The organism is Pseudomonas putida NBRC 14164 (assembly GCF_000412675.1).
Lineage (GTDB): Bacteria > Pseudomonadota > Gammaproteobacteria > Pseudomonadales > Pseudomonadaceae > Aquipseudomonas > Aquipseudomonas putida.
Genome location: NC_021505.1, coordinates 5,019,861 through 5,250,546, shown reverse-complemented (window position 1 = coordinate 5,250,546; position 230,686 = coordinate 5,019,861). Strand labels below are relative to the sequence as shown.

The window sequence follows — 230,686 nt, the reverse complement described above, 5'->3', positions numbered from 1 at the left end:
GACCGGGCCGGTACCCGCGTGGCGGCGGCGCATGCGGGCTGGCGCGGGTTGGCGGGCGGCGTGCTGGAAGCCACCTTGGACCGCCTGGCACTGCCGCCTGAAGAAGTGCTGGTGTGGTTGGGGCCGGCCATTGGCCCACAGGCTTTCGAAGTGGGGCTGGAAGTGCGTGATGCCTTTACCGCCGTGCACCCGCAAGCCGCTCGGGCATTCGTCGAGGGCGAACGGCCAGGCAAGCTGATGGCGGATATCTACGAGCTGGCGCGCATTCGTCTGGCTGCCCGTGGCGTAACTGCCGTGTATGGCGGCGGCTTGTGCACGGTAAGTGATGCTCGGTTCTTCTCCTATCGCCGTACCCCGCAGGGTGGGCGGTTTGCATCACTGGTGTGGCTGCAACCCCGCTAGCCTGTACTGGCCTCTTCGCTGGCTCGCCCGCTCCCACAAGGAATCCACACCTTTTGAAACTGTTGGTGTACCTGTGGGAGCGGGCATGCCCGCGAATGGCCTCCGTTAATCCAACAGGTTGACTTCGGTCAACCCCGCTACGCTTGAATCTTCCAGAATCAGCCTTATCTATAAGGTCATCTCAGGCAGGTTTCTTCATAAACAGGCGCTGTCCATCGCTCCGACCTGCCCTTTAAAGGAAGGTACACCATGCGAATAGACCGTTTGACCAGCAAGCTACAATTAGCAATATCCGATGCTCAATCCCTGGCCGTTGGCATGGACCACCCAGCCATCGAGCCCGTGCACCTGATGCAGGCACTGCTTGAACAGCAGGGCGGTTCGATCAAGCCGCTGCTGATGCAGGTTGGCTTCGACATCAACAGCCTGCGCCAGGCACTGGTGAAAGAGCTCGACCAGCTACCGAAAATCCAGAACCCCACCGGCGACGTGAACATGTCGCAGGATCTGGCACGCCTGCTTAACCAGGCCGACCGCCTCGCCCAGCAGAAGGGCGACCAGTTCATTTCCAGCGAACTGGTGTTGCTGGCTGCCATGGACGAGAACAGCAAGCTCGGCAAGCTGCTGCTGAGCCAGGGCGTGAGCAAGAAAGCCCTGGAAAACGCCATCAACAACCTGCGTGGCGGCGCGGCAGTGAATGATGCCAACGCCGAAGAGTCGCGCCAGGCGCTGGACAAGTACACCGTCGACCTCACCAAGCGTGCCGAAGAAGGCAAGCTGGACCCGGTGATTGGCCGTGACGATGAAATCCGCCGTACCGTGCAGGTGCTGCAACGCCGTACCAAGAACAACCCGGTGTTGATCGGTGAGCCCGGTGTGGGTAAAACCGCCATCGCCGAAGGCTTGGCCCAGCGCATCATCAATGGTGAAGTGCCTGATGGCCTCAAGGGCAAGCGCCTGCTGGCGCTGGACATGGGCGCGCTGATTGCCGGTGCCAAGTACCGCGGCGAGTTCGAAGAGCGCCTCAAATCGCTTTTGAACGAGCTGTCCAAGCAGGAAGGCCAGATCATCCTGTTCATCGATGAACTGCACACCATGGTCGGCGCCGGTAAAGGCGAAGGCGCCATGGATGCCGGCAACATGCTCAAGCCAGCCTTGGCGCGCGGCGAGCTGCACTGCGTCGGCGCCACCACGCTGAACGAGTACCGCCAGTACATCGAGAAGGACGCCGCCCTGGAGCGCCGCTTCCAGAAGGTGCTGGTAGAGGAGCCGAGCGAGGAGGACACCATCGCGATTCTGCGTGGCCTGAAAGAGCGCTATGAAGTGCACCACAAGGTGGCCATCACCGACGGTGCCATTATCGCAGCCGCCAAGCTCAGCCACCGCTATATCACTGACCGCCAGCTGCCGGACAAGGCGATTGACCTGATTGACGAAGCGGCCAGCCGCATCCGCATGGAGATCGACTCCAAGCCGGAAGTGCTCGACCGCCTTGATCGCCGCCTGATCCAGTTGAAGGTGGAATCGCAGGCGCTGAAGAAGGAAGAAGACGAAGCGGCGAAAAAACGCCTCGAGAAGCTGACCGAAGAAATCGAGCGGTTGGAGCGTGAATATTCCGACCTGGAAGAAATCTGGGCATCGGAAAAGGCCGAAGTGCAGGGCTCTGCGCAGATCCAGCAAAAGATCGAACAAGCCCGCCAGGAGCTGGAAGCCGCCCGCCGCAAAGGTGACCTGAGCCGCATGGCCGAGCTGCAGTACGGGGTAATCCCCGACCTGGAGCGCAGCCTGCAGATGGTCGACCAGCACGGCAAGACCGAAAACCAGTTGCTGCGCAACAAGGTAACCGAGGAAGAAATTGCCGAAGTGGTGTCGAAGTGGACCGGCATCCCTGTGTCCAAGATGCTGGAAGGCGAGCGCGAGAAGCTGCTGAAAATGGAAGCGCTGCTGCACCAGCGCGTAATCGGCCAGAACGAGGCGGTAACCGCCGTGGCCAACGCCGTGCGCCGCTCGCGTGCAGGGCTGTCCGACCCGAGCCGGCCAAGCGGTTCGTTCCTGTTCCTCGGCCCCACCGGTGTGGGCAAGACCGAGCTGTGCAAGGCGCTGGCCGAGTTCCTGTTCGACACCGAAGAGGCGATGGTGCGCATCGACATGTCCGAGTTCATGGAGAAACACTCTGTGGCTCGCCTGATCGGTGCACCACCAGGGTATGTAGGGTATGAAGAGGGCGGTTACCTGACCGAGGCCGTACGGCGCAAGCCATACTCGGTGGTGCTGCTGGATGAGGTGGAGAAAGCCCACCCGGATGTGTTCAACGTGCTGCTGCAGGTGCTGGAAGACGGCCGCCTGACCGACAGCCACGGGCGCACCGTGGACTTCCGCAACACGGTGATCGTGATGACCTCCAACCTGGGCTCGGCACAGATCCAGGAGCTGGTAGGCGACCGCGAGGCACAGCGTGCGGCGGTGATGGATGCAGTGGGCGCGCATTTCCGTCCGGAGTTCATCAACCGTATCGACGAAGTGGTGGTGTTCGAGCCACTGGGCCGCGAGCAGATCGCCGGCATTACCGAGATCCAGCTGGGCCGCCTGCGCAGCCGTCTGCTGGAGCGCGAACTGTCGTTGAGCCTGAGCCCGGAAGCGTTGGACAAGCTGATTGCCGTGGGTTACGACCCTGTGTACGGCGCACGGCCGCTGAAGCGGGCTATCCAGCGGTGGATCGAAAACCCGCTGGCGCAGCTGATCTTGGCTGGCCAGTTTGTGCCGGGTACGTCGATTACCGCCACAGTGGAAGGCGACGAAATCGTCTTTGGGTAATGTGTTTCACCATGAGCCCCGCTTTTGCGGGGCTTTTTTTTGCTTTCTCCCAGGCGCTGTGGGGCCCCTGTGGCAGCGGGTTTACCCGCGAAGAGGCCGGCACAGCCCAGTAAAACCGGGGCTTCCGGGGAATCCAGGATAACTTGCTGAAATTTTTGAAATTTTTGCTTGCATCAAAATTCGAGTGACCCTAATATACGCCGCGTTGTCAGGCACTAAGCGAATCACCAGCAACATCGGTGACCGCAAAACAACTTACAAATCAGTAAGTTGAATGAAAAAAAGTGGTTGACAAGCAAAACGAAGAATGTAGAATAGCCGGCCTCAGCAGCGACAAAGCGAAAGCTAAGAAGCTAAAGAGTCCGAAGCGAACACAGCCTTCGGAGTAGCAAATCGGTAAGTTGTACCGAAGTTCAGTTCCGCGATAGCTCAGTCGGTAGAGCAAATGACTGTTAATCATTGGGTCCCTGGTTCGAGTCCAGGTCGCGGAGCCATCTCGGGGTGTAGCGCAGTCCGGTAGCGCGCCTGCTTTGGGAGCAGGATGTCAGGAGTTCGAATCCCCTCACCCCGACCATTTTCCGGGTCGTTAGCTCAGTTGGTAGAGCAGTTGGCTTTTAACCAATTGGTCGTAGGTTCGAATCCTACACGACCCACCATGTAAAGAAGGGCATCTCCAAGAGATGCCCTTTTTTTTGAAAGACCCGGGGTGTAGCGCAGTCCGGTAGCGCGCCTGCTTTGGGAGCAGGATGTCAGGAGTTCGAATCCCCTCACCCCGACCATTTTTGGGTCGTTAGCTCAGTTGGTAGAGCAGTTGGCTTTTAACCAATTGGTCGTAGGTTCGAATCCTACACGACCCACCATGAATAAAGGGCATCTCGAAAGAGATGCCCTTTTTCTTTTGCCTCAAATTTAACCCACCTCTTACCGCTACACAGGCCCTTGTAGGAGCAGCCTTGTGCTGCGAAAGGGCCGGTACGGTAAAAGATTTTCTCTGCGGGTAATGGCCTCTTCGCAGCACAAGGCTGCTCCTACAGGTCAGTGCATGGCCTGCAGGAGCGGGTGCCTGTCAGTGCAGCTTCAGGCGTGGCTCGGTACCCCGGCCAATCTTGCTCCCCAGCATCATCAACGCCGTGCGGAAGAACCCGTACAACGCCATCTGGTGCATGCGGTACAGCGACACGTAGAACATCCGCGCCAGCCAGCCTTCCAGCTTCACGCTGCCCATCAGGTTACCCATCAGGTTGCCCACCGCCGAGAAGCGCGACAGCGACACCAGCGAGCCGTAGTCCTTGTACTCGTAGGTCGGCAGCGTCTTGTTCTCCAGGCGCGCCTTCAGGCTTTGCGCCAGCATCGAAGCCTGCTGGTGTGCCGCCTGGGCACGTGGCGGCACATTGCGGTCGCTACCCGGTTGCGGGCAGGCGGCGCAGTCACCGAAGGCGAAGATGTTGTCGTCGCGGGTGGTCTGCAGGGTAGGGCGCACCACCAGCTGGTTGATGCGGTTGGTTTCCAGCCCATCGATGTCCTTCAGGAAGCCCGGCGCACGAATACCCGCCGCCCACACTTTCAGGCTGGCCTGGATCACCTCGCCGTCCTTGGTTTTCAGGCCGTCCTCGGTCACTTCACTGACAGCCGCGTTGGTCATCACCTTCACCCCGAGTTTTTCCAGGGTCTTGTGCACCGGCACGCTGATGCGCTCCGGCAGCGCCGGCAGCACGCGTGGGCCTGCCTCGATGATGGTGATGTGCATGTCCTTGGGCTGGATGCGGTCCAGGCCATAAGCCGCCAGCTCGTGGGCGGCGTGGTGCAGCTCGGCCGCCAGTTCCACACCGGTGGCACCGGCGCCGACGATGGCTACGCTGATCTGCTCGCTGGCCACGTCGCCGGCGTGGGCGCGCAGGTAGTGGTTGAGCAACTGCTGATGGAAGCGCTCGGCCTGCTTGCGCGTGTCGAGGAACAGGCAATGCTGCGCCGCGCCCAAGGTACCGAAGTCGTTGGTGTTGGAACCCACGGCAATGACCAGGGTGTCGTAGCCCAGGGTGCGCGCAGGCAACAGCTCGCGGCCCTCATCATCGAGGGTGGCGGCCAGTTGAATCTGCTTGCCCTCACGGTCCAGGCCGCTCATGCGCCCCAGCTGGAAGTTGAAGTGGTTCCACTTGGCCTGGGCCACGTAGTTCAGTTCGTCTTCCGAGGAGTTCAGCGAGCCGGCGGCCACTTCGTGCAGCAGTGGCTTCCAGATGTGCGTGAGGTTGGCGTCGACCAGGGTGATGTCGGCCTGCTTGCGCTTGCCCAGGCTTTTACCCAGGCGGGTCGCCAGTTCCAGGCCGCCGGCGCCGCCGCCGACAATCACGATGCGATGAGTCATGGGGATATCTCATAAGGTTTACGGAATTCGTGGCCCTTTGGGCCGGCCGCAAACTGCACGAGGGGAGGGCGAGCGCGAAGCAGCTCATAGCACCAGTCCACTCAGCAGGCGGCTGATGAGACCCAACCCGATGGTCACGGCCACCACCAGCACAAGGAGCAGCCACGGCCGGAATGGCCTGCGCTCGACTTGGTGCTGGGGGGCTCGCAGATACTCATCGACACGACGCTGATCTTCCGGGTTCAGGCGGCTGGTCATGGTGGGCCTCGTCAGGTAGACGTTTGTGACTGCGCAAACGCTACAGCGTTCGTGCAGGCGCTTTGAAACAAATGATAATGCTTTCTATCTCTGGCGCCGAGTGTACGCCATCGCAAACACTCGCTGCACTGGATCAAAGACTGATGCCCACATCAAAAACAATGCTGCGCCCCAGGTTGCCACGCAGGAAGTCTGGCGCGTCGGGGTGGGCGAACAGCACCCGGGCAAACGTCGGCCCCACCAGCGACAACGAGCGCCAGCCCTGGCGCAGGTATTCGGTGGGCGGCGGGAAGTGGGTGTTGAGGTCGAGCACTTCGCGCTTGAGGCTGGAGAAGGCGATGATGTCCAGCTCGTTCAGCTCCAGCCCGCGTTCCCGGTAGTTGTGCGCTTTCTTGCGCAAGGTAGGCGCCAGGCGCGCCAGCAGCTCGGTGGCACTGATACGCCGTGGGCGCGCTTCACGGCGCACCAGTTGTGCCAGGGAAAACGCACTGCGCCGGCGCTGCAGCTCTTCGCGCCACTCATCGTTCAGCCGACGCCCCTCGTCGAGCACGAAAAACACCTCAAAGGCCGCATCGCGGAACAGCACATCCGGCGGCTCTTGCCCGGCCGGGGTGAAGTCCTCGCTGCGGTAGGGGATGTTCAACCCCTGCAATAGTCGCTGGCACACCCAACGCTCCCGCTCCCACTTGCGGGCGTTGGAGAGAAAGGCGTTAGCTTGCTCGGCCTGGATGGTAAGCAGGCGCAGGTAGTCTGAGTCATCCATGCAGACAAGCTTAGCCGCTAATCGATGACGGTAAGATGCTGTTTAAGCGTGGGAATCAGCCCAGTACCGACAACGCTTGCACAGGTGCGCCCGATTTCTTCGGGCTTGACCGATGCTTCCTGGATCGAATGAGGGCACTAATCCACCGCAGCCGAAGGAAAGGGAGAATGGGTGTAGACTCGATCTTATCCACATGGCTGCAAAGGGTATTGTTCAGGTGATCAGCGCGCAGGTGTTGTCCGGCACCACCCTTACTCTTGGCTGGCTGGGTTTTGTGCCGTTGCTGATCTGGGCGGTAAGCCGGGTTCGCTGGGTTGAACTGTTCACCGACCGGCGCCGCCAGCATTTGCTGTTTGGCACGGTTTTCTGCCTGTTCGCGCTGTGGCTGGTGAGGCGCGATTTTGATACCGGGGTGTCGTACCACTTTATTGGCATGACCGCGGTCACCCTGTTGCTGGACTGGCCGCTGGCGGTGCTGGGCGGGTTCATGGCCCAACTTGGCTTGCTGGCGTTAGGGCGACAGGACCTGGCGGCGCTCGGGGTGAACGGCTTGTTGCTGATTGGTTTGCCGGTGCTGATTACCGAGGTGTGCGCGATAGTGGTCGAGCGCGCCCAGCCGCGAAACCTGTTCGTTTATATCTTCTGTTCGGGGTTCTTCCCGGCAGCGCTCACCGTGCTGGTTTGCGTACCAGCGGCGCTAGGGTTGTTGTGGCTGGACGGGCGTTTTGCCCTGCCGGAGTGGCTCAGCGACTTTGTCGGCTACCTGTGGCTGATGATGTTCCCCGAGGCGTTCATCAACGGCATGGTGATCAGTGCGCTGGTGGTGTTTTGCCCGGAGTGGCTGGAAACCTTCAACCGCACACGGTATCTGCAGGCGCCCTGGAAGGACGATGAGCGGTGATCATGCGGCGGCTCTGCCATCACATCTAAAACCTGACGCATCGCCTCCAACCCCTGCGCCATACCTGTGGGAGCGGGCATGCCCGCGAACACGGGCGAAGCCCGTGCCATCCACTGCGCCGCCTGCTTCACGGGCTTGCCCGCTCCCACAGGTACCGCGCACGTTTCGGGCACGCGCTATATTTGTGGGAGCGGGTTCACCCGCGAAAGGGCCGGCACAGCCGCCTTGCAATCAGCTCAGTGCCGCGGCTCCAGGTCCCCCGAATACAGCTCATCTTCGGACTCTTCCGACCCCGCAATCTTGTGCTCCTCGGCTGCCCAGGCCCCCAGGTCGATCAGTTTGCAGCGGTCCGAACAAAACGGCCGGAACGCGCTTTTCTCGGCCCATTCCACAGGTGCGCCACAAGTAGGGCAATCGACGGTCAACGGCTGGCTCATGGCTGGCCTCCTTTCAAAGTCAGGTAAAAGTGGTGCAGGCGGTCAATCTGCTCATGCAGCGCGGCCAGGTCGCCGTTGTTGACCACCACATCATCGGCATGGCGCAGGCGTTCCTCACGGGCCAGCTGGGCCTGCAGAATCGCCTGCACCTGTTCGGCACTGGTGTTGTCCCGCGCCAGGGTACGGGCTATTTGCAGCTCCTGCGGCGCATCGATCACCAGCACGCGCTGGGTCTTGTGGTACTGGCCCGATTCGATCAGCAGCGGAGACACGTACACCGCATACGGCGACTGCGCCTTGGCCAGGTAGCTGAAAATCTCTTGCCCGATCAGCGGGTGCAGCAGTTGCTCCAGCCATTTGCGCTGCGCCGGGTCGGCGAAGATCAGCTGGCGCAAGGCGGCGCGATCAAGCTGGCCGTCCGCCTGCAACACACCCGGGCCGAAGCGCTCGACGATGCTGGCCAGGGCCGGGCGGCCAGGTTCGACAACCCAGCGCGCCGCCTGGTCGGCGTCGACCAGGTGCACGCCAAGCTCGACAAAGCGCTCGGCAGCAGCGCTCTTGCCGCTACCAATGCCGCCGGTCAGGCCGAGAATCCAGGGGGTAAAGGCTGCAGTGGCCATCAGTATCCAAGCAGTTGCATGTAAGAGGCGTATATTTCATCACCCCAGAGCACAGCAATCCACCCCGCAATCGCCAGATAAGGGCCAAACGGTATCGCCGTGCCCATCGCATACCGGCGCAAACGCAGCAGGCACAGGCCAACCAGCGCCCCCACCACCGACGACAGCAGCAGCGTCAACGGCAGCACCTGCCAACCGCCCCAGGCCCCGATCAGCGCCATCAGCTTGAAGTCGCCGTAGCCCATGCCTTCCTTGCCGGTGACCAGCTTGAACACCCAGTACACCGTCCACAGGCTGAGGTACCCGGCCACTGCGCCCCACAACGCGTCGGCCAGTGGCACATACAGGCCAAAGGCGTTCACGATCAGCCCAAGCCACAGCATCGGCAGCACCAGCACATCCGGCAGCAATTGGTGGTCCGCATCGATCAGGCTCAGGGCCAACAGGCACCACGTGAGCGGCAGTGCCAGCAACGCCTCGGCCGAAGCGCCAAAACGCCAGGCCACCACCAGCGACAGCAGCGCGCTGGCTATCTCGACCAGCGGGTAGCGCGGGCTGATACGGCCTTTGCAGGCTGAGCACCGCCCGCTCAACGCCAGGTAGCTGAGCACCGGAATGTTCTCCCACGCGCGAATCTGATGCGCGCAGTGCGGGCAGCGGGATGCCGGCAGGCACAGGTCGAACCGTTCGTGTTGCGCAAGCGGCAGCCCCAATACCTCCTGCGCCTCACGCTGCCATTGGCGCTCCAGCATGATCGGCAGGCGATACACCAGCACGTTGAGAAAGCTGCCCACCAGCAAGCCGAGCACCGTGGCCAGGGTAAGGAAGTACGCCGGCTGCTCAGCCAGCAAAGTCCATAAAGTCATGTTCAGATCAAGCTACCCAACTGGAAGATCGGCAGGTACATCGCCACCACCAGGCCACCCACCAGCAGGCCCAGGATCAGCACGATGGCCGGCTCCAGCAGGCTGGTCAACTGGTCCAGCGCCTGGCTGACCTGTTCCTCGTAATGGCTGGCGGCTTTTTCCAGCATCTGGTCCAGCGTGCCACTGGACTCCCCGATGGCGGTCAGCTGCACCAGCAGCGGTGGGAACAGCAACTCGCCCGCCATCGCCTGGTTCAGCCCTTGCCCGTTGGCCATGCCCTGGCGTAGCCGCAACACCGCTTGCTCGTGCAGCTCGCCCCCGGTCACCCTGGCCACCGTGCCCAGCGCATCCAGCAACGGCACCCCGGCGCCATACGACGTTGCCAGGCTACGCGCAAACCGCGCCAAGGCCGCCTCCCTCAGCAACTTGCCGAACACCGGCAAGCCCAGCACCCGCCGAGATATCCACAGGCGCGCTGGCGCATGCTGCCGATACAGCTGGCGCACGGCCAAACCCAGCACCACCCCTATCATCAGCAACAGCGGCGCACACCGGCTCAGCCCTGTGGACAAGTCGATCACCCATTGGGTAAATGCCGGCAACGCCGCGCCCATGCCCGAGAACATGCTTTCGAATTTCGGGATTACCTCCAGCAACAAGATCGCCGACACCCCCAGCCCCGTCAGCAACAGCAGCAGCGGATAGACCATCGCCTTGCGCACCTTCTTGTGCAGCGCCCGGTGCTGTTCCAGCATGCCCGCCAGTTGCTCCAGCTGCCGGTCCAGCGTGCCGGACTGCTCACCTACCCGCACCAGGTTGCAGTACAACGCATCAAACCATCCCGGGTGACGCTGCAACGCATCCGCCAGCCCCAGGCCCGAGGCCACATCCTGTTTCAATCTACTCAGCAACGCCGCCTGCGCCGCATCGCAACCACTGCGCCCCATCACCTCGAACGCCTGCAACAGCGGCACCCCGGCCTTGAGCAAGGTCGCCAACTGCCGGCTGAACCCCGCCGGGTCCGCCTTCACCCGCCGCTTCGGCAAACTGAACGCCAGCCCGCTGGCCGGCCGCAAACTAGCTACCGTGATGCCTTGGCGAATCAGCCCGGCGCGCACATAAGCCGGGCTGCGCCCAGGCGTTTGGCCGCTGACCGGCGTGCCGTTGGCGTCCGTGCCATGCCAGCTGTAAAGCAGTGAAGTTGAAGTCATGCAAAGGTCCTTTTTCTGCCCCGGCGACAAGCCTGGAAACAGCTTGCCGCCTCCATGCAAGGGCGCGCGTCCGTGATGCTCACTAGAGTAGTTCAGCGAAGATGACGCCCAAGCGGGCAGGGGTGACAAAAGGTGTCTGTTCAGGCCTACTGCGCCGCTGCCGGTTGGGGCGCAACCCACCTCAATGTGTAAGCGAATCAAAAAGGAAAGATGTTCATGAAAGGGCAACGCGGTATCACCCTGATCGAACTGATGATCGTTGTCGCGATCATCGGCATTCTGGCGACCATCGCCTTACCGATGTACACCAACCACCAGGCACGCTCCAAGGCCGCGGCCGGCCTGCTGGAAATCAGCGCGCTGAAGACGGCGATGGACCTGCGGTTGAATGACGGGAAAGACGTAGCGGCCGTGGCCGAACTGGGTGGCCAGCCGGCGACCGCGCATTGTGCGATCACCGCTAGCGGCAAGGCGGCAGATGGCAGCGGCAGCATTGCTTGCACGCTGGTGGATGCCCCGGCCAACGTGCTGGGCAAGGCACTGACCCTGACCCGCTCGGCCAGCGGCTGGGCGTGCACCACCGACATCCAGGAAGACCTGGCGCCCAAGGGGTGCAAGGGGGCTTGAGGGCAGGGCAATAAACCAGCGGAAACAGGGGTTTGCGTTGCGGGTGTGAGCAGTGGTACGTTGCGCTACACGCCGGTGTAGCTCAGTCGGTAGAGCAGCGCACTCGTAACGCGAAGGTCGCAGGTTCGATTCCTGTCTCCGGCACCACATCCAGCTCCACTGCATTCCGCTGAATGCTTTGGAAGCCCTCTAAACCGGCCTTCTGGCCGGTTTTTAATTTCCACGAACCTCCTTCGGGAACCAACAAAATCCCCAATAACCGGGGGTATTTTTGGGGTACAGCGTCTTTCCTGTATGGAGAACGTACCCCTATGCCACGCCTAGCCACTCCGCTCAGCGACCTCAAATGCCGCACGGCCAAACCGCGTGATCGCGCCTACAAACTGTTCGACGGCGGGGGTATGTACCTGTATGTCGCGCCCTGTGGCTCGAAGACTTGGCGGCTGCGGTATTTCAAACCCAACGGCAAGGAAGGCACGCTGATCATCGGCAAATACCCCATCGTTTCGTTGGCTGTCGCGAGGATCAAGCGCGATGAGGCTAAAGCTCTGTTGCTCGACAACCTTGATCCGATGGAAGAAAAGCAGAAGGCCAAGATCGCAGCTCAGCGGGCGAGTCTTCTGTTTGAAACCGTCGCTCTGGAGTGGCACGTCGAAATGTCTCGACGGTGGACTGAGGGCCATGCCAAGACGGTGCTGAGTAGGTTGCGTGCCCACGTGTTTCCACTGATTGGTCAGCGGCCCATCGCTGAACTCGACACCCATGATCTCCTTGAGGTCACCCAGCGGATCAAGGATCGCGGCACCATGGATGTAGCGCTGCGTGTGCAGAACTATCTATCCACGATCATGCGGGGTGCGAAGCGGGCGCGGCAGATCACTCAGAATCCGGCGCTCGATCTGGCCGGCTCGATTCAAGCGCCGCGTACGGTGCATCGTCCTGCACTCTCGCTAAACCGCCTTCCTGAACTGTTGGACCGAATCGACAACTACACCGGTCGCGAGCTGACCCGGCTCGCAGTGCTGCTGACGCTGCATGTGTTCGTGCGCTCCAGTGAACTGCGCTTTGCGCGGTGGGATGAATTCGACCTGCAACGAGCGATGTGGGAAATCCCCGATACCCGCAAGCCGATTGAAGGCGTCCGCTATTCCACGCGCGGGACCAAGATGAGTGGAGACATTCAGATAGTGCCGCTGTCGCCTCAAGTCATCGAGATCCTTGAACGGCTGCGCAGCTTGAATCGCTTCTCTGAACTCGTGTTGCCCGGTGATCACAGGTATTGGAAGCCCTTGTCGGAGAACACGGTTAACCAGGTGCTGCGCAATATGGGATACGACACCACCAAGGACGTTTGCGGGCATGGATTCAGGACCATGGCTTGTAGTGCCTTGCTCGAATCAGGGCTATGGACGGACGCAGCGATTGAACGGCAGATGAGCCATCAGGAGCGTAACCGCGTGCGCGCTGCTTACATCCACAAGGCCCAATTTCTGGAGCAGCGTCGGTTGATCATGGCGTGGTGGAGTAACTACATTGATGCCAACAGATCGGGCCGTATTACCCCTCATGAGTTTGCCCACCCGGTAGGCGACAACGTCACCGCCTTGCCGAATGGCCATGGCGCATTCAATCGCGGGTGAGCCTGCAAGATCGGCAGCTGGCTGCTCTTTCGCGCGGGTCCATCCAAACAGGGCTGCAAAGCCGCCCTGTTTGGATGGACCTCACTTTGAAAAGCTAAACGCCACGATGTTGTCCGAGATTTACCACGGAATTCCACCGGTGGATAACCGCATTTCTCGTCTCAATAGCGCTGAATTTCGATCCTTGACCGGGTTTATCCACAGGCGTAGAACTGGTCGTGCAAGCGCTGTCGATGACAGCACCCCAGGTGACTAGAACCTTAAAGGTCACGCCGTTCCCGCGGTGGTTTTCCCCAAGGGCGATTCGCATCCGGCAGCTCGCCCGGTCACCTTCCCGGTGATGGATGCTCTTACACATATGGCCCTTGTGCGCCAGACACACCGTATCTCGCTGCCCTGCAGCAACCTATCCGCTTGGCCGAATATTGCCCCAACCTGTGCCCGTCTCTTTCTCCTGGAAAGAGACGGGCACTTCTACCACTGCTGCAGCCCTGATCGCACATGGCTTTGCGGCAATTCCCCTCGTGACAATCGGCGTGACAAACGCCGATGTCACCAGCAACAGCCATGTGGATGATGGTGCCGCAGACCAAGGAATGGACTGCACCTGACTGACAGTCAGGCATGCCCCGGTCATCGCATTGCTGCTTGCACCTGGCTCAGGATCTCGCGGCACTGGTCTCGTCAGCCAATGCAGTCTCCACCCGCCCACCGGTAACGGTGTCCAGGAGGCCAGATTATGAGATGCCCTTGCTCCCGGACGTAAGGAGCCGCCAGTCCCGCGTTAGAGGACATCCCCACAGGTCGCAGGGGCCTTGATCCCTGATAACACTCAGCATTCTTGGCGGGATGACGTGGGGCGAGGATTGGAGAGCGGAAGATGAGGTAACCGGCATGGCATTGGTGGGTAGACGCGATGGTCGTAACTTCGGCTACGGCAGGCAATTGAGCTACGCCGGGCCGCAGGCGCTGAAAGACATGTTCGGCGGCGGTCACTACGGCACGGTCAAGGCGCACTGTGACAGGTGGCAGGCATTCTTGAAGTGGTGCCGCTCCGAACAGAGCCTGGGTATCAATGACGCGCAGCAGATTGATCGGAAGGAGGTGACCGACTATGCGGCGTACTTGCGCGACATGTTAGGCGCGGTGACCTCGCCGTCAGCACCGCACAAAACCGCCTATCCAGTGTTAACAGGACCACGGCAGCGCTTCGCAATGATCAGTGCGTGAAATTGCCAAGCCCGAGCAGGGAGTTGGCTATCCTACGAACCGGAGTTCTCCAGTAGATGCGTATAAGCAAATCAGTTAGTTATGGCTTTCAGCGGAATCAAATTGGGCAGAGAGAAGCCCAAAAATTTGGGGCTCCTTCTCGATTACGGAATCTGGGTATTGGCTGGAAGTAAAATGAGGTCTAGAGTAGATGGGTGGCGACTTGCCATCTCTTGTTGGGTGAAAACATGGAACGTTACAAAAATCTCAGTGGACAGTCAAACGTAGTTGCTTACGAATTGAGCGAAGGTGCGATCACTGTTCAGTTTGCATCAGGAACCTATCGGACCTACGTTTATGATAGTAAACGCCCCGGTCCAATCATGGTCGCTGAACTACAACGCCTGGCAGTGGCGGGGCGTGGACTCAATAGCTATATATCAAGTATAGTTAAGTCAAATTTTTCTCATAAATATTGACTTGCATCGCAGTCTAGGCGCATCCGAAAATTCAGATTCCGAGATGTCCGCAAATTACCAAGGCAGATATCAGACCCAACCAAATGCACGAACGTAAAATTTAATAACATCCGAGAGCGAGAAATGAGCGATAGCGAAAAATTACTTGCGAATTCAAGTGGCCTTACTCAAACGGCAAGCATACTAATTGAAAAAATATCAAATGCCATTGGAGTGTTATATGAGCCGAGAAAAATAATCAAGCTTGCGCAGGCACAGGCTCATGCCGAACTGATTAATTTAAATAGCAGGCTCCAGCTATCTGAAATAGAACATAGGGCGATACAAAGTCATATACGACGAGAAGCGTTCAAGCAAGACAATATTGAGCGAATCACCGCGAATGCTATTAGCTCACTTTCTCACGATTCAAGTCCAGACGAAATAAGTAAAGACTGGCTGAGCTATTTCTTCAATCACTGCGATTCAATTAGCGAGCCAGAAATGCAGCGTGTTTGGGGAGAAGTATTGGCAAAAAAAGCATCGAATACATCCAGCTACTCTAAGAAGACCATTAGTACACTCGCGGTTCTCGAAAGCAGCGATGCAGAGTTATTTACAAAATTTTGCTCATTTGCAGTGGCGCGTGATCAAAGTGCCGAGTTGTTCATACTGGACATAGGCGAAAGCTATTATCGTAATCATGATGTAGATTATGGTTCAGCTCTGCATCTTGAGTCTATGGGGCTTGTGCATTATTCATCTGAAGGCTTTGCGGTATCAGTAGACTCTCAAATTAATCAAGACACCCCTGAAGACTGTCACTCGATACTAATGAATTACTTTGGAAAGCAATTGGAGATGATTATTCCGAAATCCGAGCCAGAAAACCTGACAGAGGATAGTGTTTCTATCTCAACAGGACAGGTGAACTTTACCGCAGTTGGCCAAGAGCTGTTTACCCTATGCCGTGCCCACCCATCCGACAGCTTTATCAACTATTGGAGAAAGCAGCTGAAATTGGAGAAAAGGGAATTAGTAGAAATAATTTAAAAGGCACCTAACTCTCAAGCCCAGAATGCATGTATACATTTACTGCTTCAAAATGGGCTTCGCCGCCTTCAGTAAAATACGTATTTAATTTTAAACTATTTTATGCATAGCGCAGGCCATCCATGTTCTATGCGCCAACATGTCTCCAGTAAATCTCGATTGTGCTTCTCCGAAATTAGCACTCGGAGAGAGTTTCGGTCTTCTTGTTTAATATCTGGGACTTGATCGATCATTCCTTCATGGAAGAAGCTCGCTCGCCATCTCCTGTCACTCAATGGATACTTAGAAATACCAAGCGCCCCGGTCCCGGTATTCTTCTCGGTCAAAGAGAAGTGAATCCTGAGGCGTGAAAAAACTCGACCTTCCTGACCGCTATAAACCACATTCAATTCATCTCCTTTTGGCCTAAATATATCAGAAGGTGCCAGCCGCATTTTATTGAATAGTGCCACCTGATTAAACTTGGTCGCCTTTTTTGGAAGAGATAGAGGCAATTCAAGATATTCAAGTTCCTCCAGAGTTAGGTCAGACTCAAACCAATACCAGCCCGGTAGGTTCGCCCATGCTTTTTCATCCTTCTGGCGCACCCAAGTTTGTAAAAAAGTGTCTTCATCCCAAGACATGGCACAGCCAAAATCTATCGTCCTTCTATTCAGCCAAATAATATTGGAAAGTTTTTTAAGAGCAATCATATTTTTGCTTACCACCTAGTTCATCTTGGACGCCCTTGGTCGAATCGACCCGGCGGCTTGAGCCACTGGTTACCGCGATTGGTCTGTTTGTGTATTACCCTCGCGCAGGGAAAATGTGGTAACGATTGGTCCCAGTTCTTTCAATTATGATCCGGCTTCCAGCAGACAGGGTATGAGACTGAAAAAATTCCCCCACCCATGACCGCTTTCTAAAAATCTTTTTGTCACCTGCAATGTCAGTGAGTATCGGTCCTGTAATACCGCAGTGGATCTCTAGTTGAACACCTAGCTTACTTGCATTCGCTCCACCAATGGATTCAGGTGGGAATAAATCTATGATGCCGGAAAGGTAAAGGTGGTTGTTATTTAGATTTCCCTGTGTCAGTTCAATTACTCGAAACGGCATGGATTCCTCCTTGGCCAAACGTTTACTAAATTAATGACGTACTAAGCAATAGTGGGGTGGCTAGGCATGGAAGAACTCAATTGCTTCAGTGATTGATTCCACCAACTTCAGATTTGCACTGGAAACGGCTTGATGCAACAGCCCGGAAAGAATAGCGCTGCGAGTGGCTTTCGGTATTACACAAGGGCTTAATATCCCCCTGGAATGTGGGTAATCTCCCCAGTGAACCCCTAATGCCTTACTTCCACCATTATCTTTATTCTTGTGATCGTACCAACCAATAATAAGAACCAAGCCATTATCGACATGTATTTCTTTGTGATTTTTCCAGTATGAAATCATTTTCATGCTACTCTCCGTATTAAGATTAGTGAGTAATGGTCGTCGTCAAGGTGTTATGGTTGGCTTTGTCGTATAATAATCTACGCTCAGGCGTGATTCCATATTTTTACGATAGAAATTACGACGTGTATCCGCAAGTCGCTTTAGTCGTTGACTGTTTATCTGCGGTCGGCGTATTTAGAAGTCAAGAGCACCAGCGCTCAAGGTGCTGGAGATTATCTTAGTGGCAGTGGCGCTCGCCTGTTTTGGCATCCCTTTGAGTCAGTGTGTCGTCGCTGTGCGTGAAGGCAGCTACTGAGGAGAAAGAAAGGACTGCAGCGATCATGAGTGAAACGATTTTCATCAGGATAATCCATGCTTATTAATTGAGATATCAAAATGCCTTGCAAAGCATAGCTCCTTAATAGCAGCTCGACCAAGCCTATTCCAAGACGGAGCAGAAGAACGGTTTCTTTTCGTTTATCTGCTATGGGGCCAGGCTGTGTGAAAACATCTACGGTTCTCTAGCCTCCTAATCGTCTAAATCGTGGTGGGAACGATCATGAAGCGATTCATCGAGGGTGAGGCTCGGACGCAGGTCACACTGCTGCTCAAGTGTCTACATAATTATAACGCCGAAGAAAGCCCAGTTCGGGTAGTCGACATTTTCGTCTATGAATTCGATTCGGTAGAACTCGGCTTAGAGAGCGTCGATTCAGCTGCAACGGGTCGCCTGACTTACAACCCAGCAGTTCTGCTGAAGATCTACCTCAATCGGATTCAGTACTGAATCGCTCCTAGCTCCATCAACATCCCCGAGCGGTTCTGATTGTTTGCATCGCAAAGGGGTGTTTTCTGCCGGTCCTCACCCAGCATTAGAAGCGGGTGTCGTAGTTCTCACTGAATCCTCTGCAATTTCCGATTCGGTTCCACGGAAAGCCATGAGTGGCTGATTTATTTATAGATACCCTATGAGGTACATCAAAAAATCCACCAAATTCCAGCCCCGCGAAAACCGGGCCCTTACGGCCAACAACCGTCCGTCTGTCTCCGCACCAGTTCAGCAGGTTTGATGCAGCTTTTTCTCATCAGGATCTCCGTCTGCTGAACTTGGTCCTGCTGCGTGACATCAGACGCCATGCTCCCTGACTTTTCCTGCGACACTCAGCGGCCATTCGCATAGCCCTGAACCTTGCATTGCAACCCCCGCAGCGATACCGTACTCCAGTCGCGGCCAATTCCGCGACCGGGTTTGGCGACCCGACCGAAAAGGCGCATCGACGCCCCCGACCACGATTGCAGGCGCTTTTTTTGCGTCCGCAGTTTCGTGTAATGGCGGCTGTGCGTGGGAGACCTTCGGGTCTGCCGAGTTCCTTTTCCTCGGTTCGCCAACCTGCGTACAGCTGCCACCCTAATCGTTTGGCGACGGTTAGCGTGGTGCTTCAATCGAAAAGGACCGCATGCATGCTCATCTCAAGTCCATCCAGGATCCTCGCATTCGTTCTCCACCGTCGTACCTCGACAGTCCCCGGCTACTTCACCGTCAGCAAATCCAGCTCCGTCTCCGCCCAACCGGAGGCACGCCATGACTGATCAAGAACGCCTCTCTACCATCCAAAGCTACGCCTGGACTCTCGAACTACTAGGCGAGGCCCTGGTCCAGCATGACGAAATGCTGGAGTGCGAACACAACCCGCAACTGAGCTTCCGCAACACAGCCGGCATTCACCAAGCTATCCGGATCATCAGTCGATTGGCCAGTGAGCAGTGTGGGAAGGTGATGGAGCAGAGTGGTCAGGCCACGGCTGATTAGGCTGGGCCTTTGCTGATCGGCGCTTCCTGCGCAGTGCGCGGCCGGCTAGCCGTTTAGCAGGCATCACGGTGGATGGCACGGGCTGCGCCCGTGTTCGCGGGCTCGCCCGCTCCCACAGGGATGGTGCCAGGTTTTAGGTGTTGAGCAGGGCAACTGCCGTACACCCGGTGTTCGGTGCGGAGGTATGGATTACCTGGGCTGCTTTGCAGCCCTTCCGCGACACAAGGCCGCTCCTGGAAATGACCACTTTGGGGCGGGTTGGGGATATTTTTACAGGCATGGTAAATGGGGGTCATGCCTTGTGTACTAACGGCGGTATGGGGTACCAAGAGCCGGACGATTCCCCGTCACGTTCAAGATAAGGAAATCACCATGTCCAACCATCACTGGAATGACTGGGCCGGCGGATTGACGCTAGTGCTTCAGGCGATCGTTTATATCCCGCTGCTTTACATCCTCCTGATGCCATGGCTTTGCCTGGCGCTGGTCAAGCTTGGGAGGGTTCCTTTCTTCCCGGGGTTTTTCCAGGCAATGGCCTCGACCGGGTGGCTGGTTGCTTCTGGGCTTGTGGGCCTGGTAGTACTGTTTGTTGTGGTTCGTCCCTTGGTCCGTTGATTTGCCGGCACGAGGAAGGTGCTTTTGGAACCGTGTTGTTCACTGTTCGTAAGTCTTCAGGGCGAGGGTAAGCATTTCATGAATGTGCGCCCGCAAGGCAAGCGGCTCCAGCACCTCGATGTCGGCAGCATTTGCCATCAGGAACAACCGTAGCCCCTGGGTATCGCGAACCTTGCAGGTCAGCAGCCATTTGTCGCCGTCCGGCAGCAGCTTCTGGTTTTTATCCAGCGGGTTTTCAGCAAGGCGGTTGTACAGGTTCTGGCTAAGCCGAAGGCGGGTTTTTTGCGCAGGGGAGTGGATGGTCACCAGGTCTGTCTGGGCTTCGTCTGCGTGAATGTCGTAACCCTCCGGGTCGTCGATAATCCGCTTGCCCGGCTCTACCTTGGTAATCCTGTGCAGCATCAGCGCGCACAGTGTATTGGGCCCGTTGCTGCTGTACTTGCCTCGTGGCTCGTCGGGCGCGGGTGCGTTACCCAGCCACTGCTCTTCGGTGACATAGGCAGACAGGTAGATATTGGAATCCTGGTGGGACAGGCCCAGTGGTTTGAGCTGGTAGACACACTCGACCCCGTCGGCATTACGCGGGCGGTACCAGACCTCAAGGGCTTCGTTATCGAGGATGGCCATCTGTATCTGCTTGAGGTGTTGGGCTTTGTACTTGCCCGGCTGTAGCTGGGTAAACCGCGTCCCTGAAGTAATACGCTTGGTGAAGTTCAGCTTGCGTACCGAGCCGTCCTGCATCACCAGTTCCGTATAGTCGCGCAAGCCCTTCAACTCATCGGTGGCTGATTGCAGGCCGAACCGTTCGGCATGCTGGAAAACCGCCCAGAGTGACATGGCGTCTGAAGGTGAGAGCACCAGCGAGTGGCTTCGGCCCACCGCAGACCAGAGCAACCCTCGTTTATCTTCTGGGTCCGTTTGCGACTGAACGTAGTTCAGCTCCTCCAGCGCCTTCAAATCCCTGATGGTGGTTTTATCACGTTGGTCATCAGCAGCATCCCCATGGCGCCCTACCCATGCAACCAGCTTCGCGTGCACGTCTGCGGTGGAGAGAGGCTTACCCGCTGCACGAAGGATTTGCCGCAGATAGTCACGGCGATGGGCAAGATTGATCATTTTTTTTGAATCCGGACAAGAAGTGTCCCTATTGGAGTTCAAGATGTTCTTCGTTGGCAAGGCAACGACCTTGATCACGGTATTCCCGCGTCCTGCGTCGAGGATGCAGCAGAGATAAAGAGGGCATCGCGATGAGCGACATCGATAAGGTGAAAGCACTGATTGTTCAACACGCGGCCGGCGGCATCAGTGCTCCGGAACTGTTCCTGCGGCTAATGCCACAGGGTGCCCATCTGGCGGGAATTGAAATTCAGATGACCCTGTTCGCACTCCAGGAAGAGGGCCGCCTTTACGGCCAGGAAGTAGAAGGCCAATGGTGGTACACGAGCATCGATCAGAACGACCCTGCCAGCGCAGCGCCGGAATACAGCCCTCAGTTTGCAGAACGCATCATTGCTGCGTCCTGTGGAGCGTTTCAAGAGATCGACGCAGATGATCTGATCAAACAACTTGATGACATGATCGCTCAAGCGCGACGTGGCCAAACCGATACCCAGTAAGCGCCTGTCACCGGGCAACTGTCAGCCAACCAAGGAAGTACACACTATGGTCAGCACTGATGTGACCTCTGCCATTATCAACGCCAAGCCTGGCATCCAGAAATACCTGGCCCTGATGGACCAAGTGGAAACGGTGGATGTTTCGACCGACGCAGTGTTCCAGCGCATGTACAACGGGTTTTACCGCGTGCAGCGGCGTGAACGCTCCTGGTATGGCGCCTACTACCAGTTGATGCAGCAAATGAAGGGCGCGCAGCCTACGTTTGGCGATGTGCTCGATCATATGTACGAAGCCACCGGCCGTTACGAGCCTTCGTTCTCCAGCAAGCTGGTTGCGACATTGAACCCTGGCAAACCGGTCTGGGATATTCATGTGCTGCGCAACATCAACCAGAAGGCGCCGGCCTACTATTCGCGCAAAAAAATCGAGGACGCCAAGGGCTGCTACGCAAAGATGGAAGACTGGTACCAGGCCTTCCTCGCATCGAGCCAGGGCGCCAGCTGGATTGACCAGTTCAACCAACTGACCCCAGAGCACAACAAGCTGACCGACCTGAAGAAAGTGGATTTCATCCTCTGGCAGATGCGCGGTTAATACACCGTTTGATCCCGGGCAGGGCAGGCCAGTGTCCCGTCAGCTGCCGGCCATCAGCCTTTGGGTGGCCTTTTCGCCTCGGCGGGCAATACTTCTCTGTATATGCAGGCGTGTTCCTGGTGGCGCGCGCCGCTGGGAGGTGTCAGGTGAACAAGCTAACAATCGTGGGCGCCGGCTTGGTCGGCGAGGCAGCGGCGCAGATCATCGCCCGGGACGAGTTGTGCCGTGAGCTGGTGCTGATGGACGTGCAGGGTGAGCTGGCGCAGGGCAAGGCGCTGGACGTGTGGCAGGCAGCCGTGGAATCAGGCTCCGATACCCGGGTTTACGGCGGGGGCAAAGCCGACATGCTGGACGGCTCCGAGCTGGTGGTAATTACCGCAGGCGTGCCGCGCAAGCCCGGCCAGTCGCGCCAGGATGTATTGAGCATCAACCTGCCAATCCTCGACAGCATCATGGCCGACATCAAGCACCATGCGCCGGCAGCCACGGTGCTGGTGGTGTCCAACCCGGTCGACGTGCTCACCTACCGCGCCTGGAGCGTCAGCGGCCTTGGGCGGGACAAGGTGTTCGGGCAAGCGGGGGTGCTGGATACCGCCCGCATGAAGTGTTTCATCGCCGAACAAACCGGGTTTTCTGCCCGGGATATCACCGCGCTGGTGCTGGGCGGCCATGGCGACAGCATGGTGCCGCTGATGCGCTACTGCCAGATCGGCTCGGTGCCGCTGTCGCACTTCCTGTCCAGCGAGCAGATCGAACAGATTGTCGAGCGCACCCGTAAGGGCGGCGGTGAGATTCTGGGGTTGAAGAAGACGGGGAGCGCCTGCGATGCACCGGGCGTGGCCATTGCGCAGATGGTCGATGCGATCGCCAATGGGCGGCACCGTATTTTGCCGGCGGTGGCGATTCTTGAGGGCGAGTATGGGCGAACGGATATCGCCATGGGTGTGCCCTGCGTACTGGCAGAGAAGGGGCTTGCGCGGATTATCGAATTGCCGCTGGATGCGCAGGAGCAGGCGATGTTCGACCACTCTGCAGACCAGGTGGCGCGAGATATTGCCGAGATGAAGGCGTTGTAGGGCTTGAAGCGTCATGCATCGGGTGTGGCGGCTCGGGCAGTGGGGGAACACTTTGCCTCCGTACCTGTCACACCCGTTCATTGGGGTTCAGACCCACCATTACCAAGGAGAGGTAGGCATGGCTTTCGACGCTTTCATCCAAATCGACGATAACGCTGGCGAAGCGCTGGATGAGCAGTACACCAACTGGATCGAGATCAACGGCTACAACTTCGGTGTCAATCAAAGCACGTCGGCTACCGCAAGCTCTTCCGGCGGTGCAACATCGGGACGTACCACCTTGACCAACTTCACGTTCACCAAGTTTCTCGACACCGCGAGTTGCAAGCTGCTGGAAGCCAGCTGCTCGGGCCAGCATCTCAAGGAAGTATCGGAGTGAATGAAGTTGAGCCTGGGCTAATTGCGATTCTGATTCTTGCACCCATGATGCTGGCGATGGTCGTACAGTGTTTCATCGCACATAAATACACTGAGTACTACGAGTCTTTAAATCACGTTTCAACATGCAGGCCTTCTGGGCAAGGTTATGCGTACGGGTTTGATCTCCATGGTGCTGGCTATACCGAGCCTCTTCGTGCGCAGGGGGTTGTTCTAACCGGCAGACTCGAGCTTTGCACGAGCAGACCTCTCGCGACCCAAGGTTGCTGCGGCATCGACCGCGTCGGCTGTGGTACCGGCCCGGAGCGCATTGCCGAGCTCAAACGTAACCCGGGCTGACTTTCAGCGCGGGTCTGGCGGGAAAGCGCAGCGGTTATTGTTGGGAAATGCCTGAACTGACGGTAAGGTTTGGGCGTCTCTCATTCACCACGCGTCGAGGGTGATCGAGTCTTGACCGCTCGTTCACGATGCGCAGCGCTGAACACCACGAGCAATACTGCCTATGAATGCAGAGCAAAAACGCAGGAGCACCATCAACCCTCCCGTTTTCTTTACCAGTGCCATTCTGGTGCTGCTATTGGTGCTGTACGCCACTGTTTTCCAGGAGCACGCCCAGCGTGTGTTCGAACACGTGCAGCAATGGATCATCACCAACGCCAGCTGGTTCTACATCCTTACCGTGGCATTGGTACTGATCAGCGTGGTGTTCCTGGCGGTCAGCCGTTACGGCGATATCAAGCTGGGACCGGACCACAGCGAACCGGATTACCCCAACAAGAGCTGGTTCGCCATGCTGTTCTCGGCAGGCATGGGTATCGGCCTGATGTTCTTCGGTGTAGCCGAGCCTGTGATGCATTTCATCAGCCCCCCGGTCGGTGAGCCAAATACCATCGCAGCAGCCCGTGAAGCCATGAACATCACGTTCTTCCACTGGGGCCTGCATGCCTGGGCCATCTACGCCATCGTCGCGCTGATCCTGGCTTACTTCAGTTTCCGCAACGGGCTGCCGTTGACGCTGCGTTCGGCTCTGTATCCTTTGATCGGCGAGCGCATCTACGGCCCGATCGGGCATGCTGTGGATATCTTTGCCATTCTCGGGACGGTATTTGGCGTGGCCACGTCGCTTGGCTACGGCGTGCTGCAGATCAACAGCGGCCTGCACCAGCTGTTCGGTTTGCCAGTCAGCACTACTGTGCAGGTCGTTCTCATCGCCGCCACCTGTGCCCTTGCCACGCTGTCGGTGGCCAGCGGGCTGGATAAAGGCATTCGCATTCTCTCCGAGCTCAACCTTGGCCTGGCAGTGATATTGATGCTGTTCGTGCTGGTGATGGGCCCGACCGTGTTCCTGCTGCAGGCCTATGTTCAGAACACCGGCGCGTACCTGTCCGATATCGTCAACAAGACATTCAACCTGTTCGCCTACGAACCCACCGACTGGATCGGGGGTTGGACCCTGCTGTACTGGGGCTGGTGGCTGTCCTGGTCGCCTTTCGTAGGGCTGTTTATCGCGCGTATTTCCCGTGGTCGCACCATTCGCGAATTCGTCTGCGGCGTGTTGTTCGTACCGGCCGGTTTTACCCTGCTGTGGATGACTGTGTTCGGGGACACCGCCATTCACATGATCCCGCACGGGGGTGTGAGGGAGCTGGCGGCGGTGGTCGATCAGGACAGTTCGCTTGCGCTATTCGCGTTTCTCGAACACTTCCCGTGGTCGACAACGGTATCGTTGGTGGCGGTGCTGATGGTGGTGGTGTTCTTTGTCACCTCCGCCGACTCCGGGGCACTGGTGGTAGACATGCTTGCCTCCTCGGGCAAAGGTCACTCGCCGCTGTGGCAGCGGGTGTTCTGGTCGGTGACCATGGGCGCAGTTGCCATTGCCTTGCTGTTGGCCAACGGCCTGAAAGCGTTGCAGGCAGCCACCATCGCCAGTGCCTTGCCATTCGCGGTAATCCTGCTGGTGGCGATCTGGGGCCTGTTCAAGGCCCTGGGCCTGGATGCCACACGTCGCGGCCTGCGCACCCAATCGCTGCCTGGCCAGCGCCAGCACCGGCAGAATCACGGTGGCTGGCAACGGCGCCTGCGCAACATCGCCATGATGCCGCGTAGGGCCCACGTTACTCGCTTTATCAATGATGTGGTCAAGCCCGCCTGCGAGGAAGTGGCCCAGGAGCTGCGCAAGCAAGGTTACGAGGTTACGGTTGAGGAACGCGACGATGGCCGGGTCACGCTCGAGCTTTCCCACGCGGGCGAGGGCCGCTTCAAATATGAAGTTCGGCCGCGTGCGTACAATACCCCAAGCTTCGTCATTCGCGAATCTGACGATAACAACGATGCACGCAAGTATTTCCGCGCCGAGGTGTATCTGCGTGAGGGCGGGCAGGACTACGACGTGATGGGCTGGAGCCGCGAAGATGTGATTGGCGACATCCTGGACCAGTACGAGCGCCACCTGCACTACCTGCACGTGGTCAGTTGAGCCCCTACGTGCGGGCCAGGCGAGGTATGGCCCGCACGTACACCAGCTCGCACACCAGTTCCACCAGCGTCTGCGTGATCACGGCAGCTGCCGCCAGGGTGCGCGTATGCTCTGGCAAGGCCAGTGCCAGCGGCAGCACCACCAGCGAATTGCGGGTCGATGCGCTGAACATCACCGAACGCGCTTCGGTGGCCGGCAGGCGCAGCAGCCGCGCCGCGATGAACCCGAGCACTGGCGCCAGCAGCATGAAGCCGATGTACACCGGAACCACCGGCAGCAAGCGGTCGAAATCACGCAGCACCACGGCAATCTGCGAAGCGATCACAACCACCAGTACCAAGGCCATCGCCGGCACGGGCAACCACGCCCAGGCGTCATTCCAGGCCGCGACTGTGCGCGAGCGGCGGGCACCGAGGCTGGTGAGCACGGCAAGCAGCATGGGCAGCACGATCAGCAGCACGAAGGCTTCCACGAACGGCGTGATGGAAATGGCCACGTTGTTGCTGTCTCCCAGCATCAGGGCCAGGTAGATCGGCAGCAGTGCCAATTGCACCAGCAATAGCACGGGTGTGGCGGCCAGGGTCAGGCGCGAGTCGCCTTTGCCGATGTGGGTGAACACCACCACGTAGTCGATGCAGGGTGTAAGCAGTACCAGCAGTGCGCCGACAAGGATCGCCGGGTGCTCGACCAGCCCACGGGTGATCGCCCAGACCAACAGCGGCACAAGAATGAAGTTGGCGAGCAGCAGGGCGCCCATGAAACGGCGATTACCCAGACCATGGCGCAGGTCGAGGAAAGGGATTTGCAGAAACATCGCGTACATCAGCACGGCAATGGCGGGGGTGACCAGGGCTTCCAGGTGGCGCGCGCTGTCGCTGGCCATCAAGCCGAAGGCAACGGCTGCGAGCACGGCAGCGAAGTAGATCGGGATCTGGTGGGTCTCGAGTTGTTCTCTGGTCAAGGTGTGGCCTGTGGTTGGTGGTGTGGAAGCAACTTGAATTGAGCCTAGGTAGTGAAGGCAAGCATATTACCTGTGGGAGCGGGTTCACCCGCGAACACCGGCGTAGCCGGTGCCATCCACCTCGTTGCCCTCTTCGCGGGTAAACCCGCTCCCACAGGGACCGCGACAGGTTAGCGAACCTGGTTCATGAAAACGAAAAAGCCCGGCACTGGGCCGGGCTTTTTCACTTCAGGCTGGCGCCCAATCAGTTGCCGTAAACCGGCAGCTTCTTGCAGATAGCCTTGACCTTCTCACGTACGGCGTCGATCACCGCTTCGTTGTTCAGGTCAGCCAGGATGTCGCAGATCCAGCCAGCCAGTTCCTTGCACTCGGCTTCCTTGAAACCACGGGTGGTGACGGCTGGGGTGCCGAAACGCAGGCCCGAGGTGACGAACGGCGAACGTGGGTCGTTCGGTACCGAGTTCTTGTTGACGGTGATGAAGGCTTTGCCCAAAGCGGCGTCAGCGTCCTTACCGGAGATTTCCTGCTTGATCAGCGACAGCAGGAACAGGTGGTTCTGGGTGCCACCGGACACCACGTCGAAGCCACGCTCGATGAATACGCTGGCCATGGCCTGGGCGTTTTTCACCACCTGCTGCTGGTAAGCCTTGAACTCAGGCTGCAGGGCTTCCTTGAAGCAGATGGCCTTGGCGGCGATGACGTGCTCCAGCGGGCCGCCTTGGGCGCCTGGGAAGACAGCGGAGTTCAGCTTCTTCTCGATGTCGGCGTTGGCACGGGCCAGGATCAGGCCGCCACGTGGACCGCGCAGGGTCTTGTGGGTGGTGGTGGTGACCACGTCGGCGAACGGAACAGGGTTCGGGTACACGCCAGCGGCAACCAGGCCGGCAACGTGGGCCATGTCGACGAACAGGTAGGCACCGACCTTGTCGGCGATGGCGCGGAAGCGGGCGAAGTCCAGGACCTGCGAGTAGGCCGAGAAGCCGGCAACGATCATCTTCGGCTTGTGCTCGACAGCCAGGCGCTCGACTTCGTCGTAGTCGATCAGGCCGTTGCCGTCGATGCCGTACTGGATGGCGTTGTACAGCTTGCCCGACGAGCTTACCGAAGCACCGTGGGTCAGGTGGCCACCGTGGGCCAGGCTCATGCCCAGGATGGTGTCACCGGCCGACAGCAGGGCCAGGTAGACAGCGGCGTTGGCCTGGGAGCCAGCGTGCGGCTGGACGTTGGCATAATCGGCGCCGAACAGTTCCTTGGCACGGTCGATGGCCAGTTGCTCGACGATGTCGACGTACTCGCAACCACCGTAGTAACGCTTGCCTGGGTAGCCTTCGGCGTACTTGTTGGTCAGGACCGAGCCCTGAGCTTCCATGACTGCCGGGCTGGTGTAGTTTTCCGAAGCGATCAGCTCGATACGCTCTTCCTGGCGCAGGGCTTCTTGCTGCATGGCTTCGAAGAGCTCGGCGTCGTACTTGGCAATGGTCAAATCACGGCTGAACATGGCGGTCCTCAAGGATCGGGGTAGTTTGGGTGGGCATTCTAACCGATTGATTCGCGGCTGGCATATGAAGTGGCATCAAGTCGCGGACCAATGGGGCTCATGTTGCATCCCGCGCCGTGTCTGGGCTGAGTGGGTTCCGGAGCTGACTCTCAGGTCCATTTTTTGGGGCCAGTGCAGGTACCGCATCAATGGAACATGAACAGGGTTTCGTTGGCGAACTGCGCCTCGAACTGATGTGCTGGCATCGGCCGCCCGAACAGGTAGCCCTGCACCTCGTCGCAGCCATGCTCGCGCAGGAACTCCAGCTGCTCGTGGGTTTCCACGCCCTCTGCAATTACCGCCAGGTTGAGGCTGTGGGCCATGGCGATGATCGCCCGGGCAATCTGCGCGTCCTGCTCGCCTTCGGGCAGGCCGTCGACGAAGGTGCGGTCGATCTTCAGTACGTCGATGGGGAACTGCTTGAGGTAGTTGAGCGATGAGTAGCCGGTGCCGAAGTCATCAACCGCAATGCTCAGGCCGAGGTTTTTCAGGCTGGCCAGAATCTGCAGCGCCTCGTTCACCTCGCGCATCAGGATACTTTCGGTCAGCTCCAGCTCCAGGCAGGCCGGCGGCAGGCCGCTTTCTTCAAGGATGTTGGCAATCCGCGTGCCCAGCTGGCCGTCGGAGAACTGCCGGGCCGAAATGTTCACCGACACCTTCGGCACCCGCACCTTGGCCTTGTGCCAGGCCTTTAGCTGGCGGCTGGCTTCGCGCAACACCCAGTCGCCCACGTCCACCACCAGGCCCAGCTCCTCGATCACCGGGATGAAGTCGCCCGGCGGCACCAGGCCACGGGTCGGGTGGCGCCAGCGCAGCAGCGCCTCGGCGCCGGTCAGGCGCTTGCCGTCGCCGCTGAACTGCGGCTGGTAGTAGAGGATGAATTCGTTCTGCTCCATGGCGTGGCGCAGGTCGCTTTCCAGCTCCAGGCGCTCCAGGGCGCTGGCGTTCATCTCGGCCTGGTAGAACTGGAAGTTGTTCTTGCCGCGTTCCTTGGCGTGGTACATGGCAGTGTCGGCGTTTTTCATCAGCTGGCTCAGCTCGCTGCCATCCTGCGGGCTGAGGGCGATGCCGATACTGGCCGTAACGAAGAACTCGCGGTTTTCCAGCACGAACGGCCGCACCAGGCTGCCGAGGATATTCTCTGCCACGTGAATGGCGCGGTTCAGCGCCAGTTCGCGGCTGGGGCGCGGTTGCAGCAACAGGGTGAACTCGTCGCCGCCCATGCGTGCCACGGTGTCGTCATCATCCACGCAGGCCAGCAGGCGCAGGGCCATGTCCTTGAGCATGCGGTCGCCAGCGGCATGGCCGAGGGAGTCGTTGATCGGCTTGAAGCGGTCGAGGTCGAGGAACATCAGCACCACCCACCCCTTCTGCCGCTCGGCCTGCTGCAGCGCGTTGTACAGGCGGTCCTGGAACAGCGTGCGGTTGGGCAGGTGGGTGAGGGCGTCGTAGTACGCCAGGCGGTGGATGCGCTGTTCGCTGGCCTTGCGCTCGCTGATGTCGGTGAAGAAGCACACGTAGCTGGCCAGGTCGCCTTCGTCGTCCAGTACCGCAGTAATGCCGACCCAGGCCGGGTAGTGGTCGCCGTCACGGCGCTTGAGCCACACCTCGCCCTCCCAGCTGCCGCGCTGGTGCAACTGCTTGACCACATAGCGCAGGTGGCCTTCCTGCTGTTCGTCGACGGTGAGCATGCCCGGCAACTGGTCGAGCACTTCACTCACGGCATAACCACTGACGCGGCTGAACGCCTCGTTGGCCTGCACGATATAACCAGCCGGGTCGGTGATGAGAATGGCCGAAGTGGAATGCTCGAATACCGTCGCGGCCATGCGCAGGTCTTTTTCCGCACGGCGTTGCTGGCTGATGTCACGGCCCACCCCAAGCACGCCTTCAAAGCGCTGGTCATCGTCCCACACCAGCACCAGGCGCAGTTCGATGGGGATCTTGCGGCCATCGCCACGCAGGCAGTCGAACAGGAACAGCTGGGTCGGCAGCTGGCTGCGCAGTTGGGCCAGCTGGACCGGGTCGCCCATGGCCTTGCTGACGCGCTCCATCAGGCTGTAGATGCCGGTGAGCTGGGCCGGGTTGGCAATGATCGACTGCCAGCCGTTGGCGAAGATCCAGTCCGCCTGGTAGCCCAGCACGCTCTGCACCGAAGGGCTGACGTAGTTGAGCTTGAGCAGGCTGTCGGTGGAGAAGATCACGTCGCTGATGCTTTCGGCGAGCATGCGGTAGCGCTGTTCGCTGTCGCGCAGCGACTGGCTGGCCTCTATCTGCACCGTCACGTCCTTGCCCACGCCGATGATGCGCGTTACCAGGCCTTCGGCGTCACGGGTCAGCACCTGCTCGCGGATGTCATAGCAGCGCCAGCCGCCATCACGGTGGCGGAAGCGCAACTGGCAGTGTAGCGGCTGGTCATGGCCGTTGTCGCGCTGCTGCTGGCGCAGGGCCTGGAAGTGCGCGGCATCTTCGGGGTGCAGCAGCAGCTCCCAGAAGCGGTCGCCCATTTGCGCGAGCTCGGTGCGGTCGTAACCCAGGGTCTGGCCAAGGTGGCGGTTGCTGAAGATCATCCGCTGGCTGAGCACGTCCTGCACGTACAACTGGTCGGGGACGGTGCGCACCACGTCCGACCAGAAGCTTTCGCGCTCCAGCAACGACAGCTCCACCTGCTTGCGGCTGGTGATGTCGCTGATGCTGAGGATCACCGCCTGGTAGTCGCCGCGCTGCTGCGGCAGCCGTGCCATCAGCCACAGGTGCAGCTCACCGCCCAGCGGCGCCGGCAGGCGTACTTCCAGCTCCAGCAGCGGGCGGTGTTCGATCAGCGCGTCGATCAGTTGCATGCCGATGCTGTCGCGGCCATCACCCGTGCCGTCGATCAGCCGCTGCCAGGCACCTTCGTGGCAGTTGATGTTCAGCAGCTGGCGGGCAACCTGGTTGACCTCGGTGATTTTCAGCTCCAGCAGCAGCGAGCGGCGCAGGTTCGAGTCCAGGGCCAGGCTATGTTTGAGCGCAGCGCGGTTGCGCAGGTGGTAGCGGTCGAGCTGGCCGGGCAGGCTGGACAGGTCGAGTACACACAAGGCCACGCCGGTGCCTTCGAAAATTTCCTGGTAGCGCCGGCGGTCCTCCTGCAGCGCGCGCTGGCGGCGGCGCATGTTGATCAGGGCCAGCACTGGCAGCAGGGCGCAGAACAGCACCAGCAGGCATTTGCCGATCAGTGCAGGCAGCAGTTTCTGCTGGGTCAGCTGAGCGTCGAACAGGCCGCGCAGTTGCCAGGTGCTGTTGTCGATAAAGGCCAGCATCACGCTCTGCAGCGGCTCGCTGCCGGTGTCGGCCGGCGCGTGGCGTTGCAGTACCTCGCCGCTGCGGCTGTTTTCCAGCAGCCACAGGGGGTGGCCGGCGCCATCGAGGTGGACGGTGAGGGTGCTGTAGTAGTCCGGCGACAGGCGCAGCAGCCAGTAGCCACGGTCCTGCTCGGTGGACTGGCGCAGCAGCAGGTAGAGGGTGCGGTTGTCGGCTGAATTGGTGAAGAAGTAGGGGCGGCCCTGGTTCAGCGTCAGCAACTCGTCAAGCAACTGGCGGTCCGGGCTGCCGGCCAGGCTGTCGGCGCGCAGTTGCCCGGCGCTGTCCAGCCAGGCCACGCTCTGCAAGGCGGGCAGGCGCTCGCGCAAGGTATCCACCAGGCTCGGCAGGGCGGCGGGCGTCGGCGCATTGACGTAAGGCTGTACCACATTTACTGCCTGCTGCGCCTTGAACGCCATGTTCAGGCCCAGGTGGTCGGCGAGTTCCGCAGTGGCGTCCAGGCTTTGTTTGCGCAGGTCGGCCTGGGTGTGGTTGAACTGGGCGAAAAGCTGCCACAGCAACAGGCCCAGCAGTATCAAGGCAAGCATCGCCAGCGCACCCTTGACCGACCCGCGCAGGGTGGCGGCGGGCGCCTGTGGCGCGGTACGCAATGTCGACGGATGATTAAGGTTGGTCAAGCGTTGATCCTGCGATTGGGCTGGCGATGGCAGGGAAGGATCATGCACGGTGTGTGCCGGTGTCTGGTTGACGCACAACGGTGGCGCACTATAAGGCCGGACACCTGAAACCGGCTAGCATGCCTAGGATTATGGCAAAGTGCCAGCCATGTTGACCGATGGTGCCGGCCCGGTGGTTCGGCAAGCCCCTGCAACCTGTGCGAGAATAGCGCCCGCTATACATGACAACGCATCGGAGATGTTCGGTTTTGGTTACTCACTTTTCCTCCAATGGCCTCGATTCCGCCTGTGGGCGCAGCAGTCAGACCCTTGTCAGCACTGCCGTGACCGAGGACGTATCCTGCAAGTCTTGCCAGCGCTCGCTGGTCAAACCTGACGCTGTCGCCAGCGCCAAGAGCAAAGCGCCCTCGCTGGCTGAACTGCGCAAGACCGCCAAGGCGGCAGCAGCGCCAACGCCGGCAGAGGCGGCAGTCAAGCCTGCTGCCAAGGTGGTCAGTACTGCGCCTGCGGCTGCCAAGCCGGCCAATGTGGCCAACGTTGCCGAGCAGCAACCTGCCCGCAGCGGCGGCTTCAGCGTGAAGTCCGCCTGGGCCGCGCGCCTGGCCGGGCAGGGCGACCGTTGCCGGTTGCCGCGGGGCAAGGCCAAACAGCGTCACGTCTGAGCCCTCTCGGCTGCTGTGCCGGCCATTTCGCGGGCACGCCCGCTCCCACAGGGATCACGGATTGCTCAGGCCCTGTGGTGAACCTGTGGGAGCAGGCGTGCCCGCGAAGAGGCCGGTACAGGCAATAGCATCTTCTCTGGGATCCCCCCACCCTCGGCCCCTCCTATGCAACGCCGCGCGTTGGCGTAGAATGGTCGTCTTTGTCCAATGACACCCGAACACGCATCCCCCTGGCCATGCTGCCTGGGCGATCGTCGATGTCTTTACCTATCTGAATTAGAGGGCTTGGTTTTGGCTCAATACGTCTACACCATGCATCGGCTGAGCAAGGTCGTGCCGCCGAAGCGGGAAATTCTCAAGAACATTTCCCTGTCGTTCTTCCCGGGCGCCAAGATTGGCGTGCTCGGCCTGAACGGTGCCGGTAAATCGACCCTGCTGCGGATCATGGCGGGCGTCGACAAGGAATTCGACGGCGAAGCCCGTCCGATGCCCGACATCAACGTGGGTTACCTGCCACAGGAACCGCAACTGGACCCGACCAAGACCGTGCGTGAAGTGGTCGAGGAAGCGGTCAGCGTGATCAAGGACGCCCAGGCACGCCTGGATGAGGTCTACGCCGCCTACGCCGACCCGGATGCCGACTTCGACAAGCTGGCCGCCGAGCAGGCCAAGCTGGAAGCCATCCTGCAGGCCGCCGATGGCCACAACCTGGAGCGTCAGCTGGACGTCGCCGCCGACGCCCTGCGCCTGCCGGCCTGGGACGCAAAAATCGAGCACCTGTCCGGTGGTGAAAAGCGCCGTGTGGCCCTGTGCCGCCTGCTGCTGTCGGCCCCCGACATGCTGCTGCTCGACGAACCGACCAACCACCTGGATGCCGATTCGGTGGCGTGGCTTGAGCGCTTCCTGCACGACTTCCCTGGCACCGTGGTAGCCATTACCCACGACCGTTACTTCCTCGACAACGTCGCTGGCTGGATCCTGGAGCTGGACCGCGGCGCCGGTATCCCGTACGAAGGCAACTACTCGGGCTGGCTGGAAGCCAAGTCGGACCGTCTGGCGCAGGAATCCAAGCAGCAGAGCGCCCACGAGAAGGCCATGAAAGAGGAACTGGAGTGGGTGCGCAAAGGCGCCAAGGCTCGTCAGTCCAAATCCAAGGCCCGTCTGCAGCGCTTCGAAGAAATGCAGTCGCAGGAATTCCAGAAACGCAGCGAAACCAACGAGATCTACATCCCGGCTGGCCCGCGCCTGGGCGACAAGGTCATCGAGTTCAAGAACGTCTCCAAAGGCTACGGCGACCGCGTGCTGATCGACAACCTGTCGTTCGCCATGCCAAAAGGCGCCATCGTCGGCGTGATCGGTGGTAACGGTGCCGGTAAGTCGACCCTGTTCCGCATGCTGATGGGCAAGGAACAGCCGGACTCGGGCAGCATCGAGATCGGTGAAACCGTGCAACTGGCCTGCGTGGACCAGAGCCGCGAAGACCTGGACGGCGCCAAGACCGTGTTCCAGCAGATTTCCGACGGTTCCGACCAGATCCGCATCGGCAACTACGAGATCCCGTCGCGTACCTACGTTGGCCGCTTCAACTTCAAAGGTGGCGACCAGCAGAAGTTCGTCAAGGACCTGTCCGGTGGTGAGCGTGGCCGCCTGCACCTGGCCCTGACCCTGAAGGAGGGCGGTAACGTCCTGCTGCTCGACGAACCGTCCAACGACCTCGACGTCGAAACCCTGCGTTCGCTGGAAGAAGCCCTGCTGGACTTCCCGGGCGCCGCGATCGTGATTTCCCACGACCGTTGGTTCCTGGACCGTGTGGCTACCCACATCCTGGCGTACGAAGACGACTCGAACGTGGTGTTCTTCGAAGGCAACTACACCGAGTATGAAGCCGATCGCAAGAAGCGCCTGGGCGATGCTGCTGCCCAGCCGCACCGTGTACGGCACAAGAAACTGGCCCAGTAAGCCGGTTTTCTGATGCACAAGAATGGGGCCCTTGGTGGCCCCATTTTTGTGCCTGGCTCAAGCGGGAAAACAGCTGATCAAGCGCGTGTTTTGTATACACTTATATAAAACGCACCAAATAATTTCAAAAAAACGACATTTCGCCCTATTCCAGTGCGATTGCTTCTTGGTACATTCGAAAAAAACCAATAAGTCCAATCCTCTTGGTGAGATGTCTACCATGATCGAATCTGTCGACCATTTCCTTGCACGCCTGCAACAGCGTGACCCCGGCCAACCGGAATTCCACCAGGCGGTGGAAGAAGTGCTGCGCACCCTGTGGCCGTTCCTTGAAGCCAACCCCCACTACCTGCAATCGGGCATCCTCGAGCGTATGGTCGAGCCTGAGCGCGCGGTGCTGTTCCGCGTTTCCTGGGTCGATGACCAAGGCAAGGTGCAGGTCAACCGCGGCTACCGCATCCAGATGAGCAGCGCCATCGGCCCGTACAAGGGCGGCCTGCGCTTCCACCCGTCGGTAAACCTCAGCGTGCTGAAGTTCCTGGCTTTCGAGCAGGTGTTCAAGAACTCCCTGACCTCGCTGCCCATGGGCGGCGGCAAGGGCGGCTCGGACTTCGACCCTAAAGGCAAGAGCGACGCCGAAGTGATGCGCTTCTGCCAGGCGTTCATGAGCGAGCTGTACCGTCACATTGGCGCTGACTGCGACGTACCGGCCGGTGACATCGGCGTGGGCGCCCGCGAAATCGGCTTCATGTTTGGCCAGTACAAGCGCCTGGCCAACCAGTTCACGTCGGTGCTGACCGGTAAAGGCATGACCTACGGCGGCAGCCTGATTCGCCCGGAAGCCACCGGCTTCGGCTGCGTGTACTTCGCCGAAGAAATGCTCAAACGCCAGGACAAGCGTATCGACGGGCGCCGCGTGGCGGTTTCCGGCTCGGGCAACGTGGCCCAGTATGCGGCGCGTAAAGTGATGGACCTGGGCGGCAAAGTGATCTCGCTGTCCGACTCCGAAGGCACCCTGTACGTCGAAGCCGGCCTGACCGATGCCCAGTGGGACGCCTTGATGGAGCTGAAGAACGTCAAGCGTGGCCGCCTGAGCGAACTGGCGGGGCAGTATGGCCTGGAGTTCCGCAAGGGCCAGACCCCGTGGAGCCTGCCGTGCGACATCGCCCTGCCGTGCGCCACGCAGAACGAGCTGGGCGCCGAAGACGCCCGCACGCTGCTGCGCAACGGCTGCATCTGCGTGGCCGAAGGCGCCAACATGCCGACCACCCTCGAAGCTGTGGATATCTTCCTGGACGCCGGCATCCTGTATGCCCCGGGCAAAGCCTCCAACGCCGGCGGCGTGGCTGTGTCGGGCCTGGAAATGTCGCAGAACGCCATGCGCCTGCTGTGGACTGCCGGTGAAGTGGACAGCAAGCTGCACAACATCATGCAGTCGATTCACCATGCTTGCGTGCACTACGGTGAAGAAGCGGATGGCCGTATCAACTACGTCAAAGGTGCGAACATCGCAGGCTTTGTGAAAGTGGCTGATGCGATGCTGGCCCAAGGCGTAGTCTGACCTGAAGTTTTTTGGGGCTGCTTTGCAGCCCATCGCCGGCAAGCCAGCTCCCACAGGGTCATCATAGGGCTCGAAGGCTGTGATGACCCTGTGGGAGCTGGCTTGCCGGCGATGGGCCGCACGGCGGCCTCCTCAGGGCTCACCCTCGATCCCGACCACTTCAATCACCTGATCCCCCACCGGTCGCCGCCAAACCACTTCATCCCCAGGCCCCGCGCCCAGCAACGCCCGCCCCAGTGGCGAACCCCAGTTGATCAACCCCCGCCCGGCATCCGCTTCATCCTCGCCCACCAGCTGCACCACCTGCTCCTGGTCCTGCGCATCGACAAACCGCACCCGGCTACCAATCTGCACCTTGCTGTGTGAGGTGGCTGCCGGCACCACCTGGGCACTCTGCACTCGCGCACTGAAGTAACGCAGGTCCCGCTCGGTATCGGCCAGCCGCTGCTTGTCGCCACGTTCGCCCTGCGCCTGCAGTTCGCTGCGCAAGGCATTCAGCTCGGCCACGCGGGCCTGGAGCTGGCGCAGGCCGTTGGCGGTGAGGTAGTTGGGTTGTTCGCTGACACGGCGCTCGACCGGCTGGTCGGCCTGGGCGGCAGCCTGGTCTTCGTTGACGAATGCTCGGCTCATGCAGGGCCTCCTATGTGCAGGAGACCATCATGGCAGGCCGCCGGTTTCAAGGAATGTCCGTTTGCGACTCAGTTGTGGCGATAAGCCTTGGCCGCGCCACGGTCCTTTTCCTGTTCCCAATCGCGGTCGCGCTGGTCCCAGAAGCGTTCGTGGTACTCGCGCTGTTCTTCACTGTTCTGCATGGCGTGGCACTGGCGGAAGCCGTCGTCCCAGCCGGTTTCGTACTGGCGCTCGTGCAGGTAGCGCGGCACGTTCTTGCTGAAGCCGCCCACCATCAGCCCGGCCGCCTGCCGGCCGCTGCTGCAGCCATCCTCAAAGCCATCGGCATAGGCAGGGGGATAACCATGGTTGAGCATCTGCTCGTGGGTGGTTTCGCAACCTGACAGCAACAACGCAATGCACACGCCGAACCAGTACCGCGACATGACCACCAGACCCTCCCCTAGATAGTGGAAAGTCTAGGCGGCCATTTGTCGAGGAGCTGTCAAAACAGTGTCAAAGAGTCGATTGGATCACTCAGTAGTGGTACCACTTCAATTCGAGCATTACCTCGTTCTGCGCGGTAGCCAGGTGGCTGAACTCGCGCGAGGCACTCAACCGCAGCCCAAGGTTCTGGCTGATCTCCCACTGCTGGTTCAGGCTCACACTGCGCCGCACTTCGCCGTTGGTGAAGTAATCACCCTTTGCCTCCAGCGTCATGTTGCCCAAGCCGTTGCGCCACAGCAGGCCGCCATTGAACCCTGCCGCCGGGGCGATGAACTGGGCGAAGTCGTTGTGATGCTCGACCCGCACCGTACCGAGGGCAAAACCCAGCAACCCGTCGGCCAGTTGCCAGGTGCCACCGGCGCCGCCGTTCACGTGGCTTACCAGCACCTCGTCATCATGCTTGCCCGGCACCCGCTCCAGGCCGCCAGCCACTTGCCACGACCAGGGTTTGAGCAGCTCGTTGCGAGGTGTCAGCGAGCGAATGGTGGCCAGGTCCAAGCGCTGCACCTGCCAGTCATTACCCTCGTACTGGCGCACCTTCAGCTGCAGGATCTCGATTTGCGCCCCCAGCGGGAAGCCGTAGGCATTGTCGTTCAGGTCGTGGTAGGCCATGCGCAGGCCGTACTCGGCGTAGGCGCGGTCTTCACGGGTGCCCACGCCCAGTTGCCAGGTGCGTGAGTCATGGCCGTCTTCAGGCAGGCCGGGGCGCTCGATCTGCAAGGGCGGCGGCGGGTTGCTGTTGATCGCCCGCAGCAGCTCGAAGCTGCGTTTCGCCTGCCCAGGGTCGCGTTCCTGGCCATTGGCCCGGTAACGCTCAAGGCGATAGGCGGCGTCTTGTACCAACGCCTGGCGTTCGCGGGGCAGGGCCTTGAACTCAGGGCTCTGCAACTGTGCAGTGTTGGCACTCACGGTCAGCACCTGACGCTTTTCGTCGTGGTCCAGCGGCTCTGCCCGGGCCAGCAGTTCACGTTCGCGGGAAGGGCGGTAGACCTCGCTGGCGACCAGGCCGGACTGTTTCACGGCCTTCACCGTATCGGTCGGGATGGCGGTCAGCGGGAACTGCGAGGTCAGGTCCAGGCTCGGCCGAGCCACTTGCAGCAGCTCCAGCAGGCGATACGAGCAGTTTTCGTCGAAGAAGAAATAGTCGAACTGGATCTGCTTCAACTCCCACACATGCTCGACCATGCGCCCGGTTTCTTCGGGGGTGAGGTCCAGCTGGTATTCCCACAGGTCGCGGTTTTCCAGGCTGCGGTATTCGGACAGTTTCTCCTGGTAGGGCATCAGCGCGAACAGCCCTGGGTAGCCGCCCATCAGGCCCTTCCAGGCGTACAGGATGCTGTTGTCGCTGCCTTCGATGTAGGCCCCGAAGTTGATCGCGTAGCTCAGCAGCGTGGTGTCGTCGCTGCGGGTGTTGGACTGGTCGATGCGCAGCAGGGTGTGACCGAACATCGAAGACGGGCTGTTCAGGTAGGCCGCCGGAAATATAAGCGCGGCGCTGTGCGGGTCGATCGACTTGTACCAGGTCTTGAACTCCTGGCAGTCCGGTTGCGGCAAGCCTTGCAGGTCAAGCTGTTCGCGCAGCCAGCGGGTGCGGGCGGGGAATACGCATTGGGCGTGCTTGTCGCCCAGGCTGGCCGGGGCATACAGCGCTTCGACCGTGGCTTGCAGCTCTTGGTCGGGGTGGTGCGCACCGTCCTCGGCGAGGAAGAAGGCATCATCGTCCACATAGCTACGCCAGCCGCCGAGCTTGGCGGTTTCGTAGTGACCAATGGCGAGCCAGTAAGGGGTATTGGCCAGTTGCTGGAGACGGCCTTGATCCAGCACGGGCGCGGCATGAACAGGGGCGCAGGCACACAGCGCCAGGGAAGCGAGGCGTTTGAGCATATCGGGCAACTACTTCTTCACGATGCCGAAAAAGGCGAAACCCGCCCCCGTGGGGGCGGGAACAGCAGTGCTTAGGCCTCGGTAGCGTATTTGGCCAGGCGTGGGTCGCTCTTCAGAACGGCCAGGGTGTTGGTGTGGACAGTTTCGGCAGTGACGTCGGCGCTGCTGAAGATCTGGTTGAAGTGCTGGTGGGTAACCGAGTTGAAGTAGACGCGGTCTTCCGGGGCCACGCCAAGCACTACGGCATAGGTGGTCAGTGCTTCGCCCTGGCCCATGGCCATGTCTTCGGAAAGCTCGTTCATCATGCCGTTCATGGCAAACCAGGACTTGCCGCCGTAGGTCAGCGAAGCCTTGGTCGAGCAGCCGTTGGTGCCGGAGGTCATGCCGAAGGTGGCGTTACCGGAAGTGCCGTTGGTGGTAGAAGCCAGGAAGTGTGCGGGAGTGCCGCGCTGGCCTTCAAACAGCATGTTGCCCCAGCCGCAGTTCGGGCCGCCAGGCGCTTCGGCCATGGCGTTGAGCGAGACCACGGTGAACAGAGTACCCAGAAGAATCCGTTTCATAGCATTTGTTCTCTTTGTCTTAACCAAGGGTCAGGGTTTCTGGCAACTCGGTTGCCAGGTCGGGAAAGCTTTTCACCCACCCGCGCAGCTTGGAGTTTAGGCACGATCTAAAGGTTGCGTTGTTGATTGCGAAAAATTTGCTGTTACATGACCTGCACTGGCTGCGACCTGCCGCGATATAAAGTCCCGTAGAGCCTTGCAAGGCGCGCTGGGGCAGCGCCAGAATGCTGCTCATCTGCCCCGCCGAAGTAAGGAAACCCAATGCCCGATCCTGTCGCTGCGCGCCTGCGTCTCGCGCCTGAAGCCCTGACCCGGCGTTTCTCCCCCGAGCAGTTTGCCTTTACCCATACCGACGATCTGGAGCCGTTTCGCGGAGTCCTGGGCCAGGAACGTGCTGTCGAGGCCCTGCAGTTCGGCGTGGCCATGCCCCGCCCCGGTTACAACGTATACGTGATGGGCGAGCCCGGCACCGGGCGCTTCTCGTTCGTCAAGCGCTACCTCAAAGCCGAGGGCAAGCGCCAGCAGACCCCGGCCGACTGGGTCTACGTCAACCACTTCGATGACACCCGCGAGCCCCGCGCCCTGGAATTGCCGTCGGGCAGCGCCGGTGCGTTCATCGCCGACATGGGCGGGTTGATCGACAACCTGTTGGCCACCTTCCCGGCAGTGTTCGAGCACCCGTCGTACCAACAGAAGAAAGGCGCCATCGACCGCGCCTTCAACCAGCGCTACGACCGCGCCCTGGATGTGATCGAGCGGGCATCGCTGGAAAAGGACGTGGCCTTGTACCGCGACGCCAGTAACGTCGCCTTCACGCCGATGGCAGAGGGCAAGGCGCTGGATGAAGCCGAGTTCGCCCAGTTGCCTGAAGCGGTGCGCGAGCAGTTCCACGAAGACATTGCCTTGCTCGAGGAACAGCTGAACGAAGAGCTGGCCAGCCTGCCGCAGTGGAAGCGCGAGTCGAACAACCAGCTGCGCCAGCTCAACGAAGAAACCATCACCCTGGCCTTGCAGCCGTTGCTGGCGCCGCTGTCGGAAAAGTACGCCGAGAACGCCGCGGTGTGCGCTTACCTGCAGTCAGTGCAACTCAACCTGCTGCGCACCGTGGTCGAGCAACTGGTCGACGACAGCAAGACCGACGCCGCCGCGCGCAAGCTGCTGGAAGAGCAGTACGCCCCAAGCCTGGTGGTCGGCCACCATGCCGCCGGTGGCGCGCCAGTGGTGTTTGAGCCGCACCCGACTTACGACAACCTGTTCGGCCGCATCGAATACAGCACCGACCAGGGCGCGCTGTACACCTCGTACCGCCAGCTGCGCCCAGGCGCGTTGCACCGTGCCAACGGCGGCTTCCTGATTCTTGAAGCCGAGAAAATGCTCGGCGAGCCGTTCGTGTGGGATGCGCTCAAGCGTGCGCTGCAGTCGCGCAAGCTGAAGATGGAGTCACCCATCGGTGAACTGGGCCGTGTGGCCAGCGTCAGCCTTCAGCCGCAGATGATTCCGCTGAACGTGAAACTGGTGATCATCGGCTCACGCCAGCTGTACTACGCGCTGCAGGACCACGACCCGGACTTCCAGGAGATGTTCCGCGTGCTGGTGGACTTCGACGAAGACATGCCCATGGTCGACGAGAACCTGGAGCAGTTCGCCCAGCTGTTGCGTACCCGTACCAACGAAGAGGGCATGGCGCCGCTGACCAGTGACGCGGTAGCACGCCTGGCCACCTACAGCGCCCGGCTGGCAGAGAACCAATCACGCCTGTCGGCGCGTATCGGCGATCTGTTCCAGCTGGTCAGCGAAGCCGATTTCATCCGTCAGCTGGCCAGTGACGAAATGACCGACGCCGGGCATATCGAACGTGCGCTCAAGGCCAAGGCCACCCGCACTGGGCGTGTTTCGCAGCGGGTGCTGGACGACATGCTGGCCGGCATTATCCTGATCGATACCGAAGGGGCGGCCATCGGCAAGTGCAACGGCCTGACCGTGCTGGAAGTGGGCGATTCGGCGTTCGGTATGCCGGCGCGTATCTCTGCCACCGTGTACCCGGGCGGCAGCGGCATTGTCGACATCGAGCGCGAGGTCAACCTTGGCCAGCCGATCCACTCCAAGGGTGTGATGATCCTCACCGGGTACCTGGGCAGCCGCTATGCGCAGGAGTTCCCGCTGGCGATTTCTGCGAGCATCGCCCTGGAGCAGTCCTACGGCTATGTGGACGGTGACAGCGCCTCGCTGGGCGAAGCCTGCACGCTGATCTCGGCCTTGTCGCGCACGCCGCTCAAGCAGTGCTTCGCCATCACCGGTTCCATCAACCAGTTTGGTGAAGTGCAGGCCGTGGGCGGGGTCAACGAGAAGATCGAGGGCTTCTTCCGCCTGTGCGAGGCGCGTGGCCTGACTGGCGAGCAGGGGGTGATCATTCCGCGTGCCAACGTGGCCACCCTGATGCTGGACGAGCGCGTGCTGCAGGCTGTGGAGAACGGCATGTTCCACGTTTACGCGGTCAGCCAGGCCGATGAGGCGCTGAGCCTGCTGGTGGGTGAGGAGGCCGGGGTGCTTGATGACCAAGGCCTGTTTACCGAGGGCAGCGTCAACGCCCGGGTGGTGGAGCGCCTGCGTGAAATCGCCGAAATGATCAGCGAGGAAGACATCGAGAAGGCAGAAAAAGAACGCCTGGAAGAGGTGATTGCCCAAGCCAAACCGGCCTGAGTCAATAAACCGGCGCTGGCGGCGATGTGCTACCGTTCAGCGCCGGTTTTCCATCTTTTGGTGCTGTTATTCTATGCTGGAACTTAAGGACGGTATCAGCGTTCAGGATGGAAACAGCCTGGTGTTCAGGCTGAACAAGGCTTATTGGAGGGGACGCGGCCATGCGCAACCTCAGCCTCACACGCCAGTGCCTGGGCCTGGTGACCCGCATCGAATGCAGCATTCGCCCACTGGCCGGGGATAACGGCATGTGGACGCTGCTGTTCGCCGCCGGCATGGCCGGTGAGCAACCTTCCGCGATAAAGGCTCAAGGGCCGTTTCATGGGCCGTTGGTGGCCGAATCGGTGCTTAACGCCATTGTCGACAGCCTGACCTTGCATGGCTACCAGGTATCCGAAGACCCGCAGATCTGGTGTTTGCATTTGCAGGCTCAGTTGCGGCGGATCAATGGCGAGCGGTGCCGGAATCTGGGGGATTATCAGTTTCATCCTGAGACCTGATTGATGCCGGGGGCCGCTTTGCGGCCCATTCGCAGCACAAGGCTGCTCCTACAAGGGACTGTGATCTCCTGTAGGAGCAGCCTTGTGCTGCGAATGGGCTGCAAAGCAGCCCCATTCACCGGGCTTTTGCTGTAACAGGTGGCTGGCTATACTCGCTGTCGTTTTTTTAGTCACCTGACGAGTCCCAAACCCTCCATGGAACGTATTCTCGAAAACGCGATGTATGCCTCGCGCTGGCTGCTCGCCCCCATCTACTTCGGCCTGTCCCTCGGCCTGCTGGCCCTGGCGCTGAAATTCTTCCAGGAAGTGGTCCACGTCCTGCCCAACGTCTTTGCCCTGAGCGAAGCTGACCTGATCCTGGTGATCCTCTCGCTGATCGACATGTCGCTGGTGGGTGGCCTGCTGGTGATGGTGATGATCTCCGGCTACGAGAACTTCGTCTCGCAACTGGACATCGACGACAGCAAGGAAAAGCTCAACTGGCTGGGCAAGATGGACTCCTCGTCGCTGAAGATGAAGGTGGCTGCGTCGATCGTGGCGATTTCGTCCATTCACCTGCTGCGGGTGTTCATGGATGCCCAGAACATCTCCACCGACTACCTGATGTGGTACGTGATCATCCACATGACCTTTGTGGTTTCGGCGTTCTGCATGGGCTACCTGGACAAGCTGACCAAGCACTGAGCCCGGTTGTTGCCTGCACCGCCCGTCTGTTGCAAAACGGACGGGCGGTGTCGTTTCTGGCTTGTGCTTTAGCCTCGCCTGTACGAAAAATGAGCACTCATGCGTGGTTCTCATCGCGAGGTGCTTACATGAACCTGCATCAGCTCAATCTCGAGGCCAGGGCTGGCCATGTCGACGAAGTGAACCTGATCGCCATCGAAGGCGGCGATTACCTCATTGAAGCCCGGCTCAAAGGCCGCGCCCACCCGTTGTCTGACACCCGTGGCGAGCGCTTGCGCGTGCACTCGGTGGAGGATGCCCGCAAGTTGCTGCAAACCATCCCCATGGTCTCGATGAACCTGGTGCACTGGTCGGTGCAGGATGAAATGTGCGGCATGGGTTCGCACCCCGAAGAAGACCTCAAGGTGCCGATTTCCCAGCGTTCGGCCTGGTAGCTGCTCGCAGCTCATCAGTGTGCTAGGCTGCTCGCCCTTTTCATCAAGGGCGCGGCTGCACTGCGCCCTGCAGTGGAGCACGACAATGTCCGAACTCAATCTGTCTACCGACGAAACGCGCGTCAGCTACGGTATCGGCCGTCAGCTGGGCGGCCAGCTGCGCGACAACCCGCCACCAGGTGTTAGCCTGGAAGCCATCCTGGCCGGCCTGACCGACGCCTTCAACGGCGCCGACAGCCGCGTCAGCGAAGCCGACCTGTCGGCCAGCTTCAAAGTGATCCGCGACATCATGCAAGCCGAAGCGGCTGCCAAGGCTGAAGCCGCTGCTGGCGCTGGCAAGGAATTCCTGGCTGAAAACGCCAAGCGTGATGGCATCACCACCCTGGCTTCGGGCCTGCAGTTCGAAGTACTGACCGCAGGTGAAGGCGCCAAGCCGACTCGCGAAGACAACGTGCGTACGCACTACCACGGCACCCTGATTGACGGCACCGTGTTCGACAGCTCCTACGAGCGTGGCCAGCCGGCTGAATTCCCGGTTGGTGGCGTGATTGCTGGCTGGACCGAAGCCCTGCAGCTGATGAATGCCGGCAGCAAATGGCGCCTGTACGTGCCGAGCGAGCTGGCCTACGGCGCCCAAGGCGTTGGCAGCATCCCGCCGCACAGCGTGCTGGTGTTCGACGTCGAGCTGCTCGACGTTCTGTAATACCGCTTGGGCCGCGTTGCGGCCCATTCGTGGCACAAGGCCGCTCCTGCAGGAATATGCGATCCCTCGGCGGGATGCGTCCCCTGTAGGAGCGGCCTTGTGCCGCGATCGAGGGCGAAGCCCTCGCCAGGGCCCTCAGTTCCAGTCTGTTCCCATCGGGCGCAATGCCCGCGCATAGCAGAACAGAAACAGGTTGCGCACCAGCTCCTTGAGCACCCCCGGTTCACTCGAATTCAGCCCGCTCATGTCCAGGTCGCCCTGGTCACGCAGTTCGTCGAGCGCTTCTTCTTCAAGCACCGCGCACACTTCGCCGGTTTCGCGATGAAGAATGCGCAGGTAGGGGTGAGGGCGGTCAAGCCAAGCGTCAATCAGATAAGTCATGGCTATTCTCCTTGGATACCAGTTCCAATGAGAATAATTCTTATTATCAGAATAGCAAGCGCCAATTGGCCTTTTTTTCTGTAATCAGACTTTGCGAACGAACTCGGACTTTAGTTTCATGGCGCCGATACCGTCGATCTTGCAGTCGATATCGTGGTCGCCGTCGCACAGGCGGATGTTCTTGACCTTGGTGCCGACCTTCACCACCAGGGACGAACCCTTGACCTTGAGGTCCTTGATCACGGTGACGGTGTCGCCGTCCTGCAGGATATTGCCGACCGAGTCCTTCTTCACCGCCTCGTCGCTGGCCGCTTCGGCGTCGCCACTGGCAGACCACTCGTGGGCGCATTCAGGGCAGATCAGCTGAGTGCCATCCTCATAGGTGTACTCGGAATTGCATTTTGGGCAGGGTGGCAAAGTGCTCACTTCGGTTCCTCAAACAAACAGACGGGCGGTTAAAAACCCACATTGTAAAAGGTATTTTCCGAGAAGTGATTATGTCCGGACAAAACGCATCGCGGGCAAGTCCGCTCCTGCAGGCGACGCAATCCTGCAGGAGCGGGCTTGCCCGCGAATGAAGGCGACTCGCTCTGTCAGTGCGTACGCGCGACCGCAAACTCGCTCAGCTCGACCAGGGCATCCCGGTACTCACTGGCAGGCAGCACTTCGAGGCATGCAATGGCGCGCTTCACATAGTCGCGCGCCAGCTCTGCGGTGTACTTCAGCGCGCCCGACGCTTCGACCGCCACGCGGATCTGTTCCAGATCCTCAAGGCCGCCCTTCTGGATCGCCTGGCGTACCAGCGCAGCCTGCTCGGCAGTGCCTTCGCGCATGGTGTAGATCAGTGGCAGGGTAGGCTTGCCCTCGGCCAGGTCGTCACCGACGTTCTTGCCCAGGGTTTGCGAGTCGCCCTTGTAGTCCAGCAGGTCGTCGACCAGCTGGAAGGCCACGCCCAGGTGGTCACCGAAGGTGCGCAGGGCTTCGCGCTGCTCGTCGGTGGCTTCGGCCAGCGCGGCGGCGCTGTGGGTCGAGGCTTCGAACAGCATCGCGGTCTTGCCGCGGATCACCTCCATGTAGATTTCCTCGGTGGTGCTGGCATCGCGTACCCGCGACAACTGCAGCACTTCACCTTCGGCAATCACACGGGTGGCCTTGGACAGGATCTGCATGACCGGCATCGAACCCAGTTCGACCATCATTTCGAACGAGCGCGAATAAAGGAAGTCGCCCACCAGCACGCTCGGCGCGTTGCCCCACAGGGCGTTGGCGGTGGAGCGGCCACGGCGCATGCCGGACATGTCGACCACGTCGTCGTGCAGCAGGGTGGCGGTGTGCAGGAATTCGATGGTGGCAGCCAGCAGGCGCAGGTCGTCGCCTTCGCGGCCCAGGGCCTTGCCACACAGCAGTACCAGCAGGGGACGCAGGCGCTTGCCACCGGCCGACGTGATATAGTCGCCGATCTTCGATACCAGCGGCACGCGCGAGGTCAGCTGCTTCTTGATGATCTCGTCGACGGCGCTGAAATCATCAGCCACCGCGCGGTAGAAGGTTTGGGGTTGCATCGGCTGCTCCAGTGAGGTTGCGCGGCATGCTAGGTCGCGGGTACCGGTGTGTCAAGGCGCGGTGCCAGCGGGCCGGGGGCGGCACTTGCAAGCAAAACCAGGGTTGCGTACAATCGCGCACCCTAACTTCCTGGGCAGCACCTGCCTTACGCAATTGCGCCGGGCCGTTCCAGCCTTGTGCAGCCATGCCAGCCAATACTCATCATATAAAGCGCTGGGTGAGCAGGATTATCGGAGAAATACCATGTCTTACGCAGTAATCGTTACCGGCGGCAAGCAGTACAAAGTCGCTGAAGGTGAATTCCTCAAGATCGAAAAACTGGAAGTCGCCACTGGCGAATCCGTGACTTTCGATCGCGTTCTGCTGGTCGCCAACGGTGAAGAAGTCACCATCGGTGCTCCAGTTGTTGCTGGCGCTAAAGTAGTGGCCGAAGTCGTTTCGCAAGGCCGCCACGACAAGGTTCGCATCATCAAGTTCCGTCGTCGTAAGCACCACATGAAGCGTATGGGCCACCGCCAGTGGTTCACCGAGATCAAAATCACCGGCATCCAGGCTTAATCCCCTAGATCCCCTGAATTTATTTGGAGAATTGAACCATGGCTCACAAGAAGGCTGGTGGTAGTACTCGTAACGGTCGCGACTCAGAATCTAAACGCCTTGGCGTGAAGATGTATGGCGGCCAGGTTATCAAGCCAGGCAACATCATCGTCCGTCAGCGCGGCACTGAATTCCACGCTGGCTACGGCGTTGGCATGGGCAAGGACCACACCTTGTTCGCCAAGATCGAAGGCGTGATCAAGTTCGAGAAGAAAGGCGAGTTCATGCGCCGTTACGTGAGCATCGTCGCCGCTTAATCGCGACGTCGCTCCAGAAGCCCCGTCATGCGACGGGGCTTTTTCGTTTGTGGTGAGCCTCTTGCAAAGCTGTTTGTCTGGGTTGCCGGCGTTGGTTTCTACGGTCGTACGGGGCCGCCGCGCTCATTTTTGCAAGAGCCTCATGTTTTTGATTCATTCAACTCGTCTACCGACGAGAGGCGGTTTTAATGAAGTTTGTTGACGAAGTATCGATTCGGGTCAAGGCCGGTGACGGCGGCAACGGTTGCATGAGCTTCCGTCGCGAGAAGTTCATCGAGAACGGTGGCCCTAACGGCGGTGACGGCGGTGACGGCGGCTCGGTGTACATGGTCGCCGACGAAAACCTGAACACCCTGGTCGACTACCGCTACACCCGTCACCACGAAGCCCAGCGCGGCTCCAATGGCGGCAGCACCGACTGCACCGGCAAGAAGGGTGAAGACCTGTTCCTGCGCGTGCCGGTCGGTACCACCGTGATTGACGCTTCCACCCAGGAAGTGATCGGTGACCTGGTCACCCCTGGCCAGAAGCTGATGGTCGCCCAAGGCGGCTGGCACGGCCTGGGCAACACCCGTTTCAAGTCCAGCACCAACCGTGCACCGCGCCAGACCACGCCAGGCAAGCCGGGTGACCAGCGCGACCTGAAGATGGAAATGAAGGTGTTGGCTGACGTTGGCCTGCTGGGCCTGCCAAACGCCGGCAAGAGTACCTTCATCCGCTCGGTCTCGGCCGCCAAGCCGAAAGTGGCCGATTACCCGTTCACCACCCTGGTGCCAAACCTGGGCGTGGTCAGCGTCGACCGCTGGAAGAGCTTCGTCATCGCCGACATCCCTGGCCTGATCGAAGGCGCCTCCGACGGTGCCGGCCTGGGTATCCGCTTCCTCAAGCACCTGGCGCGCACCCGCGTGCTGCTGCACCTGGTGGACATTGCGCCGCTGGACGAAAGCAGCCCGGCCGATGCTGCCGAAGTGATCGTCAACGAGCTGACCCGCTTCAGCCCATCGCTGGCCGAGCGTGAGCGTTGGCTGGTACTGAACAAGTCGGACATGGTCATGGACGACGAGCGCGATGAGCGTGTTCAGGAGGTGATCGATCGCCTGGAGTGGGAAGGCCCGGTCTACGTGATCTCGGCGATCTCCAAGCAGGGTACCGACAAGCTCAGCCACGACCTGATGCGCTACCTTGAAGACCGCGCCGACCGCCTGGCCAACGACCCGGCCTACGCCGCCGAGCTGGCCGACCTCGACCAGCGCATCGAAGACGAAGCCCGTGCCCAGCTGCAGGCCCTGGACGACGCGCGTACCTTGCGCCGTACTGGCGTCAAGAGCGTGCACGACATCGGTGACGATGACGCTTGGGATGATGATTTCGAGGACGACGAAGACGGTCCGGAAATCATTTACGTGCGCGACTGACCGGTTGCAGTACACTAAACGCCGCTCTCTGGAGCGGCGTTTTTGTATCCACGGTATCTACAGATTCGACATAGGTTGGAAGAAGATGCGAAGCAAGGTGACGGGCGCCAAGCGCTGGGTCGTGAAGATTGGCAGTGCTCTGCTGACCGCTGATGGCAAGGGCCTCGACCGCGGTGCCATGGCCGTTTGGGTCGAGCAGATGGTCGCGCTGCGTGAGGCAGGCGTGGAGTTGGTACTGGTCTCCTCCGGGGCCGTGGCTGCCGGCATGAGCCAGCTGGGTTGGACTTCGCGACCGAGCGCGATGAACGAGCTGCAGGCCGCTGCCGCGCTCGGCCAGATGCGCCTGGTGCAGGCCTGGGAGTCGAGCTTCGGCGAACACGGCAAGCACACCGCGCAAATCCTGCTGACCCATGACGACCTGTCCGACCGCAAGCGTTACCTGAACGCCCGCAGCACCCTGCGCACCTTGGTCGACCTGGGCGTGGTGCCGGTGATCAACGAAAACGACACCGTGGTCACCGACGAAATCCGCTTCGGCGACAACGACACCCTGGCAGCGCTGGTGGCCAACCTGGTCGAGGCCGACCTGCTGGTGATCCTCACCGACCGCGATGGCATGTTCGACGCCGACCCGCGCAACAACCCCGAAGCCCAGCTGATCTACGAAGCCCGGGCCGACGATCCGACGCTGGATGCCGTGGCCGGTGGTACCGGTGGTGCCCTGGGCCGTGGCGGCATGCAGACTAAACTGCGCGCCGCGCGCCTGGCCGCCCGTTCCGGTGCCCACACCATCATCATCGGTGGCCGCATCGAGCGCGTGCTGGACCGCCTCAAGGCGGGCGAGCGCCTGGGTACCTTGCTGTCGCCCGAGCGCGGCATGCTCGCTGCGCGCAAGCAGTGGCTGGCTGGCCACCTGCAGACCCGTGGCACCCTGGTGCTGGATGCCGGCGCCGTGCAGGCGCTGCGCCAGGCCAACAAGAGCCTGTTGCCGGTTGGCGTGAAGACCGTGCAGGGCAGCTTCCGTCGTGGCGAGATGGTGGTGTGCGTTGGCCCGGACGGTGTTGAAGTGGCCCGCGGGTTGGCCAACTACAGCGCCCTGGAGGCGCAGAAGATCATCGGTCAGTCGTCCGATGGTATCGAGTCGATCCTCGGCTATAGCGCTGAGCCCGAGCTGGTACACCGTGACAATCTGGTGCTGGTATGAGCCTGTTCAAGCGAGTGATTACCGTGGTGGCGCTGGCGCTGCCAATGCTGGCCGGGGCCGAGGAAGTCGGCCAGGTGTCCACCGTCTTCAAGTTCCTGGGGCCGAACGACCGCATCGTGGTCGAAGCGTTTGACGACCCCAAGGTGGAGGGCGTGACCTGCTACCTGTCGCGGGCCAAGACTGGCGGCATGAAGGGTGGCCTGGGGCTGGCGGAGGACCGTGCGGAGGCGTCGATTGCCTGCCGTCAGGTCGGGCCGATCAACTTCAAGGGTGAGTTGAAAGACGGCGAGGAAGTGTTCAAGGAACGCACCTCGCTGGTGTTCAAGACCATGCAGGTGGTGCGCTTCCTGGACAAGAAGCGCAATACGCTGGTGTACCTGGTGTACAGCGACCGCATGATCGAAGGCAGTCCGCAGAACGCAGTGACCGCGATCCCGATCCTGCCTTGGGCTCATTGATAGCCTGTTGAATCGCGGGAGGCCTACGGCCTCCATTCGCCGGCAAGCCAGCTCCCACAGGTACTGCGCAGAGCTTGAACCTTGTGCAGTACCTGTGGGAGCTGGCTTGCCGGCGAATGGGCCGCAACGCGGCCCCATACACAAATGTCAGGCCAGTTCCTCGGCCTTATCCTCGCGCACAACCGCCTTCACCTCATCCAGCCGGCTGATGAACTTCCAGTCCGCCTCGTCGATGTAGATTCCGTTCGGCCCGCTGCCGCCTTCCAGGTCGATCGCCACGTGCGCGGATACCTGTGGCTTCACACTCGCCAGAATCGGTACGAAGCCCAGCTGCAAACTGGTCTCCAGCAGTGCGGCCTGGTTGCGTTCGTCGATGTCCGCTGCTTCGTCAAGGTAGTACGGCAGGCGAATGCGCCCGGCCAGGTCGCGGTCCATCAGGTGCAGCAACAAGTACATGTTGGTCAGCGCCTTGATGGTCATGGTGGTGCCGTTGGACGCAGCGCCGTCGATGTCGGCGTGGATGATCGGCTGGCCGTTGACCTTGGTGATCTCGAACGCCAGCTCGAACAGGTCTTTCAGGCCCAGCTGGTTGTGGTTGGCTGCCACAAGGCGTGCCAGGTATTCCTTGGCCTCTTCGTTCTTGTTGTCCTGCTCGGCGCTTTGGGTCAGGTCGAACACCGAGAGGGTTTCGCCTTCTTCGTACTGGCCGGCACTGTGGATGATCTGGTCGATGTGCTTGAGCGCTTCCTTGTTCGGCGCCAGCACCACGCGGAAGCTCTCCAGGTTGGAAACCTGGCGCTTGTTGATCTCGCGGTTGAACAGCGCCAGCTGGTGCTCGAGGCTGTCGTAGTCACTGCGGATGTTGCGCAGGGTCCGGGCGATGTCGGTGACCGCGGCGCGGCGTGCCTTGGCCAGGGTCAGGGCTTCTTCGGTACGGTGCGCATAGGCGTTCACCAGCAGCTGCAGGCGGCGCTCCATGTCGTCTTCGCTGTCGAACTTGGCCACGCCTTTCAGGCGCACCTGGGCGTACAGCGCCTCGATCTGGTTGTCTACCCGTTGCAGGCCTTGCCAGCTGTCCTGGTAATCGTTGAGCAGGGGCAGCAGGTTGTCCATCGAGTCGTCGATGGCTTCCATGAACGGGGTGCCGTAAGGCAGGTCGGCCGGCAGCAGCTGGCGACGTCGCAGGGCGTCTTCCAGGGTGCGCTGCTTGGACTCGAGGTCGCCGATCTGGCGGCCGACCAGCTGCAGCTTGGCCGACAGCTGCTGGACGCGCTCGGTGAAGGCATCACTGGAGCGCTTGAGTTCGTCCTGGGCGGCTTCCAGTTGCGACAGCTGTTCCAGCTTCTCGGGCTCTTCGGCGGCCAGGGTTTCGCTGCGGCGGAAGTCTTCCAGCGCCTTCTGCGCGTCCAGCACTTGCTGGTACAGGGTTTCGGTCTGCGCCTTCGAGGCGGTGCGGTCTGCGGTTACAGCCTGCTGGGTCTTGAGCTGCTTCAGCTCCTTTTCCAGGCGCTCTTTCTGGTCGCGCAGGGCGGCGCGGTCGGCCAGGGCCTGCAGCGCCGGTGGGTCGATGTGGGTGAGGTCGATGGACAGGCCCGGGGCTTCGAAACGCTCGCCCTTGAAACCGTCCAGCACCGCTTCCAGCGATTTTACCCACAGGGCGCTGTCGTCCAGCTCGATGCCACGGTCGCCCAGCGGCAGACTGAACAGTGCACCGTTGAACAGGCGCATCAGGCGGTCGACGTCCTGCTGCGAGAACTCCTCGCGCAGGCGGGCGTAGCTGTTGTTGTCAGCGTGGTCCAGTTGCTGCTTGACCTGCTTCAGGCGTTTTTCCAGGTCGCGTACGCGCTCGTCCAGGTCTTCGGCACTGAACTGGCGCGACTGCGCCAGGGCGCCGGCCAGTTCGTCGTGGGCATCCTTGGCCGCCAGCAGCTGCTGCTCCAGTACCTTGACGTCATCGACCAGGGCAAAGCGGTGCTTGAGCACCGACAGCTCGCCCAGCCAGCGCTGGATGCCGGTGATTTCACGCTCCAGGCGCATCAGCTCCTGGGTGCCACCGCGCTGGTCGTTCTGCAGGCGGTCCTGCTCGCCACGGTAGTGCTCGGACTGGATGACCAGCTCTTCCTTGCGCGCCATGGCGTATTCCTGCCAGGTGCCCAGCAGGGTGTCGAGCACTGGCGAAATGCGGTGCAGCTTGCCACGCAGGATGTCGCGCTGGGCTACACCACCGGCCAGGGCCTCGACCAGCGGGCCGGCGGCGACCAGGGCGTTGTAGTCCTGCTCCATGCGGCGCACGTCGCGGAAGGCTTCCTCGCACGCGGCGATGTAGTCAACGCTGCCCGAACGCAGGCTGTGCTCGAAGGCGTCCAGGAACAGCTGCTTGAGCTTGGCCGCGGTGATTTCGCGCATGTGCAGCAGGTTGATGAACAGCGCGCGGAAGGTTTTCAGGCTTTGCTCGCTGGTGGAGCGCAGCGGGATCATGGTCAGGTCCAGCGGCACCGAGGTGTGGCCGCCAACCAGCAGGCGGCGCAGTTCGTCCGGCTTCAGCTCGTAGGCTTTGATGCCCAGCCGCTCCAGGTTGGTGAACAGCTCTTTCTGGCGCAGGCAGGTGTCGTTCTTCTGGTAATGGCCCAGGTCCAATTCGCCCTTGTAGGCGAAGAACTGGTGACCGAAACCGCCGCCCGGGCCGCGGCCGACCACGCCGATCACGTGCGGGCCGTGGGGCAGGCTCAGCTCACAGAGAATGTAAGAGGTGTCGCTGGCGAAGTAGAAGCGGCGCGACTGCTCGAGGCTGTACTTGCCGAAACTCATGTCTGACATGCGTGCCAGGATCGGGAACTGCAGGGCGTTGATCGACGCCGACTTACCCAGGTTGTTGGCACCGTAGACCGACAGCGGGTGTTCCAGCGGGAACAGGCCAAGGCTGTAGCCGGCGGTGTTGAGCAATGCAAAGCGGCGGATGCCGTAGCGTTCCTGGCTCATGCGTCAATCTCCTGTTGCTCTTCGCGGATGGCCCGGGCCAGGGCGTCCTCTTCGCTTTCCTCGCCCTCGAAGGGCGTGAGGTCGAGCGGATCGTCGGTGCGGTTGAGTTCTTCGGGGCTTTCTTCCTCGACCAGTACCGGGGTGGGCAGCGGCAGCACGCTATGCAGGGTGGCGGCCAGGTCGCGGTCCTGCTGCACCGAAAGGCACACATCGAGGAAGCGGTGCATCGGCGGCAGGAAGCGGTAGATGCCGCCTTCTTCATGGGCGAAGCCGAGCTGGCTCATGCGGCGCAGGATTTTTTCTTCCAGCTCGTCCACGGTCTGCACTTCGGCCTGCAGGAACAGGTCGCGGTACTTGTCCAGCAGCGACGGGAGTTCGTCGCGGCCGATGCTGCCGCCGTCCAGCACGGCCATCGGGTCACGGCCCTGGTCGGCCAGGTGCTCGACCAGGATGAAGGTGAACAGCGACAGGCGCTGCGCGGTCTTGTTGACCTGCGCGGCGGTCATGTCCGGCACGAAGTAATAAAAGCCGCGGGTATCGCACACCAGCTCGAAGCCCAGGGCCTTGAACAAAGTGCGGTACTGGTCCTGGAAGTTCGACAGCTGCGCGTACAGCTCGGGATCGCGGCGGCTGACGTGGAAGCCTTTGAACAGCTCGCGGAAGATCGGCGCGAGCTGGGACAGTTCGGAAAGATCAAGATGCATGGGCTGGGCTCGCGTTGGGTTCGGTAGGCGCGCTGGTGGCGTCTTCGCGGCTGGAGGTCAGGGCGTACGAGCGCAGGCTGACCAAGTGTTCCTGGGTGGTGTATTCGCGGCGGTCGAGGCGCTCGCGCTTGAAGCGCTTTTCCCGCGACAGGCGCGAGAACCAGTACAGCAGTTCGTCGGTGGCGCCTTCGGGTTCCTGCTCCAGCAGCCAGACCATCAGGTCGGGCAGCGGCAGGGCCTGTTCGCAGCGTTCGGCCATTTCCTTGACCGTGCGCGGTGCGCGGGGCAAGTCGCCGGATTGGGTCTTGTGGGCCTTGGGGAAGCGCGCCGGCTTGGGCTCGAAGCGCGCCAGGGCGTACACATAGGCCTCGACCTGGCTGGCACTGCCGAGGAAGGTGCTCTGCGGGCGGGTGAACATCGGCATGGCCGCCTGCGGCACGGCGTCGATGCCCTTGCGCCGGATCACCGACAGGGCCAGCGCGGCGCCACGGGTCACGGCGTTGTGACGGCGGGCTTCTTCGCGCAGCGGCAGCAGCAGTTCACGGGCGTGGCGCAGGGTCAGCTGGGCGCTGGTCTGCATTTCCAGGATGCGTGCGTGGGTGCGCAGCAGCATGTCGTCGTCGACCAGGTGGCCCAGGCGGGCCTGTTCGCCCAGCAGCTTCAGCAGCACGGTCTCGACCTTGCGCACGCCTTGTTCGAAGGCGCCGTCGGCGTTCACCAGCTGGATCATCGGCTCGACGTATTCGTCCCAGGTGGCCAGTACTTCGGCGTAACGCTGGCGCAACGGGATCTGGCGGTTGCTGGTCTTGGCCCGCTCGGCCACGGCTACCAGTGCCTGTTCGTCGTTATCGAGCTTTTTCAGTACATCGCGCACGCGCATGTCGAGCAGGCGCAGCTGGCGCGCCAGGTCGTCGCTGTCGCGGTTGTCGAAGGCGTCCTGGATATGGCCGGCCAGGCGTTCGAGGTGGCGCAGGTAGGCTTCGATCTCCAGGCACAGGCCCAGCCGGTGTTCGCGGCGCAGGTAGGCGAGGAAGTCGTGGATCTGCGCGTTGAGCTCGAAGCGGTTCGGGCTCTTGGCCACCGGGACCAGGATGTCCAGGCGGATCCACACGTCGAGTAGCTGGGTGATGTCCTGCGGGGTGCTTTCGAGCTGCTGGCGGGCCACATGCTGGCGCAACTCGACCAGGCTCAGGGTGCCCTGGTCGAAACGCTCGCACAGCGGCTCGATCAGGGCCCAGTGTTCGGCTAGGGCGCGCAGGACGCGCTTGGGTTCGATCATTGGCTTCGACTCGTTGCCAAGAAAAAGGGGGCGATTGTACTGCATCCGGGGGGGAGGTTTTCACCCCTTGGTCTGTAATGAGAGATAACCTTTTTGTTTGTGGGTGTATGGCGTTGTTTTTGTGGTGGTGTGGAGATCGAGCGCCGCGCGGGCGGCGCTCGGTCTGATAGGCGCTGCAAAAGCCACGGCGTACACGTTAGAATGCCCAACTGTCTTGAGCCCCTCGGATACCCGCCCCTTGCTGACCGAACCCCGTCGCCGCGCCTACCTTTCCGCCATGCAAGTGGTGCACTGGCTGCCGCGCGCCGAACTGCCGTTCGCCGCACCGTCGCGGCCCGAGCTGCTGCTGCCGGTGGGGCCGGTCGAGGACATGGATTTCGAGGTCAGGCCGGCACCGGCTGCAAACGAAGCGCCCGCCAGCCCCCAGGCCCGCTCCGGTGAGCGGCCGAAAATCGAGATCCCGCGCCCGGGTAGTGCGCCCAAGCCTGCCGCCAAGCCCGTCGAAGCCGAGGAGCAGCCCGCACCGCCACGGCCGGCCCCGGTGCCGCCACCGCGCTTCTCGTTGCAGTTGCTGCGCGCTGGCAGCTGCCTGCTGCTGGTCGAACTGACCACCGGTCAGCCGTTCCAGAGCCGCGACCCGTCCTACCTGCTGCTCAAGGACATGCTGCGCGCTGCCGGCCTGCCTGACGCCCCGCAGATCATCGGCGAACCGGTGCGCTGGCCGTTGCTGGTACGCGGCAACATGGACCAGGGCCCCGAAGCCGCGCGCGACTTCGTCCAGGGCTTTGTCCAGGCGCGCCTGGAAGATGCCCCGAGTACCTGCCTGTGGCTGATCGGCTTGCCGGCACTGCGCTTTGCCGCCAATGCCGATGCCGAGGCCTATTACCAAACCCTTGAGCTGGACGGCCTGGGCGATGCCTGGGCGCTGCCGGGCCTTGAATTGTTGATGGACGAGCCGCAGCGCAAGGCGGACGTCTGGAAAGCCATGCGCCAGCTGATGGCGCGCTGGAAGAGCGTTGAATGAGTGAATCGATCAGTTTCCGCCCGATGAACGAGGCGGATCTGGAAGCCGTACTTAAGATCGAATATGCCGCGTTCAGTCACCCCTGGACCCGCGGGATCTTTCAGGATGCGCTCAAGTCGTACGAAGTCTGGCTGATGTTCGATGGCCAGCAGCAGGTTGGCCATGGGGTGATCAACGTGATCATCGACGAGGCGCACCTGCTCAATATCACCGTCAAACCGGAAAACCAGGGGCGCGGCCTGGGCCTGCGCCTGCTGGAGCACCTGATGGCCCGGGCTTACCAGCTCAATGGCCGCGAATGCTTCCTGGAAGTGCGCGCCAGCAACCAGTCGGCCTATCGTTTGTACGAGCGCTACGGTTTCAACGAAATCGGCCGCCGTCGCGACTATTATCCGATTGCCGGGGGCCGTGAAGATGCCCTGGTGATGGCCTGCACGCTGCTTGAGGACTGACCTCGCACAGTCGGCGCCATCCACCGCGTAGCTTTGTTTGTTCTCTATGCAGGGATGGATAAAGAATGAAAAAACTGCTTCTGGCGGCAGGCCTGCTGATAGCGGGTACTGCCCACGCCGACCAACGCGACCTGTGGATGTTCGCCCAGTGGGCCGGCGACCATCAAACCCGTCCCTTCCGTGAAATGCTGGTGGATGCCCGTCTTTACGGTGTAGTGCCTATCCACCAACTGCTGCGTTCGGCCTCGGACTGGAAGCTGTGCCACGCGTCTCCCTTCGCCGTGCCGCCTGTCAGCAACTGGCCGGCTGTACGCTCGACCCTCTCGCTTATCAAGGTGCTCGACGGCCAAGGCATCCTGCGCCAGTTCGAGGTGGTTTCGGCCTATCGCGACCCTCGTCTGAATAAGTGCGCAGGCGGTGCTGACAACAGTGCCCATACCCGCGCCTTCGCCGTCGATATTCTGTTGCCGGCCTGGGCCGACCCTAACCCGCTGTGCCGTTTCTGGCAGCAGCATGGCCAGGCGTGGAGCATGGGCCTGGGGCGCTACCCGTCGGGGCGCATCCATCTGGATACCGCGGGCTATCGCACCTGGGGCGGCGATGGCAGCGCGGGGTCGTCGTTTTGCGTCAAACCCAAGTGAGCCAGGCAGCGCTGGCACTCACCCATTACCCACTCTGCGAAGCGCTGGCGCTTGCCGCTGTCGCCCAGGGGCTGTGGGCTAAGCAGGTGATAAGCCGAGCCATCGCGCACAAAGCCGAACGGTGCCTGCAACTGCCCGCTGTCGAGTTCGTCGCGCACCATCAGGGCTGAGGCCATGGCCAGGCCCAGGCCGGCGCTGGCGGCCTGGATCGTCAGGTAGAAGTGTTCGTAGTCGCTGCGTTCGTTGTGCCGCGCCTGCTGGCCGCTGAGGCGCAGCCAGGTGGGCCAGGCAGCGGGGCGGGTGGTGCTGTGCAGCAGGCGTTGGCCGTCGAGCTGGGTGGGGGAGGTGGGGTGGCACACCGGGCCGATCCATTCGTCGCAGATTTTTTGGTTGAACAGCTGGTTGTCCCAGTGGAAGTCGTCGCGGCGGATGGCCAGGTCGACACCGCTGCGGGCGAAGTCCAGCGGCCCGCCGGCGGCCACCAGGTGCAACTGCAGGTCGGGGTGGTCAGCATGGAAGCGGGGCAGGCGCGGGATCAGCCAGCGCATGGCGATGGTCGGCTCGCAGGACAGCACCAGCACATTGTCGCGGGCCTGTTGTTGCAAGCGCTGCACGGCGCCTTCCAGCTGTTCGAAAATCGCCTGGGTGGTGCCTTGCAGGGCACGGCCGGCGGAGGTGAGGAAAATGGCCCGGTTACGGCGCTCGAACAGCGCCACGCCAAGGCTTTCTTCAAGCAGGCGTATTTGGCGGCTGACCGCGCCGTGGGTGACGTGCAGGTGCTCGGCGGCGCGTACGAAGCTCTCGGTCTGGGCGGCGATGTCGAAGTAGCGGAAGGCGTTGAGCGGCGGCAGTTTCATGGCATCCCTTTTTGCCTGTGCCGGCCTCTTCGCGGGTGAACCCGCTCCCACAGGGATCTCATCACACCTGAGAAAAGCACATTACCTGTGGGAGCGGGTTCACCCGCGAAGAGGCCGGTACAGGGTCTAAATATCTGTGAGTAAAACTATCAGATATTCCTCACTATAAATCGATTTTTCCTGGTTCATAAGCCCTCGATAATCCCCAGGCCTGTGCATTTTCATCGCCTATCGAGAGCCATCAGCATGACCGAAATTATCGCCGTCGCCCTGTTCACCTTACTCGCCGTCATCAGCCCTGGTGCCGATTTCGCCATGGTCACCCGCAGCAGTTATGCACAAGGCCGCAAGGCCGGGCTGGCCGCCGCGATCGGCATCGCGTTGGGGGTGCAGGTGCACGTGCTGTACACGGTGCTGGGCATTGCCGTGATCATCAGCCAGAGCCCGGCGCTGTTCCTGGTCATGAAAGTGCTCGGTGCGGGTTACCTGATCTACCTGGGCTACAAGTCGCTGACCAACACTCAGCGCATCCACCTCGAGGGCGGCAGTCAACCCGCCGCCAGCGTGCTGAGCGCCCTGCGCACGGGCTTTTTGACCAATGCCCTGAACCCCAAGACCATGTTGTTCGTTATCAGCGCTTTCACCCAGGTGGTGCAGCCGGGCAGCCCGCTGGCGCTGGATTTCGCCTACGGCGCGTTCATGTCCTTTGCCCATTGGCTGTGGTTCAGCCTGGTTGCAGTGTTCTTCTCCAGTACTGCGTTGCGCAAGGCGATGATCGACCGGCAAGTGCTGGTGGACCGCGTCATCGGGCTGGCTTTGATCGGGCTTGGGCTGGCAGTGGCGGTGACGGGGATTCGTTGAGGGGCGATTGCCTGTTGGGGATATCTGCTTGCTCAAATTGAAAGCGTGCAGCTTTTTCGCAGGCAAAGAAAAAGGGCTTACCTTGCGGTAAGCCCTTCGTCTTGTTTGGTGGCTACACAGGGACTTGAACCCCGGACCCCAGCATTATGAATGCTATGCTCTAACCAACTGAGCTATGTAGCCGATGGCGCGCATTATTCTCTTGAACGGACCCTCTGTCAACACTCATTTCAAAAAAAATTTGCACGCTTTCAAAAACTTAGCGGCCGGGCTTGCTTTCAGTGCACCACAAGCCAGTGCCCGAGCACGCCCTGAAGCTGCAGATGCTGGGCCGCCGCCAGGGATTGCAGGCTTTCGCCAGGGCGGTCAAGGTTGAAATCACCGCTCACGCGCCGATGGGCCACTTGTTCATCCGCCATCCACACGCGCTGCCCTTGGTAGCTGGCCAGGCGCTCCAGCACCTGGCCCAATGGCATGTCGGTGGCTTTCAGACGGCCGTTGCGCCAGCTGTCTGCGGTTTTCAGGTCAGCCTTCTGCACCGGGTCGATGCGTGTGTCATTGAAGGTGACCCGCTCGCCTGCGGAGACCATGCGCTGTTCACCCCCCTGGGTAACCATGGCCTTGCCACTGAGTACGACAAGTTCATCATGACCGGCATGGCGGGCTACCTGCAGGCGGGTGCCGAACACCTGGATGCGGGCGTTGCCCACGTCCACTTCCATGGCCCGGCCGTCGAGCACGACTTCCAGGTACACCTGGCCCTGCACCAAATGCAATTGGCGGGTGCGGCCACGCAGGTCGATGTTCATTGCGCTGGCGCTGTCCAGGTTCAGGGTCGTGCCATCCGCCAGGCGTGTGCTGCGCCGCTCGCCCACGTCGGTGTGCAGCTCGCTGGCCAGGCGTTGCAGCAGCGGCCAGTACAGGTAGGTTGCGGCGCCCAACCCGACCAGGAACACCAGCGCCAGCCATTTGCCCAGGTGGCTGCGGCGTACCGTGACGTGCCGTGGGCGAGGGCGGGCGGGTGGTGGTTGCAGCTGTTGCCAGAACGTTTCCAGCTCGGCGTAGGCGTGGGCGTTTTCGGGTACCTGGCACCAGGCTGCGAATGCCTGGCGCTGGGTTTCGTCGCAACCAGGCTGGCGCAACAGCGAAAACCATTCCAGCGCTTCCTGCTGTGGGTCGGGCTGCTGCAGCTGCTTGGCGGGCATCGGGCTCATGGGTTCAGTCTGCTCACGATAGGGGCCGTTTCGCCCAACGATGACAGGGGTATGGGTCGAGGATGCTAATTATATTGAGAACCATTTTCAAGTACGTTGCGACGGAGGGATAAAAAAGGTAGCTATGTATCTATTTGTTTCCCGATAATCGGATCCCAAACTGCGGACGGAGATTCAGGCACATGGCCATCAGTAGCGCCTCCACGGCGTCCACCAGCGCAGCGGCGAGCCAAGCGACGCCGCTGGTAATGCGCATCATCGGCTTCTGCGCCTTGGCGCACTTGATCAACGACCTGATCCAGTCGGTGCTGCCGGCGATCTACCCCATGCTCAAGGCCAATTACGACCTGAGCTTCGCCCAGATCGGCCTGATCACCCTGACGTTCCAGATCACCGCTTCGCTGCTGCAACCCTGGGTCGGCTTTTTTACTGACCGCCGGCCAGCGCCGAACCTGTTGCCGATGGGCACCCTGTGCACGCTGGTGGGGATCGTGATGCTGGCCTTCGTCGGCAGCTTCCCGATGATTCTGCTGGCTTCGGCACTGGTGGGCATCGGCTCGTCGACGTTCCACCCGGAAACCTCGCGTATTGCGCGCCTGGCCTCTGGCGGGCGCTTCGGCCTGGCCCAGTCGACCTTCCAGGTGGGCGGCAACACCGGCTCCGCACTGGGCCCACTGCTGGCGGCGGCCATCGTCATTCCGTTCGGCCAGACCCATGTGGCCTGGTTCGGCCTGGCCGCGTTGTTCTTCCTCGGTGTAACCCTGATGCTGCGCGGCTGGTACAAGGAACACCTCAACCAGGCCAAGGCGCGCAAGGCGGTGCAGGCCACCCATGGCATTTCACGCAATCGGGTGATCGCGGCGCTGATCGTGCTGGGCCTGCTGGTGTTCTCCAAGTACTTCTACATGGCCAGCTTCACCAGCTACTTCACCTTCTACCTGATCGAGAAGTTCGATGTGTCGGTGGCCAGCTCGCAGTTGCACCTGTTCCTGTTCCTGGGTGCAGTGGCGGCGGGCACGTTCTTTGGCGGCCCGATCGGGGACCGCATCGGGCGCAAGGCCGTGATCTGGTTCTCGATCCTGGGGGTGACGCCGTTCACCTTGGCGCTGCCGTATGCCGACCTGTTCTGGACCACCGTGCTGAGCGTGGTGATCGGCTTTATCCTGGCCTCGGCGTTTTCCGCGATCGTGGTGTATGCGCAGGAACTGGTGCCGGGTAGCGTGGGCATGATCGCCGGCATCTTCTTCGGGCTGATGTTCGGCTTTGGCGGCATTGGCGCGGCGCTGCTGGGGTATGTGGCGGACCTGCGCGGTATCGAGTATGTGTACGGGCTGTGCTCGTTCCTGCCGTTGTTCGGGTTGCTGGCGGTGTTCTTGCCGTCTACAGGTAAACGCTGAAATTGCTGGGGGCCTCGTAGAGGCCCCTGGCCGATTGACTACCCCCCCTTGAGGTAGCTAGAGTGCCGCCTCTTTTTACCCACCACCTGCGTAGTAGCCAAAGCAATGCGCCGTAACCCGTCCCTCCCACATGCCCGCCAGCCTGCCCTCCAGGCCCTGCGTCGTGCCTGGCCGAGCGACACGGTGCTCAAGCGTCGCCGCAGCGTGCTGTTTGCCTTCACCTTCTCGCCACACCTCGCCTGAACTGATCTGCGCTTTTGCGTCGCTCGCCCCCCGGCGTGCGCGCCTGTGTCTGCACGTCTTTCTGGTTTGCAAGGAGTGGTACATGAACATGCGTTTGCTGGCGGGCCTGTTGTTCGCCGTTTCTGTCGTGGGTTTTAGCCTGGGGGCCAGCCTGCCGCTGGTGTCGTTGCGCCTGCATGAGGCCGGCGCCAGTACCCTGGAAATCGGCATCATCTCGGCCATCCCCGCTGCGGGCATGATGCTCTCGGCGTTTCTGGTCGACGCCTGCTGCCGCCACCTCACCCGGCGCACCATCTACCTGCTGAGTTTCAGCCTGTGCACCGTCAGCATCGCCCTGCTCGAACCGGCCTTCGGCTCGATGTGGTTGCTGGCGCTGCTGCGCCTGGGCCTGGGGCTGGGCATGGGTATCGCGATCATCCTCGGCGAGTCGTGGGTCAACGAGCTTTGCCCTGAGCACAATCGCGGCAAGATCATGGCCCTTTATGCCACCAGCTTTACCGGCTTCCAGGTGCTGGGCCCGGCCATGCTCGCGGTGCTGGGGGCCAACAGCCCGTGGATCACCGGAGTGGTCACCGCCTGCTATGGCCTGGCGTTGCTGTGCATCGTGCTGACCGTTCCCAATGACCATGTCGAACATGAAGAGGGCGACAAGAGCTTCGGCCTGGCCGGCTTCTTCCGCGTGGCACCGGCGTTGTGCGTGGCGGTGCTGTTCTTCTCGTTCTTCGATGCCGTGGTGCTGTCGCTGTTGCCGGTGTACGCCACCAGCCATGGCTTTGCCGTAGGCGTGGCGGCGCTGATGGTAACGGTGGTGTTTGCCGGCGACATGCTGTTCCAGCTGCCGTTGGGCTGGCTGGCCGACCGGGTGGAGCGTACCGGGCTGCACCTGGTGTGCGGGCTGGTGGCGATGTCGATTGGCATCGGCCTGCCGTGGCTGCTGAACATGACCTGGCTGCTGTGGCCGCTGCTGGTGGTGCTGGGCGCGGTTGCGGGGGGCATTTATACCCTGGCGTTGGTGCTGATCGGGCAACGTTTCAAAGGCCAGGATCTGGTCACTGCCAATGCCAGTGTGGGGTTGTTGTGGGGCGTTGGTAGCCTGATCGGCCCGCTGGTGAGTGGTGCGGCGATGGATGTGGCCCCGCATGGCCTGCCCATGGCGCTGGCGCTGATGGCCGGGTTGTTCGTGTGTTTTGCCCGGCAATCATACCGACGCGCGGGCCGGATGCGCGCCGTGGCGGAGTGATGTGCTTTTCAGGCTGCGCCAATGCTTACCCAGTAGCGCGTTTTGTAGTCGACACGCACCGGCAGGCTGCGGGTGAGCAACTGCAGGATCTGAGCGGTATCGGCCAACTGATAGGTGCCTGACACCTTCAAGTTCGCCACCTCAGGGGCGCAGCGCAACAGGCCCGGGCGGTAGCGGGCGAGCTCTGCGACAAACTCGCCCAGTGGCATCTGCTGCACGCTGAGCACGCCGTCGGTCCAACCCCAAGGGTCGCTGTGCAGCGCCACCGCGTGGACACTGCCATTGGCCCCAACCTGTACCGTTTCGCCCGAATGCACCTGACGCGGTGAGGCCGACGTGGGAAACAGCGTAACTTCACCACGTCGCACTGCCAGCAGCAGGCCTTGGTTGTTTTCACGCAGCAGCAGCTGGCCGTTGAGGGTGGTCAGCGGGCCGATGCGGGTGTCGATGTAGAACGGGCGGGTATCGTTGGGGTTGCTGTCCAGGCTGACCTCGCCACGTACCAGTTCCAACTGGCGTTGCTCGGCGCTGTAATGCAGGTCGATGGCGCTGGCAGTGTTTAGCAGTATGTGGCTGCCATCGCTGACTTGCCACTGGCGCCGTTCACCCGTGGCGGTGCTGCTGTCGGCCAGCAGTTGCGGCAGGCCCAGAGGTTCGCGCGTGGCCCAGCCCAGGCTGCCGCCCACGGCCAGCAGGCTCAGTAACTTGAGGTGGTCACGGCGGCTGCTGCGCTGGCGCTGGCTGCCGTCCAGGGTGCGCCGGCTCAGGTCCTTGGGCAGCCCGGCCAGTTCGTCGCCGAGTTGGCTGACCCGTTGCCAGGCCAGCGGGTTGTGCGGGTGGCTGGCCAGCCAGTGCTGGAATTGCTGCTCGGTACGCGGGCTGGGGCGGTCGAAGCGCAGCTTCACCAGCCAGTCGATGGCCTGGTCGATCTGCGCCTGCGCCGGCACGCTGTCATGCATCGGCATAACGCAACCGGTAGCAGGCGCCCAAGGCTTTGGCCAGGTCGCGCTCCACGGTGGCCCGGGATACCTCCAGCTGCTGGGCGATCTGAACGATGCTCAAGCCGTCCAGTTGCGCCAGCAGAAACGCCTGGCGAACACGCGGCTTGAGCTGGTGCAGGGCACGGTCGAGGCGGTGCAGGGCATCGAGAATGACCAGGCGGTGTTCTTCGCTCGGTACCTCGGCTTCGGGCAGGTGGGCCAGGCTTTGCTGGTAGGCGTGTTCCAGTGCACGACGGCGGAACTGGTCGATCATCAGGCCACGGGCGATGCTGCTGAGATAGGCGCGTGGCTCTTTCAGTGGTGAAGCCTGGCGGGCCCGCAGCAGCCGCACGAAGGTATCCTGGGCCAGGTCGGCGGCATGCTCGCTGCAACCTACCCGGTTGCGCAACCAGCCGCGCAGCCAGCTATGGTGGGCCTGGTAGAGCAGAGCGACCTCGGTCGGCTTGAGCGTGTCGTTGATCTGCATCGTAGCGAAGGCCTGGCCCTGTGAACTGTGCGATTGTGAATAGTTCTCAATTCTATGCGGGGAATGTGACGCAGGGCAATGGTATGCCAGGAATTAGCCGCGCAAGAAGCGGGGTTTAGCCGATGAACGGCTGAGCTAAGCTGGGCCTGCATTCAACCTGTTGGAGGCGCCATGATTCTGGCCGACCTTTCACCCGAGGCCTACTGCGAGGCCACTCGATATTTGGCAGCGCTCGACCCGGACTGGTCGCGGCACATTGCTGCAACCGGGCCCTGCCTGCACCAGGCCACGCCGGGGCGTGAGCCTTACGAAGCGTTGGTGCGGGCTATTGCCTACCAGCAACTGCATGCCCGGGCTGCCGAAGCGATCCTTGGCCGGTTGCTGGCATTGTTTCCGGAGGTTGCGTTCCCGACGCCACAGCAGTTGCTGACGGTCAGCCCGGAAACCCTGCGCGCCTGTGGGTTCTCGGCAAGCAAGATGGCCACGGTGCAAGGCATTGCCCAGGCACGGCTGGAAGGCCTGGTGCCGACGCGGGAAGAGGCATTGGCCATGGCCGACGAAGCCCTGATCGAACGCCTGGTAGCCTTGCGCGGGGTAGGGCGATGGACGGTGGAGATGCTGCTGATCTATAGCCTGGAGCGTTCGGACATTCTGCCGGTGGACGATTTTGGCGTGCGCGAGGGGTACCGACGGCTGAAGGGGCTGGACAAGGCGCCGACACCTGCGCAGATGCGCTCGCTGGGCGGCGGCTGGCGGCCGTTTCGAACCGTGGCGGCCTGGTACCTGTGGCGGGCCTGAGGTTTTTGCATCGCCTGAACGGGCCCCTTCGCGGGTGAACCCGCTCCCACAGGTACCTCTGCCGGGTTCGAGCCCTGTGCAGTCCCTGTGGGAGCGGGCATGCCCGCGAAGAGGCCAGTACAGGTAACTCACAGGGACTGCCCAATGCTCGAGCCTTGTGCAGTCTCTGTGGGAGCGGGTTTACCCGCGAAAGGGCCGGTACAGGCGACAACTTATCTGGATGCTAACCCATGAATCTCTACATCACCCCCGACCAACGCTGGCAAGCCGTGGAGTCCCGCGACTCCACCGCTACGGGCCACTTCGTCTACGCCGTCCGCACCACCGGCGTCTACTGCCACCCCGGCTGCAAATCACGCATGGCCAAGCGCACCAATGTCGAGTTCTACGACACCCCCGCTGCCGCCGAAGCGGCGGGTTACCGTGCCTGCAAGCGTTGTATCAGCAAGGCCAGCACCACCCGCCACAGCCAACTGGTCACCCGCGCCTGCCGCCTGATCGAAACCATCGACCCTGCGCCCAGCCTCGACCAGCTCAGTGCGCAACTGGCCGTAAGCCCCTTCCACCTGCACCGCCTGTTCAAGGCCGAAACCGGCGTTACCCCCAAGGCCTATGCCATCGCCTTCCGTGCCCGGCGCCTGCGTGAGCACCTGGAAGATGGCCAGCGTTCAGTCACCGACGCCATCTACGATGCCGGCTTCAACTCCAACAGCCGCTTCTACGAAAGCGCCGATCAGCGCCTGGGCATGCGCCCCCGGCAGTACCGTGCCGGCGGCGCAGGGGCCACCATCCACTTTGCCCTCGGCCAGTGTTCGCTGGGGGCCATCCTGGTTGCCCAGAGCGAGAAGGGCATTTGCGCGATTTTGCTGGGCGACGACCCTGAGGGCCTGCTGCACGACCTGCAAGACCAGTTCCCCAAGGCCCGCTTGATCGGTGGCGATAGCGCCTACGAACAGTTGGTCGCCGAAGTGGTGGGCTTTGTCGAAGCCCCGGCGTTGGGCCTGGCGCTGCCGCTGGATGTGCAAGGTACGGCGTTTCAGGAGCGGGTGTGGCAGGCGTTGCGCGAGGTGCCGGCCGGCAGCCGGGTCAGCTACACCGATATTGCCGAGCGTATCGGTGCGCCCAAAGCGGTGCGCGCGGTGGCCATGGCCTGCGCGGCCAACCACATCGCGGTGGCCATCCCCTGCCATCGGGTGGTGCGCCGGGACGGCGACATCAGTGGCTACCGTTGGGGTGTCGAGCGCAAACAGCAACTCCTGAAGCGAGAGACGGCACTCTCCTGATTGCCTGAAGCCGCGTAGAATCCCCCGCCAAATCGAGTTGTAAAGAGGAAACTTCGATGAGGCGTGTGAGCCTTGCCCGTTATTGCCCAGGCCTGATGGCCCTGCTGGCCCTGATGCTGGTTATTGCCAGCCCGGCCTGGTCGGCCCCGGCCACGCCATTGTCCAATCTTGCGGCTGCCGAAGCGCCAGCGCTGGATGAAAACGCCAGCATCGAACAGCTGAGCGACCGGCTGGACCTGATCCGCCAGGGCGTCACCAGTGAGGCCAACGACGACTTGCTGTCCCAGTTGCGCCTTGCGGCGATGCAGGTTCAGCGCCAGGCGGATGCACTGAGTGCACAGCGCACCGCCGACATAGAAAAGCTCGAGGACAAGCTCAAGGTCATCGGCCCGGTGCAGCCGGACGAAGCCGCCACCCTGACCCAGCAGCGCAAAGCGCTGGAGGCCGAGAAAAAAGCGCTGGTAGCCCAGCAGGACCAGGCCACCAAGCTGAATCAGTCGGCCCGCGACCTTTCCACGCAAATCGTCAACCTGCGCCGTAGCCAGTTCAACTCGCAAATCACCAGCCGTGCGGCCTCGCCACTGACCCCGGCGTTCTGGCAGAGCATCATCCGCCCCACCCAGGACGACGTGGCGCGTCTGCGTGACCTGCGCGGCGAGGCGGCCGACGCCATCGGTAGTGCCTTCAGCGCCGAAAACCGCTGGCTGTTCATTACCAGCCTGGTGGCGGCGATTCTGGTCTGGACCTTGGTGCGGCGCGTGCTCGAGCGCCTGCTGGCCAGGGCCATGGTCGGCTGGTTGCCCGAGGGCCGCTTGCGCCGCAGCGCCTTGGCCCTGGGCGTCAGCCTGGCAACCCTGGGTACCATTGCCGGCTCTGTATCGCTGCTGCGCTGGGGGCTGGAGAGCAGCGCCGAGCTGGGCTCGGATATCGCCAGCCTGGTCAACCACATTCTCACCCTGGTGGTGTTCAGCGCCTTCATCACCGGCCTGGGCCGCGCCATGCTGATGCTGCAGCGCCCGTCCTGGCGCCTGCCGCCGATGCATGACGAAGTGGCCAGTGCGCTCGGTTGGTTCCCCAAGGTACTGGCCTTGGCGCTGATGGTGATGATGACCATGGAGCGCATCAACAGCGTCATCGGCGCCAGCCTGGCGTTGACCGTGGCGGTCAATGGCCTCACCGCGCTGGTCGTGGCGTTCATCTTTGCCGGCGCGCTGCTGCGTTATCGCCGAACCCTGCGCAAGCATGACCTGGAGCGCCCCACCGGTCTGGTCGGGCTGATCCCGTTCGTGATGGTCGTCTGGCTGACGCTGATCTTGCTGGCACTGCTTACCGGCTACCTGACGCTCGCCTATTTCCTCACCGCCAAATTGCTGTGGGTCAGCCTGGTGGTCACCTGTGCGTACTTGCTGACCACCTTCTTCGGTGACCTGTGCGAAACCTTGCTGTCGCCACGTCAGCCAGGTGGTTTGGCGCTGGCCTCAACCTTGGGCCTGGCGCCTCGCCACCAGGCGCAGGCCAGCACCATCCTGGCCGGCATCGGCCGTACCATCGTGCTGTTCCTGGCACTGTTGCTGGCGCTGATGCCGTCGGGCACCAGCCCCAGCGAGCTGCTGATGAGCCTGGGTGACTGGGACGGCACCGGCGGCAAGCTGCTTGGCAACCTCAACATCGTGCCGCAGGACATCCTGCTGGCCCTGGCGATTTTCTTCGGTGGCCTGTTCGCCATTCGCGTAGTCAAGCGCTGGCTGAGTGAACGCCTGCTGCCGGAAACCGACATGGACGCCGGCATGCGCGCCTCGCTGGTGACCCTGGTCGGTTACCTGGGCTTCCTGTTCCTGGCCATGCTGGTCATGTCGACCCTGCGCATCAACCTCACCAGCCTCACCTGGGTAGTCAGTGCCCTGTCGGTAGGTATCGGTTTTGGTCTGCAGCAGATCGTGCAGAACTTCATCTCCGGCCTGATCCTGCTCACCGAGCGCCCCGTCAAGGTGGGCGACTGGGTCAGCCTGGCGGGCGTCGAGGGTGATATCCGCCGCATCAATGTGCGTGCCACCGAAATCCAGATGTCCGACCGCTCGACGGTGATCGTGCCCAATTCGCAGTTCATTTCGCAGAACGTGCGCAACGTGACCATGGGCAATGCGCTGGGCGTGGTCGGTATTACCCTGACCCTGCCACTGGAGACCGATGCCAACCGGGTACGCGAGTTGCTGCTGGCGGCGTACCACGAGCATGAGGCGATTCTGGATGCGCCCGCCACTTCGGTGTCGTTCAAGGACCTGACGGCCAGTGGCATGGTGATTGGCGTCAGTGGTTACGTGGCGGGGCCGCGGCAGGTGTCAGGCACCCGTAGCGACCTGCTGTTCACCATTCTTGGTCGCCTGCGTGATGAAGGCATTCCGCTGTCTTCGCCGCAGAGCATGGTGTTGGTGCAAGAGGGTACGCGCCCCGCTGACGAGTCGGTGTAAAGCGGGGGGGCGCATAGCGCCCCCCGAATTCAATGCTGCTTGGCCTGCTTGATCCTCAGCAGAATCACCAATAATACCAGCAGCACCGGCGGCGCCATGGCCAGCAACCCATCCCGCGCCGTCAGCCCCAACCCCAGCACATTAAGCCCGCCATAAAGCAGCTTGAACAAATTCAGCAGGTAGTAGGTGATGGCAATGATCGACAGCCCCTCCACCGCCCGCTGAATTTTCACCTGGGCGTCGGCCCGGGCATTGAGGCTGCTCAGGATCTCGGCGTTCTGTTCTTCCATTTCTACCTGAACACGCGCCTGCAACAGGTCGCCCAGGTTTGCCACGTTCTTCGCCAATTGCTCCAGCCGCTGCTCGGTCGCCGCGCAATAGCGCACAGTCGGCTTGAACCGCCGCTCGATGAACACCCCCAGGCGCTGGCAGTCGCCTACATGGCTTTCCCGCAGCTCGCCCAGGCGTTCGAACACCAGTTGCGCATAGGCCTGGGTGGCGCCGAAGCGGTGGCGGGTTTTTACCGTGTGGCTGACCACCTGGCGTGACAAGTGGGCAATGGCGTCCAGCAGCCCTTTGGAGTCATGGCCGTCCCCCCCGGCACTGCGCTCCGAGAGGCTGACCAACGTCTTGTCGAAAGTGTCCAGTTCTTGGCTCAGGGCCTTGGCCGTGGCCAGGGTCAGCGAGGCCATCATACGGTACGTCTCGATTTCCAGAAGACGGCGGATCATTCGGCCCTGGCGGTAGGCATTGAGGCGGCGGTTGATGAACAGGAAACGGTTGGTGCCATCTTCGGTCAGGCGGAAATCGCTCCACACCACCGCATCGCCCCCGCCAACGCACGAGCCGCACGGGTCTTTGAAACCGTAGCGAGGCAGCTCAAGCCCCTGTTCGTCACGCACCAGCACCTGCACGGCGTTGATCACCTGCGCCGCCTGTGGGGCGATGGCTTCGGCCAGCACGGGAGGCAGGGGCCGCCATTCGGTGTCGGTGGCAGCGCACGGCACCACCAGTGTCAGGGTGAAGAACTCGGTGTGCCGTTCCCACTTGAACGGGTGGCCATCCAGGCGGGTAATGCCTTGGGCGGCAGCGGTGTCCAGGGCCTCCGGGCAGCAGCGTTGCAGCAGCGCTGCACAGGCAGCATCACCGCCGAGCAAGGCCAGGTGGAAGACATGCGCAGGGCCGTCGAAGTAAAGCGACGGGCGGGCGTGCAATTCGTTGTGCAAGGCGGTACGTTGAGGGTGCATGGGTGGTCCGGCCTGGTGTTGTGATTGTTGGGGTACCAGGAGGTGGGACTTTGCAGCGGGCGGGGAAAGTCACGCGGGGCGGAGTTTTGTTCTACCTGTGCCGGCCTCTTCGCGGGTACAGCGCAACTTTCAACGACAGCGCCGTACTGGTGGGAGCTGGCTTGCCTGCGAAAGGGCCGCAAAGCGGCCCCTGATAATTCAGCCCAAACACCGGGTCACATGCTTGACCGATTGGTAGGCGGACAAGCCCCAAGGCCCCAGCTCGCGGCCGATCCCGCTACCCTTGGTACCGCCCCACGAGGTTTCGACGAACACCGCCTGCACCGAGTTGATCCACACATGGCCAACCTCCAGCGCATCGGCCACACGCTCGGCGCGTTGCAAATCGGCAGAGCACACGGTCGCCACCAGCCCGAAGCGGCTGTCATTGGCCTCGGCAATCGCCTGCTCTTCACTGGCAAACCGGCGTGCGCACAGCACCGGGCCAAAGATTTCCTCGGTCCACAGGCGGCTGTGTTTCGGCACATCGGTATACAGCGTAGGGCTGACGAACCAGCCGTCGCGGTCCAACGCCTTGCCACCGGCCAGGCACTGCAAGCCTTCTTCCCGCGCCGTGGCAAAGTAGCCGGCCACCTTCAGCCACTGGGCCTGGCTGGTCAGCGGGCCCATGTCGACCTCTTCGGTCAGCGTGTTGCCAACCCGCAGGTTTTCCAGTGCCGCCTGCAAGCGTGGCAGCAGCGCATCGGCAATACCGTCCTGCACCAGCAACCGCGAGGTGGCCGAACACATCTGCCCCGCGTTCCAGCTGATACCGGCGACAATCCACTCGACCGCCTGATCGACATCGCAATCGTCAAACACCACGATGGCCGACTTGCCGCCCAGCTCCAGCGTCACCGGCCGGCACTGTGCCGACGCGCTGCGCATTACCTGGCTGCCGACGCTGTTGCTGCCGGTGAACGACAGTTTGTCCAGGCCGTTGTGGTTGCTCAGTGCGGCGCCGGTCTCGGCCTTGCCGTTGACGATGTTCAGCACCCCGGCCGGCAGGCCCAGGGCGTCGGCGATCTGGCCGTAGGCCTGTTCGATCAGCGGGGTGACTTCCGATGGCTTGAGCACCACGGTGCAGCCGGCAGCCAGCGCCGGGGCTAGCTTCCAGGCGCTGGTCACCAGCGGGAAGTTCCACGGCACGATCAGGCCGACCACACCCACCGGCTCAAGGCGAGTGCGCGCGGTGAAGCCAGGGGCGGCCAGTGGCACGTCGCGATTCTTGGCAGGCAGTTGCTCGGCCAGCTCGGCGTAGTAGCCGAAGGTGGCGATGGCGTCGTCCAGGTCGATCTCGGCTTCGTGGCGCGGCTTGCCGTTGTTGCGCATTTGCAAGGTGATCAACGCTTCGCGGCGGTGCCCGAGCTGTTCGGCAAAGCCGCGCAGGTAGGCCGCGCGTTCGCTGGCGCTGGTGGTTTTCCAGGCGGGCAGAGCGCTGCGGGCAGCGGTTACGGCCTGGTCGACCTGGGCCACGCTGGCAGCCATGAACTCGGCGAACGGTTGCCCCAGCGCAGGGTCGTTGACGCTGATGCAGTCGCTGCCTTGGCCTTCGACCCAGCGGCCGGCGATGTAGTGGGAATTGGTCATGGTCGGTTTCCAGTCAGGCCATTTCGGCAGTGGTCACAGGCGTGTGCGCGGTGCTTTTGCAACGCACCCAACGCGGGCCCCGGGGGCCATACACGCCAGCAGGTTCAGGGAACAGGTTGAGCAGCAGCAGGTACATCACGCCAGCCAGCCCCAGGGTGACCGGCAGGCTCAGGTCGATGCCGCCAGCCAGGTCGCCCAGCGGGCCGACGAATTGCCCCGGCAGGTTGACGAAGCACAGGCCGACCGCCGCGCTGGGGAGCCACGCCCCCATGCCGCGCCAGTTCCAGCCATGCAGGAACCAGTAATGGCCGCCACGCTGGCCGCGGGTGAATACCTGCAGGTCATCGGCGTGGTAGAAGCCGCGGCGAGTGATCAGGCCGAGGATCATGATCACCATCCACGGGCTGGTGCAGGTGATGATGAGTACCGCAAAGGTCGACACGCTCTGCACCAGGTTGAAGGTGAAACGGCCGATGAAAATGAAGCCGATCGCCAGCACGCCGATCAGCAGCGTGGCGCCGGCGCGGCTGAGCAGGCGCGGGAACACGCTGGACATGTCCAGGCCGGTGCCATACAGCGCAGTGGTGCCGGTGGACATGCCGCCGATCACCGCAATCAGGCACACCGGCAGGAAGAACCAGCTTGGCGCCACCGCCAGCAGGCCACCCACATAGTTGTTGGCGGCGATGTAGTCCGGTGCCTGGGTCGCGACCAAGGTGGCGGTGCAAAGGCCGAACAGGAACGGAATCAGCGTTGCGCCCTGGGCGGCAATCACCGCCAGCATGATGCGCGTCTTGGGTGTTGCTCGCGGGATATAGCGCGACCAGTCGCCCAGGAAGGCGCCGAACGACACCGGGTTGCTCATGGCCAGGATCGCTGCGCCGACGAACGCCGCCCAGAAGCCCGCCTGGCCGTGGTTGACGCTACCTGCGTAGCTGGCGTCGAACGGCCCGGCAAAGGCAACGATGCCCAGCAGGAACAGCAGGCTTGAAGCCCACACGGCAATCTTGTTGACCCACAGCATGAAGCGAAAGCCGAAGATGCACACCACCAGTACCAGCACCGCGAACAGGCCGTAGGCCAGGCCCAGGGTGAGGTCGGTTTCCGGCAGGCCGGCCAGGCGCTTGGCGCCGCCGACCAGGGCATCGCCCGAGCTCCACACCGACAGCGAGAAGAACGCCACCGCCGTGAGCAGCGACAGGAACGAGCCGACGATACGCCCGTGCACGCCAAAGTGTGCGCCCGACGACACGGCGTTGTTGGTGCCGTTAAGCGCACCAAACAACCCCATTGGCGCAAGAATCAGCGCGCCCACGCCAACGCCGAGCAGAATGGCCCACACACCCGCCTGGAACGACAGCCCGAACAGCACGGGGAAGCTGCCCAGCACGGCGGTGGCGAAGGTATTGGCGCCGCCGAAAATCAGGCGGAACAGGTCCAGCGGGGAGGCGTCGCGTTGATCGTCGGGGATCTGTTCGACACCGTTGGTCTCGATACCGGTCGAGTGGCTCATGGTGATGCTCCAGCGCGGTTGTTGTGGGCCTGCGCGTGCGCGGGCCTTCTTGTGGGTGCGATGGCAGGGCGGCAGGGCCGCGTAAAAAGGTGATCAGGCCGGCGAGACGACCGACAGGTGCTCATGGCAGGCCAGCCACTGGTCACCCTGGTGGCGGAAGACGATGGTCTCGCGTTCGCTCAACTGGTGTTCCTCGCCGGCGATGCGGATATGCGTGGCCACATCGTGCATGAAGATCGCCACGTCACCTTGCAGGCTCACGTGGGCATTGCCCGACTCGCAGGCAAGCACGGCAAAACCTTCGGCCTGCCACTGCGCCCAGAGGTCTTCGTAGGCACGGCGCGACAGCAGCGGTTGCGGCAAGGTGTGGAAGAGGAACGTGGCGTCTTCGCTGAAACAGGCGAAATAGCGGGCGGTGTCGTTGCTGGCGAACGCGGCAACGAGGTTGGCGGCGGCTTGGCGCACCTGAAGGGTCTGGTCCACGGGAGTGGCCTCACGGTTTTTGTGATTATGGTGAAGCGATTCTGGTGATGGTTGGCGAGGGAACAAATCGCTGGAGGCAAATAATCAGTTCAGGAATTTGTGAAGTGATGTCAGGGCGCAGATGCTATACGGCCTGCACTCTGTGAAAGCGGGCTTGCGCGGTGCCCAAGCAAGGCACAGTACCTTGTGGGAGCTGGCTTGCCGGCGATGAGGCCGGTACAGGCAGCAACAAGCGAACCGACTGACGGTCTGTCCCACCCTTGATCCTTGCCTACGCTGATACTCCCAACCCGCTGAAGCAAGGAGTTCACCGTGGCCTTCCAATACAAGCGTCTGGACAAGAACAACGTCGCCGTGCTGCTGGTCGATCACCAGACCGGCCTGCTCTCGCTGGTAAGGGACATCGACCCCGACCGCTTCAAGAACAACGTGCTGGCCCTGTCCGACCTGGCCAAGTATTTCAAGCTGCCAACCATCCTCACCACCAGCTTCGAGACCGGCCCCAACGGCCCGCTGGTGCCGGAGCTGAAAGAGCAGTTCCCTGACGCCCCCTACATCGCACGCCCCGGCAACATCAACGCCTGGGACAACGAAGATTTCGTCAAAGCGGTAAAAGCCACTGGCAAGAAGCAGCTGCTGATTGCTGGTGTGGTCACCGAGGTGTGCGTGGCGTTCCCGGCCTTGTCGGCGCTGGAGGAGGGCTTTGAGGTGTTCGTCGTCACTGACGCCTCCGGCACCTTCAACGAACTGACCCGTGATTCGGCCTGGCGGCGCATGGAGGCGGCCGGGGCGCAGTTGATGACCTGGTTTGGCGTGGCATGCGAGCTGCACCGCGACTGGCGCAATGACATCGAAGGGTTGGGGACGCTGTTCTCCAACCATATCCCGGACTATCGCAACCTGATGACCAGTTACAACAAGCTGGCCAAATAGCGCCTCGTGGGGGCTGCAAGGCAGCCCTTCACCAATCTGCAAGCGAAGCGGCAAACCGTCATGGATCGACCATACTGACTCTTCATTCGCCTTCAGGAGAGTGTCATGTCGAAGCCGTCCAGGAAGAAACCCACCCAGGAACAGCCAGAAAAACTGGGCGGCAAGGCGTACGAGAAAGCGCTCAAGCACCTGCATGTGGAGCTGGTGAAGTTGCAGGAGTGGGTGGTGGCCAAGGGGCTGAAGGTATGCATCGTCTTCGAAGGCCGCGATGGCGCCGGCAAGGGCGGCACCATCAAGGCCATTACCGAGCGCGTCAGCCCTCGAGTGTTTCGCGTGGTGGCGCTGCCGGCACCGACCGAGCGGGAAAAAACCCAGATGTACCTGCAGCGCTACCTGGGGCATTTGCCCGCAGCGGGCGAGGTGGTGATCTTCGATCGCAGCTGGTACAACCGTGCGGGCGTCGAGCGGGTAATGGGCTTTTGCTCCGACGAACTCGTCGACAAGTTCCTCACCGGTGTGCCTGTGTTCGAAAAGGTCATGGTCGAGTCGGGGATCATCCTCATCAAGTACTGGCTCGAGGTCAGCGCCGAGGAGCAGACCCTGCGCCTGCAGGATCGCATCAACGATGGCCGCAAGCTGTGGAAGCTTTCGCCCATGGACCTCAAGTCGTATACCCGCTGGGATGACTACACCCAGGCGCGTGACGACATGTTCGCCGCGTCGGATACCGCCTGGGCGCCGTGGTTCATGGCCCATTCCAACGATAAACGCCGCGCCCGCCTGAACATCATCAGCCATCTGCTCAGCCGGATTCCGTACAAGGACATCACCCGTGACCAGGTGGTGAAGCTGCCCAAGCGCGGCAAGATCGGCAAGTACAAGGCTGTGGCCTACCCGTTCAAGGTCGTCGAAGAACGCTTCTGAACCCCTCCCTGCGGGGAGCTGCGAGGGTAAGAGCTCATGCCACATGACGGCAGCCTGTTGCAGGCGACGGTGGTGTTCCTTCTGGCCGTGGTGCTTCTGGTGCCACTGGCGCAGCGTTTGCGGATGGGCGCTGTGCCTGGGTATCTGCTGGCCGGCATGCTCATCGGCCCCTCGGTGCTCGGCCTGCTGAACAACCCCGATAACGTGGCGCGTCTGTCAGAGATGGGCGTGGTGATGCTGCTGTTCGTCATTGGCCTGGAGCTATCGCCCCGGCGCTTGTGGACCATGCGCCGGGCGCTGTTCGGTGTGGGTACGCTGCAAGTGGGGCTGAGCGCCGTGGTGCTTGGGCTACTGGCCTATTGGCTGTTCGACCAGTCGCGTCCGGCCGCCATCGTGCTGGGCGTGGGCCTGGCGCTGTCTTCCACCGCGTTTGGCCTGCAGGTACTGGCCGAGCGCAAGGACCTGGGCAAACCGCACGGCCGCCTGGCTGTGGCCATCCTGTTGTTCCAGGACATCGCAGCCATTCCTTTGATTGCCGTGGTGCCGCTGCTCGGTGGCAATGTCAGCACTGCCGACGAAGGGGCCTGGCCGTTGCTGGCTGTGGCTGTGGGCATTGGGGTTCTGATTATCTTTGGTCGCTATCTGTTGACCCCGGTTTTCAAGTGGACCGTGGGTTCGGGCTTGCCCGAGCTGTCGACCGCCACGGCCTTGCTGGTGGTGCTGGGCACTGCTTGGTTGATGGAGCACGTGGGCGTATCGATGGCGCTAGGGGCATTTCTGGCCGGCGTGCTGATGGCCGAGTCGCCGTTTCGCCACGAACTGGAAACCCAGATCGAACCCATCAAAGGCTTGCTGCTGGGGCTGTTCTTCGTGGGCGTGGGGATGAGCGCCGACTTGCACCTGCTGTTGGGCATGCCGCTGGCGGTGTTGGGGCTGACGCTGCTGCTGGTGGGTATCAAGCTGCCGTTGCTGTATGGCCTGGGGCGCATGGCCGGAGGCCTCAACCCGTCCCAGGCGCTGTGCCTGGGCGTGGTGCTGGCCTCTGGGGGCGAGTTTGCCTTCGTGGTGTTCAAGCTGGCGCGGGACCATCAGGTGTTGTCACCACAAGTGCATGACTTGCTGGTACTGGCCATCACCCTGTCGATGGCCGTGGTGCCGTTGGTGATGATGGCCCTGGCGCGACGGCTGCAAGACGTACCACCTGCGCAGGCAGCCCCGGAAACGGAGCACTGAATCGAGACACACGGCGAACAGAACGTTCGGAGGTGCAGCATGCAACCGGGTATCAAGCTTGACAGTGCGCTGTCGCGGGGCCTGCTCGATGTGTTGATCAAGGCGGGTCTGGTGGCCGGCCTGGTGATATTCGCCTTCCAGGTGTTCCAGCCGTTCCTCGAGCTGATGCTGTGGGCGGTGATCCTGGCGGTTACCTTGTACCCGTTGCATTGCCGCCTTCAGCGCCGTACCGGGCTCAAGCATGGCTATGCCGCGACGCTGGTGGTGTTACTGGTATTGGTGGTGCTGCTGGTGCCGATCTATCTGGTGGTAATGTCCATCGGCGAGTCGGTGGACAGCCTGGTGACGTTGCTCAAGAGCGGGGCGTGGAGCGTGCCGACGCCACCTGAGTCTGTGGCCGCCTGGCCACTGATCGGGCCGAAGGTGTATGCGCTATGGTTGGCGGCCTCCGAAAACATGGCCAGCGTACTGAATCAGTGGATGCCGCAAATCAAGGGTGCCGGGCTTACGGTATTAGGCGCTGCGGCCAGCGCCGGTGCGGCCTTTTTTCTGTTCATCGGTGCCATAATCATTTCCGGAGTCATCATGGCCTTCGGTGACCGCGGCGAAGTCGCCGCGCAGCGTATTGCCATGCGGGTATCGGGCGAAGAGCGCGGCAAACCCTTGGCCAAGTTGTGTACCGCCACCATTCGCGCGGTGGCGCAGGGCGTGATCGGCATCGCCTTCATCCAGATGCTGCTGATCGGCGTTGGCTTTGTGGTCAAAGGGGTGCCCGGGGCCGGCATGCTGGCCATCGTCATCCTCATGCTGGGGATTGCCCAGGCGCCCGCTACCCTGGTCACGGTGCCGGTGATCATCTACGTGTTCAACGTCGAAGGCTTCACGGTGGCGACCATCATCTTCGCCATCTACACCTTTGTCGCCGGGCTGGCCGACAACGTGCTCAAGCCGCTGCTGCTGGGGCGCGGTGTGGACGTACCGATGCCGGTGGTGCTGATCGGGGCACTGGGCGGCATGGTGGTCAAAGGCATCATCGGCTTGTTCATCGGCCCGGTGATCCTTGGCGTAACCTACGTGTTGTTCTGGCAATGGGTTGCGCTGCAGGTGCCGGAGCAACCGGCACCACCCGCTGCCTGAGCCATGCCCAACCGCCGCTGTGGCCTGGGCCTGCTGATGGTGCTGGCCGGCTGCACCCAGGTCGGCCCGGATTTCGAAAAGCCCCAGGTGCCGTGGCTGGACGGCTGGAGCACGCCATTGCTGGAGCAGGCAGGGCGTAGCGCCGCAACACCCGACCTGCGCCAGTGGTGGGCGGTGTTTGCCGACCCGATGCTGGACGCGCTGATTGCCGAGGCCGACGCCAATAACACCAACCTGCGTGTGGCTGGCCTGCGCATTGCTGAAGCCCGCGCCCAGTTGGCCATCGTGCAGACCGGGCGTTATCCACAGCTGCAGCAGCTGGGTGCGCAGAGCCTGTACCTGAAGCAAAACCAGTCCGGCACGGCCACTGCGCGCGATTCGGTGTTCTGGCAATCCAGCGTCGGCTTCGACATCGGCTGGGAAATCGACTTCTGGGGCCGCTTCAGTCGCGCCATCGAAAGCGCCGATGCCGTTTACTTCGCCTCACAGGCCAACTATGCCGACGCCATGCTGCTGTTGCGTGCACAAGTGGCCGACACCTACTTTGCCCTGCGAACCGCCGAGGCGCGGCTGGCGATCGCGCAAGAGAACGGCAAGCGCCAGGCGCGTAGCCTGGAGATTACCGAACGGCTGTTCCGCCATGGCGAGAATGACGAACTCGACTGGCAGCAAGCGCGCACTCAATACCTGGCGACCCTGGCCACCATCCCCGAATTCGAGAACCAGCTCAACGCGCTGCGCAACGTGCTGTGTTCATTGCTGGGCCGCCCACCCGGGCCGCTGGCGCAGCTGGAGGCCGGCCATGGCCAGCTGCCTTTACCAGACCGCGCAGTGCTGCAGGGCGTACCTGCCAGCCTGTTGCAGCGCCGCCCGGATATCCGCGCGGCCGAGCAGGCGGTGGCGGCGCAGTCGGCGTTGGTCGGTGTGGCCGAGGCTGATCTTTATCCACAGCTGAGCTTGCTGGGCAGCATCGGCTGGACCTTTTTATCGGCCAGCCACCTGCCCAATACCTTCGACATCGCCGCCGGGCCCAGCCTGATCTGGAACCCGTTCGACTACGGCCGGCGCAAGAACGCGGTGCGGGTAGAGGATGCCCGCTTGCAGCAACTGATCGAGCTGTACCACCAGGGCGTGCGCGAAGCCGCCCGCGAGGCCGACGATGCTGCCAGTGGGCTGGTGCGCTCGCTACAGAGTGCAGCCATTCGCGACCAGGCCTCCCAGGCTGCGCAACGCTCGCTGAACCTGGCCAGCTCGCAGTACCGCGAAGGCTTCGCCGACTTCCAACGCGTGCTCGACGCCCAGCAACTGCTATTGCAGCAACAGGACGGCTACCTGATCAGCCGCGGTAATGCCGTCAGCAGCCTGGTGACCTTGTACAAGGCCTTGGGCGGTGGCTGGGACACCAGCCGCGCACCGATCGACCCAGCCACGCGTCAGCAGATGCAGCAACGTACCGACTGGGGCGACCTGCTCCACCCGCCAGCCCACACCGCACATGCAAAAGGTGAAAGCCAATGAGCGACGCCACACCCCCGCCAGCCCCTGATCGCGGCATGCGCTGGGTACTGCTGCTGATCGCCGTGAGCCTGCTCTGGTACCTGCTGGCCGACCGCTTCACGCCTTACACCCAGCAGGCGCGCCTGCAGGCCTACGTGGTGCCGGTGGCCGCCGAGGTGGCAGGGCAGATCAAGCGGGTGGCAGTAGGCAACAACCAGGACGTGCACCAGGGCGATGTGCTGTTCGAACTCGACCAGGAGCAGTACCGCATTGCCTTGGCCCGCGCCGAAGCAGACCTCGATACGGTGCGCCGGCAGATCGGCGCCAGTACCGCCGGCATCGATTCGGCCCAGGCGGCGCTGGTGGCAGCCCAGGCCAACGAGCGCAAGGCGCGGCAGGATGCCGAGCGGCTCAAGCGCCTGATCGATGAGGACCCAGGCACGGTATCGGTGCGCCGGCTGGAAGGCGCCCAGGCTACCCGCGACCAGGCCATCAGCCAGGTGGCGGCGGCCCGTGCCGAAGTGGAGCGCGCCCGTGAGCAGCAGGGCGGTGCGCAAGATGATAACGCCCAGTTGCGCAGTGCCGCAGCCAACGTGGAAAAGGCTCGCCTGGACCTTGCCCGTACTGTGGTGCGCGCCGACGCCAACGGGCTGATCACCGATTTGCGTACCGACGTTGGCCACTATGTCGGGGCTGGCAGCCCGATGATGACGCTGATCACAATCCATGACGTGTGGATAAGTGCCGACATGACCGAGAACAACCTAGGCCGCCTGCGCCCCGACACCCCGGTGCTGGTAGTGCTTGATGCATTGCCCGGTACCGTGTTGAAGGGGCGTATTCGCAGCATCGGCTACGGGGTGAGCGTGGGCCAGAGCACTCCGCCGGGCACATTGCCCACAGTGCAGAACAGCCGCGAGTGGCTGCGTTCGGCCCAGCGCTTTCCGGTGATTGTCGAGCTGGAGCGTGATCAGTTGCCGGACAAGCGCGGGCTGCGGGTAGGCGGGCAGGCAGAGGTCATGGCGCTGCCCAGCGAAGGTAACCCGCTGAACCTTCTGGGCCGGCTGTTCATGTGGTTGATGAGCTGGTTGTCCTATGCCTATTGAATTGCGTCGCCTGCGCGCCCTGCGCCTGGCCTGGGGTGTGGCGCTGTGCCTGGCGGTGAGTTTTGGCATTGGCTTGCCGGTGCCGATCCTGGCACCGGTGTTCGCCGTGCTGTTGCTGGCCATGCGCAGCCAGCCACTGCCCCTGCGAGCGGCGCCGGCCCTGGCGGTGCTGGTACTGCTCGCCTGTGGCAGCGGGCTGTTGCTGATTCCGCTGTTGCGCCACGCACCGCTGAGCGGGGTGTTGCTGGTGGGCGTAGGCGTTTTTCTCACCTTGCGCTACGCCCTTGAGGGCGGCAACGGCCTGCTGGCCAACTTGCTGGTGGTCGGCCTGACCATGATCGCCGCCGCCGGCACCAGCGACTTCACCTTGGCGCTGTCGGTGGTCGAAGCGCTGGCCAAAGGCATGCTGCTGGCAGTGCTGGGCACGGCGCTGGCGCATGTGCTGTTTCCCGAACCTGCGGGAGCACCGGCGCAACCTGTACCACCGCTGCCGGGCAGCGAGCATGTCAGCTGGGTGGCATTGCGCGCCACGCTGATCGTGATGCCTGCGTTTCTGCTGGCGCTGATTGCCCCGGACCAGTACATGCCGCTGATCATGAAGGCGGTAAGCCTGGGGCAGCAGGCCGAGGAAACCCGCGCACGGCATGCCAGCCGAGAGCTGATTGGTTCGACCTTGCTTGCCGGCCTGTTGGCGATACTGATGTGGGGCGCGTTGGGCCTGTTCGTGCACTTGTGGATGTTCTTCCTCTGGGTGCTGCTGTTCGTCCTGTGGCTGGCGCGGCGGCTGTATCAGGCCGTGCCCAACCGGCAGAGCCCGGCGTACTGGGTCAGTTGCCTGACGACCCTGCTGATCTTGCTGGGGCAGTCGGTGCAGGACAGTGCGGGTGGGCAGGATGTGTACAAGGCCTTTGCGGTGCGCATGGCCTTGTTTCTGGCGGTCTCGGTGTATGCCAGTGCCATGTTGATCTGGATTGACCGGCTTCGTGCTCGGCGTGCGCTGCTTCGCGGGTGAGTCCGCGAAGCAGCCAGCACAGAGAACCTAGGGCTGCCAATCAACCCCACTTTCTTCCAGATAGGCATCCACAGCGGCACCCACCGTGGGGTGAAAGGCCTTTTCCCCCATATGCTGAAACAACCCGAACCGCCGCATCTTGTCCTTCACCGGGTCTTTCATCTCGGCAAACTGCAATTCCACCCCTCGTGCCTCCAGTGCCCGGTCCAGCTCGGCCAGCATGTCTGCCGAGGTGATGTCGATACTGGTCACCGGTTCCGCAGCTATTAGCAGCCGCTGCACCGGCGTCGGCGACTCGTCTACAGCCGCCATCACTGTGCTCTGGAACTGCTCGGCATTGGCAAAGAACAGCGGCGCGTCCCAACGCAGCAACACCAGCCCCGGAATGCGTCGTGCCTGTGGATAACGCTGCACATCGTGGTACCCCCGGGTGCCGTCCACCCGGCCCAGCACTGCATGGTGTGGCCGCCAGCCGTCCCACAGGAACTCGATCACCGCTATTGCCACCGCAATGCAGATACCGGGAATGGCGCCAAACACCGCCACGCCGACGAAGCAGGTGAACGACAGCCAGAACTCCCACTGCTGCATGCGAAATATACGTTTGAGGTCGGCGAACTCGAACAGCCCCACTGCTGCGGCAATCACCACAGCCGCCAGGGCGCTGTTGGGCAGGTGCTGCATCAGGTTGGGCGCCACCAGCAGCAACAGGGTGACCGCCAGTGCACCGATAATGCCGGTGAGCTGGGTTTGCGAACCGGCAGCTTCGGCCACCGGTGTGCGCGACGCGCTGCTGCTGATGGGGATGCCCTGAAACAGCCCCGAGGCGAGGTTGGCTACGCCCAGGCCAAACATTTCCTGGTTCGGGTTGACCGGCATTTTCAGCCGTGCGGCATAGGAACGTGACAGCACACTGGTATCGGCGAACGACACCAGCGCCACCGCGATGCCGCCAAGCAGCACCTCCACCAAGTCGATATCGGTGACCCAGGGCAAGGCAAAGCTGGGCAGCCCTTGCGGCAACTTGCCGAGCACTTTCACGCCTTGCTGGTCTAGCCCCAGCAGGCTCACCGCCAGCGTGGCCAGTACCACGGCAATGAGGATGCCTGGCAGGCGATTGAATGGCTTGAGCAGCAGGATCAGCGCCAAACTGGCGCCACCGACCATGAAGCTTGGCCAATGCCCCTGCCCGGCGAGCAAGGCCTGAATCAGGTTCCAGATATCCCGCAGTGGGCCTTGGCTGTCCACGGACAAACCGAACAGTTTGGGCAGTTGGCTGATTAACACCGTCAGGGCGATGCCGTTCATGTAGCCATAGCGGATCGGCTTGGACAGCAGCTCGGTGATGAAGCCTAGGCGCAGCAGCCCGGCAATCACACAGAACGCCCCGGCGACCAGCGCCATCATGCTGGCGATGGCGATTGCCCGCTGCGGGTCGCTGGCAGCGTACTGCACCACCACCGCCAGGATCGGCGCGGCCAGTGCCGAGTCCGGGCCCAGCACAAGGATGCGGCTAGGGCCGAACAAGGCGTAGGCCAGCAACGGGATGATGGTGGCGTACAGGCCGTAGATACCGGGTACGCCGGACGCTTCGGCGTAGGCGATGCCCACGGGTACCAGCATGGTGGTCAGCACCAGGCCGGCGGCGATGTCCTTGGCTAGCCAGGCGCGTTGGTAGTGGAGCAGGGTGACCAGGCCGGGCAGCCAGCGTTGCCAGTGGAAGCGCGGTGGTTCGGGCATGGCGCGGGCTCTGGGGGAGGAGGGTGCTCTATCACAGCTTAGATGCTGACATCGGGGGCCGCTTTGCGGCCCATCGCTGACCAAGCAACACCCTGGCCCCGGCTTTTTCTCGGCCGGTGCTGCAAATGCATGGCCCTTACACACAAAACCCCCGTATCGCTTGGCGATTACGGGGGTTTTGAAGTCTTTCAAGTACCGTGGAATTCCACGGGATTCATCAGACGTTGAAGCGGAAGTGCATCACGTCGCCGTCCTTGACGATGTAGTCCTTGCCTTCCAGGCGCCATTTACCGGCTTCCTTGGCACCGCTTTCACCCTTGAACTGGATGAAGTCGTCATAGGCCACCACTTCAGCGCGGATGAAGCCTTTTTCGAAGTCGGTGTGGATAACCCCGGCCGCTTGCGGTGCGGTGGCACCGATGCGAACGGTCCAGGCACGTACTTCCTGCACGCCGGCAGTGAAGTAGGTCTGCAGGTTCAGCAGCTCGTAACCGGCGCGGATCACGCGGTTCAGGCCAGGCTCTTCCAGGCCCAGGGCCTCGAGGAACATGTCCTTCTCTTCGCCGTCGTCGAGCTCGGCGATTTCTGCTTCGATCTTGTTGCACACCGGTACAACCACAGCGCCTTCTTCCTCGGCAATGGCCTTGACCACGTCCAGGTGCGGGTTGTTGTCGAAGCCGTCTTCGGCGACGTTGGCGATGTACATCACCGGCTTGCTGGTCAGCAGGTGGAAGCCACGGATGACGGTTTTTTCGTCGTCAGCCATGTTCTTCATCAGGCTGCGCGCAGGCTTGCCTTCGGTGAAGTGCGGGATCAGCTTTTCCAGAATGGCTTTCTGCGCCAAGGCTTCCTTGTCGCCGCCTTTGGCGTTGCGGGTAACCTTCTGCAGTTGCTTCTCGCAGCTATCGAGGTCGGCGAAGATCAGTTCGAGGTCGATGATCTCGATGTCACGCTTGGGGTCGACGCTGTTGGAAACGTGAATCACGTTCTCGTCTTCGAAGCAGCGCACCACGTGGGCAATGGCGTCGGTCTCGCGGATGTTGGCGAGGAACTTGTTACCCAGGCCTTCGCCTTTCGAGGCACCGGCAACCAGGCCGGCGATGTCGACGAATTCCATGGTGGTCGGCAGGATGCGGTTTGGCTTGACGATCTCAGCCAGCGCAGCCAGACGAGCGTCGGGCATCGGCACGATGCCGCTGTTTGGCTCGATGGTGCAGAAAGGGAAGTTCTCCGCCGCGATGCCAGACTTGGTCAGTGCGTTGAACAGGGTGGACTTGCCGACGTTGGGCAGGCCGACGATGCCGCAATTGAAACCCATGGGTATTCCCCTCTCTAAAGGAATTCAGGCCTTCTGGCTGTGCAGTTCGCGCATCGCCTTGGCAAAGTCGCCGGCAAGCACGTCCGGCAGCACGCCGAGGGCAAAATCGATGCTGGCGTCGAGCTTCTCCTGCTCGGCGCGCGGCGCGCGGCCCAGGACGAAGTTGGAGACCAGTTTGGCGTCGCCCGGGTGGCCAATGCCAAGCCGCAGGCGGTGGAAGTCGTTCTGGTTGCCGAGCTGCGCGATGATGTCGCGCAGGCCGTTGTGCCCACCATGGCCGCCGCCGCGCTTGAGCTTGGCAACGCCCGGAGGCAGGTCGAGTTCGTCGTGTGCCACCAGGATTGCTTCCGGCTTGATGCGGAAGAAATTGGCCAAGGCCGCTACGGACTGGCCGCTGCGGTTCATGTAGGTGGTGGGGATCAACAAACGAACGTCGTTGCCCTGATGGCTGAATTTAGCCGTCAGGCCGAAATACTTTTTGTCAGCGGTGAGCGAAATACGCTGGGCGCTGGCAATGCGTTCAACGAAAAGAGCCCCTGCGTTATGCCGGGTCTGTTCGTATTCGGGGCCGGGGTTACCCAGGCCGACGATCAACTGGATGGCGGTCACGTCAGGGGCTCTTCCTTGGAGTTGGTGGGTCACAGTGCGCGCGGCACTGTAACCCGATCAACGCCGGCGTGCGAGTGGATTACTCGGCAGCGCCTTCTGCTTCTGGAGCAACGCGTGGAGCGTGAACGTTGGCAACAGCTTTGTCATCACCGTGGGCCAGAGCTACGAACTCTACGCCTTTCGGAGCTTTCAGGTCCGACAGGTGGATGATGGTGCCGACTTCGGCGTTGGCCAGGTCAACTTCGATGAACTCAGGCAGGTCTTTGGCTTCGCAGGAAACTTCGATCTCGGCAACAACGTGGGAGATCTCGCCGCCTTTTTTGACCGGTGCTTCTTCGTTGATGAAGTGCACTGGAACAACAGCGGTCAGTTTCTGGCCAGCAACAACGCGAACGAAGTCGGCGTGCATGATGAACTGCTTGGCTGGGTGGCGCTGCATGGCCTTGATGATGACGTTCTGCTTGACGCCGTCAACATTCAGCTCGATAACGTGGCTGAAAGCAGCTTCGTTTTCGAACAGCTTGGTGATTTCCTTGGCCACGATGGTCAGGGATTGAGCTTCTTTATCACCACCGTAGACAACGGCCGGGATGCTCAGCGCATGACGCAGGCGGCGGCTCGCACCTTTCCCCAGGTCAGTACGCGCTTGGGCGTTCAGAATAAAATCAGTCATTTTGTTTCTCCAAAATAGCCCCCCGAAGGCGTTTGCGACCAGCGCCAACGGGGATGGCAAAAAAGCCCCGCCCCAACACATGTTGGGGCGGGGCGCTTCACATCAACACGCGTTCCGCTTAGCGGAACATCGCGCTGATCGATTCTTCATTGCTGATGCGGCGGACCGCTTCAGCCACAACCGGTGCGATATCCAGCTGGCGGATACGGTCACAGGCTTGAGCAGCGGCGGACAGTGGAACGGTGTTGGTCACCACCAGCTCGTCCAGTACCGACTTCTCGATGTTCTCGATCGCGCGGCCCGACAGGACAGGGTGCGTGCAGTAGGCGTAAACCTTGGCAGCGCCGTGCTCTTTCAGGGCTTTGGCCGCGTGGCACAGGGTGCCGGCGGTGTCGACCATGTCGTCTACCAGGATGCAGGTGCGCCCTTCGACGTCGCCGATGATGTGCATAACCTCGGAGTGGTTAGCCTTCTCGCGGCGTTTGTCGATGATACCCAGGTCGACGCCCAGGGACTTGGCAACGGCACGTGCGCGCACGACACCACCAATGTCCGGGGAGACGATCATCAGGTTCTCGAAACGCTGGTCTTCGATGTCATCGACAAGTACGGGCGAGCCGTAGATGTTGTCGACGGGGATATCGAAGAAGCCTTGGATCTGGTCAGCGTGCAGGTCGACGGTGAGTACACGGTCGATACCTACGACAGTGAGCATGTCAGCGACAACTTTGGCGCTGATGGCTACACGTGCCGAACGCGGACGGCGGTCCTGGCGGGCATATCCGAAGTAAGGAATCACGGCGGTGATTCGGGATGCTGAGGAGCGGCGGAAGGCGTCGGCCATCACTACCAGTTCCATCAGGTTATCGTTGGTCGGGGCACAAGTCGGCTGAATAATGAAAACGTCTTTACCGCGAACATTTTCATTGATCTCAGTGCTGATCTCGCCGTCGGAGAATTTACCGACAGAGACGTCACCGAGAGGGATATGCAGCTGACGTACGACACGCCGAGCCAGATCGGGGTTAGCGTTCCCCGTAAAGACCATCATCTTGGACACGCGCAGTACCTGAAGGCTGAGGGTATACCTGGATGAGTATAAGGAAAATGGCAGGGGCGGCTGGATTCGAACCAACGCATGGCAGGATCAAAACCTGCTGCCTTACCGCTTGGCGACGCCCCTGTATCTGTTGCTGCGAACGCTTATGCGCTCGACTTCTTGACCAGACTTTGTAGCTTGCGATGCAACATCGAAATATTGCTTCCTTTCGCCACAAACCCTGTTTGGGTCGCTGAAAGAAGGGCCAGAACTTTATCAGCTTCGGCTTTGTTTGGGAAGGCCCCAAACACACAACTTCCAGTGCCGGTTAGTCGAGCCTCAGTGAATTTACCCAGTGAATTCAACGCATTGCGAACTTCTGGATAACTCTGCTCTACCACCGGTTGGCAGTCATTTCGACTGTTTCCCTCGGGAACGGGGCGCATATTAAGGGGGAGGGAATCACGTGTCAACTGCGGATGTGAAAAAATTTCTACTGTACTGACAGACACTTGCGGCACCAGCACGACATACCAGGGCTCGTGCGGGTCGACCGGGGTCAGTTGCTCGCCCACGCCCTGGGCGAACGCCGCATGGCCGCGTACGAATACCGGTACGTCGGCGCCCAGGCTCAGGCCCAATGCGGCCAGGCGGTCTTCGTCCCAGTCCAGTTGCCACAGGTGGGCGAGGGCCAGCAGGGTGGTAGCGGCGTCCGAACTGCCGCCGCCGATGCCGCCACCCATGGGCAGCACCTTGGTCAGCCAGATGTCGGCGCCCAGTGGGCTGCCGGACTGTTCCTGCAACTTGCGTGCGGCACGCACGATCAGGTTGCTGTCGTGCGGCACGGCCTCGATCTCGGTGTGCAGGCGGATCACGCCATCGTCACGAACGGCGAAACTCAGTTCGTCGCCATGGTCGAGAAACTGGAACACGGTTTCCAGCTCGTGATAACCATCCGCGCGACGGCCGATGATATGCAGCCACAGGTTGAGCTTGGCCGGGGCGGGCAGGGTGATTTTCTGCATGTGATCAGTGCCCCAGCTGGCGCGGCTGCCAGTCCTTGACCACAAGGGTCACGTCCAGGTCCTTGCCGTGCAGTTTCAGGCGCTCGGGCAACCAGTAGCCATTCTGCTCGGTGTAGCTCAGGTACTGTACCTGCCAGCCATCCTGCTCGAGGCTGGCCAGGCGGCTGTCGCCGTCCAGGGTCAGCTTGCTCTTGCTGTCGGGAGCGGGCAGGCCGCGGACCCACCAGACCAGGTGCGACACGGGCAACTGCCAGCCAAGCTGCTCTTCCAGCAGGGCTTCCGGGCTGGAGGCCTCGAAGCGGCCTTGGTTGGCCACTTCCAGCACCACGCCGCCGGGGCGGCCGGTCAGGCGTGCGGCACCACGGCCGAGCGGGCCAGCCAGGCGAATGTCGTAATAGTCCTGGCGCTGCAGCCAGAACAGCGTGCCGCTGCCGGAGTCGCGCGGGGCGCGGATCCCGACCTTGCCGTTGATCTGCCAGCCATCAAGGCTGCTCAGCTGCTCTTTATGGGCTCGCCACTGTTGTGGGTCGCCGTGACCTTGCAGGGCCTCGCGGCTACCAAAGCCGGCACAGCCGGCCAGCAGGGCGATCAGGGTGAAGGTGATGCAATGGCGCAAAAACATGGCGTTAAAGGGTCTCGGATCCGGTCAGGCGCAGGAGGGTCTTGCGCAGGATGGGGCTGTCGGCCTGGGCTTCGAAGCCCTTGGCCCATACCTGGCGGGCTTCGCGGCGCTTGCCGTTGGCCCACAGCACTTCGCCCAGGTGGGCGGCCACTTCGTGGTCGGGGAAGTTGGCAAAGGCTTGGCGCAGGTAGGTTTCAGCCTCGTCGAGGTTGCCCAGGCGGTAGTTGACCCAGCCCAGGCTGTCGAGCACCGCCGGGTCGTCCGGGGTCAACTGGTGGGCCTTGTCGATCAGCGCCTTGGCTTCGGCGTAGCGCGTGGTGCGGTCTGCCAGTGTGTAGCCCAGGGCGTTCAACGCCATGGCGTTTTCCGGTTCACGGGCGATGATGGCGCGCAGGTCTTTTTCCAGCTGCACCATGTCGTCGCGTTTTTCGGCCAGCATGGCGCGGGTGTACAGCAGGTTGAGGTCGTCGGGGTAGCGCTGGATGGCTTGTTGCAATACCTGGCTGGCCTGGGCGTCCTTGTTGTTGTTGCTGTAGCTTTCCGATTCGATCAGGAACAGCTGGATGGCATAGTCCGGCTGGGCTTCGCGGGCCTCGGCGAGCAGGCGCGAGGCCTCGGTGCCGCGGCCGTTGGCAATCAGGATGTCGGCCTGGCGCAGCTGCGCCGGCAGGTAGTCGGGGCCAGGGCCGACCAGGGCATATTCGCGCAGGGCGCCAGCGGGGTCGTGGCGTTCCTCGCGGATGCGGCCCAGGTTCAGGTGCGCGGCGTCGACGTTGCTGTCACGCTCGACCAGTTCCTGCAGGTAGCCTTCGGCTTCATCCCAGTCTTTGTTCTCCAGGCACACCAGGGCCAGGGAATAGCGCAGTTCGTCATCGTCCGGGTATTGCTGGACCAGGCTGAGGAACTCGCCCTTGGCATCAGCGATGCGGTCCTGCTCGACCAGGGTGCGGGCGTAGGTCAGGCGCAGGCGCTTGTCATCCGGGTTGTCGCGAATTGCACCGCGCAGCAGGGGCAGTGCCTCGGAGCCGCGGTCCAGGGCTTGCAACAGGCGGGCGCGCAGCAGGATCGGGGCAATTTCGCCGTTGTGCGCGGGGTGCGATTCGAGCAGCTCCAGCGCCTCTTCGGCCTTGCCGTCCTGGTTCAGCAGCAGGGCCTTGCCGAACACCAGCTGGCCGTTGTCCGGGTATTTCACCAGCAGGCGCTCGAAGCTTTGCAGCAGGCCGTCGCGGGTGCTCTGGTCGGTTTCGGCGGCGGACAGGGCGAGGAAGTCGAAGTGGGTGTCGCCCTGGCCCTGCAGTACCTTTTCCATGTAGGCCATGGAGTCGTCATAGCGGCCGGCGCGGGCCAGCTGGATGGCGGCGGCGCGCTGGGCGTCGAGGTTCTGCGGGTCGTTGCGGGCCCAGACCAGTGCGTTATCCAGTGACGGCTCGTCGGCGCCGAGGTATTCGGCGATGCGGTAGGCGCGCTCGGAAACCGCGGGGTCCTGGGTTTTTGCTGCCTGGTCGGTGTAGTTGGCCAGGGCAATGTCGAAGCGGTTGCGCTGGCCGGCCAGCTCCGCGACCAGCAGGCTATACAGCGTGTCCTGCTTGAACGAGCCATACACCACGGGCTTTTCCGCCTCGCCCTTGCCGGCTTCGGCGACGGGAGGCTCGGCCTTTTGCGGGGCCAGGCTCTGGCAGCCCTGGAGCAGGGCGAAGGCAAGCAGCAATGCGTATGGTTTGTTCATAGAAAGGCTTATAGGAGGACTCACCGGCGGTCGGAGCATGATGACACAAGCGCGGGGGCAAAACCCACCTGCGAAGGTATGAAGCATATGCTTAGCACATGCAGACCGCGCAGCGCGCGCAGGGTTCGCCCCAGGCTTGCCACAATGCCCAGGGCTCCGGCTCCGGCTCCGGCTCCGGCTCTTGCTCTTGCTCTTGCTTCTAAGCGCGCGATAGCTCAGGCGACGCAGATTGCGACTTCAGGAGGCCGAGCGCAGGGCTTGCGGAGGGAGGTGACGGGCATGGATGCCCGTCAAGCGCTGGGCCCCAGGATGGGGCCTGCAGCGCGGTCCTCCCGGGAGCAAGCCCGGAGCGAGGGGACCCCGGAGCGCAGCGCAGGGGCCGGATGATGGGAGCGGACGGCTTTGGTTACTTTGGCCAAGACCAAAGTAACCCGCCGGAAGGGCGGAAAGGTGACTTGCGCCACCTGCGCGAACGAATGTCTACACTGTGTTAAGGCCCACATCGCACGAAGCGAAAAGCGGATATGACTGTTTTGGTGCAGCGAACAGTCCGTTTGCGATGCCGACGCTGACTCACCTTTTCGCCCTTACGGCGAGTCACTTTTTGCCAAACGCGGCAAAAAGTAACCAAAAAACGCTGCGCTCCGATCATCCGGCCCCTGCGCTACGCTCCGGGGTTCCCTCACTCCGGCCTCGCTCCCGGGAGGACCGCGCTGCAGGCCCCATCCTGGGGCCCAGCGCTTGACGGGCATCCATGCCCGTCACCTCCCTTCGCAAGGCCTGCGTTCGGCCTCCTGAAGTCGCGAAGATCAAAAGCCAGATCAAAAGCCAGATCAAAGGCCAGATCAAAGGCAGATCAAAGCCAGATCAAAAGCGGGAGTGAAAGCTGAAATCAACGCTTATGCTGACCCGCGAGCGGCGATAGCCGCAGCGCTATCAGCGCAATAGCGAACGGTGGTTGTTCTAAAACCTGCGAAAGAGGACAATTATCGGCTTCCCGTCACAACCAGCGACCTTGCATGGCCTTTCTTGCACTTGGTATCAACCATAAGACTGCCTCGGTAGACGTACGCGAGCGCGTGGCGTTTACCCCAGAGCAGCTGGTAGACGCCCTGCAGCAGCTCTGCCGACTGACTTCCAGCCGCGAGGCGGCGATCCTGTCGACCTGCAACCGCAGCGAGCTCTATATAGAGCAGGACCACCTGTCCGCCGACGCCGTGCTGCAATGGCTGGCCGATTATCACCGCCTCAGCCTGGACGAGCTGCGCGCCAGCGCCTACGTGCATGAAGAGCACGATGCGGTAAAGCACATGATGCGCGTGGCTTCCGGCCTGGACTCATTGGTGCTCGGCGAGCCGCAGATCCTCGGCCAGATGAAGTCCGCCTACGCCGTGGCGCGCGAGGCCGGCACCGTCGGCCCGCTGCTCGGGCGCCTGTTCCAGGCCACCTTCAGCGCTGCCAAGCAGGTGCGTACCGACACCGCCATCGGTGAAAACCCGGTATCGGTGGCGTTTGCCGCGGTCAGCCTGGCCAAGCAGATCTTCAGCGACCTGGGCCGTAGCCAGGCCTTGTTGATCGGTGCCGGCGAAACCATCACCCTGGTCGCCCGCCACCTGCATGAGCAAGGCGTGCGGCGTATCGTCGTGGCCAACCGCACCCTGGAGCGGGCCAGTATCCTGGCCGAGCAGTTCGGCGCGCACGCCGTATTGCTGGCCGACATCCCCCAGGAACTGGCCAACAGCGACATCGTCATCAGCTCCACCGCCAGCCAACTGCCAATCCTGGGCAAGGGCGCGGTCGAGAGTGCGCTGAAACAGCGCCGGCACAAGCCGATCTTCATGGTCGACATTGCCGTACCGCGTGACATCGAACCTGAAGTCGGCGAGCTGGACGACGTCTACCTGTACACTGTCGATGACTTGCACGACGTGGTGGCGGAAAACCTCAAGAGCCGCCAGGGCGCCGCCCAGGCTGCCGAAGAGCTGGTGTCGGTGGGCGCCGAAGATTTCATGGTGCGCTTGCGCGAACTGGCTGCGGTGGATGTGCTCAAGGCCTATCGCCAGCAAAGCGAGCGCCTGCGCGACGAAGAACTGCAAAAGGCCCAGCGCCTGCTGGCCAACGGCGGCAACCCCGAGGACGTACTGGCCCAACTGGCCCGGGGGCTGACCAACAAACTTCTGCATGCGCCCAGCGTGCAGTTGAAAAAGCTCTCGGCCGAGGGCCGCCTTGATGCGCTGGCCATGGCCCAGGAACTCTTTGCCCTCAACGAGGGCTCCACGGACAAATCCCCGCAATGAAAGCGTCGCTGCTGAACAAACTGGATATCCTCCAGGACCGCTTCGAAGAGCTCACCGCACTGCTCGGTGATGCCGAGGTCATTTCCGACCAGACGCGCTTTCGCGCGTATTCCCGTGAATACGCCGAGGTCGAGCCGGTCTACGCTGCTTATAAAGAGTGGTGCAAAGTCCAGGGCGACCTTGAAGGTGCCCAGGCGCTGCTCAAGGACAGCGACCCGGACCTGCGCGAAATGGCCGTGGAAGAAGTGCGTGAAGCCAAAGAGCAGCTGCTGACGCTGGAGGCGAAGCTGCAACGCATGCTGCTGCCCAAAGACCCCAACGACGGCCGCAACGTGTTCCTCGAAATCCGCGCTGGCACCGGTGGCGACGAGGCGGCGATCTTCTCCGGCGACCTGTTCCGCATGTATTCACGCTACGCCGAAAAACGCGGCTGGCGCCTGGAGATCCTGTCCGAGAACGAAGGCGAGCACGGCGGCTACAAGGAAATCATCGCCCGTGTCGAGGGTGAGAACGTCTACGGCAAGCTGAAGTTCGAGTCTGGCGCGCACCGCGTCCAGCGCGTGCCCGAAACCGAATCCCAAGGCCGCGTGCACACCTCCGCGTGCACGGTGGCGGTGCTGCCCGAGCCGGACGAACAAGCAGCCATCGAAATCAACCCGGCCGACCTGCGCGTGGACACCTACCGTGCATCTGGCGCGGGTGGCCAGCACGTGAACAAGACCGACTCGGCGATCCGTATCACCCACTTGCCCACCGGCATCGTGGTCGAATGCCAGGAAGAGCGTTCGCAGCACAAGAACCGGGCCCGTGCCATGTCCTGGCTGTCGGCCAAGCTCAACGACATGCAGACCAGCGCAGCACAGAATGCCATTGCCAGCGAGCGCAAGCTGCTGGTGGGCTCCGGTGACCGTTCCGAGCGCATCCGCACCTACAATTATCCACAGGGCCGGGTGACCGATCACCGTATCAACCTGACCTTGTACTCGCTGGACGACATCCTCAGCGGTGGCGTGGACGCAGTGATCGAACCGCTGCTGGCCGAATACCAGGCCGATCAACTGGCTGCCCTGGGGGACTGATGACCATCATCGCCAGCTTGCTGCGCAACGCGCAGCTGCCCGAATCGCCCACCGAGCGGCTGGATGCCGAATTGCTGTTGGCTGCTGCCATCGGCAAATCGCGCAGCTACCTGCACACCTGGCCCGAGCGAATTGTCAGCAGCGAAGATGCCCAGAGATACGCCGATTACCTGCAGCGCCGCCGCGGCGGCGAGCCGGTCGCCTACATCCTCGGGCAGCAGGGCTTCTGGAAGATCGACCTGGAAGTGGCGCCGCATACCCTGATCCCGCGGCCGGATACCGAACTGTTGGTCGAGACGGCCCTCGAACTGCAACCTGCCTCGCCAGCCAAGGTCCTCGACCTGGGCACCGGTACCGGTGCAATTGCCTTGGCCCTGGCCAGCGATCGCCCGGCCTGGCAGGTAACTGCGGTTGACCGGGTGGAGGAGGCCGCTGCCCTGGCCGAGCGCAACCGCCAGCGCCTGGGCCTGGGCAACGCCCAGGTGCGGGTAAGCCACTGGTTCGACAGCCTGGCCGGCGAGCGTTTCGACTTGATTGTCAGCAACCCGCCCTACATCGCCGCCGCCGATCCGCACCTGGTGGCCGGTGACGTGCGCTTCGAGCCCAGCAGTGCGCTGGTGGCCGGCGCCGATGGCCTGGACGACCTGCGCGTGATTGCGGCCCAGGCCCCTGCGCACCTGTTGCCGGGTGGCTGGTTGCTGCTCGAGCATGGTTACGACCAGGCAGCTTCAGTACGCGCCTTGCTGGCTGAGCAAGGTTTTATCGAGGTTGCCAGCCGCACGGACCTGGGCGGCCATGAACGCATTACCCTGGGGCGCCTGCCATGCTGAGTGATGAGGAACTGTTGCGTTACAGCCGGCAGGTATTGCTGGCCCAGATCGACATCGACGGCCAGTTGCGGCTCAAGCAGAGCAAGGCCCTGATCATCGGGCTCGGCGGCCTGGGCTCGCCGGTTGCGCTGTACCTGGCTGCCGCCGGGGTCGGTGAGCTGCACCTGGCCGACTTCGACACCGTCGACCTGACCAACCTGCAACGCCAGGTGATTCACGACAGTGCCAGCGTCGGCATGAGCAAGGTCGATTCGGCCTTGCAGCGCTTGCAGGCGATCAACCCGGAGATCGGCCTGGTCGCCCATCGCCAGGCCCTGGATGAAGACTCGCTCGCTGCTGCTGTGGCGGCGGTCGACCTGGTGCTGGATTGCTCCGACAATTTCGCTACCCGTGAAGCGGTCAACGCTGCCTGTGTGGCTGCTTGCAAACCGCTGGTAAGCGGCGCGGCGATCCGCCTGGAAGGGCAGCTGTCGGTGTTCGACCCTCGGCGCGACTACAGCCCCTGCTACCACTGTCTGTATGGGCATGGCAGTGAAGACGAGCTGACCTGCAGCGAAGCGGGCGTTATCGGGCCGCTGGTGGGCCTGGTGGGCAGCCTGCAGGCGCTGGAGGCGATGAAGCTGCTGGCCGGGTTCGGCGAGCCTCTGGTTGGCCGCCTGCTGCTGATCGATGCCCTCGGCACCCGCATTCGCGAGTTGCGGGTCAAGCGTGACCCGGCCTGTACTGTTTGCGGCAAGCGCGATGGCTGAGCGCTCGGCGCCGGTCGGCGTGATGGACTCGGGGGTCGGCGGTTTGTCGGTGCTCGCCGAGATCCAGCGCCTGCTGCCCAACGAGACGCTGTTGTACGTGGCCGACTGTGGCCATGTGCCTTATGGCGAGAAGTCGCCCGACTACATCCGTGAGCGCTGCCGGCGTATTGCCGCGTTCTTCCAGGCACAAGGCGCCAAGGCCATGGTACTGGCGTGCAACACCGCCACGGTAGCGGCGGTGGCTGACTTGCGCGAGTTGTACCCGACCTGGCCGCTGGTGGGCATGGAACCCGCCGTGAAGCCTGCGGCGGCGGCTACCCGCTCGGGCGTGGTCGGTGTGCTGGCCACTACCGGCACCCTGCAGAGCGCCAAATTCGCCGCTTTGCTCGACCGCTTTGCCAACGACGTGCAGGTCATCACCCAGCCTTGCCCGGGGCTGGTCGAGCTGATTGAAACCGGCGACCTGACCAGCCTGGCACTGCGACAGATGCTGTTTGGCTATGTGCAGCCGCTGCTGGCCGCCGGCTGCGATACGCTGATCCTCGGTTGCACCCATTACCCCTTCCTGCGCCCGTTGCTGGCCGACCTGGTGCCGGCGGACGTGGCTATCATCGACACCGGCGCCGCTGTGGCGCGCCAACTGCAGCGGCTGCTGGGTGCCAACGATCTGTTGGCCGAAGGCCCGGCCGGCGATGCCCGCTTCTGGACCAGCGCTGATCCAGAAAATCTCAGAAAAATCCTACCTGTGCTGTGGCGTAAGTCCGACGATGTGCAAAGCTTTGCGTTGTGAAAAAAACGTGAAAGACAGCTGAACTATCGTTCCACTTCTGCTTTCTACCGCTTTGCCTGAGATGAGGCGGACACTAATAACAGCATCAGGAAGAAGGATGTTTCTTATGAGGAAACTGCTTGGCTTGGCGGCGGCTGCTGCCTTTACCTTGGGGCAAGCGATGTCGGCACAGGCTGCCGACGTTTCGTTTTCGGTAGGGCAGACCGGTGACTCGACCATGGTCTACCGATTAGGGCTGCAATCGAACTGGGATGCGAGCTGGTGGCAGACCAGCGTTGGTCGACTGACTGGCTACTGGGATGGGGCCTACACCTATTGGGATGGTGACGAGACGGCGAGCAACCACAGCCTGTCGTTTGCGCCAGTCTTCGTCTATGAGTTTGCCGGGGAGTCGGTGAAGCCCTACATCGAGGCAGGGATTGGTGTGGCGGCGTTTTCCAGCACCGAACTGGAAAGCAACGAGCTAGGCTCGTCGTTCCAGTTCGAGGACCGCATCGGCTTTGGTTTGCGCTTTGCCGGCGGGCATGAGATCGGAGTGCGGGCGATCCATTACTCCAATGCGGGTATCAAAGAGCCCAACGATGGGGTGGAAAGCTACAGCCTCCATTACCGCATGGCGCTCTGAGTTCACCTGCGCCGGCGTCTTCGCGGGGGTTCTACGCTTCGATAAACCTGCTCCCTCAGGGATACCGCAGCATTCAAGATCTGCGAATTCCTGTGGGAGCGGGCGCGCCCGCGAAGAAGCCAACCCTGTTTTCAGGTATTAGCGCGTCAACGGCCACAGGCTACTGATGTCCAGGGTTTCCAGGATCAGTTCCGGTTCTCCCTGCGGCCACCGACGCAACAACGCTTCAGCGACACCCTGCGGCGTCCACTCCTCCGGGATCGCCTGCACCGACGTCACCGGCACCTTCAGCGACTGTGGCGCCACTACAGTCAGCCCGATGCCCAGCTCCTTCAGAGGCTTGCGTTGCTCACGCATCCATTGCGGCAGGTTGTTCCAGCCCGCAATGACCTGTGTCGGGGCATACAGCTGCAACGCTGAATACCGGTTGAACAACGCCATCACCTGCTGCGAATCGCCCTTTGCCAGCAAAGGCAGCGCTTTGCTCAGGCACAGCTCACCTGCCAGCTGGTTGGTACTGCCTATCGCCTCGAACAGTTCGCTGTCTGCTACATCGGCCGGCAGGTAATCACTGGTGCCGGCATTTATGATCAAGCCATCCAGCGAGCACCAGGCATGGCATATCTGCTGGCAGGCATTCGCCACCTGTTGTTCTTCATGCAGTTGCCAAGGCAACCGCAACAGCTGACTGCCATAACACGCACTCAGGGCCTCCAGTGCATCGCTGTCCTTACCGCTTGCTGCTACCCGGTGTCCTTGCCCGAGCAGCGCCTCCACTAATGCGAGGCCTAGTCCGTTACCGGCACCCGTCACCCAGATACTGCGTGCGCTCTTCAAGTTATTGCCCTCTGATCCTGCCGACGCGGGAGGCTCTTGAAAGCCTCCAGCGCGCGCTGGCGACTGCTGCCGAGATCGACAATTGGACTGTGGTAGGAATTATTAGCAAAAAGATCAGCCGACTTCACGGGTAGATGGATGGCTTTTTCATCCAGCCCCCGCAATTCCGGCAGCCAGTGCCGGATGAAGTGCCCCTGAGGGTCGAAACGTTGAGACTGTGAAATCGGGTTGAAGATACGGAAATAGGGCACTGCGTCGGTACCGGTGGACGCACTCCACTGCCAGCCGCCATTGTTGGCAGCCAGGTCACCGTCTATCAGGTGGCGCATGAAGTGCCGCTCGCCCTTGCGCCAGTCGATCAGCAGGTTCTTGCTGAGGAACATGGCCACGACCATGCGCAGGCGGTTGTGCATCCACCCGGTATCCAGCAGTTGGCGCATGGCGGCGTCGATGATCGGGAAGCCGGTGCGGCCTTGTTCCCAGGCCTCCAGGTCTGCCGGGGCGTCACGCCAGGGCAAGGCTTCGGTCTGGGCGCGGAAGGCGCGGTGGCGTGAGACCTGTGGATAACCGCTCAGGATGTGCTTGTAGAATTCGCGCCACAGCAGTTCGTTGATCCAGGTTTGTACGCCGGTACTGCCACTGTCGAACTCGCCTCGGTTGCTGGCCAGTGCGCCGTGCAGGCACTGTCGGGGCGAGATCACGCCGGCGGCCAGGTAAGTCGAAAGCTGGCTGGTACCAGGCTTGGCAGGCAGGTCACGCTGTAGCTGGTAGTCGTCGATGGCTTCGTCAAGGAAGCGGGACAGCCGCCCCTGAGCCTCGGCTTCACCCGCTGGCCAATATTCGCGCAAGGCGCGCGTGGGTGTTTCAAAACCGTCCACGTGTTGCGGAACCGGGTCGGCAGGGATATGCAGCGGTGCCTGGCGCTTAACCCGGTGGGCCAGGGCAGGCAGGCTGCGGTGCAGGTGCTCCAGGCAGGTTTTCTTGAACTGGCTGAAAACCTGGAAGTAGTCACCACTGCGGGTCAGGATGGTGCCCGGGCGGAAAAACAGCTGGTCGAGGTGGCTGTGGGCCTGAATGCCCGACTTTTCCAGCAGGGCACGGGTGGCATCGTCACGGCGCTGCTCGTTGATGCCGTACTCTTCGTTCCAGTGGGCGCTTGCCACCTGATGTTGGCGGCATACCTCAAGCACGGCTTGTGGCGCCTGGTCCCAGGTGTCGATCTTGCGGATCAGCAGGGGAATATTCAGGCCTTCCAGCGACTGGCGCAGGTCGCGCAGGTTGCGCAGCCAGAAGTCGACTTTGCAGGCGGCATCATCATGGGCTTGCCATTGCCCGGGGCTGACCAGCCAAAGGGCGATGGTCGGCCCGCGCTCGGTGGCGGCGCTGAGAGCGGTGTTGTCATCGATGCGCAGGTCGCTGCGCAGCCAGGTCAGGTGCATGGGGCATTCATCTCTACAGGCTGGCGGTCATGGGCTTGAAGCAAGCGCAAAGCCACCTGCGGGGTGTCGAACAGGGCCAGGTTGGGCAGCTCGAGGGCACGCAACTGCGCTTCATGCAGCAACAGCGTCGGGCCGCCGGCCAGGATTGTCATGGGCAGGTTGTGCAGGGTGCGTTGCAGTGCCTTGCCATCGATGCGGGGCCCCAGGTGCAGGAGCACGGCGCGGGGGTTGAGTGTGCTGACCGCACGTTGCAGGTGCGGGCCTGCAACGGGGTTTTCCAGTACCTCGACTGGGAACCCGTTGCTGGTGAACAGCCAGGCGCATAGCCATAAACCGGCGCTGAAGGCACGTTCACTGTCTTCCACCAGCAACACCGCAGGGCCCTGCAATAACTGGTTGTCATGGTAGACGCGGGCACCAAGCTTGCTGCGAAGCCAGCTGTGGAAAAACGCCTGTTCCAGCTGCGCATTGAAGTAATTGCGCCACCGCAGGTCGAGGAGGTCGAGCAGTGGCAGCAGCAGTTGTTCGCACAGGGTAACGGCCGGGTACAGGGCCATGGCCTGGTTAAGCTGTTGGTCAAGGGCGCGTTGTGACAGGTTGGCAATGGCCTCGATCAGCTGGAACTGCCGGGCCTGCCAGTCACCCTTGGGCGGCGTGCTGGACGGCTTGTCGAGCAGCTCGCGCACTTGGCCGACCGATGCCCCACGCTGCAACCAGCCAAGGATTGCCTCGACCCGCTCGACCTGTTCCAGCGGGTACAGGCGATGCCCCTTCGCGGTGCGCTGGGGCTTGAGCAGGCCATACCGACGTTCCCAGGCGCGCAGGGTGACCGGGTTGACGCCGGTGCGGCGGGCCAGTTCGCCGATGGGCAGCAAGTCCTCAGACTGCATTGCGCAAGCCCAGGCTCTCGGGGTGCGGCTGCAGGTAGGCTTGCTGCTGCAGATAGGCGTCGGGGTGCTTGCGCAAATGGTGCTTGAGCAGGGTCAGCGGCACCACAAGTGGCACCACGCCTTGCTGGTACTGGCTGATGAGTGTCTGCAACTCGGCCTTGTCCTGTTGCGTCAGGCTGTCCTTGAAATAGCCGCTGAGGTGCTGCAACACATTGCAGTGGGTGCCGCGGCTGGCACAGCGGCGCAGGGCCTGCATCAGCTCGCTGAAGTAGCGTGGGCCGATGCTGTGTGGGTCGTCATCCTTGCTCATGCTGCCGAGCAGGCGGCCCAAGGTTCTGTAGGCCTGCGGGTTGTTGGCCATCACCAGGTATTTGTAACGCGAATGAAAGCGGACCAGGCTGCCACGGCTAAGGCCCTCGGCAAGCAGGCGCTGCCAGTCGGCGTAGGCATACACGCGGCTGATGAAGTTCTCGCGCAGCACGGGGTCATGCAGGCGGCCTTCTTCTTCTACCGGCAGGTCCGGGCGTTGAGCGCAGAAGGCCTGGGCGTAAACGCCGCGCCCACCGTGGAGGGCCGGATGGCCGTTGTCCTGATACACCTTGACCCGCTCCAGGCCACAGGAAGGCGACTTCTGCATGAAGATATAGCCGCAGATATCGTCGAGCTCGGCGGCCATCTGCTTGCCATAGCTGCGCAGTGGGTCGGTCAAGTCCATGCCAGGGTTGCGGGTGCCGACCACTTCCGGTCGTTCGGGGTTGCCGACCAGGCGGATCGGGTCGCGCGGTACGCCCAGGCCGATGGCGACTTCCGGGCACACCGGCAGCCAGTCAAAATGAGCATCCAGTTGCGTACGGCACAGGTCCGAGGCCTTGTGGCCGCCGTTGTAACGCACGCTGTGCCCGGTCAGGCAGGCGCTGATGGCGATACGCGGCTTGCTGTGGGCTGAAGGGTCGTGCATGGCTGCCTCCGGTAAACTTGTACGAGTCTAGAATCTTGTACAAGTTTATTCCAGCACAGCCGGGAAGTTATGCAAACAGGAATTTGTGGATGGCCGTACATCATTCCATGTGTTCGAGCAGCCGTCGCGCCGCTTCCTGGCCGCTGAGCCAGGCGCCTTCTACCCGCCCGGACAGGCACCAGTCGCCGCAGGCGTACAAGCCTTGATCAGCATCGGCCAGTGCGCCCCACTCATGATTGCTGCTGGGGCGCGCATAGAGCCAGCGGTGGGCCAGGGCGAAGGTGGGCGCTGGCACCACGCAGCCGACCAGCTCGGCGAACTCGCCCCACAGCTGTTCGATCACTTGCTCCTTGGTCAGGTCGATGTGCTGCCGGCTCCAGTCAGAGGTGGCGTGCAGCACCCAGGTATCGAGCTGCTCGTCGCGGCCGGGCTTGCTGCGGTTGCGGGCCAGCCAGTCTAGCGGTTTGTCCTGCACGAAGCAGCCTTGCATCGGGGTGTCCAACGGTGTCTGGAAGGCGAGCGCGACAGCCCAGACAGGCTCCATCTGCACGCCCGCAGCCACGGCGGCCAGTTTCGGGGTGGAGGCCAGAAGTGGCGTGGCCTGCGGTGCCGGTACAGCAATCACCACGCGGCTGTAAGGGCCATGGCTGCAGCCTTCGGTATCTTGCAGGTGCCAGTACTGCTTGCCGCGGAACACCTCGGCGATACGGCAGCCGAAGTTCACTGTCACATCCTTTAGCAGCCCACGGGTGATGGCGCTCATGCGTGGCACGCCCACCCATCGCGTCTGTTCGTCGGGGGAGGGGGTGAGTTCGCCATCACGGTAGTTGTACAGCTGCGGCTTCCACTGCTCGGCCCAGCCGGCGGCAACCCAATGTTGCACCTGCTCGACGAAGCGCCGGTCACGGGCAGTGAAGTACTGGGCGCCGAGGTCCAGCGCGCCGGCCTCGCTGCGCTTGCTGGCCATGCGCCCGCCACTGCCGTGGCCTTTGTCGAACAGATGCACGGACTGCCCGGCCTTTTGCAACGCCTGGGCGACTGACAAGCCGGCGATACCGGCCCCGATGATGGCAATAGGTACTGTCATGATGGCCTCTTCAAACCTTGCTATGAGCAGACTACGCTGTCAGGCAAACCTGTACAATCCAGAAATTCTGTATAAGGTTATTCCGCTTTCACGGGCAGGTTGGCCTATGTTTATCCGAGAGCGTCGGGTCAAAAAAGTGCCTTGATGTTAAAAATAGACCACCGCCGCATTCTGCGAGGACACAGCCATGCATATATTGCTGACAGGTGGCACCGGTTTGATTGGCAAGCATCTGTGCCAGTACTGGCTTGGCCAGGGGCATCGGCTCACGGTATGGAGCCGGCGACCCGAGCAGGTGCCGAAAATATGTGGCAGTGGCGTGCGTGGCATCGCCCGCCTGGAGGAAATGGAGGCGGACGATCACCTTGATGCAGTGGTCAACCTGGCCGGTGCGCCGATTGCCGATCGGCCCTGGACGGCCGCCCGGCGAAACCTGCTGTGGGCCAGCCGGGTCACCCTGACCGAGCAATTGCTGACCTGGCTGGGCACCCGTGAGCAACGCCCGCAGGTGCTGATTTCCGGCTCTGCGGTGGGCTGGTACGGTGACGGTGGTGAACGCGAACTGACCGAGGCCTCGCCACCTGTGCGCGAAGATTTCGCCAGCCAGTTGTGCATTGCCTGGGAAGAGACGGCCCAGCGCTCACAGGCACAGGGTATCCGCGTGGTGCTGGTGCGCACCGGGCTGGTGCTGGCCAGCGATGGCGGCTTTTTGTCGCGCCTGCGCTTGCCCTTCAAACTGGGGCTGGGCGGGCCATTGGGCGATGGGCGGCAGTGGATGCCATGGGTCCATATAGACGACCAGGTCGCCCTGATAGATTTTCTCTTGCAGCACAAGGATGCCAGCGGTCCTTATAATGCCTGCGCCCCGGAGCCGGTGCGTAACCGCGAGTTCGCCAGGCGCCTGGGCCGGGCCCTGCATCGGCCGGCGCTGCTGCCGGTGCCGGCATTGCTGCTCCGGGCTGGCCTGGGCGAGATGTCGACCTTGTTGCTGGGCGGTCAGCGGGCGCGCCCGGTACGCTTGCTGGCGGCTGGCTTCACCTTCCGCTTCAACGATCTGCAATCGGCCCTGGACAACTTGTCCAGCCGCCTCTGACATAGGACGCTGCATGACCGATCACGCCCTGCTGCTGGTCAACCTGGGTTCCCCGGCCTCCACCTCGGTGGCCGATGTGCGCCGCTACCTCAACCAGTTCCTCATGGACCCGTACGTGGTCGACCTGCCCTGGCCGGTGCGGCGCCTGCTGGTGTCGTTGATCCTGATCAAGCGCCCGGAACAGTCGGCGCATGCCTATGGCTCGATCTGGTGGGAGGAGGGCTCGCCGCTGGTGGTGCTGACCCGTCGCCTGCAGTCAGCAATGGTCGAGCACTGGCCCCATGGCCCGGTGGAAATTGCCATGCGCTATGGCCAGCCAGCCTTGCCCGAAGTGCTGGAACGCCTGGCAGGCCAAGGCGTGCGCAAGGTGACCTTGGCGCCGCTTTATCCACAGTTCGCCGACAGTACCGTGACCACTGTGGTCGAGTTGGCAAAACAGGTGATCAGCGAGCGCCAGCTGCCCCTGCAGATGCGCGTGCTGCAGCCGTTTTACGAGCACCCTGAATACATCGAAGCGCTGGCTGCCAGCGCCCGGCCTTACCTGGAACAGGATTACGACCACCTGTTGCTTAGCTTCCATGGCTTGCCGGAGCGGCACTTGAAGAAGCTGTTTCCGAAGGGCAACAAGCACGACCTGCGCACCCCCGATTGCTGCCACGGTGCATCCGCCGAGGTGCGTGCGGTGTGTTACCGCGGGCAATGCCTGGCTACGGCCAAAGCCTTTGCGCAGAGAATGGGCATACCGGATGGCAAATGGTCTGTATCGTTCCAGTCTCGGCTGGGGCGGGACAAGTGGATCGAGCCCTACACCGAGACGCGGCTGGATGAGCTGGCCAAGGCCGGCGTGAAGAAGCTTCTGGTGATGTGCCCGGCGTTTGTGGCCGATTGCATCGAGACGCTGGAAGAGATCGGCATGCGCGGCAGCGAACAGTTTGTCGAGGCCGGCGGGCGGGAGCTGGTGCTGGTGCCGTGCCTGAATGATCACCCGGAGTGGGTGAGGGTGCTGGCGGATATGTGCGAAAAGGCCTGACATTGCGGCTGCCTATACCGGCCCTATCGCCGGCAAGCCAGCTCCCACAAGGGCATCACAGTATCTGAAACTTGTGGTGTACCTGTGGGAGCTGGCTTGCCGGCGATAGGGCCGGTTCAGGTTAAAGCCGGATCAAGGCAACTGGTCGTCCAGTTTCTTGTGCTTCCAGCCATCATTGCCCGGCAGGATCAGGTTCAGGGCAATTGCCACGATGGCGCACAGGGCGATGCCCTTCAGGCCCCAGTCATCCGGGCCGTCACCGCTGCCGATCAGCACGCCGCCGATACCAAACACCAAGGTTACCGACACGATCACCAGGTTGCGCGCTTCGGCCAGGTCGATCTTGTGGCGGATCATGGTGTTCATGCCCACCGCCGCGATCGAACCGAACAGCAGGCACAGAATGCCGCCCATCACGGGTACCGGGATGCTTTGCAGCAGCGCGCCGAACTTGCCGATGAACGCCAGGGTAATGGCGAAGACCGCCGCCCAGGTCATGATTTTCGGGTTGTAGTTCTTGGTCAGCATCACCGCGCCAGTCACTTCGGCGTAGGTGGTGTTGGGCGGGCCGCCGAACAGGCCGGCTGCCGTGGTGGCCAGGCCGTCACCCAGCAAGGTGCGGTGCAGGCCAGGCTTTTTCAGGTAGTCACGGCCGGTCACGCTACCGACCGCAATCACCCCGCCAATGTGCTCGATCGCCGGTGCCAGGGCAACCGGGACGATGAACAGGATGGCCTGCCAGTTGAATGCTGGTGCGGTGAAGTTGGGGATTTCCAGCCACGGTGCGGCGGCGATCTTCGCCGTGTCGACCACGCCAAAAGCGAAGGCCAGGGCAAAGCCCACCAGCACGCCGGAGATGATCGGTACCAGGCGGAAAATGCCCTTGCCGAACACGGCGACGATCAAGGTGGTCAGCAGGGCTGGCATGGAGATCAGCATGGCGGTCTTGTACGGCATCAGTGCTGCGCCGTCCCCACCTTTGCCCATCGCCATGTTGGCAGCGATCGGTGCCATGGCCAGGCCGATGGAGATGATTACCGGGCCGATAACCACAGGCGGCAGCATGCGGTCGATGAAACCGGTGCCTTTGATTTTTACCATCAGGCCCATGAAGGTGTACACGAAACCTGCAGCCATCACGCCGCCCATGGTCTCGGCCAGGCCGAACTGGCCCTTGGCGAGGATGATCGGGGTGATGAAGGCAAAGCTGGAGGCCAGGAACACCGGTACCTGGCGGCCGGTAACCAGCTGGAACAGCAGCGTGCCGATGCCGGCAGTGAACAACGCGACGTTCGGGTCGAGGCCGGTGATCAGTGGCATCAGCACCAACGCGCCAAATGCCACGAAGAGCATCTGCGCGCCCGAAACGACCTGGCGCCAGAGCGGGTCGTTGAAGCCGTCCTGCATGGTCAGGCGTCCTTTTGCTTGGTGCCGAAGATCTTGTCACCGGCATCGCCCAGGCCCGGCACGATGTAGCCGTGCTCGTTCAGGCGCTGGTCGATCGAAGCGGTGTAGATCTTCACGTCCGGGTGGGCTTTTTCCACCACTTCGATGCCTTCTGGCGCGGCGACCAGCACCATGGCGCGGATCTCCTTGCAGCCGGCCTTTTTCAGCAGGTCGATGGTAGCGACCATCGAAGCGCCGGTGGCCAGCATCGGGTCGATGATCAGGGCCAGGCGCTGGTTGATGTCCGGCGCGAGCTTTTCCAGGTAGGTGTGGGCTTCGAGGGTTTCCTCGTTGCGGGCGACACCCACGGCACTGACCTTGGCACCCGGGATCAGGCTGAGCACGCCATCAAGCATGCCGATACCCGCGCGCAGGATCGGTACCACGGTGATCTTCTTGCCGGCAATTTTTTCGACTTGCACCTTGCCACACCAGCCATCGATCTCGTAGGTTTCGAGTGGCAGGTCCTGGGTGGCTTCGTAGGTCAGTAGCGCGCCGACTTCCTGGGCGAGTTCGCGAAAATTCTTGGTGCTGATATCGGCACGGCGCATCAGGCCGAGCTTGTGGCGGATCAGCGGGTGGCGGATCTCACGAGTGGGCATAGGGGGGCTCCGAAAGGCGGGCAAAAAAACCGCGCTAGATTAATCTATTCAGCCTGTGCTGTCGTCTGGTCATTCTGGACGTTAGTCCATAAATGCTTGATCTGGGACGAGCGGATGCGTACCTTTGCCCGCTTTTCCAAAATGCACCCCCGGAGAGCGCCATGTCCGCCGATCTCGAGCACATCCGTCAAGTCATGCGTGAAGCTGACTGCCTGTACACCGAAGCCGAAGTCGAAGCGGCCATCGCCAAAGTCGGCGAGCAGATCTGCAAGGACCTGCACGACAAGAACCCGGTGGTGTTCTGCGTGATGAACGGTGGCCTTATCTTCTCCGGCAAACTGCTGACCCACCTGCAGTTCCCACTGGAAGCTTCGTACCTGCACGCCACCCGCTACCGCAACCAGACCAGCGGCGGTGAGCTGTTCTGGAAGGCCAAGCCGGAAGTGTCGTTCATCGACCGTGACGTGCTGATCGTCGACGACATCCTCGACGAAGGCCACACCCTCAGCGCCATCATCGAGTTCTGCAAGCATGCCGGTGCGCGCTCGGTGCACACCGCAGTCCTGATCGACAAGGACCACGACCGCAAGGCCAGCCCGGACCTCAAGGCCAACTACGTGGGCCTGCCGTGTGTCGACCGCTACATCTTCGGTTACGGCATGGACTACAAAGGCTACTGGCGCAATGCCAACGGCATTTTCGCCGTCAAGGGGCTGTGATCATGCGCCAGCCTGCGTTCATCGACCAATCGCTGTTCGCCGGGCTGGCCGAAAAGGCTGCCGCCAACCCGCGCGGGCGGCAGCACCATAGCTTCCATGAGATGGAAGAGCCCTGCCACCGCATGGCGGTCGGGCTGCAGCCGAGTACCTACATCCCGCCGCACCGCCACCTGAGCGACGACAAGGCCGAAGCCCTGATCGTGCTCAAGGGCCGCCTGGGCTTGCTGATCTTCGATGAGCAGGGCGCAGTGACCGACAAGCGCGTGCTGCAGGCAGGCGGTGATTGCCTGGGTGTGGACCTGGCACCCGGTACCTACCATGGGCTGGTGGTGCTGGAGCCGGACAGCATCCTGTTCGAATGCAAGGCCGGGCCTTACCGGCCGGTGGGCGAGGGCGAACATGCACAATGGGCGCCGCGCGAGGGAGACGCCGGCGTGGCCGAGTACCAGGCCTGGATGCTCGCGCAGTTCGATTGAGGTTGCCTGCACCCGGCATGCTAGAGTGCTCCTTCATACAAGGAGCCTCACATGCGTGCGATTCTTCCCCTCCTGCTGGCCGTCAGCATGCCACTCGCCGCCGCCCCCCTGCACAGCCAGTTCCTGCCGCCCGATGATCAGTCCTTGCGCCAGGAAGCGCCGACCGGTCAGCAACTGCTGCAAGTGACCGACTACTCGGTGGTGGTGGGGGCCCAGCGCCAGTCCGACCAGCAGCCGATCCCGATCACCTCGTCGTTGCAGGTGCGCCTGAAGGGCAAGCCGTTGAGCAAGGGCGCGACCATCGCCCAGGTGCTGCTGACCTTCGACGGCGAAGCGGCCAAGAGCCTGAAGAAGCCCGTGTATGACGAAAAAAGCCGCACCTTGAGCCTGAATTACCCGGTCAGTGACTACCGGGTAATCATGGACCTGCTGCGTAACGAGACCCTGTACGTGCAGTTTCTCACCTATGGCAACGGCCACATCTGGGCCGACCTGCACACCGGTACCGTACGTACGCGTTGAGCCACGCGGCCTGCGAGGGGTAAACTGCCGGCCTTCGAAATCCCGTGATGGTCCAGTTGGAGTCGGCAATGCGTAAAGACAAGAAACAGGTAATCGGCGACGAAATCAGCGACGACTACATCAAGTCGTTCCTTCAGTTCGAACCGGCCGATGGCGTGACCTCTCCTTCGCACCACAAGCTGGTCAAGGCGTACCGCGGGCTGCGTGTCGACGATTTCGAGCGCTTTGTCGGCTTCTTTGTCGAAGCTGGCCTGGACCTGGATGGCAAGGACGAGCACGGCAAGACCTTCGTCGAGCAAATTGCCGACCAGCGCAATGCGCCTGAGTACATCGAGATCATCGACAACGCCCGCGGTTGATATTCAACCTGTGCTGGCCCTTTCGCGGGCTTGCCCGCTCCCACAGGGATGAGGGGAAGCGCCGAACCTGTGGGAGCGGGCAAGCCCGCGAAGAGGCCGGCACAGGCTGATAGGTACCCAGGCACAAAAAAACGCCCCGAGGGGCGTTTTTTCGTTATCGGGCGGTTCAGGCGTAGTGCTTGGCCGCCGGGCTGCTTTCCACCAGGTCCAGCGCCACATCGTTGTCGGCACTGATCTTCTGGTACAGGGCAGCATCGGTTGCCAGTGTCTTCTCGCGCGCCGGGAAGATTTCCTTGAGCTTGGCAGCCCAGGCACCTTTGGCCTGCTCGGGGAAGCAGCGTTCGATCAGTTCCAGCATGATCGACACGGTCACCGAAGCGCCTGGCGAAGCGCCGAGCAGTGCGGCCAGGCTGCCGTCCTGGGCCGAGACCAGCTCGGTACCAAACTGCAGCACACCGCCTTTTTTCGGGTCTTTCTTGATGATCTGCACGCGCTGACCAGCCACTTCCAGGCGCCAGTCTTCGGCCTTGGCCTGCGGATAGAAGCGACGCAGGGCTTCCAGGCGCTGCTCCATGGACTGCATCACTTCGCTGACCAGGTACTTGGTCAGGTCCATGTTGTCACGGGCCACGGCCAGCATCGGGCCGATGTTGCCCATGCGCACCGACAGCGGCAGGTCCATCAGCGAACCGTGCTTGAGGAACTTGGTGGTGAAGCCGGCGTACGGGCCGAACAGCAGCGAAGTCTTGCCGTCCACAACGCGGGTATCCAGGTGCGGTACCGACATCGGCGGGGCGCCCACGGCGGCCTGGCTGTAGACCTTGGCCTGGTGCTGCTTGACGATTTCCGGGTTGTCGCAACGCAGCCACTGGCCGCTGACCGGGAAGCCGCCAAAGCCTTTGCTTTCCGGGATGCCGGACGCTTGCAGCAGCGGCAGGGCCGCGCCGCCGGCGCCGAGGAAGACAAAGCGGGCGTCGACCTCGCGGCTGCCGCCGCTGTTGACGTCCTTGATGCTCACGGTCCAGCCGTTGCCGTTACGGCGCAGGCCGACGACCTTCTTGCTGTATTTCACCTGCGCGTCCGGCGAGTCGCCCAGCAGCTTGAGCAGCTTGTTGGTCAGGGCGCCGAAGTTGACGTCGGTGCCTTTGGCTACACGGGTAGCTGCAATGTGCTGGTCGGCCGGGCGGCCTGGCATCATCAACGGCATCCAGTCGCTCATCACCGCCTTGTCTTCGGTGTATTCCATGTCAGCGAAGGCATGGTGCTGCTTGAGCAGCTCGAAGCGCTTCTTGAGGAAGGAAACACCCTTGTCACCCTCGACGTAGCTCAGGTGCGGGACAGGGTTGATGAACGCACGCGCCGAGCCGAAGTTGCCCTTCTTGCTCAGGTAGGCCCAGAACTGGCGCGACACCTCGAACTGGGCGTTGATGTGCACGGCCTTCTTGATGTCGATGCTGCCATCGGCGGCCTGGGGCGTGTAGTTAAGCTCGCACAGACCAGCGTGGCCGGTACCTGCGTTGTTCCAGGGGTTGGAGCTTTCCGCGGCTCCGGAGTCCATCGCCTCGACGACCTCAAGCTTCAGGGTCGGGTCAAGCTCCTTCAGCAGTACGGCCAGGGTGGCACTCATGATGCCCGCGCCTACCAGTACTACATCAACCGATTCGTTCTGCGCCATTTAACGCGTCTCCACAATCTACAGCTACCTAATTGACAGCATAGGACCTGGGGTAGCCAGGGTCGCCATGTCCGACTTTTCGCAGTTCTTGCAACTTCCGCGGACACCGCCAATCAGTCTTCGGGTTCAGCTATTGAACGCCGTTTGCCACGGGTGCGGCAATTCGACTTATGGTCAAGGTGTCGTGCGTGCGTTATGGAACGGTTCAGACACTCATACGGGATGAGCGCATTTGCCGCCTGTTCAGGGCTGTTCGGGACACATCTGCCGCTTTTGCACATGCCAGACTGTTCATTTGCTCGCCACACTCTTGTGAAGTTGTGAAAACCGTTTTTTCACGCTCTTTTGGAGACGTGAACCTCAAAAGGGGACTGCGCGATGGCAACCCGCAGGTTCATGCAGTGTGAAGGGCCGGAAAAGCAGGCACGACAGCCGATGCAAGACCTGAGTGGAAGGCTCTCTGTGGGCGAAGCGGTGAAGTTGCCGGGGTCAATCGGCGAGTGCGGGGCCCGATCAGGAGACGTCCTTATAATCGGGGGGAGATTATAGCGATGTCGCGGGCAGAAATGTCGCCATTCGTGGTTTTTATTGCAGCGTTTGTCAGGCCGCGAGGATGCGCTGGTGCCAGCGGCGGCTTGCGCGGGCGCAAACCCGGGCGTCGGCGGGCAGCTCGCGGCCCAGCCAGGCCAGCTGGATTTCACCGACCTGGACCCAGCCGCTGCCGCTTGGCACCTGGCTGCATTGCTTGAAAGCCAGGCATTTGCCTTGGCCATCGAGGCGGGCGTAGGTGTTGTGGCGCGGGCGTTGGAAAAGCAGAGTCCAGAGCGAGGCCATGGCGGCGAGTCCTTTGCGTGAGGGCTTGGCGCAAGGATAAGGGCGGGGCCATGAAACGATTGTGACAAGCGGGTCGGGCCGATGACTGGTCTGTGCCTGGCTAGGTATACTGTGGGCCTTTGCCGCATTTTCTGGAGAAACGCGCATGTTGCAACGTCTGTTGTTCGGTTTGATTGCCGTGGCCAGCCTCAGCCTGGTCGGTTGTGCCCACAGCCCGCAACAACTCAACCCGCAACCCACGCTCAAGGCCCAGCTCGCCCCTGTGGGTCACGGCCAGCCGGTCGTGGTGCGGGTGGTTGACGGCCGGCCTTCGCAATCCTTGGGCACCCGTGGTGGCATGTACCCTGAGACCAGCACCATCAGCGTCAGCGGTAACGACGTGGTACCCAAGCTGCAGGCCCAGGCCGAAGCTGCCGTGCGCCTGCTCGGCTTCACCCCGACGCCGAATGCCTCTGGCGCCCCCCAGCTGACCGTGACCCTGGCCGAGCTGAAATATCAGTCGCCCAAAGACAACCTGTACGTGACCGAGGCTACCATCGGCGCCACCTTCCGCGCCGACGTGCGCAATGGCGGGCGCAGCTACAGCGGCCGCTACGGCGCTTCGCTGGACCAGCGTTTCGGCATGGCGCCGAACCAGGACACCAATACCCAGCTGGTGGGTGATGTGCTGAGCGATGCCCTGACCCGCCTGTTCAAAGACCCGACCATCGGGCAGGTGCTGGGCCAGTAAGCGTTTGGCTGGATGAAAAAACCCGCTCCCTGTGCCAGGTAGCGGGTTTTTTGTTGCCTGTGCTGGCCTCTTCGCGGGTAAACCCGCTCCCACAGGTACAGCGCAGGCCTCGGATTCGGTGCGGTCCCTGTGGGAGCGGGTTCACCCGCGAAGAGGCCGGTTCAGGCTCACGCTGCTTCCACGTAGAAATCCAGCAAGCTGAAGCCCGTCCCGGCATCCACCTCTGGCAAATCTTCATGTACATGCCCGCCCAGCGCACAGTAGACCAGCCACTGGCGGTCCTGCACATTGATGGCAAAACCATCGATCAACGCCTGTTGTTCATCGCTCTGGGCCACGAGGTAGAGGCGGTCCTGGTTTTCGGCGTGCAGCATGAACAAGCTCCGGATGATGAGAGGCCGACAGGGTGGCTTGTTCAGATGACGAGTGAATGACAGATGAAATTTAATGACACTTTGTCGCCCATGCCGGGCGCCGAACAGCCACTTGGGTAGAATGCGTGCCTTTGCCGCTGCTCACACCGAGGTTGCGTGATGTCCTTGCAAGTGCTCTGGGGGTTCCTGGCCGCCCATCCCACCAAGTTGATCAACCTGCTGGCGCTGCTGCTGACCTGCCCGGGCGGGTTGCTGCTGCACAGCGCACGGCGGCGCGAGGCCGAGACCCGCGAATACATGGCGGTGGAGGAGGGGGTGGTGGACGCGTTCGACCTGCGGGTGCCACGCTACTTCTACATTCTTGGTTTTTCGTGCCTGGCGATGGCGTTGCTGTTGTCCTGGTTCAGTACCTGGGCCTGAGAACCATTGGGGCCGCATTGCGGCCCATCGCGACACAAGGCCGCTCCCGCAGGGAATTGCGTACTCCTTGTGGGAGCGGCCTTGTGTCGCGATTGGGCTGCAGTGCAGCCCCCGGGACCGATCAGGCTACAGGTGCCTGCTGCCTGACCTGATACTGGTTACGCACTGGCGTCGCATACTGCAGCACCAGATAAGGTCGCTGCTCTTCAGGGCAGGCATCCAGCCGGCGCTGCCATTCTTCCTTGGCCTTGGCCAGCTCGTCCGCCGGGAACACCTTTTCGGCACTCGGCACCTGCAGCGCCTCATCCTTGCTGTCCCACATCGCATACGCCAGGTAATGCACGGGGAACAGGCGGTAGCTGCCAAGGATCTGCCGGTCGATTTCGGCTGCCAGCTGCTTGGTGTCCTCGTAGTACGCGGTCACCGGCGGGGTGAACGTGATGTGCACCCGGCCCTTGTAGCCGGTAATGCCCTTGGCGATGCTGTTGTCATCCTCGCCGGGTGCCTTCTTGTAGGTACCGGTGGTGGCGCGGATGTAAAGCTCGCGGGCTTTGGCCTGGTCACACGGGTCGTATTCGTAGCTGATCGACACCGGCGTCAGGTTCAGGCTCTGGATCACCGCACCGAACGGCTCGTCCTTGCGGCTCATGTGGAACATCTTGAGGATCGCCGAATCGGTGCGGTCGTCACCGTCCTTGGCGCGGCCTTCGGCCTGGGCGATCCAGATCGACGTGGCGTCGTTGCGGATCGAGTGGCTGATGTAGGCCGAGAGCAACTGATAGGCTGCCAGCTTCTCGCGGCGCCCGCTGATCGAACGGTGCACGATGAAGCTTTTGTTCAGGCGCATCATGTCGCTGACAAAAGGCTTTTGCAGCAGGTTGTCACCGATGGCAATGCGAGGGGTGGGCAAGCCTGCGTGGTACACCGCGTAGTTGACGAAGGCCGGGTCCATGACGATGTCACGGTGGTTGGCCAGGAACAGGTAGGCGGTGCCGGCCTTGAGCTGTTCCACGCCGGAATAGGTAACGCCGTCGGTGGCGCGGTCGATGGTCTGGTCGACGTAGTATTCGACTTTGTCCTGCAGGGTCGAAACGCAGGTGACGCCAGCGAATTCCTTGCGCAGGCGACGGGCAATCAGCGGCTTGAGCAACCAGCCGAGAGCACCGGCCGCACGCGGGAAGCGGAAGTGGGTGAGGATATCGAGGAATGCCGGGTCGCTGAGCAGGCGTGCCAGAACGGCAGGGACCTCAGCGTCGTCGTACGGTCGGATGGCATCGAATTCGCCCATCATGCTCTCTTGTTGGAAACGGCTAGGGTAATAAGGTAGGGGCGGGCTCCGAAAAACGGCTCGGACACACACAGGCCCTGTAAACAGACCGGCAATTATACGCATAAGTCACCCCGGAGGCCGCGATGCTGGAAACTGCGAACTACGAATGCCCTTATTGTGGCGAAGAAGTCGAAACCACGGTCGACCTGTCCGGTGGCGATCAGGAGTACATCGAGGACTGCCAGGTGTGCTGCAAGCCTGTCCGCTTCGTGCTGCAGGTTCATGGCGAGGAGTGGATGCTGGACGTCTTCGGTGAGAACGACTGATGCGGCGTATCTACGAACCTGAAAACCTGCTCGAAGCCGAAATGCTGGTCGGTATGCTGGCCAGTGAAGGCATCAACGTGCAGCTGGTGGGCCGTGACTTGATGGGGGGTGTGGGGGAGTTGCCCCTGCAAGGCCTGCTCGGGCTTGCGGTGGCGGATGAGCAGGCCGAGTACGCACGGCAGCTGATCGATGCGTACAATGATGCCCAGCCACTGGTTGGCGACGAACCGGAGAGCTTCCCCGGTACCTTGATCTGCTAGGTTCTGAATTCGCCCATGTGTGGACGTTACGCCCTGTTTCGCTGGCCCCAGGCGCTTGCAAGCCTGCCTGGCTTCCCTGAAGGCCAGCCGGCCCAATGGAACATTTCGCCCGGGGCTTCGGTGTTGATCCAGCGCCAGCTCGACGGCCAGCAGCAGCTGGCCAAGGCGCGCTGGGGGCTTACTCCGGCCTGGCTCACAGACCTGTCCCGCACCCCTGCGCATGCCCGCGCCGAAACCCTGGTCGAGCAGCCAATGTTTCGCGATGCATTTCGCCAGCGTCGCTGCCTGATGCCGGCCAATGGCTTTTACGAGTGGCGTGGCAACGTGCGTAAACGCCCGTACTGGTTGACCCCGGGGGAGGGCTCGTCGCTGTATTTTGCAGCAGTGTGGGAGGCCTACCCGGTGCAGGACCAGGTGTGGCTGAGCTGCGCGGTGGTGACCCAGGCAGCCATGAGCCAGCGTCGGCCGCTGATACTGGACGAGGCGGGGCAGGCGGCGTGGCTTGACCCGGATACGCCGATCACCCGCCTGCACGAGTTGCTGGCCAGCCCGCCTGCAACATTGCGAGAGCGGGCCTTGGCCAATTTCGTCAATGACCCGAAGCTGGATGCGCCGGAGTGCCTCACGCCGGCCTGATGCTCTGGCTGCACGGGCCCTTTCGCGGGCACGCCCGCTCCCACAGGGTGTTCGGTACGCCTGGGGAAAATGAAATACCTGTGGGAGCGGGCATGCCCGCGAAGAGGCCGGTGCAGGCGAATAAAATCTTCCCTACGGCTATAGCGGGCACTGGCGACTCGGCCTAGGATACGGCGCATGTAAAAAGGGAGTGTTTTCATGCGTAAGTCTTTTGTCGTCAGCCTCTTGAGTGCTGGCATCCTGCTGGCTGGTTGCCAGGCGGTGAACACCACCAGCGGCGGCGCTGTCGGCGTGCAGCGCCAGCAGTACATGTTCAGCATGCTCTCGACCGATGAGGTCAACCAGATGTACGCCCAGTCGTACCAGCAGACCCTGGGTGAGGCATCGAGCAAAGGTGTGCTCGACAAATCCAGTGCCGATGCCAAGCGCGTACAGGTCATCGCCAACCGCCTGATCGCCCAGGCGCCCAAGTTCCGCCCGGATGCCGCGCAGTGGAACTGGGAAGTCAACGTGATCAAGAGCGACGAACTGAACGCCAACTGCGGCCCGGGCGGCAAGATCATTGTCTACACCGGGCTGATCGATCAGCTCAAGCTCACCGATGCGGAAATCGCCGCGGTGGTGGGGCACGAGATTGCCCACGCCCTGCGTGAGCACAGCCGCGAGGCCATGTCCAAGGCGTACGGCGTGGAAATGGCCCGTCAGGGGGCCGGTGCCATCTTCGGCCTCGGCCAAGGCAGCATGGCCATGGCCGACACCGTGGTGAACTACGCCATGACCCTGCCCAACAGCCGGGCCAACGAGAACGAGGCCGACCTGATTGGCCTGGAGCTGTCGGCGCGTGCCGGTTACGACCCGAATGCCGCGATCACCTTGTGGAACAAGATGAGCAAGGCTTCCGAAGGTGCACCGCCTGAGTTCATGAGCACTCACCCGGCGTCCGAAAGCCGCATTGCCTCGCTGCAGGCGGCGATTCCGAAGGTGATGCCGCTGTATCAGGCTGCAAAGCAGTAAGACCGCAAGGGGGCTGCTTTGCAGCCCAATCGCCGGCAAGCCAGCTCCCACATATACTGCGCATGGCTTGAGGCCGGTGCGGTCGGCGTGGGAGCTGGCTTGCCGGCGATTGGGGCGCAGAGCGGCCCCTTCTGCAGTCAGCCTACCCAACCACTGGCTTTCATCGCCGTATAGACCGCCACGATGGCCAGCACGAAGAACGCCGTGGCCGCCAGGCGACGGATCAGGGTCAATGGCAGCTTGTCTGCCGCGAAGTTACCCGCCAGAACCACCGGCACGTTGGCGATCAGCATGCCCAGGGTGGTACCGATGATCACCATGATCAGGTGCGGATACTGCGCCGCCAGCATGACGGTGGCGACTTGGGTCTTGTCACCGATTTCTGCCAGGAAGAACGCGATGAGCGTAGTCAGGAACGGCCCGAAGCGGCGCGCCGGGTTCTCGTCGTCATCCATCTTATCGGGCACCAGGGTCCACAGCGCAGTGGCGGTGAAGCTCGCGGCGAGGATCCAGTGCAATGCCGAGTCGCTGAAGAAGCTGCCGAACCAGGCACCCACGGCGCCAGCGGCGGCATGGTTGGCCAAGGTGGCTGCGATGATGCCGGCAATGATCGGCCACGGCTTGCGGAAGCGGGCAGCGAGAATGAGCGCGAGCAGTTGCGTCTTGTCGCCGATTTCGGCGAGGGCAACGATGGCGGTGGGGACCAACAGAGATTCCAGCATCAGGTTTCCTACGGGGGCGGGTCGACACGGCTATGACACGTACATCCTCCCCGCCCCGGGTAAGGTGTGCGTGTCATAGGTCTTGTCAAACCCTGGATCCGTCTCTGCGGATCTCTCCATGCAGGCTGGCATGGTGGGTCGCACGCGCCATGGTCTGTTGACCAAGTATGTTGACGCGTACCGGGCGAGCAGGGTGCTCGCGGGAGACTACTCCCCTAGGACGGTGCGGATTCTGCCTAGGCAAAACGCTTTCGGCAAGCGCTGTTTTTATCCGCGTGTTGCCTGATAGATCCGGAAACCGTCAGCGTCGGCGCGCACCTGGCAGTTGCCCAGGGCCCCTTCGATCAGCGGCTGGTAGCGTAGGAAGCTATTGGCAACAAGGCGCATTTCGCCGCCTTTTCGCAGATGAACGGCCGATTTTTTCAGCAGGTTTTCCGAAGCCTGGTAGTTGGTGTGTACCCCGGTGTGGAATGGAGGGTTACTCAGGATCAGGCTGAGATCGGTCGGTGCCGCGTCGATACCATCCCCGCTGATCACCTCGCCTTCCAGGCCGTTGGCCGCCAGCGTCAGGCGGCTGGCCGCCACGGCGAAGGCATCCACATCAAGCAGGGTTACCCGGCTTTGCGGATAGCGGCGCTTGACCGTTGCGCCCAGTACCCCGGCGCCGCAGCCGAAGTCCAGCACATGCCCGCTCGGCAGGCCGTCGAGGTGCTTGAGCAGCAGGGCGGTACCGCGGTCGAGGCGCCCGTGGCTGAATACGCCAGGCAGGCTGACCACTTGCAACGGGCCGTCTTCCAGGGCCAGTTCGAAGCGTTCGGCCAGGCTTTCCAGCGGCTTGGCCTCGGGCGCCTGCTCGATGGTCACTTGCCACAGCTGGCAGTGCCGGGCGCTGTCCAGCTTGCGCGGTTTGCCAAAGGCCTGCAGCTGTTTGGCCGCGCCTTCGATGCCGCCGCGCTTTTCGCCGACCAGGTACAGCTCACGGCCGGCCAGGCGCGACGCCAGGGCATTGAGCAGGTAGGCGGCCAGTTCGCGGGACTTGGGCAGGAACAGCACGGCGCTGTCGAAGGGCACTTCAGGCGGTTCGACACCATGGTGACAGCGGCCGGCAAAACGGCTGTCGAGCAGGGCCTGATCGCCTGCGTGCCATGTCCAGGCCTGGGCCTGTGGCAATTGGCCGAGCAGGCCATCGGCGGGGGCGCCGGCAATCAGCAGCGGCCCCTGGAACAGCTCTGCCTGGCGGAGCAATACTTCACTGCGCGGGTCCATGGACGACGCCTCCTGGAAAAAAGTGGCGCAGTGTAGCAGAGGCGGGCGCCCCGCTCAGCTGACCACGCGGCGCGGCTGGCCGGCGAAGAAGGCCTGGGCGTTCTCGCTGAGCTGGCCGACGATACGTTGGCGCGATTCCACCGCCCCCCAGGCGCTGTGCGGGGTGATGATCAGGCGTGGGATGCCGGGTGCGAGCAACGGGTTGCCGTTGACCGGCGGCTCCATGCTGAGCACGTCGGTGGCCGCGCCGCCCAGGTGACCATTGCGCAGGGCATCGGCCAGCGCCTGCTCGTCGATCAGTCCGCCACGGGCGGTGTTGACCACCAGCGCACCGGGCTTGAGCAGGGCCAGTTCACGGGCACCGAGCATGTGCCGGGTGTGCTCGTTCAGCGGGCAGTGCAAAGTCAGCGCGTCGACTTGTGGCAGCAGCTCGTCCAGCGGCAGGCGGTCGGCGCGTTCCGGGCGGCCGGGAATCTGCCCGCTCAGTACGCGCATGCCGAAGGCTTCGGCCAGCCGCGCCACCGCGCCGCCCAGTTCGCCGTGGCCGAGCAGGCCGAGGGTTTTGCCTTCGAGCTCGACGATGGGAAAGTCCAGCAGGCAGAACTGGCTGGCCTTGGCCCACTGGCCGTCCGCCACCGCCTGGTTGTAGTCGCACAGGCGGGTGGCCAGGGCCAACAGCAGGGCGAGGGTGTGCTGCGCGACGGACGGCGTGCCGTAGCCCTGGCAGTTGCAGACCGTGATGCCCTGCGCGCGCGCTGCTGCCAGGTCGACATTGTTGGTGCCGGTGGCGGCCACCAGGATCAGCTTGAGCTGTGGGTTGGCGGCCAGGGTCGCGGCGTCGAGCATGACCTTGTTGCTGACCACCGCCACGGCGCCCTGCAGTCGCTCTGCGACCTGGTCCGGACGGGTAGCGGCGAACAGCTCGAACTCATCGAACTGGCTTCGTAGCGGGGAAAGGTCGAGGTCACCGAGGTCCAGGGACTGGTGATCGAGAAACACGGCGCGACGCGGGCTGGGCATCAGTAAGGCTCCGTTGGCAGGGCAGGGATGATCCATCACCCGGACAATGCCACTCATACCTCGCGCAGCCAAATCATTCCTTCGGCTGATTTAGCCGTCACATTCGCGAACTACAGTGGTTACCAGATTTGTCCGGCCCGCTTTTCAGAAAAGGGATAACCATGCTGCAGACCCGCATCATCAAGCCCGCCGAGGGCGCCTACGACTACCCGCTGCTGATCAAACGCCTTCTGATGTCCGGCAGCCGCTATGAAAAGACCCGGGAAATCGTCTACCGCGACCAGTTGCGCCTGACGTACCCACAGCTCAACGAGCGCATCGCGCGCCTGGCCAACGTGCTGACCGAGGCCGGGGTAAAGGCCGGTGACACGGTGGCGGTCATGGACTGGGACAGCCACCGCTACCTGGAGTGCATGTTCGCCATCCCGATGATCGGCGCCGTTGTGCACACCATCAACGTGCGCCTGTCGCCCGAGCAGATCCTCTACACCATGAACCACGCCGAAGATCGCGTGGTGCTGGTCAACAGCGATTTCGTCGGCCTCTACCAGGCCATTGCCGGGCAGCTGACCACCGTTGACAAGACCCTGCTGCTGACCGATGGCCCGGACAAAACGGCCGAGCTGCCCGGCCTGGTGGGCGAGTACGAGCAGCTGCTGGCAGCCGCCAGCCCACGCTACGACTTCCCGGACTTCGACGAAAACTCGGTGGCCACCACCTTCTACACCACCGGCACCACCGGCAACCCCAAGGGCGTGTACTTCACCCATCGGCAACTGGTACTGCACACCTTGGCCGAAGCTTCGGTCACCGGCAGCATCGACAGCGTGCGCCTGCTGGGCAGCAACGACGTGTACATGCCCATCACCCCGATGTTCCATGTGCATGCCTGGGGCATTCCCTACGCCGCCACCATGCTGGGCATGAAGCAGGTATACCCGGGGCGCTACGAGCCGGACATGCTGGTCAAGCTGTGGCGCGAAGAAAAGGTCACGTTCTCCCATTGCGTGCCGACCATCCTGCAGATGCTGCTCAACTGCCCGAACGCGCAAGGGCAGGACTTCGGCGGCTGGAAGATCATCATCGGCGGCAGCTCGCTCAACCGTTCGCTGTACCAGGCTGCCCTGGCACGTGGCATCCAGCTGACCGCCGCGTATGGCATGTCCGAAACCTGCCCGCTGATCTCCGCTGCGCACCTGAACGACGAGCTGCAGGCCGGCAGCGAGGATGAGCGCGTCACCTACCGCATCAAGGCCGGCGTCCCGGTGCCACTGGTCGAGGCGGCCATTGTCGATGGCGACGGCAACTTCCTGCCGGCAGACGGTGAAACCCAGGGCGAGCTGGTGCTGCGTGCGCCGTGGCTGACCATGGGCTACTTCAAGGAGCCGGAAAAGAGCGAGGAACTGTGGCAGGGGGGCTGGTTGCACACCGGCGATGTTGCCACCCTCGACGGCATGGGCTACATCGACATCCGTGACCGCATCAAGGATGTGATCAAGACCGGTGGCGAGTGGGTGTCTTCGCTCGACCTGGAAGACCTGATCAGCCGTCACCCGGCCGTGCGCGAAGTGGCGGTGGTGGGGGTAGCCGACCCGCAATGGGGCGAGCGCCCGTTTGCCCTGCTGGTGGTGCGCGAAGGCCAGGCCATCGATGCCAAGGCGCTCAAGGACCATCTCAAGCCATTTGTCGAGCAAGGGCACATCAACAAGTGGGCGATTCCTAGCCAGATCGCCGTTGTTACTGAAATTCCCAAGACCAGTGTCGGCAAGCTCGACAAGAAACGCATCCGCCAGGACATCGTCCAGTGGCAGGCCAGCAACAGCGCGTTCCTTTCCACGCTGTGACCGCCGTGCGGGTCGCCAACGTCAGAACGCGACCCGCACGCTAGAGGCCCCGGCGCCTTGCCAAATGGCAGAAATGCGCCATCCTTGAGCTCTGCCAGCCCGCAACCGGGACAACACTGCAGCGAGTTGGCGGCATGGAGCGCAAATCACACTTTAGAGGGATCAAGCGCCTGTGCCTTGCTGGCTATAGTCGGGGCCAGGGGATTTTCAGGAATGGGGGAGGGCGATACGCGCAAGCCGTATCGCCGCAGGTGCAAACCTGCAAACCGGTCGCTCGGGCCGTTCTTGAAAGGACTCACTGCCATAACAATAAAGTACATGGAGTAGCGTCGATGAAATCTGCAAACCTGTTCTGGCGCCGGGCCAAGTTGCCCCTGGCCGTCAGCCTTGCTTCCACGCTCGCAAGTCCTGCTTTCGCTGTCAGTTTCAACATTGGTGAAATCGAAGGGCAGTTCGACTCGTCGCTCTCCATCGGCGCAAGCTGGTCAACAGCCAACCCCAACAAGAACCTGATCGGGGTGAACAACGGCGGCAAGGGCCTGTCGCAGACATCCGACGACGGCCACCTGAACTTCAAGAAGGGCGAAACGTTCTCCAAGATCTTCAAGGGCATCCATGACCTGGAACTCAAATACGGCGATACCGGCGTGTTTGTGCGCGGCAAGTACTGGTACGACTTCGAGCTGAAGGACGAAGGCCGCGAGTTCAAGGACATCAGCGACTCCGGCCGCAAGGAGGGCGCCAAGTCGTCCGGCGCGCAGTTGCTCGACGCCTTTGTCTACCACAACTATTCCATCGGCGATCAGCCAGGCTCGGTACGCCTGGGCAAGCAGGTGGTGAGCTGGGGTGAGAGTACCTTCATCGGCGGCGGCATCAACTCGATCAACCCCATCGACGTGTCGGCGTTCCGCCGCCCAGGGGCCGAGATCAAGGAAGGCCTGATCCCGGTCAACATGTTCTATATCTCGCAAAGCCTCACCGACAACCTGTCGGCCGAAGCCTTCTACCAGATCGAGTGGGACCAGACGGTTGTTGATAACTGCGGTACGTTCTTCTCGCAGCCGGACATCATTGCCGACGGCTGTACCGACAACCTGCGCGTTCTCAACAGCAGCCGCACGGTGCCCGGCGCGGCCCAGCAGTTCCTCGCCTCCCGGGGCGTGAACATCAATGAGGAAGGGGTGATGGTGCGCCGCGGCGCCGACCGTGATGCCCGCGACAGCGGCCAGTTCGGCGTGGCACTGCGCTATATGTTCGACCCGCTGGACACCGAGTTCGGCGCCTACTTCATGAACTACCACAGCCGCGCACCGATTTTCAGCGCCACCGGCGCCCCACCATCGGTGTTCGCCGGCCTGAGCGCGCTGCCTGCCCAGTTGCGGGCGCTGGCACCGCTGATTGTGGCGGGTAACTCCGAGTACTTCGTCGAATACCCTGAGGACATTCGCCTGTACGGCCTGAGTTTCTCCACTACGCTGCCCACGGGTACGGCCTGGAGCGGTGAAGTCAGCTATCGCCCCAATGCCCCCGTGCAGCTGAATACGACCGATATCCTGTTCGCGGGCGTGCGTCCGATTGGTGGCGCGCTCACCAACGCTTCGCTGCTCTCGGGTACACCCGGCCAAGACCTGCACGGCTACCGTCGCAAGGAAATCACACAGTTCCAGACCACCCTGACGCACTTCTTCGACCAGGTAATGGGCGCCAGCCGCATGACCGTGGTGGGCGAAGTTGGGGTAACCCACGTTGGCGGCCTGGAAAACGCCCGCGAGACCCGCTATGGCCGTGACCCGGTCTTCGGGCCTGGCCCGCTGCCTGCCACTGGCGGTGCGGACACCTGCCAGGCACTCAATGCCAGCACCATCGCCGGCGCAGGTGCCGGGGCATCCACCACCAACCTGAATCGCAAATGCGAAAACGACGGCTACACCACCAGCACCTCCTGGGGTTACCGCGCGCGGGTCATCTGGGACTACAACGATGTCTTTGCCGGCGTAAACCTCAAGCCCAGCGTGGCCTGGTCGCATGACGTTTCTGGTTACTCGCCCGGCCCTGGTGCCAACTTCGAGGAAGGCCGCAAGGCAGTCAGCCTGGGCCTGGACGCCGAGTACCAGAACACCTACACGGCGAGCCTGTCGTACACCAACTTCTTCGATGGCAAGTACAGCACCGTGGATGACCGTGACTTCGTCGCGCTCAGCTTCGGCGTGAACTTCTAAGCATACAGATCCAGGACGACACGACATGAACAAGACCAGAAGTCTGCTGCAAGCCGGTGTACTGGGCCTGTCCCTGCTGGCGACCAGCGTCATGGCTGCGGTATCCGCCGACGAGGCGGCCAAGTTGGGCAGTACCCTGACCCCGATGGGGGCTGAAAAAGCCGGCAACGCCGATGGCTCGATCGGCCCTTGGGAGCCGCTGTCGAAGAGTGCGGGCAGCGTCGACGGCAAGGGTTTCCTGGCCGACCCGTATGGCAGTGAAAAGCCGCTGTTCACCATCACTGCGCAAAACGCCGAGCAGTACAAGGACAAGCTATCGCCGGGCCAGATGGCCATGCTCAAGCGCTACCCGGACACCTTCAAGATCCCTGTATTCAAAACCCATCGCGGCTCCACGGTACCTGCGGACGTGTTCGCCGCCATCAAGAAAAACGCCACCCAGACCACGCTGACGGAAGGCGGCAACGGTTTGAACAACTTCAACACGGCGGTGCCGTTCCCGATCCCGAAAACCGGCCTGGAAGTGATCTGGAACCACATCACCCGTTACCGGGGGGGCAGTGTCAGCCGCCTGGTGATCCAGGCCACGCCGCAGCAGAACGGCTCTTTCAGCCCGGTTTACTTCTCCGACCAATTCGTCTTCCGCGACAGGATGAAGGATTACGACCCGAACAACCCAGGCAACATCCTGTTCTACTTCAAGCAGGAAGTAACCGCGCCAGCGCGCCTGGCCGGGACTGTGCTGCTGGTGCACGAAACCCTCGACCAGGTGAAGGAGCCGCGCAAGGCGTGGATCTACAACGCCGGCCAGCGTCGCGTGCGCCAGGCGCCGCAAGTGTCGTACGACGGCCCGGGTACCGCCGCCGACGGCCTGCGTACCTCGGACAACCTGGACATGTTCAACGGTGCGCCAGACCGCTACGACTGGAAGCTCGAAGGCAAGAAGGAGCTGTACATCGCCTCCAACGCCTTCAAGCTGGATGACCCCAAGCTGAAGTACGCCGACATCATCAAGGCCGGGCACATCAACCAGGACCTGTCCCGTTACGAGCTGCGCCGCGTCTGGCACGTGGTCGCAACCCTCAAGCCGGGCCAGCGGCACATCTACGCCAAGCGGGACTTCTACATCGATGAGGACACCTGGCAGGCCGCAGTGATCGACCAGTACGACGGCCGTGGCCAGCTGTGGCGCGTGTCCGAGGCCCATTCCCAGCCGTATTACAACAAAGAGGTGCCTTGGTACACCCTGGAAACCATCTACGACCTGCAGTCGGGTCGTTACCTGGCCCTGGGCATGAAAAACGAAGAGAAGCGCGCCTACGACTTCGGCTTCAGTGCCAGCAAGGCCGACTTCCAGCCTGCGGCGTTGCGCCAGTCGGGTATTCGTTGATCTGAAAACCCTTCACTCCGTGTGATCCCCAGAACGCCCCGGCCTGCCCGGGGCGTTCCTGTTTCTGCTCCGGCGATAATTTCCAGTCAAACACAGGCACTGTAGGAGCAGCCTTGTGCTGCGAAGAGGCCATTGCAGCCGAAGAGAGTCTTTAGCCTTACAGGCCTCTTCGCAGCACAAGGCTGCTCCTACCGCTACTGCACTGGCCTTGAAGCTGTGCAATCCCTGTATGAGCGGGCGATAAATCTGCTGAATACCCACCCAAACCCCCGCCCCAGCCCCCTGTCCATCAGCCATGTTGCTTTTTGTCGCAGTCTTTTCCGGGGCAATTGCGCCCATCATCTTCAAATGCGCTGCGTTACCGGCTAGTCTCGCAAGCATCCATATCGCCGAAGTCCTCCACCCAGAACGAGCCGGCCATGACAGATTTGTCCCGTACACATGGATTTGCCAGCCAGGCCCTTGGCCTGCTGGACGGGCGTTTCTTCCGGCCGCCGCTGCCGGACGGCCATGTGCCGCGCTTGCGCCTGTGTCAGCGTCTGCACGCCGGGCTGGGTGGCCGGCTGTTGCTGGTCAATGCCCCGGCGGGTTTCGGCAAAAGCTCCCTGGCCATCGAATTTTGCGAAGCGCTGCCCGAGCATTGGCGTAGCCTGTGGCTGGGCCTGAGCCAGCGTGATGCCGACCCAGGCCGCTTTCTTGAACGCCTGCTCGAAGGCCTGCAGCAGTACTGCCCGGCACTGGGCGGGCAGGCCATGGGCTTGCTTAAAATGCGCCAGCGCCACCAGCCGTTTGCCTTCGAAGAGTGGATCGACGGCCTGCTCGACGAGCTGGCGCTGTACCTGCAAACCGATACCCCTTTGCTGCTGGTACTCGACGACTATCACCTGGCCCAGGGGCCGGTACTCGACCGTTGCCTGCAATTCTTCCTCAACCACCTGCCCGCCGGCCTGGTGTTGCTGGTTACCAGCCGCCAGCGCCCGGACTGGCACCTGGCGCGTTTGCGGCTGTCGCGCCAGCTTGTCGAACTCAACGAACAGGATTTGCGCCTCACCGACGAAGAGTCGCTGGCGGTGATTGGCCGGCAGCCAACGGCCCTGCGCGGCCAGGCACTGGACAACCTGATCCAGCGCAGCGACGGTTGGGTGGCCGGTTTGCGTTTCTGGCAACTGGCAGCCAGCGAGTCGGCGGACGAGCAAGCCTTGCCCCAGGCCTTACATGGCGGCGAAGGCCTGATCCGCGACTATCTGCTTGAAGAAGTCATCGACATGCTGCCCGCTGACGTACAGGCGTTCCTGTACGACACGGCCTGCCAGGAGCGCTTCTGCGCCCCGTTGTGCGACGCCCTGCGTGGCCGCCAGGACAGCGCAGCTGTGCTGCGTTTCCTGCAGGCGCACCAAGTGTTTTTGGTGCCGCTGGACGAGCATGGCCACTGGTTCCGCTACCATCACCTGTTCTCCGACCTGCTGCGCAGCCGGCAGGCCAGCGAACCACTTGCCGGTTTGCAACTGCGTGCCTGTCGCTGGTTTGAAAAGCAGGGCCTGCTGGACGAGGCAGTAGAGCAGGCGCTGCGTGCCGGCCACCTCGATGTCGCTGCCGACTTGGTGCAGAGCCTGTCCGAGGAGCAACTGCTGGCTGAACAGAACGTCGGCATGCTGCTGCGCTGGAAGATGGACCTGCCCGACAGCCTGCTGATCAGCACTCCGCGCTTGATCGTGCTGTACAGCTGGGCGTTGGGCCTGGCGTGCCAGCTGGACGCCGCCGAGGAACTGGCCGGCTACCTCAGCCGCTTTCTGCCCGCGCCTTCGGCCACCGCGCAAAAGTCGATGCTGGCCCAGTGGCTGGCGCTGAGTGGGGTCATTGCCCGCGGCCGTGGCGACCGCGAACGCACCTTGGCCTATTGCGGCGAAGCGCTGCAGAGCCTGCCGAGCAAGCGTTATGGCCAACGCCTGGTGTGTTTGTCGACGCTGTCCAACCTGGCCATTGCCGATGGCGACTTCTGGCGGGCCCGAGGCTGGAACCGCGAAGCCCTGGAGCTGGCCCAGCGGGTTGGCAACCCGTTGTTCGAGGCGCTGGCCCATTACGACCGGGCGCGGGTGCTGCATGCCCGTGGCGAGGTGTTGCGCGCCCTGGACGAAGTGCGCCAAGGGCTTCAGCGCCTGCAAGGGCTTTCGGCGCAGCGGCTGTATGCCGTGCGTGCGCGCCTGACGCTTTACGAAGGTTACCTGCTGGTCTCGCGCCTGCAGCCGGCCCAGGGCCGTGCGCGTTTGCGCGCGGGGCTGGGCGAGGCGCGGGCCTGCCGGGATATCAGTGTGCTTATCGGCCATTGCGTGATTGCTACGCTCGATGGCCGGGAAGGGCACTTTTCAGAGGCTTTTGCCGAATTGGCCGAGGCCGAGCGCCTGATGCATATCTGGGACGTGCCCCCGGTCTACTACCTGGCCATGATTACCCTGATCAAATGCGAACTGTGGCTGGCCCAAGGGCGTACCGACCTGGCCGAGTCCTGGCTGCTGCGCCTGGGCCAGACCTACGGCGGCGAGCAGCCGGCAGCCGCACCGGAGTTCCACCCGCTGCTGCCGTTGCACATTGCGTTGCAGCAGGCGCTGCTGGAGCGCATCCAGTTACGCGGTGACGACGCCGTACAACGCCTGGCAAGTCTGGTCGAGCGTGGCCAGGCCAGTGGCGGCATGCTGCTCACCGTCAGCGCCCTGTGCCAATGGCTCTCCCTGCTGCTGGACGAAGGCCGGGAGGGCCAGGCCGCGCAATTGCTGCCAAGCCTGCTGGCATCCGCTCATGGCGGCGTGCTGCAACCGTTCCAGCCGCTGCTGGAAAAGCACCCGCACTGGCTTTCTGAGCAATTGCAGGCAGGTTCGTCCTGCCCGGTTCAGGCAGAACTGCTCAAGCGCCTGCCGCAGCAGCGAAGCTCCACCACCGGCACCGGCGAAGCCTTGAGCGGCCGCGAACTGGCCGTGCTCGAACTGATTGCCCAAGGTTGTTCCAACCAGCAGATCAGCGAGCGGCTGTTCATTTCCCTGCACACCGTAAAGACCCACGCCAGCCACATCAACAGCAAGCTGGGGGTTGAGCGACGTACCCAGGCGGTTGCCAAGGCCAAATCCCTGGGGGTACTGGCGTGATACTGGCCCTGCAGGTCATTGCCCGCTAAAGTGATGGCCTGAGGCCATGGATTGTGGCCGGTGATGCTCTAACCTCATCTTTCCCGACCAGCTGCCGATACAGCGATCGGTGGCATCGCCTCGCGCGATTTTTCAATCATTCCAAGGCAGGTCGTGTTGATGCTGCAGTACGGGCAAAAAAGCTTTCTGATCGTCGACGACTTTACCGACTTTCGCACGTCGACCCGTTCCATGCTGCGCGAGCTGGGCGTGCGCGACGTGGACACCGCCGACAGCGGCGAGCAGGCGCTGCGCATGTGCGCGCAGAAGCGCTATGACTTCATCCTGCAGGACTTCCACCTGGGCGACGGCAAGAAGAACGGCCAGCAGGTGCTCGAAGACCTGATCATCGACAAGCACATCAGCCATGAGTGCGTGTTCATCATGGTCACGGCCGAAAGCAGCCAGGCCATTGTCCTCAGCGCCATCGAGCACGAGCCTGATGCCTACCTGACCAAACCGTTCAACCGCGTTGGCCTGGCCCAGCGCGTCGAAAAACTGTTCCAGCGCAAGACGCTGCTCAAGCCGATTTTGCAGGCGCTGGACCGCAATCGCCCGGCCGAAGTGCTGGCCGCCTGTGCCGAGCTGTGCAAGAAAGACCCGCGCCTGGCACCGCTGTGCCTGCGTTATCGGGCCGATGCCCTGCGTAACCTCAACCGCTTCGAGGAACTGGAAAAGTTTCTCAAGGCCATCCTGGCCAGCCGCCCGCAGCCTTGGGTGTACGCCGCGCTGGGCGCCCTGATGCACAAGCGTGGCCAGAATGCCCAGGCCCAGGGTGTGTACGAGCAGGCGCTCAAGGCGTTCCCGATCATGCCCGGCCTGTACGACGGCATGGCCGAGGTGCTGGTGGCCCAAGGCGATACCCGGCGTGCGCAAAACCTGCTTGAAGAAGCCGTGCGGCTGTCGCCACTGTCGGTGCGTCGGCAGTCGACGCTGGGCAAGCTGGCGCTGGAAAACGAAGACTTCGAGAGCGCGTCTAAGGCGTTCCGCCATGCGGTGAACCAGGGGCAGAGCTCGCGCTACAAGGATGCTGAAAACAACCTTGGCCTGGTGCAGGCGCTGATGAGCAAGAACGCAGGCTTCGGCCTGGACGCCCGTACCCGGGTCGAAATCAACACCACGCTCAGCGAGGTGGCCAAGGAAAACCCCGAGGACCAGGGCTTGCAGGTACGTGCGCGGATGATGAAGGCCGCCAGCCTGCAACAGGCGGGCGACCCGGAAACGGCCGGCAAGCTGACCGAACAGGCGATCCAGCGCCTGGACAAGATGAACCAGTTCTTCTCGGTCGATGCGGCCCTGACCGTTGCCGCACAGTTGCAGGCAATGGGGCAGGAAGCCGCCGCCCTCGGCGTGCTGAAGAGCTGTGTGGAAAGTTATGGCGATGACCCCAAGGTCATGGAGAAAGTGGGCAAGCTGACGGACGACCCCAGCGTGCTCAACGCCATTACCGAAGCGGTCACCCTCAATCGCCAGGGTGTGCGCAGTTACCAGGGAGGGCAGCTTGGCGAGGCGTTGCAGATGTTCCGCAAGGCGCTGGGTATGCAGCCGAAAAACATCAGCATCGCCCTTAACACCGCCCAGGCGCTGCTGCGCATTGGCGGTGAAAACCCTCAGCCCGCGATCATGCAGGAATGCCAGGACGCCTTGACCAGCGTGGCCGGTATCCCTGCCAGCGACAATCGCTATGACCGTTACCGCAAACTGCACATCCGAGTGTTCGGCGCATGAATCAAGACAATCAGGGGCTGGATTTTTCCACGGTGATCGCCTCCACCGTGCACGACCTCAAAAGCTCTTTGTCAGCGCTGATCCAGTCCCACAGCCAGTGGATGGAGCGCTTGCCCGAAGAGCTGCGTGGTGGTGCCGAGCAGGGAATCATGGAGCACGAGTTTCGCCACCTCAACGGCATGCTGGTGCAGTTGCTGGGCCTGTACAAACTGGGTATCAACCAGTTGCCGGTGTGCCCGGACTACCACGAACTGGACGATTTCATCGAAGCCCAGTTGGCGGCGCATCAGGAAGTGCTCAAGCACAACGACATCCTCGCCACCTGGCGTGTCGACACCGACAACCCGCTGGGCTTTTTCGACCGTGAACTGGTGGCCTCGGTGATCGCCAACGTCATCACCAACGCCACCCGCTTTGCCGGGCACGCGTTGTTGATCACCATCGAGGAGGCCGACAACCAGCTGGCCATCTGCGTGAACGATGACGGTCCGGGTTATCCGAAGCACATGCTCGAGCGCCAGGAGCAATACATCCAGGGCATCGACTCGACCAGCGGCAGCACCGGCCTTGGCCTGTACTTTGCGGCGCGGATCGCGGCACTGCATGAAAGCGGCGGGGTGCGCGGACGGATCGAGATCTCCAATGGCGGGGCGCTTGGGGGCGGGTTGTTCAGGTTGTTCCTGCCTTGAATAGACGGGCCGGGTACGGCTCGGATTGACACACTGCGCAATGCTTGAGGCGAGATCAGAGGCGACGCTTCGTCGAGTGCTGTAGGAGCAGTCTGATCTCTACCAAACGAGCTTCTGAGCTCTTTCTGGATGGCGCTCATGCTGGTAGTTATTCAGTTTCGATGACTACCAGCGCAGCGGCTATGAAAAAACATACCCCGAAGTCGAACTACTGCTCACCAACCCAAAGCATGCAGGTGAATGAGCATCACGCGAACGCAGCCCCCGGTGTAACCCCCTGTGACCTTGCTTCACTGCTCGGGCAGTGCGACTTCAATGCTCCGCATCCAGAGGATATGCAGGTATGGGGCGTCATGCGACCAGTAGGCCGCGAGTTCTGAATGGTGGCTCCATTTCGGACGCGGTGCTTGTATGAGACGGCGGATCAGTAAACTTCGGTATCAAATATATAGATCACAAGCTCGAACGCTCACTCAAGAACTGCTGTATCGCCAGCCAGATCTGTTGAGGGGAGATGTTGAAATCGGCCAAGTCCGTATGGAGCCGATAACGCACGAGGCCCTCACTGCTAGCCTGGAGTGGCCGGAAAGCCGGTGTCTGTTTCCTTGGGAGGCGATTACCGACTGGAAAGATACTGATCCCAGAGGGTTCGATCTTGCCATCTGGTCCGGTAGCGAGCTGTGCGGGCTTTGCTACGCAAGTCCTAGAAAAAGCCGCTTGTGCATCAAGGTCATACTCCTCCAAGGCAATCCCTGTCCGTCGCATCCACTCAGGGGAGAGATCGCAGTCTTGGCACTTACATCGATTGATTTCTATGCTCGTATGTTGGGCTGCCGAGAGATTGAAATACAAGATCCTCTGGAGGGCGCAAGGTCAGTTTATGAAGCGCTTGGCTTCACGTGGACCGTTGAAGGTCGGCTTGTGATCCTGGTTGATCCCTAATAACATCGATAGCGTGTCGATCAAGCTTTTGGAGGGACAATGCGTTCCAAAACGAGACAGGTAGAGTTGCTTGCCATTGCGAGATTTGAGGCTGAAGCAAGGCGTCTTGCTGGTCGAATCTCCAGCAACCAACTGCGGTTCCTGCAGGTCGCAAAGACGAAGGGTGCAGACCTTGAGCCTGCTGGCCCCCTGGCAGGTACTCCATCCTGAGCGAACGCTCGTCAGGCCCTGGTGCACGCTTCTACAGCGTATTCATATTGGTTGAGAACCGGCCTATTGGCCGGTTTTTCGTTTGTTTCAGGGAACGAGTTTGCAGCATTGGCTACATGCTTGCGCTTGATTGAACAAACACACTTGAAGCTTTCAGTGTTCACCGTTTTTCTCATGAGTAATGCAATGACCCAAGCCCCACCTGCCCTCATCCGCGAAACCTTCCCCGTAGGCCCTTTGCAGTGCAACTGCACGCTGATTGGCGACCCGCTGACCAAGAAAGCCATCGTCGTCGACCCAGGCGGTGACCCGGAGAAGATCCTGGCGCGCCTGCAGGCCCACGGCCTGACGCTGGTGAGCATCATCCATACACACGCGCACTTCGATCATTTTCTTGCCTCGGGCAAGCTCAAGGCGCTGACCGGCGCCACCCTGCACCTGCACAAGGACGACCAGGTACTGTGGGACAACCTGGAGATGCAGTGCCAGATGTTCGGCGTGCCCTATACGCCGGTACCGGCACCTGATCGCTGGCTGGGCGATGACGAAGAATTGGCCTGTGGCTGTGGCGTGGCATTGCATACGCCTGGCCACACCCCGGGTTCGATGAGCTTCTGGTTCGCCGATGCCAAACTGCTGATCGCCGGCGACACCTTGTTCCGCCGTGGCATTGGCCGCACCGATTTGTGGGGGGGTGACCAGCGGGCTATCGTGCGTTCCATCAAGGAGCGGCTGTACCGGCTGGATGAAGAGGCCATTGTGGTGACTGGCCACGGGCCCGATACCCGCCTGGGTGACGAGATGCGAGAAAACCCTTTCGTGCGTGCCTGAGTGCACATGAAGGCACTTTCATTGAATTTTTCATTGCCGATGCAATCCAAGGCTGGCATAGATCCCTTCGTGATCTGCCGCATTTATGAATTTCAGTAGGAGCTTGTCCATGTTCACCATGCGTCGTCTGATTATCGTCGCAACTGCCGCTGCCCTGATGACTGGCTGTGCCGGCCAGAACCCTTATGACAACCAGGGTCAGGCGCAGGGCTCCACGGGGATGAGCAAGACTGCCAAGTACGGCGGCCTGGGCGCGCTGGCTGGCGCCATCGCCGGTGCGGCCATCGACCACAACAACCGTGGCAAAGGTGCGCTGATCGGCGCCGCCGCCGTAGGTGCAGCAGCAGCGGGCTATGGCTACTACGCCGACAAGCAAGAGGCCGAACTGCGCGCCCAGATGGCCAACACCGGGGTGGAAGTACAGCGTCAGGGCGACCAGATCAAACTGATCATGCCGGGCAACATCACCTTTGCCACCGACTCGGCCAACATCGCCCCAAGCTTCTACTCGCCGCTGAACAACCTCGCAGGCTCGTTCAAGCAGTTCAACCAGAACACCATTGAAGTGGTCGGGTTCACCGACAGCACCGGCAGCCGCCAGCACAATATGGACCTGTCCCAGCGCCGCGCGCAGGCGGTCAGCACCTACCTGACTTCGCAGGGTGTGGATGCTTCGCGTATTTCGGTGCGTGGCATGGGCCCGGATCAGCCGATCGCCAGCAACGCCGACGCCAATGGCCGTGCGCAGAACCGCCGGGTGGAAGTGAACCTGAAGCCGATTCCGGGCCAGCAGTATGACCAGCAACAAGGCCAGGTTCAGCAATATCCATGATTGATGCCCGGGGCCGCCTTGCGGCCCGGCTTTTATCGCACCACGCTGGCCTGAATCGCCGTCAGGGCAATGGTATGCACGATATCGTCAACCTGCGCCCCGCGCGGCAAGTCGTTCACCGGTTTGCGCAATCCCTGCAGCATCGGCCCCAGGCTGACCCCGTCGGTACTGCGTTGCACCGCTTTGTGCGTGGTGTTGCCGGTATTCAGGTCAGGGAAAACGAACACCGTGGCACGCCCGGCCACCGGGCTATCCGGCGCCAGTTCCCGTGCAATTGCCGGATTGGCCGCCGCGTCATACTGCAGTGGCCCATCGATCACCAGCGCCTGCGCTGCACCCTGTGCCAGGCGTGTCGCTTCGCGCACTTTGCCGACTTCTTCATCACTGACCGAATCGCTTGAATAGCTGATCATCGCCACCCGCGGCGCGATGCCGAAGGCCTGCGCCGATTCTGCGCTCTGCCTGGCAATCTCGGCCAGCTCGGTAGCGCTCGGGTGGGGGTTCATCACGCAGTCGCCGTACACCAGCACTTGCTCGGGGAACAGCATGAAGAACACTGACGACACCAGGCTGGAGCCCGGCGCGGTCTTGATCAACTGCAGGGCCGGGCGGATGGTGTTGGCGGTAGAGTGCACCAGGCCCGATACCAGGCCGTCCACTTCGTCCAGAGCCAGCATCATGGTACCGATCACCACCGGGTCTTCCAGTTGCTGCTCGGCCATCGGTGCGTTGAGGTTCTTGCTCTTGCGCAGCGCAACCATCGGCTCCACGTAGCGCCCGCGAATCAGCTCGGGGTCGAGGATTTCCAGGCCAGGCGGCAGGGTAATGCCTTGGGCGCGGGCCACGGCCTCGACATCTTCGGGCTTGGCCAGCAGCACGCAGCGGGCGATGCCGCGCGCCTGGCAGATGGCTGCGGCCTGCACCAGCAGCGGCTCGGCGCCTTCTGGCAGGACGATGCGCTTGTTGGCCTGCTGCGCCCGCTGGATCAGCTGGTAGCGGAACACCGCTGGCGACAGGCGCATCTCGCGCGGGGTACCGCAGCGTTGATGCAGCCAGGCCGCATCGAGGTGGCTGGCGACGAAGTCGGTGATGAACTCGGCGCGCTCGCGGTCGTCGACCGGGATTTCGCGGTTCAGCGAATTGAGCTGGTTGGCGGTGTCGTACGAGCCGGTGCTGACCGACAGGATCGGCAGGCCGGCCTGCAGTGCGCCGCGGCACAGGCCGAGGATGCGCGCGTCGGGCTTGCTGTCACTGGTCAGCAGCAGCCCGGCCAGCGGTACGCCATTGATGGCCGCCAGGCTGACGGCAAGGATGATGTCGTCGCGATCGCCCGGGGTGACCACCAGGGTACCCGAGGTCAGCAGCGGTACCGTGTTGGCCACGGTGCGGGCGCAGATGATGATCTTGCTCATGCGCCGCTGCTCGTAGTCGCCAGCGTTGAGTACCTGGGCACCGAGCAGGTCGGCCACGTCGCGGGTGCGCGGGGCGTTCAGCTCAGGCTGGTAGGGGATGCAGCCGAGCAGGCGGAAATCGTTGCCGCGCAGCAGGGGCGAGTGCTCGCGCAGGCGGGTGGCGAAGGCCGCCATGCTTTCGTCGGTGCGCACCTTGTTGAGGATTACCCCGAGCACCTTCGGGTCACGTGGGCCGCCGAACAGCTGGGCCTGCAGTTCGACCCGGCCAGACAACTCGCTGAGCACTTCGTTTTCCGGGGCCGACACCAGGATCACCTCGGCATCCAGGCTCTTGGCCAGGTGCAGGTTGACCCGCGCTGCATAGCTTGCGTGGCGCGTGGGCACCATGCCCTCGACCACCACCACGTCATTGCCGACGCAGGCTTGCTGGTAGAGGCGGATGATTTCTTCGAGCAACTCGTCCAGCTGGCCGTCGCCGAGCATGCGCTCGACCTGTGCCAGGCTCAGTGGCAGCGGGGGAGTGATGCCGTGGGTGCGGGCCACCAGTTCGGTAGAGCGCTCGGGGCCGGTATCACCCGGGTGGGGCTGGGCGATAGGCTTGAAGAAACCGACCTTCAGGCCGGCGCGCTCGAGGGTGCGCACCAGGCCCAGGCTGATGGAGGTCAGGCCGACACCAAAGTCGGTCGGCGCAATGAAAAATGTCTGCATGCGTGCTTCTCGAAATAAAGCGGTGCAAGAAATTAGCGGCCAAGGGTAGCGCCATCGCCCCCTTGTGCGCACCAGCCGCAAGCAAATGGCTGGCCGATGCGCTGCGCGCGTTGTGCCGGGTCCAGCACCCAAGGGCGTGATTGCCACGGCGGTTGGTGGCGCAGGTGCTGGGTATGACCGCAGGAGAGTTCGGCCACCCAATGGCCTTCTTCGTCCTGGTGAAAGCCGGTGATCCGACTGATGGGCCGTTGCTTGTCCGCAGTGCGTTCGCAATCGGACGATGGCTTGGTTACACTTGTCCGCTCTACATACTTTTGCAAAAGGTCTTGCCCCATGCTGATCGCCGCCAACAAGGCTGTCTCCATCGACTATACCCTGACCAACGACGCCGGGGAGACCATCGACAGCTCCGCCGGTGGCGCGCCGCTGGTCTACCTGCACGGTGCCGGCAACATCATCCCGGGCCTGGAAAAAGCCCTGGAAGGCAAACAGGCCGGTGACGAGCTGAACGTTTCCATCGAGCCGGAAGACGCCTACGGCGAATACCTGGCCGAGCTGGTCAGCACCCTGAACCGCAGCCTGTTCGAAGGCGTCGACGAGCTGGAAGTGGGCATGCAGTTCCACGCTTCGGCACCGGACGGCCAGATGCAGATCGTCACCATCCGTGACCTGGACGGCGACGACGTCACCGTTGACGGCAACCACCCGCTGGCCGGCCAGCGCCTGACCTTCCAGGTCAAGGTTGTTGACGTGCGTGACGCCAGCGAAGAAGAAATCGCTCACCGCCACATCCACGGTGAAGGTGGCCATCACCACTGATTTTCTGCGCTAAGCTCAGAAAGTCGCCAGGCGCTCGGGCAAGCCGATTTGCCTTCCTACGGGAGGTGGACGGTTTGGACGGGCGCCTTTTTAGTGGGCGGAATTCGCCTGCGCGGCAACCGGGAACCTGAGAGGGGATGTCATCATGAGTGCATTTCACGACCTGAAACTGGACGCGCTGAACGGCGGGGAGCTGCCCCTCGCACCGTTCAAGGGCCAAGTGGTGCTGGTGGTCAACGTTGCCTCCAAATGTGGTCTCACGCCGCAATACAAGGCTCTGGAAAACCTCTACCAGGTTTACAAGGACAAGGGCTTCAATGTGCTTGGCCTGCCATGCAACCAGTTTGCCGGGCAGGAGCCGGGCAGCGAAAAGGAAATCCAGGAATTCTGCAGCCTCAACTACGGGGTGAGCTTCCCGCTGGGCGGCAAGCTGGAAGTCAACGGGCCACAGCGTCATTCGTTGTACCGCCTGCTGGCGGGCGAGGGGGCTGAGTTTCCTGGTGACATCAGCTGGAACTTCGAGAAGTTTCTGGTGGGTAAGGACGGGCGGGTGCTAGCGCGCTTCTCGCCGCGCACGGCGCCGGATGACCCCGCGGTGGTGCAGGCGATCGAGAAAGCGTTGGCCTGATTCAGGGGGCCGCGTGAAAGCGGCCCTGATAATTTTGTCAGTTGCTGTAATCTCCTCTGCATTGCTTAATGCCATTCAAGACGCTGCCCTTTGATGGCAGTTGAATTGATTGGCGCAGGGGCTGTGTATGTTCTTCTATCAAGGCTCGCGACTAACGCTTATTAACGCTGGGGCGGTACAGCGGCGTATTGTCGAGGCAAGTACCCATCCGTTGGCTGTGGTACAGGAAGGAATTCAGGCTTCTTTACTGGCAACGGATGTCTACACATCGGTGCTGTTGGAACAACGGCATTCGATAGCACTACGGTGCTACACGCCTTATGGACTTCACACTATCGAGCCCTGGGGGCCAGGATTTACCGGGCAGGTGCAAGACGTGATAACCGAGGGATATTTGCTGGGTAATGGTTATCGGTTATATAGCCCGAAGCTCATGCGATTCTACTCAGCCGACAGCTGGAGCCCTTTCGGCAAGGGAGGGATAAATGCCTATGGCTATGGTGCTGGAGATCCAGTCAATGGCACTGACCCTACAGGACATATGTTCAACCGTCTGCGCCTATTCTGGAAAATGATCAAGTATCATGATGCCGTTGCTGCTGGGAATGCTGAAAAAATATTTCTCAGAGAGGGTAAGCATCTTATTCCCCCTAGTGAGATTAACCTAAGACAAGAGCTGGATCGTCGAGTTGTCAGCGCTCAGAACAACCTGATAAAGCACCGTCACACGCTTAGCACACTTCCTGATGAGCCCCAATATGCGGACCAAAGGGCTTTCGCAAAAAAACGAATTGCAATAAATCAGGCGCAGCTTAACAAAGAGGTTCGCACGGATCTGAAAGCCCAGAAACGGTTTTTTGTAGGGCCTTCAACCAAATATACCTATGAGGTTGGTGAGAGCGGCGATATAAAGGTGGAATACAGCAAAATTCGCTAGTTGCGGGGGTATAGAACAATCGACTGCCGTGCGTTCGCGCGGTCCAGATAGCCTTCAAACTGCTCGACAATCGCCGGCCAACCTTGGCGACTGGCATGTTGGCGAGCATTCAGGCGTACCCGCCGCAACGTTTCCTCTTCTTCCATCAGCCAGCAGGCTGCATCCATGAACGCCGCCTGGTCCCCAGGCATGGCCAGTGCGCCGCTGTGGCCGTGGCGTATGTGGTGCGATGCGGCTGCCTCGTCATATGCAACCACCGCCAATCCCGAGGCCATGGCTTCGAGCACCACGTTGCCGAAGGTCTCGGTCAGGCTCGGGAACAGGAACAGGTCGCCGCTGGCATAGTGCTCGGCCAGCACCTCACCACGCTGGGCACCACAGAACACTGCATCCGGTACTTGCTGTTGGAGGGCTGAACGCTGTGGGCCGTCGCCCACCAGGATCAGGCGTATGCACTTCTGTGGATACGCTTTCTGCAACGCGTCCAGGCTGGGACGGAGCAGTCCCAGGTTTTTTTCTGCAGCCAGCCGCCCGACATGCAACACCGCGATATCGTCCGGGCCGAGCCCCCAGCTTTCGCGCAACGCCTGGCTGCGCCGGGCCGGGTTGAACAGGCATGCATCGACACCCCGAGCGAGCAGTTCCAGGCGCTCGAAACCGCGTCGCTCAAGCTCCAGGCGCTGGCTGACACTGGGCACCAGGGTGATTGCCGTGCGTCGATGGAACCAGCGCAGGTAGTGGGTGAGCAGGCGTGCCAGCAAACCCAGGCCGTACTGGCCGGAGTACTGCGGGAAGTTGGTGTGGAAGCCGCTGACGACTGCGATTCCCAGGCGCCTGGCCGCGCGCAGTGCGCTGAGCCCCAGCGGCCCCTCGGTGGCGATGTACAGCACATCCGGGCGCTGCCGCCGCCAGCGGCGCAGCAACTTGTGCATCGACACCTCACCCCACTGCAAACCGGGGTAACCAGGCAGCGCCCAGCCACGGCAGAGCATCAGGTACGGGTCGTTGTGCACGGGGGCTTCGCCGGCTTGGCGCGGGCGCACCACCTCCACCTCATGGCCGCGCTGACGCAGTCCCTCGCCAAGGCGGCCAAGGGTGTTGGCCACGCCGTTGATTTCGGGTGGGAATGTTTCGCTGACCAGGGTAATGCGTAGGGCGGGTGTATTCATGACAAAAAGTTTCCGCTTGCCGGGTTGCGCCAATGTGACTGCAATGTGACGTACAGATGACGCCTGACCGCTGACGCTTTTGCCTTTATGAATATTTCGTTGCGAGGTGCTCAAGAAGATGGAACCGGCAGCCGATGAAGATGCATTCGACTAGGTGATGCGCTCCAGGAGTGCGGTGATGTTCAACAGCAAGCTCAAGCAAGAAATCCGGAAGCTGCGCGAAGACCTGATGTCCGTGGAACAGGTCAAGAGTAGTCTCGACAGCGAGATGCTGGTACTTCAACTCGACCCACAGGGACGGATCGAGATGGTAAACGGCAACTTCGAGAGCGAAATGCTCTACCGTTCCGATCAATTGCTTGGACGCAACATCGAGGACATCGTCCCAGCCCATGTGAAGTCGCTGGATTTCTACCAACGCATGAAGAGCGCGATCAGCCGTGGCGAGCATTTGAACGGCGCCTTCCGTCTGCTGCGTGGCAACGGCCAGGAAGCCTGGCTGCGGTCGATCCTGCAGCCGGTGAAGAACAGCGAGGGGCGCATCAAGTACTTCACGCTGCACTCCAGCGACCTGACCCGCACCATTGAGACGTCTCGCGAGCACGAAAGCCTGATCAAGGCGCTGATGCGCTCTACCGCGGTTATCGAATTTGCCCTCGACGGCACCATCCTCACCGCCAACGAACGCTTCCTGGCCAGCGTTGGTTACCGCCTGGAGCAGATCCGCGGCAAGCATCACCGCATGTTCTGCGAGCCGGAGGAGGCCAACTCGGCCGGCTACCAGGCCTTCTGGGACAAGCTGCGCCGTGGCGAGTACGTGGCCGAGCGTTTCAAACGCATCGATGCCCATGGCCGTGTGGTCTGGCTGGAGGCCTCGTACAACCCGTTGTTCGATGCCCACGACGTACTCTACAAAGTGGTCAAGTTTGCCACCGTGATTACCGACCAGGTCAATCAGGAGCAGGCGGTGGCCGAGGCAGCGGATGTTGCCTACAACACCTCGCTGGGTACTGATGTCAGCGCCCAGAAGGCCACCGATGTGGTCACCCAGACCGTCAGCGTGATGCGCGGCCTGGAAGCCTCGATGCAGGAGGCGGCCGAGGGCATCCAGGCGCTGGATACACAGTCGCGGGTGATTGGCTCGATCATCAAGACCATCAGCGACATTGCCGGGCAGACCAACCTGCTGGCGCTCAACGCCGCCATTGAGGCGGCCCGCGCGGGCGAGCAAGGGCGTGGCTTTGCGGTGGTTGCCGACGAAGTACGCCAGCTCGCCTCGCGCACCAGCACCGCAACCGAGGAAATTGCCCGGGTAGTGAAGCAGAACGAGCAGCTGGCGCAGGCGGCGGTGGAGATCATCGACACCAGCAAGCGCCAGGCCGAGCAGGGGCTGGCGCTGGCTGACGAGACGGGCAACGTGATTGTCGAGATCCAGGACGGGGCGAAGCGGGTGGTGGATGTGGTGGGGCAGTTTTCCAGCCGGTTGGGGCAGTAGAGCCCCGAGCGGATCTGGTCTGCCTTTTGGTGGACCCAATGGCTTTCACCATCACTCAGGCTGCCGCATCACCTTGTGGAGCAGCCTTGTGCTGCGAAGAGGCCATTGCAGCCGTTTAGCCTTACCGGCCTCTTCGCAGCACAAGGCTGCTCCTACAGGGGCGCGTACACCTGGGCAGTCAGTTACGCTCCCGCACCCAGAACAACGTGGCCCCGGCCACCGCCGCCGGCATCATCAGCACGTTCACCCCTGGGATCATCAGTGCCAGGTAGGTGATGCCGCCAAAGCCCAGCGACTGCCAGCGCTTGCTGCGCAGCCAGGCCAGCATGTCCTGCCAGCTCATCTTGTTGTTGTCCGCGGGGTAGTCGATGTACTGAATGGCCATCATCCATACCCCGAACATCAGCCACAGTGGCGCGGCGATTACGTTGACGACGGGGATCAGCGACAGGATGAACAGGCCGATGGCCCGTGGCAGGAAGTAGCCTAACTTGCGCATTTCGCGGCTGAAGGTGCGTGGCACCATGGCCACCAGCTCGCCCCAGCTGAACGCCGGGAAGGTGTCTTCGCCACGCACCACCACTTCGACCTTTTCCGCCAGGAAGCCATTGAACGGCGCGGCAATGATGTTGGCCACCAGGGTGAAGGTGAAGAACACCATCAGCACCAGCAGGGCAACGAACAGCGGCCAGAGTATGTAGCTGAGAAAGCTCAGCCAGTCTGGCAGCGTTGGCATCAGGGCATCGAGCCACAGGCCGAACTGGTGGCCGGCGAAGTAGACCATGCCACCGAACAGCAGCAGGTTTACCGCCAGCGGCAGTAGCACGAACAACCGCAGGTTGGGGCTCAGCACCAGTTTCAGGCCTTCGCGCAGGTATTGGGGGCCGGAGAGGACAGGGGCTTGCATCGGGAGACTCCGCAGAGAAGGAAAACGCGCTGACCTTACCGAGTTTGCCGCGCCGACGAAAGGTGGCTGGTAAGCGGGACACGGGCTGTAACAAAAGCGCCAGGGCTGGGCCACGGATGAAATCAGTGAATAGACCGTGCCTATGAGGTGGATTGTCTAAGGATATTTCCTTAATCTTTGCGACCTCGCTACAGTGCGCTCAACTTTCCGCTTTTCGGGCCTGCGCGTTGTAGCCTTCCCCAAGTGCTGCGTGGGTCCGTTTTAATTTTCCAGCTGGCGCAGCCGGTACACCGATGCCGGCCCGTGCCGCCGGCTCGACAGGAGTTCGACATGTCTGAAGTACGTCATTCGCGCGTCATCATTCTCGGTTCCGGCCCTGCCGGTTACAGTGCTGCAGTCTACGCTGCCCGCGCCAACCTCAAGCCGCTGCTGATCACCGGCATGCAGGCGGGCGGCCAGCTGACCACCACCACCGAAGTTGACAACTGGCCGGGCGACCCCCACGGCCTGACCGGCCCGGCCCTGATGCAGCGCATGCAGGAACACGCCGAGCGTTTCGAAACCGAAATCGTCTTCGACCACATCAATGCTGTCGACCTGGCCAACAAGCCGTTCACCCTGCAGGGTGACAGCGGCAAATACACCTGCGACGCACTGATCATCGCCACCGGTGCCAGCGCCCGCTACCTGGGCCTGCCGTCGGAAGAAACCTTCATGGGCAAGGGCGTTTCGGCTTGCGCCACCTGCGACGGTTTCTTCTACCGCAACAAGCCGGTCGCAGTGGTTGGCGGCGGTAACACTGCCGTGGAAGAAGCGCTTTACCTGGCCAACATCGCCAGCAAGGTTACCTTGGTGCACCGTCGCGAGACCTTCCGCGCCGAGAAGATCCTGGTCGACAAGCTCAACGCCCGTGTGGCCGAAGGCAAGATCGAGCTCAAGCTCAACGCCACCCTGGACGAAGTGTTGGGTGACAACATGGGCGTAACCGGTGCGCGCCTGAAGAACAACGACGGCAGCAGCGACGAAATCAAGGTCGACGGCGTATTCATCGCCATTGGCCACACCCCGAACACCTCGCTGTTCGAAGGCCAGCTGACCCTCAAGGACGGCTACCTGGTGGTCAACGGCGGCCGTGAAGGCAACGCTACCGCCACCAACGTTGAAGGTGTGTTCGCTGCAGGTGACGTGGCTGACCACGTTTACCGTCAGGCCATTACCTCGGCCGGCGCTGGCTGCATGGCGGCTCTGGACGTGGAGCGTTACCTGGACGGCCTGGCCAACGCCTCGTTCTGATCAGATAGCGCACCAAAAAAACCGGCCGAAAGGCCGGTTTTTTATTGCCTGCGGTCAGCTCACAGGCTCAACCGCATGGACAGGTCCACTGCTTTCACATCCTTGGTCATGGCACCAATCGAGATGTAGTCCACGCCAGTCTCGGCAATTACCCGCAAGGTCGTCTCGTTCACCCCGCCGCTGGCCTCCAGCTTGGCCTTGCCCGCGTTAATACGCACCGCTTCGCGCATTTCGTCCAGGTTCAGCTCGTCGAGCATGATGATGTCCGCGCCCGCTGCCAGCGCCTCGCGCAGTTCATCCAGGCTTTCCACTTCGATCTCTACCGGCTTGCCCGGCGCAATTCGGTGCGCCGCCGTTACGGCCTCGGCAACACCACCGCTGGCGGCGATGTGGTTTTCCTTGATCAGGAAGGCGTCGTACAGGCCGATGCGGTGGTTGTCGCAGCCGCCGCAGGTAACCGCGTACTTCTGTGCCAGGCGCAGGCCGGGCAGGGTTTTGCGGGTGTCCAGCAGGCGCACCTGGGTGCCTTCCACCAGGTCGGCCAGGAAACGCGCACGGGTGGCGACCCCCGACAGCATCTGCAGGAAGTTCAGCGCGCTGCGCTCGCCGCTCAGCAGCGAGCGGGCCGGGCCTTCCAGGTGGAACAGCGGCTGGTTGGCCGTGGCGCGATCACCGTCGGCCACCTGCCAGTGCACAGCCACACGCGGGTCGAGCTGGCGAAACACGGCGTCGACCCAGGCAGTGCCGGCAATCACGCAGTCTTCGCGGGTGATGATGGTGGCCTTGGCCAGGCGCTCGGCCGGGATCAGCTGCGCGGTGATGTCGCCACTGCCGATGTCCTCCAACAGTGCGCGGCGCACGTTGGCTTCGATTTCAGCGGTCAGGTCGGCAAGGCGTAGGTTCGGCATGGTCGGCTCCACAAGCTAGATGCCGGCGATTATAGGGCAGGGGGCCGATGTGTACAGCCGCCCCGGCCATGACCTTTGGTCGGTCTTCGTGAGCAATGCCTGCAAACGAGGGTCATTAACCCGTCCATGAATCGGCGCTGGCAGCTGTGAGATTTTTTACTGATAATGGCGACCAGTATTTGGCGTCATAGCTTTGACGATTTACAGCCCCTTCGGGCAAGACACCCTGCAAGGAGTCCAGGATGCAAAAAGAAGGCAAGGTGGTGCCCCTGGCGGCAGCCATCGACCGAGGGGGGCGTACGCCTCTGCCTTGCCTTCCGGTATTGCTCCTGCAAGTGCGCGACAAGGCTGCCCTGCAACTGCGCCAGGGCTTGCAGGCGCTGTTCGACAATGCTGACGACACCCTGTTCGAGATGGCCGACAAGGCCGTTGATCGCTGCGACCAGAACCTGTACTTCGAGGCCATGCGCGATCTGCGCCTGAAGCGCAAAAGTATCGAACGCGGCTTCCTTGATACCTTCTATGACGCCTACGCCCGCATCGGCCAGGTCGACCTGCTGGCGCAACTGGCAGAACCAGGCAACCTGCGTAGCAAGGTGCAACTGGAACGGGCTGCGGCCATCGAAGGCATGGTCGCGCGGGTGCTGTCGCGCGATGGTATTGCCCTGCAGCAACTGGGCCTGCGTTTGCAGGCCTTGCTCGACCGCCCCGTGCATGAGCAGCGCAACCCGCTCGGCCCTGCTGCATTGTGCGGGTACTTCCTTGAAGCTGGCCGTAATCTGGGGGTGGGCTTACGGGTCAAACTGGTCCTGCTCAAGCTTTTCGAGCGTTATGTCTTGCGCGATGTCGACGTCATCTATGCCGAAGCCAACCAGTTGCTGGCCGTCGCCGGTGTGCTGCCCGAGTTGCAACCGGCCCCGCGCCGGCGTGCCGAAGACCGGCGCATGAGGGCAGGACGAGGGCCGGCAAGCCAAGGTCAGGAAGTGGGGGCGGATGCGGCAGGCCAGGCCTTCTTTGCCTCGTTGCAAACCTTGCTGGCCCCGGCGCGCGGGCAGTTCGCACCGCGATTGCAGGCGGTGGCTGCGGCCCAGTCGATCAGCACCGCTGACCTGGTCCGCCTGCTTTCGCATTTGCAGCACTACGTGCCGGCTACCGGCGAGCCTGATGATTTCGAACTCGGCCAACAACTCGAACAACTGCTGCTGCGGGTCAGCGTGCGCAGTGGCACGCGCCGGCGCATCGCCGTAGCCGACGAGGACATGATCAACCTGGTCGGCCTGCTGTTCGCCTGTATTCAAGGCGACGACAACCTGCCGGCCAACCTGCGTGCGCTGATCGCGCGCCTGCATATCCCGCTGCTCAAGGTCGCCCTGCTGGACAAGGGGTTGTTCAGCCGGGCCAGTCACCCTGCACGCCGGCTGCTCAACGAAATCGCGGGCGCAGCCATTGGCTGGGAGTGCGGTGGCGAAGGCCTGCGCGACAGCCTGCACTTGCGGGTAGAGCGCATAGTCCAGCGCTTGATCAATGATTTCGCCGAAGATACCGGCCTGTTTGCCGAACTGCTCGACGAGTTCCTTGCGTTCAACCAGGAGGAACGGCGGCGCAACGAATTGCTTGAGCAACGCACGCGCGACGCCGAAGAAGGGCGTGCCCGTGCCCTGCAGGCCCGGCAGCAGGTACAGCGGGTGCTCAACCAGCGCCTGCGTGGCCGGGTCTTGCCCTTGGTGGTCGTGCAAATGCTGGTACAGGCCTGGAGCCAGGTGCTGCTGCTGGCCTGGCTCAAGCAGGGTGAAGCCTCCCAGGCCTGGCGGGATAGCTTGCAGACGGTGGACACGCTATTGGCCACTATCACCCTCGGGCATGAGCCGCAAACCCTGTTGCAGCAGGTGCCGGGCCTGCTCAAGGCGCTGCGCGATGGCTTGGCCAGCGTGGCCCTGAATTCGGCGGCAACCCGTGAATTCTTCCTGCAACTGGAGCAATTGCACCTGCGTGCCTGCGCAGGCGCCGAGCTAGCGGTTGGCCATGGCCAACCCTTGGCCGAAGTGCTGGTGGACGAAGATATCGTGCTGGCGATTGCCGAAGAACCGTCCTGCGCGCCCTTGCACATTGCCGATGGCCAGGCTGCAGCGTTGCGGCAGGTGCAGCGCTTGCGCATCGGGACCTGGGTTGAAGTACTTGATGAGGACGAACCGCTGCGCTGCAAGCTGGTGGCACATATCGACAGCAGCGACAGGCTGGTGTTTGCCAACCGCACCGGCATGAAGGTGCGAGAGTGGAGCGGCGCGGGCCTGGCGCAGGCGCTACACCGGGGGGACGTGCGGGTGCTGGATGACGGGTTGTTGTTCGAGCGGGCGCTGGAAGCGGTGCTCGACGGGCTGCGGCAACCGCAGGTGCGGTAGCCGGCAACATTACAATCATTCACATGCCAACGGCGTTGGCGGCAGGGCATACTGTGGTTCTGTTCAAGGCGCTTTCAGGATTTGCCCCATGCAATTGGACCGTGCCACTGGCTGGTTCCACGGAATCGGAATCACCCACTGCCCCTCGCCGAACTTCAATGCCCGCCCCGAAGGCGAAGTGGTTTCCCTGCTGGTGATCCACAACATCAGCCTGCCGCCGGCCTGCTTTGGTACCGGCAAGGTGCAGCAGTTCTTCCAGAATCGCCTGGACCCCGACGAGCACCCTTATTTCGCCAGCATCAGCCAGCTGACCGTGTCGGCGCACCTGTTCGTCGAGCGTGACGGGGCGGTGACGCAGTTCGTGTCATTGCTGGAGCGCGCCTGGCACGCGGGTGTGTCGTGCTTCGACGGGCGCGAAGGCTGCAACGATTTTTCCATCGGCATCGAGCTGGAAGGCACCGACGACCTGCCCTATACCGATGCCCAGTACGGCGTGCTGGAGCAGCTAACCCGGCACATTCGCAGCGCCTGGCCGGCCATCGACCTGGGCCGTATTCAGGGCCACAGCGACATTGCCCCGCAACGCAAGACCGACCCCGGCCCGTCGTTCGATTGGCCGCGCTACCGTGAAGCGTTGCTGCACAACGAGGACAAGGCATGAGTTTTCTGGTGTTGCTGCTGGCGCTGTGGGTCGAGAAGTTTTCGGCCCTGCGCCATCAAGTGCAGCGTGATGGGTTCTTTCTTGGCGAACTGGTACGCCTGGAGCGCAGCGGCAAGGTGCACCCCTGGTGGACGCTGGCCATCCTGGTGTTGGCACCGGTAGCGCTGCTGGTGTTGCTGCTGCATGTGCTGGAGCCGGTGGCCTATGGGCTGTTGGCGTTGCCGGTGCATCTGCTGGTGTTGGTCTACAGCCTGGGCCGTGGCGATGCCAAGGCGTCGCTGGGACCGTTCCGTGATGCCTGGCGACGCGGTGATGATCAAGCGGCGCTGCATGTTGCAGAGCGCGACCTGGGCGTGGTGGCGGACGAGCCGCATAGCCTGTTGGTGCGTGTGCAGGGCAACCTGCTGTGGCAGGTGTACCAAGGCTTTTTCGCGGTGATCTTCTGGTATTTCGTGCTGGGCCCTGGTGCGGCGCTGGCATATCGCCTGCTGGCGCTGTGTGGCGAGCACAGCAAGCAGCCTGCGTTGAAGGCGCGGGCCGAACAACTGCGGCACATCATGGACTGGCTGCCGGTTCGCTTGATGGCGTTGAGCTTTGCGCTGGTGGGCAACTTCCTCGCAGTGACCCGGGTGATGCTGCACGAGGTGCTCAACTGGCACATCAGTGCTGCGCACCTGGTGGCGCGGGTGGGGCGCATTGCCGATGATATTCCCGATGAAGAAGACAGCCAGCGTGGGCTGGGGCGGCTGGACAGCCTGTGGGAGCTGCTGCTGCGCTGTGCGGTGTTGTGGTATGCCGGGTTCGCGTTGTGGACCGTGCTGGTTTGATCTGAAGCTTGTGGGAGCTTCAGCTTCGCCGCTTAAATTGCTGGGGCCGCTCTGCGACCCTTTCGCGACGCAAGGCCGCTCCCACAAGAAACGCGTTCACCTGAGTTTCACCAGCCAAACAACTCGCAAGCATTGCGGCTACTGGCTTGCGCCAGCGCCTCTACATCCACTCCCATTACCTGGGCCAGCGCCCCGGCAATGTCGGGCAGATGCTCCGGGCTGTTGCGTTGCCCCGGGTACATCACCGGCGCCATATCCGGCGCATCGGTCTCCAGCACCACACTCTCCAGTGGCAGGCGCGCCAGCGTCTTGCGCAGCCGCAGCGCCTGTGGCCAGGTGCCGGCACCGCCAAGCCCAAGCCGAAAGCCCAGCTTGATGTATTCGCGCGCCTCTTCGTAACTGCCGGCAAACGCATGAATCACGCCCGCTCGCGCCGGCTTGTAGCGCTTGAGCGTGGCGATTACCTGGGCATGGCTGCGGCGTACGTGCAACAGCGCGGGCAGTTCGAAGTCGCAGGCCATTTGCAGTTGCGCTTCGAACAGCTCCTGTTGGCGTGTTTTGTCCAGGTCTTCGAGGTAGTAGTCCAGGCCAAACTCACCCACGGCGCACAGCCGAGGGTCGCCATGCAGACGTTCCAGCCATTCGCGCAGTTGCGTCAGGTGCTCCGGGCGATGCTGGTCGAGGTACACCGGGTGCAGGCCGAGTGCTGCGAACAGGCGCTGATCGGTGCAGGCGAGGTCCCACACACGCTGGAAATTCGCCTGGTACACCCCCAGTACCACCATCCGTTGCACCCCGCGTGCCGCCGCGTTGGCCAGCAGGCGCGGGCGGTCGGCGTCGAAGTCGGGGAAGTCCAGGTGGGTGTGGGTGTCGATCAGGCGCATGTTCAGGCCACCGTGATGCGCTGCTTGAAGGTGCGGCCCACGGCATGCACGCCAGGTTCGTAGCGTTTTTCCTCGATTGCGGCCAGTGCCAGTTCCAGCGCGGTGGCGGCAATCAGGCCATGCTGCTGGGCCATGGCATTGACCGGCAGTGGCAGGAAGTCGAGCAGCTGGTTGTCACCAAAGGTGCCCAGCTGCAACTGGCGCGAGTCGGCAGGGCGCGCCTGCAGGGTGTCGAACACCCCTTGCAGCAACACGTACGAGGTGGTCACCAGGGCATCCGGCAGGCCGCCCAGGTCATGGATAAGCTGTTGCATAAGGCGCTGGCCGCACTCACGGCTGAACGCCTCGCCCTGGTAGCGACGGATATCACCGGTATAGCCTTGCAGGGCTTCGTCGAACCCGCCGGCACGCGCCTGGCTGACCGACAGCTCGGGGCGTGCGCCTATCAGGGCAATGCTGCGTGGGGCGGCGCTGAGCAGGCTGGTAGCCAATTGCCGGCTGGCATCGCGGTCATCGCTGATGACCGAGCAGAAGTGCGCAGGGTCCAGCCGGCGGTCGATGGCGATCACCGGCAGGCCTTTGTCCTGCATTTCGCGGTAGCTGTCGTCTTCCGGCGGCAGGCAGCTGGCGACGAACAGGGCATCGCAACGGCGCGCGCGGAACAGTTGCTGCAACTGGCGCTCGCTGTCGGGCTGGTCGTCGCTGCTGGCGATCAGCAACTGGTAGCCACGGGCGCGGGCGCCTTGCTCCAGCTGCTTGGCGATGCGGGCGTAGCTGGGGTTCTCCAGATCCGGGAGAATGAAGCCCAGGGTGCGGGTGTGTCGGCTGCGCAGGCCGGCGGCCTGCGGGTTGGGTGTGAAGCCGTGGGCTTCGACCACCGCGCGCACCCGTTCGACAGTGGCATTGCTGATGCGCTGCTGTTCAGCCTTGCCGTTGATGACGTAGCTGGCCGTGGTCACGGACACACCGGCCAGACGGGCGATATCGCTGAGTTTCACCGAATTTTCCTTGTTATTTCCGGGGCTGGCTCTGAGGCCGGACCGGGTATTTTGACCCGGCGCTGGCGCCATGCGCAGACGACCATTGTCGCAATTGTCCGACAGGATGGGGCTTTTTACCGGGCAGATTATCGAGTAACGTGGCCGTCTGGTCAGATTAAACGTTTCAGCTGCCGAATTTTCTGCCTCGGCTGCCATCTGTGCAAGGCTGTTGAACTGGCCCTTCATGTGAATTTCACAACAATACTCCAGTACCCGACCGGGAACTGCAAAAGGAGAAGGTCATGCTCGAACTCGCCAAGGAGCAGATAGCCATGGGCCAGACGGCCGCCGACAAGGCCGCGGCGTTGCGCCTGCTGGCGGACCGGCTGGTTGCCGACGGCCTTGTCGCGCAGGGGTACCTGCAGGGGTTGCAGGACCGCGAGGCGCAAGGCTCCACCTTCCTTGGCCAGGGCATCGCCATCCCCCATGGCACCCCGCAAACCCGTGATCTGGTGTATGCCACCGGCGTGCGTCTGTTGCAGTTTCCCGATGGCGTGGACTGGGGCGATGGGCAAATGGTCTATCTGGCCATCGGTATCGCCGCCCGTTCCGACGAACACCTGCGCTTGCTGCAACTGCTGACCCGCGCCCTGGGCGAGACCGACCTGGCCGAGGCGCTGCGCCGGGCCAGTTCCGCCGAAGCACTGCTCAAGCTGCTGCAAGGCGCGCCACAAGAGCTGGCGCTGGATGCGCAACTGGTCGGCCTGAACCTGCCGGTTGAAGACTTCGACGAACTGGCCTGGCGCGGTGCCCGCCTGTTGCAGCGCGCCGACTGCGTCGACAGCGGTTTTGCCGCTGTGCTGCAGCAGGTCGAGCCGCTGCCACTGGGCGAGGGCCTGTGGTGGCTGCACAGCGAGCGCCAGGTGCGCCAGCCGGGCCTGGCTTTTATTACCCCACAGCAGCCACTGCGTTACCGCGACCAGCCGCTCAATGGCCTGTTCTGCCTGGCCAGCCTTGGCGCGGCTCATCAGGCCCTGCTTGAACGCTTGTGTGAAGTGCTGATAGAAGGCCGCGGGCAGATGCTCTATCAGGCCACCAGCAGCCGTGCAGTGCTGGAAGTGCTGGGCGGCGAGGCGCCAGCAGACTGGCCCAGCGCGCGCATTGTGCTGGCCAACCCGCATGGCTTGCATGCCCGCCCGGCCAAGGTGCTGGCGCAACTGGCGAAAGGTTTTGAAGGGGAAATCCGTGTACGTCTGGTCGACAGCGCGCAGCCGGCGGTGTCGGTGAAGAGCCTGAGCAAGCTGCTCAGCCTCGGTGCCCGTCGTGGCCAGGCCCTGGAACTGGTGGCCGAGCCGGGTATCGCCGCCGATGCCTTGCCGGTGCTGCTGGCTGCTATCGAACAAGGCCTGGGTGAAGAGGTGGAGCCGCTGCCGCAAAGTGCGGAGCCCGTTGCCAGTGTTGCCGCCCAGGTGCTGCAAGCCCCCGCGGCCGGTAGCCGGGTTCAGGGCGTGGGCGCTGCCCCTGGCATTGCCAGTGGCCCTGCCCATGTGTGTGTCGAGCGTGAGTTCGACTACCCCCTGCGCGGCGAGTCCTGTGCCGAGGAACGGCAAAAGCTGCGCCAGGCCCTGGCAACGGTGCACAGTGAGCTGCAGACCTTGGTCCAGCGCAGCGACAAGGCCATTGGCGAGATTTTCGTCACTCACCAGGAAATGCTCGCCGACCCGGCCTTGACCGACGATGCCGAGCAGCGCCTTGCCCAGGGAGAAAGCGCTGCGGCGGCGTGGATGGCAGTGATCGATGCCGCGGCCCGCCAGCAGGAGGCGTTGCACGATGCCCTGCTGGCCGAGCGCGCCGCCGATTTACGCGACATCGGCCGCCGCGTGCTGGCGCAATTGTGCGGTGTGCACGCCCAGGCTGAGCCCGAGCAACCGTACGTACTGGTGATGACCGAAGTTGGCCCTTCCGACGTCGCCCGGCTGGACCCAAACCGGGTCGCCGGTATTGTCACTGCACAGGGTGGTGCCACCGCCCACAGTGCCATTGTCGCCCGTGCCTTGGGCATCCCGGCTGTGGTCGGCGCGGGGGCGGCGATCCTGTTGCTGGAAGCTGGCACACCATTGCTGCTGGATGGCCAGCGCGGCGTGGTCAGCGTGGCACCGCCGGAGGATGAATTGCAACGCGCGCTGGCCGAGCGTGATGCACGCGAACAGCGTTTGCAGGCCGCTTGGGCCAACCGTTTTGAACCCGCTGTCACCCGCGATGGCCACGCCGTGGAAGTGTTCGCCAACATCGGTGAGGGCAGCGGCATCGCCAAGGTGGTGGAGCAGGGCGCCGAAGGTGTGGGCTTGCTGCGCACCGAACTGATTTTCATGGCCCACACCCAGGCCCCCGACGTTGCCACCCAAGAGGCCGAGTACCGTCGTGTGCTCGATGGCCTGGACGGCCGGCCGCTGGTGGTGCGTACCCTTGATGTCGGCGGCGACAAGCCGCTGCCGTACTGGCCGATCAACGCCGAGGAAAACCCCTTCCTCGGCGTGCGCGGCATACGCCTGACCTTGCAACGCCCGCACGTGATGGAAGACCAGCTGCGCGCCTTGCTGCGGGCCGCCGACCAGCGCCCGCTGCGCATCATGTTCCCGATGGTGGGCCAGGTGCATGAGTGGCGCGAGGCGCGGGCCATGGTCGAGCGCCTGCGTGCAGAAATCCCGGTGGCCGACCTGCAACTGGGCATCATGGTGGAGGTGCCTTCGGCGGCCCTGCTGGCCGCGCAACTGGCGCGCGAAGTGGACTTCTTCAGTATCGGCACCAACGACCTGACCCAGTACACCCTGGCCATCGACCGTGGTCACCCCAGCCTTTCGGCCCAGGCCGACGGCCTGCACCCGGCGGTATTGAGCCTGATCGACATGACCGTGCGCGCCGCCCATGCCCACGGCAAATGGGTGGGCGTGTGCGGCGAGCTGGCGGCCGACCCCCAGGCGGTGCCTGTGCTGCTGGGGCTGGACGTGGACGAACTCAGCGTGTCCGCGCGCAGCATCGCCGAAGTCAAGGCCCTGGTTCGCCAGGCTGATCATCAGACGGCCCGCGCCTTGGCGCGCGAGGCCCTGCAACAAGACAGCGCCGCAGCGGTTCGCGCGCTGGTGGAGCGTTACTGAATGGCCAAGATCCTCACCCTCACCCTGAACCCGGCGCTGGATATCACCATCGGCCTCGATACCCTGCGCCCGGGGCAGGTCAACCGAAGCCAGGCCCAACAGAGCCACGCGGCGGGTAAAGGGCTGAACGTTGCCCAGGTACTGGCCGACCTGGGGCACAGCGTGACCGTTGGCGGTTTCCTCGGGCGCGATAACCTGCAGCCGTTCGAGGCGCTGATCGACTGGCGCGGCTTTACCGATTGCTTTGTTCGCGTGCCGGGCGAAACCCGCAGCAACATCAAGCTGGTTGAGGCCGATGGCCGCGTCACGGACATCAATGGCCAAGGCCCGGAGGTCGACGAGGCGGCATGCAGTGCCTTGCTGCACCGCCTGCAGCAGGTCGCCCCGGGGCACGATGCCGTGGTGGTGGCGGGCAGCCTGCCGCGAGGGATCAGCGCCGACTGGTTCTGCCAGTTACTGGACCGGTTGAAGGCCCTTGGCCTCAAGGTGGCGCTGGACAGCAGCGGCGAAGCCTTGCGCGCCGGCCTGCAAAGCGCGCCCTGGTTGGTCAAACCCAATACTGAAGAGCTCGGCGAAGTGCTTGGCCAGGCTGTGGATAACCCAGCGCAGCAACGTGCTGCCGCCGAGCAGTTGCTGAGCCGCGGCGTTGAACATGTGGTGGTGTCTGCCGGCGAACAGGGCGTCAGCTGGTTCGCCCGCGACCTGGCCCTGCATGCCTGCCCGCCCAAGGTAAGGGTTGCCAGCACGGTAGGGGCGGGGGATTCGCTGGTGGCCGGCATGGTCCATGGCCTGCTGCAGGGCGAGGCCCCTGCGCAGACGCTGGCCCGCGCCACGGCGATTGCCGCCCAGGCCGTCACCCAGGTTGGCTTCGGCATCCGTGACCGTGAGCAGCTGGCGCGAATGGAAGCCGCAGTGCAACTGACAGAACAACAAGAGGGTTGCCGATGAACATTGCCATTGTCACCGCCTGCCCCAACGGCCAGGTGTCGAGTGTGCTGAGCGCGCGCTTGCTGTCTGCCGCTGCCCAGCGGCGCGGCTGGAGCACCAGTGTGGAAGTGCAGGATGCCGGGCACCCCGAGCGGCAACTGAGCACCGTGCAGATTGCCGAGGCCGACTGGGTGCTGGTGATCAGCACCGGCCCGGTGGACCTGGCCCGCTTCGTCGGCAAGCGTGTGTACCAGAGCACGCCATCCCGGGCCCTGGCCGACCGCGAGGGCTTTCTCGATGAAGCGGCGGCCAACGCCCAACTACTGCTAGCTGCAGCAGACGCGCCGGCCGAGGTTGCCAGCGCTGGCACACGCATCGTCGCAGTCACGGCCTGCCCGACGGGCGTCGCGCACACGTTCATGGCGGCGGAGGCCTTGCAGCAAGCCGCGCAACAAATGGGCTATCAGCTCACAGTCGAAACCCAGGGTTCGGTCGGTGCGCGTAACCCCTTGTCTGCCGAGGCCATCGCTGGAGCGGATGTCGTACTGCTGGCTGCTGACATCGAAGTGCCTACCGCGCGGTTTGCCGGCAAGCGTATCTACCGGTGCGGCACCGGCATTGCGCTCAAGCAGGCACGCGCCACCCTGGACAAGGCGCTGGCCGAAGCCAAAGTGGAAACCAGCGCCGATGCCGCCGCGGCTGCCACGACGGCGAAGGGTGAGAAGACGGGTGTGTACAAGCACCTGCTCACCGGCGTGTCGTTCATGCTGCCCATGGTGGTGGCGGGCGGCCTGTTGATTGCGCTGTCGTTCGTGTTCGGCATCGAGGCCTACAAACAGCCGGGCACCTTGCCGGCTGCGTTGATGCAAATCGGCGGTGAGGCCGCGTTCAAGCTGATGGTGCCGCTGCTGGCGGGCTATATCGCCTGGTCCATCGCCGACCGCCCGGGGCTTGCGCCGGGCATGATCGGTGGCCTGCTGGCCAGCACCTTGGGTGCCGGCTTCATCGGTGGCATCGTCGCCGGCTTCATTGCCGGTTACAGCGCCAAGGCCATTGCCCGCTGGGCCCGCTTGCCCAGTAGCCTGGAGGCGCTCAAACCGATCTTGATCATTCCGCTGCTGGCCAGCCTGGTCACCGGCCTGGTGATGATCTACGTGGTCGGCCAGCCGGTGGCGGCCATGCTCGAAGGCCTCACGCACTTCCTCGACAGCATGGGCACCACCAATGCCATTCTGCTGGGGCTGTTGCTGGGCGGCATGATGTGTGTCGACCTGGGTGGGCCGATCAACAAGGCCGCTTATGCCTTCTCGGTGGGGTTGCTGGCGTCGTCGAGCTACGCACCGATGGCGGCGACCATGGCCGCCGGCATGGTGCCGCCGATCGGCCTGGGCATCGCCACATTCCTGGCCCGGCGCAAGTTCGCCCAGAGCGAGCGTGAGGCGGGCAAGGCCGCGTTGGCGCTGGGGCTGTGCTTCATTTCCGAAGGGGCGATCCCGTTCGCTGCCAAGGACCCGCTGCGGGTGATCCCGGCCAGTATCGCCGGTGGTGCGCTGACAGGGGCATTGTCGATGTACTTCGGTTGCAAGCTGATGGCGCCGCATGGCGGCTTGTTCGTGCTGCTTATCCCCAATGCGATCAACCATGCCTTGCTGTATTTGCTGGCTATTGTCGCGGGTAGCCTGCTGACGGCGGTGGTGTATGCGGTGATCAAGAAGAGCGAGCAGGTAGAGCTGGCCGTAGCGTCAGTGAAAGGCTAGAACCATTGGTTGGCCCTGCCGGCCCTATCGCCGGCAAGCCAGCTCCCATGCTTCTTGCGCAACGGTACCAGCAGATCCCCCAGCCCGTTGTGGTCGATTTCATGCATCAACGCCAGCAACCCGCCCAGTTCCCCCGTGGGGAAGCCCTTGCGCGCAAACCACGCCAGGTAGTCCCCCGGCAGGTCGGCAATGATGCGCCCCTGGTATTTGCCGAACGGCATGCTGCGGGTCACCAGCAATTCGAGCATTTCCGGCTTCATCTTCGGCGCACCTTGAGTGGAAAGCGCCGACCATACTGCAATCTGCACGAAGGCCCAAGCGGCGATCATGCAGAACGCCGGTATCATCCGTTCTTTTTATTTCCATAACTAATTGAAAAATAAAGAATTTATTTTTTTAGAGAGCATGGCACGAACGCTGCAACTCTGTAGATGACTATCACCTGCCAAGGAGTTCGACCATGAGCAACCCCAACAAAGACGTGATTGACGTACTCAACGATCTGATCGAATACAGCAAGGATGGCGAGAAAGGATTCAAAGCCTCGGCCGATGACGTGAAGAATCCAGAGCTGAAAGCGTTCTTCGTTCAGCGTGCGGGTGAATGCGCCAACGCCGCTGGCGAACTGCAAAGCGAAGTGCGTCGTCTGGGCGGCGACCCGGAAACCTCCACCAGCATCAGCGGCGACTTGCATCGTGGGTGGGTCAACCTGAAGTCGATGGTTACCGGCAAGGATGAAGAAGCGGTGCTCAATGAAGTCGAGCGCGGCGAGGACCACGCCCTCAAGGCCTACAAGGAAGCCCGTGAGAAGCTGGTAAAACTGGGCCGCAGCGCTAGTGACATGACCTATGGCCTGGTGGAAAAACAGCTGCAAGGCGTGCAGCGCAACCATGACCAGGTCAAGGCACTGCGCAACGCCGCCCGCGCCCGCTCCTAAGCGTCGGGCCCCTCTACCCGGTTGCGGCCCTTGGCCTTGGCCCGGTAGAGCGCTTCGTCCGCAGCCCCCAGCACACTGCTCAGGTCGTGCTGGGGGCCGGACAGGCCTATGCCGATGCTCACCGTCACCGAGTGGGCGTCATCGGCAAAAGGTGCCAGCGCTTCCACACTGGTCCGAATGCGCTCGGCCAGCAGCCGCGCGCCGGCAAGGTCGGTTTCCGGCAGTACTACCTGAAACTCCTCCCCCCCATAACGAGCGGCCAGATCTGCAGGACGGCGGATGCTCGCCTCGATGGTTTTGGCCACCTCACGCAGCGCGTGGTCACCACCGGCATGGCCGTGTCGTTGGTTGAATGCCTTGAAGTGGTCCACATCCACCATCAGCACGGCCAATGGCTTGCGATTGCGCTGCGCACGCGCCCATTCCTGGCGCAGCACCTGGTCCAGACGACGGCGGTTGGCCAGGCCGGTCAGGCTGTCGGTGGCGGCTAACGTCGCCAGGCCCTGCTCGGCCTCCTGGCGGCGGCGCAGTTCGCGGCCCAGCAGCAGGGTCAACCAGAGAATGCCCACGCACAGCACACCTGTGGCGACGCTCACCAGAATCGCGGTGCGGCGCCAGGACTGGAACACCTCGTCGGCCGAGTGCACCACCAGCACGATCAGCGGCAACTGCGCGACCCGGGCGAAGGTGTACATGCGCGGGTTGCCGTCGCTGCCAGACCGGGCTGTGAAGTTACCGCTCTGTTCGCTGAGGATGCGCTTGAAGTTGGGCCGCTCGGCATAGTTGGTGCCGATCAGCGGGTCTTGCGGGCGTGAGGGCTGGCGGGCGAGGAGCTGCCCGTCGGTATTGAACAGGTTGATGCTGCTGTCGTCACCGATGTCCAGGCGCTGGAACAGCTCACTGAAGTACGACAGGCGCAATGCGCCTGCTGCCAGCCCGGCAAACTCGCCATCGGGGCCGGGGATGCGCCGGCTGAAGCTGATACACCAGTCCAGGTCGCCGAGCTTGGCCTTGAATGGCGGGCCTACCAGCAAGCCCAGATTGGCGTTGGCCTGGTGTGCCTTGAACACACCGGTTTCGCCAAAGTTGGCCTTGCGCGGCACACTGCTGGTGGAGTCGCCCACCACATTGCCTTGCTTGTCCAGCCATAGCACGTCACCGCGTTTGCGGTCGACGAAGGCTTCATTGAACAGCAGGCGCTGGCGCAGCGGGCCGGGTATTTCTGGCAACTCCTTGCGCCCCACGGCCCAGATCAGGCCCTGCAGTGACTGGTCGTAGAGTTCGGCGTTGCGCAGGATGTCGCTTTCGATCAGCTGGACGATGTTGTTGGACGAGCGAATGGCCGACAGCTCGACGCTGTCCCGTTCACGTGCCAGCAGGAAGCTGACGATGGCCACGATGGCGAGCACGGCAAGGCAACTGCCCAGGTTGAGGGTCAGCTCGGGGTGCGACCTGTGAAATGCGAAGCGCGGTAATCGGGTGGGCATGCTCGCTACTGCGTGGGCAGGGCCATTCGCGGCGGCGACATTCTAGGGAAGCAGTGATTGTCGGACAAGATTTGTCCGACGGAATCACGTCTGAGGCTGCTGCGCAGCCCTTCGCCGGCAAGCCAGCTCCCACAGGTACAGCATCAGGCTTAGCGGTTATGCACTACCTGTGGGAGCTGGCTTGCCGGCGATCGAGGGCGGAGCCCTCGCTAGCGGTACTGGATCAGAACACGTTCAGCGGGTAGTCGACGATCACCCGCACTTCGTCGTTGTCGCTGTTGCTGTCGATCGACGCATAACCTTGGCTGCCACGGTGGGTGGCGTAGCGCACCAGTACCGACAGGTCCTTCAGGTCACCCTCCTGGAACACGTACTTCACGTCCAGATCACGTTCCCAGTGCATGGCGTTCTTGCCATCTTCACGGTAGTAGTCGTAGTGGCTGGTGTCCTGCGTGGCTTTGGTCAGGTCGGCTTCACCGCGCGAGTACGACAGCGAGGTGGTCAGGCCAGGCACGCCGACACCGGCGAAGTCATAGTCGTACTGCAGCTTCCACGAGCGCTCGTTCGGCGCGTTGAAGTCCGAGTACATGCGCGAGTTGTCCAGGTACACGCTGTCGCCCAGGTTGATGTAGTCGAATGGCGTGTTGCCATTGACCCGCTGGTAGGCGGCGGTGACGCTATGGAAGCCTGCGTTGACGGTGAAGTGCACGCTGTAGGTGTTGTTGTCGATCTTGCCCAGCAGGGCCTGGCCGGTGTCCTGGGTGTGGTAGAAGTGCACGCCCGGGTTCAGGCTCACCAGGTCGTTGACCACGTAGGTGTAGTCGAAGTCAGCGTAGTACTGGTTCCAGATGTCCTTCAGCTCGGCGGCGTACAGGTTGGTGGTGATGTTCTCGGTACCGCTCCACGACGCGCCGGCCCAGTTAAGGTGCTTGCTCTTGTCGTGCTCGTCCAGCGACCCATAGTAGGTATCGATGCGGCGGTGGCCGCTCTGGTTGTACGGGTGGGTGAAGCTCACCTGGCCGCCTTCGAGCAGCAGGCCGTCGATGCTGGTGTTGGTCAGGCTCACACCACGGAAGGTCTGCGGCAGCATGCGGGTTTCGCCGCCAGCGATCACCGGGTTGGTGAGGAACAGGTCACCGGCTTTCAGCTCGGTGTCGAACGCCTTGAGCTTGATCGCAGCACCGGCAGTGGAGAACGAATGCGGGGCAGCGCCCAGCTCACCGTCGTCCTTGATGTGCTCGGGCAGGATGCTGGTGCCGGCATGGCCGCCACCGCCGTCCAGCTTGAGGCCCAGCATGGCATGTGCATCCAGGCCAAAGCCGATCACGCCTGGGGTATAGCCCGACTCGAAGCGCGCAACCGCGCCCTGGCCCCACTCGCGGGTGTCACGCACGCCAGCGTTGTGGTTGTCGCGGTTGAAGTAGGCATTACGGAAATGCAGGTTGAAGGACGAGCCTTCGATGAAGCCATCAGCCTTGTCTTCATCTGCCTGGGCGGCGAAAGGGATCGTTGCAGTCAACGCAATGAACAGCGGGGTAAAACGGAACGCGGAAGGCACCGGTACTAGCTCCTTTGGTCTGACGGTGGGGCAGTTTTTATTTTTGAATGTGCGTCTTTTTTATAGGTAGACGTTACAGCGTGGCTGAGAGTTAAAGCACATAAAAAAAGCCGCTGATCGGCAGCGGCTTTAAAAGGCTAACATATCGGCACCGGTGGTGCCCAATGCGTAGCCAAGGGAAATCGGGAGCAGTGACAGCGCTTGATCAGCTGTCGGCGTTGGCATCGACAGAAACTTTGGAAGCTGTCTGCTTAGCGTCTTTGGCGGCGTCAGCCTTGTTTGTAGCTACCGCCTCGCGGGCGTCTTGATGGACGGCGGCGAGCTCTGCATTACGGGTGACGAAAGCGCTGGATTCTTCGGCCATGGCCAGGGGCGACAACAACAGGGAAGACAGGACGAAGACGCTGGCAATACCCATACTGTTGGACATTTGAAACTACCTTCTTGCGGGGCAAGTGCTAATGAGGACAGGGGTAAAGTTAGTCCTTTCAGTGCACTTGAAACAGAGCGAAGTGCGATAAGCACTGTTGCGCAAAAGGTAACGATCCAAAGAAAAGCAATAGTACTTTCGCCGCAAAACCCCGCACTAGAAGCGTTACGCGTTCTTTGTGGGAGCGGGCGAGCCCGCGAAGCAGGCAGCGCGGTGTATGGCACGGGCTTCGCTCGTGTTCGCGCGCTTGCCCGCTCCCACAGGGGGCGCGTCGACAGTCAGGTATGGATCGGCAACTGGATACCGAAGGTATTGAGCCCGGCCCCACTGCGCACAAACACCTCCCCCCCATGCATCAGTGCAATCGCCTTGACGATCGCCAACCCCAACCCATGGTTGCCCCCACCGCTGTTGCTGCGCGCCGCATCCACGCGGTAAAAGCGCTCGAACAGCAACGGCAGGTGTTCATTGTCAATCGCCGGCCCCGGGTTGCTCACAGCTATGCTGACCTGCTCGGGCCCGGCATCGATCTGCACCTGGATCACCTGATGCGGCGCAGTGTGCTGCACGGCGTTGTTCAGCAGATTGATCAGCGCCCGGCGGAAATGGGCCTTTTCGATGGGCGCCTGGGCATCGCCGATCACGCTCACGCTGACCTGGGCGTCTTCGAGGATGTAGTCCAGGTAGTCGAGTGTGGTTGCCACTTCCTCGGCCAGGGAGGCCTGGGTCAGGGCGGTGGCCTTGCTGCCTTGGTCGGCACTGGCCAGGAACAGCATGTCGTTGATGATGCTGCGCAGGCGCTCCAGCTCTTCCAGGTTCGATTGCAGCACTTCGAAGTAATGCTCGGCACTGCGGCCGCGGGTGAGCGCGACCTGGGTCTGGCCGATCAGGTTGGTCAGCGGCGAGCGCAGCTCATGGGCGACGTCGGCGTTGAAGGCTTCCAGCCGTGAGTAGGCCTGGCTGACACGGTCAAGCGCGGCGTTGAAGGCGCCCGCGAACTGTGCCAGCTCCGGCGCCAGGGCATGGGTTTGCAAACGGCCGTCCAGGCGTGGCGGGGCCAGGGCCTGGGCCTCGTTGGACAACGCCAGCAGCGGGCGCAAGCCAATGCGCGCCACCCAGTAACCCAGTACTGAAGCCAGCAGCACGCCGAGTACTGCCAGCCCGACAATCGCCACCAGCAAGCTGTGCTGGGCCTGCCAGAAGGTTTCGGTGTCGATGCCGATCAGAAAGCGCAGTGCCGGCCGTTCGCCCAGCGCCGGCAGTTCACTGACCAGCACCTTGTACGGGTAGGGCCGGTCAGGTAGGTGCAGGTCGCGCATGCCCTGTGGCCCCTCGGCGAAGGCACGTACCAGCTCGCTGGGGTGACCGTAGTCGTAGGCCGGGTTGCTGCTGACCACCCAGAAGCGGATGCGCTTGTCCTCTTCGCTGAGCAGGTTGAGCTTGTTGTTGATCTTGGTCCAGTGATCTGGCGTGCCGAAGCGGTTGAGGGTGGATTCGAGCACGCTGAAGCGCGCGTCCAGCTCCGCTTGCGGCAGCAGGTCGAGGCTGCGGTCGACCTGGCGATACAGCGCCCAGCCGATCAGCAGGAATACACCCAGCGCCACCAGAATGAACAGCGCCGACAGGCGCAGGGCGATGGAATTACCCCGCACGGTTTTCCAGGACATAGCCCATGCCTCGGATGGTGTGCAGCAGCTTGTTGTCGAAGGGCCCGTCGAGCTTGGCGCGCAGGCGTTTGATCGCCACTTCCACGACGTTGGCGTCGCTGTCGAAGTTGATGTCCCAGACCAGCTCTGCAATCGCCGTCTTCGACAGGATTTCACCCTGCCGCCGGGCCAGCACGCTGAGCAGCGAGAACTCCTTGGCAGTCAGGTCCAGACGCTGGCCGGCGCGTGTGGCCTTGCGTGCCATCAGGTCGATCCACAAGTCTGCCACTTGCACCTGCAACGGTTCATGGCTGCTGCTGCGGCGGGTCAGGGCTTGCAGGCGGGCGACCAGTTCGAGGAACGAGAACGGCTTGCCCAGGTAGTCGTCGGCGCCTTCACGCAGGCCATGAATGCGGTCTTCGACCCGCTCACGGGCGGTCAGCATGATCACCGGCGTCTGCTTGCGCGCGCGCAAGGCGCGCAGCACACCATAGCCGTCCAGGCCAGGCAGCATCACATCCAGCACGATTACCGCGTAGTCGCCCTCCAGGGCCAGGTGCAGGCCATCGATGCCGTCCCGTGCCAGGTCCACGGTAAAGCCCTGTTCGCTCAGGCCGCGATGCAGGTAGTCGGCGGTTTTTTCTTCGTCTTCGATGATCAGCACACGCATGGTCTTGTCCTAGCTGGCACTTGGCGCTGCCGCAGGGGCAGCCTGGCGGCGGTGGAACAGGCGCTCCAGGGCCAAGTATATGACCGGGGTGGTGAACAGCGTCAGGGCCTGGCTCACCAGCAGGCCACCCACCACCGCAATGCCCAGTGGCTGGCGCAGCTCGGCGCCGGTGCCAAAGCCGAACATCAGCGGCACTGCGCCCAGCAGCGCGGCCAGGGTAGTCATGATGATCGGGCGGAAGCGCACCAGGCAGGCCTGGCGTATCGCCTGCTCGGGCGTCATGCCGTGATGGCGCTGGGCTTCGAGCGCGAAGTCGATGAGCAGGATGCCGTTCTTCTTGACGATGCCGATCAGCAGGACCACGCCGATCAGCCCCATGATGCTGAAGTCCTGCCCGCTGGCCCACAGCAGGATGATCGCGCCCAGGCCGGCTGAGGGCAGGGTGGAGATGATGGTCAGCGGGTGGACGAAGCTCTCATAGAGCACGCCGAGGATGATGTACACCGCCACCAGCGCGGCAAGGATCAGGTAGGGCTGGCTCGACAGCGAGCTCTGGAACGCCTGGGCGGCGCCCTGGAAGTTGCCGGTGATCGAGTCGGGCATACCCAGCTCGCGCTGCGCACGTTCCAGGATCTGCACCGCATCGCCCAAGGCCACACCGGGGGCCAGGTTGAACGACAGGTTGGCGGCCGGGAACAGGCCGTCGTGGCTGATCGACAGCGGCCCGGTGCTTGGCGCGGCGACATGCGCCAGGGCCGACAGCGGCACCATCTCGTTGGTCAGTGGCGAGCGCAGGTAGAAGAAATTGAGGCTTTCAGCCTTGCCACGCTGTTGCGCGTCCAGTTCGAGGATGACCTTGTACTGGTTGGTCTCGGTCTGGAATTCGCTGATCTGGCGCTGGCCGAAGGCATCGTACAAGGCCTGGTCGACGTCGGTGGTGGTCAGGCCGAAACGCGCTGCGGCCTGGCGGTCGATATCGATGCGGGTGACGCTGGCGCCCAGTTGCAGGTCGTTGGACAGGTCGCGCAGCGCCGGGTTTTCCCGCAGGCGGTCGGTCAGGCGCTGGGTCCACAGGTTGAGCGCGACCCCGTCGTTGCTCTTGAGCACGTACTGGTACTGGGTGCGTGACGGGCCGGAGCTGAGGTTGATGTCCTGGCCGGCGCGCATGTACAGGACGATGCCCGGCACCTGGGCCAGCTTCGAGCGGATCCGGTCGATCCATTCGCTGGCCGAGACGTCGCGGTCGCCGCGGGGCTTGAGCGAGATCCAGAAACGGCCGTTGGCGATGGTCTGGTTGCTGCCGGTCACCCCGACCGAGTGCGAATAGGCGCGCACTGCCGGGTCGTCACCGATGATCTTCGCCAGCGCCAGGTGCTTCTCGATCATCGACGGGTAGGACACATCCGCCGCTGCCTCGGTTGTGCCAAGGATGAAGCCGGTGTCCTGCAGCGGGAAGAAACCTTTGGGGATGCCCACGTAGCCGGCCACGGCCAGCGCCAGGGTAATGCCGAACACCCCCAGCGTGATCCGCCCGTGGGCCAGTGCGCGGTCCAGGCCTTTTTCGTACCAACCCAGCAGGCGCTGGCCGAAACCGCCTTGGTGGTCGCCGGGTGGGCGGCGCATGAACAGCGCCGAAAGGGTGGGGGCCAGGGTCAGCGAGACCACCACCGAAATCAGGATGGTCGCCGTGGCGGTCAGGGCGAACTCCTTGAACAGCCGGCCCACCACACCGCCCATGAACAGCAGTGGAATGAAGGCGGCGATCAGCGAGAAACTGATCGACACCACGGTGAAACCGATCTCGCCGGCGCCTTTGAGCGCTGCAGTGCGGCTATCGTCGCCGGCTTCCAGGTGGCGATGGATGTTTTCCACCACGACGATCGCGTCATCGACCACGAAACCGACGGCAATGACGATGGCCACCAGGGTCAGGTTGTTGAGGCTGAAACCGAACACGTACATCAGTGCGCACGTGGCGATCAGCGAGACGCCGAGCACGCTGGAGACAATGAAGGTGGCCGACCACTGGCGCAGGAACAGCGCCATTACCCCGATCACCAGCGCCACCGCGATCATCAGGGTCAGCTCGACTTCATGCAGCGAGCTGCGGATGGTCTGGGTGCGGTCCTGCAGCACCGACACTTCAACCGAGGCCGGCAGCATTTCCTGCAAGCGCGGCAAGGCGTCGAGCACCCGGTCCACGGTGTCGACGATATTGGCGCCGGGCTGGCGGAAGATCACCAGGTTAAGCCCCGGCTGATTGCCCGACCAGGCCCTTACATACGCGTTCTCGGCACCGTTGATGACCTTGGCCACGTCCTTCAGGTGCACCGGGGCGCCGTTGCGGTAGCTGACGATCAGCTGGGCATAGTCTTCGGGGTGAAACAGCTGGTCGTTGGCGGCAATGGTCGACACGCTGTGCTCGCCGTACAGCGCGCCTTTGGCCAGGTTCAGGCTGGTCTGCTGGATGGCCAGGCGCACGTCGGCCAGGGTCAGGCCGATGGCCGCGAGTTTCTCGGGTTGTGCCTGCACCCGGATGGCCGGGCGCAGCTGGCCGGTGATGTTGATCAGGCCGACCCCGTCGATCTGGCTGAGCTGGCGGGCCAGGAGGGTTTCGGCGTAGTCGCTGAGCTCGTTGCCGGGCATCTGTGCAGAGCTGACGGTGAGGATTACCACCGGGCTGTCGGCCGGGTTGACCTTGCGCCAGGTGGGCGGGCTGGGCAGGTCCTGGGGCAGGCGGGCGGTGGCGGTGTTGATCGCCGCCTGCACTTCCTGGGCGGCGGTGTCGATGTTCTTGTCGAGGGTGAACTGCAGGATCAGCGTAGTCGAGCCTAGCGCGCTGCTGCTGGTCATCTGGGTCATGCCGGGGATGGCGCTGAACTGCACCTCCAGCGGCGTGGCCACCGACGAGGCCATGGTTTCCGGGCTGGCACCGGGCAGCTGGGCGGTGACCTGGATGGTCGGGAAATCGGCCTCGGGCAGCGGCGCCACGGGCAACCGCGGGAAGGCGATGGCGCCCAGCAGCACCAGGGCGAAGGTCAGCAGCAGGGTGGCGATAGGGTGATCGATGCACCAGGCCGAGACGCCATTGCGGGTGTTCATGGCTGGCTCCTGCGGTCGGCCATCTCGGCAGGCGCCGGGGCATCAGGGGTGATCTCGACCCTGGAGCCGGGTTTGAGGCGCGACTGGCCATCGAGCACCAGTTGGTCACCGGCCTTTACCCCGGCGACGATGCTCAGTGTGCTGTCCTGGTACAGCACCTTGACCGGCACGCTGGTGACCTTGTCGCCGTCGACGCGGTAGACGAAGTGGCCATCGATGCTGCGTTGCACCACGGGCGGCGGCACCACCAGGGCGTCTTCGTCCATCGCCGTGCGCAACCGTACGGTGACCAGTTGCCCCGGCCACAGCAGGCCGTCCTTGTTGTCGAACTCGGCCTTGACCCGCACCGTGCCGGTGTTGGCCGAAATCTGGTTGTCGATCAGCGCAAGGTGGCCTGCGCCCAGCAGGTTGCGCTCGCCATCGGCATCCATGTAGGCCTCGACCAGCGCAGGCGTTTGCGCCTTGAGCAGGCCTTGGAGGGTCGGCAGCATCTGTTGCGGCAGCGAGAACTCCACAGCGATCGGGTCGATCTGGGTCACGCTGAACAGCCCCTGGGTGTCGCTGGTGCGCACCAGGTTGCCGGGGTCGATATTGCGGATGCCGACGCGCCCGGTTACCGGCGAGCGTATCTGGGTGTAGGAGAGTTGCACCTCGGCATTGGCGATAGCCGCCTGGTTGCCCTTGACCGTGGCTTGCAGCTGGTTGACCAACGCCTGTTGCTGGTCGAGTGTTTGCCTGGACACGCCGTCATCGCTGCTGAGCAGGCGGTAGCGCCTGAGGTCGACGCCGGCCACCTGGATCTGTGCCTGGCTCTGGCCGAGTTGTGCACGGGCCTGGTCGAGGCTGGCGCGGATGCTGCGGTCGTCGAGGGTGGCGAGCAGGTCGCCTTGCTTGACCCATTGGCCTTCCTTGACCAGCACTTGGGTGAGTATCCCCTCTACTTGTGGCCGGACCTCGACGCTGTGCAGCGACAGCACCGAGCCGATGGCGCTGGCATAGCGCGGCACGTCCTGCTGGGCGACGCTGACCACGCGTACCGGCACGGCGGTTTGCGCGCGAGTAGCCGGTGCGGGTTGGCGCTGGCTGAACCAGATGCCTGCTACCACCAGGGCCAGGAGCGCCAGGGCGGCGAGGAAGGCAGAGCGGGACGGACGTCGCATCGGTGCGGGCACCTTGGCCAGAAGGGAGGGAAACGGTTGTCTGTACTCAATCTTATAGCCCCCGAACCGGGTCGGCAGCGTGACGGCTGGCTGACAGCCGTGTCAGTTTCACCTGCTGGCATGCGACTGGGGACCACTGTGGGAGCGGGCGTGCCCGCGAAGAATACAACGCGGTGGATGGCACCGGCTGCGCCGGTGTTCGCGGGCACGCCCGCTCCCACAGTTACCGTGGAGGGCTTTCTGAAGTCGCTCCGGCTAGAAGCCGATGAAGGCGTAGTACACCGGGGTTTCACTGGTAGTGCGCAAACCAAGCCCCTGCAAGCTCGCGACCAGCGCCTCATCCTGCACATGCAAGGTCCAATGCCCATCGTCATCCCACTGCTCGCGCGCCAGCGCCGTGGCAAACGCGCCCATGTCCGGCAGGTAGGCGGTAAAGCCATTGCCCTTGAGCGCACTGGTGGTCATGCCCAGCGCCTGGCATACCGCCACCTTGGCGGCAATGTCATCGCGGTCGGCCTGTCGCGAGGCTTGCACCAGCGCTTCCAGTTCCGCATCCACCAGTTGGGTGCCGTGTATCAGTTCCGGCCCCTGCTGCCAGGCCTCGGGCGGGCAGTCCTTGCTGGCCGGGCGCAGCGGAATGTGCGGGTTGATTTCCACCGGGTAGATGCGACAGACCAACGGGCGCTGGTCGTAGATGGTGCACAGGTCGTTGTTGTCGAGGTTGCGGCATCGGCCGGGGTTGAACGCGGCGAAGGTCACCGACACGCGTGCCTCGCCGTGGCCGCAAGCCACTGGGTACGAGCGGCGCAGCGCATGTTCGCGCTGCTCAGGCGGCATACCGGGGCCATCAGTCACGAAGGCCTCGATCAGCACTATCACCTGGCCGGCATCATCTGCCCAGCGGCGGGCCTCGGCCAGCGTCAGGGGCACGTGGTGCCCGGTGCAGCACTTGCCGCAGCCGGTACAACCGAATCGCAAGCTGTCGGTCACTTGGCTTCCGGGCTCCACTCGCTGATGAAGGCACGCTGGTGCTGGCGGTCGTACAGGCACAGCTCGGTACCGGTGCGTTGCTGCATGTGCTTCTGCGGGTAGACGCCTTCGACCAGCAGGGCGCTCATGCCGACCTGGTCATCGAACTCGGCGGGCTTGCCGCGGGCGTGGGCATCCTTGAACTGGCTGGCGGCCAGGCAGGCCTTGAGCATCTGTTGGCGCTGCTCGTTCCAGGCCTGGCTGCTGGAGGCTTGGGCGATACCGCTGAAGAGGGCGCAGGTGATCAGGATAGAGCTGAAAAACTTCATACGCGATTCCGGCAATTTGCTTGCGAGGGGCGCGAATTATGCCCGACTCACCCCCGGCGGCAAGCCGGGGAGTTTGTCGCTTAATATATCAGTGCTCGGCAAACACCACGGTACGCGCGGCCACCACCAGACAATCGGTCAGCTCTGGCGAGGAGAACTTGGTGAGGATGGCGTTGGCCCCGGCCTGGGTTGCCTTCTCGCTGCTCATGGCACTGTCCAGCGAGGTGTGCAGCAGCACGTACAGGTGCTGGAAGTCAGGGGTTTCGCGCAGGGTGCGGGTGAAGGCGTAGCCATCCATCTCGCTCATTTCGATGTCGGAGACGATGATGTTGATCTCCTGCGCGGTGCCTTGCAGCTCCAGCAACACGTTGATGGCATCTTTGGCGCTGCGTGCGGTGTGGCATTCGATGCCCAGGTTGCGCAGGGTGTGCACCGACTGCTGCAGGGCCACCTGGCTGTCGTCCACCACCAGGATGTTGGCGGCGGCCAGCAGGCTGGCGTCTTCTTCGCTCAGGGTGCCGTGAGCTGGTTCGGCCTGCGGTGGGGCGATGGAGTGGATGACTTTTTCGATGTCCAGCACCTGCACCAGGGTGTTGTCGACCCGCGTCACGCCGGTGATGTACGAGCGGTTGCCCGAAGCAAAGGGCGGCGGTTTGATGTCGGTGCTCAGGCAATGCACGATGCGGCTGACCGCCTGCACATGCAGGCCTTGGCGCGAGCGGCTGATTTCAGTGACGATCAGGCAGCCGCCTTGCGGGTCTTCCAGGGGCCGCTCGCCGATGGCGCGTGACAGGTCGATGACCGACAGCGAATGGCCACGCAGGGTCGCCACACCTTTCACGTTGGGGTGCGATTCCGGCAGCTTGGTCAGCGGCGGGCAGGGGATGATTTCGCTGACCTTGAGCAGGTTGATTGCCATCAACTTGCCGCTGCGCAGGGTGAACAGCAGCAGGGACAACGAGTCCGCGCGGGCATTTTGCGTGGCCATGGTGACCTTCGGTGGGGAACAGGGGATAACCGGTTATCGGCCTGTTTTGGTCGGGCTTTAGGCATTTTGCACAGAACCCGGGGATGCTTGGGACCCTGTGGGAGCGGGCATGCCCGCTCCCACAGGTGATGTGTGTAAACGCCTGGATCAGCGTTCGCGCAGGGCCTCCTTGGCCCGGTTCAGCGGCTTGATCAGGTAATCGAGGATGGTCTTCTCGCCGGTGCGGATATCCACCGTGGCAATCATCCCCGGCACGATCGCAAAATGCTTGCCGGCCTTGTTCTGCAAGCTGTCCTGCTCGGTGCGGATGAACACCCGGTAGTAGTAGATTTCCGGTTTCACCTCATCCTGCAGGGTGTCCGGCGAGATCCCTACCACCTTGCCATCCAGCCCGCCATACACCGAATAGTCATAGGCACTGATCTTGACCTTGGCCGCCTGATCCGGGTGGATGAAGGCGATATCGCGTGGGGCGATGCGGGTTTCGATCAGCAGGCGTTCGTCCATCGGCACGATCTTCATCACCTGGCCACCGGGCTGCACCACGCCGCCCAGGGTATTGACCTCGATGTCCTTGACGATGCCGCGCACCGGTGAGCGCAAGGTCAGGCGGGTAAGCGAGTCACTTCGCCCACGGACCACTTCCGACAGGCTGTCGGCCTCGGCGCTGGCTTTGGCCAGCTCTTCCCGGGCACGCACAAGGTAGTCGGAGCGGGCTTCGTTGGCCTTGAGCTCCAGTTCTGAACGCTGGCGGTTCAGGCGAATCACTTCGACCCGGCTGGAGGCGCCCATCTTTGCAAGGTTCTCGGTAATCTTCAGCTCGCTGCGCACCAGTTGCAGCGAGTCCTGGATGCCAGCCAGGGTCTGCTCCAGCCCGCGGCGGCGGGTCTGGTACAGCGCGGTTTCCGCGTCGATCAGGTCGGGCGAGTCGCGCAGGCTTTCCGGGAAGGTCAGCGGCTTGCCCGTGACCTCTGCCTGCAGGCGTGCCTGGCTGGCCTTGGCAGCGCGGTACTTGGCTTCGCTCTCGCCGACACTGGAGGCGGTCTTGGTCGGGTCGAGCTGGGCCAGCACCTGGCCGCGCTCGACCAGGTCGCCTTCGGCAACGCTCATCTGCGCGACGATGCCGCCCTCGAACGACTGGATCACCTGCTCCCGCGAACTGGGGATCACCTTGCCGGTGCCGGTGGACACTTCGGTCACCTCGAACCAGGCGGCCCAGCCCAGGAATGCGGCCAGCATCAAGGCACAGATGGTGATGATGCGGCCGGCGCGGAACACCGCCTGGTCGTCCTGCCCATCCAGGTAGGAGGCCGGGAGTTCATGGTTGCTCATGCCTGGGCTCCTTGCAGTTTGGCCAGCGCGGCATCGCGGGTGTCATCGATGACGATGCGCCCGCCGTCCAGCACCAGGATGCGGTCGACCCGTTGCAGCACGCTCAGGCGGTGGGTGGCGATCACCAGGGTGCGGCCCTGGCAGAAGCGTTCGAGGTTATCCAGCAGTTTGCGCTCGGTCATGTCGTCCAGCGACGCAGTCGGCTCGTCCAGCAGCAACACTTGCGGCTGGCGCACCAGCAGGCGCGACAGCACCAGGGCCTGGCGCTGGCCGCCGGACAAGCCCAGGCCGCCTTCCAGGATCAGGTGGTCCATGCCCTTGGGCAGGCGGCGGACGAAGTCCAGCGCGCCCGTGGCAGCCAGCGCGGCCACCAGCTCCTGGTCACTGGCCTGGCCGGCGCCGAGGGTGAGGTTTTCCCGCAGGGTGCCGTGGAACAAGCGCGCGTACTGTGGCAGCAGGCCCACGTCACGGCGCAGGTCGGCCGGGTCGAGGTGGCCCATGGCGATGCCGTCCAGGCTGACCTCGCCTTGCACCAGGTCCATGGCCCCTCCCAGGGCTTGCAGCAGGGTCGACTTGCCGGCGCCGTTGCGCCCGAGAACGGCAATGCGCTCGCCCGGCTGGATATCCAGCTGGCCGATGTTCAGCACTGGCGGGGACTCCTCGCTGTAGCGGAAGTTGGCCTGGCGCAGGCGGTACTCGCCACGAATCGCCGGCAAGTGTACGCGGGCTTCGCCTTCGGGGTGGTCGACCGGTGACTGCATCAGCTTGTCCAGCCCTTGCAGGGCCACCTTGGCCTGCTGCCAGCGGGTCAGTACATGGGTCAGTTGCGCCAGTGGCGCCATCATCCGTGACGACAGCATCGACGCCGCCACCAGGCTACCGGTAGTAAGGTCGCCGGCGATGACCATCGGCGCGCCGACCACGATGACCACGGCAAAGACCGCGCCCTGCACGTTCTGGGTCCAGGTCACCAGGCCGTTGGTGAGGGTGCGCAGGCGCAGGTTGGTGTGGGCGCAGGCGGCGTTGTACTGGTTCCACTGCCGTTCAAAGCGTGCTTCGGCCTGCAGTGCCTTGATCTCGTCCAGGCCCTGGATGCTTTCTACCAGCATGGCGTTGCGCAGCGCCGACTCGCGCATGGAGGCATTGGCCAGCCGCGCCAGGCGCCGTTGGGCCAGTACCCCAGGCACCACCATGGCCAGCAGTGCGGCTAGCGGGATGAACACCAGCACGCCGCCGATCAGCCAGAACACGAACAGGAACAACAGGAAGAACGGCAGGTCGGCCAGCGCCGTGGCGGTGCTGGAAGTGATCAGGTCGCGGATCGATTCCAGCTCGCGCAGTTGCGAGATGAACGAACCGGTGGACTTCGGCCGCACCGAGTTGCGCAGGCGCAAGGCATGCCCGTAGACCAGGTCGCTCACCCGCAGGTCGGCGCGTTTGCCGAGCAGGTCCGTCACCTTCAGCCGCAGCAGGCGCATGCTGAAGTCGAACACCAGCGCCAGCACTACACCCCCGAACAGCACGTACAGGGTTGGCAGCGACTCGGCCGGGATCACCCGGTCGTACACCTGCATCGAGAACAGCACCCCCGCGAGGGCCAATACGTTGGCTACCAGCGAGGCGACCATCACCTGCCCATAGGGGCGCAGGTCGCGCAGCACGATGCGGGCAAACCAGTGGCGGTCGTAGGGTGCGGTGTAGTCATCTGTGCGCACATCGCGCAGCGGCCGCGCCGGGCGCAGCAGCGCAACGCGGTTGATGCGGCCCTTGAGGCTGTCGCGGGGCAGGCGAGAGGTCAGGCCCTGGTCACCGGCAAACACCACCGCCAGGTCGTCCTCTTCGGTGACCGATTCCACCACCGCCAGCTGGCCATCATCCAGTTCCAGTACCAGCGGTGTACGCCACTGTCTCAAGCCCTTGGCGTCGAAGCGCACGAAGCGCAGGGCCAGGCCGGCCTGGCGCGCCATGTGGCGAAGGATTTCATCCAGCGGGCGAGCATCCTCGACGGCGGCCAGGCGAATACGCTGGGGCGACACGTCCAGGCGGTAGTGGTGCGCCACCTGCAGCATCACTTCCAGCCACGGCCCAAGGTCCGGTCGATGAGGCGCTTCGGCCGCGGGGGCCGTGGGCTGTTCAGGCAGGGTCACATTGATCGAATCGGTCATGGCTGGATCTCCACCCCTTGCAGGTTGCGCCCCTCAAGGCCAAAGGCCGTGCGCAGGGCGCCGGTGTTGTACAGGCAGTCGACATCCAGGCGCAGCAGGTCGGAGCGGGTGCCGGCGAGTTCGAAGCGTGACTGGTAGATCTCCTGCTCGGCGTTGAGCAGGTCGAGCAGGGGCCGCGTGCCCAGGTCCAGGTACTGGCGGCCGTAGAGCATGCGCGCTTCCTGGATGCTGACCTGGCGCGCTTCCAGCGAAGTCAGCCGGCGGCCTAGCCCGGAGGTTTGTGCCATGGCCTCGGCCAGGCCACGACGGGCTTGCAGGCGGGCCGCGTCTTCGGCGGAGTCGGCGGCGGTCAGGGCGTGGCCGGCTGCGCGGCTGCGGGCGCTGATGGCACCCCCTTGATAGATAGGCACCTCGACGTTCAGGTAGATGCCTGCCTGGGTGCGGTCCATGCGTGAGTTGTCGCGGTTGTAGTCGTTGTCCAGGTAGTGGTTGACCTGCGGTTGCAACGACAGGGTCGGGTAGGCCTCGGCCTTGGCCTGGGCCAGCTCGGCCTGGCCCTGGGCGCGCTGGGCCAGGGCCATGAGCACGGCAGGCAGGCGGTCATCGCCTTGCGAGGGCCGCTTGCAGGCCTGGTTCAGCGCTGCTGGCGAATCCTCGGCCAGCGCCGGTGGGGTGATGCGCCCCATCAGTGCCGCCAGGGTCGAACGCCAGCGCTCGTACTGCGACTGGTATTCCTCCAGCGTGGCGCGGGCGCTCTCCACACGGGACTCGGCCTGCACCACGTCGGAGCGCGTGCTGGCGCCCATGTCGCTGCGCTGGCGGGCCATGCCGGCAATGTCACCGACCCCGCGAATCTGGTCGCGGGCAATGGTCATCAGTTGTTCATATCGGCGGGTTTCGATCCAGGCATAAGCGGTGTCGCGGGCCAGGTCGTCGACCACCAGCAGGATATTGGCCTGGGCGCGCGCGGCGGCAGCCTGGGCCGCGCTGACGGCGCTGTCGACCTTGCCGAAGTCGTAGAGCATCTGCTTGAGCGACAGGTTCAGCGCCTGGCTGTTGCGGTCGCCGCCATAACCGGTGTCATAACCGGTGCGGATACCGCCGGAAATCTGCGGGTAATACCCGGCGCGGGCGACGTTGATGCCTTCGCCCTGCTTATAGAGGTTGCCGATGGCCTCGGCGATGCTGGGGTGCCATTGAGCGGCCTGCAGCACCGCGTCGGTCAGCCCCAGCCGCTCGCCACTGGCGACCGGGGCCATGCCGGTGGCGGGGCGTGCGGGCACCGCTTCGGGCGCATCGCGTAACAGCGATGGCCCGATCTGGCGCAGTTGGGGGTCTATGTCATCGGCTGCCTGGGCAACCGGGTGGAAGTTCAGGGCCAGGAGCCCGAAGGCTCCCAGCAACAGCGGTGACAGCGGACTGCTTCGCTTCACATAGTTCCCTTACTGCTGGTCGTCCTTGCCGCCGGGCATTTGCCCGGCGGGTTTGCAGCGGCCTCAGACCACATGGATACCGTTCTGCACCCACAGGTGATGGCTTGGATCCTCCTGGGCCGTGTATTGGTTATAGTCGATACCGTCGGCAGTTTGGTTCCCGACCAGCGTCCAGTTGTCCGTCATGTGAACCGAGTCTTTGTCGTCCCCTTTGATGATGAGTGTGTCGGTGCCGGTTTCGGTGATTGCCACCACGTCCGCCAGGTTGAGCGTCAGCGCCACCGAACTGGTGTCGTTGAGGTCGATGACTTCGATGTCGTGCACGCGCCCGGCCAGGTTGCCCAGGTCGATGCTGGCATCGCCGCCGCCCCACAGCAGGGTGTCTGTACCGGTGCCGCCCTCGACGCTGGCGAAGTTCTGGTCGACCACCACCAGCGTGTCATTACCCGCACCACCCTGCAGGGTGATGTGGCCACCCTGGCTGCCATCGAGGTGGTCGTTGCCGTCGGTACCGGCGATCACATCGGTGGCGGCTGCCAGGCTGGCCAGCGCTACTGCCTCGTCACCGGTGTCGGCCTGCAGCGAAGTGAAGGTGGTGAGGCCGGCAGCATTGTCGAGGTTGACGGTCAGCGTTGCCGTGTCGGTGGTGCCGTTCGGGTGGGTCAGCTCGTAGGTGAAGGTGTCGTGCTGGCCGACCACCGCCGAGGTAAGCCCCGGGTTGAGGGTGTAGGTGTAGCTGCCGTCGGCATGCACCAGCAGCGTGCCGTAGGTGCCGGCCACGCTCACCCCGTTGTAGCCCGGGATGGTGTAGGTGTTGGCCGCTGTCAGTACGCTCAGCACGGTCAGTGCCGAACCGACGTTGTCGTCACTCAGCAGGTTGCCGGTGGCTGCCGTCGCGCCGCTGACCACGAACTCGGTCAGGTGCGTGGTGGTGGCGTTGAGGCTGGTGGTGATGGAACTGAGCAGGCCGATGCCGCCGGCGGTGACACGCACGTGGTAGGTGCCAGCCCCCTGGTTCTGGAAGGTATACCCCGCGCCGCCACCCAGCAGGCTGATCAGCGAACCCCCCGGTACCGACTGCACCAGCACATACTGGCCGGTGGCCGGGTTGAGCTTGAGCAGCTCGATGGTGGTGCCGTTGAGCAGGCTCAACAGGTTGGTGGAGTTGACCACCACCTGCAGGTTGGCCGTGGTATCGGCGGCAACCGTGGTGGTGTAGGTGGCCTGGCGGGTACCGATCACCGGCAGGCTCAGCGAGCCCAGGGTGCTGCTGCTGGTGTCCACGCGGTTGGCCAGGGTGACGTGGCTGGTACCGACATCGTTGACTGCGTCGACCACCGTGGCCGGTGCAGCGTAGTTGGTGTTGCTCCAGACCTCCGTGGCTTGCGGGCTGTCGATGCGCACGTACAGGTTGGCGGTATCGGACAAGCCGTTCGGGTGCACCAGCTGGTAGCTGAACACGTCCACCTTGCCGACACTGTTCGGGCTGCCGTTAGGCGTGTAGGTGTAACTGCCATCGGCACTGATCACCAGGGTGCCGTACTGGCCCTGGACCGTGGTCGAAGTACCGGCCGAGACATAGCTGCCGTTTTTCAGCACTTGCAGCACGGCGGCGCTGTCCGGGCCACGGGCATCCACCGCGCCATCGGTGCCCACGTCGGTGATGACGTTGCCCGAGGTGGCCGTGCCGGTGCCGGTGAACTGGGTCAGGCTGGTGGAGGTGATGTCCAGCGAGGTGCTCACGTTGGTCACCAGGCCGATGCCGCCACTGCCCACGGTCAGCCGGTAGTCACCGGCTTGCAGCACGCCAATGTCCACCTGCAAGCCGATCGGCAGCACGATCAGGTCCAGTAGGCCCTGCGTGTTGCCGGTGGCGATGGTCACCCAGGCGCCGCTGGCGTCTTTTACCTGCAGGGTGAAGCTGGTGTTGTTGAGCAGCGCCAGCACGCTGTTGGTGGTCAGTGTGAGGGTCGGGTCGGCCGTGGTGCCTGCCGCCACCGTCCAGGTGTAGGTCTTGGAGAAGCCCGATAGCAGCGTGGTGAAGCTGTCGGTGTAGGTCTTGGTGGCACTGACCGCTGCCAGGTTGACCGTGGCCGTGGCCAGGTTGTCGCTGGCGATGACTGGCGCGTTGGCATCCACATCCGGCGCGGTGACGTTGACGTTGCCCGACACGTTGCCGCGCGGGTCACTGAGGGTCACCGAGAGGATCTGGCCGTTGTCCTGAGGCGGGCTCAGGGTCACGGTAAAGGTGCCGTTCGGCCGCACCGTCGTGGTTTGCAGTACGGTACCGCTGGCGCTGCGTACGGTTACGGTGGCACCCACTTCGCCAGTACCGGTCAGGGTACCGCCGTCGGCACTTATCAGCAGGTTGCCGGCAGCCGCAGGCGGGGTCAGGTCTGGTGCGGTCAGCCCAGTGCCGGTGGAGACGTTGCCGGCGCTGTCGGTGAGGGTGACGCTGAGCGCCTGGTTGTCGATCTGCGCCGCAGTCAGGCTGACCACGAACAGGCCGTTGCTGCCCACCGTTGCAGTCCCCAGCACGGTGCCGGCGCTGTTGCGCACGGTGACCGTGCTGCCGATCTGGCCAGAACCGCTGACCGAGGTGCCGTTGGCGTTGATGGTGGCCAGCGGGGCGGCTGGCGGGGTGGTATCCGGTGCGGTCACGCTGGTGCTACCGGACAAGTTGCCCGCAGCATCGGCCTGGCGCACCACCAGCAGTTGCCCGTCGTTCTGTGGCGAGGTCAGTGTGATGGTGAAGGTGCCATTGGCTTGCACCACACCGGTACCGACCTGGCCGTTGGGGCCTTGGACCGTAACGGTGGCGCCCGCTTCACCGTTACCGGTGAGCACCGTGCCCGCGCCGTTGATGGTGACGTTGGTCGGTGTTGCAGGCGGTTGCACGTCTGTGGCGGTGTAGCTGGTACTGCCGGACACATTGCCCGCAGCATCGGCCTGGCTCACGCCCAGTACCTGGCCGTTGAGCTGTGCGGCGTTCAGGTTGACGGTGAACACGCCACCGCCATTTACCACCGCCGTGCCGAGCACGTTGTTGCTGGCGTCGCGCACGGTCACCGTCGCCCCTGCTTCACCGGTGCCGGTCAGCACCAGGCCGTTCAGAGACAGCCCGGTCACCAGTGGGTTGGCCGGTGGCGTGATGTCGGCGGCTTGCAGGAAGGTCGGCTGCGATTCGCCGCCCACCAGTGCTACAGCAGTAACCGAAATATGCTGGCCGTTGAGCTGCGCTGTGTTCAGCGTCAGGGTAAAGGTGCCGTTCAGGGTAGCGCCGCCTGTGCCGATCAGGTTGCCTGCGGCATCGTAGACGCGGATGCCCACGCCGCTAGGCGCATTACCGGCCAAGGTCAGCCCGTCGCTGCCCAGCGTCACGTTGGTGGGGGGCACTGGCGGCGCGATCAGTGGTGTGATGTACGTGGCGACCGCAGAGGTATTGATGCCGTCGGATTGCGTCACTGCCAAGGTTGCGAGCGAGCCCGCCGCCGGCACCAGCGTTATCTGGAAGTTACCCGCGGCATCTACCGTGCCAGTGCCGATCACCGATCCGCCGCGGCTGATGGTGACGGTGGCATTAGGCTCGCCCTTGCCGGTCAGCACATCGAACGTGTTGTTGATGGCCATGTCGGTGACCAGCCCAGGCGGTGAAGTGTCGTTGGTCTGATAGGGCACAACCACCGAGGCGTTGCCCGCATCGTCCGTGGACACCACCGTGAGTAACTGGCCGTTGTTCTGCGGCGGGTTGATCGGCACGGTGAACTGGCCGTTTGCACCCACTTCCACGGTGCCTACGACGTTGTTGTTCGGGTCACGCACCGTGATGGTGGTGCCGGCTTCTGCCGTACCGGTCATCGACGTGCCTGCCGGGTTGAGCAACAGGTTATCGGGTTGCACTGGCGCCGTGAGGTCTGGCGCGTTCACCTGCAGGGGCGCCGACGGGTTGCCGGTGGTGTCCTGGGCGATGACGGTGAGGACTTCGCCGTTGATCTGCGGGTTGTTCAGGTTGAGGACAAAAGTGCCGTCCGGGTCGACCGTCACCTGGCCCAGCAGGTCGCCGTTGTTGTTGACCACGGTGACACGCGTGCCGGCTTCGGCAGTACCGATCACCTGGGTACCGCTGTCGTTGATGGTGGCGATCACGGTGGCCGGTGGCGTGGTGTCAACCGCCGTGACCGAACTGATTGGCGAGATGTTGCCGGCTGCATCGGTCAGGGTTACCTGCAGCACCTGGCCGTTGAGCTGCGCGCCATCAAGCTCGACGATGAAGGTGCCGTCGGCGCCCACTGTGCCGGTACCGATCTGCGTGGTACCGACGAAGACGCGCACGGTGGCGCCCACTTCGCCGACCCCGCCCAGCTCGTCGCCAGCCGCATTGAGCCGCAGCTCGGTTGCCGCCGCAGGTGGCGTGTGGTCCGGCGCCAGTACGCTGACCGGCAGGCTGACGTTGCCGGGTGGGTCGGCCTGCAGCACCGACAGCAACTGGTTGTTGATTTGCGCGGGTGACAGTTCGACGCGGAAGCTACCGTCGGCAAGCACGGTACCTGTGCCCAGTACGGTACCGGCGGCGTTGCTCACGATTACCGTCGCGCCGGCTTCGCCTTGGCCGCTGACCACACTGCCGTCGGCGTTGATCACCACCTGGGTGAGCGGTGCTGGCGGGGTGAAGTCCGGGGTTTGCAGGGTTGCCACTGCCGACACGTTGCCGGCCGCATCGGCCTGGGTGAAGCTGAGCAGCTCGGCGTTGCCCAGTGCCGGGTTCAGGGTGATGGTGAAGTGGCCGCTGGCATCGACGATGGCGCTGCCGATTTCGTCGCCGGCCGGGTTGGTCACGGTCACCAGCGCGCCTGCTTCGCCACGGCCGGTGAGGGTGACGCCATCCCCGGAAACGGCCAGTTCGGCAGGTGCCGTTGGCGGCGTGGTGTCGGGTGCGGTGATGGCGCTGGCGGCAGACTGGTTGCCAGCCGCGTCGGTCAGTACCACTTGCACTTGCTGGCCGTTGGCCTGAGGCGATGCGAGGTTGACCTGGAAGGTGCCGTCGGCGCGCACCGTTGCACTGCCCAGCACCGAACCATCGGCGGCGAGCACCCGCACGGCGGCACCTGCTTCGCCGGTACCATCGAGCAGGCTGCCACCCCCGGTGAAGGCCAGGTTGCCGGCAGCATCCGGGGCGACGCGGTCAGGGGCGATCAGGCTGACGCTGTTGGACTCGTTGCCGGCCACATCGGACTGGCTGGCGCTGAGCTGTTCGCCGTTGATCTGTGCGGCGCCCAGGTTGACGCTGAAGTTGCCGCTGGCATCGACCACGGCAGTACCCAGCTCGATACCGCCTTCGCCAAGCACGGTAACGGTGGCACCTGCCTCGCCGCGGCCACTGAGGACAAGGCCGTCGTTGGACAGCACCAGGTTGGTCAGTGGTTGCGGTGCCGTGGTGTCCGGTGCCTGCAAGGTGGCAGGCAGCGATACGGTGCCATCGGTGCCCGTTGCGCTGACCTGCAGCACTTCACCATTGGCCTGTGCACTGCCCAGGTTGACAGTGAAGGTACCGTCGTTGGCGACCGGGCTGCTGCCCAGCAATACGCCGTTGGGGCCATACACCTTGACTGTGCTGCCCGCGTCGGCCGTGCCGGTCACCGACAGGCCGTCGGCGGCCAGTACCAGGTTGTCCGGTGTAGCCGGTGCCAGAACACCCGGCGCAGTGACGCTTTGCCCAGGGGAGACGTTCTGTGCGGCATCGGCCTGGACCACGTTCAGGCTTTCACCCGTGATCGCCGCCGGCGACAGGGGCACGCTGAAGTGGCCGTCGGCTGCCACTGTGGCGGTGCCCAGCACGGTACCGTCAGGTGCCCGCACGGTCACGGTTGCGCCTGCTTCGCCATTACCTGTCAGGGTGGCGCCACTGGCGGAAACCGCCAGGTTGGTCACGGCGGCTGGCGGCGTGGTGTCGGCTGCGGTGTAAGGCGCGGTCGGCGACACGTTGCCGGCTGCGTCGGTGGCGGTCACCTGCAAGGTCTGGCCATTGGTCTGGGCACTGTTCAGGGCGACCTGGAAGGTGCCGTTGCTGCCGGCTATCGCCGTGCCCAGCACGTTGCCGCTGGCATCGCGTACGGTCACGGTGCTGCCGGCTTCGGCGTTACCGGTCAGTTGCAGCCCGGTACCGGACAGGGCGAGTGCGGTGGGTACCGCAGGCGGGGTGAAGTCCGGCGCGGTAACTGCCACAGCGGGGGAGGTGTTGTTGCCCGCGTCCGTCTGCGTAACGCTCAGGTGCTGGGCGTTGAGCTGGGCACTGTTGAGTGTGAGGGTAAAGCTGCCATTGGCCGCCACCAGGCCGGTGCCGATGATGGTGCCATCCGGGCCGCGTACGGTGACTGTGGCGCCGGCTTCGCCCAGGCCGGTCAGGGTCAGGCCGTTGTTGTTCAACGCCACGTTGGTCAGCGGCGCGGGTGGGGTCAGGTCCGGGGTCGTCACATTGACTGCTGGCGAAGTGTTGCCGGCGGCATCCACTTGCGTGACGCCGATAGCCTGGCCGTTGGCTTGCGGGGTGTCGAAGGTCACCGTGAAGCGACCGTCGGCGCCCACCGTGGCGGTGCCTAGCACGCTGCCGGCGGCGTTGCGCACTTGCACAGTAGCGCCCACTTCACCGCTGCCGGACAGCTGCCGGCCGTCCTGGCTCAAGGCCGGGTTGGTGATGGCGGCGGGTGGCGTGCGGTCTGGCGTGGCGAGGTTGGCCGGCCCGGAGACGTTGCCGGCAGCATCGCTGAGAGTGACCTGCAGCGGGCTGCCGGTGACTTGCGCGTTGGGCAGGGTGACCTGGAACTGGCCGCTCTGGTTGACGGTGCCGGTGGCCAGGATAGCGCCACTGGCATCGCGAATGGTCACTGTGGCGCCGGCTTCGCCCTGGCCGCTGAGCACGGTAGCCGCGCTGTTCAGGCTGAGGTTGCTGGCCGCCAGCGGTGCTTGCAGGTCGGGCGCCTGCAGGGTGGCCGCGAGCGAAACGTTACCGGCAGCGTCTGCCTGGGTCACGATCAGGTTCTGCCCATTGGCCACGGCCGGGGTGAAGCTGACGCTGAACAGGCCATTGCTGCCGACGGTGGCAGTCCCCAGCAACGTGCCTTGGGCGTCTGTCACGCGCACGGTTGCGCCCACTTCGCCCTGGCCGGTCAGCGTGCTGCCGGTCGCGTTGAGGGTGACCTGGGCCGGCGCGTTCGGTGCCGTGGTGTCATTGGCCACGACGATGGCTGGCACCGAAGGCTCGCCATCGACGGTAGCCTTGGCACTGACCTGCAAGGTCTGGGCGTTGAGCTGGGCATTCTGGAAGAACACACGGAAGGTGCCGTCGCTGCCAACTGTGGCGGTACCCAGGGTGGTGCCCCCGGAAGTCACGGTAATCAGCGAGCCGACCGTACCTTGGCCGGTCAGCAGGAAGCCGTCGGCGCTGATGGCAAGGGCCGACGGTGTGGCAACTTCCGTGCCTGTAGGGCCAGCTACTGGCACCTCGGGTGACTCATTGCCGGCAGGGTCGATCACCACCACAGCCACGGTCTCGCCAGTTGTGAGCGGCGGGTCGACCGGCACCACGAAGGTACCGTCCGGCCCTACGGTCACTGTGCCGCGCACGGTGTCATCCGGGTTGCGGATTTCTACAGTGCTGCCAGGTTCGGCAGTGCCGCCGACAGTGCCGCCGTCCGGGCTCACGCTAATGCCGGTGGCCGGCAGTGGGTCGGTGGTGTCCGGGGCGGTGGCAGAGACCGGCGCCGAGTCGTTACCGGCGGCGTCGGTCACCACCACGGTCACGGTCTGGCCATTGTTCTGCGGGGTATCCAGCGGCACGCTGAAACTGCCGTCCGGGTTGACCGGCACAGTGATCACATTGCCGGCCCCATCGCTCACGGTCACCGAACTGGCGCCAGGTGCGTTACCAGTCACAGCCGTGCCATCGCCATTGACGACCACGTCGGTGGGCAGTGCCGGTGGCGTGATGTCCGGAGCGAAGATCTGGCCGGGTTCCGAGGTATTGCCGGCGGCGTCGATCAGCGTCACATCGAGGGCCTGGCCGTCCAGTTGGGCGGGCGACAGTGGCACTGTGAAGTTGCCACCTGCCGATACGACGATGGTGCCTATCAACGTGCCGTCGGCAAGCCGCACTTCTACCGTGGAACCTGCCTCACCGGTACCCTGGATGGCGCTGCCGCCCGGGGTAATGGAAAGGCCCGCAGGCGCAGTGGGCGCAGTGCTGTCATCAGCGGTGAAGGTGGCCGACGGCGAGGCATTGCCGCCGCCATCGATCAGCACCACCGACAACACTTCACCGTTGGTCTGGGCGGGGGCAAGTGTCACTTCGAACGTGCCGTCCGGATTCACCGGTATGGTGCCCAGCAGGTCGCCTGCAGCGTTGCGTACCTCTACGGTGCTGCCAGCCTCACCCTGCCCGCTGAGCACTGTGCCGGTAGGGTCAAGGCCCAGGCCTTGTGCCGGCAGCGGTGCCTCGAGGTCAGGTGCAGTGACGGTGCCAGCGAGCGAGTCGTTGCCAGTATTGTCGGCCTGGGTGACAGACAGCGTCTGGCCATTGAGCTGTGGCGGGTCGATTGTCACCTGGAAGGTACCGTCAGGCTGGACCGTTGCGGTACCCAGTACTGCGCCACCCGTGCCGGTCACGGTCACCTGCGCACCAGGCTCGCCGCTGCCGCTCAGGCTGCTGCCGTCGCCAGCCAGAATCAGGCCGGTGGGTATATCGGGTGCCTGGGTATCCGGTGCTGGCAAGTCGACCGCCGCTGACAGGTTGCCAGCCGGGTCGCGTTGCTCCACGGTCAGTGCCTGGCCGTTGGTCTGCGGCGTATCGAGGGTGATTTCGAATGCGCCGCCAGTGCCGACCACGGTGCTGCCCAGCACGCTGCCGTCCGGTCCGCGCACGGTAACGGTGGCGCCCGGTTCGCCGTTGCCGGTGACCGTGGTGCCGGTGCCATCGATGGCCGGGGTGGTGACCACTTGCGGAGGGGTGGAGTCGGGTGCAGTGAAGTCTACGGGCCCTGCGCTGTTGCCCAGGTTGTCAGTGGCTTCGACTGTGAGGCTTTCACCATTGCGCTGCGGTGCGTTGAGGGTGACATCGAAGCGGCCGTCGGCGCCTACGGTGGCGATGCCCAGCACGTTGCCATCGGCGTCGCGCACGGTGACGATGGAACCGTTCTGGCCTTGGCCGGTGAGGTGAATGCCAGCGGTATCGATGGCCAGCCCCGAGGGTTGCAGTGGGCCGTCTGTGTCGGGCGCCATGATAGTGGCGCTCGAAGTATTGCCGGCTGCGTCGCGCAGCACCACGTCCAGTTCCTGACCGTCGGTCTGCGGTGGGTTCAGGACCACGCTGATCACACCGTCGTTACCGACCTGGGCGTTGCCCAGCACAGTGCCGTCGGCGCTGATGACCTGCACGGTGGTGCCCGGTTCGCCGCGGCCGGTGAGCAGGCCACCATCGGCACTCAGTTGCAGTTCGCTGGCTTCATTGGGCGGGGTGATATCGGGGGCGGTGATCTGGGTCGGCAGCGAGCTGTTGCCAGCGCCATCAACCGCCACCACATCCAGGGTCTCGCCATTGGCCTGGGCCGGGCTCAGGCCGATGGTGAAGCTGCCGTCCTGGCCGGCTTCAACGCTGCCCAGGACATTGCCCTGTGCGTCACGCACTTGCACCTGCGTACCGGCCGGTGCCGTACCGGAAACGCTGGAACCGTCGCCGGCAACCACCACGCCGCTCGGGCTTTCGGGCAGCGGGGTATCGGCAACGGTCACACTGACCCCTGCCGAGGTATTGCCGGCGGCATCGGTCTGCACCAGCACGATGTTCTCACCTGCGGTCAGCGGTGCTTCCAGGTCAACCACGAAGGTGCCATTGGGCGCCACGATGCCAGAACCAAGCACGACACCTTGGGTATCGCGCACTTCCACCGTGGCACCGGGCTCACCGCGGCCAGACACGGCCAGGCTGCCATCGCCTGCCACCACGTCGGTGACGATCGCCGGTGCGGTGATGTCCGGCGCCACATAGCTCAGCGGCACCGAGGTGTTGCCTGCCGCATCGGTCACAGTGATGGACAGGGTTTCGCCATTGGCCTGTGGCGGGTCGAGGGTCAGGCTGAAGCTGCCATCTGGCCCTACAATGGCGCTGCCGATCAGGTTGCCCGAGGCATCTTTCACCTCCACCCGGGCGCCCCCTTCTGCAGTGCCGACCAGGCTGTCGCCATTGCTCAGCACCAGGTCGGCTGGTTGCAGCGGTGCTACCTGATCCGGCGCCGTCAGTGGGCTAGGTGTAGAGACGTTGCCGGCAGCATCGGTCAGGGTCACTTGCAGCGACGAGCCATCCACCACCGGGGTTGGCAGTTGCACATTGAAGGTGCCATCCGGTTGCACGGTGCCGCTTACCAGCACCTGGCCCTGATCGTTGCGCACTTCCACGGTGGTGCCTGCTTCACCACGGCCGGACACCGTGCGGCCATCGACGCTGATGACCAGTTGGGTGGCAGGCGCTGGCGGTGTGGTATCACCGCCGTTATCAATGATCGGTGCAGTGACGGTGCCGGCTGTGGAGGCGTTGCCTGCGGTATCGGTGGCGGTCACCTGCAACTGCTCGCCCGCCACTTGTGGCGGGGTGAGGCCGATGCTGAACGTACCGCCGGCACCCACCACGACGCTTCCCAGCACGGTAGTGCCGTCGGCTGCCAGCACGCGCACGGTGCTGCCGGCTTCGGCACGCCCGGTCACCACGCTGCCATTGGCGCTGACAGCGAGTTCGCTTGGTGCGGCAGGTGCGGTGATATCCGGCGCGGTCACTTGTACCGGCAGTGACGAAGCCCCGTTGTTGTCGATGGCGACCACGTCCAGCAACTGGCCGTTGGCCTGGGCCGGGTTGAGCACCACGGTGAAGGTGCCCTCGGCACCCACCACGATGCTGCCGACCACGGCGCCGTTGGCATCATGCACTTCCACGCGGCTGCCGACCGGCGCGGACCCGCTGACGCTGGTGCCATCCGCAGCGACTACCAGGTCGCTAGGGCTGGCCGGTGTGGCCACCAGCGGTACGTCGAAGGTCAAGGCCCCGGAGGCATTGCCGCTGGCGTCGGTCTGCACCAGGCTCAGGCGCTCGCCCGGCAGCGCGGCCGGGTCCAGGTCGAGCAGGAAGGTGCCGTTGGCGGTCACCGTGCCCGTGCCGATCACGGTGCCATTGACGTCGCGTACCTCGACGGTAGCCCCGGCTTCGCCGCGACCGCTCAGGGTCAGGCCGTCTGCACCGACCACGATGTTGCTGACTGCGGCGGGCGGCGTGGTATCAGGCGCATCGAACTGCAATGGGGTCGAGATATTACCCGCGGCGTCCACCAGGCGGATGTCGAGGACTTCGCCATTGGCCTGGGCAGGGGACAGGGTCACGCTGAAGCTGCCGTTCGGGTTGACCACGCCAGTGCCGATCACGTTGCCCGAGGCGTCGCGCACCTGCACGGTAGCGCCAGCTTCACCGCTACCGGTCAAGGTAACGCCGCCGGCCAGGTCCAGGCCGGTCGGCTGGGCGGGGGCCTGCAGGTCTGGGGTGGCCACCGTGCCAGGGGTGGAGGCATTGCCGGCGGCATCGGTCAGCACCACTTGCAGGGTACTGCCATCGTTCACCGGCGGGGCCAGGATGATCTGGAAGGTGCCATCCGGGTTGACCGTACCGTTGGCCAGCACGTTGCCCTGGGCATCGCGTACTTGCACGCTGGCGCCCGCTTCGCCACGGCCGCTCAACTGGCCACCGGCGAGGCCGACGACCAGGTTGGTCGGGGCCTGGGGTGGGGTGGTATCGACACCGTCGATGTCTGGGGCCGTGACACTACCGGCGCTGGAAGCATTGCCGGCGGCGTCGGTGGCGGTGACTTGCAGCACTTCACCGTCCACCTGTGCGGGGCTGAGGGTGATGCTGAAGCTGCCCGTGGCGCCCACTACCGCCGTGCCCAGCACGGTAGTGCCATCGGCGGCCAGCACACGCACGGTGCTGCCCGCTTCGGCACGGCCGGTGACGACGGTCCCGTTGGCATTGATCGCGAGTTCGCTCGGGGCGGTCGGGGCGGTGATATCCGGCGCACTGATCTGCACCGGCAGGGACGATGCCCCGGTGCCGTCGATGGCGACCACATCCAGCAGCTCGCCGTTGGCCTGGGCCGGGTTGAGGATGACGGTGAAGGTGCCTTCGGCGCCCACCACCACGCTGCCGACCAGGTTGCCGTTGGCATCGCGTACTTCCACGCGGCTGCCGGCCGGTGCAGCACCCGTGATGCTGGTGCCATTCGCGGCCACTACCAGGTCGCTTGGGCTGGCCGGGGCAGGGGTCAGGGGCACCTCGAACTGCAAGGCTTCGGACGCATTGCCGCTCGGGTCCGTCTGTACCAGGCTCAGTGCGGCGCCCGGTTGGGGCGCCGGGTCGAGATTGACCACGAAGGTGCCGTTGGCGCCGACCGTGGCGGTGCCGATGACAGTGCCGAGGGCATCACGCACTTCGACGGTGGCACCGGCTTCGCCGCGACCGCTGAGCACCAGGCCACCGGTACCGACCACGACATTGCTGACAGCAGCCGGCGGGGTGATGTCCGGTGCATCGAACTGCAGCGGTGCAGAGCTGTTGCCAGCGGTATCCACCAACCGCACGTCCAGCGCCTCGCCATTGGCCTGGGCCGGGAACAGGGTGACGCTGAAGGTGCCGTCTGCGTTGACCAGGCCGGTACCAATCACGTTACCGGCGCTATTGCGCACTTGCACCGTGGCGCCAGGTTCGCCGCGGCCAGTGAAGGTGACGCCATCGGCCAAGGCCAGTTCGGTCGGCTGTGTCGGGGCTTGCAGGTCTGGCGAGGCGACAGAGCCCGGTTGCGAGACGTTGCCAGCGGTATCGGTGAGGGTGACTTGCAACGTGCTGCCGTCGTTCACGGCAGGGGACAAGGTTACCGCGAAGGTGCCATCCGGGCCGACGGTCCCGGTTGCCAGTACAGTGCCTGCGGCATCGCGCACCTGCACGGTGGTGCCGGCCTCGCCACGCCCGCTCAACTGGCTGCCGGCGAGGCCGATCACCAGGTTGGTCGGTGCGTCAGGTGGCGTGGTATCGCCCCCGTCGATGTCTGGCGCGGTGACCGAGCCAGCGGTCGAGGTGTTGCCTGCCGCATCGGTGGCGGTGACTTGCAGCACTTCGCCGTCGACCTGTGCCGGGTCCAGGGTGATGCTGAAGCTGCCCGTGGCGCCCACCACCACGCTACCCAGCACGGTGGTGCCATCGGCGGCCAGCACACGCACTGTGCTGCCCGGTTCGGCACGGCCGGTGACTACCGTACCGTCAGCGTTGACGGCCAGTTCGCTCGGGGCGGCAGGTGCGGTGATGTCCGGTGCGGTGATCTGTGTTGGCAGGGAGGACACGCCAGCATCGTCGATGGCCACTACGTCCAGCAGTTCGCCATTGGCCTGGGCCGGGTCGAGGACCACGGTGAAGCTGCCATCCGGGCCCGCCACGACACTGCCAATCAGCGTGCCGTTGGCATCATGCACTTCCACGCGAGTGCCGGCAGGTGCCGTGCCGCTGATGCTGCTGCCGTCTTCGGCGAACACCAGGTCGCTGGGGCTTGCCGGGGCGGTGGTCAGCGGCACTTCGAACTGCAGCGCTGTGGAAGCGTTGCCGCTCGGGTCGGTCTGCACCAGGCTCAGTTGCTCACCTGGCTGCACCGCTGGGTCGAGGTTGATAAGGAAGGTGCCGTTAGCGGCGACCACACCGGTGCCGATCACGGCGCCGTTGGCATCACGCACTTCGACGGTGGCGCCGGCTTCGCCGCGACCACTCAGGGCCAGGCCGTCGTTGCCGACCACGATGTTGCTGACCGCAGCCGGCGGGGTGATGTCCGGTGCATCGAACTGCAGCGGGGCAGAGCTGTTGCCGGCGGTATCCACCAGGCGTACATCCAGGGCTTCGCCATTGGCCTGGGCGGGCGCAAGGGTAATGCTGAACAGGCCATCGGCACCGACGATGCCGGTGCCGACGACGGTGCCGGCGGCATTACGGACTTGCACGGTGGCACCGGGTTCGCCGCGACCGGTGAAGGTCACGCCGTCAGCCAGGGTCAGCTCGGTGGGCTGGGCAGGGGCCTGCAGGTCCGGCGAGGTGACCGAGCCGGGTTGCGAGACGTTGCCAGCGGCGTCGGTCAGGGTGACTTGCAGCGCGCTGCCGTCGGTAACCGCAGGGGTAAGGGTAATTGCGAAGCTGCCATCGGCAGCGACAGTGCCGGTGGCCAGCACAGTACCTGCTGCATCGCGTACCTGTACGGTGGTGCCGGGTTCGCCGCGCCCGCTCAGCTGGCTACCGGCCAGGCCGATTACCAGATCCGTCGGGGCTGCGGGTGGCGTGGTGTCGACGCCATCAATGTCCGGCGCGGTCACCGCGCTGGTGGGTGATGTGTTACCGGCGGCATCAGTTGCCGTGGCTTGCAGCACTTCGCCGTCGATTTGTGGCGGAGCAAGGTTGATGCTGAACACCCCGGTCGGGCCCACCACGGCCGTGCCCAGTTCGGCGCCATCGGCGGCAACGATACGCACGGTGCTGCCGGGTTCGGCACGGCCGGTGATGACGCTACCGTCCGCGCTGACGGCCAGTTCGGTCGGGGCGGCAGGCGCAGTGATATCCGGAGCGGTGATTTGTGCCGGCAGCGAGGATACGCCGCTGTCATCGATGGCGACCACATCCAGCAGTTCGCCGTTGGCCTGGGCCGGGTTCAGCTCGATGCTGAAGGTGCCGTCGGCATTGGCGATGGCGCTGCCGATCAAAGTGCCGTTGGCGTCATGCACCTCCACGCGAGTACCCGCCGGGGCGGAACCGGTGAGGGTGGTGCCGTCGGCATCGATGGTCAGGTTGCTCGGGCTGACTGGTGCAGTGGTCAGCGGTACGTCGTACTCCAGGGCCACCGAGGCGTTGCCGCTTGGGTCTGTCTGTACCAGGCTCAGTTGCTCGCCCGGTTGCGCGGCTGGATTCAGGTCGATGAGGAAGGTGCCGTTGGCACCGACTACGCCAGAGCCGATGACGTTACCGTCGGCATCGCGCACTTCGACGGTGGCACCCGGCTCACCACGGCCGCTCAGTGCCAGGCCATCAGCGCCGACCACGATATTGCTTACTGCGCCAGGTGGCGTGATATCCGGGGCATCGAACTGCAGCGGCGCCGAGGTGTTGCCTGCGGCGTCCACCAGGCGTACGTCCAGTGCTTCGCCGTTGGCCTGAGCAGGGTTCAGGGTCAAGCTGAACAAGCCATCGGCACCGACGATGCCGGTGCCGATGATGTTGCCACCGGCATCACGCACCTGCACAGTAGCGCCCGCTTCACCGCGACCGGTGAAGGTCACGCCGTCGGCCAGGGCCAGTTCAGTCGGTTGGGCAGGCGGCAGCAGGTCGGCTGAGGTCACCGAGCCCGGCTGGGAAACATTACCGGCGGCATCGGTCAGGGTGACTTGCAGGGTGCTGCCGTCGTTCACGGCAGGGGCCAGAGCGATGACGAAGGTGCCATCGGCGCCAACGGTACCCGTCGCGAGGATGTTGCCTGCGGCGTCACGCACCTGCACGGTGGTGCCGGCTTCGCCACGGCCGCTCAGTTGGCTGCCGGCCAAGCCGATTACCAGATTGGTCGGGGCTTCAGGCGGCGTGGTATCCACGCCGTCGATATCCGGTGCAGTGACCGAGCTGGCTACGGACGTATTGCCGGCGGCATCAGTCGCAGTGGCCTGCAAGACTTCACCGTCTACCTGTGGCGGAGCAAGGTTGATGCTGAACACGCCGGTCGGGCTGACCACGGCCGTGCCCAGTTCGGTGCCGTCGGAGGCCAGAATACGCACGGTGCTGCCCGGTTCGGCACGGCCAGTCAGGACGCTGCCGTCAGCGCTGACGGCCAGTTCGGTCGGGGCGGCCGGCGCGGTGATATCCGGCGCGGTGACCTGCGCAGGCAGCGAGGACGCGCCGCTGTCATCAATGGCGACCACATCCAGCAGTTCGCCGTTGGCCTGGGCTGGGCTCAGCTCGATGCTGAAGGTGCCGTCGGCATTGGCGATGGCGCTGCCGATCAAAGTGCCGTTGGCGTCATGCACCTCCACGCGAGTACCCGCCGGGGCGGAACCGGTGAGGGTGGTGCCGTCGGCATCGATGGCCAGGTTGCTCGGGCTGACCGGTGCAGTGGTCAGCGGTACGTCGTATTCGAGGGCCACGGAGGCGTTGCCGCTTGGGTCGGTTTGCACCAGGCTCAGTTGCTCGCCGGGTTGCGCGGCTGGATTCAGGTCGATGAGGAAGGTGCCGTTGGCACCGACTACGCCGGTACCGATGACGTTACCGTCGGCATCGCGCACTTCGACGGTGGCACCCGGTTCGCCACGGCCATTCAGGGCCAGTCCATCAGCGCCGACCACGATATTGCTTACTGCGCCAGGTGGCGTGATATCCGGGGCATCGAACTGCAGCGGCGCAGACGTGTTGCCGGCCGCGTCCACCAGGCGTACGTCCAGTGCTTCGCCGTTGGCCTGAGCAGGGTTCAGGGTCAAGCTGAACAAGCCATCGGCGCCAACAGTGCCAGTGCCGATGAGAGTGCCTGCGGCATCACGCACCTGGACGGTGGCGCCCGGCTCGCCGCGACCGGTGAAGGTCACGCCGTCGGCCAGGGCCAGTTCAGTCGGTTGAGCAGGCGGCAGCAGGTCGGCTGAGGTCACCGAGCCCGGCTGGGAAACATTACCGGCGGCATCGGTCAGGGTGACTTGCAGGGTGCTGCCGTCGTTCACGGCAGGGGCCAGGGCGATGACGAAGGTGCCATCCGCGCCAACGGTACCCGTCGCGAGGATGTTGCCTGCGGCGTCACGCACCTGCACGGTGGTGCCGGGTTCGCCACGGCCGCTCAGTTGGCTGCCGGCCAGGCCTATTACCAGGTTGGTCGGGGCTTCAGGCGGCGTGGTATCCACGCCGTCAATGTCCGGTGCAGTGACCGAGCTGGCTACGGACGTATTGCCGGCGGCATCGGATGCAGTGGCTTGCAGCACTTCGCCATCGACTTGTGGTGGCGCGAGGTTGATGCTGAACACGCCGGTCGGGCCGACCACGGCCGTGCCCAGTTCGGCGCCATCGGCGGCAACGATACGCACGGTGCTGCCGGGTTCGGCACGGCCGGTGATGACGCTACCGTCCGCGCTGACGGCCAGTTCGGTCGGGGCGGCAGGCGCAGTGATATCCGGAGCGGTGATTTGTGCCGGCAGCGAGGATACGCCGCTGTCATCGATGGCGACCACATCCAGCAGTTCGCCGTTGGCCTGGGCCGGGTTCAGCTCGATGCTGAAGGTGCCGTCGGCATTGGCGATGGCGCTGCCGATCAAAGTGCCGTTGGCGTCATGCACCTCCACGCGAGTACCCGCCGGGGCGGAACCGGTGAGGGTGGTGCCGTCCGCATCGATGGCCAGGTTGCTCGGGCTGACCGGTGCAGTGGTCAGCGGTACGTCGTATTCGAGGGCCTCGGAGGCGTTGCCGCTTGGGTCGGTTTGCACCAGGCTCAGTTGCTCGCCGGGTTGCGCGGCTGGATTCAGGTCGATGAGGAAGGTGCCGTTGGCACCGACTACGCCGGTACCGATGACGTTACCGTCGGCATCGCGCACTTCGACGGTGGCACCCGGTTCGCCACGGCCACTCAGGGCCAGTCCATCAGCGCCGACCACGATATTGCTTACTGCGCCAGGTGGCGTGATATCCGGGGCATCGAACTGCAGCGGCGCCGAGGTGTTGCCTGCGGCATCCACCAGACGCACGTCCAAGGCTTCGCCATTGGCCTGCGCAGGGTTCAGGGTCAAGCTGAACAGGCCATCGGCGCCAACAGTGCCAGTGCCGATGAGAGTGCCTGCGGCATCACGCACCTGGACGGTGGCGCCCGGCTCGCCGCGACCGGTGAAGGTCACGCCGTCGGCCAGGGCCAGTTCAGTCGGTTGGGCAGGCGGCAGCAGGTCAGCAGAGGTGACCGAGCCCGGTTGCGACACGTTACCGGCGGCGTCGGTCAGGGTGACTTGCAGGGTGCTGCCGTCAGTGACGGCAGGGGCCAGGGCGATGACGAAGGTGCCATCCGCGCCAACGGTACCCGTCGCGAGGATGTTGCCTGCGGCGTCACGCACCTGCACGGTGGTGCCGGCTTCGCCACGGCCGCTCAGTTGGCTGCCGGCCAAGCCGATTACCAGATTGGTCGGGGCTTCAGGCGGCGTGGTATCCACGCCGTCGATATCCGGTGCAGTGACCGAGCTGGCCACGGACGTGTTGCCAGCGGCATCCGTCGCAGTGGCCTGCAAGACTTCACCGTCTACCTGTGGCGGAGCAAGGTTGATGCTGAATACACCGGTCGGACCGACCACGGCCGTGCCCAGTTCGGTGCCGTCGGCGGCCAGAATACGCACGGTGCTGCCCGGTTCGGCGCGGCCAGTCAGGACGCTGCCGTCAGCGCTGACGGCCAGTTCGGTCGGGGCGGCGGGTGCGGTGATGTCCGGCGCGGTGACCTGCGCAGGCAGCGAAGAAACGCCGCTGTCATCAATGGCGACCACATCCAGCAGTTCGCCGTTGGCCTGGGCTGGGCTCAGCTCGATGCTGAAGGTGCCGTCGGCATTGGCGATGGCGCTGCCGATCAATGTGCCGTTGGCGTCGTGTACTTCGACGCGGCTGCCCGCTGGCGCGGAACCAGTCAGAGTAGTGCCGTCGGCATCGATGGCCAGGTTGCTCGGGCTGACTGGTGCAGTGGTCAGTGGTACATCGTATTCGACGGCCACAGAGGTGTTGCCGCTTGGGTCGGTCTGTACCAGGCTCAGCTGTTCGCCCTGCTGTGCAGCCGGGTCGAGGTCGATCAGGAAGGTACCGTTGGCACTCACCACGCCAGAGCCGATGACGTTGCCGTCGGCATCGCGCACTTCTACGGTGGCGCCAGGTTCGCCACGCCCGCTCAGGGCCGTGCCTCCCGGGCCGACCAGAATGTCGGTGACGGCATCAGGCGGGGTGATGTCCGGGGCGGTGAATTCCAGTGGTATCGAGCTATTGCCCGCGGCATCGACCTGGCGAATGTCCAGGGCTTCGCCGTTGGCCTGGGCAGGCGAGAGGGCGAGGCTGAAGGTACCGTCAGCGTTGACCAAGCCGCTGCCGATGAGGTTGCCGGCAGCATCGCGCACCTGCACGGTGGCGCCGGGTTCGCCGCGACCGGTGAGGGTTACGCCATTCGCCAGGGCCAGGTCGGTTGGCTGGTCTGGGGCGCTGGTGTCAGGGTTGTCGACGTCCGGTGCCGTGATGCTTGCAGCTGGCGAAGTATTGCCGGCTGCGTCCGCGGCGCTGACTTCCAGGGCCTGGCCGTCGGTTTGTGGCGGTTGCAGGGTGATGCTGAACTGGCCGTCAGCACCCGCTACCGCAGTGCCCAGCACTACGCCGCCAGTGCCGCGTACGGAAACCGTCGAGCCAGGTTCGGCACGCCCGGTAAGGGTGGTGCCCTGTTCGTTGATGGCGAGGTCGGTCGGTGCCAGTGGTGCGGTTGCATCCGGGGCGGTGACGGTGCCTGGTGCCGAGACATTACCGGCACCATCGGTCAAGGTGACTTCAAGGTTCTCGCTGTTGATCTGTGGTGGGTTCAACGTCACGTTGAAGCTGCCGTCGGCACCCACGGTGCCGCTGCCGATCAGGTTGCCGGCGGCATCACGGATATTCACCGTGCTGCCCGCTTCACCCCGGCCGGTCAGGCGCAGGCCATCCGGCGACACCAGCAGGTCGATGGGCGTGGCCGGGGCAGTGGTATCGGGGTCCGAGCCGCCACCGCTGCTTCCGCCACCGCCGCTGCCGGCTGCAGCTGCTGCGCCACCGACACCGAGCAGGCTGAGCCCGGCAATCGCCCACGTCGGCATGGCGCTACCGGCGGTGCCGATACCCGCGACCAGTTCGTCCAGCGAGGCCACGTCTTCGAAGGTAAAGCCAGTGAACGCTGCCGCATCGTACTGGGCGTGCCACAGGGTGCCGTCTTCGCCGACGAAGACAATGTCGCTGCCGACACCGGCCTGGTCCACCGCGAAGAAGTTGCCGACGGTGACTTTCTCACCCGACTTCAGGGTGATTATCAGGTCCTGCCTGCGTTGGGTTACGGTGGCTACTTTGTCGGGAGATACCGGCATCTGCACGACGCCTGGTGCTTTGAGATTGATATTGCCCCAGGCGCTCTGAGTGGCGACTTCGGATTGCTTGTCGGCGATGACGATGTTGTCCATGGATGCTCCCTGCTGGTATCCGGATCCCCCAGCCCGAAACGTTCGGGCCACAACCGCCATAACAGAGCCCTTGCCGGGGTGTTACGCGCAGCCTCGACCAGGCAGTCGAGATTTGGGTGGTTAGGGAGATATAGCAGTCGGGCAGGAAGCAACCAGAGGCTTTCTGGGTTAATCCTTTTGTAGGTAAACCTCAGCGAAGCCCCAGCCGGCGGGCCAATCGGCTCAAGTTTGCGCGGTCCAGGCCCAGCTCGCGCGCGGCTGCCGCCCAGTTGTCCTGGTGGCGTTGCAGGCAGGCTTCGATCACCTGGCGTTGGTAGAGGTCGACCGCTTCGCGCAGGCCGCCTTCAGGTAATGCTGCCACCTGGAGCGGGGCTGCGGGGGAGGGCAGGGACCCCGGTGTTGCCGAGGACACGCGCAGGTCCAGGTCGATTGCTTCGAGTGTGAGGATGCGTGGCCGATCGGGGTGTTGGCCCAGTGCCTTGAGGGCCGAGCGGCCGATCAGGTGTTCCAGTTCGCGCACGTTGCCTGGCCAGTCGTAGGCCAGCAGCGCGGCTTGGGCGTCGTGGCTCAGTCGCAGGCTGTTCAGGCCCAGGCGCGAACGGTTCTGTTCGAGGAAGTAGCCAGCCAACAGCAGTACATCTCGACCACGTTCGCGCAAGGGCGGCACGTGCAGCGGGTACACGCTGAGGCGGTGATAGAAGTCGGCGCGGAAGTTGCCGTTGCGCACTTCTGCTGCCAGGTCACGGTTGGTGGCGGCAATCAGGCGCACGTCCACGCGGTGCTCGCGGTCCGAGCCCAGGCGTTGCAACTGGCCGCTTTGCAGCACACGCAGCAGCTTGGCCTGTACGGTGAGTGGCAATTCACCCACTTCGTCGAGGAACAGCGTGCCGCCGTTGGCCAGTTCGAACTTGCCGCGGCGCTCGCCGTGCGCACCGGTAAAGGCACCGCGTACATGGCCGAACAGTTCGCTTTCTACCAGCGTGTCGGGCAGGGCGGCGCAGTTCAGGCTGACCAGCGGCTTGTCTGCGCGGCTGCTGGCCTGGTGCAGGGCAAGGGCCACCAGCTCCTTGCCGACCCCGGTTTCGCCGGTGATCAGCACGGTCAGGTCGCTGCCACCGACCAGGCGGATCTCCTCTACCAGGCGCTTGTGCGCCGGGCTCTGGCCAATCAGTTCTTTATCCTGGCCGCTGGCCTGGCGGTAGATCTCGGCGCGGTGGTGTTCGTCCTCGGCGCGCAGGGCCAGGTGCTCGATGCGCTCGGCCACGGTAACGGTGGCGGCGGCCAGGCTGGCGAAGGCCTGCAGGGCATCCAGTTCCAGGCTCTGGAACTGCCCGGGGGTGAGGGCGTCGAGGGTGACCAGGCCCCAAGGGCGCTCATCGACCATCAACGGGCAACCCATGCAGTCGTGCACTTCAAGGTCGGCATCCGGGGCATTGACCAGGCCATCGTAGGGGTCGGGCAGTTCGGAGTCGCTGGCAAAACGGGTGGGCTCCGGGCGGCTGAGCAAGACCTGGAACCGTGGGTGCTCGCTGACCCGGAAGCGCCGGCCGAGGGTGTCGGGGCTCAGGCCATCCACTGCCAGCGGTACCAGCCATTCACCATCCAGGCGCAGGAGCGCGGCGGCATCGCAAGGCAGCAGGCCGCGCATGGCCTGCAGCAGGCGCCGATAGCGCTCCTGGTCGGGCAAATCGCGGGACAGGTCGCTGACCAGGGGCAGCAAGGCGGTGAGCAATGGCTTTGTGGTCATAAAGACTCCAGTGGGTCGTTATGACTATACGCCGGGGTGAGTCGTTTTGACATGACTTGTGTCAAGCCCCTGATTTTGCTGGCGATAAAAGTTGGCACGATTGCTGAAATGGCTAGGGCAGTCATTTGAAGCCACAGGCTCAGGAGTTGTCGCAATGCTCAATGCCGAACAACGTGCAATCATCAAGGCCACTGTACCCCTGCTGGAAAGCGGCGGCGAAGCGCTGACCACCCACTTCTACAAGATGATGCTCAACGAGTATCCCGAGGTCCGTCCACTGTTCAACCAGGCCCACCAGGCCAGTGGTGACCAGCCGCGGGCCTTGGCCAACGGCGTGCTGATGTATGCCCGCCACATCGATCAGCTCGAGCAACTGGGCGGCCTGGTGGGGCAGATCATCAACAAGCATGTTGCCCTGCAGATTCTGCCGGAGCACTACCCGATCGTTGGCAGCTGCCTGCTGCGCGCCATCGAGGAAGTGCTGGGCAAGGAAATCGCCACACCTGCGGTGATCGATGCCTGGGCCGCGGCCTATGGCCAGCTGGCCGACATCCTGATTGGTGCTGAAGAAAACCTTTATAAACAGAAGGAAGACGCCGAGGGCGGCTGGCGCGGTACCCGCGAATTCCGCCTGGTACGTCGCGAGCAGGAAAGCAGCGAGATCGTCTCGTTCTACTTTGCCCCGGTAGACGGCAAGCCGGTGCTCAAGGCCGAGCCAGGCCAGTACATCGGCCTGAAGCTGGACATCGACGGTGCTGAGCAGCGCCGCAACTATTCCCTGTCGGCGCTGTGCGATGGCAAGGAGTACCGCATCAGCGTCAAGCGCGAGGCGGGCGGCAAGGTTTCCAATTACCTGCACGATGAGCTGGTGGTGGGCGATACCCTGCAACTGTTCCCGCCTGCGGGTGACTTTACCCTGGCTGCCAGCGACAAGCCGCTGGTGCTGATCAGCGGGGGCGTGGGCATCACGCCGACCCTGGCGATGTTGCAGGCAGCGCTGCAGACCCGGCGCGAGGTGCATTTCATTCACTGCGCGCGTAACGGTGCGGTGCATGCCTTCCGTGACTGGGTCGATGGCCTGGCGGCGCGTCATCCGCAGCTCAAGCGCTTCTACTGCTATGCCGAGGCTGCGGGTGGCGCTGAGGCCGATGCCATCGGCCTGCTGAGCGAGGACCTGCTGGCCGAGTGGCTGCCGCCGGAGCGTGATGTGGATGCCTACTTCCTTGGGCCCAAGGCCTTCATGGCGGCGGTGAAGCGCCAGTTGAAGGGCCTGGGTGTGCCGGAGCAGCAGAGCCGCTACGAGTTCTTCGGGCCGGCGGCTGCCCTGGAGTGATGTCACGCCTGTACCGGCCCCTTCGCGGGCCTGCCCGCTCCCACAGCTACTCAACAGTTTCAGATGCTGTGGGTACCTGTGGGTGCGGGCAGGCCCGCGAAGGGGCCGGTACAGGCACAAATGTGTATCCCAGTCACAGTACTCCTTCCTGCCTATATATAAGGAGAGATGAAAAGCGCCTGCTCAGCTTTCATCTTTAATCCTCCTTTAATCACGGTATCCTTCACTCCCGGGTGTCGAGGGGCTTGCCCCTGCGCGGCACCCGGGCAGCCGTTTTTTTGCCGCCCAGCGTTGAACCGACGTTGTTGCGGCCGGTCTCAGCCACACCGGATAGCCCTGCGCAGTGCTATCACGCTGCTTCCTCGGCACGCTCAAAGGCCCTGCCCAGCGTGTAGACTTGCGCTCAGGCAGGCGGACCACGCTGCCACTATCCATCGAAGGAACCGGCAATGAACGAACAAACATCGCGCCTGAATCGGGAACGGCGCTTTCTGGTGCTGTTGGGCCTGATCTGCCTCTCGCTGATCGGCGGCGCCCTCTACATGCAAGTGGTGCTGGGCGAGGCACCGTGCCCGCTGTGCATCCTGCAGCGTTACGCGCTGCTGTTCATTGCCGTATTTGCCTTCATCGCCGCGGCGATGCCCGGGCGCCGCAGCCTGACCTTCTTCGAGGCACTGGTGGTGGTAAGCGCAATTGGCGGAATCATTGCGGCCGGCAACCATGTGTATATACTCGCCAACCCCATGGTCAGCTGTGGCATCGATACCCTCCAGCCGATCGTTGACGACCTGCCTCTGGCCAAACTCTGGCCGCTGGCATTCCAGGTCGACGGCTTCTGCAGCACGCCGTACCCGCCGCTTCTCGGCTTGTCGCTGGCGCAATGGGCGCTCGTGGCGTTCGTGCTGACCGCCATCCTGGTTCCGCTCGGGATCTACCGCAACCGACGCCAGGCTTAGACAAAAGTCCTGAATTGCATGTGGTCTTTTACACCGCATGAGAAGAGGGAAAAGTCGCTCACCGCTTGATCCAGATCAACCACGAAGCCTTGCAGAATGCGGCTTTGAGGCCTAGCAAGCGGGGTGCGACAAACTGTCGCGAAGTTGAATTATCGAGCAGCATTGTTACGCATTCTGTAAAAGACTGTTGCTCAATAAGTCATAGTCAAGGGTTGGCGACCTCACTACAATCGCCCCCAATTTCCGTTCGGCACTGCTTGCGAGTCGCAGGATTGAAGGAAGCCCCAGCGCTCCTTTTTGCTGACTTCGTCAAGTTTCGCCCAACGGCGATACCGGGCGGACCCCCCTCCGCGTTTTCCCGCACCAAATGGACTTGGTCTGAAGTACAGGCCTGTTGCCTACGAAACCATAAGCACCGCTAACACGCTTGAAGCCAAGGTCCTGCAGTCGGACCCCAGGCAGGAGCGAGTACGGGCGCAAAATGCCTCACTTGGCAGGACGAAGTGTTGGCTACCAAAACACAAATTGCATTGAAGCAAGCTGATCTAGAGGTCGTGAGATGAGTAAAAAGCGTTACCCCAGACTGTTTGGCATATTGCCCTTTTTAGGCATGCTTTTACTCAGTGGGTGCAACTGGACCCTGCTCGACCCGAAGGGCCAGGTCGGCATTGAGCAAAAGAACCTGATCCTGATCGCTACCGGCCTGATGCTGCTGGTGGTCATTCCTGTGATCATCATGACCCTGGCGTTCGCCTGGAAGTACCGTGCTTCCAACAAGGCAGCCACCTATACCCCTGACTGGTCGCACTCGACCAAGATCGAGGCTGCGGTGTGGATCATCCCGATCCTGATCATCATCGCCCTGGGTTACGTCACCTACCACTCCACCCACAAGCTGGACCCTTACCGTCCGCTGGACTCGGACGTGAAGCCGATTCAGATCGACGTGGTCGCACTGGACTGGAAGTGGCTGTTCATCTACCCGGAACAGGGCATTGCCACCGTCAACAAGATCAACTTCCCGGCTAATACCCCGGTGAACTTCCGTGTCACCTCCGACGCCGTGATGAACTCGTTCTTCATCCCGGGCCTGGGTGGCCAGATCTACGCCATGGCCGGCATGACCACCAAACTGCACCTGATCGCCAACGAAAACGGTGTGTTTGACGGTATCAGCGCCAACTACAGCGGTGCTGGTTTCACCGGCATGAAATTCAAGGCTACTGCCACTTCCCAGGCCGACTTCGATGCATGGGTCGCCGAGGTCAAGCAGTCGCCGTTGAAACTGGGCAAAGCCGAGTACGAAGCTCTGGCCAAGCCTAGCGAATACAACCCAGTCGCGCTGTACAGCGAGGCGCCAGCAGAGCTGTTCCAGTCCATCGTCGACAAGTACGAAGGCATGAACCGCGGCAAGCCGGTCCACGAAGAAGCAGGCAGCAAAGATCTGGCCACAACCAAGGGTGTGGAATCGAGTATGCAACCAGCTGCCGGTGCAGAGGAGTAAGAGATGTTCGGTAAACTAAGCCTGGAGGCGATACCCTATCACGAGCCGATAGTCATGGTGACGCTTGCCATGATCGCGCTCGGCGGTATCGCTGTCGTCGGTCTTATCACCTATTTCCGCAAGTGGACCTACTTGTGGAGCGAGTGGCTGACTACTGTCGACCACAAAAAGATCGGCGTGATGTACATCATCGTCGCGATGGTCATGCTGCTGCGCGGCTTTGCCGACGCCATCATGATGCGTACCCAGCTGGCTGCCGCTACCGGTGGCTCCGAAGGCTATCTGCCGCCTGAACACTATGACCAGATCTTCACCGCTCACGGTGTGATCATGATCATCTTCATGGCGATGCCGTTCTTCACCGGCCTGATGAACCTCGCGGTTCCTCTGCAGATCGGTGCACGTGACGTTGCCTTCCCGTTCCTGAACTCCCTGAGCTTCTACCTGCTGCTGGCAGGCGTGCTGCTGGTCAACATCTCGCTGGGCGTTGGTGAATTCGCCAAGACCGGCTGGGTTGCCTATCCGCCGCTCGCAGGCATCCAGTACAGCCCTGGGGTAGGTGTCGACTACTACATCTGGGCGCTACAGCTATCCGGATTGGGTACGACGCTTACCGGCGTGAACTTCCTCGTCACCGTGATGAAGATGCGCGCACCTGGCATGAAGCTGATGGACATGCCGATCTTCACCTGGACCTGCACCTGGGCCAACGTACTGATCGTTGCTTCGTTCCCGATTCTGACTGCTGCACTCGCTCTGCTGACTGTTGACCGTTATCTGGACTTCCACATTTTCACCAACGAGCTTGGTGGGAACCCGATGATGTACGTCAACCTGTTCTGGGCGTGGGGTCACCCTGAGGTGTACATCCTGATCCTGCCGGCCTTCGGCGTGTTCTCGGAAGTTACCTCGACGTTCTCTGGCAAACGCCTGTTCGGCCACCACTCGATGATCTACGCATCGGGCGCGATCGCCATCCTCGGCTTTGCGGTATGGCTGCACCACTTCTTCACCATGGGTGCCGGCGCCAGCGTCAACACCTTCTTCGGCCTGGCGACGATGCTGATCTCCATCCCGACCGGTGTGAAGCTGTTCAACTGGCTGTTCACCATGTACCAAGGCCGTGTGCGCTTCACCGCACCGATGCTCTGGACCCTGGGCTTCATGGTCACCTTCTCCATTGGTGGCATGACCGGCGTACTGCTGGCCGTTCCAGGTGCTGACTTCGTTCTGCACAACAGCCTGTTCGTAATTGCGCACTTCCACAACGTGATCATCGGTGGCGCGGTATTCGGCTACATCGCCGGTTTCGCCTTCTGGTTCCCGAAAGCCTTCGGCTTCACCCTGAACGAGAAGTGGGGCAAAGCTGCCTTCTGGTTCTGGCTGTCGGGCTTCTACGTTGCGTTCATGCCGCTGTACGCCCTGGGCTTCATGGGCATGACCCGTCGTCTGAACCACTCCGACAACCCACTGTGGGAACCCTACCTGTACGTAGCCGTTGTCGGCGCCGTGCTGATCCTGTTCGGTATCGCTTGCCAGCTGATCCAGATCTACGTGTCGGTTCGCGACCGCAAAGACAACATGGACGTCACTGGCGACCCATGGGGCGGCCGTACCATCGAGTGGTCCACTTCGTCGCCACCTCCGTTCTACAACTTCGCTCACATGCCTGAGAAAGTTGGTCTGGACGCCTGGCACGAAGCCAAGGAAGCCGGTGTTGCGTACAAGGTTCCGGCCAAGTACGAAGCGATCCACATGCCGAGCAACACCTCCACCGGTCTGTTCATGGGTCTGTTCCTGACCGTGTTCGGTTTCGCCTTCATCTGGCACATCTGGTGGCTGGTGGGCGCGAGCCTGTTGGCAACCATCGCAGTCTTCGTTCGCCACGCTGCACGTGACGACCAGGGCTACATGGTTCCGGCCGAAGAAGTGGCGCGCATCGAAGGCGAGCGTATGAAAGCGCTGGCCAAAGCAGGTGCTCTGCCTGCCGGCGCACGTGTCGAATCGTTTGAGCGGGTGTAATCAATGTCCAGTCAAGTAATGCACGGCGGCGCTGCTCATGGTCACGACCATGGGCATGACGACCACCACCACGACTCGGGCCAGATGACCGTACTGGGTTTCTGGCTGTACCTGATGACCGACTGCATCCTGTTTGCGTCGCTCTTCGCCACCTACGCGGTGCTGTCCGGCAGTTTTGCCGGCGGCCCGTCGGGTCATGACATCTTCCAGCTCGATTTCGTAGCTGTTGAAACGCTGTTCCTGCTGCTGTCCTCGATCACCTTCGGCTTCGCCATGCTGAAGATGTTCGATGGCAAGAAAGCCGGCGTACTGGGCTGGTTGGCTGTGACCTTCCTGTTCGGTGCGGGCTTCATCGCGATGGAAATCTATGAATTCCATCACCTGATCAGCGAGGGCTTCGGCCCGCAGCGCAGTGGCTTCCTGTCGGCGTTCTTCGCCCTGGTAGGTACCCACGGTCTGCACGTGACTGCCGGCCTGATCTGGATGGCAATCATGATGTACCAGATCAACAAGCATGGCATCACGCCGACCGCCAAGACCCGCATGAGCTGCCTGAGCCTGTTCTGGCACTTCCTGGACGTGGTCTGGATCTGCGTATTCACCGTCGTTTACCTGCTGGGGGTTCTGTAATGGCTAGCGCACACGACACTCATCACGAAGGTAGCCACGGCAGCGTCAAGTCGTACATGATCGGCTTTGTCCTGTCGATCATCCTGACCGCGATTCCGTTCGCGCTGGCGATGACTGCCAGCCTGCCGAAGAACCTGACCGTTCTGATCATTGTTGCCATGGCCGTGATCCAGGTAGTGGTACACCTGGTGTACTTCCTGCACATGGACCGCTCGAAAGAGCAACGCAACAACGTGTCGACGTTCCTGTTCACCGTGCTGGTAATTGCACTGCTGGTCGGCCTGTCGCTGTGGATCATGTTCAACATCCACATCGAAATGATGGCCAAGTGAGGTAAGACTGCATGTCCGTTAAGCACTTTATCCAAATCACCAAACCGGGGATCATTTTCGGTAACGTGCTTTCCGTGGCAGGCGGTTTCTTCCTTGCCTCGAAGGGCCATGTGGATTTCGCCTTGTTCCTGGCGGTGGTGATCGGTACTTCGCTGGTGGTTGCGTCCGGATGCGTGTTCAACAACTGCATCGACCGTGACATCGACCACAAGATGGAGCGCACCAAGAACCGCGTCATGGTGCAGGGCGGCATGTCGCTGCCCCTCGCGCTGATCTACGCCACCCTGCTCGGGGTGGCGGGTTTCAGCCTGCTGTATGTCCAGGCCAACCCACTGTCGGCGTTCTGCGCAGCTGTAGGCTTCATTGTCTATGTCGGTTTCTACAGCCTGTGGCTGAAGCGTAAATCGGTGCACGGCACCTTGGTCGGCAGCCTTTCGGGTGCCATGCCTCCGGTGATCGGCTACTGCGCCGTTAGCAACAGCTTCGACCTGGCTGCGGTAACCCTGCTGGTGATGTTCAGCCTGTGGCAGATGCCGCACAGCTTTGCCATCGCAATCTTCCGCTTCAAGGATTACAGCGCTGCCAACATTCCGGTCCTGCCGGTGGCACGTGGCATCCTGGCGGCGAAGAAGCAGATCGTGCTGTACGTGCTGGCCTTCGTGCTCGCCACCTTGATGCTCACCCTCGGCGGTTACGCCGGCCTCGGCTACCTGGCCGTGGCAGCTGCCATGGGCCTGTACTGGCTGTACATGGCCTGGGGTGGCTACAAGGCCGAGGACGACAGCAAGTGGGCCCGCAAGGTGTTCGGCTTCTCCATCCTCACCGTTACTGCCCTGAGCGTGATGATGGGTGTGGACAGCCAGACCGCTGCGGACGTGCTGATGACTTACGCACGCTGATACTGCTGCCTGTTTCACGAAAACCCCGGCCATGTGCCGGGGTTTTTTATGAGTGTTTATCTGTGCCGGCCCTTTCGCGGGCTTGCCCGCTCCCACAGGTACGGCGCAGGTCCCAGGGGCTGCGGGTAACCCTGTGGGAGCGGGCGAGCCCGCGAAGAGGTCAGCGCAGGAAAACATAAATCCTGGATTTTCAAAAAATACTTCTGAAAAGATCTAACAAAACAGGATTTTGTCCTTTACAGCTATCATGTTTCGGCATTATCTTCTGACCCAGGCCGCCACATCGGCCAACGTCGCTCGGACGGTTCCGGGCGCTTACGTACTCAGAGGAAGCCATGGCCAACCCAGGTTCGCCGCGCCGCTTTGCGCGCATCGATCGTCTCCCCCCTTACGTCTTCAACATCACTGCCGAGCTCAAGATGGCCGCCCGCCGCCGTGGCGAGGACATCATCGACCTGAGCATGGGCAACCCCGACGGCGCCACCCCGCCGCACATCGTCGAGAAGCTGGTGCAGGTTGCCCAGCGTGAAGACACCCACGGCTATTCCACCTCTCGCGGCATCCCACGCCTGCGCCGGGCCATTTCCAACTGGTACAAGGAACGCTACGAGGTCGACATCGACCCGGAAAGCGAAGCCATCGTGACTATCGGCTCGAAAGAAGGCTTGGCCCACCTGATGCTGGCCACCCTCGACCAGGGCGACACGGTGCTGGTGCCCAACCCCAGCTACCCGATCCACATCTACGGCGCAGTGATCGCCGGTGCCCAGGTGCGTTCGGTGCCGCTGGTGCCGGGTGTGGATTTCTTCAACGAACTCGAGCGGGCCATCCGCGAGTCCATCCCCAAGCCGAAGATGATGATCCTGGGCTTCCCGTCCAACCCGACCGCCCAGTGCGTGGAGCTGGACTTCTTCGAGCGCGTGGTGGCCCTGGCCAAGCAGTACGATGTGCTGGTGGTGCATGACCTGGCCTACGCCGACATCGTCTACGACGGCTGGAAAGCCCCGTCGATCATGCAGGTGCCTGGCGCCAAGGACATTGCGGTGGAGTTCTTCACCCTGTCCAAAAGCTACAACATGGCGGGCTGGCGGATCGGCTTCATGGTCGGCAACCCCGAGCTGGTCAACGCCCTGGCCCGGATCAAGAGCTACCACGACTACGGCACCTTCACCCCGCTGCAGGTCGCTGCCATTGCGGCACTGGAAGGTGACCAGCAATGCGTCCGTGACATTGCCGAGCAGTACCGCCAGCGCCGCAACCTGCTGGTGAAAGGGCTGCACGAGCTGGGCTGGATGGTCGAGAACCCCAAGGCATCGATGTACGTATGGGCGAAGATCCCTGAGCAGTATGCACACATGGGCTCGCTGGAGTTTTCCAAGAAGCTGCTGGCCGAGGCCAAGGTGTGCGTGTCGCCGGGCATCGGTTTTGGCGAATATGGTGACGACCATGTGCGCTTTGCCCTGATCGAGAACCAGGACCGTATTCGCCAGGCCATTCGCGGCATCCGGCAGATGTTCCGGGCTGACGGGTTGGCCCGCAAGTAAGCGCTTGGGGCTGCAAAGCAGCCCCTCGATTTTGCAGCAGGGCGAGCTTTCCGCCTGCGTTTCACCGATCAGCCTACCTATCTTCAGCACTCATTTCTCACCAAAGAGACTCCTCCCCATGAGTGTGTTCACCGCCTACTTCTGTGGCACCGGCTCGCATCGCTTCGACGATGCAAACCCCAACTTCTGGAACGGCGAGCTGGTTTCGACCCTGGCCGCCAACGACCAGGGCCGCGAATTCGCCCACTGGATTGCTGTTGACGGCCCCGGCAGCGGCAACCTTCAGGATGACAAGCTGTTCGTAGAACCCGGCGGGTACTTCAACTGGACCGGCCAGTTGTTCGGTAGCGGCTGGGAAGAAAACGTCAACCACGTGCTGCAGGTGATCAAAGGCGAAAGCAGCTGGCAGCGCACCAAGCTGAGCGAGGAAGAGTACGGGCGGCTGAAGGATGCTGGCGTACCTGTTCCGGAAGTGTCGTCCACGGCTTCGTGGTTCTGGCGTACCTACGACTACGGTGACCGCCACCCAACGCCGCAAGAGTTGCAAGAGCGCATCATCAGCATGTTCCGCAAGCCGCGCATTCCGACCCAGGTGAACCTGGTGGGCTGGAGCCGGGGCGGCATCAGCTGCCACATGCTGGCCAACGCCATGGCGAAAGACCCGGTGTTGCGAAACGTACCGGTGAATATCTTTGCGATCGACCCGGTGCCTGGTGTCGGCAATGTGCAAGCCGAGCGCATCGCACTGGCGGAAAACGTGCGTGAATATGTCGGCTTCTACTCGCGGGATGAGCGTTCCAAAGGGTTTGCCTGCGTGATCCCGTCAGTCGCCAGTGGCACCCAAATCTGTATTTATCCGATGCCCGGGCGTCATGCCACGCTGGTCGGCAACGCCTCGGTCGATGGTGCAAGCGACGGCACGGTGCTCAAGGAGCCTGGGCTGATCGTGCGACATTTCGCTGAAGTCTGCCTGACCCGCTGGGGGGTTCAACTGGGCAGGCAGCTGGCGTTGAACGACAGCCAGTTGATGAAGTGTCACCAAGCCATGGCCGCGGCCGAAGCGCAGTACCAAGCCATGCGCGTCAAATCCTATACAGTGCTGACCGAGGGTCAAAAGCATGACCGGTTGGTGCATTGCGGCGAGGACCGTACGCAGTTCAGCAAGGTGTGTGGTGATGACTATGACCCGACCGAAGGGCTTGCCTTGCAGCGTTGGGATGTCTCCACCTACAAAGCATTGCGCTGAACGAAGCGGGCGGCCGGATCAGTGGCAAATTTTTTTGCATGTACCCTCTATCCAGCCGCCCCTGGTTCGATTGAGAATGGCGCCGCGGGCCAACCCCGATAACAACAACCTTCCCTCCGTGGCATCATGTCTGAATATAACCCTTGCCTTGACTGCGGCGCCTGCTGCGGGTACTTCCGTGTGTCTTTCTTCTGGGGCGAATGCCAGTCTGCCGGGGGCGTTGTGCCGGACGACCTGGTGGTACAGATCAACCCCACCCGCGTTGCCATGATCGGCACTGATGCCAAGCCCTGCCGCTGCGTCAGCCTTGAAGGCGAGATCGGCAAAGAAGTCGCTTGTACCATTTACGCCAACCGCTCCAGCCCTTGCCGCGAATTCGAAGCATCGTGGGAGGGGGGTGTGCATAACCCCAGCTGCGACGATGCGCGGGCGGCGTATGGGCTGCCACCACTGACGCCGCCAGGCGCCAACGAGCCGCATTGGCCGGATGATGGGGCTGAGGTGGCCTGAACCCTTTATGGTCGCCTTGGCTGGCCCTGTCGCCGGCAAGCCAGCTCCCATAGGTACTGCACAAGGCTCAGGTTCTGTGGTGGCCTGGTGGGAGCTTGCCGGCGATGGGCTGCAAAGCAGCCCCGGGATGCCTGAACCCTGCACTTGACGTTAAACTGTCATCTCCCCAGCAATGGACAGGAGATCCGGCGTGACCCCACCCCGCAGTTTCCCCAGTGACCTCTGCCTCGACAGCCCGCGTCTGCACTTGCGCCCCATGCGCCATGCCGATGCTGCGCAATGGCTGGCGATCATGGCCGACCCCGAGGTCATGCGTTATTGGCACCATGCCCCCTGGCAAGACCTGGCCGAAGCCGAAAGCGCCCTGGCCGCCGACCGCGAAGCCTATGCCAATGGCGATCAGCTCAAGCTCGGCATGTATCGCCGTGATAACGGCGAGCTCATCGGCATGGTGCAGCTGTTCAATATCGACGATGTGTCCCGCCGCGGCGAAATCGGCTACTGCCTGGCCAGTGCCGTGCAGGGTAGGGGCTACATGGACGAGGCATTGACCTGCTTCATCGATTACCTCGCCCACACCCTGCACATGCGCCGCCTTGAAGGCGAAATCGACCCACGCAACCAGGGCTCGGCGCGCACACTCGAGCGGCAGGGCTTTGTGCTGGAAGGCACCCTGCGGGCGCGCTGGTGCGTGGCCGGTGAGCTGTCCGACTCGGGTATCTACGGGTTGTTGCTTGAACCACCTGTTGCATAGTCGTGCGCCGCATGGTGTCGCCGTGCGGCACCTATTGAGGGTCTGGAAGCGGGGCAGGGCCTGGGTTATGGTCGTAGGCTGTCCCGTTTCCTCCAGGTGTGCCCCTTGCCCGTTTTCTACTTGAGCATCAGCCTGCTGTTGTATCTGCTCGCCCTGTTTTTCGATGGCGCGCTGATGAGCGGCGCACGCCACATGCCAGCCCTGCAGATGTTGCTGTACGGGCCGTGGGGCATGCCCTTCGGCTTGTACCAATGGTTTGCCAACCCGCTGCTGGCCCTGGCCATTCTTGCCCATCGGCGGTTCCGACGCCTGGCATTGCTGGCCGGGTTGGCGGCGGCGTACCTGGCGGCCAGCAGTTTCGGCATCACCCGCCTGCCGGACAACCAGAGCTATGAGTTTCACGACCTGACCGGTTTTGGTGCTGGTTTCTATCTGTGGCTGGCGGCCATTGGGGTGTTCTGCCTGGGGCAGGCCTGGCATTGCTGGAAGGCACGTAGCGCCGACGACATGCCGGGCTGGAACTGGCTGGATGTGGCGTTGATTGCGGCGCTGGGCGTGGCGCTTTATTCAGCCACGCAGATGCCATCGCTGCGCTTCCACCCAGGCAAGGTACTGATGCCGCCAGAACAGCCGCAGTCGTTTTGATACCCGCAAGGAGGGTTTGCATGATCAAGCATTGCCTGACAGGCCTGGCAATGGCCTGCGTTTTGCCGCTGGCGGTGGCGGACGATTACACGCCGGCCTACGGAAAGTGTATGGACAAGGCCTCCAGCACCGTGGCCATGAGCGAGTGCATCCAGGCCGAGACACACGTGCAGGACCAGCGTCTGAACCGGGTGTACAAGCAGTTGATGGGCAAGCTGGATGCCGGGCAGCAGAAAAGCTTGCGGGATGTGCAGCGTAAATGGCTTGCCTACCGCGATGGCAATTGCCAGTTTCATGTGCAGGCCAGTGGCGGGACGATGGCGCAGCTGGAGGGAGGGTCATGCATGATGGACATGACCCGCGACCGGGCGGCGGAGCTGGAACGGGTGCTCAGCCCCGGGCAGTGAGGTTGCCTGTACCGGCCTCATCGCCGGCAAGCCAGCTGCCACAGGTACAGCTCACAGGCAGAAGATGGCACTCAACCTGTGGGAGCTGGCTTGCCGGCGATGGGGCGCGAAGCGTCCCCGCTTTTACTGGCGAGGCTCGCGCAGCGCCCGGGCCTTGAGGTATTCGCGCACTTCCACGGCGTTCCCGGCAAACTCGATACGCTCTGCCTTGGCTGCACGCTGGTAGGCATACATCGGGTCGTAATACTCGTTGAGCAAGCCTTCGATCCAGCCCCGGTGCAGGTCCACCGCGCCGCTGCGCTGTTGCTCCTCAAGGGCGAGGCGCAGGATCTGCGAAAGCCGCTGATAGCGCTCCCCACCCAAGCGCTTGCAGATGTTGGCCATGCTTTGCAGCATGCGCTCGGCAAACAACCGGCGGCCATCCTCCTCACCATGCACGCCGATGAACTCGGCACTCAGGTTGACCACGTAGTCGCGCAAGATGCGCTCCACGCGGTTGGCGAAGCTGTCTTCCAGCCACACCAGCGGGTACTGCTGCATACCCTGATACAACTCCAGTGGCACCGTACAGCTGCCGACAATGCGGCCTTCATCTTCCAGCACGAACTGCTCCCAGCCGCGGGCGCGCTTTTTCAGCACATCGATGGCCAGCTGGTTTTCGAAATCGATCTGCGCCGGTTGTGCAGTGGCACGTTTGCCAAAGCTGGAACCGCGATGGTTGGCGTGGCCTTCCAGGTCGAGCACGTTGTCCAGCTGGTGCAGCACATCGGTCTTGCCGGTACCGGTCAAACCGCCCACCAGCACAAAATCGCATTGCGCTACCGCCTGCTGGGTGGTTTCCAGCAGGAAGGTGCGCATGGCCTTGTAGCCACCTTTGACACGCGGGTACTGGATGCCTGCCTCATCGTGCAGCCAACCCTGCACGATCTGCGAACGCAGGCCGCCCCGGAAGCAGTACAGGTAACCTTGCGGGTGGGCCTGGGCAAACGCTACCCAGGCATCCATCCGCGCCTGCTTGGTGGCGCCGCTGACCAGCTGGTGACCCAGGACGATGGCGGCCGCCTGGCCTTGCTGTTTGAAGCAGGTGCCGACCTTCTGCCGCTCCTGGTCGTTCATCAGCGGCAGGTTGACCACCCCAGGGAAGGCGCCTTTGGCGAATTCGACGGGCGCGCGCATGTCCATCATCGGCACGTCGTCGAGGAACAGCTGACGGAAGTCGGTGCAGTCGGGGCGCATCAGAGCACCTCGACCGCGTGGCTCTGTCGCTCGACCAGCTTGCCGATAGGCGACAGTTGCAGGCCCAGTTCGGCAGCCACGGCGAGGAAGTCGGTTTCACCCTCCGGGGTAACGGCCACCAGCAGGCCACCGCTGGTCTGCGGGTCGCACAGCAGGTGCTTCTGGTCGTCGGTGAGGGTGCCGATCTTGTGCCCGTAGCTGTCGTAGTTGCGCAGGGTCCCACCGGGGATGCAGCCCTCGGCCAGGTAGTGGTCGACACTGGGCAGGCGCGGTACCGCGGTGTAGTCCAGGTGCGCGGTGAGGCCGCTGCCTTCGGCCAGCTCGACCAGGTGGCCGAGCAGGCCGAAGCCGGTGACATCGGTCATGGCCTTGACCCCGTCGAGTTTGCCGAAGCGGCTGCCAGGGGTGTTGAGGGTGCACATCCAGTCGCGGGCCAGGCCCTGGTCCTGCGGGCGCAGCTTGGCCTTTTTCTCGGCGGTGGTGAGGATGCCGATGCCCAGTGGCTTGGTCAGGTACAGCTGGCAGCCTGCAGTGGCGGTGTCGTTGCGCTTGAGGTGGCGCTTGCTGACCACACCGGTGACGGCCAGGCCGAAGATTGGCTCGGGGGCGTCGATGGAGTGGCCACCCGCCAGCGGGATACCGGCTTCGGCGCACACGGCGCGGCCGCCACGGATCACTTCACGGGCCACTTCCGGTGGCAGCACGTTGACTGGCCAGCCAAGAATGGCGATGGCCATCAGCGGGTCGCCGCCCATGGCGTAGATGTCGCTGATTGCGTTGGTGGCGGCGATGCGGCCGAAGTCGTACGGGTCATCGACGATCGGCATGAAGAAGTCGGTGGTCGAGACCACACCGCGCTCATCGTCCAGCGCGTACACTGCTGCATCGTCGCGTGACGCGTTGCCGACCCACAGTTTAGGGTCCAGGGCCTGGGTGCCGCTTTCGGCGAGGATCACGTCCAGCACCTTGGGGGAAATCTTGCAGCCACAGCCGGCACCATGGCTGTACTGGGTCAGGCGAATCGGCTCGCTCATGTGTACCTCAGCAGGTCAAATTGTTGCGCGATTGTAGCAAAGCTGGCCTTTGGGCCCTTGCCTCTTATAATTCCCGATGTCGGCGGATTTGTCGGCACTTCCCCGCTATTGAACCGGAGAACACCCATGCTCAAACGCCCCCTGGCGCTCGCCGCCGGCCTCGTGCTGTCCTGCTGTGCCGTTGTCGTACAGGCCGCTGAAACCCTGCGGGTCAGCGCCATCCCCGACGAAGCGCCGACCGAGCTGCAGCGCAAGTTCAAGCCACTGGGTGAGTACCTGGGCAAGCAACTGGGCATGGAAGTGAAGTTCGTACCCGTAGCCGACTACCCGGCGGTGGTCGAGTCGCTGGCCGCCGACCGCCTGGACCTGGCCTGGCTGGGTGGTTTCACTTTTGTCCAGGTACACCTGAAGGACCCGACTGCCACGCCGCTGGTGCAGCGTGAGCAGGACGCGCAATTCACCTCCAAGTTCATTACTGCCAACCCCGATGTGAAGAGCCTGGCCGACCTCAAGGGCAAGTCGTTTGCCTTCGGTTCCATTTCGTCCACGTCGGGCAGCCTGATGCCGCGTTACTTCATGCTCAAGCAGGACAACATCAAGCCTGAAGCGTACTTCAGCCGCGTGGCTTATTCCGGCGCCCATGACGCCACCGTGGCCTGGGTACAGGCCGGCAAGGTAGAGGGTGGCGTGCTCAACGCCAGCGTGTGGCAAAAGCTGGTGGATGCCGGCAAGGTGGATACCAGCAAGGTGAAGGTGTTTGCCACCACGCCTGCTTACTTCGACTACAACTGGACCGTGCGCGGCAACATGGACCCGGCGTTGAAGGAGAAGATCAAGAAAGCCTTCCTTGACCTCGACCCGGCCAACCCGGAGCACAAAGCGATTCTGGACCTGCAGGCTGCCAGCCGCTTCATCGAAACCAGGCCTGAGAACTACGAGGGCACCGAGCAAGCCGCACGCGAGGCCGGCCTGCTCAAGTGACTGCTTCGAATGTAGCCATCCATCTGCACGGTGCCAGCCTGCACCATGGCCAGGTCCACGCGCTTGATGCGGTCAGCCTGCGTATCGGGCAGGGCGAGCGAGTCGCCATCATCGGGCCGTCGGGGGCGGGCAAGTCGAGCTTGCTGCACCTGATGGCCACGGCCATCCAGCCCAGCGGCGGGCGCCTGGAGCTGCTCGGCGAGCAACCTTGGGCGTTGTCGGCCCGGGCACGGCAGCGCCTGCGGGCACGGGTTGGCCTGGTGCACCAGGCGCCGCCCTTGCCGCCACGCCAGCGGGTGGTGACGGCAGTACTGGCCGGCCGCTTGGGGCAGTGGGGGGTAATGCGCGGCTTGCTCAACCTGCTGTACCCCGGCGATGTACCCGGGGCACGGCAGGTTTTGGCGGAGCTGGGGCTGGCCGACAAACTGTTCGTGCAGTGTGGGCAATTGTCCGGTGGCCAGTTGCAGCGCGTGGGCATTGCCCGGGCGTTGTACCAGCGGCCGCAGGTGCTGCTGACCGATGAGCCGGTGTCGGCCATGGACCCGGTACTGGCCGACCACAGCCTGGCCTTGCTCAACCGCCATGCCCAGGCCAATAGCGTGACGCTGGTAGCGAGCCTGCATGCCGTGGAGCTGGCGCTGGCGCATTTCCCGCGGGTGATCGGTATCCGCGAGGGGCAGGTGGCGTTTGACTGCCGGGCCGATGCGGTCACCCAACCCATGCTGGATGCGCTGTACGCCAACGAACAACTGGCGTCGCCGCCAATCCAGGGGCCGACCCTGACCGTGCAGATACCGCGATGCTGAAGGCCGACACCCGCGACCCGGCCCTGCTGCCGCGGTTGCTGCTGGCCTTGCTGGCAATTGTCGTGCTGTGGCCAGGCATTCAGTTGAGCGAGCTGAACCCGTGGGTGCTGTTGCAGGCTGAGAACCGACAGCAGATCGCCAGTTTCACCAGTGCCTTTTGGCCGCCTGCACACGATGCCGACTTTCTCGCATTGCTGTACGAAGCCACTCTGCAAACCCTGGCCGTGGCCACTGCAGGCATGGCGTTGGCATTGCTGCTGGCAGTGCCAGCCGGGCTGATGGCCAGCCGCGCCTTGTCGTTGCGTGCCGCCTCCCGCGGCGGGCGTGCCGGGTTGTGGTCGCGCTTGCTGCGCCTGCCGGTGCGCGGGTTGCTGATTTTTCTGCGCAGCGTGCCGGAAATTGTCTGGGCGCTGCTGTTTGTACGGGCCGTGGGGCTGGGGCCAACGGCGGGCGTGCTGGCTATCGCCATCACGTACAGCGGCATGCTCGGCAAGGTCTACGCCGAAATCTTCGAGTCGGTCGACCAGCGCCCGGCCCATGCCTTGCTGCAGGCGGGCAGTGGCCGGCTGGCGGCGTTTCTCTACGGCATCCTGCCCAATGCTGCATCGGAAGTGGTGTCATACACCGTGTACCGCTGGGAGTGCGCGGTGCGGGCTTCTGTGGTGATGGGCTTTGTCGGTGCTGGCGGGCTGGGCCAGCAGATCGACCTGTCGATGCGCATGTTCGATGGTGCGCAAGTGGCGAGCATGCTGCTTACGTTCTTGCTGCTGGTGATGCTGGCCGACCTGCTCAGCCGCCTGCTGCGCTGGAGGCTGGCATGAACCGCGCAATCAACCTGTTGCTGCTTGGCGCCATCGCGGTGGCGGTGGTGGCCTCGTTTGCTTACCTGGAGCTGGACCTGCGCGCACTGGTAGGCAACGGCGGGCTGGGACAGATGGGTGAGTATGCCGGGCGCTTCCTGCACCCGGACCTGTCTGCCGATCACCTGAAGGCAGTATGGCGTGGGGCGCTGGAGACCCTTGCCATGTCTGGCCTGGGCACCTTGTTGGCGATGGTACTGGGGATGTTGCTGGCGCTGCCGGCGGCGGGGCGCTTCGGCTGGCCGTTGCAGGGCGCGGCGCGGTTATTGCTGAATGCACTGCGGGCCATCCCTGAACTGGTGTGGGCGGCGCTGACGGTGCTGGCGGCAGGCCTTGGCCCCAATGCGGGTACCCTGGCCTTGGCGCTGCATACCGCTGGCGTGCTGGGGCGGTTGTTTGCCGAGGCGCTGGAGAACGCACCGCCAGAGCCGGCAGCGGCTATCCGCCTGCAGGGCGGCAGCCAGGTGGCGGCGTTCTGCTTTGGTACCTTGCCCAATCTGTGGCCGCAATTGCTGGCCTACAGCTTGTACCGCTGGGAGAACAACATCCGCATGGCCAGCGTGCTGGGGTTTGTCGGGGCGGGTGGCTTGGGGCAGATGCTGTACACCACCTTGAGCCTGTTCCAGGAGGCTCAGGCCAGCACGGTGATCATCGGGATGCTGGTGCTGGTGTTGCTGGTAGATGTGTTGAGTGACGTGTTGCGCCAGCGCTATGTGCGGGCCTGACGGAAAGCCCGGGCTGCAATGCAGCCCCGACATCTCTCAGGCGTTTACAGCCTCGGCACACTGCGCCTCCCGCTGCATCGACTCCAGGTTACGCTCGATCGTCTCGCATATGGTATCCATCTGGATCTGATGCTCGCTGAACCTGAACGGGCTCTGCAAATCAGTCCCGATCCGCTCGATGGCCAGCAACATGAACCCTACCACCGTCGACGCCAGCGGCGTGAACCAGCCCAACGACTCCACAAGCCCCACCGGCACGATCAGGCAGAACAGGGTGATGAACAGCCGTGGGAAATACACATAGGGGTAGGGCAATGGCGTATTGGCAATCCGTTCCATGCCGCCCTGGGCGTTAGAAAGGTCTACCAGCGTCGACTCCAGTCGCGCCAGACGAATGCTGTCCAGTCGCCCGGCCTGGTATTCCCGCGCCAGCAAGGCTGCCGAGCCGCCGAGAATGTCATTGGCGAAATTGTTCGAGCGGTTGCGCCGTTCGAACTCCGCAGGCGGGATGAAGGCCATCAGCTCGTCCGGGCAGCGTTCACCCTTCAGGTGCGCCGCCAGGCAGTTCACATAGGCGATATGCCTGCGCAGCAGGGTGGCCTTGACCGGGTTCAGGCCATCATCCGGGTCATCGATCAGGGTCAGCGTCTGCCGGGCGAAGCTGCGCGACCCGTTCACCAGCGCCCCCCACAACGTGCGTGCCTCCCACCAGCGGTTGTAGGCGCTACTGTTGCGAAAACTCACCAGCACCACCAGCGCCGAGCCCAGCAAGGTCAATGGGATCAACGGCAGGGTGAACTTGCTGTTGAAGAACAGCATGAAATCGATGGTGACCAGCACATCCCAGATCAGCAGCCAAAACAGCGACCAGCCGATGTAGCCGATGGTCTTCACGGCCAGGCGGTACTTGCGGGTGATGATGTCTTTCACGCGGGGGTACCTCGAAACGCAGGGGATGCAGGATCGGACGTCGAGGCTCGTCGAAGGTTCGAGGGTTGAATGTTGCAAGGGATTTTGTAGCTGAAACGAAGGGAAAAATCCTACCAGCCTGTCAGATGTGCCTGAATTCCTGATTCAGCTCAAAAACGACAGAGTGGGTCGCTTCAATCCTTGAATTGGTGTATCCATAAGGATACGATTGGGTGACCACTTGATGTTTCTCGTTGAACAGACGGAAAGCTTTGCCGCTTGCCTATCGAGCTTGAGAGATTTGAGGGCCAGGCTGGCGATAGGTCGTAGGCTGGAGCGAGCAGCGGGGGGCAATCTTGGTGACTTCAAGTGGCTTGGAGGCGATATTGGTGAGCTTCGCATCGACGTAGCTGCCGGTTATCGCGTCTATTTCACGCAAAAGGGGGAGAGGTTGGTTTTACTGCTGGTCGGCGGCGACAAGTCCACCCAGGCCGCCGACATCCTCAAAGCCAGAAAGCTGCTGAAGGAGATGAAATGAGCGAAAAATTGATCCCGTTTGATATGGCAGCCTTGTTGAGCAGCGATGAGGCAATCAGTGAATACCTTAGCCAGGTGCTATCAGATGGCGATACCGAGGAAATCATTCGAGCACTTGGACATATCGCTCGTGCACGGGGCATGACACATATTGCTACGGAGAGTGGGCTGGGTAGAGAAAGCCTGTACAAGGCGCTGAGCCCTGGCGCGAAGCCTCGTTTTGACACGGTATTGAGGGTCATTCGTGCTCTGGGGGTGGACCTTCTCGTTCAGCCACAGGCAATGACCCGCTGATCCAGCTCGGTTAAGTCACTATTTGCTTCATCTGCACCAACGCTACCCGCGTGCCGTCCCACGCCTGCCGCTCCTCGATGCCGAACGGTGTGAAGCCCAGCTGTGGATAAAGCAGCAGGCCGGCGGTGTTGTGATTGAAGCATGACACCCAGACCTCCCGGGCGCTGTACTGCTGGCGGGCGAGGTCGATCATTGCCGCTACCAGATAACGCGCTACACCAAAGCAGCGGGCGCTGGGGGCCACCACTACGTTGCCCAGGGCACATACGCCGCCATGTTCGGCTTTGTAGAAATTGGCGAAGGCCAGGACAGCGCCGTTACCTTCCACTACCGTGGAGCCGCTGCGTTGGGCTATGGCGTCGCTCAGCTGGTTGGGGGTGAGGGGGTAGGTGGCTTTGGGGAACATGTAGAACAGTTCGTCCGGGTTCTGCGGGAAGCTGCAGATGACGGGGATGTCCTCGGGCCGGATGGGGCGGTGGGTCAGGTGCATGGCAGGTCCTTCTCGCGTTGGTTGGCACGGCCTCTTCGCGGGTACTGCACAAAGCTCAAATCCTGTGCAGGCCCTGTGGGAGCGGGTTTACCCGCGAAGAGGCCATCAGCCTCACATCATAGGCCGCTTTCCATCCAATACCGCGCCCCGATTCACGGCTTGGCGGCCACCGCCACGTAGCCTTTGACCGAAGCCGGTGCCTGGGGCTTGGCCTTGTGCGCCAGCAGGTACTGGTAACGCCGCCATTCCTTGTCGATTTCGCTGAACGACATGAACACGCTGATGCGGTCCTTGCCGGCCAGGTCCGGGCGCTTGCCGGCGTCGATCTCGCTGGTGGGAATGATGGCCACGTTGATGCCCACCACCTTGCCATCATCGGCAAACACAGGCCCACCCGACATGCCCTTGGTGATCGGGCCGTCATGCACTGAGTAGAAGACGCTGCCAGGCGTACCTTCAAGCCGTACCAGTGACGGCAGGGCATGGCCCTTGCCCTGCATCGGCATCATGAAACTGTTGAAACCCACCGCCGTCACGGCTTCCCCAGGCACGTACTGGCGCCAGTGCGGCACGCTGCTGGCCTTGTGCTTGAAGAACACTACGTCACCGAGGCCCTCGTGGACCACGTTGCGCAGGAAGGGGGTGTGTTTGGCGGTTACAGCGTAATCCTCGTTCCACTGGATGGCGCTGGCCATCAGCAACATCGGCAGCGGTGCACCGGAAGTGACCACGAAAGCCTGGCTGTAGACGGGGTCTGAAACGTACGACGTTGGCACTCCATTGCACCCACTGAGCAGCATCATTGCCGCCATGCAGGGCGCGATTGTTTTCATGTGTCACACAGGGTGTGGAGAAATGGGAGCGCAACTATGGCTAAGTGCCATTACGCTAGCAATACTTTCGGCATATATCCGACGAATGACAGCTTAAGTGTTAGTCATGACGGCGGCCAATAGAATGCAGGTATGGCTACAGGTCCCAGAGCCATTGGGGCGGCGTCAAAGTGGGGGGATTTTTTTCGGGCGGATCTGATGGGTGTGAGCTGCATTGGGCGACCCCACTGACAAGCTACCTTTTTCAGGGCGACCTGTTCATAGTTGCCAGTCGACTTACCCTGAAAGGAATCAGAACATTGTTTAAGCTAAATCCTCTGGTGCCGGAGCTGATTGTTTCTGATCTACCCCGCAGCCTGGCATTTTACTGCGGCGTACTCGGCTTCAAGATTGAATACGACCGGCCAGAAGAGCATTTTGCCTTCCTGTCTTTTGGTGGCAGCCAGCTGATGCTGGAGCAGGACTGGCAGAGTGAGTCACCCTGGCGGGTCGGCCCGCTGGAGCCGCCGTATGGTCGAGGCATCAACCTGTCGATCGAATGCGCTGATGCACTGTCCTTGGTCGCGTCGCTGGGGGTTGCAGGGCATAGCATCAGAAAGCCGATTGAAGAGTGTTGGTACCGCCAGGGCGGCATGCTGGTCGGCCAGCGCAATTTCCTGGTGCAAGACCCGGACGGCTACCTGCTTCGGTTTGCTGAAGATCTCGGCGTGAGGAGCGCCTGAGCCAAGGGCGGATGCACGAAAAATTGACCCCAGGTTGCGCTCAATGGCGCCACATAACGCTATACACCCACACAGTTACTGAATTCTCAGCGCTTGTTGCCTCCGTGCACTTTCGAAACTAAGCCAGCATCTTCGCTCGAACTAACTTGCCTCTTTCGAGTGTTGAATGTCGCCATATCAACTATTTATGTCCCCTGCGCGATAGTTTCAAAATGGCTGAACTAAGTATTTGCCCACAGCGCTTTTTCCCGAAGCGGGTCATCAACAAAATAGCCGCCCTTCAATTTTAAGCATCAGCCTGACGCGGTGGCCGAAAGTTGACCGCGGCGGCTGGCGGCCAGGTAGGTGGCTCGCCGCCTGAGCTGATGAACCCACACCGATTACCAGGAAAGGAAAGTGTCATGGGAATGACGAGGCGTAAATTTTTGATCGGCGGCGGCGTCGTGGCTATTGCAGGTGGCGCAGGCATTCTGACCCCCTTGCTGACCCGCGAAGGCCGGTTGATCCCCGGCAAGCCGCGGTTTGGTTTTGTAGAAGGCACCGAAGGTGCACTTCCCAAGCAGGCAGACGTGGTAGTTGTTGGCGCTGGTATTCTGGGGCTCATGACCGCGATCAATCTTGTCGAACGTGGCCTCTCGGTAGTCGTCGTTGAAAAAGGGGATATTGCCGGCGAGCAGTCATGCAGGTTCTATGGTCAGGTCATGACCTACAAGATGCCTGACGCGACGTTCCAGTTGCACCATCTTGCGAAACAACGGTGGCGCGAGATGAATGCCAAAGTGGGTGCAGATACCAGCTATCGCACACAGGGCCGGGTCGAAGTTCCTTTCGATGAAGAAGACCTGGAAAGCGTCAGAAAGTGGATTGATGTCAAAAGCCGGGAAGTAGCAGCGGACAACCCCTTCAAGACTCGGATCATTCAGGGGAATGAACTCGAACAGCGGCTGCGCGGTGCATCATCGAGCTGGAAAATTGCAGGTTTCGAGGAAGACTCCGGTAGCCTGGACGCCGAGCGCGCATCGTTTGTCATGGCGGAGTACGCCAAGAAAATGGGTGTGCGCATCTACACCCACTGCGCCGCAAGGGGCCTGGAAACCCAGGCAGGCGTCATTTCCGATGTGGTGACCGAGAAGGGTGCCATCAGCACTTCTCGCGTGGTCGTGGCAGGTGGCGCCTGGTCCAGGCTGTTCATGCAGAACCTGGGCGTCGATGTGCCTACCTTGCCGGCCTACCAGTCCCAGCAAATCATCAGCGCGGCACCCCGTGCACCGGGGGGCAACGTTGCATTGCCGGGGAATATCTACTTCCGCGAGCAGGCCGACGGTACATACGCCACCTCACCGCGCGTCGTCGTTGCCCCGGTGGTCAAAGAATCGTTCATGTATGGCTATAAATACCTGCCATTGCTGGCCATCCCCGACTTCCCGGTGCACATCTCACTCAACAAGCAACTGATCGATTCGTTCACTCAGCCCACCCAGTGGAGGCTGGACGAGGTATCGCCCTTCGAGAAAAACAGGCTGATGACGGCGGCCCCGGATATTCCAGAGCTGGACGCATCTCTGGAAAAGCTCAAGGTCGAGTTCCCTGCCTTCCAGGATGCCAAGTTGATCGATCAGTGGAGCGGTGCCATGGCCATCGCCCCGGATGAGAACCCGATCATTTCGCAGGTCAATGAGTACCCAGGCCTGGTCATCAACACCGCGACCGGCTGGGGTATGACGGAAAGCCCGGTGTCGTCCGAGCTGACGGCAGACCTGCTGCTTGGAAAGGCGCCGGTGCTGGACCCGAAACCCTTCAGTTTGTATCGATTCTAAGTACACATACCGCAATGGAATGACCCGTACACGCATCATCGGTGCGTGTACATTCTTGCGTAACCATCAGGAGAGAAATATGAAATTCGCTTTCAAGACCGTTGCTGCATTGGCGTTGGGATTAGCCGGTGCCGGCAGCGTTCATGCACAAGATATCGTGCGCCATGGCGCAGGTAGTTTCCCTATCTCGTCGGCTGTAGAGATTCCTGCCGGGAAATCGATCGTCTACCTGAGCGGTTCCGTCCCGTCGGTGATCCATCCCGACGCGCCCAAGGATTCGCTGGAAGCCTACGGTGATACCAAGGCACAAACCATCAATGTGCTTGAAAGCATCCAGCAGCAGCTGAAAGCGCTGGGTCTTGGCCTGACTGACGTGGTGAAGATGCAGGTATTCCTGGTGGGCGGACCGGAGCACGGCGGGAAGATGGATTTCGACGGTTTCATGGCCGGCTACACCCAGTTCTTCGGCCCAGCCGCCAAGCAGCCGGTGCTACCTGCGCGCTCGGCGTTCCAGATTGCAGGCCTGGCGCACCCTGCCTGGCGGGTTGAGATCGAAGTGACAGCGGTCCGCCCCTGATAGGGCCTTTGCCTAGCCCGGCAAAATCGTCGGGCACAAAAAAACCGACCATAAGGTCGGTTTTTTCCGGATTTTGGTGCCCCGAGGGAGACTCGAACTCCCACTCCTTTCGAAAACGGATTTTGAATCCGCCGCGTCTACCAATTCCGCCATCAGGGCGTGTGGCGCGCAGTATAGAGAGGTGCCGCTAGTCGGTCAATCGGCTTTCATGGTCAATTTTCACACATTGGGCTAAACTTCCCGGCCCTGCCGAACCGAACATCATCATGCGCGTCGCCGATTTTTCCTTCGAACTCCCTGATTCCCTGATCGCCCGCCACCCGTTGGCCGAGCGCCATGGCAGCCGTCTGCTGGTGCTCGATGGGCCGACCGGCGCGCTGGCGCACCGGCAATTCCCCGACCTGCTCGAGTACCTGCGCCCCGGCGACCTGATGGTGTTCAACAACACCCGGGTCATCCCGGCGCGGTTGTTTGGCCAGAAAGCCTCCGGGGGCAAGCTGGAAGTGCTGGTCGAGCGCGTGCTCGACAGCTACCGGGTGCTGGCCCATGTGCGTGCCAGCAAGGCGCCGAAAGTGGGCGCGGTGATCCTCATCGATGGCGGTGGCGAGGCCGAAATGGTCGCGCGCCATGACACGCTGTTCGAGCTGCGTTTCACCGAAGAGGTGCTGCCATTGCTCGACCGCGTCGGCCATATGCCGCTGCCGCCCTACATCGACCGCCCCGACGAGGGCGCCGACCGTGAGCGCTACCAGACCGTGTACGCCCAGCGCGCCGGTGCGGTTGCCGCGCCCACTGCGGGCCTGCACTTTGACGAAGCGCTGCTGGAAAAGATTGCTGCCAAAGGTGTGGAGCGGGCTTTCGTTACCCTGCACGTGGGCGCGGGCACGTTCCAGCCGGTGCGGGTCGACAAGATCGAAGACCACCACATGCATAAAGAATGGCTCGAAGTGGGCCAGGATGTGGTCGATGCCATCGAGGCCTGCCGCGCACGTGGCGGCCGGGTGGTCGCGGTCGGCACCACCAGCGTGCGTTCGCTGGAAAGCGCGGCGCGCGATGGCGTGCTCAAGGCCTTCAGCGGCGACACCGACATCTTCATCTACCCGGGCCGGCCGTTCCATGTGGTCGATGCCCTGGTCACCAACTTCCACCTGCCGGAGTCCACGCTGCTGATGCTGGTCTCGGCGTTCGCCGGTTACCCCGAAACCATGGCTGCCTACGCGGCGGCGGTCGAGGACGGGTACCGCTTCTTCAGTTACGGTGATGCCATGTTCATCACCCGCAATCCGGCGCCACGCGGCCCCGAGGATCAAGCATGAGTCGCACCTGTCGAATGTCCTTCGAACTGCTGGCTACCGACGGCAAGGCCCGTCGTGGTCGCATCACCTTCCCACGTGGCACGGTGGAAACCCCTGCGTTCATGCCGGTGGGTACCTATGGCACGGTCAAGGGCATGCTGCCACGCGATATCGAGGCCATTGGCGCCGAGATGATCCTGGGCAACACCTTCCACCTGTGGCTGCGCCCGGGCACCGAGGTGATCAAGAAGCACAACGGCCTGCACGACTTCATGCAGTGGAAAGGCCCGATCCTCACCGACTCCGGTGGCTTCCAGGTGTTCAGCCTGGGCGCCATGCGCAAGATCAAGGAAGAGGGCGTGACCTTCGCCTCGCCAGTCGATGGCTCGAAGGTGTTCATGGGCCCTGAAGAGTCGATGCAGGTGCAACGTGACCTGGGCTCGGACGTGGTGATGATCTTCGACGAGTGCACCCCGTACCCGGCCGAGCACGACGTGGCACGTACTTCCATGGAGCTGTCGCTGCGCTGGGCCCAGCGCTCGAAGAACGCCCACGCCGACAACACGGCGGCGCTGTTCGGCATCGTCCAGGGCGGCATGTACCAGGACCTGCGCATGCGCTCCCTGGAAGGCCTGGAAAACATCGGTTTCGACGGCCTGGCCATCGGTGGCCTGTCGGTGGGCGAACCCAAGCACGAAATGATCAAGGTGCTGGATTACCTGCCGGGCATGATGCCTGCTGACAAACCTCGTTACCTTATGGGGGTAGGCAAACCGGAAGATCTCGTTGAGGGTGTGCGCCGCGGCGTCGACATGTTCGACTGCGTGATGCCTACGCGTAACGCGCGTAACGGCCATCTGTTCGTCGATACAGGGGTGATCAAGATCCGCAATGCGTTCCATCGCCACGATGAATCGCCGCTGGATCCGACCTGTGACTGCTACACCTGCACCAACTTCTCCCGCGCCTATCTCCATCACCTGGACAAGTGCGGCGAAATGTTGAGCAGCATGCTGAATACCATCCACAACTTGCGCCATTACCAGCGCTTGATGGCCGGTTTACGCGAGGCTATTCAACAGGGTAAATTGGCCGCCTTCGTCGACGCCTTCTACGCCAAGCGCGGGCTTCCTGTACCGCCTTTGGACTGACTGTCTGCATCCATTATTAGAAAATTACATTAGGAGTGCCCAATGAGCTTCTTCATCCCCGCCGCATACGCGGACGCTGCAGCACCTGCCGCTGGCCCAGCCGGTACCGGTTTCGAGTGGATTTTCCTGGTTGGTTTCCTGGTCATCTTCTACCTGATGATCTGGCGTCCACAGGCCAAACGTGCCAAAGAGCAGAAGAACCTGCTCGGCAACTTGCAGAAAGGTGACGAAGTTGTCACCAACGGCGGCATCGCCGGCAAGATCGTCAAGGTTTCCGATGATTTCGTGGTGCTGGAAGTTTCCGACACTGTCGAGCTGAAGTTCCAGAAGGGCGCCATCGCGGCAACCCTGCCAAAAGGTACGCTCAAGGCTATCTGAGTTACCGGTTTTATTTTCCAGTCGGGGCGCGCAAAGCGCCCCGCGTCTTGAACGGGCGGCGTGATGCTGAACAAATACCCTCTGTGGAAATATGCACTGATCGTGCTGGTACTGGTGGTCGGTTTCATTTATTCCGCTCCCAACCTCTACCCGGATGATCCGGCGGTACAGATCAGCGGTGCCAGTTCGGCGCTGCAGGTGAACCAGGCCGACCTCGATCGTGTCAGCAAGGCGCTGGTCGATGCCAAGATCGCTGTCAAAGGCGCGAGCCTGGGTGAGAAGGGCAGCGGGCTGATCCGCCTGACCAACCAGGAAGACCAACTGCCAGCCAAGGATGTAGTGCGCAAGGCACTGGGCGATGATTATGTCGTGGCCCTGAACCTGGCACAGACTACCCCGCAATGGCTGCGCAACCTGGGTGCGAGCCCGATGAAGCTGGGCCTGGACCTGTCCGGTGGTGTGCACTTCCTGCTGGAAGTGGACATGGACAAGGCCATGACCGCCCGCATGAAGGTCTACGAAGGCGAGGTCAAGACCTTGCTGCGCAAAGAGCGCATCCGCTACCGCAGCCTGCCTCAGCAGGATGGTGGCATCATGCTGGGCTTCGCTGACGATGCAACCCGCGAACAGGCACGTGCCCTGATCCGCAAGAATTTCAATGATTTCGACCTGACCACCACCGAGCGCAACGACCTCGCCGTGCTGCGTCTGGCGCTGACTCAGGCAAAAGTTGCCGAGATCCGCGAATACTCGATCAAGCAGAACCTCACCACCGTGCGCAACCGTGTCAACGAGCTGGGCGTGGCCGAGCCGCTGGTACAGCGCCAGGGCGCCAACCGTATCGTGGTCGAGCTGCCGGGCGTGCAGGACACTGCCGAAGCCAAGCGTATCCTCGGTAAAACCGCCAACCTGGAGTTCCGCTTTGGTGCCGAGCCGGGTGCGTCCAAGGCCACTACCGAAGTGTTCGAGTTCCGCGAAGGCGGCCGTTCTGCGCCGGTCGAGCGCGGCCTGATCATCACCGGTGACCAGGTTACCGACGCCCAGGCCAGCTTTGACGAGCACGGTCGCCCACAAGTGAACATCCGCCTGGATGGCCACGGTGGCGAGCTGATGAGCCGTGCTACCCGTAGCAACGTCGGCCGCAGCATGGCAGTGATCTTCATCGAGCAGAAGCCGGTCACGCGCTACGTGAAGCAGACCGTCGACGGCGTCGAGAAGGACGTTGCCGTACAAAGCTTCGTGGAAGAGAAGAAGATCATCAGCCTGGCGACCATCCAGTCGCCACTGGGCAGCCAGTTCCGCATCACCGGCCTGAACGGCCAGGGCGAATCGTCCGAACTGGCCCTGCTGCTGCGTGCCGGTGGTCTGGCCGCGCCGATGTACTTCGCTGAAGAACGTACCATTGGCCCAAGCCTGGGTGCCGACAACATCACCAAGGGTATCGATGCGTCGCTGTGGGGCATGCTGTTCGTCTCGCTGTTCATCATCGCCATCTACCGTGGCTTCGGCGTGATCGCCACCATCGCCCTTGCGGGCAACATGGTGCTGCTGCTGGCGCTGATGTCGCTGCTGGGTGCCACCCTGACCCTGCCGGGTATTGCCGGTATCGTGTTGACCATGGGTATGGCGGTGGACGCCAACGTGCTGATCTTCTCGCGGATCCGCGAAGAGCTGAAAGCCGGCATGTCGGTACAGCGCGCCATCCACGAAGGCTTCAACCGCGCCTACACCGCGATCATCGACGCCAACCTGACCAGCCTGCTGGTCGGCGGTATCCTGTTCGCCATGGGGACCGGCCCGGTCAAAGGCTTTGCGGTTACCATGTCCCTCGGGATTTTCACCTCGATGTTCACCGCCGTCATGGTGACCCGCGCAATGGTCAACCTGACCTGCGGCGGGCGTGACATCAAGAAGCTGTGGGTTTGAGGGAGCTGCGATGAAAACCATCAACTTCATGGGCGTGCGCAATGTTGCGTTCGCCATTACCGTGCTCCTCACCGTGCTGGCGCTGTTCAGCTGGTGGCAGAAGGGCCTCAACTTTGGCCTGGACTTCACCGGCGGTACGCTGATCGAGCTCACATACGAGCGCCCGGCCGACCTCAAGGCGGTGCGTGCCGAGCTGGTCGACTCCGGCTTCCACGAGGCCGTGGTGCAGAGCTTCGGCGCTACCACCGACCTGCTGGTGCGTATGCCGGGCGATGACCCGCAGCTGGGTAACAAGGTAGCCGCTGCCCTGCAGAAGGCTGGCGGCGACAACCCGGCCACGCTCAAGCGTGTCGAGTTCGTTGGCCCGCAGGTGGGAGAAGAGCTGCGCGACCAGGGCGGCATGGGCATGCTCATGGCCTTGGGCGGCATCCTTATCTACCTGGCCTTCCGTTTCCAGTGGAAGTTCGCCGTGGGTGCGATCGTTTCGCTGATCCACGACGTGGTGGTCACCCTGGGTATCCTGTCGTTCTTCCAGATTACCTTCGACCTGACGGTGCTGGCGGCGGTGCTGGCGATCATCGGCTACTCGCTGAACGACACCATCGTCGTGTTCGACCGGGTGCGTGAAAACTTCCGCGTCATGCGCAAGGCTTCGCTGATCGAGAACATCAACGTTTCGACCACCCAGACCCTGCTGCGCACCATCGCCACCTCGGTTTCGACCTTGCTGGCCATTGCCGCACTGCTGTTCTTCGGTGGCGACAACCTGTTCGGCTTCTCGCTGGCCCTGTTCATCGGTGTTCTGGCCGGTACCTACTCGTCGATCTACATCGCCAACGTGGTACTGATCTGGCTGAACCTGAACAGCGAAGACCTGATCCCTCCAGTCAAGGCTGAAGGTGTGGACGAGCGCCCATAAGGCCCTGTCCCTACGCCGTACGGCGAGCAAAAAGGCGCGAGTGTTGAACTCGCGCCTTTTTTTTTGCTCCAAGGCTGGGAGAAGCGCGGGTTGAGACCCGCTGGTACGATCAGGAGGTTCACGTGAATAAATCAATGCTGGTGGGTGCGGTGCTGGGTGCTGTCGGTGTAACTGCCGGAGGTGCTGTGGCGACCTACAGCTTGGTGAACAAAGGCCCCGAAGTCGCCCAGGTGACGGACGTGCAGCCGATCAAGCAGCAGGTGAAAACCCCGCGTGAAGTATGCAAGGACGTGGCCGTGACGCGTCAGGCGCCGGTCAAGGACCAGCACCAGATTGCCGGTACCGTGGTCGGTGCGCTGGCAGGTGGCTTGCTGGGTAACCAGATTGGTGGTGGTACCGGCAAGAAGATCGCTACCGTGGCCGGTGCGGTCGGTGGTGGTTATGCCGGTAACAAGGTGCAGGAAGGCATGCAGCAGCGTGACACCTACACCACCACGCAAACCCGCTGCAATACGGTCAATGACATCAGCGAGAAGGTGGTGGGTTACAACGTGACCTATTCCATCGGTGATCAGGTAGGCAAGGTGAAGATGGACCGCGAGCCGGGGGCCACCATTCCGCTGGACAAGAATGGCAAGCTGATCCTGAGCGAAGCTGCCCAGTAATTTCGTACGCGCTCTGCTTTGTGTGGGAGCGGCCTTGTGTCGCGATGGGGTGCGCAGCGGCCCCAGGATCTGTGATCCATCAGAGATTCCCGGGGTTGCTTTGCAGCCCTATCGCGACACAAGGCCGCTCCCACAAGGACTGCGTAAGCTCTGGGCACAAAAAAAGCACCCCGAGGGGTGCTTTTTGCTTTCTGGCAATTCGCGCTTAGCGCTTCATGCTTTCTGGCAGGTGCGGCTGGATAGCGGTCAGCACGGCCTTGAAGCACTTGATGTTGCCTGCAACGATGTGGCCTTTGTCGAGGAAGTCGTGGCCACCGTTGAAGTCGCTCACCAGGCCACCGGCTTCCTGGATCAGCAGCACGCCAGCTGCCATGTCCCATTCGGACAGGCCCGACTCCCAGAAGGCGTCGAAGCGGCCAGCGGCCACGTAGGCGAGGTCCAGGCTGGCGGAGCCGGCGCGGCGGATGCCGGCGGTCTGGCCAGTCAGGGCGCGGAACATGCCCAGGTAGTTGTCCATGTCGGCCATCTGGCCATCACGGAACGGGAAGCCGGTACCCAGCAGGGCGCCTTCCAGGCTGGTGCGCGAGCTGACACGCAGGCGACGGCCATTGAGCTGGGCGCCACGGCCACGGCTGGCGGTGAATTCTTCCTGGCGTACCGGGTCGAGCACCACGGCGTGCTCAAGGCGACCACGGTATTTGCAGGCGATGCTGACGGCGAAGTGGGGGATACCGCGCAGGAAGTTGGTGGTGCCGTCCAGTGGGTCGATGATCCACAGGTAGTCTTTACCTTCTTCGCCGGTGCCCGCGTGCATGCCCGTCTCTTCACCCTGGATGGAGTGGTTCGGGTAGGCCTTGCGCAGCGCGTCGACGATCTTCTGCTCGGCGGCACGATCAACCTCGGAAACGTAGTCCTTAGCCTCTTTCTCGTCCACCTTGATGCTATCCAGGCGTTCGATGGAGCGGAAAATCAGTTCACTGGCGCTGCGAGCGGCGCGCAGGGCGATATTCAGCATAGGCTGCATGGGCGGGTCACCTGGAGATGTTAAAGAAGAAAGCCGATCATTCTAGCAGAAAAGTTTGTCGGCAGAAGTGTCACATTTGCTTTCATGGCGTTACGTCTGTCGGTTCTGTAAGATCGAAGGCCCTGATTCCTGCATCTGTGAGCACAACACCTTGCTGCAAAATATTCGTGTTGTTCTGGTCAATACCAGCCACCCCGGCAACATCGGCGGCGCTGCGCGTGCCATGAAAAACATGGGCTTGTCGCGCCTGGTGCTGGTGCAGCCGAAAGATTTCCCCGCCCTGGAAGCCAGTGCCCGCGCCTCGGGCGCCGACGATGTGCTGGATAACGCCCAGGTGGTCGACAGCCTTGAACAGGCGCTGGTCGGCTGTAACCTGGTGATGGGTACCAGCGCCCGCGAGCGCAGCATCCCCTGGCCGTTGATTGGCCCGCGCGAGTGTGGCGCCAAGGCGGTGGAGCACGCCAAGGGGGGCGAAGAGATCGCCCTGGTGTTCGGGCGCGAACACGCCGGCCTCACCAACGAAGAACTGCAGCGATGTCACTTCCACGTGCACATTCCCTCCAACCCCGACTTCAGCTCGCTGAACCTTGCGGCCGCTGTGCAGGTGCTCTCTTACGAGGTGCGCATGGCATCGCTGGCTGCCGGTGAGGCGCCGGGCAAAGTCGAGAAGGTTGACGCCAGCGAGCTGGCGACAATGGACGAAATGGAGCTGTTCTACGACCACCTGGAGAAAACCCTGGTGGGCATCGGCTTCCTCGACCCCGAAAAACCCAAGCACCTGATGCCGCGCCTGCGCCGGCTGTATGGGCGGGTGGCGGTCGAGCGTACGGAAATGAGCATTTTGCGCGGCATCCTCACCGAGACCCAGAAAGTGGTCCGTGGCGAGCCGCATAAACGGAAGGACTGACAGATGTTCGAACGCCTGCGTGAAGATATTCAAAGCGTATTCCACCGTGACCCGGCTGCGCGCAATGCCTTCGAGGTGCTCACCTGCTACCCGGGCATGCATGCCATCTGGCTGCACCGCCTGGGCAATGCCCTGTGGAAGCGTGATTTCAAGTGGCTGGCCCGGCTGGTGTCGAACTTCGGCCGCTGGCTGACCGGTATCGAGATCCATCCCGGTGCCACCATCGGCCGGCGCTTCTTCATTGACCACGGCATGGGCATCGTCATCGGCGAAACCGCCGAGATCGGCGACGACGTCACCCTTTACCAGGGTGTGACCCTGGGCGGCACCAGCTGGAACAAAGGCAAGCGCCACCCCACCCTGGAAAACGGCGTGGTGGTAGGGGCGGGGGCCAAGGTGCTGGGCCCGTTCACCGTCGGCGCCGGGGCCAAGATCGGCTCCAATGCGGTGGTGACCAAGGCTGTACCGGCCGGCGCCACGGCGGTGGGCATCCCGGGGCGGATCATCGTCAAGAGCGAGGACACCGAAGTCGAGGCCAAGCGCAAGGCCATGGCCGAGAAGATCGGTTTCGATGCCTACGGTGTCAGTGGCGACATGCCTGACCCGGTGGCGCGAGCCATCGGCCAGATGCTCGACCACTTGCAGGCCGTCGATGAGCGGTTGGAGGGCATGTGTGGCGCCCTGACCAAGATGGGTAGCGACTACTGCGCCAAGGAACTGCCGGCCCTGCCGGAAGATGATTTCACCGAGGTTGCCCAGGTGGCCCAGCGCGACACTCAGTCGCATTGATTGCGCCGCGCTGAAACCCTGGTGACATACGGGGCGTGTGCTCACGCCCCTCGTCTGCTACAATCGCGCCCGCCTCCCCGACGCAAACCCGACTAAAGCAGTAGGTCTAATAGTTGACTTAAATGCTCGGGAATCGCATACTCGCACACATCCCGAAACTCCCGTGGTACCCAATAGCCATGCGACTGACTACCAAAGGCCGATACGCCGTGACTGCCATGCTTGACCTGGCGTTGCACGCGCAGCATGGGCCGGTGTCTTTGGCCGACATTTCCGAGCGCCAGGGCATTTCCCTCTCTTATCTGGAACAGCTGTTCGCCAAGCTGCGCCGCAGCAGCCTGGTCTCCAGCGTGCGCGGTCCAGGTGGTGGCTACCAGCTGTCGCGGGGCATGGAAACCATCCAGGTGGCCCAGGTCATCGATGCGGTCAACGAATCGGTCGATGCTACCCGTTGCCAGGGCCTCGGGGACTGCCATGCCGGTGATACCTGCCTGACCCACCACCTGTGGTGCGACCTCAGTCAGCAGATCCATGAATTCCTCAGCGGCATCAGCCTGGCCGACCTCGTCATGCGCCGTGAGGTGCAGGAAGTTGCCCAGCGCCAGGACCTGCGTCGTGTCGCAGGCCGAACCGCCCAGCTGGACAAGATTGAGACGTCCGCCGTCGATTGATCCCCCAGGGACGACGAGCGACGCCACCGCCTGATAGGAGAGACAAATGAAGTTGCCGATCTACCTCGATTACTCCGCGACCACCCCGGTCGACCCACGTGTGGCCCAGAAAATGGCCGACTGCCTGCTGGTCGACGGGAACTTCGGTAACCCGGCCTCGCGCTCCCACGTCTTCGGCTGGAAGGCCGAGGAAGCGGTCGAGAACGGCCGTCGCCAGGTTGCCGAACTGATCAACGCCGATCCGCGCGAAATCGTCTGGACCAGCGGTGCCACCGAGTCCGACAACCTCGCACTGAAAGGCGTCGCGCACTTCTATCAGACCAAGGGCAAGCACATCATCACTTCCAAGATCGAGCACAAGGCGGTCCTGGACACCGCTCGCCAGCTCGAGCGTGAAGGTTTCGAAGTGACCTACCTCGAGCCAGGCGCAGACGGCATCGTCACCCCGGCCCAGGTCGAGGCAGCATTGCGCGACGACACCATTCTGGTCTCGCTGATGCACGTGAACAACGAAGTCGGCTCGATCAACGACATCGCCGCCATTGGTGAACTGACCCGTTCGCGCGGCGTGCTGTTCCATGTCGACGCCGCCCAGTCGGCCGGCAAGGTCGAAATCGACCTGCAAAAGCTGAAAGTCGACCTGATGTCGTTCTCGGCGCACAAGGTCTACGGCCCGAAAGGCATCGGCGCGCTGTATGTCAGCCGCAAGCCGCGTGTACGCCTTGAAGCCATCATTCACGGCGGTGGCCATGAGCGCGGCATGCGTTCGGGCACCCTGCCGACCCACCAGATTGTCGGCATGGGCGAAGCGTTCGCCATTGCCAAGCAGGAAATGGCCGCCGAAAACGTGCGCATCAAGGCCCTGAGCGACCGCTTCTTCAAGCAGGTCTCGGACCTCGAAGAGCTGTACGTCAACGGCAGCAGC

Annotated in this window: 196 protein-coding genes, 9 tRNA genes, 4 pseudogenes and 1 riboswitch (2 of these 210 only partly in view); of the genes and pseudogenes, 123 read left to right on the top strand and 86 right to left on the bottom strand. The window is 62.7% G+C overall.

What is annotated here, in order from left to right; genetic code table 11:
- From pgeF to PP4_RS23315, 7 genes are all read left to right on the top strand, one after another.
- Positions 1-402, top strand: the 3' portion of a protein-coding gene (gene pgeF, locus PP4_RS23345; protein ID WP_016501584.1) for a peptidoglycan editing factor PgeF. It extends 339 nt beyond the left edge of the window; only the last 402 of its 741 coding nucleotides appear in the window; its start codon lies off the left edge, out of view; the stop codon is at positions 400-402.
- A gap of 249 nt (positions 403-651) precedes the next feature.
- The gene (clpB, locus tag PP4_RS23340; RefSeq protein WP_016501583.1) at positions 652-3,216 is read left to right on the top strand and encodes an ATP-dependent chaperone ClpB; all 2,565 of its coding nucleotides are present in this window, start codon (positions 652-654) and stop codon (positions 3,214-3,216) included.
- Between the two features lie 418 nt (positions 3,217-3,634).
- Positions 3,635-3,710, top strand: a tRNA-Asn gene (locus PP4_RS23335).
- Positions 3,711-3,713: 3 nt separating this feature from the next.
- Positions 3,714-3,790, top strand: a tRNA-Pro gene (locus PP4_RS23330).
- A gap of 6 nt (positions 3,791-3,796) precedes the next feature.
- Positions 3,797-3,872, top strand: a tRNA-Lys gene (locus PP4_RS23325).
- 46 nt (positions 3,873-3,918) lie between these two features.
- Positions 3,919-3,995, top strand: a tRNA-Pro gene (locus tag PP4_RS23320).
- Positions 3,996-4,000: 5 nt separating this feature from the next.
- Positions 4,001-4,076: transfer RNA gene (locus PP4_RS23315), tRNA-Lys, on the top strand.
- 206 nt (positions 4,077-4,282) lie between these two features.
- Here the strand turns inward: PP4_RS23315 and PP4_RS23310 are convergent.
- The 3 genes from PP4_RS23310 to PP4_RS23300 form a co-directional block, all read right to left on the bottom strand.
- Entirely contained in the window at positions 4,283-5,578 is a 1,296-nt protein-coding gene (locus PP4_RS23310; RefSeq protein WP_016501582.1) for an NAD(P)/FAD-dependent oxidoreductase, read from the bottom strand.
- Positions 5,579-5,662: 84 nt separating this feature from the next.
- On the bottom strand, positions 5,663-5,836 hold the full coding sequence (locus tag PP4_RS23305) for a DUF3094 family protein (protein WP_013970765.1): 174 nt from the start codon (positions 5,834-5,836) through the stop codon (positions 5,663-5,665).
- Between the two features lie 133 nt (positions 5,837-5,969).
- Positions 5,970-6,599 carry a DUF1780 domain-containing protein gene (locus PP4_RS23300; protein WP_016501581.1) on the bottom strand — a complete coding sequence of 210 codons (630 nt, stop codon included), beginning with the start codon at positions 6,597-6,599 and terminating at the stop codon, positions 5,970-5,972.
- Between the two features lie 193 nt (positions 6,600-6,792).
- Here PP4_RS23300 and PP4_RS23295 point away from each other — a divergent pair, with 193 nt between their 5' ends.
- Positions 6,793-7,500: an energy-coupling factor ABC transporter permease gene (locus tag PP4_RS23295; RefSeq protein WP_016501580.1), complete on the top strand. Its 708-nt coding sequence runs from the start codon at positions 6,793-6,795 to the stop codon at positions 7,498-7,500.
- A gap of 236 nt (positions 7,501-7,736) precedes the next feature.
- Here the strand turns inward: PP4_RS23295 and yacG are convergent, their stop codons facing one another.
- Genes yacG through PP4_RS23275 form a run of 4 tightly spaced genes read right to left on the bottom strand, consistent with a single transcriptional unit; the run spans position 7,737 to position 10,634 of the window.
- The gene (gene yacG, locus PP4_RS23290; RefSeq protein ID WP_016501579.1) at positions 7,737-7,937 is read right to left on the bottom strand and encodes a DNA gyrase inhibitor YacG; all 201 of its coding nucleotides are present in this window, start codon (positions 7,935-7,937) and stop codon (positions 7,737-7,739) included.
- Entirely contained in the window at positions 7,934-8,557 is a 624-nt protein-coding gene (gene coaE, locus PP4_RS23285; protein ID WP_016501578.1) for a dephospho-CoA kinase, read from the bottom strand. The genes yacG and coaE overlap by 4 nt, the downstream gene beginning before the upstream one ends.
- Positions 8,557-9,423, bottom strand: coding sequence for a prepilin peptidase (locus PP4_RS23280; protein ID WP_016501577.1), 867 nt, complete (start codon positions 9,421-9,423; stop codon positions 8,557-8,559). The genes coaE and PP4_RS23280 overlap by 1 nt, the downstream gene beginning before the upstream one ends.
- Positions 9,424-9,425: 2 nt before the next feature.
- The gene (locus tag PP4_RS23275) at positions 9,426-10,634 is read right to left on the bottom strand and encodes a type II secretion system F family protein (RefSeq protein WP_016501576.1); all 1,209 of its coding nucleotides are present in this window, start codon (positions 10,632-10,634) and stop codon (positions 9,426-9,428) included.
- Positions 10,635-10,850: 216 nt separating this feature from the next.
- Between PP4_RS23275 and PP4_RS23270 the strand changes: the two genes are divergently transcribed.
- The 6 genes and pseudogenes from PP4_RS23270 (at position 10,851) to PP4_RS28285 (ending at position 15,621) form a co-directional block, all read left to right on the top strand.
- Positions 10,851-11,261: a pilin gene (locus PP4_RS23270; RefSeq protein ID WP_016501575.1), complete on the top strand. Its 411-nt coding sequence runs from the start codon at positions 10,851-10,853 to the stop codon at positions 11,259-11,261.
- Positions 11,262-11,332: 71 nt separating this feature from the next.
- Positions 11,333-11,408: transfer RNA gene (locus tag PP4_RS23265), tRNA-Thr, on the top strand.
- Positions 11,409-11,572: 164 nt separating this feature from the next.
- Complete coding sequence (locus PP4_RS23260; RefSeq protein WP_016501574.1) at positions 11,573-12,901, top strand: tyrosine-type recombinase/integrase; 1,329 nt, start codon at positions 11,573-11,575, stop codon at positions 12,899-12,901.
- Between the two features lie 894 nt (positions 12,902-13,795).
- Positions 13,796-14,178: pseudogene (locus PP4_RS23255) on the top strand (integrase domain-containing protein); the annotation flags it as partial.
- Positions 14,179-14,358: 180 nt separating this feature from the next.
- On the top strand, positions 14,359-14,589 hold the full coding sequence (locus PP4_RS28290) for a hypothetical protein (RefSeq protein WP_016501572.1): 231 nt from the start codon (positions 14,359-14,361) through the stop codon (positions 14,587-14,589).
- A 123-nt stretch (positions 14,590-14,712) separates the two neighbouring features.
- Complete coding sequence (locus tag PP4_RS28285; RefSeq protein ID WP_016501571.1) at positions 14,713-15,621, top strand: DUF2806 domain-containing protein; 909 nt, start codon at positions 14,713-14,715, stop codon at positions 15,619-15,621.
- A gap of 95 nt (positions 15,622-15,716) precedes the next feature.
- Here the strand turns inward: PP4_RS28285 and PP4_RS29110 are convergent, their stop codons facing one another.
- The 3 genes from PP4_RS29110 to PP4_RS28275 form a co-directional block, all read right to left on the bottom strand.
- Positions 15,717-16,328: a hypothetical protein gene (locus PP4_RS29110; protein ID WP_144063138.1), complete on the bottom strand. Its 612-nt coding sequence runs from the start codon at positions 16,326-16,328 to the stop codon at positions 15,717-15,719.
- Positions 16,329-16,407: 79 nt separating this feature from the next.
- Positions 16,408-16,719 (bottom strand): hypothetical protein, encoded by a 312-nt coding sequence (locus tag PP4_RS28280; protein WP_016501569.1) that lies wholly within the window; start codon positions 16,717-16,719, stop codon positions 16,408-16,410.
- A gap of 60 nt (positions 16,720-16,779) precedes the next feature.
- Positions 16,780-17,067, bottom strand: coding sequence for a hypothetical protein (locus PP4_RS28275; protein ID WP_016501568.1), 288 nt, complete (start codon positions 17,065-17,067; stop codon positions 16,780-16,782).
- A gap of 535 nt (positions 17,068-17,602) precedes the next feature.
- Between PP4_RS28275 and PP4_RS23245 the strand changes: the two are divergent.
- The 3 genes and pseudogenes from PP4_RS23245 to PP4_RS23235 form a co-directional block, all read left to right on the top strand.
- A pseudogene (locus tag PP4_RS23245) lies at positions 17,603-17,824 on the top strand (IS5/IS1182 family transposase); the annotation flags it as partial.
- Between the two features lie 801 nt (positions 17,825-18,625).
- On the top strand, positions 18,626-18,853 hold the full coding sequence (locus PP4_RS23240) for a hypothetical protein (protein WP_016501566.1): 228 nt from the start codon (positions 18,626-18,628) through the stop codon (positions 18,851-18,853).
- Positions 18,854-19,225: 372 nt separating this feature from the next.
- Complete coding sequence (locus PP4_RS23235) at positions 19,226-19,468, top strand: hypothetical protein (protein ID WP_016501565.1); 243 nt, start codon at positions 19,226-19,228, stop codon at positions 19,466-19,468.
- Positions 19,469-19,507: 39 nt separating this feature from the next.
- Here the strand turns inward: PP4_RS23235 and PP4_RS23230 are convergent, their stop codons facing one another.
- Entirely contained in the window at positions 19,508-20,662 is a 1,155-nt protein-coding gene (locus tag PP4_RS23230; protein ID WP_229609723.1) for a helix-turn-helix transcriptional regulator, read from the bottom strand.
- Positions 20,663-20,715: 53 nt separating this feature from the next.
- On the opposite strand from PP4_RS23230, the gene PP4_RS23225 reads away from it, so the two are divergent.
- From PP4_RS23225 to PP4_RS23200, 5 genes and pseudogenes are all read left to right on the top strand, one after another.
- On the top strand, positions 20,716-21,084 hold the full coding sequence (locus PP4_RS23225; RefSeq protein WP_016501563.1) for a hypothetical protein: 369 nt from the start codon (positions 20,716-20,718) through the stop codon (positions 21,082-21,084).
- Between the two features lie 46 nt (positions 21,085-21,130).
- Entirely contained in the window at positions 21,131-21,679 is a 549-nt protein-coding gene (locus PP4_RS23220) for a hypothetical protein (protein WP_016501562.1), read from the top strand.
- 146 nt (positions 21,680-21,825) lie between these two features.
- Positions 21,826-22,755, top strand: coding sequence for a malate dehydrogenase (locus tag PP4_RS23215; RefSeq protein WP_016501561.1), 930 nt, complete (start codon positions 21,826-21,828; stop codon positions 22,753-22,755).
- Between the two features lie 118 nt (positions 22,756-22,873).
- Positions 22,874-23,125, top strand: a pseudogene (locus PP4_RS23210) (type VI secretion system tube protein Hcp); the annotation flags it as partial.
- A gap of 510 nt (positions 23,126-23,635) precedes the next feature.
- The gene (locus PP4_RS23200; RefSeq protein WP_016501558.1) at positions 23,636-25,609 is read left to right on the top strand and encodes a BCCT family transporter; all 1,974 of its coding nucleotides are present in this window, start codon (positions 23,636-23,638) and stop codon (positions 25,607-25,609) included.
- A gap of 4 nt (positions 25,610-25,613) precedes the next feature.
- On the opposite strand, the gene PP4_RS23195 is transcribed toward PP4_RS23200, so the two are convergent.
- The 3 genes from PP4_RS23195 to PP4_RS23185 all read right to left on the bottom strand — a co-directional run bounded on the left by PP4_RS23195 (position 25,614) and on the right by PP4_RS23185 (position 32,084).
- Positions 25,614-26,570: an arsenic resistance protein gene (locus tag PP4_RS23195; RefSeq protein ID WP_016501557.1), complete on the bottom strand. Its 957-nt coding sequence runs from the start codon at positions 26,568-26,570 to the stop codon at positions 25,614-25,616.
- A gap of 244 nt (positions 26,571-26,814) precedes the next feature.
- Positions 26,815-28,068 carry a serine hydroxymethyltransferase gene (glyA, locus tag PP4_RS23190; protein ID WP_016501556.1) on the bottom strand — a complete coding sequence of 418 codons (1,254 nt, stop codon included), beginning with the start codon at positions 28,066-28,068 and terminating at the stop codon, positions 26,815-26,817.
- Positions 28,069-28,253: 185 nt separating this feature from the next.
- Positions 28,254-32,084, bottom strand: coding sequence for a sensor domain-containing protein (locus PP4_RS23185; RefSeq protein WP_016501555.1), 3,831 nt, complete (start codon positions 32,082-32,084; stop codon positions 28,254-28,256).
- A gap of 248 nt (positions 32,085-32,332) precedes the next feature.
- On the opposite strand from PP4_RS23185, the gene PP4_RS23180 reads away from it, so the two are divergent.
- The 3 genes from PP4_RS23180 to gdhA all read left to right on the top strand — a co-directional run bounded on the left by PP4_RS23180 (position 32,333) and on the right by gdhA (position 36,266).
- Positions 32,333-32,746 (top strand): hypothetical protein, encoded by a 414-nt coding sequence (locus PP4_RS23180; RefSeq protein ID WP_016501554.1) that lies wholly within the window; start codon positions 32,333-32,335, stop codon positions 32,744-32,746.
- 291 nt (positions 32,747-33,037) lie between these two features.
- Complete coding sequence (gene ettA / locus PP4_RS23175) at positions 33,038-34,705, top strand: energy-dependent translational throttle protein EttA (protein ID WP_016501553.1); 1,668 nt, start codon at positions 33,038-33,040, stop codon at positions 34,703-34,705.
- 220 nt (positions 34,706-34,925) lie between these two features.
- On the top strand, positions 34,926-36,266 hold the full coding sequence (gdhA, locus tag PP4_RS23170) for an NADP-specific glutamate dehydrogenase (RefSeq protein WP_016501552.1): 1,341 nt from the start codon (positions 34,926-34,928) through the stop codon (positions 36,264-36,266).
- Positions 36,267-36,398: 132 nt separating this feature from the next.
- Here the strand turns inward: gdhA and PP4_RS23165 are convergent, their stop codons facing one another.
- The 4 genes from PP4_RS23165 to PP4_RS23150 form a co-directional block, all read right to left on the bottom strand.
- The gene (locus PP4_RS23165) at positions 36,399-36,896 is read right to left on the bottom strand and encodes a GreA/GreB family elongation factor (RefSeq protein ID WP_016501551.1); all 498 of its coding nucleotides are present in this window, start codon (positions 36,894-36,896) and stop codon (positions 36,399-36,401) included.
- 68 nt (positions 36,897-36,964) lie between these two features.
- On the bottom strand, positions 36,965-37,321 hold the full coding sequence (locus tag PP4_RS23160; RefSeq protein ID WP_041167873.1) for a lipoprotein: 357 nt from the start codon (positions 37,319-37,321) through the stop codon (positions 36,965-36,967).
- Positions 37,322-37,412: 91 nt separating this feature from the next.
- Positions 37,413-39,266 carry an Lnb N-terminal periplasmic domain-containing protein gene (locus PP4_RS23155; protein WP_016501549.1) on the bottom strand — a complete coding sequence of 618 codons (1,854 nt, stop codon included), beginning with the start codon at positions 39,264-39,266 and terminating at the stop codon, positions 37,413-37,415.
- A 71-nt stretch (positions 39,267-39,337) separates the two neighbouring features.
- Positions 39,338-39,826, bottom strand: a complete 489-nt coding sequence (locus tag PP4_RS23150; RefSeq protein ID WP_016501548.1) for a DUF3015 domain-containing protein — start codon at positions 39,824-39,826, stop codon at positions 39,338-39,340.
- Positions 39,827-40,087: 261 nt separating this feature from the next.
- Between PP4_RS23150 and PP4_RS23140 the strand changes: the two genes are divergently transcribed.
- The 5 genes from PP4_RS23140 to PP4_RS23120 all read left to right on the top strand — a co-directional run bounded on the left by PP4_RS23140 (position 40,088) and on the right by PP4_RS23120 (position 44,847).
- Complete coding sequence (locus PP4_RS23140) at positions 40,088-42,526, top strand: Lon protease family protein (RefSeq protein ID WP_016501547.1); 2,439 nt, start codon at positions 40,088-40,090, stop codon at positions 42,524-42,526.
- 161 nt (positions 42,527-42,687) lie between these two features.
- Positions 42,688-43,026 (top strand): PA4575 family protein, encoded by a 339-nt coding sequence (locus tag PP4_RS23135; RefSeq protein ID WP_016484826.1) that lies wholly within the window; start codon positions 42,688-42,690, stop codon positions 43,024-43,026.
- A 195-nt stretch (positions 43,027-43,221) separates the two neighbouring features.
- Positions 43,222-43,710, top strand: coding sequence for a TIGR00645 family protein (locus PP4_RS23130; protein ID WP_016501546.1), 489 nt, complete (start codon positions 43,222-43,224; stop codon positions 43,708-43,710).
- A gap of 128 nt (positions 43,711-43,838) precedes the next feature.
- A complete protein-coding gene (locus PP4_RS23125) occupies positions 43,839-44,144 on the top strand; it encodes a DUF6482 family protein (protein ID WP_016501545.1) in 306 nt (101 codons plus the stop codon).
- A gap of 85 nt (positions 44,145-44,229) precedes the next feature.
- Entirely contained in the window at positions 44,230-44,847 is a 618-nt protein-coding gene (locus tag PP4_RS23120) for an FKBP-type peptidyl-prolyl cis-trans isomerase (protein WP_016484828.1), read from the top strand.
- Between the two features lie 135 nt (positions 44,848-44,982).
- Here the strand turns inward: PP4_RS23120 and PP4_RS23115 are convergent, their stop codons facing one another.
- The 3 genes from PP4_RS23115 to PP4_RS23105 form a co-directional block, all read right to left on the bottom strand.
- Positions 44,983-45,228 carry a PA4570 family protein gene (locus PP4_RS23115; RefSeq protein WP_016484829.1) on the bottom strand — a complete coding sequence of 82 codons (246 nt, stop codon included), beginning with the start codon at positions 45,226-45,228 and terminating at the stop codon, positions 44,983-44,985.
- Between the two features lie 84 nt (positions 45,229-45,312).
- Positions 45,313-45,654, bottom strand: coding sequence for a zinc ribbon domain-containing protein YjdM (locus PP4_RS23110; protein ID WP_016484830.1), 342 nt, complete (start codon positions 45,652-45,654; stop codon positions 45,313-45,315).
- Positions 45,655-45,821: 167 nt separating this feature from the next.
- Positions 45,822-46,790, bottom strand: coding sequence for a polyprenyl synthetase family protein (locus tag PP4_RS23105; RefSeq protein WP_016501544.1), 969 nt, complete (start codon positions 46,788-46,790; stop codon positions 45,822-45,824).
- A 244-nt stretch (positions 46,791-47,034) separates the two neighbouring features.
- Here PP4_RS23105 and rplU point away from each other — a divergent pair, with 244 nt between their 5' ends.
- The 5 genes from rplU to PP4_RS23080 all read left to right on the top strand — a co-directional run bounded on the left by rplU (position 47,035) and on the right by PP4_RS23080 (position 50,722).
- Complete coding sequence (gene rplU, locus PP4_RS23100) at positions 47,035-47,349, top strand: 50S ribosomal protein L21 (protein ID WP_003247466.1); 315 nt, start codon at positions 47,035-47,037, stop codon at positions 47,347-47,349.
- 38 nt (positions 47,350-47,387) lie between these two features.
- A complete protein-coding gene (rpmA, locus tag PP4_RS23095; protein WP_003247464.1) occupies positions 47,388-47,645 on the top strand; it encodes a 50S ribosomal protein L27 in 258 nt (85 codons plus the stop codon).
- A 188-nt stretch (positions 47,646-47,833) separates the two neighbouring features.
- Positions 47,834-49,060: an Obg family GTPase CgtA gene (gene cgtA / locus PP4_RS23090; protein ID WP_016501543.1), complete on the top strand. Its 1,227-nt coding sequence runs from the start codon at positions 47,834-47,836 to the stop codon at positions 49,058-49,060.
- A gap of 85 nt (positions 49,061-49,145) precedes the next feature.
- On the top strand, positions 49,146-50,264 hold the full coding sequence (proB, locus tag PP4_RS23085; RefSeq protein WP_016501542.1) for a glutamate 5-kinase: 1,119 nt from the start codon (positions 49,146-49,148) through the stop codon (positions 50,262-50,264).
- A complete protein-coding gene (locus tag PP4_RS23080) occupies positions 50,261-50,722 on the top strand; it encodes a CreA family protein (protein ID WP_016501541.1) in 462 nt (153 codons plus the stop codon). The genes proB and PP4_RS23080 overlap by 4 nt, the downstream gene beginning before the upstream one ends.
- A 147-nt stretch (positions 50,723-50,869) precedes the next feature.
- Here the strand turns inward: PP4_RS23080 and mksF are convergent, their stop codons facing one another.
- The 3 genes from mksF to mksB are packed head-to-tail and all read right to left on the bottom strand — an operon-like array spanning position 50,870 to position 55,684.
- Entirely contained in the window at positions 50,870-53,701 is a 2,832-nt protein-coding gene (gene mksF / locus PP4_RS23075; RefSeq protein WP_016501540.1) for an Mks condensin complex protein MksF, read from the bottom strand.
- Complete coding sequence (mksE, locus tag PP4_RS23070; RefSeq protein ID WP_016501539.1) at positions 53,698-54,405, bottom strand: Mks condensin complex protein MksE; 708 nt, start codon at positions 54,403-54,405, stop codon at positions 53,698-53,700. Before mksE ends, mksF begins: the two co-directional genes overlap by 4 nt.
- Positions 54,395-55,684, bottom strand: a complete 1,290-nt coding sequence (mksB, locus tag PP4_RS23065) for an Mks condensin complex protein MksB (protein WP_016501538.1) — start codon at positions 55,682-55,684, stop codon at positions 54,395-54,397. Before mksB ends, mksE begins: the two co-directional genes overlap by 11 nt.
- Before the next feature lie 238 nt (positions 55,685-55,922).
- On the opposite strand from mksB, the gene PP4_RS23060 reads away from it, so the two are divergent.
- The 3 genes from PP4_RS23060 to PP4_RS23050 all read left to right on the top strand — a co-directional run bounded on the left by PP4_RS23060 (position 55,923) and on the right by PP4_RS23050 (position 57,801).
- Complete coding sequence (locus PP4_RS23060; protein ID WP_041167871.1) at positions 55,923-56,708, top strand: hypothetical protein; 786 nt, start codon at positions 55,923-55,925, stop codon at positions 56,706-56,708.
- On the top strand, positions 56,705-57,160 hold the full coding sequence (rimI, locus tag PP4_RS23055) for a ribosomal protein S18-alanine N-acetyltransferase (RefSeq protein ID WP_016501536.1): 456 nt from the start codon (positions 56,705-56,707) through the stop codon (positions 57,158-57,160). The genes PP4_RS23060 and rimI overlap by 4 nt, the downstream gene beginning before the upstream one ends.
- A 65-nt stretch (positions 57,161-57,225) precedes the next feature.
- Positions 57,226-57,801 carry a D-Ala-D-Ala carboxypeptidase family metallohydrolase gene (locus tag PP4_RS23050; RefSeq protein WP_016501535.1) on the top strand — a complete coding sequence of 192 codons (576 nt, stop codon included), beginning with the start codon at positions 57,226-57,228 and terminating at the stop codon, positions 57,799-57,801.
- Here the strand turns inward: PP4_RS23050 and PP4_RS23045 are convergent.
- Complete coding sequence (locus tag PP4_RS23045) at positions 57,741-58,658, bottom strand: LysR substrate-binding domain-containing protein (protein WP_016501534.1); 918 nt, start codon at positions 58,656-58,658, stop codon at positions 57,741-57,743. The two genes, PP4_RS23050 and PP4_RS23045, sit on opposite strands and share 61 nt — an antisense overlap.
- 246 nt (positions 58,659-58,904) lie before the next feature.
- Between PP4_RS23045 and PP4_RS23040 the strand changes: the two genes are divergently transcribed.
- Positions 58,905-59,519, top strand: coding sequence for a LysE family translocator (locus PP4_RS23040; RefSeq protein WP_016501533.1), 615 nt, complete (start codon positions 58,905-58,907; stop codon positions 59,517-59,519).
- A gap of 106 nt (positions 59,520-59,625) precedes the next feature.
- On the opposite strand, the gene PP4_RS23035 is transcribed toward PP4_RS23040, so the two are convergent.
- Positions 59,626-59,702, bottom strand: a tRNA-Met gene (locus PP4_RS23035).
- A gap of 95 nt (positions 59,703-59,797) precedes the next feature.
- Positions 59,798-60,724 (bottom strand): FecR family protein, encoded by a 927-nt coding sequence (locus PP4_RS23030; protein ID WP_041167870.1) that lies wholly within the window; start codon positions 60,722-60,724, stop codon positions 59,798-59,800.
- Between the two features lie 191 nt (positions 60,725-60,915).
- Between PP4_RS23030 and PP4_RS23025 the strand changes: the two genes are divergently transcribed.
- The 3 genes from PP4_RS23025 (at position 60,916) to PP4_RS23020 (ending at position 63,613) form a co-directional block, all read left to right on the top strand.
- Complete coding sequence (locus PP4_RS23025; protein WP_016501531.1) at positions 60,916-62,130, top strand: MFS transporter; 1,215 nt, start codon at positions 60,916-60,918, stop codon at positions 62,128-62,130.
- Between the two features lie 105 nt (positions 62,131-62,235).
- Positions 62,236-62,373, top strand: a complete 138-nt coding sequence (locus PP4_RS29405) for a hypothetical protein (protein ID WP_016484845.1) — start codon at positions 62,236-62,238, stop codon at positions 62,371-62,373.
- A gap of 82 nt (positions 62,374-62,455) precedes the next feature.
- Positions 62,456-63,613 carry an MFS transporter gene (locus PP4_RS23020; protein WP_016501530.1) on the top strand — a complete coding sequence of 386 codons (1,158 nt, stop codon included), beginning with the start codon at positions 62,456-62,458 and terminating at the stop codon, positions 63,611-63,613.
- Positions 63,614-63,621: 8 nt separating this feature from the next.
- Here the strand turns inward: PP4_RS23020 and PP4_RS23015 are convergent, their stop codons facing one another.
- Positions 63,622-64,578, bottom strand: a complete 957-nt coding sequence (locus tag PP4_RS23015) for a FecR domain-containing protein (protein WP_041167869.1) — start codon at positions 64,576-64,578, stop codon at positions 63,622-63,624.
- Positions 64,565-65,080 carry a sigma-70 family RNA polymerase sigma factor gene (locus PP4_RS23010; protein ID WP_016501528.1) on the bottom strand — a complete coding sequence of 172 codons (516 nt, stop codon included), beginning with the start codon at positions 65,078-65,080 and terminating at the stop codon, positions 64,565-64,567. The genes PP4_RS23015 and PP4_RS23010 overlap by 14 nt, the downstream gene beginning before the upstream one ends.
- 171 nt (positions 65,081-65,251) lie before the next feature.
- Between PP4_RS23010 and PP4_RS23005 the strand changes: the two genes are divergently transcribed.
- The 3 genes from PP4_RS23005 to PP4_RS22995 all read left to right on the top strand — a co-directional run bounded on the left by PP4_RS23005 (position 65,252) and on the right by PP4_RS22995 (position 69,629).
- Positions 65,252-65,878, top strand: a complete 627-nt coding sequence (locus PP4_RS23005) for a DNA-3-methyladenine glycosylase family protein (RefSeq protein ID WP_016501527.1) — start codon at positions 65,252-65,254, stop codon at positions 65,876-65,878.
- Positions 65,879-66,108: 230 nt separating this feature from the next.
- On the top strand, positions 66,109-67,161 hold the full coding sequence (ada, locus tag PP4_RS23000) for a bifunctional DNA-binding transcriptional regulator/O6-methylguanine-DNA methyltransferase Ada (RefSeq protein WP_016501526.1): 1,053 nt from the start codon (positions 66,109-66,111) through the stop codon (positions 67,159-67,161).
- A 56-nt stretch (positions 67,162-67,217) separates the two neighbouring features.
- A complete protein-coding gene (locus tag PP4_RS22995) occupies positions 67,218-69,629 on the top strand; it encodes a DUF3772 domain-containing protein (RefSeq protein WP_016501525.1) in 2,412 nt (803 codons plus the stop codon).
- A 29-nt stretch (positions 69,630-69,658) separates the two neighbouring features.
- Here the strand turns inward: PP4_RS22995 and PP4_RS22990 are convergent, their stop codons facing one another.
- The 4 genes from PP4_RS22990 to PP4_RS22975 form a co-directional block, all read right to left on the bottom strand.
- Positions 69,659-70,876, bottom strand: a complete 1,218-nt coding sequence (locus tag PP4_RS22990) for a DUF3422 domain-containing protein (protein WP_016501524.1) — start codon at positions 70,874-70,876, stop codon at positions 69,659-69,661.
- A 198-nt stretch (positions 70,877-71,074) separates the two neighbouring features.
- Positions 71,075-72,505, bottom strand: a complete 1,431-nt coding sequence (locus tag PP4_RS22985; RefSeq protein WP_016501523.1) for an aldehyde dehydrogenase family protein — start codon at positions 72,503-72,505, stop codon at positions 71,075-71,077.
- Positions 72,506-72,518: 13 nt separating this feature from the next.
- Positions 72,519-74,018: a purine-cytosine permease family protein gene (locus PP4_RS22980; RefSeq protein WP_016501522.1), complete on the bottom strand. Its 1,500-nt coding sequence runs from the start codon at positions 74,016-74,018 to the stop codon at positions 72,519-72,521.
- 93 nt (positions 74,019-74,111) lie between these two features.
- Positions 74,112-74,501 carry a YybH family protein gene (locus PP4_RS22975; protein WP_016501521.1) on the bottom strand — a complete coding sequence of 130 codons (390 nt, stop codon included), beginning with the start codon at positions 74,499-74,501 and terminating at the stop codon, positions 74,112-74,114.
- 312 nt (positions 74,502-74,813) lie between these two features.
- Between PP4_RS22975 and ycaC the strand changes: the two genes are divergently transcribed.
- The 7 genes from ycaC to PP4_RS22940 all read left to right on the top strand — a co-directional run bounded on the left by ycaC (position 74,814) and on the right by PP4_RS22940 (position 82,343).
- Positions 74,814-75,434 carry an isochorismate family cysteine hydrolase YcaC gene (gene ycaC, locus PP4_RS22970; RefSeq protein ID WP_016501520.1) on the top strand — a complete coding sequence of 207 codons (621 nt, stop codon included), beginning with the start codon at positions 74,814-74,816 and terminating at the stop codon, positions 75,432-75,434.
- Positions 75,435-75,539: 105 nt separating this feature from the next.
- Positions 75,540-76,358 (top strand): polyphosphate kinase 2, encoded by an 819-nt coding sequence (gene ppk2 / locus PP4_RS22965; RefSeq protein ID WP_016501519.1) that lies wholly within the window; start codon positions 75,540-75,542, stop codon positions 76,356-76,358.
- 36 nt (positions 76,359-76,394) lie between these two features.
- Positions 76,395-77,591, top strand: a complete 1,197-nt coding sequence (locus PP4_RS22960; protein ID WP_016501518.1) for a monovalent cation:proton antiporter-2 (CPA2) family protein — start codon at positions 76,395-76,397, stop codon at positions 77,589-77,591.
- Positions 77,592-77,630: 39 nt separating this feature from the next.
- Entirely contained in the window at positions 77,631-78,728 is a 1,098-nt protein-coding gene (locus tag PP4_RS22955; RefSeq protein ID WP_016501517.1) for an AI-2E family transporter, read from the top strand.
- 3 nt (positions 78,729-78,731) lie between these two features.
- Positions 78,732-80,246, top strand: coding sequence for an efflux transporter outer membrane subunit (locus tag PP4_RS22950; RefSeq protein ID WP_016501516.1), 1,515 nt, complete (start codon positions 78,732-78,734; stop codon positions 80,244-80,246).
- Positions 80,243-81,331, top strand: coding sequence for an HlyD family secretion protein (locus tag PP4_RS22945; RefSeq protein WP_016501515.1), 1,089 nt, complete (start codon positions 80,243-80,245; stop codon positions 81,329-81,331). The genes PP4_RS22950 and PP4_RS22945 overlap by 4 nt, the downstream gene beginning before the upstream one ends.
- Entirely contained in the window at positions 81,321-82,343 is a 1,023-nt protein-coding gene (locus PP4_RS22940; RefSeq protein ID WP_016501514.1) for a DUF2955 domain-containing protein, read from the top strand. Before PP4_RS22945 ends, PP4_RS22940 begins: the two co-directional genes overlap by 11 nt.
- A gap of 27 nt (positions 82,344-82,370) precedes the next feature.
- On the opposite strand, the gene PP4_RS22935 is transcribed toward PP4_RS22940, so the two are convergent.
- From PP4_RS22935 to PP4_RS22895, 9 genes are all read right to left on the bottom strand, one after another.
- Positions 82,371-84,083 carry a SulP family inorganic anion transporter gene (locus PP4_RS22935; protein ID WP_016501513.1) on the bottom strand — a complete coding sequence of 571 codons (1,713 nt, stop codon included), beginning with the start codon at positions 84,081-84,083 and terminating at the stop codon, positions 82,371-82,373.
- Positions 84,084-84,300: 217 nt separating this feature from the next.
- A complete protein-coding gene (gene ychF / locus PP4_RS22930; RefSeq protein WP_016501512.1) occupies positions 84,301-85,401 on the bottom strand; it encodes a redox-regulated ATPase YchF in 1,101 nt (366 codons plus the stop codon).
- Between the two features lie 24 nt (positions 85,402-85,425).
- A complete protein-coding gene (gene pth / locus PP4_RS22925) occupies positions 85,426-86,010 on the bottom strand; it encodes an aminoacyl-tRNA hydrolase (RefSeq protein ID WP_016501511.1) in 585 nt (194 codons plus the stop codon).
- A gap of 79 nt (positions 86,011-86,089) precedes the next feature.
- On the bottom strand, positions 86,090-86,683 hold the full coding sequence (locus tag PP4_RS22920) for a 50S ribosomal protein L25/general stress protein Ctc (RefSeq protein ID WP_041167868.1): 594 nt from the start codon (positions 86,681-86,683) through the stop codon (positions 86,090-86,092).
- A 118-nt stretch (positions 86,684-86,801) separates the two neighbouring features.
- The gene (locus PP4_RS22915) at positions 86,802-87,743 is read right to left on the bottom strand and encodes a ribose-phosphate pyrophosphokinase (RefSeq protein ID WP_003247410.1); all 942 of its coding nucleotides are present in this window, start codon (positions 87,741-87,743) and stop codon (positions 86,802-86,804) included.
- 48 nt (positions 87,744-87,791) lie between these two features.
- A tRNA-Gln gene (locus PP4_RS22910) sits at positions 87,792-87,866 on the bottom strand.
- 20 nt (positions 87,867-87,886) lie between these two features.
- Complete coding sequence (gene ispE, locus PP4_RS22905) at positions 87,887-88,747, bottom strand: 4-(cytidine 5'-diphospho)-2-C-methyl-D-erythritol kinase (protein ID WP_016501509.1); 861 nt, start codon at positions 88,745-88,747, stop codon at positions 87,887-87,889.
- A gap of 4 nt (positions 88,748-88,751) precedes the next feature.
- Entirely contained in the window at positions 88,752-89,369 is a 618-nt protein-coding gene (gene lolB / locus PP4_RS22900) for a lipoprotein insertase outer membrane protein LolB (protein WP_016501508.1), read from the bottom strand.
- Between the two features lie 4 nt (positions 89,370-89,373).
- Complete coding sequence (locus tag PP4_RS22895) at positions 89,374-91,095, bottom strand: tetratricopeptide repeat protein (protein WP_016501507.1); 1,722 nt, start codon at positions 91,093-91,095, stop codon at positions 89,374-89,376.
- 1,019 nt (positions 91,096-92,114) lie between these two features.
- On the opposite strand from PP4_RS22895, the gene hemA reads away from it, so the two are divergent.
- The 6 genes from hemA (at position 92,115) to PP4_RS22865 (ending at position 97,465) form a co-directional block, all read left to right on the top strand.
- Positions 92,115-93,392, top strand: a complete 1,278-nt coding sequence (gene hemA / locus PP4_RS22890; protein ID WP_016501506.1) for a glutamyl-tRNA reductase — start codon at positions 92,115-92,117, stop codon at positions 93,390-93,392.
- The gene (gene prfA / locus PP4_RS22885; protein ID WP_016501505.1) at positions 93,389-94,471 is read left to right on the top strand and encodes a peptide chain release factor 1; all 1,083 of its coding nucleotides are present in this window, start codon (positions 93,389-93,391) and stop codon (positions 94,469-94,471) included. The genes hemA and prfA overlap by 4 nt, the downstream gene beginning before the upstream one ends.
- On the top strand, positions 94,471-95,301 hold the full coding sequence (prmC, locus tag PP4_RS22880; RefSeq protein ID WP_016501504.1) for a peptide chain release factor N(5)-glutamine methyltransferase: 831 nt from the start codon (positions 94,471-94,473) through the stop codon (positions 95,299-95,301). The genes prfA and prmC overlap by 1 nt, the downstream gene beginning before the upstream one ends.
- A complete protein-coding gene (locus tag PP4_RS22875; RefSeq protein ID WP_016501503.1) occupies positions 95,295-96,050 on the top strand; it encodes a molybdopterin-synthase adenylyltransferase MoeB in 756 nt (251 codons plus the stop codon). The genes prmC and PP4_RS22875 overlap by 7 nt, the downstream gene beginning before the upstream one ends.
- Entirely contained in the window at positions 96,043-96,840 is a 798-nt protein-coding gene (gene murI, locus PP4_RS22870) for a glutamate racemase (protein WP_016501502.1), read from the top strand. The genes PP4_RS22875 and murI overlap by 8 nt, the downstream gene beginning before the upstream one ends.
- 106 nt (positions 96,841-96,946) lie before the next feature.
- Positions 96,947-97,465 (top strand): acyloxyacyl hydrolase, encoded by a 519-nt coding sequence (locus PP4_RS22865; RefSeq protein ID WP_016501501.1) that lies wholly within the window; start codon positions 96,947-96,949, stop codon positions 97,463-97,465.
- Positions 97,466-97,603: 138 nt separating this feature from the next.
- Here the strand turns inward: PP4_RS22865 and PP4_RS22860 are convergent, their stop codons facing one another.
- The 5 genes from PP4_RS22860 to PP4_RS22840 all read right to left on the bottom strand — a co-directional run bounded on the left by PP4_RS22860 (position 97,604) and on the right by PP4_RS22840 (position 102,676).
- Positions 97,604-98,284 carry an SDR family NAD(P)-dependent oxidoreductase gene (locus PP4_RS22860; RefSeq protein ID WP_370453630.1) on the bottom strand — a complete coding sequence of 227 codons (681 nt, stop codon included), beginning with the start codon at positions 98,282-98,284 and terminating at the stop codon, positions 97,604-97,606.
- A 14-nt stretch (positions 98,285-98,298) separates the two neighbouring features.
- Entirely contained in the window at positions 98,299-99,741 is a 1,443-nt protein-coding gene (gene phrB, locus PP4_RS22855) for a deoxyribodipyrimidine photo-lyase (RefSeq protein ID WP_016501499.1), read from the bottom strand.
- On the bottom strand, positions 99,732-100,631 hold the full coding sequence (locus PP4_RS22850; RefSeq protein ID WP_016501498.1) for a MerR family transcriptional regulator: 900 nt from the start codon (positions 100,629-100,631) through the stop codon (positions 99,732-99,734). Before PP4_RS22850 ends, phrB begins: the two co-directional genes overlap by 10 nt.
- Positions 100,621-101,589 carry a YbgA family protein gene (locus PP4_RS22845; protein WP_016501497.1) on the bottom strand — a complete coding sequence of 323 codons (969 nt, stop codon included), beginning with the start codon at positions 101,587-101,589 and terminating at the stop codon, positions 100,621-100,623. The genes PP4_RS22850 and PP4_RS22845 overlap by 11 nt, the downstream gene beginning before the upstream one ends.
- A 100-nt stretch (positions 101,590-101,689) precedes the next feature.
- Positions 101,690-102,676 (bottom strand): NAD(P)/FAD-dependent oxidoreductase, encoded by a 987-nt coding sequence (locus tag PP4_RS22840; RefSeq protein WP_016501496.1) that lies wholly within the window; start codon positions 102,674-102,676, stop codon positions 101,690-101,692.
- A 187-nt stretch (positions 102,677-102,863) separates the two neighbouring features.
- On the opposite strand from PP4_RS22840, the gene PP4_RS22835 reads away from it, so the two are divergent.
- Entirely contained in the window at positions 102,864-103,769 is a 906-nt protein-coding gene (locus PP4_RS22835; RefSeq protein WP_016501495.1) for a TIGR01777 family oxidoreductase, read from the top strand.
- A 13-nt stretch (positions 103,770-103,782) separates the two neighbouring features.
- The gene (hemH, locus tag PP4_RS22830; protein WP_016501494.1) at positions 103,783-104,799 is read left to right on the top strand and encodes a ferrochelatase; all 1,017 of its coding nucleotides are present in this window, start codon (positions 103,783-103,785) and stop codon (positions 104,797-104,799) included.
- A 132-nt stretch (positions 104,800-104,931) separates the two neighbouring features.
- On the opposite strand, the gene PP4_RS22825 is transcribed toward hemH, so the two are convergent.
- Together PP4_RS22825 and upp are read right to left on the bottom strand one after the other, a co-directional pair.
- Positions 104,932-106,206 (bottom strand): uracil-xanthine permease family protein, encoded by a 1,275-nt coding sequence (locus PP4_RS22825; RefSeq protein WP_016501493.1) that lies wholly within the window; start codon positions 106,204-106,206, stop codon positions 104,932-104,934.
- Positions 106,207-106,208: 2 nt separating this feature from the next.
- Positions 106,209-106,847 (bottom strand): uracil phosphoribosyltransferase, encoded by a 639-nt coding sequence (upp, locus tag PP4_RS22820; protein ID WP_016501492.1) that lies wholly within the window; start codon positions 106,845-106,847, stop codon positions 106,209-106,211.
- A 161-nt stretch (positions 106,848-107,008) separates the two neighbouring features.
- Here upp and PP4_RS22815 point away from each other — a divergent pair, with 161 nt between their 5' ends.
- From PP4_RS22815 to PP4_RS22800, 4 genes are all read left to right on the top strand, one after another.
- Complete coding sequence (locus PP4_RS22815; RefSeq protein WP_016501490.1) at positions 107,009-107,566, top strand: hypoxanthine-guanine phosphoribosyltransferase; 558 nt, start codon at positions 107,009-107,011, stop codon at positions 107,564-107,566.
- A gap of 2 nt (positions 107,567-107,568) precedes the next feature.
- Positions 107,569-108,042, top strand: coding sequence for a WbuC family cupin fold metalloprotein (locus PP4_RS22810; RefSeq protein ID WP_016501489.1), 474 nt, complete (start codon positions 107,569-107,571; stop codon positions 108,040-108,042).
- Positions 108,043-108,093: 51 nt separating this feature from the next.
- Positions 108,094-108,564, top strand: a complete 471-nt coding sequence (locus PP4_RS22805; protein WP_016501488.1) for a hypothetical protein — start codon at positions 108,094-108,096, stop codon at positions 108,562-108,564.
- A gap of 68 nt (positions 108,565-108,632) precedes the next feature.
- Positions 108,633-108,923, top strand: a complete 291-nt coding sequence (locus PP4_RS22800) for a PA4642 family protein (protein ID WP_016501487.1) — start codon at positions 108,633-108,635, stop codon at positions 108,921-108,923.
- A 166-nt stretch (positions 108,924-109,089) separates the two neighbouring features.
- On the opposite strand, the gene mqo is transcribed toward PP4_RS22800, so the two are convergent.
- Together mqo and PP4_RS22790 are read right to left on the bottom strand one after the other, a co-directional pair.
- A complete protein-coding gene (gene mqo, locus PP4_RS22795) occupies positions 109,090-110,598 on the bottom strand; it encodes a malate dehydrogenase (quinone) (protein WP_016501486.1) in 1,509 nt (502 codons plus the stop codon).
- A gap of 600 nt (positions 110,599-111,198) precedes the next feature.
- Positions 111,199-111,432, bottom strand: coding sequence for a hypothetical protein (locus tag PP4_RS22790; RefSeq protein WP_016501485.1), 234 nt, complete (start codon positions 111,430-111,432; stop codon positions 111,199-111,201).
- A gap of 145 nt (positions 111,433-111,577) precedes the next feature.
- Here PP4_RS22790 and PP4_RS22785 point away from each other — a divergent pair, with 145 nt between their 5' ends.
- The gene (locus PP4_RS22785; protein WP_016484885.1) at positions 111,578-112,162 is read left to right on the top strand and encodes a YajG family lipoprotein; all 585 of its coding nucleotides are present in this window, start codon (positions 111,578-111,580) and stop codon (positions 112,160-112,162) included.
- 167 nt (positions 112,163-112,329) lie between these two features.
- Here PP4_RS22785 and PP4_RS22780 read toward each other — a convergent pair whose 3' ends face one another.
- On the bottom strand, positions 112,330-112,536 hold the full coding sequence (locus tag PP4_RS22780) for a hypothetical protein (RefSeq protein WP_016501484.1): 207 nt from the start codon (positions 112,534-112,536) through the stop codon (positions 112,330-112,332).
- 159 nt (positions 112,537-112,695) lie between these two features.
- On the opposite strand from PP4_RS22780, the gene PP4_RS22775 reads away from it, so the two are divergent.
- On the top strand, positions 112,696-112,956 hold the full coding sequence (locus PP4_RS22775) for a hypothetical protein (protein WP_016501483.1): 261 nt from the start codon (positions 112,696-112,698) through the stop codon (positions 112,954-112,956).
- 121 nt (positions 112,957-113,077) lie between these two features.
- Here PP4_RS22775 and PP4_RS22770 read toward each other — a convergent pair whose 3' ends face one another.
- Positions 113,078-114,244: a 1-acyl-sn-glycerol-3-phosphate acyltransferase gene (locus PP4_RS22770; RefSeq protein ID WP_016501482.1), complete on the bottom strand. Its 1,167-nt coding sequence runs from the start codon at positions 114,242-114,244 to the stop codon at positions 113,078-113,080.
- A gap of 125 nt (positions 114,245-114,369) precedes the next feature.
- Here PP4_RS22770 and PP4_RS22765 point away from each other — a divergent pair, with 125 nt between their 5' ends.
- The 4 genes from PP4_RS22765 (at position 114,370) to PP4_RS22750 (ending at position 116,462) form a co-directional block, all read left to right on the top strand.
- Positions 114,370-114,552, top strand: coding sequence for a CPXCG motif-containing cysteine-rich protein (locus PP4_RS22765; RefSeq protein WP_016501481.1), 183 nt, complete (start codon positions 114,370-114,372; stop codon positions 114,550-114,552).
- A complete protein-coding gene (locus tag PP4_RS22760) occupies positions 114,552-114,812 on the top strand; it encodes a putative signal transducing protein (RefSeq protein ID WP_016501480.1) in 261 nt (86 codons plus the stop codon). Before PP4_RS22765 ends, PP4_RS22760 begins: the two co-directional genes overlap by 1 nt.
- 15 nt (positions 114,813-114,827) lie before the next feature.
- Complete coding sequence (locus PP4_RS22755; RefSeq protein WP_016501479.1) at positions 114,828-115,448, top strand: SOS response-associated peptidase; 621 nt, start codon at positions 114,828-114,830, stop codon at positions 115,446-115,448.
- A gap of 198 nt (positions 115,449-115,646) precedes the next feature.
- Positions 115,647-116,462 carry a M48 family metallopeptidase gene (locus PP4_RS22750; RefSeq protein ID WP_016501478.1) on the top strand — a complete coding sequence of 272 codons (816 nt, stop codon included), beginning with the start codon at positions 115,647-115,649 and terminating at the stop codon, positions 116,460-116,462.
- 137 nt (positions 116,463-116,599) lie between these two features.
- On the opposite strand, the gene PP4_RS22745 is transcribed toward PP4_RS22750, so the two are convergent.
- The 3 genes from PP4_RS22745 to PP4_RS22735 form a co-directional block, all read right to left on the bottom strand.
- A complete protein-coding gene (locus PP4_RS22745; protein ID WP_016501477.1) occupies positions 116,600-117,184 on the bottom strand; it encodes a TMEM165/GDT1 family protein in 585 nt (194 codons plus the stop codon).
- 87 nt (positions 117,185-117,271) lie between these two features.
- A riboswitch (yybP-ykoY riboswitch) is annotated at positions 117,272-117,412 on the bottom strand.
- A 39-nt stretch (positions 117,413-117,451) separates the two neighbouring features.
- Positions 117,452-118,450 carry a class I SAM-dependent methyltransferase gene (locus PP4_RS22740; RefSeq protein WP_016501476.1) on the bottom strand — a complete coding sequence of 333 codons (999 nt, stop codon included), beginning with the start codon at positions 118,448-118,450 and terminating at the stop codon, positions 117,452-117,454.
- A 54-nt stretch (positions 118,451-118,504) separates the two neighbouring features.
- Positions 118,505-119,470, bottom strand: a complete 966-nt coding sequence (locus PP4_RS22735) for a 2-hydroxyacid dehydrogenase (protein WP_016501475.1) — start codon at positions 119,468-119,470, stop codon at positions 118,505-118,507.
- A gap of 161 nt (positions 119,471-119,631) precedes the next feature.
- Here PP4_RS22735 and PP4_RS22730 point away from each other — a divergent pair, with 161 nt between their 5' ends.
- The 8 genes from PP4_RS22730 (at position 119,632) to PP4_RS22690 (ending at position 133,331) form a co-directional block, all read left to right on the top strand.
- Positions 119,632-121,314, top strand: a complete 1,683-nt coding sequence (locus tag PP4_RS22730; protein WP_016501474.1) for a fatty acid--CoA ligase — start codon at positions 119,632-119,634, stop codon at positions 121,312-121,314.
- A 332-nt stretch (positions 121,315-121,646) separates the two neighbouring features.
- Positions 121,647-123,533, top strand: a complete 1,887-nt coding sequence (locus tag PP4_RS22725; RefSeq protein WP_016501473.1) for a DUF1302 domain-containing protein — start codon at positions 121,647-121,649, stop codon at positions 123,531-123,533.
- A gap of 25 nt (positions 123,534-123,558) precedes the next feature.
- Positions 123,559-124,923, top strand: a complete 1,365-nt coding sequence (locus tag PP4_RS22720) for a DUF1329 domain-containing protein (protein ID WP_016501472.1) — start codon at positions 123,559-123,561, stop codon at positions 124,921-124,923.
- A 419-nt stretch (positions 124,924-125,342) separates the two neighbouring features.
- Complete coding sequence (locus tag PP4_RS22715) at positions 125,343-128,060, top strand: LuxR C-terminal-related transcriptional regulator (protein ID WP_016501470.1); 2,718 nt, start codon at positions 125,343-125,345, stop codon at positions 128,058-128,060.
- Between the two features lie 159 nt (positions 128,061-128,219).
- Positions 128,220-129,827 carry a tetratricopeptide repeat-containing response regulator gene (locus PP4_RS22710; RefSeq protein WP_016501469.1) on the top strand — a complete coding sequence of 536 codons (1,608 nt, stop codon included), beginning with the start codon at positions 128,220-128,222 and terminating at the stop codon, positions 129,825-129,827.
- Positions 129,824-130,516, top strand: a complete 693-nt coding sequence (locus PP4_RS22705; RefSeq protein WP_016501468.1) for a sensor histidine kinase — start codon at positions 129,824-129,826, stop codon at positions 130,514-130,516. Before PP4_RS22710 ends, PP4_RS22705 begins: the two co-directional genes overlap by 4 nt.
- Before the next feature lie 1,338 nt (positions 130,517-131,854).
- A complete protein-coding gene (locus PP4_RS22695) occupies positions 131,855-132,499 on the top strand; it encodes an MBL fold metallo-hydrolase (protein WP_016501467.1) in 645 nt (214 codons plus the stop codon).
- Between the two features lie 109 nt (positions 132,500-132,608).
- Positions 132,609-133,331 (top strand): OmpA family protein, encoded by a 723-nt coding sequence (locus PP4_RS22690; protein ID WP_016501466.1) that lies wholly within the window; start codon positions 132,609-132,611, stop codon positions 133,329-133,331.
- A 32-nt stretch (positions 133,332-133,363) separates the two neighbouring features.
- Here the strand turns inward: PP4_RS22690 and pta are convergent, their stop codons facing one another.
- Positions 133,364-135,451, bottom strand: a complete 2,088-nt coding sequence (gene pta / locus PP4_RS22685; RefSeq protein WP_016501465.1) for a phosphate acetyltransferase — start codon at positions 135,449-135,451, stop codon at positions 133,364-133,366.
- Between the two features lie 32 nt (positions 135,452-135,483).
- On the bottom strand, positions 135,484-135,786 hold the full coding sequence (locus PP4_RS22680) for a DUF3565 domain-containing protein (RefSeq protein ID WP_049277234.1): 303 nt from the start codon (positions 135,784-135,786) through the stop codon (positions 135,484-135,486).
- Here PP4_RS22680 and PP4_RS22675 point away from each other — a divergent pair.
- The 3 genes from PP4_RS22675 to PP4_RS28255 all read left to right on the top strand — a co-directional run bounded on the left by PP4_RS22675 (position 135,785) and on the right by PP4_RS28255 (position 137,835).
- Positions 135,785-136,270, top strand: coding sequence for an FKBP-type peptidyl-prolyl cis-trans isomerase (locus PP4_RS22675; RefSeq protein ID WP_016501463.1), 486 nt, complete (start codon positions 135,785-135,787; stop codon positions 136,268-136,270). The two genes, PP4_RS22680 and PP4_RS22675, sit on opposite strands and share 2 nt — an antisense overlap.
- Before the next feature lie 145 nt (positions 136,271-136,415).
- Positions 136,416-136,898: a glutathione peroxidase gene (locus PP4_RS22670; RefSeq protein ID WP_016501462.1), complete on the top strand. Its 483-nt coding sequence runs from the start codon at positions 136,416-136,418 to the stop codon at positions 136,896-136,898.
- A 127-nt stretch (positions 136,899-137,025) separates the two neighbouring features.
- Positions 137,026-137,835, top strand: a complete 810-nt coding sequence (locus PP4_RS28255) for an RHS repeat-associated core domain-containing protein (RefSeq protein ID WP_080642816.1) — start codon at positions 137,026-137,028, stop codon at positions 137,833-137,835.
- Here the strand turns inward: PP4_RS28255 and PP4_RS22660 are convergent.
- On the bottom strand, positions 137,832-139,004 hold the full coding sequence (locus PP4_RS22660; protein ID WP_016501460.1) for a glycosyltransferase family 4 protein: 1,173 nt from the start codon (positions 139,002-139,004) through the stop codon (positions 137,832-137,834). The two genes, PP4_RS28255 and PP4_RS22660, sit on opposite strands and share 4 nt — an antisense overlap.
- Before the next feature lie 157 nt (positions 139,005-139,161).
- Here PP4_RS22660 and PP4_RS29925 point away from each other — a divergent pair.
- Both PP4_RS29925 and PP4_RS29920 read left to right on the top strand, forming a co-directional pair.
- Positions 139,162-139,911, top strand: a pseudogene (locus PP4_RS29925) (PAS domain-containing protein); the annotation flags it as partial.
- 156 nt (positions 139,912-140,067) lie between these two features.
- On the top strand, positions 140,068-140,499 hold the full coding sequence (locus PP4_RS29920; protein WP_371321157.1) for a methyl-accepting chemotaxis protein: 432 nt from the start codon (positions 140,068-140,070) through the stop codon (positions 140,497-140,499).
- A 178-nt stretch (positions 140,500-140,677) separates the two neighbouring features.
- On the opposite strand, the gene cysZ is transcribed toward PP4_RS29920, so the two are convergent.
- Positions 140,678-141,406 (bottom strand): sulfate transporter CysZ, encoded by a 729-nt coding sequence (gene cysZ / locus PP4_RS22650; protein WP_016501458.1) that lies wholly within the window; start codon positions 141,404-141,406, stop codon positions 140,678-140,680.
- A 330-nt stretch (positions 141,407-141,736) separates the two neighbouring features.
- On the opposite strand from cysZ, the gene trxB reads away from it, so the two are divergent.
- Positions 141,737-142,699, top strand: a complete 963-nt coding sequence (gene trxB / locus PP4_RS22645) for a thioredoxin-disulfide reductase (RefSeq protein WP_003247318.1) — start codon at positions 141,737-141,739, stop codon at positions 142,697-142,699.
- 59 nt (positions 142,700-142,758) lie between these two features.
- Here the strand turns inward: trxB and nadC are convergent, their stop codons facing one another.
- A complete protein-coding gene (gene nadC / locus PP4_RS22640; protein WP_016501457.1) occupies positions 142,759-143,607 on the bottom strand; it encodes a carboxylating nicotinate-nucleotide diphosphorylase in 849 nt (282 codons plus the stop codon).
- Between the two features lie 242 nt (positions 143,608-143,849).
- Between nadC and PP4_RS22635 the strand changes: the two genes are divergently transcribed.
- The 3 genes from PP4_RS22635 to ampE all read left to right on the top strand — a co-directional run bounded on the left by PP4_RS22635 (position 143,850) and on the right by ampE (position 147,494).
- Positions 143,850-146,006: a DUF1631 domain-containing protein gene (locus PP4_RS22635; RefSeq protein WP_016501456.1), complete on the top strand. Its 2,157-nt coding sequence runs from the start codon at positions 143,850-143,852 to the stop codon at positions 146,004-146,006.
- A gap of 88 nt (positions 146,007-146,094) precedes the next feature.
- On the top strand, positions 146,095-146,667 hold the full coding sequence (gene ampD, locus PP4_RS22630; RefSeq protein WP_016501455.1) for a 1,6-anhydro-N-acetylmuramyl-L-alanine amidase AmpD: 573 nt from the start codon (positions 146,095-146,097) through the stop codon (positions 146,665-146,667).
- A complete protein-coding gene (gene ampE, locus PP4_RS22625; protein WP_016501454.1) occupies positions 146,664-147,494 on the top strand; it encodes a regulatory signaling modulator protein AmpE in 831 nt (276 codons plus the stop codon). Before ampD ends, ampE begins: the two co-directional genes overlap by 4 nt.
- A gap of 107 nt (positions 147,495-147,601) precedes the next feature.
- Here ampE and PP4_RS22620 read toward each other — a convergent pair whose 3' ends face one another.
- The gene (locus tag PP4_RS22620; RefSeq protein ID WP_016501453.1) at positions 147,602-148,378 is read right to left on the bottom strand and encodes a TatD family hydrolase; all 777 of its coding nucleotides are present in this window, start codon (positions 148,376-148,378) and stop codon (positions 147,602-147,604) included.
- A gap of 2 nt (positions 148,379-148,380) precedes the next feature.
- Positions 148,381-149,376: a catabolite repressor/activator gene (gene cra, locus PP4_RS22615; RefSeq protein ID WP_016501452.1), complete on the bottom strand. Its 996-nt coding sequence runs from the start codon at positions 149,374-149,376 to the stop codon at positions 148,381-148,383.
- 284 nt (positions 149,377-149,660) lie between these two features.
- Here cra and ptsP point away from each other — a divergent pair, with 284 nt between their 5' ends.
- The 3 genes from ptsP to PP4_RS22600 are packed head-to-tail and all read left to right on the top strand — an operon-like array spanning position 149,661 to position 155,197.
- Positions 149,661-152,513 (top strand): phosphoenolpyruvate--protein phosphotransferase, encoded by a 2,853-nt coding sequence (gene ptsP, locus PP4_RS22610; RefSeq protein ID WP_016501451.1) that lies wholly within the window; start codon positions 149,661-149,663, stop codon positions 152,511-152,513.
- Positions 152,514-153,461 carry a 1-phosphofructokinase gene (pfkB, locus tag PP4_RS22605; RefSeq protein WP_016501450.1) on the top strand — a complete coding sequence of 316 codons (948 nt, stop codon included), beginning with the start codon at positions 152,514-152,516 and terminating at the stop codon, positions 153,459-153,461.
- On the top strand, positions 153,458-155,197 hold the full coding sequence (locus tag PP4_RS22600; protein ID WP_016501449.1) for a PTS fructose-like transporter subunit IIB: 1,740 nt from the start codon (positions 153,458-153,460) through the stop codon (positions 155,195-155,197). Before pfkB ends, PP4_RS22600 begins: the two co-directional genes overlap by 4 nt.
- On the opposite strand, the gene PP4_RS22595 is transcribed toward PP4_RS22600, so the two are convergent.
- Positions 155,194-155,457: a DUF3820 family protein gene (locus PP4_RS22595; protein ID WP_016501448.1), complete on the bottom strand. Its 264-nt coding sequence runs from the start codon at positions 155,455-155,457 to the stop codon at positions 155,194-155,196. The two genes, PP4_RS22600 and PP4_RS22595, sit on opposite strands and share 4 nt — an antisense overlap.
- 200 nt (positions 155,458-155,657) lie before the next feature.
- Here PP4_RS22595 and PP4_RS22590 point away from each other — a divergent pair, with 200 nt between their 5' ends.
- Positions 155,658-156,134, top strand: coding sequence for a ferritin-like domain-containing protein (locus tag PP4_RS22590; RefSeq protein WP_016501447.1), 477 nt, complete (start codon positions 155,658-155,660; stop codon positions 156,132-156,134).
- On the opposite strand, the gene PP4_RS22585 is transcribed toward PP4_RS22590, so the two are convergent.
- The 15 genes from PP4_RS22585 to norR form a co-directional block, all read right to left on the bottom strand.
- On the bottom strand, positions 156,131-157,621 hold the full coding sequence (locus tag PP4_RS22585) for a sensor domain-containing diguanylate cyclase (protein ID WP_016501446.1): 1,491 nt from the start codon (positions 157,619-157,621) through the stop codon (positions 156,131-156,133). The two genes, PP4_RS22590 and PP4_RS22585, sit on opposite strands and share 4 nt — an antisense overlap.
- A 223-nt stretch (positions 157,622-157,844) precedes the next feature.
- A complete protein-coding gene (locus PP4_RS22580) occupies positions 157,845-159,179 on the bottom strand; it encodes an OprD family porin (protein ID WP_016501445.1) in 1,335 nt (444 codons plus the stop codon).
- Positions 159,180-159,384: 205 nt separating this feature from the next.
- Positions 159,385-159,609: a hypothetical protein gene (locus tag PP4_RS22575; RefSeq protein ID WP_016501444.1), complete on the bottom strand. Its 225-nt coding sequence runs from the start codon at positions 159,607-159,609 to the stop codon at positions 159,385-159,387.
- Positions 159,610-159,887: 278 nt separating this feature from the next.
- Entirely contained in the window at positions 159,888-161,276 is a 1,389-nt protein-coding gene (locus tag PP4_RS22570) for a heavy metal sensor histidine kinase (protein WP_016501443.1), read from the bottom strand.
- Entirely contained in the window at positions 161,251-161,925 is a 675-nt protein-coding gene (locus PP4_RS22565; protein ID WP_012270545.1) for a heavy metal response regulator transcription factor, read from the bottom strand. Before PP4_RS22565 ends, PP4_RS22570 begins: the two co-directional genes overlap by 26 nt.
- A 9-nt stretch (positions 161,926-161,934) precedes the next feature.
- A complete protein-coding gene (locus tag PP4_RS22560; RefSeq protein ID WP_016501442.1) occupies positions 161,935-165,027 on the bottom strand; it encodes a multidrug efflux RND transporter permease subunit in 3,093 nt (1,030 codons plus the stop codon).
- Complete coding sequence (locus PP4_RS22555) at positions 165,024-166,187, bottom strand: efflux RND transporter periplasmic adaptor subunit (RefSeq protein ID WP_016501441.1); 1,164 nt, start codon at positions 166,185-166,187, stop codon at positions 165,024-165,026. Before PP4_RS22555 ends, PP4_RS22560 begins: the two co-directional genes overlap by 4 nt.
- Before the next feature lie 255 nt (positions 166,188-166,442).
- The gene (locus PP4_RS22550; protein WP_016501440.1) at positions 166,443-167,177 is read right to left on the bottom strand and encodes a YkgJ family cysteine cluster protein; all 735 of its coding nucleotides are present in this window, start codon (positions 167,175-167,177) and stop codon (positions 166,443-166,445) included.
- Positions 167,174-167,485, bottom strand: coding sequence for a hypothetical protein (locus tag PP4_RS22545; RefSeq protein ID WP_016501439.1), 312 nt, complete (start codon positions 167,483-167,485; stop codon positions 167,174-167,176). Before PP4_RS22545 ends, PP4_RS22550 begins: the two co-directional genes overlap by 4 nt.
- Positions 167,486-167,573: 88 nt before the next feature.
- On the bottom strand, positions 167,574-168,473 hold the full coding sequence (locus PP4_RS22540; RefSeq protein ID WP_016501438.1) for a chemotaxis protein: 900 nt from the start codon (positions 168,471-168,473) through the stop codon (positions 167,574-167,576).
- 147 nt (positions 168,474-168,620) lie between these two features.
- On the bottom strand, positions 168,621-169,805 hold the full coding sequence (locus tag PP4_RS22535) for an HlyD family type I secretion periplasmic adaptor subunit (RefSeq protein ID WP_016501437.1): 1,185 nt from the start codon (positions 169,803-169,805) through the stop codon (positions 168,621-168,623).
- Positions 169,802-171,970 carry a type I secretion system permease/ATPase gene (locus PP4_RS22530; protein ID WP_016501436.1) on the bottom strand — a complete coding sequence of 723 codons (2,169 nt, stop codon included), beginning with the start codon at positions 171,968-171,970 and terminating at the stop codon, positions 169,802-169,804. Before PP4_RS22530 ends, PP4_RS22535 begins: the two co-directional genes overlap by 4 nt.
- Entirely contained in the window at positions 171,967-173,403 is a 1,437-nt protein-coding gene (locus tag PP4_RS22525; RefSeq protein WP_016501435.1) for a TolC family outer membrane protein, read from the bottom strand. The genes PP4_RS22530 and PP4_RS22525 overlap by 4 nt, the downstream gene beginning before the upstream one ends.
- 63 nt (positions 173,404-173,466) lie before the next feature.
- Positions 173,467-193,686, bottom strand: a complete 20,220-nt coding sequence (locus tag PP4_RS22520) for a BapA/Bap/LapF family large adhesin (RefSeq protein WP_016501434.1) — start codon at positions 193,684-193,686, stop codon at positions 173,467-173,469.
- A gap of 190 nt (positions 193,687-193,876) precedes the next feature.
- Positions 193,877-195,433, bottom strand: a complete 1,557-nt coding sequence (norR, locus tag PP4_RS22515; RefSeq protein ID WP_016501433.1) for a nitric oxide reductase transcriptional regulator NorR — start codon at positions 195,431-195,433, stop codon at positions 193,877-193,879.
- 154 nt (positions 195,434-195,587) lie between these two features.
- Here norR and hmpA point away from each other — a divergent pair, with 154 nt between their 5' ends.
- The 13 genes from hmpA to PP4_RS22450 all read left to right on the top strand — a co-directional run bounded on the left by hmpA (position 195,588) and on the right by PP4_RS22450 (position 208,215).
- The gene (gene hmpA / locus PP4_RS22510; RefSeq protein ID WP_016501432.1) at positions 195,588-196,766 is read left to right on the top strand and encodes an NO-inducible flavohemoprotein; all 1,179 of its coding nucleotides are present in this window, start codon (positions 195,588-195,590) and stop codon (positions 196,764-196,766) included.
- Between the two features lie 449 nt (positions 196,767-197,215).
- Positions 197,216-197,722 (top strand): disulfide bond formation protein B, encoded by a 507-nt coding sequence (locus PP4_RS22505; RefSeq protein WP_016501431.1) that lies wholly within the window; start codon positions 197,216-197,218, stop codon positions 197,720-197,722.
- A 559-nt stretch (positions 197,723-198,281) separates the two neighbouring features.
- Positions 198,282-199,226, top strand: a complete 945-nt coding sequence (gene cyoA, locus PP4_RS22500) for a ubiquinol oxidase subunit II (RefSeq protein ID WP_016501430.1) — start codon at positions 198,282-198,284, stop codon at positions 199,224-199,226.
- 3 nt (positions 199,227-199,229) lie between these two features.
- On the top strand, positions 199,230-201,248 hold the full coding sequence (cyoB, locus tag PP4_RS22495; protein WP_016501429.1) for a cytochrome o ubiquinol oxidase subunit I: 2,019 nt from the start codon (positions 199,230-199,232) through the stop codon (positions 201,246-201,248).
- A 3-nt stretch (positions 201,249-201,251) separates the two neighbouring features.
- Positions 201,252-201,878: a cytochrome o ubiquinol oxidase subunit III gene (gene cyoC, locus PP4_RS22490; protein WP_016484942.1), complete on the top strand. Its 627-nt coding sequence runs from the start codon at positions 201,252-201,254 to the stop codon at positions 201,876-201,878.
- The gene (cyoD, locus tag PP4_RS22485; protein WP_016501428.1) at positions 201,878-202,210 is read left to right on the top strand and encodes a cytochrome o ubiquinol oxidase subunit IV; all 333 of its coding nucleotides are present in this window, start codon (positions 201,878-201,880) and stop codon (positions 202,208-202,210) included. The genes cyoC and cyoD overlap by 1 nt, the downstream gene beginning before the upstream one ends.
- Positions 202,211-202,221: 11 nt before the next feature.
- Positions 202,222-203,109 carry a heme o synthase gene (gene cyoE / locus PP4_RS22480; protein WP_016484944.1) on the top strand — a complete coding sequence of 296 codons (888 nt, stop codon included), beginning with the start codon at positions 202,222-202,224 and terminating at the stop codon, positions 203,107-203,109.
- Between the two features lie 335 nt (positions 203,110-203,444).
- The gene (gene alaC / locus PP4_RS22475) at positions 203,445-204,653 is read left to right on the top strand and encodes an alanine transaminase (protein ID WP_016501427.1); all 1,209 of its coding nucleotides are present in this window, start codon (positions 203,445-203,447) and stop codon (positions 204,651-204,653) included.
- A gap of 118 nt (positions 204,654-204,771) precedes the next feature.
- A complete protein-coding gene (locus PP4_RS22470) occupies positions 204,772-205,899 on the top strand; it encodes a hypothetical protein (protein ID WP_016501426.1) in 1,128 nt (375 codons plus the stop codon).
- Positions 205,900-206,025: 126 nt separating this feature from the next.
- Positions 206,026-206,409 (top strand): YkgJ family cysteine cluster protein, encoded by a 384-nt coding sequence (locus PP4_RS22465; protein WP_016501425.1) that lies wholly within the window; start codon positions 206,026-206,028, stop codon positions 206,407-206,409.
- Positions 206,410-206,599: 190 nt separating this feature from the next.
- A complete protein-coding gene (locus PP4_RS22460) occupies positions 206,600-207,163 on the top strand; it encodes a GNAT family N-acetyltransferase (protein WP_016501424.1) in 564 nt (187 codons plus the stop codon).
- A gap of 105 nt (positions 207,164-207,268) precedes the next feature.
- On the top strand, positions 207,269-207,808 hold the full coding sequence (locus tag PP4_RS22455; protein WP_016501423.1) for a hypothetical protein: 540 nt from the start codon (positions 207,269-207,271) through the stop codon (positions 207,806-207,808).
- Positions 207,809-207,828: 20 nt separating this feature from the next.
- Complete coding sequence (locus PP4_RS22450; protein WP_016501422.1) at positions 207,829-208,215, top strand: lysozyme inhibitor LprI family protein; 387 nt, start codon at positions 207,829-207,831, stop codon at positions 208,213-208,215.
- A gap of 123 nt (positions 208,216-208,338) precedes the next feature.
- Here the strand turns inward: PP4_RS22450 and mnmH are convergent, their stop codons facing one another.
- The gene (mnmH, locus tag PP4_RS22445) at positions 208,339-209,451 is read right to left on the bottom strand and encodes a tRNA 2-selenouridine(34) synthase MnmH (RefSeq protein WP_016501421.1); all 1,113 of its coding nucleotides are present in this window, start codon (positions 209,449-209,451) and stop codon (positions 208,339-208,341) included.
- Complete coding sequence (selD, locus tag PP4_RS22440) at positions 209,451-210,485, bottom strand: selenide, water dikinase SelD (protein WP_016501420.1); 1,035 nt, start codon at positions 210,483-210,485, stop codon at positions 209,451-209,453. The genes mnmH and selD overlap by 1 nt, the downstream gene beginning before the upstream one ends.
- A 126-nt stretch (positions 210,486-210,611) precedes the next feature.
- On the opposite strand from selD, the gene PP4_RS22435 reads away from it, so the two are divergent.
- Genes PP4_RS22435 through phnE form a run of 4 tightly spaced genes read left to right on the top strand, consistent with a single transcriptional unit; the run spans position 210,612 to position 213,857 of the window.
- Positions 210,612-211,466, top strand: a complete 855-nt coding sequence (locus PP4_RS22435; protein WP_016501419.1) for a putative selenate ABC transporter substrate-binding protein — start codon at positions 210,612-210,614, stop codon at positions 211,464-211,466.
- Entirely contained in the window at positions 211,463-212,272 is an 810-nt protein-coding gene (locus PP4_RS22430) for a phosphonate ABC transporter ATP-binding protein (RefSeq protein ID WP_016501418.1), read from the top strand. The genes PP4_RS22435 and PP4_RS22430 overlap by 4 nt, the downstream gene beginning before the upstream one ends.
- On the top strand, positions 212,266-213,093 hold the full coding sequence (locus PP4_RS22425; RefSeq protein ID WP_016501417.1) for a PhnE/PtxC family ABC transporter permease: 828 nt from the start codon (positions 212,266-212,268) through the stop codon (positions 213,091-213,093). Before PP4_RS22430 ends, PP4_RS22425 begins: the two co-directional genes overlap by 7 nt.
- Positions 213,090-213,857, top strand: coding sequence for a phosphonate ABC transporter, permease protein PhnE (gene phnE, locus PP4_RS22420; RefSeq protein ID WP_016501416.1), 768 nt, complete (start codon positions 213,090-213,092; stop codon positions 213,855-213,857). Before PP4_RS22425 ends, phnE begins: the two co-directional genes overlap by 4 nt.
- 36 nt (positions 213,858-213,893) lie before the next feature.
- Here phnE and PP4_RS22415 read toward each other — a convergent pair whose 3' ends face one another.
- Positions 213,894-214,787: a bestrophin family protein gene (locus PP4_RS22415; RefSeq protein WP_016501415.1), complete on the bottom strand. Its 894-nt coding sequence runs from the start codon at positions 214,785-214,787 to the stop codon at positions 213,894-213,896.
- 223 nt (positions 214,788-215,010) lie between these two features.
- On the opposite strand from PP4_RS22415, the gene PP4_RS22410 reads away from it, so the two are divergent.
- Positions 215,011-215,304 carry a type II toxin-antitoxin system RelE/ParE family toxin gene (locus PP4_RS22410; protein ID WP_041167864.1) on the top strand — a complete coding sequence of 98 codons (294 nt, stop codon included), beginning with the start codon at positions 215,011-215,013 and terminating at the stop codon, positions 215,302-215,304.
- Positions 215,301-215,597 carry an addiction module antidote protein gene (locus tag PP4_RS22405; RefSeq protein WP_016501413.1) on the top strand — a complete coding sequence of 99 codons (297 nt, stop codon included), beginning with the start codon at positions 215,301-215,303 and terminating at the stop codon, positions 215,595-215,597. Before PP4_RS22410 ends, PP4_RS22405 begins: the two co-directional genes overlap by 4 nt.
- A 10-nt stretch (positions 215,598-215,607) precedes the next feature.
- Here the strand turns inward: PP4_RS22405 and PP4_RS22400 are convergent, their stop codons facing one another.
- Together PP4_RS22400 and PP4_RS22395 are read right to left on the bottom strand one after the other, a co-directional pair.
- Complete coding sequence (locus PP4_RS22400) at positions 215,608-216,087, bottom strand: GNAT family N-acetyltransferase (protein WP_016501412.1); 480 nt, start codon at positions 216,085-216,087, stop codon at positions 215,608-215,610.
- 152 nt (positions 216,088-216,239) lie between these two features.
- Positions 216,240-216,887 (bottom strand): trypsin-like peptidase domain-containing protein, encoded by a 648-nt coding sequence (locus tag PP4_RS22395; protein ID WP_016501411.1) that lies wholly within the window; start codon positions 216,885-216,887, stop codon positions 216,240-216,242.
- Between the two features lie 332 nt (positions 216,888-217,219).
- On the opposite strand from PP4_RS22395, the gene PP4_RS22390 reads away from it, so the two are divergent.
- The 3 genes from PP4_RS22390 (at position 217,220) to PP4_RS22380 (ending at position 220,036) form a co-directional block, all read left to right on the top strand.
- Positions 217,220-217,642, top strand: coding sequence for a bleomycin resistance protein (locus tag PP4_RS22390; protein ID WP_016501410.1), 423 nt, complete (start codon positions 217,220-217,222; stop codon positions 217,640-217,642).
- A 401-nt stretch (positions 217,643-218,043) separates the two neighbouring features.
- Positions 218,044-219,459: an NAD(P)/FAD-dependent oxidoreductase gene (locus tag PP4_RS22385; RefSeq protein WP_016501409.1), complete on the top strand. Its 1,416-nt coding sequence runs from the start codon at positions 218,044-218,046 to the stop codon at positions 219,457-219,459.
- Between the two features lie 79 nt (positions 219,460-219,538).
- The gene (locus PP4_RS22380) at positions 219,539-220,036 is read left to right on the top strand and encodes a RidA family protein (RefSeq protein ID WP_016501408.1); all 498 of its coding nucleotides are present in this window, start codon (positions 219,539-219,541) and stop codon (positions 220,034-220,036) included.
- A 74-nt stretch (positions 220,037-220,110) separates the two neighbouring features.
- Here the strand turns inward: PP4_RS22380 and PP4_RS22375 are convergent.
- Positions 220,111-220,195: transfer RNA gene (locus tag PP4_RS22375), tRNA-Leu, on the bottom strand.
- Positions 220,196-220,302: 107 nt separating this feature from the next.
- Here PP4_RS22375 and queA point away from each other — a divergent pair.
- From queA to PP4_RS22345, 6 genes are all read left to right on the top strand, one after another.
- Positions 220,303-221,352: a tRNA preQ1(34) S-adenosylmethionine ribosyltransferase-isomerase QueA gene (gene queA / locus PP4_RS22370; RefSeq protein WP_016501407.1), complete on the top strand. Its 1,050-nt coding sequence runs from the start codon at positions 220,303-220,305 to the stop codon at positions 221,350-221,352.
- Between the two features lie 14 nt (positions 221,353-221,366).
- Positions 221,367-222,482 (top strand): tRNA guanosine(34) transglycosylase Tgt, encoded by a 1,116-nt coding sequence (tgt, locus tag PP4_RS22365; RefSeq protein WP_016501406.1) that lies wholly within the window; start codon positions 221,367-221,369, stop codon positions 222,480-222,482.
- Positions 222,483-222,524: 42 nt separating this feature from the next.
- Positions 222,525-222,860 carry a preprotein translocase subunit YajC gene (yajC, locus tag PP4_RS22360; protein WP_016484964.1) on the top strand — a complete coding sequence of 112 codons (336 nt, stop codon included), beginning with the start codon at positions 222,525-222,527 and terminating at the stop codon, positions 222,858-222,860.
- A 63-nt stretch (positions 222,861-222,923) separates the two neighbouring features.
- A complete protein-coding gene (gene secD / locus PP4_RS22355; protein ID WP_016501405.1) occupies positions 222,924-224,786 on the top strand; it encodes a protein translocase subunit SecD in 1,863 nt (620 codons plus the stop codon).
- A 10-nt stretch (positions 224,787-224,796) separates the two neighbouring features.
- The gene (gene secF / locus PP4_RS22350) at positions 224,797-225,705 is read left to right on the top strand and encodes a protein translocase subunit SecF (RefSeq protein ID WP_016501404.1); all 909 of its coding nucleotides are present in this window, start codon (positions 224,797-224,799) and stop codon (positions 225,703-225,705) included.
- A gap of 122 nt (positions 225,706-225,827) precedes the next feature.
- Positions 225,828-226,370, top strand: coding sequence for a glycine zipper 2TM domain-containing protein (locus PP4_RS22345; RefSeq protein ID WP_016501403.1), 543 nt, complete (start codon positions 225,828-225,830; stop codon positions 226,368-226,370).
- A gap of 205 nt (positions 226,371-226,575) precedes the next feature.
- Here PP4_RS22345 and suhB read toward each other — a convergent pair whose 3' ends face one another.
- Complete coding sequence (gene suhB / locus PP4_RS22340; RefSeq protein ID WP_012270588.1) at positions 226,576-227,394, bottom strand: type III secretion system regulator SuhB; 819 nt, start codon at positions 227,392-227,394, stop codon at positions 226,576-226,578.
- A gap of 151 nt (positions 227,395-227,545) precedes the next feature.
- Between suhB and trmJ the strand changes: the two genes are divergently transcribed.
- The 4 genes from trmJ to PP4_RS22320 form a co-directional block, all read left to right on the top strand.
- Positions 227,546-228,301: a tRNA (cytosine(32)/uridine(32)-2'-O)-methyltransferase TrmJ gene (gene trmJ / locus PP4_RS22335; protein ID WP_041167863.1), complete on the top strand. Its 756-nt coding sequence runs from the start codon at positions 227,546-227,548 to the stop codon at positions 228,299-228,301.
- Positions 228,302-228,304: 3 nt separating this feature from the next.
- Positions 228,305-229,090 (top strand): serine O-acetyltransferase, encoded by a 786-nt coding sequence (gene cysE, locus PP4_RS22330; protein ID WP_016501401.1) that lies wholly within the window; start codon positions 228,305-228,307, stop codon positions 229,088-229,090.
- A gap of 179 nt (positions 229,091-229,269) precedes the next feature.
- Complete coding sequence (iscR, locus tag PP4_RS22325; RefSeq protein WP_008092572.1) at positions 229,270-229,761, top strand: Fe-S cluster assembly transcriptional regulator IscR; 492 nt, start codon at positions 229,270-229,272, stop codon at positions 229,759-229,761.
- A 46-nt stretch (positions 229,762-229,807) separates the two neighbouring features.
- A protein-coding gene (locus tag PP4_RS22320; RefSeq protein WP_016501400.1) for an IscS subfamily cysteine desulfurase crosses the window boundary here: on the top strand, positions 229,808-230,686 show its 5' portion. Its footprint extends 336 nt past the window's final position; only the first 879 of its 1,215 coding nucleotides appear in the window; it begins with the start codon at positions 229,808-229,810; its stop codon lies off the right edge, out of view.

Bases quoted from the DNA above. Each gene is read 5' to 3' on its own strand.
- clpB (WP_016501583.1), top strand. From the start codon at position 652: ATGCGAATAGACCGTTTGACCAGCAAGCTACAATTAGCAATATCCGAT.
- PP4_RS23310 (WP_016501582.1), bottom strand. From the start codon at position 5,578: ATGACTCATCGCATCGTGATTGTCGGCGGCGGCGCCGGCGGCCTGGAA.
- PP4_RS23305 (WP_013970765.1), bottom strand. From the start codon at position 5,836: ATGACCAGCCGCCTGAACCCGGAAGATCAGCGTCGTGTCGATGAGTAT.
- PP4_RS23300 (WP_016501581.1), bottom strand. From the start codon at position 6,599: ATGGATGACTCAGACTACCTGCGCCTGCTTACCATCCAGGCCGAGCAA.
- PP4_RS23295 (WP_016501580.1), top strand. From the start codon at position 6,793: ATGGCTGCAAAGGGTATTGTTCAGGTGATCAGCGCGCAGGTGTTGTCC.
- yacG (WP_016501579.1), bottom strand. From the start codon at position 7,937: ATGAGCCAGCCGTTGACCGTCGATTGCCCTACTTGTGGCGCACCTGTG.
- coaE (WP_016501578.1), bottom strand. From the start codon at position 8,557: ATGGCCACTGCAGCCTTTACCCCCTGGATTCTCGGCCTGACCGGCGGC.
- PP4_RS23280 (WP_016501577.1), bottom strand. From the start codon at position 9,423: ATGACTTTATGGACTTTGCTGGCTGAGCAGCCGGCGTACTTCCTTACC.
- PP4_RS23275 (WP_016501576.1), bottom strand. From the start codon at position 10,634: ATGACTTCAACTTCACTGCTTTACAGCTGGCATGGCACGGACGCCAAC.
- PP4_RS23270 (WP_016501575.1), top strand. From the start codon at position 10,851: ATGAAAGGGCAACGCGGTATCACCCTGATCGAACTGATGATCGTTGTC.
- PP4_RS23260 (WP_016501574.1), top strand. From the start codon at position 11,573: ATGCCACGCCTAGCCACTCCGCTCAGCGACCTCAAATGCCGCACGGCC.
- PP4_RS28290 (WP_016501572.1), top strand. From the start codon at position 14,359: ATGGAACGTTACAAAAATCTCAGTGGACAGTCAAACGTAGTTGCTTAC.
- PP4_RS28285 (WP_016501571.1), top strand. From the start codon at position 14,713: ATGAGCGATAGCGAAAAATTACTTGCGAATTCAAGTGGCCTTACTCAA.
- PP4_RS28280 (WP_016501569.1), bottom strand. From the start codon at position 16,719: ATGCCGTTTCGAGTAATTGAACTGACACAGGGAAATCTAAATAACAAC.
- PP4_RS28275 (WP_016501568.1), bottom strand. From the start codon at position 17,067: ATGAAAATGATTTCATACTGGAAAAATCACAAAGAAATACATGTCGAT.
- PP4_RS23240 (WP_016501566.1), top strand. From the start codon at position 18,626: ATGACTGATCAAGAACGCCTCTCTACCATCCAAAGCTACGCCTGGACT.
- PP4_RS23235 (WP_016501565.1), top strand. From the start codon at position 19,226: ATGTCCAACCATCACTGGAATGACTGGGCCGGCGGATTGACGCTAGTG.
- PP4_RS23225 (WP_016501563.1), top strand. From the start codon at position 20,716: ATGAGCGACATCGATAAGGTGAAAGCACTGATTGTTCAACACGCGGCC.
- PP4_RS23220 (WP_016501562.1), top strand. From the start codon at position 21,131: ATGGTCAGCACTGATGTGACCTCTGCCATTATCAACGCCAAGCCTGGC.
- PP4_RS23200 (WP_016501558.1), top strand. From the start codon at position 23,636: ATGAATGCAGAGCAAAAACGCAGGAGCACCATCAACCCTCCCGTTTTC.
- glyA (WP_016501556.1), bottom strand. From the start codon at position 28,068: ATGTTCAGCCGTGATTTGACCATTGCCAAGTACGACGCCGAGCTCTTC.
- gdhA (WP_016501552.1), top strand. From the start codon at position 34,926: ATGATCGAATCTGTCGACCATTTCCTTGCACGCCTGCAACAGCGTGAC.
- PP4_RS23165 (WP_016501551.1), bottom strand. From the start codon at position 36,896: ATGAGCCGAGCATTCGTCAACGAAGACCAGGCTGCCGCCCAGGCCGAC.
- PP4_RS23160 (WP_041167873.1), bottom strand. From the start codon at position 37,321: ATGTCGCGGTACTGGTTCGGCGTGTGCATTGCGTTGTTGCTGTCAGGT.
- PP4_RS23155 (WP_016501549.1), bottom strand. From the start codon at position 39,266: ATGCTCAAACGCCTCGCTTCCCTGGCGCTGTGTGCCTGCGCCCCTGTT.
- PP4_RS23150 (WP_016501548.1), bottom strand. From the start codon at position 39,826: ATGAAACGGATTCTTCTGGGTACTCTGTTCACCGTGGTCTCGCTCAAC.
- PP4_RS23140 (WP_016501547.1), top strand. From the start codon at position 40,088: ATGCCCGATCCTGTCGCTGCGCGCCTGCGTCTCGCGCCTGAAGCCCTG.
- PP4_RS23135 (WP_016484826.1), top strand. From the start codon at position 42,688: ATGCGCAACCTCAGCCTCACACGCCAGTGCCTGGGCCTGGTGACCCGC.
- PP4_RS23130 (WP_016501546.1), top strand. From the start codon at position 43,222: ATGGAACGTATTCTCGAAAACGCGATGTATGCCTCGCGCTGGCTGCTC.
- PP4_RS23125 (WP_016501545.1), top strand. From the start codon at position 43,839: ATGAACCTGCATCAGCTCAATCTCGAGGCCAGGGCTGGCCATGTCGAC.
- PP4_RS23120 (WP_016484828.1), top strand. From the start codon at position 44,230: ATGTCCGAACTCAATCTGTCTACCGACGAAACGCGCGTCAGCTACGGT.
- PP4_RS23115 (WP_016484829.1), bottom strand. From the start codon at position 45,228: ATGACTTATCTGATTGACGCTTGGCTTGACCGCCCTCACCCCTACCTG.
- PP4_RS23105 (WP_016501544.1), bottom strand. From the start codon at position 46,790: ATGCAACCCCAAACCTTCTACCGCGCGGTGGCTGATGATTTCAGCGCC.
- rplU (WP_003247466.1), top strand. From the start codon at position 47,035: ATGTCTTACGCAGTAATCGTTACCGGCGGCAAGCAGTACAAAGTCGCT.
- rpmA (WP_003247464.1), top strand. From the start codon at position 47,388: ATGGCTCACAAGAAGGCTGGTGGTAGTACTCGTAACGGTCGCGACTCA.
- cgtA (WP_016501543.1), top strand. From the start codon at position 47,834: ATGAAGTTTGTTGACGAAGTATCGATTCGGGTCAAGGCCGGTGACGGC.
- proB (WP_016501542.1), top strand. From the start codon at position 49,146: ATGCGAAGCAAGGTGACGGGCGCCAAGCGCTGGGTCGTGAAGATTGGC.
- PP4_RS23080 (WP_016501541.1), top strand. From the start codon at position 50,261: ATGAGCCTGTTCAAGCGAGTGATTACCGTGGTGGCGCTGGCGCTGCCA.
- mksF (WP_016501540.1), bottom strand. From the start codon at position 53,701: ATGAGCCAGGAACGCTACGGCATCCGCCGCTTTGCATTGCTCAACACC.
- mksE (WP_016501539.1), bottom strand. From the start codon at position 54,405: ATGCATCTTGATCTTTCCGAACTGTCCCAGCTCGCGCCGATCTTCCGC.
- mksB (WP_016501538.1), bottom strand. From the start codon at position 55,684: ATGATCGAACCCAAGCGCGTCCTGCGCGCCCTAGCCGAACACTGGGCC.
- rimI (WP_016501536.1), top strand. From the start codon at position 56,705: ATGAGTGAATCGATCAGTTTCCGCCCGATGAACGAGGCGGATCTGGAA.
- PP4_RS23050 (WP_016501535.1), top strand. From the start codon at position 57,226: ATGAAAAAACTGCTTCTGGCGGCAGGCCTGCTGATAGCGGGTACTGCC.
- PP4_RS23045 (WP_016501534.1), bottom strand. From the start codon at position 58,658: ATGAAACTGCCGCCGCTCAACGCCTTCCGCTACTTCGACATCGCCGCC.
- PP4_RS23040 (WP_016501533.1), top strand. From the start codon at position 58,905: ATGACCGAAATTATCGCCGTCGCCCTGTTCACCTTACTCGCCGTCATC.
- PP4_RS23030 (WP_041167870.1), bottom strand. From the start codon at position 60,724: ATGCCCGCCAAGCAGCTGCAGCAGCCCGACCCACAGCAGGAAGCGCTG.
- PP4_RS23025 (WP_016501531.1), top strand. From the start codon at position 60,916: ATGGCCATCAGTAGCGCCTCCACGGCGTCCACCAGCGCAGCGGCGAGC.
- PP4_RS29405 (WP_016484845.1), top strand. From the start codon at position 62,236: ATGCGCCGTAACCCGTCCCTCCCACATGCCCGCCAGCCTGCCCTCCAG.
- PP4_RS23020 (WP_016501530.1), top strand. From the start codon at position 62,456: ATGAACATGCGTTTGCTGGCGGGCCTGTTGTTCGCCGTTTCTGTCGTG.
- PP4_RS23015 (WP_041167869.1), bottom strand. From the start codon at position 64,578: ATGCCGATGCATGACAGCGTGCCGGCGCAGGCGCAGATCGACCAGGCC.
- PP4_RS23010 (WP_016501528.1), bottom strand. From the start codon at position 65,080: ATGCAGATCAACGACACGCTCAAGCCGACCGAGGTCGCTCTGCTCTAC.
- PP4_RS23005 (WP_016501527.1), top strand. From the start codon at position 65,252: ATGATTCTGGCCGACCTTTCACCCGAGGCCTACTGCGAGGCCACTCGA.
- ada (WP_016501526.1), top strand. From the start codon at position 66,109: ATGAATCTCTACATCACCCCCGACCAACGCTGGCAAGCCGTGGAGTCC.
- PP4_RS22995 (WP_016501525.1), top strand. From the start codon at position 67,218: ATGAGGCGTGTGAGCCTTGCCCGTTATTGCCCAGGCCTGATGGCCCTG.
- PP4_RS22990 (WP_016501524.1), bottom strand. From the start codon at position 70,876: ATGCACCCTCAACGTACCGCCTTGCACAACGAATTGCACGCCCGCCCG.
- PP4_RS22985 (WP_016501523.1), bottom strand. From the start codon at position 72,505: ATGACCAATTCCCACTACATCGCCGGCCGCTGGGTCGAAGGCCAAGGC.
- PP4_RS22980 (WP_016501522.1), bottom strand. From the start codon at position 74,018: ATGAGCCACTCGACCGGTATCGAGACCAACGGTGTCGAACAGATCCCC.
- ppk2 (WP_016501519.1), top strand. From the start codon at position 75,540: ATGTCGAAGCCGTCCAGGAAGAAACCCACCCAGGAACAGCCAGAAAAA.
- PP4_RS22960 (WP_016501518.1), top strand. From the start codon at position 76,395: ATGCCACATGACGGCAGCCTGTTGCAGGCGACGGTGGTGTTCCTTCTG.
- PP4_RS22955 (WP_016501517.1), top strand. From the start codon at position 77,631: ATGCAACCGGGTATCAAGCTTGACAGTGCGCTGTCGCGGGGCCTGCTC.
- PP4_RS22950 (WP_016501516.1), top strand. From the start codon at position 78,732: ATGCCCAACCGCCGCTGTGGCCTGGGCCTGCTGATGGTGCTGGCCGGC.
- PP4_RS22945 (WP_016501515.1), top strand. From the start codon at position 80,243: ATGAGCGACGCCACACCCCCGCCAGCCCCTGATCGCGGCATGCGCTGG.
- PP4_RS22940 (WP_016501514.1), top strand. From the start codon at position 81,321: ATGCCTATTGAATTGCGTCGCCTGCGCGCCCTGCGCCTGGCCTGGGGT.
- PP4_RS22935 (WP_016501513.1), bottom strand. From the start codon at position 84,083: ATGCCCGAACCACCGCGCTTCCACTGGCAACGCTGGCTGCCCGGCCTG.
- ychF (WP_016501512.1), bottom strand. From the start codon at position 85,401: ATGGGTTTCAATTGCGGCATCGTCGGCCTGCCCAACGTCGGCAAGTCC.
- PP4_RS22920 (WP_041167868.1), bottom strand. From the start codon at position 86,683: ATGACTGATTTTATTCTGAACGCCCAAGCGCGTACTGACCTGGGGAAA.
- ispE (WP_016501509.1), bottom strand. From the start codon at position 88,747: ATGCAGAAAATCACCCTGCCCGCCCCGGCCAAGCTCAACCTGTGGCTG.
- lolB (WP_016501508.1), bottom strand. From the start codon at position 89,369: ATGTTTTTGCGCCATTGCATCACCTTCACCCTGATCGCCCTGCTGGCC.
- PP4_RS22895 (WP_016501507.1), bottom strand. From the start codon at position 91,095: ATGAACAAACCATACGCATTGCTGCTTGCCTTCGCCCTGCTCCAGGGC.
- hemA (WP_016501506.1), top strand. From the start codon at position 92,115: ATGGCCTTTCTTGCACTTGGTATCAACCATAAGACTGCCTCGGTAGAC.
- prfA (WP_016501505.1), top strand. From the start codon at position 93,389: ATGAAAGCGTCGCTGCTGAACAAACTGGATATCCTCCAGGACCGCTTC.
- prmC (WP_016501504.1), top strand. From the start codon at position 94,471: ATGACCATCATCGCCAGCTTGCTGCGCAACGCGCAGCTGCCCGAATCG.
- PP4_RS22875 (WP_016501503.1), top strand. From the start codon at position 95,295: ATGCTGAGTGATGAGGAACTGTTGCGTTACAGCCGGCAGGTATTGCTG.
- murI (WP_016501502.1), top strand. From the start codon at position 96,043: ATGGCTGAGCGCTCGGCGCCGGTCGGCGTGATGGACTCGGGGGTCGGC.
- PP4_RS22865 (WP_016501501.1), top strand. From the start codon at position 96,947: ATGAGGAAACTGCTTGGCTTGGCGGCGGCTGCTGCCTTTACCTTGGGG.
- phrB (WP_016501499.1), bottom strand. From the start codon at position 99,741: ATGCACCTGACCTGGCTGCGCAGCGACCTGCGCATCGATGACAACACC.
- PP4_RS22850 (WP_016501498.1), bottom strand. From the start codon at position 100,631: ATGCAGTCTGAGGACTTGCTGCCCATCGGCGAACTGGCCCGCCGCACC.
- PP4_RS22845 (WP_016501497.1), bottom strand. From the start codon at position 101,589: ATGCACGACCCTTCAGCCCACAGCAAGCCGCGTATCGCCATCAGCGCC.
- PP4_RS22840 (WP_016501496.1), bottom strand. From the start codon at position 102,676: ATGACAGTACCTATTGCCATCATCGGGGCCGGTATCGCCGGCTTGTCA.
- PP4_RS22835 (WP_016501495.1), top strand. From the start codon at position 102,864: ATGCATATATTGCTGACAGGTGGCACCGGTTTGATTGGCAAGCATCTG.
- hemH (WP_016501494.1), top strand. From the start codon at position 103,783: ATGACCGATCACGCCCTGCTGCTGGTCAACCTGGGTTCCCCGGCCTCC.
- PP4_RS22825 (WP_016501493.1), bottom strand. From the start codon at position 106,206: ATGCAGGACGGCTTCAACGACCCGCTCTGGCGCCAGGTCGTTTCGGGC.
- upp (WP_016501492.1), bottom strand. From the start codon at position 106,847: ATGCCCACTCGTGAGATCCGCCACCCGCTGATCCGCCACAAGCTCGGC.
- PP4_RS22815 (WP_016501490.1), top strand. From the start codon at position 107,009: ATGTCCGCCGATCTCGAGCACATCCGTCAAGTCATGCGTGAAGCTGAC.
- PP4_RS22810 (WP_016501489.1), top strand. From the start codon at position 107,569: ATGCGCCAGCCTGCGTTCATCGACCAATCGCTGTTCGCCGGGCTGGCC.
- PP4_RS22805 (WP_016501488.1), top strand. From the start codon at position 108,094: ATGCGTGCGATTCTTCCCCTCCTGCTGGCCGTCAGCATGCCACTCGCC.
- PP4_RS22800 (WP_016501487.1), top strand. From the start codon at position 108,633: ATGCGTAAAGACAAGAAACAGGTAATCGGCGACGAAATCAGCGACGAC.
- mqo (WP_016501486.1), bottom strand. From the start codon at position 110,598: ATGGCGCAGAACGAATCGGTTGATGTAGTACTGGTAGGCGCGGGCATC.
- PP4_RS22790 (WP_016501485.1), bottom strand. From the start codon at position 111,432: ATGGCCTCGCTCTGGACTCTGCTTTTCCAACGCCCGCGCCACAACACC.
- PP4_RS22785 (WP_016484885.1), top strand. From the start codon at position 111,578: ATGTTGCAACGTCTGTTGTTCGGTTTGATTGCCGTGGCCAGCCTCAGC.
- PP4_RS22780 (WP_016501484.1), bottom strand. From the start codon at position 112,536: ATGCTGCACGCCGAAAACCAGGACCGCCTCTACCTCGTGGCCCAGAGC.
- PP4_RS22775 (WP_016501483.1), top strand. From the start codon at position 112,696: ATGTCCTTGCAAGTGCTCTGGGGGTTCCTGGCCGCCCATCCCACCAAG.
- PP4_RS22770 (WP_016501482.1), bottom strand. From the start codon at position 114,244: ATGGGCGAATTCGATGCCATCCGACCGTACGACGACGCTGAGGTCCCT.
- PP4_RS22765 (WP_016501481.1), top strand. From the start codon at position 114,370: ATGCTGGAAACTGCGAACTACGAATGCCCTTATTGTGGCGAAGAAGTC.
- PP4_RS22760 (WP_016501480.1), top strand. From the start codon at position 114,552: ATGCGGCGTATCTACGAACCTGAAAACCTGCTCGAAGCCGAAATGCTG.
- PP4_RS22755 (WP_016501479.1), top strand. From the start codon at position 114,828: ATGTGTGGACGTTACGCCCTGTTTCGCTGGCCCCAGGCGCTTGCAAGC.
- PP4_RS22750 (WP_016501478.1), top strand. From the start codon at position 115,647: ATGCGTAAGTCTTTTGTCGTCAGCCTCTTGAGTGCTGGCATCCTGCTG.
- PP4_RS22745 (WP_016501477.1), bottom strand. From the start codon at position 117,184: ATGCTGGAATCTCTGTTGGTCCCCACCGCCATCGTTGCCCTCGCCGAA.
- PP4_RS22740 (WP_016501476.1), bottom strand. From the start codon at position 118,450: ATGGACCCGCGCAGTGAAGTATTGCTCCGCCAGGCAGAGCTGTTCCAG.
- PP4_RS22735 (WP_016501475.1), bottom strand. From the start codon at position 119,470: ATGCCCAGCCCGCGTCGCGCCGTGTTTCTCGATCACCAGTCCCTGGAC.
- PP4_RS22730 (WP_016501474.1), top strand. From the start codon at position 119,632: ATGCTGCAGACCCGCATCATCAAGCCCGCCGAGGGCGCCTACGACTAC.
- PP4_RS22725 (WP_016501473.1), top strand. From the start codon at position 121,647: ATGAAATCTGCAAACCTGTTCTGGCGCCGGGCCAAGTTGCCCCTGGCC.
- PP4_RS22720 (WP_016501472.1), top strand. From the start codon at position 123,559: ATGAACAAGACCAGAAGTCTGCTGCAAGCCGGTGTACTGGGCCTGTCC.
- PP4_RS22715 (WP_016501470.1), top strand. From the start codon at position 125,343: ATGACAGATTTGTCCCGTACACATGGATTTGCCAGCCAGGCCCTTGGC.
- PP4_RS22710 (WP_016501469.1), top strand. From the start codon at position 128,220: ATGCTGCAGTACGGGCAAAAAAGCTTTCTGATCGTCGACGACTTTACC.
- PP4_RS22705 (WP_016501468.1), top strand. From the start codon at position 129,824: ATGAATCAAGACAATCAGGGGCTGGATTTTTCCACGGTGATCGCCTCC.
- PP4_RS22695 (WP_016501467.1), top strand. From the start codon at position 131,855: ATGACCCAAGCCCCACCTGCCCTCATCCGCGAAACCTTCCCCGTAGGC.
- PP4_RS22690 (WP_016501466.1), top strand. From the start codon at position 132,609: ATGTTCACCATGCGTCGTCTGATTATCGTCGCAACTGCCGCTGCCCTG.
- pta (WP_016501465.1), bottom strand. From the start codon at position 135,451: ATGCAGACATTTTTCATTGCGCCGACCGACTTTGGTGTCGGCCTGACC.
- PP4_RS22675 (WP_016501463.1), top strand. From the start codon at position 135,785: ATGCTGATCGCCGCCAACAAGGCTGTCTCCATCGACTATACCCTGACC.
- PP4_RS22680 (WP_049277234.1), bottom strand. From the start codon at position 135,786: ATGGGGCAAGACCTTTTGCAAAAGTATGTAGAGCGGACAAGTGTAACC.
- PP4_RS22670 (WP_016501462.1), top strand. From the start codon at position 136,416: ATGAGTGCATTTCACGACCTGAAACTGGACGCGCTGAACGGCGGGGAG.
- PP4_RS28255 (WP_080642816.1), top strand. From the start codon at position 137,026: ATGTTCTTCTATCAAGGCTCGCGACTAACGCTTATTAACGCTGGGGCG.
- PP4_RS22660 (WP_016501460.1), bottom strand. From the start codon at position 139,004: ATGAATACACCCGCCCTACGCATTACCCTGGTCAGCGAAACATTCCCA.
- PP4_RS29920 (WP_371321157.1), top strand. From the start codon at position 140,068: ATGCGCGGCCTGGAAGCCTCGATGCAGGAGGCGGCCGAGGGCATCCAG.
- cysZ (WP_016501458.1), bottom strand. From the start codon at position 141,406: ATGCAAGCCCCTGTCCTCTCCGGCCCCCAATACCTGCGCGAAGGCCTG.
- trxB (WP_003247318.1), top strand. From the start codon at position 141,737: ATGTCTGAAGTACGTCATTCGCGCGTCATCATTCTCGGTTCCGGCCCT.
- nadC (WP_016501457.1), bottom strand. From the start codon at position 143,607: ATGCCGAACCTACGCCTTGCCGACCTGACCGCTGAAATCGAAGCCAAC.
- PP4_RS22635 (WP_016501456.1), top strand. From the start codon at position 143,850: ATGCAAAAAGAAGGCAAGGTGGTGCCCCTGGCGGCAGCCATCGACCGA.
- ampD (WP_016501455.1), top strand. From the start codon at position 146,095: ATGCAATTGGACCGTGCCACTGGCTGGTTCCACGGAATCGGAATCACC.
- ampE (WP_016501454.1), top strand. From the start codon at position 146,664: ATGAGTTTTCTGGTGTTGCTGCTGGCGCTGTGGGTCGAGAAGTTTTCG.
- PP4_RS22620 (WP_016501453.1), bottom strand. From the start codon at position 148,378: ATGCGCCTGATCGACACCCACACCCACCTGGACTTCCCCGACTTCGAC.
- ptsP (WP_016501451.1), top strand. From the start codon at position 149,661: ATGCTCGAACTCGCCAAGGAGCAGATAGCCATGGGCCAGACGGCCGCC.
- pfkB (WP_016501450.1), top strand. From the start codon at position 152,514: ATGGCCAAGATCCTCACCCTCACCCTGAACCCGGCGCTGGATATCACC.
- PP4_RS22600 (WP_016501449.1), top strand. From the start codon at position 153,458: ATGAACATTGCCATTGTCACCGCCTGCCCCAACGGCCAGGTGTCGAGT.
- PP4_RS22595 (WP_016501448.1), bottom strand. From the start codon at position 155,457: ATGAAGCCGGAAATGCTCGAATTGCTGGTGACCCGCAGCATGCCGTTC.
- PP4_RS22590 (WP_016501447.1), top strand. From the start codon at position 155,658: ATGAGCAACCCCAACAAAGACGTGATTGACGTACTCAACGATCTGATC.
- PP4_RS22585 (WP_016501446.1), bottom strand. From the start codon at position 157,621: ATGCCCACCCGATTACCGCGCTTCGCATTTCACAGGTCGCACCCCGAG.
- PP4_RS22575 (WP_016501444.1), bottom strand. From the start codon at position 159,609: ATGTCCAACAGTATGGGTATTGCCAGCGTCTTCGTCCTGTCTTCCCTG.
- PP4_RS22570 (WP_016501443.1), bottom strand. From the start codon at position 161,276: ATGTCCTGGAAAACCGTGCGGGGTAATTCCATCGCCCTGCGCCTGTCG.
- PP4_RS22565 (WP_012270545.1), bottom strand. From the start codon at position 161,925: ATGCGTGTGCTGATCATCGAAGACGAAGAAAAAACCGCCGACTACCTG.
- PP4_RS22560 (WP_016501442.1), bottom strand. From the start codon at position 165,027: ATGAACACCCGCAATGGCGTCTCGGCCTGGTGCATCGATCACCCTATC.
- PP4_RS22555 (WP_016501441.1), bottom strand. From the start codon at position 166,187: ATGCGACGTCCGTCCCGCTCTGCCTTCCTCGCCGCCCTGGCGCTCCTG.
- PP4_RS22545 (WP_016501439.1), bottom strand. From the start codon at position 167,485: ATGAAGTTTTTCAGCTCTATCCTGATCACCTGCGCCCTCTTCAGCGGT.
- PP4_RS22540 (WP_016501438.1), bottom strand. From the start codon at position 168,473: ATGGCCACGCAAAATGCCCGCGCGGACTCGTTGTCCCTGCTGCTGTTC.
- PP4_RS22535 (WP_016501437.1), bottom strand. From the start codon at position 169,805: ATGAGCAACCATGAACTCCCGGCCTCCTACCTGGATGGGCAGGACGAC.
- PP4_RS22530 (WP_016501436.1), bottom strand. From the start codon at position 171,970: ATGACCGATTCGATCAATGTGACCCTGCCTGAACAGCCCACGGCCCCC.
- PP4_RS22520 (WP_016501434.1), bottom strand. From the start codon at position 193,686: ATGGACAACATCGTCATCGCCGACAAGCAATCCGAAGTCGCCACTCAG.
- norR (WP_016501433.1), bottom strand. From the start codon at position 195,433: ATGACCACAAAGCCATTGCTCACCGCCTTGCTGCCCCTGGTCAGCGAC.
- hmpA (WP_016501432.1), top strand. From the start codon at position 195,588: ATGCTCAATGCCGAACAACGTGCAATCATCAAGGCCACTGTACCCCTG.
- PP4_RS22505 (WP_016501431.1), top strand. From the start codon at position 197,216: ATGAACGAACAAACATCGCGCCTGAATCGGGAACGGCGCTTTCTGGTG.
- cyoA (WP_016501430.1), top strand. From the start codon at position 198,282: ATGAGTAAAAAGCGTTACCCCAGACTGTTTGGCATATTGCCCTTTTTA.
- cyoB (WP_016501429.1), top strand. From the start codon at position 199,230: ATGTTCGGTAAACTAAGCCTGGAGGCGATACCCTATCACGAGCCGATA.
- cyoC (WP_016484942.1), top strand. From the start codon at position 201,252: ATGTCCAGTCAAGTAATGCACGGCGGCGCTGCTCATGGTCACGACCAT.
- cyoD (WP_016501428.1), top strand. From the start codon at position 201,878: ATGGCTAGCGCACACGACACTCATCACGAAGGTAGCCACGGCAGCGTC.
- cyoE (WP_016484944.1), top strand. From the start codon at position 202,222: ATGTCCGTTAAGCACTTTATCCAAATCACCAAACCGGGGATCATTTTC.
- alaC (WP_016501427.1), top strand. From the start codon at position 203,445: ATGGCCAACCCAGGTTCGCCGCGCCGCTTTGCGCGCATCGATCGTCTC.
- PP4_RS22470 (WP_016501426.1), top strand. From the start codon at position 204,772: ATGAGTGTGTTCACCGCCTACTTCTGTGGCACCGGCTCGCATCGCTTC.
- PP4_RS22465 (WP_016501425.1), top strand. From the start codon at position 206,026: ATGTCTGAATATAACCCTTGCCTTGACTGCGGCGCCTGCTGCGGGTAC.
- PP4_RS22450 (WP_016501422.1), top strand. From the start codon at position 207,829: ATGATCAAGCATTGCCTGACAGGCCTGGCAATGGCCTGCGTTTTGCCG.
- mnmH (WP_016501421.1), bottom strand. From the start codon at position 209,451: ATGCGCCCCGACTGCACCGACTTCCGTCAGCTGTTCCTCGACGACGTG.
- selD (WP_016501420.1), bottom strand. From the start codon at position 210,485: ATGAGCGAGCCGATTCGCCTGACCCAGTACAGCCATGGTGCCGGCTGT.
- PP4_RS22435 (WP_016501419.1), top strand. From the start codon at position 210,612: ATGCTCAAACGCCCCCTGGCGCTCGCCGCCGGCCTCGTGCTGTCCTGC.
- PP4_RS22425 (WP_016501417.1), top strand. From the start codon at position 212,266: ATGCTGAAGGCCGACACCCGCGACCCGGCCCTGCTGCCGCGGTTGCTG.
- phnE (WP_016501416.1), top strand. From the start codon at position 213,090: ATGAACCGCGCAATCAACCTGTTGCTGCTTGGCGCCATCGCGGTGGCG.
- PP4_RS22410 (WP_041167864.1), top strand. From the start codon at position 215,011: ATGTTTCTCGTTGAACAGACGGAAAGCTTTGCCGCTTGCCTATCGAGC.
- PP4_RS22405 (WP_016501413.1), top strand. From the start codon at position 215,301: ATGAGCGAAAAATTGATCCCGTTTGATATGGCAGCCTTGTTGAGCAGC.
- PP4_RS22400 (WP_016501412.1), bottom strand. From the start codon at position 216,087: ATGCACCTGACCCACCGCCCCATCCGGCCCGAGGACATCCCCGTCATC.
- PP4_RS22395 (WP_016501411.1), bottom strand. From the start codon at position 216,887: ATGCTGCTCAGTGGGTGCAATGGAGTGCCAACGTCGTACGTTTCAGAC.
- PP4_RS22385 (WP_016501409.1), top strand. From the start codon at position 218,044: ATGGGAATGACGAGGCGTAAATTTTTGATCGGCGGCGGCGTCGTGGCT.
- PP4_RS22380 (WP_016501408.1), top strand. From the start codon at position 219,539: ATGAAATTCGCTTTCAAGACCGTTGCTGCATTGGCGTTGGGATTAGCC.
- queA (WP_016501407.1), top strand. From the start codon at position 220,303: ATGCGCGTCGCCGATTTTTCCTTCGAACTCCCTGATTCCCTGATCGCC.
- tgt (WP_016501406.1), top strand. From the start codon at position 221,367: ATGTCCTTCGAACTGCTGGCTACCGACGGCAAGGCCCGTCGTGGTCGC.
- yajC (WP_016484964.1), top strand. From the start codon at position 222,525: ATGAGCTTCTTCATCCCCGCCGCATACGCGGACGCTGCAGCACCTGCC.
- secD (WP_016501405.1), top strand. From the start codon at position 222,924: ATGCTGAACAAATACCCTCTGTGGAAATATGCACTGATCGTGCTGGTA.
- secF (WP_016501404.1), top strand. From the start codon at position 224,797: ATGAAAACCATCAACTTCATGGGCGTGCGCAATGTTGCGTTCGCCATT.
- suhB (WP_012270588.1), bottom strand. From the start codon at position 227,394: ATGCAGCCTATGCTGAATATCGCCCTGCGCGCCGCTCGCAGCGCCAGT.
- cysE (WP_016501401.1), top strand. From the start codon at position 228,305: ATGTTCGAACGCCTGCGTGAAGATATTCAAAGCGTATTCCACCGTGAC.
- iscR (WP_008092572.1), top strand. From the start codon at position 229,270: ATGCGACTGACTACCAAAGGCCGATACGCCGTGACTGCCATGCTTGAC.